Here is a 230,686-nt window from a genome sequence, read left to right as displayed (position 1 = left end):
GAAGGTCGTCTTCCATTTGGCGATCCGCGTCACCGGCACGGAAACCTTGAGGCCGGCCAGATATTCCCTGAGGCCGGAGACCAGCACCTCGCGGCACAGGATGATGATCGCGGCCCAGAGCGACCATCCGGCAATTGTCCGCTCGACATCGGCGGCGAGCAAGAGCAGGCAGGTGGAGACCAGAAGCTTGTCGGCGATCGGGTCCAGCATGCGCCCGATATTGGACTGCTGGTTCCAGGCCCGCGCCAGATAGCCGTCGAAGAAATCGGTGATCGAGGCAATGGCGAAGATTGTCAGCGCGGCCCAGCGGGCCGGATCCGAACTGGAGAGCTTGCCCTCCAGAAAGAAGCACAGGACGATCAGGGGCACTGCGAGAATGCGGCCATAGGTCAGGAGGTTTGGGATGTTATACGCTTTTGATGCCATGGCCTCATTCCGTGTACTCGGCCTGCCCGTGCCGGCAGTCCGCTCTATGTAGGCGCAAATTGCTTCCATTGCATGGTCAAGGTCAATGCCGGCACGGATTAATCATGTGCCATATCGCCCCTGGCCGGCGAGGGTCACCTATTTGCCGCCTCCGTCATGGAAGTGATCGTAGATCTGCCGGGCCATCGCTTCCGAAATGCCCTCGACGCCGCTGAGATCGGTCAGCCCTGCGCGCGAGACGGCCTTGGCCGAGCCGAAATGCTGCAGCAGCGCCCGTTTGCGAGACGGGCCGATGCCGGCGATCTCGTCGAGCGGGTTCTTGACCATTTCCTTCTTGCGCCGGGCGCGGTGCGAGCCGATGGCGAAACGGTGCGCCTCGTCGCGCAGGCGCTGGATGAAATAGAGCACCGGGTCGCGCGGCGGCAGCGAGAAATCGGGCTTTCCCTCCATGAAGAAGCGCTCACGCCCGGCCTCGCGGTCCGCGCCCTTGGCGACGCCGATCGCGGTCACCGCATCCTTGATGCCGAGGTCTTCCAGAATGGCGCGCACCGCCGACATCTGCCCCTGGCCGCCGTCGATGAGGATGACATCCGGCCAGGCGGGGAAGGGGGCGTCGTCGTCAACCTCGACCGGCTGGCTTCGGTCGGGAATGCCGTGTTCCTTGACGAGGCGGGAGAAGCGGCGCGTCATCACCTCGCGCATCATGCCGAAATCGTCGCCCGGGGTGATCTCCGTCGATTTGATGTTGAACTTGCGGTACTGCGCTTTCACGAAGCCTTCCGGTCCGGCGACGACCATGCCGCCGACCGCATTGGTGCCCATGATATGGGAGTTATCGTAGACCTCGATGCGCCGTGGAGCCAAAGAGAGCCCGAAGGTTTCGGCAAAGCCCTGCAGCAGGCGGGACTGGGTGGCCGTCTCGGAAAGCTTGCGGCCGTGGGCCTCGCGCGCGTTGGCGAGAACATGATCGACCGCCTCGCGCTTTTCGCCCCGCTTGGGCACGGCGATGTTCACCTTGCGGCCGGCGCGCTCGGAAAGCGCCAGTTCGAGCAGCGCCCGTTCCTCGATCTCCTCCGACAGGAAGATGTCGCGCGGGATCGGCTTGTCGTCGTAGAACTGCGCCAGGAAGGCGTTGAGGATTTCGGCGGCGGGAAGCGACGGGTCGGTCTTGGGGAAATAGGCGCGGTTGCCCCAGTTCTGGCCGGTCCGGTAAAAGAACACCTGAATGCAGCAGAGCCCGCCTTCGTTATGAATGGCGAAGACATCGGCCTCCTCAATCCCCGCCGGGTTGACGCCCTGGTGGCCGAGCACATGGGAAAGCGCCGACAGCCGGTCGCGATAGATCGCCGCGCGCTCGAAATCGAGCTCTTCGGAGGCCTGGTTCATGGCGTCCGCGAGTTCGGCATGGACCTGCTTGCTCTTGCCCGAGAGAAAGGCCTTCGCCTCGTTCACCAGCTCGCCATAGTCCTCGGTGGAGATCTCGCCAGTGCAGGGACCGGCGCAGCGCTTGATCTGGTAAAGCAGGCAGGGCCGGGTCCGGCTTTCATAGACGCTGTCGGTGCAGGAGCGGATCAGGAAGGCCCGCTGCATGGCGTTGATCGTGCGACCGACTGCGCCGGCGGACGCAAAGGGGCCGAAATAGTCGCCCTTGCGGGCGCGCGCGCCGCGATGCTTGAACAGCGCCGGGGCCTCGTGATCGCCGGTGATCAGGATATAGGGAAAGGACTTGTCGTCGCGCAGCAGAACGTTGAAGCGCGGCCTCAGCCGCTTGATCAGGTTTGCCTCCAGAAGCAGCGCCTCGGTCTCCGTCCGCGTGGTGACGAATTCCATATGCGCCGTCTGGGTGATCATCCGGGTGATGCGGTTCGAGTGTCCGCGCCCCTGGGCGTAATTGGTGACGCGCTTTTTCAGCGAGCGCGCCTTGCCGACATAGAGCACATCGCCCTTGGCGTTGAACATGCGGTAGACGCCGGGGCTGTTGGGCAGATGCTTGACGAACTCGCCGATCAGGGCCGCGCCCTTCAGCGCATGCTTTTCGCGCGCGGCGTCGTTCCAGACGATCTCGCTTGCCTCAAGCGAAGCGCCCGTCTCGGCCACGTCCGGCAGATCGCTGTCGTCTTCGTCATAGATTATGCCGCCATCGGGCGGCGTCTTTCGCGTCATTCGTTGATCCCTGCTACGTCCGGCGTTTCCCAGGCCAGGTGCTGCCCGCCATCGAGCGCAATCATCTGACCCGTGATCGAGGGCGTTTCGAGGAGATAGCGAATCGTCCTTCCGAATTCGCCAAGCTCCGGTCCTTTCCCTAAGATAAGGGCCGCGACCTGGCTTTCAAAATCCTCATCGCTCTGCCGGCTGTTTTTCAGCGTCGGCCCCGGGCCGATGGCGTTCACGCGCACCCTGGGCGCAAGCGCCTGCGCCAGCATCTGCGTCGCCGCCCACAGGGCGCTTTTGGACAGCCCGTAGGTGAGGAAGTTCGGAACCGGCGCCCAGACCCGCTGGTCAATCATGTTGACGATCAGCCCGTTCTCTCCCTCGGGCAATTGCCGGGCGAAATGTTCCGCCAGTATGAGTGGCGCCTTCACATGGATGGCAAAATGCTGGTCGAACTGCGCCTCGTCGAAGTGAGCGGCGCTGTCGGCGCGAAACAGCGAGGCATTGTTGACGAGCAGGGAAACCGGCCCCATCGCGGCATTGACCGCATCGAACAGCCTGCCGGTCGCGTTCGAATCGAGAAGATCGGCGCCGAATGCTTCGGCCCGGACGCCAGCCCGGCTGAGCGAATGCGCCAGTTCGCGGGCCTCGGGAAGGGAGGTGTGGGCATGGATCGCCACATTGATGCCGCAATTGGCCAGGTCCTCGACGATCGCGCGGCCAAGTCTTTTCGCACCGCCCGTTACGAGCGCGGTTTCTGTCGGCGTCTTCTGCTGCATCGTGATGTCCCCTCGTTCCGGCGGCAAGCTTATATCGCCCGACAGGCAGAACTGCCAAATGGAAATTGGCGGTTCTGCTCCCTCCTGTCAGCGTTCTTGGTGAACACTCTATAGTTTAAATACATATAAATATCGATTAAATTGAATATTAACCTAAATATAAACACCGTACTCGGGCGTAAATATTTCGTTAACCAAGGAAAGTACAGGTATTTTTTGAGTATTGAAAAGGTGTGTTCCTCGTTCTAATTCATCTTTTAAGCGCATACGGCGCGGCGATCGCTCCTCGCGGGGCATCCGGCAGCCGGTATCGACTGAAGGAGAGACAAGATGCGGACCATGAACAAGACACTTGCTGCCGCAACCGCGGTACTTATGGGCGCCGGTGCGGCTCAGGCCGCCGATGCCATCGTTTCCCAGCCTTATGAACCGAGCCCGGCCACCTATGCGGCTCCGGCGCCGATCTCCAACTGGAGCGGCTTCTACCTCGGCGGCGCGGCCAACTGGGACTGGGGCACGTTCGATGAAGGCGACTTCAAGGCAGACGGCTGGGGCGGCACGCTGTTCGGCGGCTACAACATGCAGTCGGGCTCGATCGTCTACGGCGTGGAAGGCGATCTCGCCACGTCCAACCAGAGCCAGAATATCAATCCCGGCCTGAAGATGGAGCAGGGCTTCAACGGCTCGCTGCGCGGCCGCGTCGGCTATGCCATGGATCCTGTTCTGCTTTACGGCACGGCCGGTCTCGCCGGGTCCAAGCTGGTCGCCAAGCAGGCTGGCGACAAGGACACGCAGATGGGCTGGGGCTGGACCGTCGGCACCGGTGTGGAAGCCATGGTCACCGAGAATATCTCGGCGCGCGTGGAATACCGCTACACCGACTACGGCAAGCGGGACTTCAAGCTCAACGGCAACACCTATGAGCGTGGCTTCCAGGAAAACACCGTCAAGGTCGGTCTCGGCGTCCACTTCTGATCGCCGGAACCCCGCAGTGACTTTGAAAACCCGCCCCTGTGGCGGGTTTTCGCGTTCGGCCGGCACCAGATGGCTCAGGCGTGTGACTTCAACGTCCGGAATGCCGGAAATGCTTCCTCGAAAGCCGATGGCCAGCGGGCGAGCCGGACCCGGTGTTCTTCCCATTCCCCCGGAAACCTGAGCATCAGATAGCCGAGAAGCCCGCCAAGGGCGAAATGGCCCGCATTCAGCTTCTTCCTGAACGCCGGCGGGTTCTCGTCGAGATAGTCGAGGCCGCGGCGGATCCTGTCCCATTGCCGGTCGACCCAGGGCTGGTGCCAGGTTTCGGGCGTGCGATAGCGTTTCTCATAGACGACCAGCACCACGGCATCGCAGATGCCGTCGCAGAGCGCCTCCATGCGCTCGACCACGGCTCGCTTCTCCGGCTTGCGCGGATAAAGGCGCTTTTCCTCCGCCAGGCTGTCGAGATAGTGCATGATCGTGCGGCTGTCATAAAGCGTCAGTCCGTCATCGGTGAGAAGCGTCGGGATCTTGCCCAGCGGATTGGCGGCAAGCAGCGCCTCGGGCGGGGCGACCGTATCGACTGGCTCGAGATCGAGGTCGATCTCGAGATAGCGGGCGGCCATGACCACCTTGGCGGAAAACGGCGAGGCAGGCGAATAGAGCAGTTTCACAAGTCACTCCCTCAAGCGCACGTCGCAGTCGGGCGGAGTGCCTGACATTCGCGACGATGCGTGCTGAGCGATCGATAACCCGGAACCGCGTTTTCGTGAAGCGTTGTTCCGTTTCGCCTCAGCCGTCGAAGCCCTGTTCGCCGGCGATCCAGAACGAGCGTTCTCTGGCGAAACGGTCCTGGGCCAGCCGATCCTTCAGAAAGGGGAGCATGATGGCGAGCTCCTCTTTCAGCGTGTAGGGCGGGTTGACGATGATGAGGCCCGAACCGGTCAGCCCGTCGGTCTCCCGGTCGCTTCTGACAACGAGTTCCGCGCACAGGACCTTTGGAATGGAGAGCCCCTCGAGCGCCGCGTGCAAGGCCTTGACGTTGGCGCCCTTCTTGATCGGGTACCAGAGGCAGTAGATCCCGGCGGCAAAGCGGCGGTGGGCCTTGGCAAGGCCGTCGACAAGACGCTCGAACTCGCCCTCCTTCTCGAAGGGCGGATCGACCAGAACGAGCCCGCGCCGCTCCTTCGGCGGCAGATGGCCGGCGAGCGAGAGCCAGCCGTCGAGCTTCGTTGCCCGCACCTGGTGATCGCCGGCAAAGCGCGCCTGCAGCGTGGCGAAGTCCGCCTCGTGCAGCTCCATCAGCGACAGCCGGTCCTGCCTGCGCATCAGCATGCGGGCAAGTTTCGGCGAGCCGGGATAGGTCGCAATCTCCGGCGTGGCATTGAGCGCGCGCACGGCATCGAGATAAGGGGCAAGCAGCGCCTCCGCATCTTGCGGAATTTTCGCGGAAAGAAGCCGGCCGATGCCGGATTGCCACTCGCCGGTCTTCTGCGCTTCCTCGCTGGAGAGGTCGTATTGCCCGGTGCCGGCATGGGTGTCGAGAATGCGGAAGGCGGCGTCCTTCTTCTGCAGATAGGCGATCAGCCGCGCGAAGACCGCATGCTTGAGCACATCCGCGAAATTTCCGGCGTGGTAGATGTGGCGATAGTTCATTGCGGCTCCGCATTGTGTTTGCCGGAGAAGTTATTATGAGTCTCGATCATGTTTTACAACCGGCCGCCTCGACGCGGGCCGGGATATTTCAAGGGATTTTCGATGACGAACGATCAGGGCGACCGCATTTCCAACCTGGCCAAGACCACGCTTCACGACGGCTGGAGCCGGCTGGTCGACTATTCCTTCGATTATCGGTTCAGCGACGGCACGGTGACGGCCCGCTCCTGGGAAGTCTGCGAGCGACCGGCGGCGTCTTCGGTGCTGGTATTCGACCGCTCTGCCGGAAAATTCGTGCTCGTTCGCCAGTTTCGCGTGCCGGTCTACGCCATGGGCGAGGGGGACGGTTTCTTCGTGGAGGCGGCGGCCGGGCTGATCGACGAGGGCGAAACGCCGGAGGAGGCCGCCATCCGCGAGGCGCGCGAGGAAACGGGCTATCACGTCGAAGATCTGCTGCCGTTGCGCTCCATCATCTCCGCCCCCGGCCTGATGACCGAAAAGGTCCACTGCTATGCCGCAATCGTCGATGAGACGATGCGGGTCGGGACCGGCGGCGGGCTTGACGAGGAGCATGAGGATATCGAACTCGTTTTCCTCTCCTTCGACGAGGCCATGGCGATGGTCGAGAACGGTGCGCTTTCGGACGCCAAGACGGTGGTGATGCTGCAATGGGCGGCGCTGAACCGCCATGTTTTCGGTCTGTAATGTTTGGCAGACTACGGGGTCTCGAAATCAATGCGGTAGCGCGGCACCTGAAGCGTGTCGAAGCCGATGGCGACCAGTTTTCCGCGTTCCTGCAGGAGCGCATCGAGAAAGGCTGTGTCCTCGGCTTCGAGGACGACTGCATCCGGAGTGACGGGCGTTGCCGAGATCCGCGCCATGATGGCGTCGCGGCGACCCCAATTGCCCATGGTCTGCGTGGTTGCCTCGAGCCAAAGGCGCAGGCGGACCAGGAGGTCGACCGTATCGCGAACGACCGGCGCGCGGGGATAGTAGATTGCCAGCGGCGTGGCAGTGAAATCTTCGGTCGGCGCCTCGGCGTAGAAGCGGATGGAGATGAGATCGTCCGCTTTGCTCAACTTCGAGATCGCATTCTCGTCCAATGTCTCGGCCGCAAGAACGCCGAGAGGCCGGATCGTCTCCTCCGGGCTTCCCCAGAGGGCCGCCTGCCGCTCCGCCGACAGTTCTCCCGCATAGTCGAGCATGCCGGCGGCCTCGCTGGTGCCGTCCAGATCGGCATGGGCGGCGTTCGGATAGAGCGAGAAAGCGCCTTCATCGGGCAGATAAAAGAGCGCGAAGCGTGTCGTGATGAAGTGCTCGAGCAGGCCCTGCACCGCCTCTCTTTCCGCCGGTGTCGCATTCTTCCAGACATATTTGGTCAGGAAGCGAAAGCCGCGATCCTGATCGATGATCCAGCGATGCTGCCGGTCGGGGGCCTCCGGCATCGGCTTTGAGAGGCCGGCGATCACCGATGCGAAGATGCGGTCGGAATACCGCAGCGGCATGCCGGGGCGAATATTGTCGCCGTTGGCATCAACAAACATCTTGATGATCTTGCCGCTGTCGCCGATATCGCCGCCCTCCAGCATTTCGCCGGTTTTCCGGACGCGCGGTCCCCACAGGCCCGTCTCGGGATTCTGGTCGTCATAGAACCACCGGTAGTACGACTGCTTCCAGTCTTCCGGGAAGCCGTAGATTCCGAGCCGCTCATCCTGTTCGATCAGGTCCTGCAACTCGACCGCGCTGACGAAGGCCGGTTTGATCACGGTGCCGATCCAGCCGACGCGGGAGGCATCGTCCAGCATGGCCGTCAGCTCTTCCTCGGTGTCGATCCTGTCGAGAAAGGCGAGCGGGTATTCGAGCGCGAAGGGCTCGCCAGCCTCGGCGCTCAGCGCTTCGATCAGATTGATCATATTGGCCGTAACCCCGATATTGGTGACCACCGGATCGTCATCATTGGGGTAGAAGGCGCCGGTGTCCGGGTTCTGCAGGCCCTTGAAGAAGGCGAGTTCTTCCTGTGCATCGGAGAATTCGGGAATCCTGACCAGCCCTTCGCGCGTCGTCATCTGCGCGTGGATCTGGTTGAGGCGGGAAATGCCCTTCAGATATTGCCCGTGGTCGAGGTAATAGGAGACGCTCAGCAGTTCGAACTCGAAGGGCGAGAGGTAGTAACCTTCCTCCTTCAGCGCCGCATTGGCGGCAAAGATCTGTTTGACCCGGTTTGCCTCGAAGGCAACGAAGGCCGAGGCGGCCAGAACGGCCGCGACGCCGACCAGGCCCAGCGCAATGATCAGTTTCCTCCCTCTCGACATTCGTTCCTCCCGCACTTCATCTGCCATGATGCCGGGCTCGAATAGTGCCGGAACTCGAGGTTGTGTCCTTGATGTCCCGCAAACTTTGCGGGCATTCGCCACTCAATCCGAAAACTGCTCGGCGAGGATCCGTTCAGACCAGGAGCGGTTCGGGTCGGACAGCACCTTGGCGCGGGCTTCCGGGTCCTGCTCGATGCGCACATGGAGCACGTGCTTGACCTCGGTGTGGTCGGCGAAGGCGTTGACGAGGCGCTTTTCCGGCTCCAGCACCTCGATATCGACAACCGAGCGGTTCGGCAAAAGCGCCCCGCGCCAGCGGCGCGGGCGAAAGGCGCTGACCGGGGTGATGGCCAGAAGCGGGGCCTCGAGCGGAATGATCGGCCCGTGAACGGAGAGATTATAGGCCGTGGAGCCTGCGGGCGTTGCCACCAGAATGCCGTCGCAGGCGAGTTCCGGCAGCCGGATCCGGTCATCGACGCGAACCTTCAGCTTTGCCGCCTGGTGCGACTGGCGCAGCATGGAGACTTCATTGATCGCGAGCGCGATGGACGACGTCCCGTCGGCATTGCGGGTCGTCATCCTGAGCGGCCTCAATTCGTTCATGTCGGCGGCCTGAAGGCGTTCATGCAGGTTTTCGGTTGAATATTCGTTCATCAGGAAGCCGACGGATCCGCGGTTCATGCCGTAGACCGGGGTTTCGGAATTCATCGTTTCGTGCAGGGTCTGCAGCATGAAGCCGTCGCCGCCAAGCGCGACGATATAGTCGGCTTCCCCGGCCGGCACGTTGCCGTAACGCCCGACCAGCTCCGCCTTGGCTTTCTTGGCATCGTCCGCTTCCGAGGACAGGAAGCAAAGTGAGGGCGCTTTCTCGGGCATTGCATAATTCCGTTTGCGGGACGAGGTCTTTCGCCGCGCCAGATCACCCGAGAGGGCCGTCATTTGCAAGCCCAAAGCCGCGATGAACGTGTGATAGCTTGCGAAAATACAGGCCATAGTGTTGATTTTTTCGTTTTACAGCGAGGGCAAATCTGCTAGTGGGCATGCCCAATGCCCTTGTAGCTCAGTTGGTAGAGCATCTGATTTGTAATCAGAGGGTCGCGGGTTCGAATCCTGCCGGGGGCACCAAGTCGCTTTCAGGGTAATCGCTGCCGGGCGTTTCGAGAACGTCTTTTCCGCACGCTTACCCTGGCGCCGTTTTGCTCAAGCCCTGAAAAGCTTGTCAAAATGCCGAGGATATTGCATGAAGTCGCGCCCGGCGATGCCGGCCCGTTGTGCGCATGAAACCCAACGGCTTTTAGAGCCGAGATGAAATGAAGGTATGGATATGCAGGTAACCGAAACGCTCGCCGAAGGGCTGAAGCGCGAAATCAAGATCACAGTTCCTGCGGACGATCTGAAGGCGCGGATGAACGAGCGCCTGGCGGAAGCCAAGGACAAGGTTCGCATCAATGGCTTCCGTCCCGGCAAGGTGCCGATCGCGCATCTGAAGAAGATGTACGGCAAGTCGATCATGGCCGAGCTGATCAACGAGACCCTGCAGGAAAAGCCGCAGGCCGTGATCGCCGAGCGCGGCGAGCGCGCAGCCGGCCAGCCGAAGATCGACATGACCGAGGATGAAGGCGAGGCCAACCGCGTCCTGAACGGCGAGATCGACTTCGAATTCACCGTCGCTTACGAAATCCTGCCGAAATTCGAACTGCAGCCGACCGACGGCCTGAAGGTCGAGCGTCCGGTGGTTTCGATTTCCGACGAGGAGGTCGAGGAACAGGTCAAGGCGGTTGCCGAAAACGCCCGCGAATACGAGACCAAGGATGGCGCTGCCGAAGACGGCGACCGCGTCACCATCGATTACGTCGGCAAGATCGACGGCGAGGCCTTCGACGGCGGAACCGATACCGATTCGCAGCTCGTGCTCGGCTCCGACCGCTTCATTCCCGGCTTCGAGGACCAGCTTGTCGGCGTCAAGGCCGGCGATGAAAAGCAGGTCAAGGTCACCTTCCCGGAAGACTATCCGGCTGAACATCTGGCCGGCAAGGAAGCCGTCTTCGAGGTTACCGTCAAGGAAGTCGCTTCCGCCGGCGAACTGGAGATCAACGACGAACTGGCGGAAAAGCTGGGTCTGGAATCGGCCGAGCGCCTGCGCGGTCTCGTCCGCGAGCAGATCGAGGGCCAGTACAACCAGTTCACGCGCCAGAAGGTCAAGCGTCAGATCCTCGACCAGCTCGACGAACAGTATTCCTTCGAAGCCCCGGCCTCGCTGGTTGATGCCGAGTTCGAGAACATCTGGCGTCAGGTGAATGCTGATCTGGAACGCAGCGGCAAGACCTTCGAGGATGAGGAAACGACCGAGGAAGAAGCACGCGCGGAATACCGCAAGCTCGCCGAACGCCGCGTCCGCCTGGGCCTCGTTCTCTCCGAGATCGGCGAAAAGGCCGGCGTCGAGGTTGGCGAGGACGAGATGCAGCGCGCGCTCTACGACCAGATGCGCCAGTATCCCGGTCAGGAGCAGGAGATCCTCAAATTCTTCCGCGAAACCCCCGGCGCCGCCGCTTCGCTGCGCGCTCCGATCTTCGAGGAAAAGGTTGTCGATCACCTTCTGGAGCAGATCGACGTCAAGGACGTCACCGTTTCCAAGGAAGAGCTGATGGCTGACGACGAGGACGAGGTCGCCGAAGCCACCAAGAAGGCCGAGGAAAAGTCGGCTCCGAAGAAGAAGGCCGCGCCGAAGAAAAAGGCTGCCGCCAAGACCGAGGAGAAGGCTGAGGTCGCTGAGGAAGCGCCTGCCGCCGAGGAAAAGCCTGCTGCAAAGAAGGCTGCTCCGAAGAAGAAGGCCGCACCGAAGAAGAAGGCGCCGGCCAAGGCCGCCGACGATGCTGAAGGCAAGACCGAGGAATAATGTCCTCTTCTCGTTTGAATATCAAAGCCGCCCGGTTCATCGCCGGGCGGTTTTTTCGTTTCAGGGCGCCGGCGGATCTTCGATGCGCGCAAGCGCAAGCTCCGCGATTTCCAGCGGTATGTCCGCGCGCGGGTCGTCGTCCTGTATGAACCATGTGGCTGAAAGCCCGCCCCAAGCGGCGATCCAGCGCAACAGGCGCTCGGGTTCGAGCCTGGCCTGTCGCGCGATCCGGCGGAGACGATGCTCGAACGTCACGGGGTCGCGGGCAATCCGAAGGGCCGGGTCGGCGAGATCGGGATTGCAGAAGATGTTGGCGAGGTCGAAGGCGCGCTCGCCAGTCAGGCCCTTGGGATCGATGGCCAGAAAACCGCGGTCGCCGAAATCCAGCACGTTGTCGTGGTGGAGGTCGCCGTGGAGGGGACGGATGTCCGTCTGGCTTTGAAGCAGGTTGCGGGCATGGCCGGCACAGGCCGGCAGGATGCCGCCGAAATCTGACGCCCTGGCGAACAACGCCCGGAAGCGCGTTTCAAGCGGAATGAGATTGTCGGGCGGCGGGTGAGGGCGCTTGCGGTGAAGCGCGGCGGCAACGGCGCAGAGAATGTCCGTGGCCGCGTCATCCCTGCCGGCGGCGCTCATTTCGGTGAGAGAGCGGCGGCCGGCGGCCCGCTCCATCAGGAGCGCGCCGTCATCGGCCTCGATGACGAAAGCAGCGCCATCGCCTGCCCACCAGCCAAGAAGCGTTGCGCCCGTTTTCTCCTCCTCGTCCAGGAAGAGCTTCAGCATGGCAGGCTTGGTTCCCCGGAGTACGGGAAGCAGCGCGCCCGTTGCCGTTTGGATCGGCGCGCCATGCGGTTCAAGCTGCCAGCGGGCGATCCAGGGCGCAAACTTTGCGTCTGCCGAAGCGTTCCGTCCGGCAGGCGCATCGCTCATCGTCTATTCGCCCTGATCGGCGCTTTCCAGCATCGCCATCCGGTTCGAGGCATCGAGGCCGGCGATCTTGTAGGCCTCGGCCAGCGTCGGATAGTTGAAGGTGTTCTCGACGAAATATTCGACCGTGCCCTTCAGGTTCAGCACCGCCTGGCCAATGTGAATGAGCTCGGTCGCGCCTTCGCCGACGATGTGGACGCCGAGCAGACGGTGGGTCTTGAGCGAAAAGATCATCTTCAACAACCCGTTCTGCAGGCCCATGATGTGGCCGCGCGACGTCTCGCGGAAGAAGGCGACGCCGCATTCGTAAGGAATGCCGCGCTCCTGGATTTCCTCTTCCGTCATGCCGCAGGTCGACATTTCCGGCACGGCATAGATGCCGTAGGGGAAGAATTGCGGCGGCTCCTGGGCCTCCGCGCCGACGGCATGGCGGGCTGCGATGCGTCCCTGCTCCATCGATGTCGAGGCAAGGGCCGGGAAGCCGATCACGTCGCCGGCGGCATAGATGTGCGGCACGTCGGTCTGGAAGGTGATCGGGTCGACCTTCAGCCGGCCGCGATGGTCGGCCTTCAGGCCGACGGCTTCCAGGTTCAGCGTGTCGGTCGCGCCCTGGCGGCCGGCGGCGAACAGCACCGATTCGGCCATCAGAACGCGGCCGTTGGAGAGCGTCACGCGCGCCTTGCCGTTGGAGGCCTTTTCCACCTTGTCGGCGCCCGCGCCGAAGAGGAGCTTCACATTGCGGTCGCGCAGCTGGGCGGCGAAATTGTCACGGATTTCGCGGTCGATGAAATCGAGCATGCTGTCGCGCGGTTCGACGACGATCACCTGGGTGTCGAGCGCGGAGAAGATCGTCGCGTATTCGATGCCGATGACGCCGGCGCCGACGACGATCATCGAGCGCGGGATTTCCTTGATGTTGAGCAGTTCGTCGCTGTCCATCACCGCCTGCCCGTCGAAGGGCACCTCGGGCGGGCGGTAGGGGCGGGTGCCGACGGACACGAGAACGGCCTTGGCATGGACGCGCTGGATCTCGCCGGTGTCCTTCTCGATCTCGATCGTGTGCGGGTCGACGAAATGGGCGAAGCCGCGCACCTGGTCCACCCGGTTGCGCTCGAACTGCCATTCGAGAACGTCGATCTCGTAGTCGAGCGTCTTGATCAGACGGGCGCGCAGGTCATCGGCGGTGATCTTGTGTTTCACCCGGTAGGAGCGGCCGTAAAAGCCGCGCTCGCGCCAGCCGGTGAGGTTCAGGACCGTTTCGCGCAGCGTTTTCGAGGGGATGGTGCCCGTGTGGACGGAAACGCCGCCCACCTGCGAGCCCTTGTCGATGACCAGCGCGGTCTTGCCGAGCTTGGCGGCCTGAACCGCGGCGCGACGGCCAGCGGGACCGCTGCCAATCACGACCAGATCGTAAGAATCCATAAAACTACCCCGATTTGGTTATTGAAATTCCGGATGTGAAGACCCTGAGCGATCTCGACAGTCATAAAGCGTTTGCGCTCGCGTGAAAACAGTCCGTCGGCGCCCGGCTGAACGCAACAGCGAAATCCACCTCTAGACGCCAAATGTGATGGTTTCACTAAATACAGCCACAGGCTGTGCGCGATGTCCATCCCGGGTTCAGATGAGTTTCAGGCCCTTGAAGCTGACATAGCCGTCCTTGCCGATGATGATGTGGTCGTGCACCGTGATGCCAAGCGGCTTGGCGCTGGAGATGATCATATGGGTCATGTCGATGTCGGCGCGCGAGGGCGTCGGGTCGCCGGAGGGGTGATTGTGGACGAGGATGATCGCGGTCGCCGAGAGTTCGAGCGCCCGCTTGACCACCTCGCGCGGATAGACCGGCGTGTGGTCGACCGTGCCGATCCCCTGGATCTCGTCGGCGATCAGCTTGTTGCGCTTGTCGAGAAACAGGATGCGGAACTGTTCGCGCGTCTCGTGCGCCATGGCGGCATTGCAATAGTCTATGACCGATGACCATGAGCCAAGCACCGGGCGTTCCATGAGCGTGGCCTTGAGGCTGCGCTGGGCAAGCGCCGATATCAGCTTCAGGTCGAAGGCGACGCTCTCGCCGATGCCGGAGACCTCCTGTAAGAGGTCCGGCGGCGCGCCGAAGACGCCGCCGAGCGAGCCGAAGCGGTCGATCAGCGCCTTGGCGATCGGTTTGGTGTCGCGGCGCGGAATGAGGCGGAACAGCAGGAGTTCCAGGATTTCATAATCGGCGAGCGCGTTGGCGCCGTTTTCACGGAACCGCGTGCGCAGGCGGTCGCGGTGGCCGTGCACGTGGCGCGCGTCCTTTTCGCCCGCGGCATCCTGACGCTTGCCGCGCAGCGGCCGTTCCGGCGGCTGATCGGCGAAGAAGGAGCGTTCGTCGGCGCCTTCTTCCTGCATGCCGGCGGGCTCCTGCCTTTCGCTTCGATCTTTGCGTGGCGGTCTCGTCATGGGCGGTCCGTCAGCCGGCAAGGTCCGGCAGGCCCGGCCTGTCGCGTCCGCCGGGCGAGAGCGTGAAGACTTCGCAGCCGTCCTTGGTCACGCCGACGCAATGCTCGTACTGGGCCGAGAGCGATCGGTCGCGGGTGACCGCCGTCCAGCCGTCGTTCAGGACCTTCACATGCGGCTTTCCGAGGTTGAGCATCGGCTCGATGGTGAAGATCATCCCCTCCTTCATGACCGGGCCCTCATTGGCGTGGCCGTAGTGGAGAATGTTCGGCGTGTCGTGGAAGAGACGGCCGACGCCGTGGCCGCAGAAGTCGCGGACAACGGCGCAGCGCTCGCTTTCCGCATAGGTCTGGATCGCCTCACCGATGGCGCCGGTGCGCGCGCCCGGCTTGACCGCCGCGATGCCGCGCAGGAGCGACTCGTAAGTCACTTCCATAAGCCGTTCGGCCGCGCGCTTGATCTCGCCCACCGGATACATGCGGCTTGAATCGCCATGCCAGCCGTCGCGCACGAAGGTGACATCGACATTGACGATGTCGCCTTCCTTCAGCGGCTTGGCGTTCGGCATGCCGTGGCAGACGACATGGTTGATCGAGGTGCAGCTCGAATATTTGTAGCCGCGATAGCCGAGCGTTGCCGGTACGACGCCGTGGTCGAGGCCGAATTCGAGCACGTAACGGTCGATCGCCTCGGTCGTGACACCGGGTTCAATGAGATCGGTAAGCCCGTCAAGGCAGGCCGCCGTGACCTGGCAGATCTCGCGCATTCGCTCGAAGGCCTCCGCGTCATAAAGGCGGATCGAACCGTCATTCTTCAGCGGCGCGCTGGCCGCATCAACATAAGTCACCATGATTTCTTCACCGTCTGCGCGTCATCCGTGTGCCGCGCCTAACTGTCTTCAATCGGCACTGTAGCATCTGGCGTGATGCTGTCACAGGCCACCTTGCATTTTATCGCGTAAGCCTCGACGCCGGCGGCCCGCGCGGCGCTGAAGGCGCTGAGATAGGCCGGGTCGAGGTCGCCCGCGATCTTCAGGCGGTCACAGTCGTGGCGCTGGATGACGTAGACCATGGCCGCGCGATGTCCCGCGGCGACCATGTCGGCCAGTTCCGCGAGATGACGTGCGCCGCGCGCTGTGACCGAATCGGGGAATTCGGCAAGGCCCGGCGTGCGGATGAAATGGACATTCTTGACCTCGACATAAAGGTCCGGCCGCCGGTCATCGCGCAAAAGCAGGTCGATTCGGCTCTGCCGCCCATATTTCTGCTCGCGGCGGATGTCGGTGTATTCGGCGAAATCGGCGATCAGCCCGGCGCGGATCGCTTCCTCGGCGAGCCGGTTGGGTAGCCCGGTATTGACCCCGACCGTCGTTCCATCGGCCTCGATCAGTTCGAAGCGGTGCGGATATTTGCGCTTGCCGTCGTCATTGCGCGACAGCCAGATCACCGATCCGGGCGTCGTCAGCCCGCGCATGGAGCCGGTATTCGGGCAGGAGCCGGTGATCGCGGAGCCATCTTCCAGCACCGCGTCGAACAGAAACCGCTTGTAGCGGCGGACGAGACGGGCGGGCTGCAGGGGCGGGGCGAACTTCATGGCTTCCGTTTTAGGGCCTCTGGACGGGGGCGCAACCGTCCCGCTGCGATTTTGGGGCGGCGCGCCGAACCTTACCAACAATTAACTCGTATTCGTAACTACGAATATTAGTATAATAGCCAAGCGACAGGCCATGTCGGCGGTCGCCGAGACCACCAAACGGGAGGATGAAACGATGAAAGTTCCGACAACAATTCTGGCGGGCCTCGCGCTTGCCGCAGGCATGGGCAACGTCTCCGTGGCTATGGCCGCGCCGGCCCTGCCGGACGATGTCCAGGCGGCGCTGACGCGCGCGCTGGAGGACGAGTACCACGCGGAGGCCTTCTATACGGCCGTCATTGACGTCTACGGCCCGGTTCGTCCCTTCGTCAACATTGTCGCCGCGGAACAGCAGCATGCGAGCGCGGTCGCTGCGCTGATGGACGCCTATGGCATGGCGGTTCCGGAAAACGCCATGCTCGGCTCGGCGGAGATCGCGGCCGCCGTTCCCGGCAGTCTTGCCGAAGCCTGTCAGATCGGCGTCGATGCCGAACTCGAGAACCGCACGCTTTATGACGGGCAACTGATTCCCGTCTCCAGCGCCTATCCGGATATCGTCAATGTGATGCAGGCGCTGCGGGATGCCTCCGAGTACAAGCACCTTCCGGCATTTGCCCGCTGTGCCGGCCTCTAAACGCGCAATCGGCAAAGCGCTTGCGCATCGGGGCCAAAGCGGGCAGATTTCGGGCCGCATCAAAGGGTCCTGGTGCCATGCCGATGGCGCCGGACCGAAATCGGGGGTCTGAAACCGTGAAAAAGTTCCGCGTCGCTCTGTCCGTTCTGTTTGCAGCCTTTGCATCGCTCGGCCTGTCGTCCTGCTCCACCACCTGCGGGGACCCTGATGTCTGCACCGAGATCAGCCCGGCCTATCAGCAGTTGAGCGACGAGGATGTTTCCGCGATGACGGAGAAGTTGGACGGGCTCGCCGGGGTATCGTCCCGCCAATAGCACGTTTTGGACTTTTCATTCGGCGCGGGTCGAGCGCAGCGCGCCCTCTGTGGCAATGATGAAACAGAGTGTTAGCTTTTCTGCCCCAAAATTGACGCAAGTGCAGATGATTCTTGCGTTGGGGCGCGTTATGCTGCTCTCGTTTCGATGATCCTGCGAAAAGCGCGGATCATAGCTTTTGCAATTCCAAGAGGAAGAAAATGGAAGAGTTCCACAAGGTCAGGCGACTGCCGCCATACGTTTTCGAACAGGTCAACCGTTTGAAGGCGAGCGCGCGAGCGGCGGGTGCCGATATCATCGACCTTGGCATGGGCAATCCCGATCTTCCCACCCCGCAATCCATCGTCGACAAGCTGTGCGAGGTCGTGCGCGACCCGCGCACCCACCGCTACTCGTCCTCCAAGGGTATTCCGGGCCTGAGACGCGCACAGGCCGGCTATTACGCCCGCCGCTTCGGCGTCAAGCTCAATCCCGAGACCGAGGTGGTGGCGACGCTCGGCTCCAAGGAGGGCTTCGCCAACATGGCCCAGGCGATCACCGCGCCGGGCGATGTGATCCTCTGCCCCAACCCGACCTATCCGATCCATGCCTTCGGTTTCCTGATGGCGGGCGGCGTGATCCGCTCGCTGTCGGTCGAGCCGGACGACAGTTTCTTTCCGCCGCTGGAGCGGGCGATCAAGCACTCGATCCCGAAGCCGCTGGCGCTGGTGATCAACTATCCGTCCAACCCGACGGCGCATGTGGCGACGCTGGACTTCTACAAGGAGGTCATCGCCTTTGCCCGCAAGCACGAGATCATCGTGCTGTCGGACCTTGCCTATTCGGAGATCTATTTCGACGGCGCGCCGCCGCCCTCCGTCCTGCAGGTGCCGGGCGCCAAGGATGTCGCCGTCGAGTTCACCTCCATGTCGAAGACCTTCTCCATGCCGGGCTGGCGCATGGGCTTTGCCGTCGGCAACGAGCGGCTGATCTCGGCCCTGGCGCGGGTGAAGTCCTATCTCGACTACGGCGCCTTCACGCCGATCCAGGTGGCCGCCACCCATGCGCTCAACGGCGACGGCAAGGATATCGAGGAAGTGCGCTCGATCTATCATAAGCGTCGCGACGTGATGGTGGAGAGCTTCGGCAAGGCCGGCTGGGACGTGACGCCGCCCGCGGCGACCATGTTTGCCTGGGCCAAGATACCCGAACCTTTCCAGGCGCTCGGCTCGCTCGAATTTTCCAAGCTTCTGGTGGAAAAGGCCGACGTCGCCGTCGCGCCGGGCATCGGCTTCGGCGAGCATGGCGACCAGCATGTGCGCATCGCGCTTGTCGAAAACGAGCACCGCATCCGCCAGGCCGCGCGCAACCTGAAGCGCTTCTTCGCGTCCGCCGATGTCGCGCCGGACAATATCGTGGCGCTCAACGCCCATCGTTGAGGCCTGGAGCGCTGCCATCCGCTTCGCCAAAATTCCGCTGCCCGATGTTTCATTTCGCGGTGAAACGATCTAAATGAAGCGCGGGCGCCGGAAATGGCGCCCGACATTGAAATCCGGGCCACTAGGAATACCCCCATGGCAGATGCCTTGAAAATCGGCGTCGCCGGTCTCGGGACCGTCGGCGCTTCGCTTGTGCGTATCATTCACGACCGGCAGGAAAGCCTCGCGGTCTCCTGCGGACGCGCCATCGAGATCACAGCCGTATCGGCGCGCAACCGCGACAAGGATCGCGGCATCGACCTTTCCGGCACGACATGGTTCGATGATCCTGTCGAAATGGCGAAGAGCGGCGATATCGAGGTTCTGGTCGAACTGATCGGCGGAGCAGACGGCGCGGCGCGCGAGGCTGTCGAGGCCGCGCTTGCCCGCGGCGTTCACGTGGTCACGGCCAATAAGGCGCTTCTGGCCGAAAGCGGCGTGGCGCTGGCAGCCGCGGCTGAGGAAAAGGGGCTGCTGCTCAATTTCGAGGCGGCGGTTGCCGGCGGCATTCCTGTGATCAAGGCGATGCGCGAATCGCTGACCGGCAATACGATTTCGCGCGTCTACGGCATCATGAACGGCACCTGCAACTACATCCTGACCCGGATGGAGAAGGAGGGGCTTTCCTTCGAGGACTGCCTGCAGGAGGCGCAGCGTCTCGGCTATGCCGAGGCCGATCCGACCTTCGACATCGAAGGCAATGACACCGCCCACAAGCTCGCCATCATGACCGCGCTTGCCTTCGGCTGCGAGATTTCCTGCGACGACATCTATCTGGAGGGCATTTCCAATATCACCCAGGAGGATATCCGGGCAGCCTCCGAGCTCGGCTACCGAATCAAGCTACTGGGCGTGGCGCAGCGCACCGAAGGCGGCATCGAGCAGCGGGTTCATCCGACCATGGTGCCGCATGACACCGTGATTGCCCAGGTCGACGGCGTGACCAATGCGGTTGCGATCGAAAGCGACATTCTCGGCGACCTGCTGATGGTCGGTCCCGGCGCGGGCGGCGATGCGACGGCGTCCGCCGTGCTCGGCGACGTCGCCGATATCGCCAAGTCTCGTCCCGGCATCCAGACGGTTGCGGCCCTCGGCCGTCCGGCGAAATCGCTGGCGCCCTACAGGAAGGCGCGCATGCGCAGCCATGAGGGCGGCTATTTCATCCGTCTGCGCGTGGTCGACCGCATCGGCGTCATCGCCGCGATTGCCCGCCGCATGGCCGATAACCAGATCTCGCTCGAATCGATCGTCCAGCATTCCGCCAATGGCGGCGGCGAGGCCCCGACCAAGACGATCATCATGGTCACCCATGCGACGACCGAGCTGTCCGTCCGCAACGCCGTCTCGGCGATGGAGAGCGACGGCTACATCGTCGGCAAGCCGCAGGTTATCCGCATCGAGAAGCCGTAAGGCCCTTTTGCGGCAGGTCGTTCCTTCGCCTGCCGTTGCGTGCTCCATCAGACGGACGGGTTTGCGCCCGTCCGCCGGCAATTTTCACGATTTTTTCTCCTGCTCTTCCCTCTCCGGTTGAAACATGCAATCATGCGCGCCGCGTGGTCTCGTTCATGACGGGTTCACCCGGCGTGAACTACACGTCTGGCTGGTGTTTTGGAAGACCATCGCAAAAAACGGGCAGTCGGGAGATTGGAATTTGAGATTTGATAGCGCTATCAGGGCCTATGGAGAGCCGGGCAGGCGGGACGACGAAAAGAAGGCGAAGCGCTGGGCCCGGCTGCGCCGCAGGCGCAGCCCCGGGCTTGCCTTGATCGTGCTGGCGGGGGTCGCCTTCTGGGGCGGGCTGGTTGTCCTTCTTGTGGGGGTTCTTTGAAGGCAGCCGGTCCGCCCGGGGCGCGGAACGGCACGCGCTCGTGGCGTGCGCGCCCCGCTTGCAAGAGCATTCAAGTTAATTCATGACATTGCGGTCTGATTGGCGCTAAACAGGGGTGAGTGCTATCCCTGGAAGAGCGAGGCCAGATGACCGACAATCCCGCCAGCCGCAAAGCAAGACAGCGCGCCTTTCTCGGCGTCGAGCGGTCAGCGCGCGGCCTGCGCTGGGTTCCGCGGCTGGGGGCGGCCGGCGAGAACCGGGCCCTTGCCATGGCGCAGGGTCACGGCATGTCGGAACTGGTTGCACGCGTGCTGGCGGGCCGCGATGTTCCGGTTGCGGAGGCAGCCGAATTTCTTGATCCGACGCTGCGCCAGCTGATGCCGGACCCGTTCACGCTGACCGATTGCGAGCCGGCCGCCGCGCGGCTTGTCGAAGCGATCCAGCGGAGCGAGAAGGTCGCGATCTTCGGCGACTATGACGTTGACGGCGCCTGTTCATCGGCGCTCGTCTACAAGTTTCTCGGCGCCTTCGGCATCGAGGCCGAAATCTACATTCCCGACCGCATCTTCGAAGGCTATGGTCCCAATCCGCAGGCGATCGGCGCGCTGATCGATGGCGGAGCGCAACTCATCGTCACCGTCGACTGCGGCTCGACCAGCCATGAATCCCTTGCCGTTGCGCGCGAGCGCGGCATCGATGTCGTGGTCATCGACCATCACCAGATCGGCGTCGACCTTCCCGAATGCGCCGCGCTGGTCAACCCGAACCGCGAGGATGATCTCTCCGGCCAGGGGCACCTGTGCGCGGCAGGCGTCGTCTTTCTCGTGCTGGTCGCGGCATTGCGGGCCTTGCGCCAGGCGGGCGACATACGGGCGGGCCGCGTCGACCTGCTCGCATGGCTCGACATCGTCGCCCTTGCGACCGTGTGCGACGTTGTCCCGCTCAAGGGGCTGAACCGGGCATATGTGGTCAAGGGCTTGGTCGTGGCGCGGGCGCTGTCCAATCCCGGCCTTGCGGCGCTCTTCCGGCGGGCGGGACTTGCGGGCCCGGTCACGCCCTATCATTTCGGCTTCCTGATCGGCCCCAGGATCAATGCCGGCGGCCGCATCGGCGATGCCGCGCTCGGTAGCAGGCTGCTGACCGTCGCCGATCCGGAAGAGGCTGAAACGATCGCCGAACGGCTCGACCAGCTCAACCGCGAGCGCCAGGCGATCGAGGCGGCGATGCTGGAAGAGGCGGAGGCGGACGCTATCGCCGAATTCGGAACCGGCGAAGGCGTCGGCGTCATCGTGACCGCGCGGGAAGGCTGGCATCCGGGCATTGTCGGCCTGCTCGCCTCGCGGCTAAAGGACCGCTTCGCGCGTCCGGCCTTCGCCATCGCCTTTGATGGAAACGGCAAGGGCACCGGCTCCGGCCGCTCCATCGCGGGCTTCGATCTCGGCCGCATGGTGCGCGCGGCGGTGGAAGAGGGGCTTCTTGTCAAGGGCGGCGGGCACGCCATGGCCGCCGGCCTCACGGTGCGCCGCGAGCGTCTGTCGGCGCTCAGGGCGTTCTTCGAGGAACGCGCGCGTGATGCCGTGGAGGCGCTGACCGCAGATGCCGAACTGAAGATCGACGGCGCGCTCAATGCCTCCGGGGCCACGCTCGACCTGATCGACCGGCTGGAGGCCGCCGGACCATATGGCTCAGGCCATCCCCAGCCGATCTTCGCCGTGCCAGACCACAAGCTGCGCGATGCGCGCGTGATCGGCGCCGGCGGCCATGTGAAGGTGACGCTCGAAAGCGCCGAGGGCGCCCATCTTGACGGGATCGCCTTCCGCGCCGCCGACAAGCCGCTCGGCGAGGCGCTTCTTTCGGCGCGGGGACGCAGGCTCAGCATTGCCGGCGCGCTGTCGGGCGACTATTTCCAGGGGCGGCGGCGGGTTCAGATCCGCATCGTCGATTCCTCCCTGCCTGTCTGAGAACCGGAAAGCCCCGGAGCGGTTCCGCCGCTCAGGGGACGCGAAAGCGCACTCTTTCTTTGTCTTGACGCATATTCGCGGGCGTCAGATGTTTCCATCTGGCTGCGAAATCCTCTATCGGCGGCTGCGGATCAGCGTCACCATGAAACGCCAGTTGACCTCGACCGCGCCGGCCTCGACAGCGATCGCGCGGCGCGTCATCGGCACATCGTAGTGTTCCTTGGCCGTTCCCGGATACTGAACCCAGCGGCGCTCCATGCCGATCAGTTCGGCCATGGCGTGCAGTTCCTCGCTGGTGTCGGCCAGCATGTGGCACATCATCATGCCCTTGAAGGGCCATTTCATATCGTCGACATAGACGGCCATGGCGGCTTTCGGGTGGCGTTGGCATTGAACCGGCCGTGATAGCCGAAATCCGCCGCTTGTCAAACCAGGCGCTCGGATCAGACCTGCCCTTCTTCTTCGTCCCTTGCCGGATTGAAGCTCTGCCGGACGTGCAGATGGCGGTGGGGCTCGGCCTGGCCTTCATGGGCGTGCATCGCGCCCCCGGTCGCCACCGGCACCACGGAGAGCGCGCCGTGGGCGACGCCGCGCTCGAGGAACAGTTTCTGCGCGGCAGCGCCCACCTCGCCGAGCTTGCCGCGCGTCACCTCGATCTCGAGCGCGGTCGAATGGTCGAGCGGAACGGAAACCGCGGCCACATGGCGGTCATGGGCGTCGAGTCGGCGTTTTGCGAGCCGGGTCGCGAGACTGCGCGCGGTCTGGTCCACCGTATAGGAAACGACGCCGATGCAATCGGCGTCCTCCGGTCCGTTCTTGAGGTCCAGCATGGCGCGGCGGACGAGATCGCGAATGGCCTCGGAACGGTTCTGCGCGCCGCTTTCGTTCATATAGTGGTCCAGCGCGTCGGCGATATCGTCGGACAGGGTGATCGTGATGCGCTTCATGGGCCGCCTCCGTTTCCGCCTGGAGCGCCGTGCATCCATTCGGATGCACAAAGGACGCTCTAACCTATTGAATCTACGCATCATTCTTTCCGAAAATCGATTCCGGTTTTCGGACCGATGCGCTAGAGCGCTTCCGCTCTTCTCCGAATCGCGAAAGCTCTCTATCTCTTTGTTTTTGCGCGTTTGCGAACGGAAAACCGGTATCCGCTTTTCCTGGAAACGCTTTATTCAAGAGAATAGCAGCAACAGGCGCAAATCAAAAAGAAACGACGTCGATCGGCGGCGTGAGCACAGTCCGCGTTCGATGGACTTCAAAAGGCCGGAAACATGTCCTGCCCGAGGCCGCGCTTGCCGGCCGTTGCGCATGGCCGGGAAACGGCATGCCGGGGCCGTCGGCAACCCGGAAGGGGCCTGCAGGGCAGACCCCTTCATATGCGCCGACGCGATCAGGCCTTGTCGACGGCGAAGCCGCTCAGCATGCGCCAGTCGGCGGGAAGCTTTCGGCGTTCTCCGGTCACTTCAACCCGCGCCTTCAGCTTGATGTCGCCGCTGGAGACGCCGACCATCAGCGTGAAGAAACCGGGTTCGACGATGCGGTAGCCCTCGTAGCCGGTGAAGTTCAGCATGTCCGTCGGCACCTCGAAGGTCACGCGGGCGCTTGTCCCGTGCTTGAGCGCAAGCTTGCCGAAGGCCTTCAGCTCCTTGACCGGACGCACCAGCGTGGCGATTTCGTCGCGGACGTAGAGCTGCGGCACGGCGATGCCGTCGCGGTCTCCGACATTCTTGACCATGAACGACAGATGCACGGTGCCCGTTTCGATATCGACGGTTTCGCTCTCCAGCCTCAAATCGGAAAATTCGAAATCGGTGTAGGAGAGGCCGTGGCCGAAGGGGTAACGGCTGCCGAAATGGCGGGCGATCGGCGTGCCGGAACTCTTGAAGCTGTGATTGTAGAAATAGGGCGCGGCGCCGACATTGTGCGGGATCGACAGCGTCAGGCGTCCCGACGGTTCCACCGCGCCGGTCAGCACGCTTGCCAGCGCCGTGCCGCCTTCCTGCCCGGAGAAGAAGGTCATCACCTGCGCCGCGATCTTCTCTTCCGCGCCGCCGAGATTGTAGGGCCGGCCGGAGGAGAGGACGACGATGACCGGCTTGCCGGTCTCGATCACGGCATCGAGGAGCTTCTGCTGCACGCCCGGCAGGTCCAGCGTGTCGGCATCGGAGCCTTCGCCGACAGTGCCGGTCTGGAAGATGCCGGACAGGTCGCCGACGCAGACGATGGCGACATCGGCGTTCTTCGCCGCTTCCACCGCGCTCGGGATCATGTCCAGCCGGGAGGAGAGCGAGGAGGCCTGTTCCAGCGAGGTGCTGTCGTCAACATCGCCGGGGAAGACCGGGGCGCCCGCCTTGCGCTCGTCGAGAATGTTGCAGCCGCGGGCATAGATGACGTTTTCCGCGCCGAGCTTCGCCCTCAGACCGGCAAGCGGCGTGACGACGCTTTCGACCTCTTCCTGGGCTTCGTTGTGGATCAGATGAACCGGGAAGGCATAATCGCCGAGAAGGGCGAGCGGGTCGTCCGCCGTCGGGCCGATGACGGCGACCTTCTTGCCGGGGCTAAGCGGCAGGATGCCGTTATTGTCGAGAATGGTGACGGATTCCTCCGCCGTCTGCCGTGCGACGTCGACGGCCTCCCTGCGCTGGAGCACGATCTTGCCATCGTCCGCATACGGGTTTTCGAACAGGCCGAGACGGAATTTCTCGCGCAATATCCGGGCGGCGATCTCGTCGATCTTTGCTTGCGTGATCAGCCCGCGCGAAAGCGCCTCCTTCAGGTCCTTGGCGCAATCGTCGCCGGGAAGCTCGACATCCAGACCGGCGTTGAAGGAGAGGGCGGCCGCTTCCGCGCGGTTCTCGGCAATGCCGTGATGCTGGTAGAGCAGGCTGACGCCGACATAATCTGCGACGACAAGGCCGTCAAAGCCCCAGTCTTCGCGCAGCACCTTGGTCATCAAGTGGTGCGAGGCATGCACCGGCTCGCCGTCGATATCGTGGTAGGCGGGCATGACGGAGCCGGCATTGGCGAGCTTCACCGCCATTTCGAAGGGCAGCATGAACATGTCGTTGAGTTCGCGCCAGCCCATATGGACGGGGGCGTGGTTGCGGCCGCCCTCGCTGGCGGAATGGCCGGCGTAATGTTTCAGCGTCGCCAGAACGCCGCGATCCGCGCCCTGCAGGCCTTTGACATAGGCCGTGGCGATGACGCCGGTGAGGTAGGGGTCTTCGCCGATGCTTTCCTCCGTGCGGCCCCATCGGGCGTCGCGGGCGACATCGAGCACGGGGGCGAGCCCCTGGTGACAACCGATGGCGCGGGCTTCCCGGCCGATCTCCGCGCCCACCTTCTCGATCAGGTCCGGGTTGAACGTCGCTCCGAAGGAGAGCGAGGAGGGAAACAGCGTCGCGCCCTTGATCATCAGCCCGGACAGGCATTCCTCATGCGACATGACCGGGATGCCGAGCCGCGTTTCCTCGACCATGAACTTCTGCAGCGCGTTCAGCGCCCGCACGCCCTCCGCAGCATCGATGCTGCGGGTGCCGAGAGGCCGCGTGACCTGTCCGAGGCCGGAGGACAGCATGCTTTTGAGCGTCTCGGGATCGGAGGAACCGGTGAACTGGTCGGAGCGCGTCCGGTGGTTGCCGTCTTCTTCAAGGAAGAGCCAGACGGCATGCATCTGGCCGATTTTCTCCTCGATCGTCATGCGGCCGAGGAGATCCGCGACACGTGCCTCGATCGGCTGCGAGGGGTCTTTGTACAGGCAATTGCTTGCGACGGTGTTCATCATTCAAATCCCGTATTTCGTGTTCAGACGGCGTCGGTCGAGCCCAGTTCATGCGGGCCGGGCACGCTTGGCAGGTAGGCAAGCGCCTCGCCCTCGGCATCGAACAGATGGCAGGCCGCGGGCTTGACGAAGAAGGCCATCGGCTTTTCCGGAACCTTCAGCACATCCTCGGCGACCTTGGCGATCATCGGCTTTTCCGTGCTCTCGTTGAGATAGAGATGGCTGTATTCGCCGAAATTCTCGACGGCGCGCACCTTGCGGCGGATCACCTGCTCGCCGACGTCGTCCTCGGCCGGATGCATGTGCTCGGGGCGGACGCCGAGCGTCAGTTCGGCGTCTTTCGAAAGGCCTTCGGTCGACACAGGCACGCGCAAGGTCTCGCCGGTCTCGAGCTTCACCCTGGCGCCGTCTTCATCGGCGCCTTCGAGCCTCACCTTGAGGAAATTCATCGACGGCGAGCCGAGAAAGCCCGCCGCAAAGAGATTGGCCGGGCGGTGGTAGAGCTCGAGCGGCGCCCCGACCTGGGCGATGCTGCCTTTCCTGACTACGTCCGGACCGGCGCGCAACAGTACGATCCTGTCGGCAAGCGCCATGGCTTCCGTCTGGTCGTGGGTCACATAGATCATGCTGGCTTCGGGATAGTCGCGGTGCAGATTGGCGATCTCGGAACGCATGTGAACGCGCAGCGCCGCATCGAGGTTCGACAGCGGTTCGTCGAACAGGAAGACGGCGGGCTGGCGGACGATGGCGCGGCCGATGGCGACGCGCTGGCGCTGGCCGCCGGAGAGCTGCTTGGGGCGGCGGTCGAGCAGCGGCTCGATCTGCAGCATGCGGGCAGCCTCGTTGACGCGCCTTTCGATGTCGGCCTTCGGCGTCTTCGCCTGTTTCAGCCCGAAGGCCATGTTCTCATAAACGCTCATATGCGGGTAGAGCGCGTAGTTCTGGAACACCATCGCCACGCGGCGTTCTGCCGGCGGCACGTCGTTCATGATTTCGCCGCCGATTGCAAGATCGCCTTCGGTGATCTCCTCGATACCGGCGATCATGCGCAAAAGCGTGGACTTGCCGCAGCCTGACGGCCCGAGGAAGACGCAGAACTGGCCGTCTTCGATGTTGAGGTTGATGTCGTGCAGGACGGTGAGCTTGCCGAAGCGCTTTTCGACGTTTTCGAGAAGGATCTGTGTCATTGTTGGTACTCCGGTTCCATCAGCCCTTGAGCGAGCCGGCCATCATGCCGTTGACGATCTTTTCCTGACCGATGGCGTAGACGATGATCAAGGGCAGGGCGGAAAGGGTGACGACGGCCATGATGGCGGGGACATTCGATGCGTACTGGCCCTGGAAGTCCCAGACCGCCAGCGGCAGCGTGCGTTTGTCGGTCGAGGACGTCAGCACATAGGCGAAGACGAACTCGTTCCACAGCATGATCCCGTTATAGATCGCGACCGTGGAAATGCCGGGTCCGGCGAGCGGCAGGAAGATCTTCCAGTAGATCTTGAACGGGCCGCAGCCGTCGAGCATGGCGGCTTCCTCGAGCTCCTTCGGCACCTGGCGCATGAATTCCGTCAGGATGAACACGGAGATCGGCAGGCTGATGGCCACATAGGGGCCGATCAGGCCGGCCGGCGTGTCGTAGAGCCCCATGGAGCGGGTCATCAGGTAGACCGGCACGAGCGTGACGTGCAGCGGAACGATCATGCCGGCGACGATGAGGGCGAACAGGCTGTCGGAAAACTTGAATTTCAGCCGTGCCAGCGCATAGGCCGCCATCGAGGACAACAGGATGATGATGACGACCGAGGTCGAGATCACGAACAGGCTGTTCCTCAGATAGATCAGGAAGGAACCCTCGAGCACCTCGATATAGTTGGAAAGGTTGAAGCTCTCCGGCAGCGCCCAGACCGGGTTGACGAAGGTTTCCTGCTGCGTCTTCAGGCTCATGAAGGCGACGAAGATGAAGGGTAGGGTGGTGACGGCCAGCCAGAAGGTGCCGAGCACCGGAATGGCGACGCGTCCGACCTTGAATCCTTGTTTCTTTTTCATCGGATCAGACCTCCGTCTCGAACCGTTTGGACAGGCGGAAGGCGACTGCCGCGATCACGGTGATGATGATGAACATGGCGGCGGCGACCGTGGTGCCGTAACCGAGCTCGAAGGAGGCGAAGACCTGCTTGTACATATAGCTTGCCATCACCTGCGAGGCGTTTTCCGGCCCGCCCTCGGTCATGACGTAGATGAGGTCGAAATAGCGCATCGAGCCGATGGTCGCGAGCAGCACGGCGGTGCGGAAGGTACCCTGCAGGTGCGGCAGTTTCAGACGCCAGAAGATGGTGGTCTGCGACGCGCCGTCGAGCCTTGCGGCCTCGGTGATCTCGCGCGGGAAGGAGGCGAGGCCGGCCAGGAACAGAACCATGTAGAAGGGAATGTTCTGCCACAAGACGACGGCGATGACGGATCCCAGCGCATAGCGCGGATCGCCGAGCCAGTCATGCGCCCAGCCGTAAAGCCCCATGGCGTCGAGAATGGAATTGATCGGGCCGAAATTCGGGTCGTAGATGTTCTTGAACAGGACGCCGAGCGCGACCGAGGACATCAGGAGCGGAATGAAATAGAGGATCTTGAGGATCCGCGATCCCTTGCTGGCCTCGTCCAGAACGACCGCCAGAACCAGGGCGATCGGCAACTGGATGACAATCGAGAACAGCGCCAGCAGGATGTTGTTCCAGGCCGAATGCCAGAACACGCCGTCATGGAGAAGGCGGACCCAGTTGTCGAGGCCGACGAAAACGGCCGTGTCGCCAAGCCCGTTCCAGTTGACGAAGGACAGCCGGAAGCTGGAGACGAGGGGGTAGAGCAGGTAGACGGCCAGAAAGATGACCGCCGGCGTCATGAAGACGAAGGGCGCCGCGCGCTGGGCCAGCACCCATTTCTTCCGCTGCCTTTGCCGGTCGGCAGCCGTCCGCGTTATCGCCGTGGACATGTCTTATCCTTTCTCTCGCACGTTTCCCGGTCAATGCGGAAAATCGGCACAAGCAGCATGACGGCCGCCGCCGGCAGGGGCGGCGGCCGATGCGGGGCGCGTGCGGATCACGAACGCCTCGGGAGGTTTGGGAGATGGGCGCCGCGCAGGCCTTACTGCTGGGCCTCGGCCTGGGCCGCCTGTTCCATTTCGGCGGCTGCCTCTTCCGGCGTGATCGACAGGCCGAAGAGCTGCTGGACCGTGTCCTTGTGGACTTCGCCAAGGGCCGGCGGCAGTTCCTGATCGTACCAGAGCTGAACGCTGCCGGCCTCGCCGACGACTTCCAGAACCTTGTTCAGGAAGGGATCCTCGGTGGTGATGCCCTTCAGCGGCATCACGCGCTGGTCGGCAAGGCGGGCGGCAGCTGCATCGTCATTGGTGAGGTAGGTCAAGAGTTCGAAGGCCTTGTCCTTGTAGGGGCAGGCGGAGGAAATGCTGACATAGTTGTCGCCGAGCGTGCCGACCACGTTGGAGGGGTCGCCCTTGCCATCCGGCACGGACGGGAAGGTGAAGAAATCGACCTTTTCGGCGAATTCCGGGTTCTCGTTGCGGATGGTGGCCATTTCCCAGCTACCCATCAGCTCCATCGCGGCGCGATCGGCGTAAAGCAGGCGACGCGAACCGCCGACGTCATAATCGAGACCGTTGTAGCCGCGGGCAAACGCGTCGGCCTCGACGAGCTCCTGAAGCCGCTCGCCGGCCTCGATGAAGACCGGATCCTCGAAGGAGCCGCCTTCTTCACGCGCTGCCGCCTTGCGGAAGGCTTCCGGGCCGCCGATGCGGTCAGCCAGCAGAACGAAATACATCGAGCCGGGCCACTTGTTCTTGTTGGCAAGCGCGAAGGGGGCGATGTTGTTCTCGTTCAGGACGTTGATGACGTTCATCAGTTCGTCCCAGGTCTCCGGCGGCGTCAGGTCGAGCTCGTCGAAAATCTCGGTATTGTAGAAGATCACGGCGACGGCGGTGTTTTCAGCCGGCAGGCCGTAGATCTTGTCGTTGAAGGTCACCGGGCCGAAGCTTGCCGGCACGAAGCGGTCCTTGAATTCCGGGTTGGCGTCGAGATAGGGCGTCAGGTCGACGACCTGATCGGAATCAACATATTCCTTCAGCGGACCGCCGCCCCAGGAGGCGAAGATGCAGGGCGGCTCGTTGGCGCCGAAAGCGATCTTCAGCTTGGTCTTGTAGGCGTCGTTGGCAAAGTGCGAATCCTCGACGACATAGCCGGGGTTGGCCTCCTCGAAACGGTCCATCGCGTCACGGACGATGCCGGCCGTGGTCGTGTCCGAACGCAGGTCCCAGGACGTGATCGTCTTGGTTTCCTGGGCCTGGGCCGCAAGCGGAACCAGAGCGGCAACGGCGGCAGACCCCAGAAGACGGGTGAAGGTTCTGGACGGTTTGAATTGCATTGTGTCCTCCCATGCAAGACAAGTTGTAAATCTTACGATATGAGGTACGTTACCGGTAACGATACGATGTGTCAATCAGGTTTCGTTATCTGTAAACAAGCGATGGATTTCCGATGTGGAATCAGCCGTGCGAGCGAGCGGAGCGAAGGGCCGATGGCACGGCCCGTGCGTTCGTGTCGCTATTGTGACGGAACTGTGCTAATCGAAACCTTTGCCCGGCCGAGCGCTGGGGAAAGCTGCAAGGGGAATAAGGCGTTGATCGTTCAGGTATCTTCAGCCGATGCCGCGCGCGCGACGCCGTTGAGGGCGCGACGGGGGATCGCATTTTGGCGGTGAAGAAGCGGGCGGCCACGCTGGCCGAAATTGCAAAAGTCGCGGGCGTCTCGCGGATGACGGCGTCGCGCGCGCTCAACAACCAGCCGGGCGTTTCGGCCGAAACGCGCGAGGATATCCTGCGCATCGCCGACGAGATGGGCTATTCGGTCAATCCCTTTGCCCAGAAGCTCTCCAACGGCCGCTCGCGAATCATCGGGGTGATGGCCGAACTGCATGCGCCCTTTACCAGCGACATCGTGCTCGGCATCAGCGGCGCGGCGAAAAGCGCCGGCTACGAGGCGCTCGTCTATTCGCTGCCCGACCGCGACAGCACCGCGCCGAGCAGCGTGGCAAGCCTCTTGCAGCAGATTGCCGGCGGCATCATCGCCATCCTGCCTTACGAGGCGAGCTATCTGGAGCAGATCGCCAGCGAAGCGTTGCCGGTGGTGACGATCGATACGCTTTATGACGATCCGCCCTTTCCCTCGGTCGACGGCGACAGCTATCAGGGGGCGCGGCTTGCCGTGCGCCACCTCGCCGATCTCGGCCACCGGCGCATCGGCTTCATCTCCGGCGACAACCGCCTGCGTTCCGCGCGCGAGCGTCTCGCCGGCTATCGTGATGCCGTCGCCCAGTTCGGCCTCGACCGCGATCCGGATCTCGTCGTCGGTGGCGACTTCCTGCAGAAGAGCGGCTTCGATGCGGCAAAGCGGCTTTTGGCGTTGAAACACCGGCCGACGGCGATTTTCGCCGCCAACGACATCAGCGCGCTCGGCGCCAGCCAGGCGCTCAGGGAGAAGGGGTTGCGGATTCCCGAAGACATATCGCTGATCGGCTTTGACGACATTGCCATCGCCCAGCAGATGCATCCGCCGCTGACGACGATCCGCCAGCCGCTGCGCCAGATCGGCCGCTCGGCGATGAACACGCTTCTGGCCCGGATCGGCGGGCTCGATGCGCCGAGCAACCGGATCACGCTGCCGACCGAACTGATCGTCCGCCAGTCGACCGCCGCGGCTGGCCGGTAAGGCGCGGGCCGCTCCGGGGCTCGTCTTTGCTGCCTGAACGCGCGCCGTCCCGGACTGTGCAAATCGCCGCCGCCAGGCCGCCACACTATTGGTTTTTATTGAGAAAATCGCAGGAACAAATTGCCGGTTTTTTGGTTCTTGAGTGACAGATGTCGGCTTTTGCCGGCAATGGCGGAAAACGAGACGAGGAAAAAACATGTCCAAGCTTGCCACATATTGGAGCATCCCCGTGCATGTGCTGACGGCGAATGGCGATGCCGTCACGATCGAAGGTCCCGAGGAGGCCGCGGATTTCCTGCGGGATCATTGCCGCAAGAAGGAAGGCCGGCATTATCTGAGCGCTTCCGGCCTCTGCGCCGAAGCCGCCGCACACAACGGCAAGCTGGAGGTTTCCCGCGAGGCCTTTATCTCGGCCATGCTGGAGGCGGGTCTCATGCAGCAGGCGCCGCGCGGCGGTGCAGTGAGAGCGACGCGAACGACCGCGCCATCCGCCGGCAGTCTTGCCTGATTCTTCTGCTTTGAAACCTTCATCGAACGCCCGCCGTCCAATGTTCAGGAGGGCGGGCTTCATTTTGCCTGTCCGGTCGTGGCCCGGCGTGCCGGCAACGGTTCTGCCTACCGCAGGATCTGGAAGAAGATCGCGGACACCGCGGCAATGCCGGTTGCGGTGACGAAGACATTGCTGACGCGCCCCTTGTATTTGGCCATGGCCGGAACCTTGTGGATGGCGTACATGGGCAGCAGGAACAAGATCGCCGCAATCAGGGGCCCGATGAGCGTCTCGATAAGTCCGAGAATTGAGGGATTGACGATCGCAACGATCCAGACGCTCAGTATGAAGAACAGGACTATGAAAATATTGAGCTTCCTCGAATTTGTCTCGAATCCCATATTGCGGGCCTGCTGGTTTATGATGCCGCGCATCCCTTCCCGCGCGCCGAGATAGTGGCCGAAAAACGAGCTCACGATTGCCGCGAAAGACACGACCGGCCCCAGAAACGAAATGACCGGATTGTCGAACGCGTTCGCGAAGAAGGAGAGGATCGAAATATTCTGTCTTTTCGCCTCGATGAACTGTTCCGGCGTCAGGCACATGATGCATGAAAAGACAAAGAACATGACGAACACCAGAAGCATGGACGCCGTGACCCTGAGAATGGCATCGCTTTTCCTGACGGCGTTCGAACCATGATCGCGCCGCTGCAGCTGGGCAAAGCTGGATATTGCCGGGCTGTGATTGAAGGAAAAAACGAGCACCGGAAGCGTAAGCCAGATTGTAACAAGAAAATCCTTCGCTGACGGAACTTCAAACACAACGGCATAATTCCACCTCGGAATAAGATAGATGGAGAGGCCGAAGAGAATGACGATCAGCGGGTAGACAAGAAATTCCGTGACCTTCAGCATGACATTTTCGCCAGCCATCATCACGCTCATCATCAACAGGATGAGCGACAGGGACAAAAGCCAGCGGGGCGGGGGCTGAAGATGCATCTGGTTGACGATGAAACTGTCAACCGTGTTGGTGATGCCGACCCCATAGATCAGCACGATCGGATATATCGCGAAGAAATAGAGCACCGTTATCAGGTTGCCGGCAACCAGGCCGAAGTGCTCTTCGACCACATCCGTAATGTCGGACGTCGCGACGCGCGATGAAAGGACAAACCGGGCAAGGGCGCGGTGCGAAAGATAGACCATCGGTCCGATCAGCATCGTCACGGCGAGCAACGGCCAGAAACCCGATTGCCCGGCGGTGATCGGCAGGAACAGAATGCCTGCGCCCACCGCCGTTCCGAAAAGGCTGATGCACCAGAGCGTGTCCCTGTGTTCCCAGGAAACAGATCGCGAGGGTGGGATCGGCTGTTCTTCCTTGCACGGTTCGGCTTCGATGGTCATGGCCCGGGTCTCCTTTCGTCCGTCGCCTCTTCGACAGGTTGAATGAACCCGTGCGAACGGCCCTCTTCTGGTGGTTGACCCTGGTCGTTGCCGCTGGCTGTCGAAGATGATCCACGAGGTTCGCGACGGCCAAGAAAGGCGCCGTCACCGGAACAACAACAGCCGGCGGCATCGGGCTGGCTCACGTGAGATATTTCCGGCCAGCTCTTGTTTTTTCGATCCGCCGGAGCCGCTTCTTCTCCAGATATGCGGCAAATCGAAGGCAATCGCGCAAGCCGGTCGACCTGCTGAGCGCCCTGGCTTTCCGGTTCGTGCTTGTGGCGGATTGGATCGGGTCCGACATTTCAGGCTCCTGCGTGCAGACGTCGAAAATGCATTGATAATTGCGGCCCTCCGAGCCTGTCGAGACGTCGGGGCGGGCGTCGAGGGCAGGGATGAACCGGCCCTGGCCCCTCATTGCAGCAAGCCGTGGGCGCCCGCCCTCGACGCGTTCGAAGGGCGGGCTTTTTCATAAGCGTTCAGGTCACGAGGCTCTGGCCGCCATCGACCCAGATCGGGGTTCCGGTAACATGGCTCGCCTTGTCTGAGGCGAGAAACGAGACGACAGCGGCGATATCCTCGGAAGAGCCGGCTTTGTCGTTCGTCAGCGGAATGTGTGCCTCTGCGCCGATGCCGCTTTTCTCGGCGTTGCGAATTTCGGTGTTGTCACCGATCTCCGTATCGATTGCGCCCGGGCAGATGGCGTTGATGCGGATTTTCGCCTGGCCGAGTTCCGGCGCGAGTTGCTGAACCATCGCCAGTTGTGCGGCCTTGGTCGCCGAGTAGGCGGTGGCGCCGGGAGAGGTGAACTTGCGCGTGCCGTTGATCGAGGAAATGACGGTGATGGAGCCGCCGCCCGCCTTTTTGAGATAGGGAACCGTTGCCCGAATGGTCAGGAAGGTGCCCCGCAGGTTGACGGCGATCGTCCTGTCGAAATCGGCCGGGTCAAGCTCGTCGACGGGAGCCCAGACGCCGTTGATGCCGGCATTGGCGACCACCGCGTCGAGCCGGCCATGGGCGGAGACCAGCTCATCGAGCGTCGCGCCCAATTCTTCGGCGCTGGTCACGTCGGCCGAAAGCGAAAGCGCGGTGCCGCCTTCCGCCCTGATTGCGTCGACGGTTTCCTGGTTCTCCTCGGGCGTGTGTCCGAGAACGCCAACGGCCATGCCATCGGCTGCTAGGGCGAGCGCCGAAGCGCGGCCGATGCCGGACCCCGCGCCCGTCACGAGTGCCACCTTCTGTGTCATGTCTGTACCTCCGGATGATTGGACTGATGCCCGATCAACTGCCGGAGTGACGTTTCGGTTCCCGCCTGCGGGTCAGGATGCCGCGAGACGGAGTAGCCTTTCAGCCCGTGCCGCGATGGCTTCGCCGTCGAGCGCGCGGCGGCGATATTCGCGGTTGTCCTGTTCCTTGCCCATGAAGACGTGGGGATTTCGAAACCGCATCGGGCTCTCGCGGTAACCGGTCGCGCCGAAATGGAAGTCGACGGCGTCGGGTCTGACCGGTCCGTCGAACAGCAGGCGCGGGTCCGGATCGCCGCAGACCATGACGATGATGCGTCCGTCTGCGTGGCCGATCATGGCTTTGAGGACATCGATCCCGTCCTGCGCATTGGCGCGCTGGCCGGAGGACAGTACCCGGTCGACGCCGGCTGCGATCAGGTCGTCGATCGCTTCCTTCGGATCGCGGGTCATGTCGAAGGCGCGGTGGCAGGTGACGCCCATGGGACGGGCGGCGGCGACGGCCTTTTTCATGCGCGCGATATCGATGCGGCCATCCTCGGTGAGGAAGCCGGTGACCACGCCATCGGCGCCTTCTGTCCTCGCCGTGGCGATATCCTCCAGGATCGCCTCGAATTCAGCCTCTGTGTAGAGAAAATCGCCGCCGCGCGGGCGGATGATGACGTAGACCGGTATTGAACATCGCGCCGTGGCAAGGCGGATCTGGGCAATGCTCGGGGTGATCCCGCCCTCCGAAAGCGCCGCGCAAAGCTCCACCCGGTCAGCGCCTGCCTGCTCCGCCGCAAGCGCTTCCTCAAATCCTTCGACGCAGATCTCGATCATGGCCATCGTCCGGGCCCCTCAGCAACAGCCGCAACGCGTGAGGAAGGGTTCCTCGAAAGGACGCCGCCCGACCTCCATCGCCTTGCCGCCGAGATAGCAGGCGACGGGCTGGAGGATGCGTTTGCCCGGCCTTTCCTCGCCGCGCACATCGGAAAAGATGAAATCCGACTCGCAATCATCGAGCACGGAGATATCGGCGGGCGCGCCGACGCCGAGATGGCCGAGGTCGGGCCGGCGGATCGAAAGAGCAGGGCGGCTCGTCGACATGCCGATCACGTCGGGGAGCGACAGGCCGCAATTATAGAGCTTGCTCATGACGTGAAGCAGATCATAGCCCGGTCCCTCGACGGCGACGACATGGACATCGGAGGAAATAATGTCCGGCAGGAAGTTCTGCCGGATCGCCGGTTCCGCCGTTTCGTAGGAAAATGCGCCCATGCCGTGGGCGATGTCGAAGAGCACGCCGCGTTTGCGCGCGGCGGTGATTTCGGGAAGGATGTCGCCGTCTTCCGTCAGCGCCGAATTGGGCGAGGGGCGGTAGCAATGGGTGAGGATATCGCCGGGCCGGAGCATCGAGACGACTTCGGCATAGCTTGGCGGCGGACCGCCGATATGGGTCATCAGCGGCAGGCCGACCTTGTCGGCGGCTTCCAGCGCCAGTTCCAGCGCGCCGAGCGCCAGTTCGCCGGTGGCCGGTCCGCCGATGCGCACCTTGACGCCGATGATCCTGTCGCGGTTTGCCTCGATCTTGGCCACGCAGCGATCGACGGGCAGCATGTCCCGAAGCGTCGCCTCGCCGATGAAGAGCCCCTTGTCGAAGCCGAAAATGCCGGGAAAGGAAATGTTGAGAAAGGCCAGGATGCGATAGGGTGAATTGGCCATCACATAGTCGCGGAACCCGTCATAATTGCCCGCGCCCGCGCTGCCGGCATCCACCAGTGTGGTGATTGCCGAGCGGCGCGCGATCATATCCGGATCGACGCTGAGCGAAGTGGCCTTGTGATAGACATGGGTGTGGAGATCGATCAGGCCGGGGGCAACGATCCTGCCTTTGACATCGTGAACCGATTTTGCGCCGGCGACGGGTATATCCGCTGCGACGGCGGCGATCTTGCCGTCGCTGACGGCCACGTCGAAAAAGCCATCCAGGCCGTTTCGCTCATCGAGCACGCGCCCGCCCTTCAGGATAAGGTCATAGGCGGCAGGCGCTGCGGTTTCTGTCATTTCAAAGGACTCCATATCATGCCCGCCGATTGCTCGTGGCGGATCGTTCTTGTTCGTTCGTGGTGCTCGGAACCTATAGCGGCTTGTAGGCGACGGCCTCGATCTCGACGAGAATGTTGATCATCAGCTTCGCCTCGCTTGTGGTCCGCGCCGGGAACTTGCCGGGCGTGAAGAAGGCCGAATAGGCCTTGTTGAAGCGGCCAAAATCGCGGGCGTCATGCAGCCATGCGGTGGTCTTGCAGACGTCCGCCATTTCACAACCGGCAAGCCTCAGCGCCTTTTCGATGTTCTTCATCACCTGCGTCGTTTGCGCCTCGATGTCATGGGCAGCGATGGAGCCCTCATCCATGACCGGCACCTGGCCGGAGACGAACACGAAATCGCCGGCGCGGACGGCGGGGCTCAGGGGGGCGGCGCTCGGCGAGGTCTCGGGTGCGTGAAAATGTTCGATTGTGGACATCTTGTGTTTTCCTTTGTCTTTTGGATCTCAACCCTTCACCGCGCCGCCGGAAAGCCCGGTGATCATATGGCGCTGCAGCCACATGAAGACGATGGCGACGGGAATGGTGGCAACGAAGGTGGCCGCCATCACATGATGCCATTCGACCTGGTAACGGCCGGAGGAGAGCGCCGCGATCTTGAGCGGCAGGGTGTAATGTTCGGATGAGCGCAGGATGGCGAGCGCAAGCGCGTATTCGTTCCAGGCGCCGATGAAGGTGAAGATCGCCGTGACCGCAACGGCGGGGGCTGCCATGGGCACGAAGACCGTGCGGATGGCGTGGAAGGCGGACGCGCCCTCAAGCCAGGCGGCGTGTTCCAGTTCCGCCGGGATGGAGGCGAAATAGGAGCGCAGCATCCAAACCGCAAAGGCGATATGGAAGCAGCAATAGAGGATCGACAGGGCAATGAGTGAATCCAGCGCGCCGATGCCGACGACGAGGCGGAAAAGCCCGATCACCAGCACGACCGGAGAAAACATCTGGGTGATCAGCAGGAAGGTCTGGAAGGCCGTCTTGCCCTTGAAGTCTAGCCTCACCATGGCATAGGCGGCGGGAACCGAAACGACGATCGTCAGCACGGTCGTCACGATGCCGACCACCAGCGAGTTCATCAGGGCCGTGCCGAAATCGACCGTCTGCCACATGTCCACAAAGTTTTCCCAGGCAAAACGGCTGGGGATCCATTGCGTGTCGCCGGACACCACCTCGTCGGCCGGCGTCAGCGCGGTGGAAATCATCACCGCAAAGGGGAAGAGATTGATCAGCAGCAGCGGCGAAAGGACGATCCAGTAGATGAGCGAGCGTCGTCTGTCAGGCATTGGCCGGGTCCTTTGAAACAAGCCGCAGGTAAAGCGCCGCGAAAGCCAGAAGGAAGACGAACATCAGGAGCGATACGACGGAAGCCTCTCCGAGCTTTCCGTATTTGAACGCGATCTTGTAGAGATAGGTCACCAGAATGTCGGTGGAGTTCGCCGGCCCGCCCTCCGTCAGGATCCAGATGATCGGGAAGGAGTTGAAGACGTAGATCACGTTGAGCACGATCGCGATGTTCACGTAAGGCTGCATCATCGGCACGGTGATGGTCCTGAAGCAGTGCCAGTGGGACGCGCCTTCCATGCGCGCGGCTTCGTAGAGGTCGCCCGGAAGCGAGGAGAGACCGCCGAGGAAGATCGTCGTCGTGAACGGGATCGAGACGATGATGCCGATCAGGATCATGACGGTGAAGGCCGTCGAGCCGCTGGCAAGCCAGACGACAGGGCCGTCGATGATGCCGAGCTGTTCCAGCAGGTGGTTGAGGTAGCCGGTCTCGCCGTTGAGCGCCCAGCGCCAGACGACGGTCAGCAGCGACAGCGACACAGACCAGGGAAGCATGATGATGACGCGGGCAATGGCGCGACCGTGGAATTTCTCGTTCAGGATCAGCGCGATCCCGGCGGCGCAGATCAGCGTTCCGCCGACCACGAGAAGCGTCCACCAGACCGAGCGGACGGCGGCTTCCTGAAACAGCGTATCCGAGAAAACCGCTTCGAAATTGGCGAAGTCATTGAGGCCGGTCACCTTGCCGAAGCGGGTGACCTTGCGCAGCGATGTCTGGATCAGTTCCCAGACCGGATAGATGATGATGAAGGCGGAGAGGATGAGGCCGGGTAGGATGAACAGCACCGGCACCATCCTTTTCCGCCAGGCCGAAAAAGGCCCGGCTTCATATTCGGCGGTGGCCGCAATGCCAGCGCCGTTCACCCTGTCCGGATTGGGGGCGGAGCGTTGTGAAGAAACTGGCATTGCGGGCCGCCTTACTCGAGAATGTCGTTGACCCGGGATTCGATATCGGCAAGCGCCGCATCCGGCTCCATCTGGCCGAGATAGGTTGCCTGCAGATCGGTGATCGTGCTGTCGGCGATTTCCTCCCAGCCCGCGACGAGGGGCGCGAAATGGGCACCGGCGAGAAGATCGGTGAAGACCTTCAGGTCTTCATTGTCGGCAAACATCGGCATGGCTGCCTCTTGCCTGTTCACCGGCAGGAAGCCCTCGGCCTCGTCGAACTTGACGCGCTGGTCGGTTGTGAACAGGAAGTCGAGGAAGGCCCAGGCCTCGTCCTTCACGTCGGAGTTCTCGAACATCACGATCGAGTCGGTGACGCCATAGGTGGCCGATGTCGTGCCGGCCGGCACCTTGGCCAGTCCGTAGTTCAGGTCCGGCGCCTGTTCCTTGAGCTGGTTGGAGAGGAACGGGCCGGTGATCACCATGCCGAGCTTGCCCTGCTTGAACAGGTTTTCGATATCGGCGCGCTGGTAATCGGTGACGCCCGGCTGGGTCAGTCCCTCGTTGATGAGGGTCATGTAGATGTCCATGGCCTTGGCGCCGGCCTCGGTGTTGACGCCGGAAAGACCGTCTTCGGTCAGGATCGTGCCGCCATAGCTCCACATCGGATAGTAGAAATAGACGTCCGTTTCCGTGCTCTTGCCCTGGATGCCGTAGGCGAAGACGCCGTCCTTTTCGAGCGCCTTGATCGCTCTCGAGGCTTCGATCAGATCGTCCCAGGTGGCCGGCGGCTCGGAATAGCCGGCCTCTTCGAGCAGGTCCTTGTTGTAGAACATGGCGCGGGCGGAGGCGGCGATCGGCAGGCCGAATGTGGTGCCGTCAACGACCGAGGGCGTCAGAAAGGTTTCGAAGAACCGGCCCTTGAAGGCGTCGTCCATATAGTCGTCGAGCGGTTCGATCACCTCCTGCTCGGCATAGTCAAGGATCCAGCGCGTGCCGATGACGGCGAGGTCGGCGTTCACGCCGCCGGAAATATCGGTCACCAGTTTCTGCTGGAGGTTTGCCCAGGGCACCATTTCGAGCTCGATCGTGGTATCGGGATTTTCCGCCATGAACGCGTCGGCCGCCTGCTGGAAATACGGCATGGTCTTCGACGAATATTCCGGAATGGTGACCCGCACCGTATCGGCGGAAGCCGCGCCGGCGGAGATCATGGCAAGCGAGGATGCGGCAAGCGCAAGGCGCACTGCGCGCGGCAGTGCCTTTCTGGTCTGATGCATAATTGTTCTCCAGTTGGTCCCGGCTTTCTGCCGGTGTTCCCCTACGATCGGAAGCGTATTCCGAAGTTTCCAAACGCGTCAATGCAAAAAATACAAACAAGTGCAAATTCCCATATTGCGCAAACTGAAGTGCCGTGTAAGCTTTTCGAAAAACAATTGACCGACCAGACGGGACAATAATGAAGAGACTGAAGACGGGAACAGAAAGACCGGACTATCGCGCCATGTTTGCCTATACATGGGACCTTGCGGACTGGGCCGACGACGCGTTTGTCGAGGAAATGCATCGGCTTGGCATGAATACGCTGACGCTCGCGGCCGCCTATCACGCGGGCAAGTTCACGCGCCCCGAGGGCAAGGGGTCGAAGATATTCTTTCCGCAGGACGGGCATGTTCATTTCCGTGCGCGGCGCGAGAACTACGGTCAGATTGCCCCGGATACAGGCGATCTGGCGCAGCGACACGACATATTCGAGCGGTTTTCGGCGCGTGGCGACATCGCGCTCAATGCCTGGACGGTGCTCCTGCACAACAGTCATCTCGGCATGAAATTTCCCGATTGCACGGTCGAGAATGCCTTTGGCGATCGCTATCCGTATGCGCTGTGTCCGTCTCATCCGGATGTCCGGGAATATGCGATCAATCTGTGCCGCGAGATTGCCGAAAATCCGGGTGTTGGCGGACTGTCGCTGGAGACGCCCGGCTTTCTGCCGTTCCGCCACGGCTATCATCACGAATTTGCATTGCTCGGGTCGATGCCGGGCACAGAAAACTACCTGGGACTTTGTTTTTGCGCAAAATGTGCAAAAAACGCGCAAGGTGCCGATATTGATTTCGACGGACTTAGGGATCGTGTTCAAAGCCGTATCCGCCTTGCTCTGGAGGCGGATTACGAACCGGACCCGGATGCCAACCGGGCGCGTTTTGAGGGCGATCTCGTCACTGACCCGGACCTGTCAAACTTTCTGAAGATGCGCTGCGATGTCGTCACCGCGCTGGTGGGAGAGATTCGCGCCGCCGTGCGCGGTGACGCCGCCGTCTACATCATCCCCTCGGTCAACCAGCCGCTCGGTCTTTCCTATCTGGAAGGGTCTGACCTTGCCGGGCTCTCGAAGGCGGCCGACGGGCTGGAGGTCTGTTTCTATCGACCGCCCCGGCAAACAGCGCTGACCGAATATGATGAAATCCGTCTGCGCTGCGGGCCTGAGGCTTCGATCCGCGCCGTGTTGCGCCCCGCCGCCCCCGATTATCTTGAGGAGGGCGGGTTTGCCGCGACCGTTGCCGCGCTGGCTGACGCCGGCGTCGATGGCTTTGGTTTCTACAATTACGGACATGTGCGCCGGAGCGGTCTCGAATGGGCCGGGCGTGCCATGAATGCCTATAAGAACGGGGAACTGACATGAAGAGACTGGAAGGGCGCGTCGCGCTCGTCACCGGCGGCGTCGGCGGAATCGGCACGGCCGTCGTCAAAGACTTTCTGGCCGAGGGCGCCAAGGTCATCATCGCCGATATCAGGCAGGATGCGGTTGACGCGGCGGTCGCGGGATACAAGGCGGAGGGGTATCCGGTTGCCGGCGCCGCCGCCAGCATCACCGATATCGATGCGCTGCAGGCCGCCGTCGATGCCGGCGTGGCCGAACTCGGTCCGGTCGATATCGTGGTCGCCAATGCCAATACCGGCGGCGCCACGACCACGCTCGACAAGACTTCGCCCGAGCGTTTCCGCCAGGATGTCGCCGATAATCTCGCCGGCCAGTACAACACGGTGCGGGTCGTCATCGATGGCATGAAGGCGAGGAAGCATGGCGCGATCGTCATCGTCGGCTCGGTCAACGGTCTCGCAACCTTCGGCCAGCCGGCCTACAGCGCCGCCAAGGCGGGCCTCGTCTCGCTCACCCGCACCATGGCGACGGAATATGGCGAGCATAATATCCGCGCCAATATCGTGTGCCCCGGTACGGTGCAGACGCCCGCCTGGGACCATCGTATCGCGCGAAAGCCCGATGTGCTGGACGGGCTGAAGAAATGGTATCCGCTGCTCAGGGTCGCCCAGCCCGTCGACGTCGCCAAGGCGATCACCTTTCTGGCGTCGGATGACGCTGGCTTCATCTCCGGCGTCACGCTGCCCGTCGATGGCGGGCTGATGGCGGGCAATCTCGCCATGTCGCGCGAACTGACGCTGGAGGACCAGTAGGATGGCCGATCTCGTCCTCAACCAGATCAACAAGCAATATGGCGACAACCAGGTTCTGTTCGACATCGACTTGCGCATTCCCGATGGCGAGTTCGTCGTGCTTGTCGGGCCGTCGGGATGCGGAAAATCCACGCTTCTGCGCATGATTGCCGGGCTGGAGGATATCTCCTATGGCGACCTTCTGATCGGCGGGCACCGCTCCAATGGCGTGCCGCCGCAACGGCGCAACATCGCCATGGTGTTCCAGTCCTACGCCCTGTTCCCGCACATGACCGTGCGCGACAATATCGCCTATGGCCCGAAACTGCGCGGCGAGAAGGCGGACGAGATCGCCGCAAAGATCGAGCGGGCGGCAGAAATCCTCAATCTCCAGCCCTATCTGGAGCGCTATCCGCGCCAGCTTTCCGGCGGCCAGCGCCAGCGCGTCGCCATGGGCCGCGCGGTGGTGCGCGAACCCTCACTGTTTCTCTTCGACGAGCCGCTGTCCAACCTCGATGCCCAGTTGCGCGTGCAGATGCGCACCGAGATCAAGGCGCTGCACAAGAAGGTCGGCCGGACCTCGATCTATGTGACCCATGACCAGATCGAGGCGATGACGCTCGCCGACCGGATCGTGGTGATGAATGGCGGCCATATCGAGCAGATCGGCACGCCGCTAGAACTTTACGACCGGCCGGAAACCCTGTTCGTCGCCAGCTTCATCGGCTCGCCGTCGATGAACCTGCTGGAGGCCACCGTGGCCTCATCCGATGGCGGACCCATGGCCGTCCTTGACGATTCGGTTTCCCTGCCGTTGCCGGAAACCGTCAATGCCGAGGTTGGCGAGGCGATAAAGGTCGGCATCCGGCCGGAAAACGTCGAGCTTGCCGATTTTGGCGCTGGGCTGCCGCTGGTTGTCGACCTGATCGAGCAGACAGGGGCTGATACTTACGTCTACGGGAAGATCGCCGGTCAGGCGGTCGTTGCGCTTTTCCGCTGGCGTCTGGAGGCGGAATCCGGTTCAACGCTCTATGTCAAGCCGCAGGCGGGCAAGGAGCATTGTTTCGATTCGACCACCGGCAAGCGCATCTGACGGGCATGTGTTGTGGCCGCAAGGGCCGAAAAAAGGACGTGAAGCATTGAAAATCGAAGACCTCGATACGCCCGTTCCCCTCGTCGATCTTGCAATCGTCGATGCCAATCTGAAGCGGATGCAGGATTATTGCGACGACCACGGGATTGCGCTCAGGCCGCATATCAAGACCCATAAGAGCGTCAAGCTGGCCGAGCGCCAGCTTGCGCTCGGGGCCAAGGGCATCTCCTGCCAGAAGCTGGGCGAGGCCGAGGTGATGGTCGGTGCGGGGATTGAGGATATCCTGATCTCCTATCCGCTGATCGGCCCGATCAAGGCCAGGCGGCTTGCGGCGCTGGCCAGACGCGCGAAGATGAGCGTCGCCATCGACAGCCGGGCGGCGCTTGAGACGGTGGCTTCGGCGGCTCGGATGGCCGACGCGGATATCGGCGTCCTGGTGGAGTTCGACAGCGGGCTTGGCCGCACCGGCGTCGTCACCGTGGCGGAGGCGCTGGCGCTGGCGCAAAAGGTCGGTGAGACGCCGCATCTCTCCTTCGACGGGTTGATGACCTATCCCGCGAGCGAGGCTTCGGTCGCCTTCGTGAAACGGGCGCGCGACGCCTTTGCGGCAGCCGGCCTCGCGATCCCGAAAGTATCCGGCGGCGGCACGCCGAATGCCTTCAGAACCCATGAATTCGGCGTCATCGATGAGCTAAGGGTCGGCACCTACCTCTACAATGACCGGATGATGATGGGCGTTGGCCACGCCGAACTCAAGGATTGCGCATTTGACGTTCTTGTGACCGTCGTCAGCCGACCGACGCCCGATCGCGCCATTATCGATGCCGGCACCAAATCGCTGACCAGCGATCCTGCCGGCAAGGGCGGTTCCGGCCATGGGCTGATCCGCGAATACCCCGATGCCGTGATCGAGCGGCTGACGGAGGAGCACGGCATGGTCGACCTTTCGACCTCAGCGAAAAAGCCGGAAATCGGCGAACGGCTCAGGGTCATCCCGAACCATGTCTGTCCGGTTTCCAATCTCCACGACAGCATTTTCGTCCTGGAGAATGGCGGCGTTTCCGAGTGGCGCGTCGATGCCCGCGGCATGACGCGATAGGGGGCGTCATGTCGGCAGCCACGGACCTGCGCACGCTTTTTGCCCGGCGCAATTTCGCGCTTTACACGCTCGGAAATGCATCCGGGCTTCTGGCGCAGTGGATGTTCAAGACGACGATCGCGTGGCTCGCCTGGGAACTGACCCATAAATCGGTCTGGGTTGGCCTCGCCGTGACGGCGGAGATGATCCCGACCGTGCTCGTCGGGCTTTATGCCGGCGTCGTGGCCGACCGGGCGGATCTGCGGGCGATCCTCATGCGGGTCCAGTTCTCAACGGTCTGCATCTATTCCGCGCTGGCCTTTCTGGCCATGCAGGGCGCGCTGAGCATTCCGCTCCTGCTGTCGCTGATGGCGGTCAACGGCGTTGTCGTCGGCTTTGCCCAGCCTGCCGGCCAGGCGGCGATCACCGGGCTTGTCGACAATGCCGAACTTGGAACCGCGATCTCGCTCAATTCCATCCTGTTCAATCTCGCCCGCTTTGCCGGCCCGGCGCTTGCCGGCGGGCTGATCGCAGCCTTCGGAGGGGCTGTCGCGCTTGTGGCGACGGCGTGCTTCGCCGGGCTGTTTTTCCTGATGCTGATGGTCGTGCGCTTCAATGTCCTGCCGCGGCTTTCCGGGGATGGCTCGATCTGGCTGAAGATTGCCGAGGGAATGCGGCAGATCTTCGTGGAGCCAACGGTTGCCTTCGTCTTCATGCTTTATGCAACGGCCGCCTTCCTGATCCGGCCCATCAGCGAGCTTTTGCCGGAACTTGCCGACCGGGTGCTGGACGGCGGCGCCGAAACGCTGGCGCTCCTGTCCTCGGCCATGGGGCTGGGCGCCATTATCGCCGGGTTCGCCAACATGATCGGCGGCGCGCGCATGCAGGTGCCGCTTGCCGTCTGGGGGACGCTTCTGGCGGTTCTCGGGGCGCTGGTTCTGGCGCTGACGGAGAATGTCACGGTCGCGCTCATCGGCGCGGTCCTCTTCGGCGGCGCGCTGGCCGCCGGCGGGGTTGCCTCGCAGACCGTGCTGCAGCTTGGCAGCCCCGCCCATCTGCGCGGGCGGGTCATGTCGCTGCACGGCATCATCTTTCGGGTCGGTCCGGCGCTCGGCGCGGTCACGCTCGGCGGTCTCGGCGATACCCTCGACTTGCAGCAATCCCTGCTGATCGGTATTGCAGCGATGCTGATCGTCTGGGTGCTGCTGATGAAGCGGCGGGGCGCGGCGCATGGCTAGCGCATCAGCCCAAAAATCGGAATCGATTTTCGGAAAGAACGATGCGTAGATTCAATAGGTTAGAGCGTCCTTTGTGCGTCCGAATGGACGCACGGCGCTCTAGCGCTTTCGCCGTCGGCAAGGCGAAACGGGGAGGGTTTCGATGACGACCAGGGGCAAGAAGATCAGTCAGGCGGACATCGCGCTTCGGGCCGATGTCTCGATCAGCACGGTCTCGCGCGCGCTCGGCGGTGCGCAGCGCATCAGCCCGGTGGTGCGCGAAAGGGTGCGCCGCATTGCCGAGGAACTGGGCTACAGCGAGCGCGAAAGGGCTTTGCCCGCGCGCATGCCGGAGGCGGAGATCAAGACCGTGGTCTATCTGCCCATGCATCCGGTTACGGGCGGCCTGCATCCGATCTTCCAGGAAACCTATGACGGGATGGTGGCCGCCGCCGCCGAAAACGGGCTCCAGCTGTTTCCGAAGCTTCTTCCCGAGGAAGACCTGGATATTGATTTCGTCACCCGCCAGGCGGAAGAGCACGGGACCGCCACCGCCTTTATGTTCTATGTCGACCCGATCCCGGAAGTTGCTCGTTTCTTTCAGGAAAACGGCAGTCTCGTTCTGGTCAACAATGTCGATACCAGGATGCGCTTCGACAGCGTGATCGTCGACAATTACGCCGGCATGAAGCGCGCCACCGAGGCGATGCTCGAGGCCGGCCACCGGCGGCTTCTGTTCGTGGCGGGAAATCTGCGCTACAGCCCGCGCGAGCGCATGCGCGGCTTTTTCGACGCCGTGTCGGAGTGTCCGGACGCGAGCGGCGAGCAACTGGTCATCGGTCATGACCGCCACGAGACCGCGCTTGAATATTTCAAGCGCTATTTCGGCGAGCACGAAAGCTGGGACTGGACCGGCATGGTCTGCGGCAATGACCTGATGGCCATTGGCACGATGCAGGCCGCGCGCGAGAACAGCCTGACAGTGCCGGACGACTTCTCCGTCATCGGCTTCGACGACATCAGTTGGTCGGCGATGACGGCGCCGCGTCTCGACACGATCCGCTATGACCGCATCGGCATGGCCGAGGAGGCGATCCGGCTTCTGCGCCGCAGGATCGAGAAGCCCGATGCGCCGGTCATCAAGGCCGTTCAGGGCGTCACTTATATCGCGGGCGGGACGATCCGGCGGATGGGCGGCTGAACCGCGGGGCGGCGGCGCTCCGGCGTCGATGCTCCATTTTTCCCGTCCGGCGCCGGACATGACCTCGATCATTGCCGTTTTTTTGCTTCCATCAAGAATGGTGGCGATGAACGGCAAGAGGTCGGGCCGGACGGCCCGCGAAAGGCGCATGCCATGACGTCACGCGAACAGATCAGGCGACTGCTCGTCGCATTTCCCCTCGTCGGCCTGTCGGCCGGGCTTGCCGCGCGCTATGCCGGCGCCGCGGAACTGGCGGTCGCGGCCTTCTTCGTCGCGACCCTGCCGGTACTCGCCTTTCTGCTGGCGGATGCTGTCTCCTCTCTGAAGCGCGGCGAGTTCGGCATCGACCTCCTGGCGGCGCTGTCGATGACGGGCGCGCTCGCCTTCGGGGAGACGCTGGCCGCAGCCATCGTCGCGCTGATGTATGCTGGCGGCAGCTATCTTGAGGTTCTCGCCGACCGCCGGGCGCGCCGCGAGATGACGGCGCTGCTGGAACGCGCGCCGCGCACGGCGCTGCGCTATCGCGACGGACACACCGAGGAGGTTGCGGTCGAAACCGTCCTGCCGGGCGATCGCCTGCTGATCCGCCGGGGCGATGTCATACCGGCCGATGGCGAGCTTCTTTCGGGCATGGCCGTGCTCGACCAGTCGGCGCTGACCGGCGAGGCCGAGCCGGTGCGCCAGGCCTCCGGCGGAAGCCTGTTGAGCGGGGCGACCAATGTCGGCGATGCCTTCGACATGACGGCGCGGCGCGCGGCCGCCGAGAGCACCTATGCCGGAATTGTCCGCCTGGTGGAAAAGGCGCAGGCCGCGAAAGCGCCGATGGCGCGCCTTGCCGATCGCTACGCGCTGTTCTTCCTGGCCGCGACGCTTGCAGGCGTCGCCGCCACCTGGTGGGTTACCGGCGATCCGCTGCGCGTGGTCGCCGTGCTGGTGGTCGCGACCCCCTGTCCGCTGATCCTCGCCGTGCCGGTCGCGCTGATGTCCGGCGTCTCCTCCGCGGCTCGACGTGGCATATTGCTGAAGGGCGGCAGGGTCATCGAGGCGATCGCTTCAGTCCGTTCCGTGGTGCTGGACAAGACCGGCACGCTCACCGTCGGCCGGCCGGGACTGACGGAGATCCGGCCCACCGACGGCTATGAACAGGACGCGTTGCTTCAGCTTGCCGCCTCGCTGGATCTTGCCTGCAAACATCCGATGGCCAGCGCGCTCGTTGCTGCGGCGAAGCGGAAGGAGCTTTCGCTCAGCCAGCCCGAAAGGGTTGTCGAGACGCCGGGAGAAGGCGTCGAAGGCTATGTCGATGGCCGTTATGTAGTGGTCGGCGGACGGCGCTTTGCCGAGGCGCGCCGGCGCGGCCACGATGTTTCCTGCCGTTGGGAGAAGGCCGCGACGCCGGCCGGCACCTCGGTCGTCCATGTTCTGGTCGACGGAGCGCGCGCCGGCGAACTGCATTTTTCCGATCAGGTGAGGGCCGGCGCCCGCTCGGTGTTCGACACGTTGCGCGGCAATGGCGTGGAGAACATCGTGCTCGCGACGGGCGATGCCGAGGCGGCGGCGCGACACATGGCCTCCGGTCTCGGCTTCGACCGCGTGCTCTCGAACCTTTCCTCCGACCAGAAAGTGCTGAGCGTGCTCTCCGAGCGCAAGAACGGCGCGGTGATGATGGTCGGCGACGGCGTTAACGATGCGCCGGCGCTGGCGGCGGCCGACATCGGCGTCGCCATGGGCGCGCGCGGCTCTGCGGCCTCCGTCGAGGCGGCGGATGCGGTGCTGCTTCTGGATGACCTCGGCCTTCTGGTGCCGGTCTTCTCAATCGCCCGCCGCACCATGCGGATCGCCTACCAGAGCATGATCGCCGGCATAGTTCTTTCCATCGCGGCGATGGGCTTTGCCGCCGCCGGCTATCTCGATCCCGTCGCCGGCGCGCTGTTGCAGGAGGCAATCGATCTCGCCGTGGTGCTCAATGCCCTGCGGGCACTGTCATCGGGACGCGAAGCCGCCAACGGATGATGGCCTACCAGCCGACGGTGACGAAGGGCGCCCAGACGCCGGGTTGGCTCCAGGAGGAATGTTCCGGATCGTCGATCATCGCCAGGATTGACCGGCGGAGCGCCTTTGCGCCGCTGTCATTGTCCGGCATGTCGGCCAGCGCGTCGAACACGCCGGTCGTCAGCGCCGCCGACGGAACGGTGGAGGAGCGGGCCGAGAGATAGGCCTCCTGAACCCTGAGGGCCGCAAGCGTTTCAGGCGCAAACCGGCCCGGCTCGGCTTCATTGTAGGCTTCCGCCAGGCCGATGCCGGCCGAATAGGACGCGACCGCCTGCGCGATCAAGCCGAGCCTTGCCTTGGCCCACCCTTCTATCCAGTAGAATTCCGGATAGCGGCTCACAAGCTCGGGGCGATAGGCAAAGGCTGCCTGCGTCGTGTTGAGGGCCGCCGACGCATTTCCGGCATTCACATGGGCAAGCGCGAGATAATAGGCGAGGCTGGCGCGTTCGATCGGATTGCCGGGATTCCGGCCATAGACGGCGATCGCCTCCTCCATCACGGGGGCGGCGGCGTAGTCGCCGCTCTGAAACAGCGTCGAGAACTGCCGGAGAAGCGCCTGGAACGCGGTTTCGTTTTCCTGTTCCCGCGCCGGGACGACGCTGAGCAGAAGCGCAAGCAGAAGGATGCGAATGGCTGCAGGCGGCCTGATGAACCCGGGCGCTCCAGCGTCAATTCGCCTCCTGCCCTTCGGGCGCGATATAGGCGTCGAGCCGGCCTTCGATCTCGCTCGCCGCTGCCTGGTCGGTGACGAGCTCGGAAATCAGGGTTGAAATATCCGCGCGCGAGATATCGCTCTTGCTCCACAAATGGCTGATCAGGCCGATCATGGTTTTGTCGAAACAGCTGCCCTTCTGGTATTTCCAGGCCGTCTCGCCGGTTTCAGTGACGGTCTCGGTCATGCCGCAGCGCACATTCGGCGGCGGGTTGCGCCAGATCAGCGAGACGATGTCGGCGAGCGCGGAACTGTCATCGGCGAAATAGGTATGCGCCAGCATGTCCTCGCCGAGATCGGACATGTCGATCGTGTCGAACAACTCGTCCGTCGTCACGCTGTCGCCGCCCTGACCGGCGCGCGGCGCATTGCCGTGCAGCTTCCTCGAGGCGACCAGCGCCCAGTCGTTTTCCGAGGTGTAGAGGGTCAGGCGCTCGGCCAGCGGATGAATGGTCTTCATCATCTCCCTGAACAGGCCGGCATCGACATCGGGCGCGGCGAAGAACACCTGGCCGAAGACCGGATCGTCGCCTTCCTTGATCCCGTCCCGCAGCGCCATCAGTTCCAGCGCGTCGGTCAGCGCGCGGTTGCCCATGCTGTGGGCGACGATGTGGATCGTGTCGGCGCCGGAGCGGGCGCGCAGGTCTTCCAGAAACATGGAAAGCCGCCGGCCGCTGAGCCGGACGACCGCCGTATCGGCGACATAGCGCACCGTCTGGCCGGCGGACGGCCAGGAATAGAGCACCGGCACGCCGCGATAATCCATGTCATAGGCGAGCTGGGCGGCGCGCTTGGCGGCGGCATCGAACCGGGTGTTGAAGCCGTGGATGAAGACGACGATTTCCTTGCGCTCGCGCCCCGCAAGATCGCTGCTCATCTTCGAGAAATAGGCATCCGCCTCCATCGGGTCGACCTTCTGCACCATCACGTGTCTGGCGGGTGAGGGGCCGAATTCGAGCTTCCAGATGGAGGGTGTCTCGATGGCGCCCGGCACATGCGTATCGGGAATGGTGACGGTGACGACGCCATATTCGAGATCACCGCGTCCATAGCCGTAGAATTCGGCGGGGTCGGCATCGCCGGTGCGCGCGCGGTCCGTGGCGTAGAAGACGTCCACCGCGCTGAACCCCCCATCCTGACCGCTGCGCTTGCCCATGCGCGTGGACATGATCGCAAACTGGGCCTGGCCCGCAAATTCCTCAGCCGCCGCCATGTCGCCGCGCAGCCTGGCGACCTCCGCCTTGCGGTTCAGAAGGTCCGCCAGCACCTGACCCGCCTGACCGCCATTCCGGCGATAGGCGATCTCGGTATCGAGCACGCGCAAGGCTTCGCGATAGGCTTCCGTCTCGGTGTAGAGCGTGGCCGCAAGATCCAGATAGGGGAGCGGATTGCGGTCAAGCTGCCCGCTCATGCGGATTGCGAAATCGGCCAGTTCCTCGGCTGCCGCTGCCGCTGCCGCCGTCTCGCCGGCCTCGCGCAGGATCTCAAGCCTCAGCGCCGAAAGATCGAAATAGATTTCGGGGTCCGGATCGGGCGCAGCTTCGAGCGCTGCAATGGCCGCATCAACCAGGACAAGACGCTCCGCCGGAGCCTCGACAGCAGCCAGTTCCAGCTCGAAAGCGATCGGGTCGAAGCGTGCGGCTTCCTGGGCGAAGAGCGGCGGCGTGACAAACAGCGGAAGGAGGGAGAGGAGGGCAATTCGCGCAAGACGCATGTTTCAGGCCTGTGAAATTGACGATCGAATATCAGCTAGTCTATCGTCAGTCCTGACTAAGTAAACAGCCGATCTGCGCGGAAAGAGCCAAGCTTCGATCGTTCTTTTAATCGGTTGTATAATATTGTTGTTATTGCTCGGGAATTCTGCATGGGAAAACTGTTCCGTCTGTTCTTGCTGGCACTTGTCCTCGGAGCAAACGCCGCTCAGGCCGAACCCCGCGCGCTGTTCATCGGCGTTGCCGGTTATGATGATCCCGACATTCCCGATCTGCGCGGCCCCACCGCCGGCGATGATAGCGAATGGTTCGGTCTTTTCACCGCCGCGATCGCCTCGAGGCTCGAAAGCGGCCGGGCTCTGACCTATCGCCAGCTGTTCCAGTCGGTGCTTTCCGAACTGAACCGGGGCAGCGGCTTCGGCATGGGCGCGGTGCAGACCCCGCTCTGGGAAGGCGACATGATCGGTGAGCCGGTCTTCGGTCGGCAAGGCTATGCCGGCCCGGAGCGTTTTCTCGTCGATGGCGATACGGTCGATGCCCGTCGGCCGCACGGCCTGGAGGAGGGGACGGTGATGGCGCTCGTCGCCGAAATCGCCGGCCGGCAAGACGCCGTTCTCGGCTATGCCCAGGCGGAGGCCGTGGAGCCGCGCCGGGCCTATCTGCGCCCTGTGGCCGAGGACTGCGTTCCGCACCTCGATGCCCTCTGCGTCTTTTCCGGCAGCCTTCCCGAAACGACGCGTTTCGCCAAGATCGAGGCAAGCCCGGTGACGCTGACCGTCGCCTTCTCGCCGGTTTTCGACATCGAATCCGGGCTGCCGCTTGCGCCCGGAACGGGGATCGGCACGCGTGTCGCCGAAGCGCTCGAGGCCGCGTCGGATAGAACGGGAATCGGCGCCGGTTTTCCCGAAGAGGTCTTCGACGGGCAGATCGTGCTGAAGGACAACACGCTCTGGTTCGGTCCCGCCGCAACGATCGACGACACGCCGACCGGCCTTGCCTTCGATCTTGCCGGAGACGGAGAGCGCCTTGCGACGCTTCTTGCGCGCGTGCTTGAGGCGGAGCGTCTGGCGCAGACGCTGGAAGCGCTGGGCGAGGAGGCCAGCCCCTTCAATCCGTCGCCCGTTGCCGTGGAAGTGGAGCGCAATCCAAGTCCCATCGCGGTGCTCGGCGCCCCCGGTTCGGCCATCGATCCGCGCCGCGAATGTCAGACGGCGCTCAGAACAATGGGCGAGGCGGGTTTCAAGCCGCTTGAGGGCATGGAGGATCTGAAGCAGTGCGATCTGCCGCGCGCCTCCGCCTTTGCCCGCAACGAGGGCGCGACGTCGTGATGACAGCAATAACCGCGCGGCTTTCCGCATTTGCCTTCGCTATCCTTGCGCTGCCGCGCCTTTCTCTTGCTCAGGACGTCTCTGACGCGCCGGACAAGCTGTCGCCGATCGAGCGGCTGGGCGCCGTGCTCTCCTTCTTTGCCGACAATGCGACGGCGGCGGCAGCGCGGCTTGAAGTGCTGATGCTGGGACTTGATGATTTTCCGGCCGAGGTTTCCGGTTTCCTGCATGGGCTGAGCGAGGACGGCTTCAGCCTCGGGGCCGTGATCCTGCGGGTCATCCTTTGTCTCGGCATCGGCGCGGCCGCCGAGGCCGTGTTCAGGACGATCTTCCGCCGGCTGAGGGCCGGGTTTGATCCGAAGAGCCTCGCCCAGAGGATCATCCATGTCGCCGTCGATCTTGCCGGTCTCCTGATCTTCGCCATGGTCGGCGGCTGGCCGCTGTTGATGAGCGTTCAGGCCGATCCCGGCGCGCAGCTTTTCGTCGTCACCTATCTGACGGCTTTCTTCGCCATCCGCGGTTTCGCGCTGCTTGCCCGTATACCGCTGTCGCCCGGACGCGCCGATCTGAGGATCGTGGCGCTCTCGGATCCGGCCGCCGGCAAGCTCTACTGGCAGTCCGTCGGTATTTTCGCGCTGGCAATCTTCTTTCTCGCCACGACCTCGCTCCTGAGGCAGGCCGGCATGCCGGCCGACGAGACGCTGACGCTCTCGCTGTTCTCGCGCTCGGTAGTCACGCTGCTTCTGATCATCGCCTGCCTGACCAATCGTTTCTCCGTGGCGGCGATCCTGGCGACCGATCCGGCCGGGCGCAGCCGCGGGCCTGGCTGGAAATCGCTGAGCGCCGTCTGGCACCTCTTCGCGATCTTCTACATCTGCCTCTCCTGGTTCGGCACGTCGCTGCTTTTGCTGCTCAACCGACCGCAGGCAGGAACGCTTTCGGTTCTGAGCTTCATGATCATTCTGGCGCTCGTCATCGGCTGCCTGTTGATGGATGACTGGGCGGCGCGGGCGGATGCGCGCGATCGCGCCCGACGGCGGGCAGCGCTTGAAGCCGAACCGCAGATGGCGCTGCCGGACGACGTGCCGACCTTCGCGCAGTTCTTTGCCCGGCTCGGGCAGGCCGCCGCCGTGCTTGTGGCGCTGCTGGCGCTCATCCGCCTGTGGAGCGGCCCCTGGCAGGGGCTTTCCAACCCGCGCATCACGGCGATCATGCCCTCGCTGACCCAACTTCTCGTCACCTTGGCGCTCGCCTATGTCGGCTGGCATCTCGTGTTAATCGGCTCGCAGCGCATGCTGTTGAAGGCGGCCTATGCTGAAGGGACGGACGAGGCGGAAAAGGCATTGCGCCAAAGCCGCGTGGCCACGGTCCTGCCGCTGGTGCGCAACACCCTGCTGATCACGATCGCCTCGATCGCCGCGATCATTGCGATCTCGGCGCTCGGCATTGACGTGCTGCCGCTTCTGGCCGGCGCCGGCATCGTCGGCATCGCCATCGGCATGGGCAGCCAGACGCTGGTGAAGGATGTCATTTCCGGCATCTTCTTCCTCGTCGACGACGCCTTCCGCGTCGGCGATCTTGTCGATGTCGGGGTCGCCAGCGGTACGGTCGAGCGGGCCGGCATCCGTTCGGTCCAGATCCGCCATCCGCTCGGCGCGATCCATACCGTTCCCTTCGGCGAGATCCGCACCATCGCCAACAAGTCGCGCGACTGGGCGGCCATGTGGCTGGAGTTCCGGCTGCCGCTCGAAACCGATCTCGACGGGCTGGAGCCGCGCTTCAGGGCTCTCAATGATGCGTTCCTTGCCGATCCCGTTCATGGCCGGAACCTGGTCGCGCCGCTTGAAAATGCCGGCATCGTCATGATCGACGACAGCGCCATGGTGTTGCGCATCGTTTACAAGTGCCGGCCCGGAACCCAGTTTGCCCTGCGCGCGGTCGTCTATGACGCCGTGCGGCGCATGTTCCGCGAGGCGGGCATTTCGATCGCGCCGCGCGAGGTGCGGCTCCGGGCGGAACCCGATTTCTCCTATACGCGGCAGCGGGACGTCCCGTCGTCGCTGACCAAGGGAGACGGTGATGAGGGCGCCTGAAAACGCCGGCGCGGTTGTTTCCGAGGTTTCCAACCGTAGAGGCCGGTGGCAAAGTGGGGCCTGACATTTGTCAGATGAGACGGAAGGCGGGGATGGGATGAGAAGTCGGGGATCGCAGAGGAAGCCGGGGCAAGGCCTTGCCGCCGTCATCGTGGCCGTGCTGGCGCTTGCGCCCCTTCTTGCATCTGTCCCGGCAGCAGCCCTCGAGATCTACCGCAACGGCGTGCCCTATGACATCAATGCCGCGCTGCCGGACGGCGGGGCGTTCGACGCGGACGGCGTCGACCGTCGGTTCGACCTCGGGCCGGTCGAAGGCAATCTGCGCCTGATCCAGGACCAATATGATGATTGCGCGGCGCTCGTCGACGAGCGCATATCGAACTGGAAGAAATACGGTTTTGACGAGGCCGATCAACGTCTTGTGTCGGAGGGTGAATGCAGTGTCACAATACGCAATTCCGACACTGGCGAGACGGTGAGCTCCTTTTATATCCTGATTGACGATTGCGACTGTTTCTCCGCGCTGCACTTTCGCTACGCCGATGACACGCGCGATGCCTACGAGGCCGATGCACCGGACGTGATCGCCAGCATCCGCAGCAATAATGGTCTTGCGCCGCCTTCGGGCCATGCCGGGCTTGGCAACAACGCCTATGGCCGCGCGGTTCAGGCGCTTTCGGGGCTCTCCTGCGTTTCCGAAGACCTGTTTGCCACAATGAACGCCAATGAGCGCAATGCGTTCATGATGACCGCCTTTTCCGCCTGGTCGGCGATCAAGGTGGATGACATCGCCTATGACGCCGGGATCTCGGAGAACGATGGCTACAGTCTCGATCTTTCCGACGCCAATCTGCGGCGTGTCGCCGAAACCTTGCCGGGCGCGGTGAGGGCGATGGCCGACGATGTCGATCGCTACGGCAATCGCTTCTGTCCGTTGGTCGTTGGCATGACGACCCAGAACCTCGCTTACGGCTATGTCGGCCTCGGCGACCTGCGCGTCGCCCAGCGCGATTTCAATGCGCTATTCCACGACTATCTCCGCGTCGCCCAATCGCTGATGCAGCGCCATGGCTGCTATGATGGTGCGCTGGACGCGGCTTTCGGCCCGGCGAGCCGGGCGGCCTGGAACCGCATGCGCGAGGGGCTCGGCCTTGACCCGCGCGCCGGAGAATTCACCCCCACTGTTTCCGATGTCGCGGCGATCGCCGATATGCCGGTCACGGGCAGGGCTTGCGTGACGGCGGAAAACGTTCTCGCCACGAATGAAGAAGGCCTCCGGCTTCTCGACTTCCTCTATCTGCCGCACGCGCTTCCGCCGCTTGACCGGCCATGGGTTCGGGAAACGCTCGGCCCCGCCTTTGACCGGATCGCGGCGCGCGGCGAATGGAGCGCGCTTGAAGAGGAAACGGCGCTCACGCTTCTTTCCGAGAAGGTGGCCGTCGCGCCGGGCGGAGATCAGCGCGCCAGGGCCGTGGCCGAACTGATGGGAGAGGACGGCCCGGCATGGGGCGCTCCGGCCTATTTTGCCGCGATGGAGACGGCGGATGCCGGCGTCGCCTTCACGATCGAGGCGGCGCAGCGGCAGAGCCAGATGCGCGAGGAACAGGTCTTTTCCATGCCGCTCGGCATGTTCACCACGTCGGACTACGGGCTGGTGCTGACCGTCTCCGACCGCGAGGAGACGAGCCGCGTCGCCAATGTCGTTCTCGCGCATCCCGAAGCCTTTGAAGCCCTGACGGTCATCTCCGGGCCGGCCTTCGAGTATCTCATCGCCGAGCGGATGCTGCAGGGCGCGACCATCCACGGCAAATCCCCCGCCGGCGCGCGCCGCCTGCTGGAAGATGCTGCCTTGAAGGGTGCTCCCTATGCCAAGGCCCATCTGGCGCTGATGTTGGAATATGGCCAGGGCGGCGAAAAGGACGCTGCGCGCGCCCGCGCGCTCTACGAGGCGGCGGCTGAAGCCGGCGAAGGCTTTGCCATGGCGCAGCTGGCGCGGCAGGCAGATGGCGCCACGCCCGAGGCGATTGCGGCCGCACTTTCCTGGTATCAGGCGCTTGTCGATCTCGCTGGCCGGAAAGCCGAGGACTACGGACCGGATGCCGACTGGGCCTTCTCCCATTCCTGGATTGCCGACTTCCTTGCCAACCGGATGATGGATGGCAGCCCGGCGCTCCTGTCGCCTGCGGGAGCGATGATGATCGCGACCGCCGCCGACCGGTCCGCTGCCTTTGCCGCGCGGCTTGCCGAGACCAATCTCTGCGCGGAATGCGGCGCGGTGCTCGACCCGATGGAGGGCGCGAAGTGGCTGGCCAAGGCGGCCGAGAAGGGAGACGCCGAAGCGCTCTTCAAGCTGGCGCGGCTTCTCGATGCCTTTCCGGAGATCTCTGAATACAAGGCCGAGGATTTCCTTCGGGTGTTCAAGCAGCGTTATGAGGGCGCGCCTGAGGGCTTCGAGCGCGACAGCATCAGGCGGGAATCGGTTGCCGGCGCTGTTGCCTATGACATGCGCATGGCGCGCGCGGCAGACGATGGCGCAGCGCCCGTCGATGTGGCCGAGGCCACGCTGGCGCGCGTCTGCGACGATGACTGGCAGAGTTGCGAGACCGTCGCCAAGCAGTTTGCCGCCGGACGCTTTGGCGCCGATCTTGTTGCCGTGGGCTTTGACCGGCTGATGGCGCTCGATTCCATCGAGCTTGTCGACGTGCTCGCGGCCTATGGCGATTTTCGCGGTGCTGCCGAGCGGGCGGAGCGGGCGAAGGACTATGAGCTCGGCGCGTTGACCAGCCCTGCCGATGACCGCGAGGGAAGCAATATCCGCAACGCCACGATCCGCCGGCTGGTGGAAAACCGGGCGCCCGGCGACCTGCAATCGCTGCCGGACGGGCTGGTCGGCTTCCTCGGCCTGATGGCTTCCAACGGCGACAAGGCGGCGGCCGATTTTCTCCGCCTGATCCGCGCCGCCGATCCGGAAGCGGAGCCGCCGCTGCCGGACCTTCAGTCGGCTGCCGAGACCTTCGCGGCGGTGCGCGCGCGCGGCGGCACAAGTCTTGGCTTCGTCAATTCCGCCAGGCGCTACGGCGATGCGCTGCAGGCGGCCGGCGATAATGGCCAGGCGCTGGCCATGGAGCTGACGGCGCTTTCCGCCGAACTCCGGCTCGACCGGTTGCGCGAACTCTCCGAGGGGCCGCTGTCGGCCGAGCTCACCCGCGTCTGCCATCTCTCCAATGCCAGCGAGCGCGCCTTTGCCCTCGGCTCGGATTCGCTTGCCGTTCTGCTCGCCAAGCAGGCGATCAACCGGCTGCAGGGCGTGCGGGCGGACCTTGCGACCCTGCCGGAGAACCTGCGCGGCTGCTTCCGCGATCTGATCGCCGACAATTATCGCTGGCTTGCCGACCTCTTCATCCAGCAGGACCGACTGAGCGATGCCGAATTCGTCCTCGGCCTGCTGAAGGATTTCGAAGCCTTCCAGTTTACCGATCGCGATCTGGACTTTGCCGGCGATGCCTTCGCGACCTTGCCGCTGACGGAGGCGGAGACGGCGCTTCAGGCGGCCATTGCCGCGCTTCAGCCGCCAGCCATTGCCGATGTGCGCGAGCGCGACGCCCTGCTTTCGCGCCAGGAGGCGGGCACGCTCACGGCGGCGGAGCAGGAGCGGCTGAATGTTCTGAACGGTGAGCTCGCCGAGGCAGATGTTGCGTATCAGGCCGGGCTGGAGACGATCTTCGCGGCGCTTGCCGATCTCGAGGAGAGCGAGCCGGCGAGCGAGACGCCGCTTGCCGAGCAATCCGTCCAGGCGACCATCCTGTCCGGTCTGCAAACCAATGCGGTGGCGCTGCATTATCTGGTGATGCCGGATCGGCTCAACATCCTGCTGACATCGCGGGACGAACAACTGAGCTACACGATCGACAGCTGGAACGGCGAACCGTTCTCGGAGGCCACGCTCAATGCGGTGCTCGCCGATCTGCATCTCAAGTTCAACGATTTCTTCAGCGATCCGCGCGCCGAGAGCGAGATGCTCCATGACCTTCTGATCGGGCCGGTGGAGGACGATCTTGCCCGGATTGATCCCGATCTTCTGCTGCTCTCGCAGGACAGGCGGCTTCGCTATCTGCCCTATCAGGCGCTTTATGACGGCGCGGAATATCTGGTGGAGCGCTATGATATCGCCAGCCTCACCAGCAGCGAGAGCGAGATCACCGGCGTTGCCGTGGCCGAGACGCCCTTTGCCGGGCTGGGGCTGACCCGTGCGGTCGGCGATTTCTCCGAGCTGCCGGGCGTGGCGCTGGAATTCGGCGGGCTTTTGAGCGGCGACGAGCGCTACGGTTTCATGGATGGCGCTCTCGCGCTCGATGAGGCCTTCGACCGGTCAGCCCTTGCCGAGGCGCTGACGATCGGCGGGTCCTCGTCTGTCGGGGCAGGGACGGTGCATGTCGCCTCGCATTTCGTGCTCGGCAACAACGAGGACGATTCCTACCTTCTGCTGGGCACCGGCGAGCATCTGCCGGTGAGCGAGATCAAGGGAACGGCCGGCGATTTCGATTTCTCCAATGTCGACCTTCTGACCTGGTCGGCCTGCGAGACGGGCCGGGCCAATCCGGGCTCGGACGGACGCGAGATCGAGAGCCTTGCCAAGGTCACCGGCGAGCGCGGCGCCAAGGCGACGCTGGCGACCCTCTGGCCGGTGCTCGATATTTCGACGCCGCTGATCATGCAGCGCTTCTATGAATTGCGCGAATTCGGCGGTCTGTCCAAGGCCGAGGCGCTGGCGACCGCCCAGCGCGAATTCATCCAGCGCCGGATCGGCGATCGCGATGTGCTCGACAGGGAAAGCGTCGTCTTCCAGACCGCTGGCCGCCTCGGCCTTCCCGCCGATCCGGGTTCGCCGATCACCTATGATTTCGATCACCCGATCTTCTGGGCGCCTTTCATGCTGATGGGGAACTGGCGATGAAAATTAGAAAAGCCGCACAAGTCTCTGTTTTTATGACTGTTCTCTTGTCTGCGTCATTCGTTATTGCGCAACAGGATACGGCCGAGACGATCAGCGGCACCTGTTATGCGCTTTCCTTCGAGCGGGGCGAGAACGACATCCGCAACATGAGGCTGCGGCTCGATCCGTCTGACATTGCCGACAGTGCGCCCTATCTGATGACGCTCAGCCTCAGCTATTGGGACGTGCCGAACGAGCGGTTTGGCACGATTGCCGGTGTAGGGGGGTAATACCTTTGTCACACGGGGGTGGTGTGGGGTCTGAGCGATTAACTCGCTGAGTTTAAAAGGGAATATTCGCTAACGGCTTCCAGATTTGCGGTGCACAAAATGCAAAAGGCGGATCGAAAACGGCGAAAATCATCGCATTCTCGATCAGAATGCTATCAGAAAACGCCGGAAGCCGCTCACTTTGCGCATAAAGCCCTCAAACCGACCAGGGCCGCTGAATTGCAGGCTTTTCGCTGCTTTGCCGATCCGCCCCGCGCATCGCCGACACAAGAGCAGGCCGGATTTTGCGCCAAAGGTAGTTTCAATCGCAGGCGTCAAGGTCGGCAATCTGTGCCGACCATCAACGAAAACTGCCGACCATTAATAGAGCATTGTTTTAAATATATTTTTCGTTATTCCGAGCGCGATGTATCGAAATGGATGGTCGGCAGTCGAAGTATGCTCCGAACTGAAATACCAAACCTCAAAACGGCGCTCCCGGACAATAGGTCTGCTTCAAAAAATCGACTGCTTTTTCCAATCGGTCCGCGAAGATTATGTTGTCGACCTTGACCGTTCCGTTCTTCCCACAATTGCCGTCCTCTCGCACGATCGGGCATTCTCCAGAGAAGCCAATCCGTCCATCACCCCGGCTGGTAAAAACCAACGTGGCGAAATGGTTGAAGTCGTAACTGCGGCTTTCGTTCTGTCCGGCCTTATCGCGGCTAATGACGCTAAAAACGCATGGATCAGTCTGCTTCACAGAGATGCTGCTGTACTCTCCCATGCCGGCGGGAAAAGAATACTCGGCTGGGGCTGAACTCGTCTGGGATACAATGCCACTTTTATATGTCCCGAGCGAGGTGGAGCCGACATCTACATAGCTTCCATTCTCGATACCATAAAGGATAAACGCAACGGTCTCCTCGGCAGTAGGTTGATCAGCGCAAAACCCTACTGTTGGCAAGAGTAGGGCCGCCGAAACCACGATAGACAAGCACTTCATACTGCGCCTTTCCCAGCTGGATTTTACACAGGCGACATGGCGCACACGACGCGCCCCACCACGTTTACGTGCTCGACATCAACCGGGTCAATTTTGCGCGGAGGAAAAGCAGGTCCGTCTGCGTCAGACAGCAATGTTACGCCTCCGTCGAAATCGAGTTGGATGCGTTTAACGACCAAATCCCCTGCCAGCGACAACACATAGACTTTCCCCTCTCGCAGCTGCCGTTCATTTCGGTCTACGAAGATCACTGCTCCGTCAGTGATGGTAGGCGACATGGAGTCGCCATCGACCATCATGATCAGTGTCTGGAGTGGCGATAGGCCGAGTTCGTTCAGTATGCGCCGGCTTAAGCCAATCATTTCAGCGTTGCGTTCATCGATCACGGTGAGACCCGGACCAGCCGAAACCCTGAGATCCTGGAAACGAACGCTCACCATATCCTCAGTGTGAAGCGACTGGCTGGCCGTTGATTGCATATCGCCATCTGCGAGTTGCTCGACAGTCAAATTCAGAGCTTTTGCTATCTTAATGGCGTTAACACCTGATGGCGTCGAAGTTAACGCAACGTATTTGTTGAGGGTTCCGACCGGGATACCTGTCTTTTTTGCCATCTCACCGGACTTACCGCCTGCCTGGATGGCATCTCGAACCCTCTTTCGAAAAGCCAGCTCCTCTGGGTCTTCCTTTTTAGCCACGTGCACATCCAGTTATTCCAAATTAGGAATTGACGTAATTCCTAATTTGGAATAATTCTCACTGTGCACCCCATTGCAGCGGGGTGCTGTTGTTCCAAACCAACCTAAAGAAAGCGGGCGTTGCCGCGCCCGCTTTCAGGCAGGAGTTTCGCATGAGTAAACCGACCACCTGGACCTGGAAGAGAATCCTCTGGCAGATCCATGAGCGCGATATGACGCTCGAAAAGCTCGCCCTTCTGAACGGCCGCAATCCGAATTCATTCCGCAAGGTCTCACGCCAGAAGAACACGATCGATCAGCAGATCATCGCCGACTTCATCGGCGTCGATGCCAAGGTTCTCTGGCCGGACCGGTATACCTCAACGAAGCACCGGATTTACGATAGCCGAAAGTGGGGACCGTTAGAAAGTCAAAAATCGGATGCGGTTTCTGACAGCAGGAGGGCGGCATGACGGCTCTTCTGTCCCATGACCGGCCGGTTTCTGACACGGTCGGCGCGCCTCTGACGCTCGACGAGGCGATCGAGATCGCTCTGGCGTCACGCGTCGACATCGCGCCGGAACAGTTTTCCTCCAGCCCCAGGCAGCGCCGCGCGATTCACCGCATTCTCGACGCGGGTGCTGACAACGGTCCCGGCATCTTCAGTTTCGGCCACGGCGTTTCCTCTCCGGGCTTCGATATCGAGGCGGCATTCGATGATCTGTCGATCGACCAGAAGGTCATCGTCGCATTGGTCAACGAATTCGAGTTCGAGATCCTGCGGTCGATTGCGATGCGCTTTCGCCGGGAAAGGGCAGCGGCATGAATTCCGTTCCCATCATCGAAACCCTGCTCGACCTACTGCGCGAGGCCTGCGCGCTGATCGTTCTCGTTGCCTTCATTCTGGTGTTCTCGATCTGGTTCGAGCGCCTGGCCGAGATCGTTCTTCAGGTCAGGAGCGCGTCATGAGCCTTGTTGACTGGATCTGGATCGGACTGGCCGTCGTGCTTGTGCTGTTCGTTCTAGCGGCCGTGGTGGCGTGGTTCATCACCGATGACGGTGCGCGCTGATGTTGCGCGCCCTCCTTTCCCTTTTCAGTACGCCCGTCGCTCCGGGCATCGCGCTTTGGCAGGTGGTCGCCGTTCTCGGCGCCATCATCTGGATCGTCGACGCGGTGTGGCGGCGGGCGATCAACACCTGCGACAGAAGGAACTAAGGCAATGAACGATTTGAATGCATTGGAGAAAGTGATTGTAGACGCCGCCGATCTTATCCGCTCCACGGGCGTCCAGTCGCTTCGGGCAGATGGAGTCCTGTTTGCCGGCGTCAATGACAACCTCGGCGGCATCGTCAATGAGGCGCTGAAGACCTGGTTGCGGCAGCAAGTACCGGAAGGCTGCCACGACAGTCTCATCGACGCGGAGGCAGGAAAGATCGCTCTCTCCCTTTTGGGCGCGAAGGCGAACGGGCTGCCTGCGAAGGTCTCCGAGCTCATGTTCGATTGGATGACCTACACCCTGCAGCCGGTTCTTTGTGTCGAGGTTGCGAGAGCTATCGCTTCGGGCCGAGAGGTTTCCTCTGTCCATGCACGGCCTGCGCCGAATTCCTGACGAGGTTTGTTTTGCTTGCCGCCAATGATCTGACCAGGTGTTCGAGATCGGCGACGCGCGCTTCTAGCATGGCGATGCGCTGTTCGGTTTCTTCGCTCATTTCAATCGTCCCTCCGTATCTGTGTTGCGGGGTGATGACAGGTCTCCGGCGATGTTCCCCCACCGCCGGAGACCGCAACCATACCAGCAATAATGGCAACCCGACAGTTGCCGGAGAAGACAGATGACAATGCAAATCGGTGAATTCGAACTTCCTCTTGATCAGATCGCGATCCCCGATGATCGCGCCCGCGATTTTGATCCCGCCTGGGCTCAGGCGCTCGGTCAGCTGATATCTGCCCAAGGGCAGATCAACGCCATTACGGTGCGGAAATCGAACGACGGTTACAGCCTTGTCACCGGCCTGCGCCGACTGGAAGCGCACAGGTTGATCGGGCTGGAGACGATCCGGGTGCGTCTGTCGACGGCAGCCAATGACGATGAAGCCCGGCTCGAAGAGGTTATGGAAAACCTCGGCCGCAACGAGTTGAACGCGCTCGATCGCTGCCACCATCTCTATGAGCTGAAACAGGTCTATGAGCGGCTTCATCCGGAGACCAGGGCCGGCACGGCCGGCGCGCTCGCACGGCATGGCGCTGCAAACGAAATCTTTTCGTTTGCTGTCGATATCGCCGAAAAGATCGGTCTTTCGACGCGCGCCATCCAGATTGCCGTCAAGATCTGGAAAGACCTGACGCCGGTCAGCCGCGCCCGCCTCGCCGGAACCGCTATCGCGGAAAAGCAGACCGAACTGAAGCTGCTATCGGCGCAGGCCGGGCCGCTTCAGAAGAAGGTGCTCGACCTTGTTCTGTCCGAGGAACACAAGGCCAAAAGCATCCAGGAGGCGCTCGACTATCTGAACAACGGTGTTGCCGTCGCGCCGACGGAAAAGAAATTCCTGACCATCTCAAAGACGATATCCGAACTGCCGGACGAGACATTCGACCGGCTGATGCTGGCCAATGAGGAGCGCGTCATCGCCTCCCTGAGGCGCCGGGGGCGCATCTGACCATGGCCCGCCGCCGCGACCCGCTCACGAAAGACCTGTTTTCATGGGAGCCGCCGAAGGTGGCCGTTGGCTACAGCGCCGACGTGATCGGGCGCGGACGGCTGGACGGCAAGATCGCGCGTCTCGTCGGTCAGGCCTTTCGCGATGCCCGCGAGGACGGGATGTCCCGCGAGGACATCGCGGCTGAGATGAGCCGTTTTCTTGGCCGGGATATCAGCGCGACCACGCTCTACAAATGGACCTCGGAAAGCTCCGAGGGGCACCGCATACCGCTCGACGCGTTCATCGCGCTCGTCCACGCGACCGGCGCGAAAGACCTGCTCGGCTTTGTGCCCGGCGAGTTCGGTCTGGCGGTTATCGAATCCCAATATGCCGATCTGATCGAGGAACGGCTTCTGGAAGATCATATCGAGGAAATGCAGGCGCGCCGTCAGGTGCTTGCCGCAAAGAGGAAGGGGAGACGATGACAGACATTGAAAAGGTGAAACCGAAGACACTCAACCGTTCTCTTCAGGAGGTCGGGGAATCGGAAACGGCCACAGATAGTCTTCATCCATATCCGCCGCGCAGAGAACATCCTGAGCATAACCGATCATATCTCGATAGCCACAGCCAGGAACAAGGTGGAGTTCAACAGCCGACAGCAGGGCAGATGCCTCAAATGTCATCTGAGCAGCCGCAGCTATCGTCCAGAACCGTTGTTCGGTCGACAAGGCCGATAGCAGTTGATGTTGCCGCTTCGGAGTGGATGTCGCCACTTTCTCTATCAGCACGACGTTCTCGCGCACAAAGGCGTTTAGATCGAGCCGAGAACGAACTGAAAGTTTCGCCAGGAAGGGTTCATACTCCTCGGCGAGCAATTCCAGGCGCAGGTTTGTTCCCACGCTGTGTGCGTATTGCGAATAGGCGGAAAGCGACATTACAGGTTCTCCTGTGTTTGGTCCTGGGCGTTTCTCCGGAAACGATCCGGCCGTGCTCGCCTACGGTTATGTTTTTTTACCGGCTCCGCAAGGGAGGCCGGGCATGATCAAGGAATGGTTCACGGCCAGGGAACTGGCCGACATCGCCAAAGAGCGCGGCCTCAGGAGCTTCCCGAATTCGGAGCGAGGGGTCAGGGATAGGGCGACCGAATACGGCTGGAACGACCTGCCGGACAATCTATGCCGCATGAGGCGCGGAAGCGGCGGCGGCGGCGGTCGCGAATATCACCGCTCGCTTCTGCCGGACGCGATGGCCGCAGCGCTTCACGCCCGCGAAATGAAGGAAAAGCAGATTGCCGCGCAGGAAGGTCACCGCGAAGTCTCCCGCCGGAAAGCTGCCCTGATCCCGGTCACGTCGCTCAGGTTTCGCCAGCGCAACGCCATGGAGGCGCGCGGCGAAATCCTTCTGGCCATCGACCGTTATATCGCCATCAACGGCATGACAGCGCGCCGGGAGGCGATCCTGATGTTCGTGCGCGCCCAGGAAGAGCACTTCGAACGCGCCGCGGTGCTGGCAAAGGTCAATGCCGGCGAGCCTTTGAACGATCGGGAACGTTCGCTTATCGAACGGCCCTCGCTTCTCACGGATCCGAACGGTTTCGGCCTCCTGGAGGAGACGCTTGCCATTGCGAATGATCGCGGCGGCGAGAAGGTTCGTGTTTCCGCGCGTACCGTGCAGCGGTGGTTCTCCACGCGCGACAAGGGCGGGATCATGGCCCTTGCCCCGGCCCTGACGAAGGAAGACGAGCCGGTCTCGGAGGAATTCCGGGCGTTCCTCACCTTTTACGCCAAGCCCTCGAAACCGACCGCCACGGAAGCGCTTGCGGACTACCGGGAGGCCAATCCCGATACGTCCCTGACGATCGATCAGGTGCGCTACACGCTGAAACGCAAGCTCAACGATATCGAGCGCAATGTCGGCCGCGAGGGTCTCCTGACGCTGCGTTCCCGCATGGCCTATATAACCCGCTCGACGGAAAACCTGCTCCCGACGACGATCTACACGGCCGACGGCAAAACCTTCGACGCCGAGGTCGAGCATCCGGTCAGCCATCGCCCGTTCAAGCCCGAGATCACGTCCATTCTGGATGTCGCGACACGGCGTTGCGTCGGTTTCTCTATCGCCTTCAAGGAAAACGTCATTTCGGTGACCGAGGCGCTCCGGAAGGCCTGCTGCGATCACGGCATTCCGGCGATCTTCTATGTCGACCGAGGCCCCGGCTACAAGAACAAGACCTTCGATGCCGATGTCAACGGCCTGATGGGTCGGCTCTCCATCACGAAGATGCACGCCCTGCCGTATAATTCGCAGGCGAAGGGCATCATCGAGCGGTTCAACAAAACCGCTTGGAACCCGCTTGCCCGGAAGCTTCCGACATACCTCGGCGAGGAGATGGACAAGGAGGCGGCTCACTTCGTCCACAAGCAGACCCGCAAGGACATCAAGGAATTCGGCGCGTCCCGCGTCTTGCCAGAATGGGATGAATTCCGGGCCATGTGCGAGAAGGCCATCGCCGACTATAACGCCACGCCGCACACCGGGTTGCCGCGCTACCGGGACGAGGAAACCGGAAAATTTCGGCACTATTCGCCCGATGAGTTCTGGCAGCTGCATGTTCGCGACGGTTTCGAGCCGGTGCCTGTATCCGAAGACGAAATCGACGATCTGTTCCGCCCTTACGAGATCCGAGTGGCACGCCGCTCGCAGGTCTTCTGGAACAACAACGAATATTTCCACGAGGCGCTCGAAGCCTATCACGACGAGGAGGTCATGGTCGGCTACGATTTTGCCGACGCCTCGAAGGTTTGGGTGCGCGAGATCGATCGCGAGGAAGGCCAACCCGGCCGACTGATCTGCGTTGCTGTCTTCCACGGTAACCGCCGCGACTATCTGCCTTTGACCGCACAGAGAGCGGCAGAGGAAAGGCGGTACAAGGGTCGCCTCAACAGGGTCGACAAGAAGCGTCAGGAAATCGAGGAAGAGTTCGTTCCGGCCGGACTTCTCGATCAGACCGACGCCATCCCCATGGAGCCGATCGCCGCACCGGAGGCCGTCCATCTTGTTGTCGACAACAAGGAACCTACGCGCGTCTCCTCCCGCCGCAACATCATCCGCACGGACGAAGACCTTGCCGCCTGGGCCATCGAAAATCCGGAAAAACTATCAGCAAATCAGCTTCGCGTTCTGCGCTCGTGCCTTGAGCGGCCGGCGGCTCGCGAGGTGCTGAGAATGTCAGGCATCGACCTGGATGCGCTTCGAAACCTCATCCGTTCGGCCGCTGCCTGACACCCCCTAGAAGAGAGAAGGAAAATAGCATGAAAAACGTGTTTGTCGAGACAGCCAACGTCAAGGCCTATCATTCGGCGCTTTCGGCGCTCGAAGAACGCGGGGCCGAAGAGGCCTGCATTGTGGTCGTTGACGGTGCGCCCGGTCTCGGAAAAACGACCACGATGAAACAGCATATCGCGCAGACCGGGTCGATCTATCTGCGCGCCAAGAAGGAATGGCAGCCGAAATGGATGCTCAACGAGCTGCTTGATGAACTCGGCGTCGAGAAGCCGCGCGGGATTGAACAGAAATACGCCAAGGTGGTTTCCGAACTGGCCCTGCGCCAGCAGCTTGCCATCCAGAACCGCAAGATCTTCACGCTTGTCATCGACGAGTTCGACCATTGCTCGTCCCGCCCCGCCATTCTCGAAACATGCCGTGACATTTCCGACATGCTGGAGCTGCCGACCATCTTCGTGGGTATGGGCAAGGTCAACGACAATCTCAAGCGGTTTCCCCAGGTCGCATCGCGCGTCAGCCAGAAAGTGCGGTTCGACGTGATGGACAAGGAAGACGTCCGCAGGCTGATCGACAAGCGCTGCGAAATCCGCGTTGCCGACGACCTTGTCACCTTCGTCGCCAAAATGTCGAAGGGGTATAACCGCGAGGTTCTGGAGGCCATCGCCAGCATCGAACGCTTCGGCTTTCGTATCGATGTCGGCGAGGACGGCATCACAATGGCGGATATGGCCGGCGAAAAGCTGATGAACGACCGCGCCAGCGGCACGGCGATCATTGTGCCGGAGGTTCTGTGATGGCTGAACAGAACCATGGCCCCGGAGAACTGCTCACAAAGGTCCTGCACCATCTCGTCGGCGGCGTCTGCCTGACCATCGACGTGCTGGAGGCCGATCTCGGCCTGACGCGCCGCCAGATATCCAACGCCATGTCCACGCTTGTGCGTCACGGCCTTGTCGAACGGGCCGAGGCGGGTTGCTATCAACTGACGGCCGATGGGGAAGTCGCGCGGGCCGAAGGCCGGGTCTTTACCAGCGGTCCCAACGGTCCGCACACCGGACGGGCGCGCAAGCCCTGGCGCGATACATTCCGTCAGCGCGCCTGGTCGGCCATGCGCATGTCCGTCACGTTCACGATCGGCGATATTGTTGTCGCTGCGTCTGTCGACGATCGTGATTCAACCTCCAACGCCATGAAATACGCCCGGCAGCTGACGCTTGCCGGCTATCTGATGGAAATGCCCGTTCGTCAGAAGGGCACGCGGCTGACGTCGAACGGCTTCAAACGGTTCCGCCTGATCCGCGACACCGGCCCGGCCGCCCCGGTCTATCGGGAAAAGAAGAAGGCGCTTTACGACTACAATCTGCGGGAGGATGTGCCATGCGTCAGGAACAGCTGATGCCATTGCCGGATCCCGACTGGATCGAGACGTTGCGCGCCGAGGCCGAAAAGCCAGGCCGCACGAAGGCGGCGATTGCCAAGGAACTCGGCATTTCGCGCCCGGCCGTCTCGCTGATCTGCGCAGGAAAATACACGGCCCGGCTGAACAAGGTCGGCGTCAAGATCGCCGCCAAGGTCATGGCGCTCTACGGCCGGAAGGTCTGGTGCGCCCATCTTCGCACGTCGATCAGCAATGATCAGTGCCGGGAAAACCACAACGCGCCGATGACGATGTCTGACCCAGTTAGGCTGAAACAGTGGGCGGCGTGCCATGCCTGCCCGCTCAACCCGAAAAACATGGAAGAAGAAAGCCATGCTGTCGGACACGATGCGCGATCTCCGAAAGACATTCCGGGACGATCCGGAAATGACCATCATCCTGCACATTTGCGAAATGGAGGCACGTGAGATGGAAAGCCGCCTGCAGATGCTCACAGGCCGTCCGCATGTGCCGCTCGATGGCATGCTGATTTCCGATCCGCCGCAAAAGGAGGCGCGCAATGTCTCGTGACCTCTTCTCGATAAGCGATCAGCTTTGGGAGGTTGCGCGCCTCCTTCGGCAGGCTCGCGACCAAGGCCGCTATGTCGGGCCGGACGACATCGGCTCACTTGCGGATTTCAGCTCACGTATGGGCAACGAGGCCAAACGGCTTGAGAACGCGCTTTCCCGCGAGACCTGGAACGCGCGCGCCAGACGCGAGCAACTAGAAATGCTGAGGGCGCGCCTCCCGAAGAACGTTGTCGTGTTTCCCATCGAGAACCGGGCGGAGGGGCAGTCATGACCGTCAGTTGCCAGACCATAACGCTCGCGACCTGCGACGCCTATCTCGTGTCGCCTGCCATGATCTACACCCATCGCCGGACCCACGCCTTTGTCGAGCCGAGGCATGTGTCCTGGCAACTCGCTCGGGATATGACCACGCATTCGCTGCCGGAAATCGGCCGGCTGATGGGCGGATACCATCATACGACCATCCTGCACGGATGCCGCACGATCAGTGCGCAGATGCGGCAGGACCAAGAATTGCGGGAGCGCTACGACAACCTGCGCCGGTTGATCCTCAGCTATGCCGAGGAGAAAGCGATGGGCCTGTGGCCGGCACCCGGGGAATGGGTGCTGGAGACGGCCATGTTGCGCGCCAATGAGAGCGGCGAGCCGCAACCCATGGCCGGCAGCGTCGCCCAGGCAATGGTCGCCGGACTGATGCACTACCTCACCCGCACGCGTGCACTCGAGCGCGCAAATGTCGAACTGCGGTGGCAGCTGAACGAGATCGGCGAAACCGTCACCCTGCTCGACCCGGCCGACCGGGAAAAGCTCAACGCCGCCGCGCGCGTTGCAACAGCCTGGCAGCACTTTCAGGCGCGGCGTTTCACGCCCCTTGAAAGGGTCGCTCAGACCGCGCTTGAGAACGCTCTGAAAGACCTTTCACCCCTCTTTGCGAAGACAGGAGAACACGCATGAAACATGAAATCGAAACCGAGATCCCGACTGAGACGATCAACGGCATCCAGTATGTCACTCTGGCGAAGGGCGACATGAAGCCTCTCTCGGCGATCAAGCCCGAGGACATCGAGGAAGACGAGATGGTGCGCCGTCTGTCGGCGAAGGCTGCCAAGATGAACGCGACACTGGCGGCGTTCCGGGAGGAAATCTTCTCAGAGGCGCTGGCGATGCGCGAACTGCTTGCGGAAAAGTACGGCGTTACCAAGGGCGGCAAGAAGGGGAATATCACCTTTTCCACGGTCGATACATCGCTGCGCCTCTCGATCAAGGTCGGAGAAACGCTGACGTTCGGTCCGGCGCTGGAGGTTGCAAAAGAAGTCATTGACGGCTGCATCCGCCGCTGGTCGGTCGGTTCCAACGACAATATCCGCGCTCTGGTCGATCAGGCCTTCCAGGTCGACAAGGCCGGGAAGATCAACACCGATCGCATTCTCGGCCTGCGTCGGTTGAAGATCGAGGACGAAACCGGGGAATGGCAAAAAGCCATGGACATCATCTCCGACAGCGTCCGCGTCATGGCCTCGAAGGAGTATGCCAACTTCTATTGCACCGACAGGCAGTCCGGCAGCGAACGGCGTGTCGCGCTTGATCTGGCGAATGCGTGAGGGGCGAGCGATGAGCAGGGATTTTGCCCGCCTCGAAAGGCACGAATTCGGCCAGGTGTTGATGACGATGCGCCGCGATGAAGATGATCAAGGTCGTTCCGGCCCTGTAATCGCGGTGCAGGTTTCGGAACGCCACGGCATCGAACCGACCGTCTGTTTTGGTCCCTGGCCCGATACCGAGAGCGGCTGGCGCATCGCTGGGCAGATGCTCGAGAACGCGGATCTTCGTAAGATTGGAGGCCTGTTGGTCGATCAGATCGATCGGGGTTTCGGAGAGGCAGGCGCGTGATGAGCGAGAGCATCAAACGCCGTATCGCGGCGCTGCGGCAGATGACCACCGCGCGCGGCTGCACCGAACAGGAAGCGCTCGCGGCTGCGGAAAAGGCCGCGAGCCTGATGCGCGAATATGGCTTGTCGGACCTCGATATCGAGATCAGCCAGGATTCGGTAAAGGCGAAAACCCATGGCGCCTCGATCCGCGATCGTCTCTGGCGTGATCTGGCCTGGCTGACCAACACGGCAACGCTTGTTCGCGACGTCGATGGAGAGCACAGAACCTTTGTCGGCCGCGCGCCCGGCCCCGAGATCGCCACCTATCTGTTTGTCATTCTCGACCGGGCAATCGACCGCGCCGTCCGCGAATTCAAAAAGACGCCGAGCTATACCCGGCTGCGCAAACAGAAAACCAAACGTCAGGCCGTCTATGATTTCACGGCCGGTATGGTTGTGCGCCTCGGTATCCGACTGCGGGCGCTCTTTGCGGACCAGTTGTCAGAAGCCGCAATGAGCGACGCCCAACGCGCGCTGGCTGAGCGCTACCCCGATACGGTCGCTGTCCGCCAGCGTGCAGGTTCGGTCAAAAACGGCAATATCGCAACGCTCGGCTATCTCGCCGCCAATAACGTCAATCTTTCGCACGGCGTCAATGGTTCCGCAGGGCCGAAAGTCATTGCCGGTAAGACAGGTGCGGCATGAACACCACGGCCATCATCAACATCGCCAAACAGCAGCTCGGCCTGGACGAAGAGACCTACCGGGCGCTGCTTGTCCGGGTTACCGGCGAAAGCTCGCTGCGGGCTATGACCGAGCGCCAGCGCATCGATGTCGTCGAGGAGATGAAGCGCCGGGGCTTTCGCGTCCGCTCCGGCGGCAAGGCCCTGCCGGTCTCGACCAAGCCCTATGTCCGGATGATCCACGCGCTTTGGAAGAGCTGCCACCGTCGCGGCGTTATTTCTGACGGGTCGCGGAAGGCTCTCCGTTCGTTTGTCAGCGCCCGATCGCCAAAGGACGATCCCGATTTCCTCACCTATGAGGAGGCGAGCCCGATCATCGAAGCGCTCAAGGTCATGGAGGCGCGCGGACAAGAGGCGGGGAGCGCAAAGGGCGAGAACAGGGAGGGCAGGAGATGAGCGGGCTTCCGGATCGCCGAGAGACGTTGCCGCAGTCGATCGAGGAGATCGCCGATACGATCGGCGTTCGCCTGGCGCTGAAGCTCGTCCAGACCTTTGGCGGTCAGGAAGTCAAATTCCCGGTGAAGCCGCATGATCGTCACCCCGTTATCCTCGCTCTTGGCAAGGAGGACGGTTTGAGGATATGTGACTATATGGGCGGGCAACGGTTCTCCGTGCCGCACTGCCGGCCGCGCCGCAATGCGAAGGCCGATATCGAGCGCCTGGAAGCCCAGGGCCTGACGCGCGGACAGATCGCCAGACGGCTCGGATTGACCGAGCGATGGGTCCGCAAGATGGCGAACGATCCCCCACCAGACCATCCCGATTTGTTTTCTGAATGACCGGCCGGAACTGACTTCCGGCCGATTTTATTTGTGGCACTGACAAGAGTCACTCCAAACGCCGCCAAGCCGAATGGAGTGTCCGCCATGAAAGTCACCGACCATCGTATCGAACCGATCTGGTACCGCGAGACCAGCAATCTTTCGGCCGGCAAGGTCCTCGATCCGACCATCATTGTCATGCACTACACCACGGGCTGGAGCGGAACGGGAAGCCGCGACTGGCTGATGGGCGCTGCGGGCGGGACGTCCAATCGCGGTTCCAGCGCCCATGTCGTGGTCAATCGAGACGGGACGGCCTGGCAGATCGCGCCGTTCAACCGTGTCGCCTGGCATGCCGGGCCTTCGCGTTACGGGGCATTGAAGGGCCTTAATAATCACGCGGTCGGCATCGAATTCGTCAATCCCGGTCCATTGAGCCCGGACGGAAGTGGCCGTTATGCCGATGGTTACGGCAATCGCCGCACCGAAGGTGACCTCGACGAGTTCGGCGGTTATGTGAGTGCGCCGCACAGCCGGGTCGGCAGCCAGGTCTATGCGTGGCCGCTTTATACCGAGGCCCAGCTTGCAACCGGCCGTTCGATCGTTGAGGCGCTGACCGCCGGCTACGATATCCGCGCGATCGTCAGCCATGAGGAAGTCGATACGCGCGGCTGGAAAACCGATCCGGGTCCGGCTTTCCCGATGGAGAGCTTCCGCGCTCTGCTCGGCGAAGACCATGATGACGTCCCGCTCATGGAGGTAACCGCGACCCGTCTCAATATTCGCGGCGGTCCCGGCACCCAGTATGAAAAGCTCGATCCTCCGGGTTCGATCGCCTCCGCCGATGTCGTCGAAGTCCTTTCGAGCGAGGGCGTCTGGCGGTATGTCGAGGTCAAGAGTGGTGGCGGAGCCGGTACGCGGGGGTGGGTCCATGGTGCCTATCTCGGCTGAAACCACCAAAATGCAGAAACCCCGCTACAGCTCGTCAAAGATGCACCTGACGATCTCCCATGTTTGCGCGTGGGCGGTGATCTTCACGATTGTCGTGGCCGCGTGCCTTGGTTCGGAAGGCGCGCGCGCGCTGGCTTCGACCGTGGTTCCGATCATGGCCGGGCTGATTGCTGCGATGCTCGGTATTCATCGTTTCAGCGGATCGCTCGACATGCGGACGATCGCGAAGGCCTCTGCCGAAAAGCAGGGAGGCTCGTGATGCAAGCTCTTCTCGCTGCCGTATTCACAAAGAGAACAGTGCCGTGGATCCTCGTGGCGCTGCTTTTCGCTGTCGGCGGCATTTCCGCGCGCATAGCAGTCGGCAAGGTTTCCGACCTGATCGACGCGCGCGTTGCATCGGCGAAGAGCGAATGTGACGCGCTCTGGAAAGCCGAACTGGCCGAAAAGAGCCTGGAGGTTGCCCGCCTGGAATTGGCGCTCTCCGAACAGGTCAAACAGGTCGACCGGAAAATCAAGGCCGCCGAGAACGCGGCCAGGGATCAGCTCGAACAGATGGAGAAAGCCAATGCGGCCTTGCCTGGCGGCGATGCTTGCGGCCTTGGCGCTGACCGCGTCCGCCTGCTCCCCCGATAGTCCGGAACCCGTCATCCGCCTTGTCTCGACGCGGGTCGACGTCCCCGAAACCTCGCGCCAGTCGTGTCTCTCCCTGATGTCGGTTCTGCCGGAAGACGGCGGTCTGAGCGAGGAAGAGGTCACCAACAAGTGGGGCCAGGACCGCGTGGCGGTCAAAGTCTGCGACAGTCGCCGTGCCGGCGCTGTCGCAAGTGTCGATAATGCAAACGCGGCCGCAGAAGCCGCGACTGGAGAGAAGAGTGACTGACAACGTCTATCAGACAGTCCGCGAACGCGTCCAGGAGGCGCATGCGCGGCTCGACAAGCTGACCGAACGGGTCGGCAAGGTCGAAACCAATTCGGCCGTGCTGGAGCAGCGATTGCAGGGCATCCAGGAATCGCTGCAGAAGATCGACAACAATCTCAGCAAGATCTTCTGGCTTTTCGTCGCCGGCATCATTGCCGCGATCGTTACCTTCATCGTGCGCGGAGGTCTGGTCAATGGCCTCTGATCCCGACCTGAAGCGGAAAGTCCGCTCCGACTATATCAACCGGCGCATGGCCATTGCGACGATCGCGACGATCCGCGGCGTTTCCCAGGCAACGATTTCCCGCTGGAAGAAGGCGGCGAAGGAAGACGGCGACAACTGGGACATGATGCGGTCGGCCTCGATCGTCGCCGGCGAAGGCATCGAGACGGTTGTCTCAACGGTCGTCGAGGACTTCATGATCATGGCCGAGGCCGTGCTCGACGAGATCAAGCATGGCAAGGATATGAGCGTCGGCGACAAGGTCAAACACCTGGTCGCCCTTGCTGACGCGATGACGAAGATGACGTCTTCGGCCGGCAAGCTTGCGCCGTCCATATCCGAACTTGGCGTTGCCCAGGACGTGATGCGTCACCTGCTTGAGTTCGTCCGCGATGAGTTCCCGCAGCATGCGGAGGCGATCCTCGAAATCATCGAACCGTTCGGCATGCGTCTGGCAGGGCTCTACCAGTCATGAGAAAGCCGAAACTGAAAGCTGCGGTCTCGGCGAAAGAGCTCAGGGAATCGCTTGCCGCAATGGCGAGCGAGTTCTCGCGCTGGATCGAGCTTTCGATCGAGGCGTTTCCGGCCGATCCGGCCGCGCGCCGGGAGAGGCTTCTCAAGGTCAAGGATCCGGAAACCGGCTTCCGGTTCTTCATGGAGACCTATCTGCCGCATTACGTGCGCGGCGATCACAGCCTGTTCCACGAGGCGATCTTTGCGCGATGCCCGGAGATCATCGCCAGCGACAAGGGCGTGCGGGATCTGTTCATCGCGCCGCGCGGTTCATCGAAGTCCACCCATCTTTCGCTGGGCTTCGCGCTCTATTGCATCGTCCTGGGACATAAGCGCTACCTGCTCGAAGTCTGCGATGTCTATGCCCAGGCCGCGCTGCTGATCGAGGCAATCAAGGCGGAACTGACCACGAACCCGCGACTGTCCTATGATTTTCCCGACGCTTGCGGCGAAGGTCGGATCTGGCGCGAGGGCGAAATCGTCACCCGCAACAATATCCGCATCGAAGGCCTCGGCGCACTGCAGAAGATCCGTGGTCGCCGCCACGGCCCCTATCGCCCCGACCTGATGTTCTTTGACGATCTCGAAAACGACGAGGCGGTCCGCTCGCCCGAACAGCGTCAGAAACTGGAGAACTGGATCAACCGGGCCGCGCTCAAGGTCGGCCCGCCGGATGGCACCATGGATGTCATATGGGTCGGGACCGTGCTGCATTTCGATGCCGTCATTGTCCGCGCCTCGAAATCGCATGTCTGGCGCACCACGACGTTTCAGGCGATCGTCCAGTGGCCCGACCGGATGGACCTCTGGGAGCTTTGGGAAGAAGAGCTGCGCAACGAGGGTGACGAAGCGGCGCTGGCATTCTATCGCGACCGCAGAGAAGACATGGATGCCGGCGCGGTCGTCAACTGGCCTTCCGTTCAGCCTCTCTATTTCCTGATGAGCGAACGGGCCGGATCGCATGACGGTTTTGCCTCGGAATATCAGAACAAGCCGATCTCGGACGGCAACCCGTTCGGCGACCTGACGTTTTGGGTGCTTGAACGCCGCGACCTTCTGTTTTTCGGCGCTGTCGACCCGTCGCTAGGCAAGAAGGGCAAGGGTCGCGATCCTTCCGCTATTCTGATCGGCGGCATCGACCGGCTGACCGGGACGATGGACCTTGCCGTTGCCTCGATTCGCCGCCGTCTCCCCGACATGATCATCAACGATATCATCGCGCTCCAGCGCGATTATCGCTGCCTCCTCTGGTTCGTCGAGGCGATCCAGTTCCAGGAATTTCTCAGAACATCGCTGATGACGACCGCCGCAAAGCAGGGTGTGGCGATTTCGGCCATCCCGGTTACGCCTTCGGTCGACAAGATGCTGCGCATCGAGCGCCTGCAGCCGCCGCTTGCCGCAGGGATGATCCGTGTTCACTCGACGCAACAGACCCTGATCGACCAGCTCCAGCAATGGCCGAATGCCGACCATGACGACGGGCCGGATTGCCTGGATATGTTGTGGCAGAATGCCGTCCACTATTCGGGCGGGGCTTCGGCCGGTTTTGGCGGCGGGATCCTGACGGCCGGTTCGACTGGCGGCGGCGACGCATTGAGAGGGTACCGGCTATGAGCGACGACAAGCGCAAGAACCTTCCGTCGGACGCAAGGGCGCTGATCGCTAACGCCCGCAACGACATCACCATCCCGTTTTTTAACGCTACGCTGCAGCCGGCCGACGACACGCTGATCGAGCGCGGTGGCGGTCTCGGCCTCAAGATCTACGACCAGATCGAGCGCGATACCCATGCCTATGCCGTGCTTCAGAAGCGCAAGCGTCTTCTTCTGGCGCGCGAATGGGACGTGGATGCTGCATCGGAGAGTACGCTCGATGTCGAGGCGGCGGACTTTGTGCGCGAAACGCTTCAGAAACTGCCTTTCGATGATATCTGCGAAGGCCTGCTCGACGCGACCCTCAAAGGGTACGCCATCAGCGAAATCGTCTGGAAACGGGATGGCAACCGGATCATTCCGGAGCGTGTCGTCACCCACGACCAGCGCCGTTTCGTGTTTGGCGAGGACTGGCAACCGCGCCTTCTGACCTGGCAGAACATGGACAGGGGCATTCAACTTCCGGCCCGGAAGTTCATCGTCCATCGCTTTGGCGTGAAGGGCAACAACCCTTATGGCCTCGGCCTCGGCAATCGCCTGTTTTGGGCGGTTCTGTTCAAGCGCGAAGGCGTGGCTTTCTGGCTGCATTTTCTCGACAAGTTCGCCGGGCCGACCATTGTCGGAAAATCGCCCGTCGGAAGCCTGCCCGCAGAACAGCAGAAACTTCTGAACAAGCTCACCGAGATGCGGACGAGCGCGGCCACGGTCATTCCGCTCGATGCCGAGGTTTCGTTCCTGGAAGCGGCGCGATCGGGCAGCGTGTCCTACGGCGAGTGGATGGCCTATTGGGACAAGCAGATCACGATCTGCGTCAATGGAGAAACGCTGACCACCGATATCGGCGCCAACGGATCGCGTGCCGCATCAGAAACCCATGCAGATATCCTGTCCCTGCTGGTCGGATCGGACGGCGATATGCTCTCCGGAACGCTCAAGAACCAGTTCGCGCAGTGGCTAATAGACTATAATTTCCCCGGAGCCGGCGTTCCCGATATTTGGCGGGTCAAGCCGGAAGACGAAAAGAAGGCTGCCGACACGCGCAAGGCCAAGGCAGATGCGGCAAGCGCCACCGACAAGGCTCTGATTGCCGTTCTCGAGACGGCCGGCATGATCGATGACGACGATGCCGCGCGCGAGATCATTGTCGGTTCCGGCATTGTCGACCATCTTTCCGAGACGGCGATCGAGCGTCTGGTTGAGGCGCGTTTTGCCTTCATGGAGGGCGGCAAACGCGGCCGGGACCTGCGCAAGGTCGCCGAGGACAATCCTGTCTTCGCCGCGCTCTTCGGTGATGGCTCAAAAAAAAACTGAACAGTTCAGCGTGTTTCGCGGCCGATGACGATCCTGTCGAACGTCTGACCGATCGCCTTGAGGACGAGGCCGAGCCTCTGATTGCGCGCCGGATCGAAGCTGTCCGACGCGTTATCGACAACGCAACGAGCTTCCCGGACGCGCAGGCCGGGCTGCTGGGCCTTGCCGCCCGCTGGTCTCCGGCCGCACTTTCCCGCCCGATCGGCGAGGTTCTGGAGCTGTCGGCCTTTTATGGTCGCGAGGCGGTATATACCGACGCGGAAGCCGCCTTCGCGGATGATGCCTTTGAGGTGATCAACCAGCCGTTCCGCGAACAGATCGACTTCTTCCGCCAGAAGCGCGGCAAGCCGACAAAGGCCTGGACCGAGGCCATGCGCGGCGTTCACGATCGCGCCTTTGTTGTCGCCGGTGCAAACGACATGGCGATCGTCAGCGATTTTCAGTCGGCCATTGCCGATGCCATCGAAAACGGCGGGACGCTCGACGGTTTTCGCGATGCCTTCGACCGGATCGTCGAACGGCATGGCTGGAGCTACAAGGGCAAGCGCGGCTGGCGCACGCGGGTGATCTTCGAGACCAATATCCGCACCTCCTACATGGCCGGCCGGCTCAAACAGATGCGCGACCCCGATGTCGTCAAGCTTCGGCCGTTCTGGGAGTACCGTCACGGCGAGACGCGTGTCCCGAAAAGCCCGAGGCCGTCGCATCTTGCCTGGCACGGCCGTATCCTGCGTCATGACCATCCCTGGTGGGAGAAGCACTTTCCCCCGAACGGCTGGCTTTGTTCCTGCGGCGTCCGCACGCTCTCGCTCGATGACCTGAAGCGTCGCGGCCGGGACGGACCGGACGAGGATCCCGGCGAACTGCTCGAACCCTTTGTCGATCCGGTGACGGGTGAACTGTCGGAAAAGCCCCAGGGCGTCGGTTATGGCTGGGACTATATGCCGGGCGACCTGTGGGAGCGCGGCCTGACGCCGCAGGCGCTCCTTGATGAGGGCGAGACGCAGCTGGTCAATCCGCGCCAGGCGGTTTCGATCGACGAACCGGAACCGATCGATGATCTCGTCACTGCCGCGCGGCCGTTCAAGTCGAAGCCGATGAAGGGCGGGCAGGAACCGGAAGACTATGTGCGTGCCTTCCTCAAGCCCTTCGGCGCGGATATCGGCCGCGCCGTCCTGTTCGAGGACAAGGCCGGCGCGAAGATCCCGGTTTCCGATCAGTTGTTCCGCGATCGCTCCGGGGCATGGAAGGTGATGAAGCGCAAACGGGCGGTCATCGCGCCGCTGCTCGCCGAGGCGTTGATGGATCCGGACGAAATCTGGATGGGCGTGGCGCGCAAGAAGGACGCGACCGACAGGAAAGAAGAGGAACTCCTCGTCGATCGCCGTTACATACGCGTCGACCGCAAGACCGGCCTGATTGTCGTATTCGAGATCGGAGAGCGGTTCTGGGAGGCGATCACCGCCTATAGCGCAACGAAAAAGAGCGGCGCGCCGGACTTCCGGACAGTCGATCTGAGGCGCGGCGGAAAGCTGTTGTACAAACGGAAAAAAGGCCGGGGGTGATCCGGCCTGTTCGTCAGGGAGCTACCAGGACCATCACCGGTCATCGCGTGCCTGACACCATGAATATAAGACGGAGCGAGAGAGAAGTCCATGACCGGGATAAGCTACAGGCTCGATATTACGAACGCAGAGGTCCGCGCCCGCCTGGCAGAGCTGACCGGTCTCATGGACCGGCCGGAGGGCTTTTACCGCAATGTCGGCGAATATCTTCAAAATGCCACCCAGGATAATTTCGAGAGGGAGGCAGCACCTGACGGCAAGCCCTGGAAACGGTTGAAAGACCGCACCGTCAAGGAGCGCGAACGCAGAGGCCTGACGCCGATCCGGATCCTGAGGGCGCGCGGCCGACTGGCCGGATCGATCAACTATGCCGCCACGGCTGACGAGGTTCGTATCGGCTCGCCCATGCCCTATGCCGCCATTCACCAGCTCGGCGGCGACATCACCATCCCCGCACACACCCGCACGATCTACCAGCATTATGACGCGAGAACGGACACGCTCGATCAGCGCTTCAGGAAGAAATCGCGATCGAACTTCGCCAGGGACGTCACTGTCGGCAGCTACACGGTCCACATTCCGGCGCGTGAATATCTCGGCGTTGGCGCAGACGACCAGGTCGCCATCATTGCCATCGCGGAACGCTGGCTCGAGACAGAATAAAACGGTTGTCGTGGGAGGCCTCAGAATGGCCGCACATGGTCGCGCACGCCCCGATATACCCAAAATCCGGTCATGGCGCGTTAGACCCCCGTTAGAAATCGATTGTGACGGTATCTGGCGCTCGCGGGCGGATGCAATCTTGCAAACCTGACCGATCGGGGCCATTGTCAGCCCGGATCGACATGACGACCGGCCGGAACTTACTTCCGGCCGTTTCTTTTTTTCAGTCGCGCCAAGGTGGCCTCCAGATTGTCCGGAGGCATCATGTCGAAAAAGTCCAGCAAAGCCCGTATCGAGGTCTTCCGCAGCGGAACCTTCACGCCGATGAACGGCGAGCCGATCACCTATTCGGCGGCCGATCTGAGCGCGATCGCCGATTCCTATGACCGCGACACCGCGCCGGCCCCGATCGTCGTCGGTCATCCGACGATGGACGCTCCGGCCTATGGCTGGGTCGAGAGCTTTGACTATGACGCAACCGCCGACCGGCTGTTTGCCAATCTCTCCGACATCGACCCGGACTTTTCCGATGCGGTCAAGGCCGGCCGCTACAAGAAGGTCTCGCTGGCCTTCTTTCGTCCGGACGCTGCAGCCAATCCCCTCAAGGGTACATGGTACCCGCGTCATGTCGGCTTTCTCGGCGGCACGCCCCCGGCCGTATCCGGCCTGAAGAACGTCCAGTTCGGTGACAAGGACGACGCCGTCGTGTTTTCGGCCGAGTTCGGCGAACGCGGTTTCGAGGAAACGGCGAACATCCTGCGCAGCCTGCGCGATTTCATCATCGAGAAGTTCGGCCTGGAAGAGGCCGACAAGGCAATTCCGGGATGGCGGCTTGAATGGCTCGACGAGATCGAGATCGAAAAGCCCGGCCGCCCGGCGTTTTCCGCACCAACCCCCGAAAGGAAACCTGCCGTGACACATGAGAAGGATCCGGCCTTCGCGGATCGCGAGGCGAAGCTTGCAGCCCGCGAAGCTGCCGTCAGCACCAGCGAGAAGAAAATCGCCCATGACGGTCATGTCGCCTTTGCCGAGAAACTCGTCACCGACCGCAAGCTGCCGCCGGCGCAGAAGGACAAGCTCGTCGCCATCCTCGACGGTCTTCCCGATGACGCATCCGTCGCCTTTGCCGAGGGCGAGGAAAAGGTCTCTCCCCGCAAGGCGCTGACCGACCTGATGGAAGGTCTCCCGAAAGTCGTCGACTACGGCGAATTCGATCTTGGCGATGGTCCGGAGAACGGTTCCGGCCGCGCGGCATTCGCCTCCGATGGCAAGGCCGTCGATCCCGAACGCCTCGCCACGCACGAAAAGGCGATGGCCTATCAGAAACAGCATCCGGGCACGGCCTATCTCGACGCCGTTCGCGCCGTATCCTGAAGGAGAACACGATGCGTCAGTTCCACGCCCTTTTGTCCCTCACCATCACGGCAACCACCGCTCTTGAGGCCTCCGACCTTGTCGGCTTTGACGACGGCAAGATCACGGCCGACGACGCGCCGGTCAAGGGCGTTGCCCAGGTCCCGGCCTCCATCGGCCTCGATGTCGCCGCCACGGCCATCGGCATCGAGCGCGTCAAGGCCTCCGGTGCGATCTCGGCCGGCGATGGTCTGGTCTCGGCCGCTGCCGGTGGCGTCCAGGCTGCTGACGAGACCAGCGTCAACATCTTCTCCACCGCCCTGACCGACGCCGCCGATGGCGAGTGGGTCGAAATCCTCATCCGCTAACAGGAGCAGTCTCACATGGCCCCCATGAACCAGCGCGGCGCAGCCGTCATCGACCCGATCCTCACCACCCACGCCGTCGGCTATCGCAACGCCCTGATGATCTCGACGAGCCTGTTTCCGATCGTGACGGTGCCCAACCGCTCGATGCGCGTGATCAAGTTCGGCAAGGAATCGTTCCGCCTGCTCAACACCCGGCGCGCGCCAGGCGCAGACCGCAAGCGCGTCCAGTATGGTTATGCCGATGAACCGCTGGCGCTCTACCAGGATGCGCTCGACGGCATCGTGCCGCTCGAACACATGGAGGAGGCCGAGGCCGTTCCGGGCATCGATCTCGGCGTTGGCGCCACCAATATGGTGCTCGATATCATCCAGCTCGGCGATGAGGTTTCCGCCGCCAATCTGGCGCGCAATGCGGCCAACTATGACGTCAACCACAAGATCACGCTTGCCGGTACGGACCGCTGGACCGATCCGGACAGTGATCCGAAGGCCGATATCGACGCGGGCAAGGAGGCCATCCGGCGTTCGACCGGCCGCTATCCGAACAAGCTCGGCCTTGGCCCGACCTCGGCCAATGGCCTGAAGAACCATCCCAAGATCAAGGAACAGTTCAAATACGTTTCGAAGGACAGCATCACGGATGTGATGCTCGCCGCGTATTTCGACATTGAAGAGGTGGTCGTCGGCAAGGCCGTTTATCTGCCGGAAAACGCCGCCGAGGACGATCTGGCGCTCGATGTCTGGGGCAACGACGCCGTGCTGGCCTATGTGCCGTCTGCCGGCGACAGCTACCAAGTTCCGTCCTACGGCTACACCTATCGTCTGCGCGGCTATCCCATGGTCGCGCAGCCCTGGTTCGATAAATCCAACTCGTCCTGGATTTATCCGACGACGGCCGAACGCGCGCCGCTTCTCACCAGCGCCATGGCGGGCTTCCTCTTCACCAATGCGGGGGCCAGCGACTGATGGAAGACCAGGTTGTACTGATCGTTAAAACACCGGCGAAGATCGCCGGCAAACGCCACCGCGATGGCGACACGGTCACTGTGTCGCGACAGCTCGCCATCGAACTGCTCCGGGAAGGCATCGCAACCCCGCCGCCCGCAGTCTTTTCGCGGGACGCGCTCGATGATGCGGCGCAGATCCGCGATCTAAAACTGCAGGTCACCAGCCTGACCCGCCAGCTCGATGCCGCCAATGCGCGGATTGCCGAACTGGAGGCTGCGGCTGCCGACATCAATTCCGAGCGGGGGGAGACCCCCGAAAGCGAGGACGGTGCCACCGGTACGGTTGAACAGCCCGATCCGGAAACGTCCGAAGCCGGCGCGAAGAGCGATGCGTCGGCACCCCCCTCCGGCGAGGCGCAGCCGGACGGGACCGACAGCGGTGCGGGCGAAGCGCAGTCTTCGGGTTCCGCATCCGGCGAGGGCGGCGACAAGACCGCCAGCACCACCACGAACACCTCCCAGGGTGCAACCGGCGGCAAGGGCAAGACGGCGAAGACCCGCAAGACCTCCGCCCCGAAGGCCTGAGGCCTTCCTGCCGGCGGCGGCTTCTGTCGCCTCCGGACCTTTTCCCGAAACGTTAGAGGACGCCATGAGCAAGCAAGTTTCTGACGGTCTGCCGGTCAAGGGGTATCGCCCGCAGGAGGGCGACCGGATCGCCGCCGTCAATCTCAACAAAGAGCTGGAAGAGCGCGTCCTGCGCCAGTTCGATGCCATGGCTGAAGATCCGGCCATCGACAAGCGCTGGCTTGCCATCGGCCGCACCGCGATCGAACAGGGCTTCATGGCGGCAAACCGCGCCGTGTTCCAGCCTGGCCGCGTGGCTTTGCCGGAAGACGAGGGCTGATCCATCATGTACGGCGCTCTTGACGATCTGATCGAACGGGCCGGCGAGGTCGAAATCCTCCAGGTGGCCGACCGCGACGGAAACGGCGCGGCGGATCCGGACGTCATCGACGCCGCCTTTGCCCATGCCGGCAACATCATCGACGGCTATCTTGCCGGAAAATACAGCCTGCCGCTCGCAAGCGTTCCGGACCTCGTCAGGACCTGGGCGGTCTCGATCGCGCGCTACCGCCTCCATCACGAAGGTCCGCCCGACTATGTCGTTGCCGACTACAAGGATGCGATCGCGGCGCTGAAGGATGTCGCGCGCGGCGCGATCACGCTGACGATCGCCGATGGTTCCACGCCGGATGCCTCCTCCAATTCCGGCGACTATCTGAGCGCCGATGCGCCAACGTCGCATGCGAGCACGATCCTGAAAGGCTGGAACCATGCTTGACCTGATCGAGGCACGACTTCTGACAGCAGGCGCACCGATCGTCGCGGTCGAGCTTGCCGAAAATCTTGACGCCCTTGCGAGGGGGACGGCCGCCAAAAGCGGGACTGCCTTCCTCGTTCCCTGGAGCGAACGCGGCGGCGACAACATGATCGCCACCGGTGGCTTTCGTCAGCTGGTCGACGCGCAGTTTCTTGTCGCCGTCGTCATTCGCTACCACGCCGATGCCAAGGGGGCCGACCGGGTCGCCCTGTTCGAAAGCATGAAGGCCTCCATCGAGGGCGTTCTGGCGGGCTGGCAGTATGACGAACATGCCGAGCCGATGGCGCTTGTTGGCGGCGAAAGCTCGCCTTTGGGCAATAACGTCACCGTCTATGTCCAGACCTGGCAAACATCCCGTTATCTCGAAGGAGCAGACGCATGAAACGGCCAAACAAGGGCGGATGCTACATCCGCGATCCCAAGACCAAGGCGCTGAAACCTGTCTCGAAGGAGATGCCGAAGGCAGATGCGAGCGCCGAGAGCAGCTCCAGTACCCCTGAAACCAACAACGCGGCGTCCAAGAACGCCACCGGGAAAGGAAAGTAACCATGCCCGCTTCCGATGTACGCCGCTGGCCGAAGAAAGCGATCCTCGTCAAGATCGAGGACACCTATGGGACTGACGCCGCTCCGGCCGTTGCCGACGGCATTGTCGCTGCCAATGTCGAGTTCACGCCGATGGAAGGCCAGGAACTGCAGCGTGACCTGATCATGCCCTATCTTGGCAACCAGGGCGTTATTCTGACGGGCCTTTATGCCCGCCTTGTGTTTGACGTCGAGATCGCCGGATCCGGCGATGCGGGCACCGCCCCGAAATATGATGCGCTGCTCAGGGCCTGCGGCTTTGCCCAGACGATCACGGCCGACACCAGTGTCGAGTACGAGATCGTCGAGGATGCCGTTGAATCGGCGTCGATCTATTTCATGCTCGACGGCGTCCAGCATGCGATGCTCGGCGTCCAGGCCAATGTCGCACCGACATTCGATATCACCGCAGTACCTCGTTTCCGCTTCACCTGCGTCGGTCTGCTGGGCACGATCAGCGATCTGGCGAACATGCCGGCCGTTACGAAGGCCGGTTGGCTAAAGCCGGTCCCGGTCACCAAGGCCAATTCGGTCATGACCCTGCACGGCTGGACGGCGACGGGCGACAGTCTTTCGCTGGATCTCGGCAACCAGCTGACGCCGCGCTTTCCCTTTGGCGATGAGTACATTCTCATTTCCGACCGGTCGGCGAGCGGCACGGCCGTCGTCGAGGCGCGCTCGCTTGCCACGATCAACTGGTTCGAAATCGCGAAGGCCGGAACGCTCGGCGCGCTCTCCTTCGTCCATGGCACCACGGAAGGCAACATTGTCGAGATCACGGCTCCCGCCGTCGAGATCGGCCGCCCGACCTATGGTCAGACAAGCAATGTCACGACCTATTCACTGCCGCTCGCCTTCACGCCGGACGCCGGCCTCGACGACTTCAAGATCACGGTCCGCTGATCCCGGCCTCCGGCAAAACCCGAACCAAAAGGAAAAGCACAATGCAGTTCATCCTCACGAGAACCGACAGCTACTGGTGGCCGGTGATCGTCAGCGTTCCCGATCCCGAGCATCCCGGCCGCTACATGAAGCAGGAACTCGAAGTCCTGTTCGAGGCTGAAACGCAGGAAGAGGCGATCGACCGTCTCGAAGCGGCCGAAAGCCTGACGACGGCGCGCGAGCAGATCGAGCATGAGCGAAAGCATCTCACCGATGTCGTCAAGGGCTGGCGCGGCGTCGAGGATGATGACGGCAACGCCTATACCTTTACCCCGGACAACTTCCGCCGCGCGCTCAACAAGGCCTGGTTCCGTCAGGCTCTTTATCGCGCCTATCGGGAATCGATGTCTGGCGAGGAAGCGCGCCTGGGAAACTGAAGCGCGCGGCCCGTGCCTGGGCGCTGGCCCAAACCGGCCGCGCCGATCCGCAGCAACCGGTCTCCATGGACCGGCAGACTGCGGACGAATTTGCCGAAATGGGAATGGCTACCGAGGCCATGCCCGAAACCGCTGAAACCGAAACGATGGAAATCATGGCGAGCAACCGTGACAGTCTCAGGGCCTTTTTGTCGGTCGGCACGCAATGGCGCGTCATCTCCTCCATGGCTGGCATGATCTGGATCGGCCTCGATTACAACGCCGTTGACGTCGTGATGGACCGGCTTCCGCTGCCCGGCAGCGTGTTCGGCGATCTGCAGGTCATGGAAGCCGAGGCGCTTGCCGTTCTGAACGGGGGGAACTGATGGCCCAGCCGTTCAAGTTCTCCATGGTGTTTACGGCCGATAATTCCCAGGCGAAGTCGGCCACGCAGGAAGTCGACAAGGCCCTGCAGCAATCCGGCCGCGCGGCCGAGGCGTTCGGCGGTAAGGCTGCGCAAGGTTTTTCCGCCTTTGCCGGATCTGCCGGCTCGGCCCGAACCGCGATGCAGGAGCTTGTTGCAGCAACGACCGGCCTTGACCGCACCGGATCCGGCGTTTCGGCAGCCAATACCGCGCTTGCCGCCTATGGTGCCCAGCTCGACGCATTGCAGGCAAAGTTCGATCCACTCTTTGCCGCACAGCAGCGCTACCGGCAGGCTGTCGAGGATATCGACCGGGCGCAAGGGGCCGGCGTCGTAACCGCCAGCCAGGCCATTGACCTCAGATTGCGGGAACGCAACGCGTTCGACGCCGTGACAGCGGCAGCGGAGCGGACGGCCCTGGCAAAGAAAAAAGCGGCCGAGGATATTGTCGGCCGTGCCACGATCACGCCCGATCGCCGCGCTGATATTGCCGCCTATGGCGCTCAGCTCGACAGTCTGCGCGCGAAATACAATCCTCTGTTCGCCGTCACGCAGCGATACAAACAGGAGGTCGCGGAGATCCGTCAGGTGCATCGGGCCGGAGCGATATCGGCCGACGAGATGACGGCGGCGATCAGCCGTCAGCGGCAGGCGACGCTTGCCTCCATCGACGCTATCAAGGGCCGGAATGCCGCGATGATGCGCGGCGGCGGTTTCGGCATCGATCCGAGGTTTCGCCGTCAGAACCTCGGCTATCAGGCCTTCGACATCGGTCAGGGGCTGGCCTCGGGCATGCCGCTCGGCATGGTCGGCGTTCAGCAGCTGCCGCAGATCATTCAGCTCTATGCGGGTCAGGGCGGTCTGAAGTCCTTCCTCTCGGATTTCTCGGCGATCGGACGCGGCGCGCTTGGCGTCCTCAATCCCCTGACGCTCGGCATCGGCGCTCTGACGGCCGCCGTCGGCGTTGGTGCCGGAGCTTATAACAGCTATCTGACCTCAATGAAGTCGGTCGAGACCGCCGCCACCGGTCTCGGCCGGGCCATGGCCGGGACAACGGCCGAGATGGAGGCCTCGGCCGAGGCGGGAGCCGCCGCGGCCGGGATCTCGATCGGCGCGGCCCGCTCGATGCAGACGGCATTCCTTCGGACCGGCAAGATCGGATCGGAGAATTTCGAGGACCTGATCGGTATCAGCCGTGATTTCGCGGCGACGATCGGCATTGCCGCATCGGATTCGGGCGATGCGCTTGCCAAGATGTTTGCGGATCCGGCAAAGGCCGCCGACACCCTTTCCCAGCAGTATAATCTGATCGGTGCCGCAACTGCCCGGCAGGTGAGGAACCTTGCCGAGCAGAACCGCCTTGTCGAAGCCCAGGCGCTGTTGCTCGACAGCCTGCCCGGAAAGCTGGCCGATGCCGAGCAGTCGACCACGGCGCTCGGCCGGGCCTGGCGGGCTATCGCAACAGTGGCCGGCAATACTTGGAATGCGACCGGCGAAGGGATCGGCGCTTTCTTCGGTGACCTGAGCGGCAAGACGGATGAAGAGCTGCAAGCCATCCTTGACGCGCCTTTTGCCGGTCGCGGCAGGTCCGGCAGCAGCTGGGCGCAAAAGCAGGAAGCCGAGCTGGAGCTTGCCCGGCGTCAGAACCGTGCCGATGACAGCGAGGCGGCAGCTGCCCGCCAGCGCGTCACCGCCGCATCGACGATTGCCGATGCCTCTCCCGCGCTTTCCGGCACCAATCGCGAGACGGCGCTGCGCAACCAGATCGCGGCGCTGACGACCGGCATTGAAACCGCGAGAACGGACGGCGAAACGCCCGACGAAGAGATCAGGCGTCAGACCATGGCGCTCAATGCCAAGCAGCGCGCGCTTGCCGGTCTCGGCAACCAGCAGGAAAACCTCCTCGAACTTGACCGGCTCGATATCCGCATCGCCAATGAGAAGAACGCGGTGCTGCGGGCCGAACTGGAAGCCCGCCGCAAGCAACTTGAATTCGCGAGCCAGGAGGCGACGCAGTCGAAGGTCGATTTCGAGACGAAGCGCGCCTACAACAACGTTATCGAGGCGACGATCGCGGGTACCAAGGCGCAGATCGACCAGATCAATGCCGAAACCGAGATCCGGGTACGGCTCAACGCCCAGGTCGCCGCCGGCATCATCCCGGCCGCAGACGTCAATCGCCTGCTCCAGGAAGAGCTGCAGCTGCGGCCGCTGATTGCGGCTGCCGATGTCGCCGGCATCGAGAACAAGAAGGAGCTGACGGAAGCGCTCGAGGGCTTGCGGAAAGCCTATGAGGATGCAGCCGAAGAGCAGCGCCGCTCCGCCAATGAGCAGGCACTGCGCGCGGGCCAGCAGGAACTGGCCTTACTGCAGGCCCGGCTTGGCCTTGTCGGCGCGGAAACGGCCGAACGCCGTCGCGCCCTGGCCGTCCTGGAAGAAGAGAAGAAGCTGAAAGAACTCCGGGTTGATGAAAACGATCCCCAGTACGCCGAGCGGATCGAGCAGGCGAAGAAGATCGCCGATGCCGAAAGCGAGCTCGACCGGGCAGAGAGCAATCGCGATGCCATCCGGACGCGCCAGGAAAACATCGAAACCCTGAAAACCCAGATGGCGCTGATCGGCGCGACGTCGGCGGAACAGCGCCGGGCGCTTGCTGTTCTGGAAGAGAAAAACCGGTTGACGCGCGAAGGCATCGCGCTCGACAGCGAGGCCGGTCGCACGCGGCTGGCGCTGGCCGCTGCAGAGGCGGAGCTGACAAGCGCCGTGGAACGCCGGCAGGCGCAATATGAGGCGTTGCGTAGCCAGGGCGAGGATGCCGAACGGCTCAGAGCCGAGATCAATCTTGTCGGCGCGAGCGAGGCTGTGCGCCGCCGTGAGCTTGCCGTGCTCGAGGAAATGCAGGCGCTGCGCCGCGAGGGCCTGTCGATCGGCGACCGGGAGGCCCAGCAGCGCCTTCAGAATGTTCGCAACCTTGCAGACATGGAAACCGTGCTGGAACGCCAGCGCGATGCCTGGGGCGAGGTCCGCTCGGCACAGGAAGACGTCGTTCGGTCGGCTCTGGACTTCAAAAAGCTCGCTTCCGGTGATTTCTCCGGTGTGCTTGAAGACATGGCCAACCGGATCGGACAGACGATCCTCGACCTCGGCGCGATCAATCCGACCCTCAATGGCACGATCGGCACCAATTACGGCACGTTCGACGATCTCCGGAAGCCCGGTCAAAACATCCTGTCCACCATCCTTGGCGTCGGTCAGTCGGTTGCCGCGATGAACGTCCAGGCGGCGACCGTGATCGTCAATGGCGGCGTTGCGGCCGGACCGGGCGGAATTATGCCCAGCGCTGCCAATGACAATCCGGGCCTTGCCGGCCTGACGGCGGGCAGCGGACAACCGCTCAATTACGTTCGCGGCATCTATGACGGCGTCGATGCCCGGCTGAAGGACATCCTTGAGAAAACCGCAATGGCCAGCGGTTTCCGGGTCGACGCGATTTCCGGGCTTCGCTCCGGCGATACGGACAGCTTTCACAGTCTCGGAAAAGCGCTCGATATCCAGCTCACCGACATGCTGACCGGCAAGATCCTGCCGAACTATCAGGATGCCTCGGCTTTCGGCGAGTATGAGAGCTTTGCCCAACTCGCCCGCATGATCCAGATGCGCGATTATCCGGAACTTGCCGACCAGTTTCGCTGGGGCGGCTATTTCTCCGGCCCGAAAGGCAAATATGGCGCGCTCGACCTCATGCATTTCGATCTTGGCGGTGACCGGGTCGGCATGGGCGGCGGCTCATGGGCCGGCGGCCTGACGTCCCGACAAATGGCGTTCTGGCCCGGTATCCAGTCAAACGGTATGCAGGCGAGCCGCGCGCTCGAGGCGCTTGCGCAGAACACCGGCATCGCCAATCAGGGTCTCGGCCTCTTCGGCAACGGGCTCAATCAGTTCGGACAGGCGTTAGGAAACGTCCAGATCGGCGGCGGCGCGTCCGGCGGCGGCGGCGGCGGTCTGTTCGGCTGGCTCGGCAACCTGTTCGGCGGGATCTTCGGCGGCGGTTCGCAGATGCAGATCGCGCAAGCCAATGTCGTGGCGGGAACGGCCGGTCTTTACAAAGATGGTGGACCGATCGTCGGCCCTGGCGGACCGCGCGATGACATGGTGCCGATCTGGGCGTCCGATGGCGAATTCATGGTCAATGCAGAGGCTACGGCGAAGCATCGCCCGATCCTCGAAGCGATCAACAGCGGGCGTCCGTTCGGTCGCTTTGCCTCTGGCGGCATCGTCGAAACCGGCCCGGCCTACTGGCCGCAGGCGGCGAACCGCAACGCGGCGAGCCAGAATGACAATCGACCTTTCCAGATCACCGTCGAGAACCACCTTGGCGTCCCGGCCGAGGCCGAAGTGCGCGAAGAGACCGATGCGCAGGGTCGCCCGTCAGCGCGGCTCGTGCTCTCTGGTGGTGTCGCCGATGGCCTGCGCGCCCGTGACGGCGAAGCCCGGAAGGTCATGCGCGACCAGTACGGCGTCAGACCACTCGGGGTGGCGCGATGACTGTTCTCACCTGGCCTTCCGAACTCCCCAAGCCAGACCGCGACGGCTATCAGCGCCAGATCGACGATCCGCGTCTCGGCCGCAGCCGCGACGCCGGCCCTGCCGGATGGCGGCGGCGCTGGTCCTCGGTCACCAAAAGCGTGTCGCTGACGATCGACGTCGACCGCAGCCGCAAGGCCGTCTTTGACCGGTTCTACGAGGAGGATGCGGATTTCGGGTCGAACCTCATCTGGATGCCCGATCCGACCACGGACGGCTGGCCGCTGCTTGCGAGCGACGGCAGGCCGCTGCTCTTGCCCGACGGCACGCCGATCCTGATGGCGGCGCGTTGGCTCTGCCTGTTCGGCAAGGAGCCGCCGCGCGAGACCGTCCGGGGCATCCGCTTCCGCATTTCTTTCAGCGTGACGGTGATGCCATGAGCCGCCGTGTCAGTGTGAATGCCAGAACCGCCTTCGACGCCGAGACCGGCGGCGACGTCGAGGTCGCGCTGTTCGTCTTTGAGCACTCCTTTTTGTCGGAGCCGATCCGGCTTTCAACCGACCCGACCGAACGGCTTTCGGCCGATCCGATAATGTACGGCACGCGCTCAAGCTGGATGGGCGCGAACCCGGTGACCGACCCTTATCTGTTCGTGCTCGCGAGCGCCGAAGTTCCGGGCGACATGGAGGACGCGCCGGCCTCGGCAACGCTGGTGCTGGAAAACGTCGACAACGAGATCGCCGCCGTCCTGCGCTCCATCGTCGATTACGCGACCGTGCATATGGCCGTGGTGCTGGCCGGGTCTCCGGACCTGATAGAGGTCGAATATCGCGACCTCAAGCTTGTGTCGGCCGACGGCGATGCCGGCGAGGTGCGGATCGCGATCGGACGCCGTCCGATCGAGGACGAACGCGTACCGATGGACCGTTTCACCAAAGATCGTTTTCCGGGGATTTATCGATGAGCTGGTCCGACAGATATCTTGGCATTCCGTTCTGCGATCTGGGAAGGGATATTTCCGGCTGCGACTGCTGGGGCCTGGTCCACCTGGTCTATGCCCGCGAGTTGCGGATCGATCTGCCGAGCTATCGCCACGCCTATGCCTCCACGGACGAGCGCGCCGAGATCGAGGGCCTGATCGGCACGGCGGCGGCATCGAGCACCTGGCACCGCCAGAACGATCCACAGGCCATGGACGTGGTGCTGTTTCGGCGCGGTCAGGTGACGTCTCACATCGGCATTGTGGTTCGGCCGCACTGGATGCTGCATATGGCCGAGACCGGCGCGCGCGTCGAATGCTACGGCATGCCCTCCTGGCAACAAAGACTGCGCGGCATCTATCGCCATGAGAGGCTGATGGCATGACCGGTCTCGTTCAGCTCACGACAGCGCCCGTCATCGATCCAGGCTCCGCGCGCCTGGACATGACCGTGCCGGCCGGCGCGACGATCGACGAGATGATCACGCTCGGCCTGCCGGCGCTTGCCGCCGTCGACCGCAGACATTTGCGCATCACGCTCGTCTCGGCCGAAAGCATGATGCCGGTAGCGCGGGAATACTGGCGGCATGTGCGGCCGAAGCCCGGCGTGCGCGTCGTCATCCGCGTAGTGCCGGGCAAGAACGCCGTCCGCTCCATTCTGATGGTCGTCGTTTCGATTGCCGCTTTCGCGCTCGCTCCGGCCATCGCCGGCGCTTTCGGCTTTACGGCGGGGACGGCCGGCTTCGGCCTGGTCAAGGGTCTGATCACGGCCGGTCTGACGGCGATCGCGTCGCTCGCCATCAACGCGCTGATCCCGCCGCCCAAGACCAATGACGGCGAGAAGCGCGACACGTTTCAGGTATCGGGCTGGCGCAATCGCGTGCCGACGGACAGCGATCCCGTGCCCATGCTGTTCGGCACGCATCGCGTTGCGCCCGTCTTTGCCGCGACCACCTATACCGAGATCGTCGGTGACGAGCAGTTCGTCCGTGGGCTCTTTACCTTCGGCTATGGCCCGCTTTCGCTCTCGGACATCCGCATCGGCGAAACGTCGATCGACGAATATGACGAGGTCGAGATCGAGACCCGCGCTGGCTCTGCCGGCGATGAACCGGTCACGCTCTATCCGCGCCAGGTCATCGAGGAGGCGACCGGCATCGAGCTTGTCCGGCCGCTGCCGCGCGACGATGCCGGCGAGGTGATCGACGGCGAGCCGGCCGAGGAAAAGCCGGTGACGCGCGCGACCGCGCTCGACAGCGCCAGTTGCTCGGTGATCATAGCCATGCCGTCGGGCCTCTTCGATGTCGATGACGGCGGCAATGTGCGCCAGCGGACGGTTTCCGTGCGCATCCGCCAGCGCCCTGTCGGAAGCCCGGACTGGCAGGATGTCGCGACCCTCGATATCACCGCCGCCAAGCGCGAGACCTTCTTTCGCCAGCACAGCTGGGATTTCCCCAACCGGGGCAAATACGAGATCGAAGTCACCCGGATGACCGACGAGCAGACGTCCACGCGCGTTTCCGACCGGGTCACGCTTGCCGCCATTCAGTCGATCCGGCCGGAATATCCGATCAATTTCGGCAAGCCGCTTTGCCTGCTCGCCATGAGGATCAAGGCGACCTATCAGCTGAACGGCGCGCTCGACAGCGTCAATGCGCTTGCCGCGCGGATTGCCGAGGTCGGGGAACTGGCGAACGTCAGCAACCCGGCCGCAGCCTTTGTGAAGGCGCTGACCGGACCGTGCAATCCCTATCCGGTACCGGCCGCGTCGATCGACATGGCCGCTGTTACCGACTGGTACGACTGGTGCCAGTCCAAGGGCCTCAAATATGACCGCCTGCACGATGCCGCCGAAAACCTCGGCGAGATGCTGCTCGCGATCTGCGCTGCCGGCCGGGCGACGCCGCGCCATGACGGCGTGCGCTGGACCGTCGTCATCGATCGTCCGGACGATCTGGTGATCGACCATATCAGCCCGCGCAATGCCTCGGATTTCCAGTGGTCGCGGACCTATTTCGGGCCGCCGCATGCCTTCCGCGTCAAGTTCTTCGACGCCACCAATGACTACAAACCGGCCGAGCGGATCGTGCCCTGGCCGGGCCATGCCGGGCCGATCGATCTGACCGAGCAGATTGAAATGCCGGGCAAGACCGATCCGGCCGAGATCTGGCGCGAGGCGCGCCGGCGGCAATACGAGCTGATCTACCGGCCGGACAGCTACCGCGCCATGCAATCGGGCGCTGCCCGCGTGGCGACGCGCGGCGACCTCGTGGCGCTGTCCTCCGACGTTCTGACGCGCACGCAGGTTTCGGCCCGCGTCCGCGCCGTCCAGGGCGCGCTTGTTGCGCTCGACGAGATCGTCACCATGGAGGCCGGTAAGGCGTACGGAATCCGCTTCCGTCACTTTGCCGACGCGAACGACAAAGTCGGCGTTTCGCTCGTGCGGAAGGTAACGACGCAGGAAGGCCGGTGGCAGACGCTGATTCTTGAGGATGCCTCGACCATGCCCTTGGTCGGCGATCTCATCCATTTCGGCGAGCTGGAAACGGTCTCGCATCTCGTAAAGGTGAAGGGCATCGAACCGGGGCAGGACTTTGCCGCCACGATCCACATGATCGAGGCCGCGCCGGTCATTGACGATCTGACGGACGCCGAGGTGCCGCCCGCCTGGGACGGCAGAGTGGGCGGCGAGATCGCAAACTACGAGGTCGCGCCTGTCGCGCCCCGCATCGCCAGCGTCGTTTCCGGTCTCTCCGGCACAGAAAGCGAGAACGGACTGGCGATCCTGATCGCCCCCGGCGGCGGCTCGGCCGCGACGCTTTCGAGCTATCGGATCGAACACCGCCTTTCTGGCGGCGCATGGTCCAGCTTCACCGTGCCGGTCGCCAATGGCGGCGCGTCGATCGGCGGCTATGTCAAAGGCCAGACGGTCGACATCCGCGTCTATGCGATCGGCGGCGGCGGTACGGAAGGGCCTGCCAGCGGCACGGTCAGCGTCACGATCGGCGCAGACGACCCGGTCCTGCCTGGCGCGCTCAATGCCGCATCGATCACGGCTGCCGGCGGTCTCGGTTTTGCCCGCGTCTCGCTGGTGACCACGGCCGACGAGGCGACGGCCGCGCTGCAGCTCTATCGCGTGCCTTCAGGCGGCATGCTGGATCGCGATGTCCACCGCACGGGCGCGCAGGTTGCCGTCGTGCCGTCCAGTTCGGTCAATCTGGTCGACGGCGATACGACACGCGTGAGCCTCGTCAACAATGGCGCCTTTGCGGGCAGCGATGCCTGGACGCCGGAAGGCGGATGGACGATTGCAGGCGGCAAGGCCGCGCATGCGGCAGGCACGGCCGATCTGATCAGCCAGGCCATAACGCTGACAGCCGGCAAATACTACCGGATGGCCTTTGCCGTCTCGGGTCGGTCGGCCGGGTCGGTGACGCCGCAGCTGACCGGCGGCACGCCGGGGCCTGGCACGGCGAGATCCGCCAACGGCTATCACCTCGACCGCATCCAGGCCGGCAGCGGCAACGATGCAATGGCTCTTGCCGCATCGACCGCCTTCGACGGCTCGATCGACGATGTCGTGCTGTTTGAGGAGAGCGGCGCGTCGATACCGCAGGGCGACTACGACTACTACATCGAACCGCTCAACTCGGACGGCGCGGCCGGTCCGGTGAGCGGGCCATTTCCCGTAACCATCGTTTGAAGAGGCTTTAAAGATGGCTGAGAACGGCGTCAGAACCGACAATATTGGCAATCGCGTCTCACTCGCGAAGGAAGTGCTTGTCAACGACGAAAGCGGGACCGGGCTTCAGCCCTATGGCGAACTCGCCAACCAGCTTGCGGGCGTCGGAGCGGTTGCCGAAAAGATAAGCGGTGTCCAGCAGTCCATCACGCACGACAAGATCTTTGCCGAGAGCTGGTCCGAACTGGCAGGCAGGTCCGCCGCCGAGGATGGTCAGGGTGCAGAAGTGGTTGTCGAGGATGAAGGTACACATAACCAGGCAACGGCAACCGGCTATGATGGTCCTGTCGTCGACAACGCGGGACAATACAAGGCGGTGGCCGGCTGGGGCCGCTGGCTGCGCATCGGCGATCCGCCCTATTCAAAGTTCGAAAGCAGGGTGACGACGACTGAACTCAGACAGAGCGCTCAGGAACGCGTCAATGTGGACCTCCGCCAGCGACTGCTTCTGAACGATGCCGCTCGCGGCTGGGCTTTCCCGTTCTTCAACCAGGGCGGCGTTATCGGTGGCTGGAAGGACTGGGCGGGTACATTCATGGCGCGGACGTTCCGCGCTTCAATGACTGAGGACACCGACCTTCCCGATTCCTCGCTGGGCACTCCGCTTGCCAAGGATATGGCCGGCAAGGTCGCAATCGGCGTCCTGAAAAGCGGTCAGACGTTCATCCATGACATATTGATGCGGCTGCGATCCGAGGCCAGCGTCCTGCCTGACCGGAGCATCGGCACGCCGATCGTGCGCGACAAGCAGGGGCGCGTTGCGATGTCGGTCCGCAAAACCGGGGAGATTTTCATCCACCGGCTTGCCGGCGAGACTGTCGATGATCTGGCCAGTCGTATTCAGGGTGAAGTGATCGCAACCGGCCAACTGATCGCCGGTGTGCCTGGCTACAACCATCGCTCTTATGATGCCGATCATTACCTCATTACAGTTCCGACGTTCTTCGGGCCGGTCGACGTGCTCTGGAAAAAGTCCGGTGCAGGGATTGCGTTTGCGGCAACGAACGAGCCCATCGAACTGCTTTCGTGTTCCGGTCAGAGCAATACGATGGCGGGAGGCGGCTATCCTGATCTCTATGGCTTCGTGACGAAGGGGATTTCTGATCCACACCGCGCGTTCGAAGCTGCAGGTGATCGTGCTTTCGGCGACGGAGACGGATCGGCTCCACCATGGCAGGCTGGCGACATAGCAGCATTGGCGCCTGCCGGTCGTGACACGGAGCAAGGAGGTATCAATCAATGGACGCCTGACGCCATCCAGTTTTCGGTCATCGCTCAAGATCAGTACAAGTCCAGGGTACAGCGCATCTACATGCAGCTGACCTCGGCCGAAGGCGGCACGTCTCTCCTGGAATACATGCCGGGGACTGCAAAAGGCGACAACATCGCCGGGATGATCAATGAGGCGTCGTCCATGCTGCAGTCGCAATATGGCCGGCCTTCGATCATGCATACCCATTTTCTGATCGGCCATGAGATGGATGTCTACACCGGTTACGACAGCTATGGCGATCTTCTCTCGGCTTTCGCTGACTATGTTCTCGGCGTCGGCGAGGCCTTGCCGGGCAACGTTGCAGCGGGCTTGAGGCCAAAGCTGCTCGCTTACCAGCCCAATGATGCGATCACCGAACCGCTCGGCAATATCAAGAGCACCGCGCTGGACACGCTTTCACGTTCATTCACGGACCCTGACATTGTTTGTATCGGCCCCGTCTACCACGAGCGGACCACCGACTACGGCATCCACATGATGGGCAAGCTGATGACCGCAGACCTCTTTGCCCACGTGCACGACATCGTGCGCGAGGGCGGTGATTTCCGACCTCTGCACGCGAAGCGCGACGGCAGCGGGAACCTGGAGCCGGCAGTCAGGACAGGAACGACGATTGAGATCGTCATCGAAGGGCCTGACGGCATCCTCGAATTCGACCAGGATTGGCTGGATTTCAGTCTCCAGAACCACGGCCTGCAATATGTAGACGATACGAACTCTGCGTCGATCACGGCAGTCGAGCTCTACAGCTATCGTGCTTATCAAGACCGCAAGATCATCATCACGCTCGATAACGAGCCGACCGGCTCGAACCCCAGAATTGTGATCAGCGGCGTCGAAAACACCACTGACCCACATAGGCCCGGAGGCATGACCGACATCTATGTCTCGGGACCGCCGTCTTTCTGGCATCCGCATTTTCCCAGATATGTCTCTCCGGAGAAGAGATTTTACCTCTCCAGGGACATTGTTCCCGTAACGACAGGAGTTTAAAAATGGCTGGTATCCAACTCGACGGAGTTTTCTCCGACCCGTTCATGCCCTTCGAGCGCGCCTCCGACGGAGTGCTCGCAATTCCCACCATAAGGTGGTTTCAGGCGGCACCTTCCCTCGTCGACATTGAAGACGGGAAGATCGTCAGGTGGCATGACCGCGCTGGCAGCGGCGCTACCCTCGAACAGGCCGATCCGGCCCGCCGCGCATTATTCGTGGAAGATGCTCCGAATATGGGGGGAAATGCCGCCCACTTCACGCCGGCCTCCAGCGCCGAGAGCATCCAGTACACGATCAAGAACAGCGGCTTCAATGCCGGGGCCGCTTTCAGCGTTTCGGCGGTTGCCCTGTTTTCGCAGTCGAGCAGTCAGTCGACCAACAAGTTTCTGTTCGGCGTCAGCGGCAGCCCCAATTTCTACATGGGCAGAACGGCGGCCAATGTCCTTCGCATGCATTGCGGCGGCAGCGGTGTCGGCAATGCGGAAGTATCCATAGACGAGACCAAGTGGCATTCCTCGATCGGCAGTTTCAACGGAGCCGATCGCGTCAATCTTTCGGTTGATGGCTCGGCTGCCGTATCTTCGAATTCCGCGACCGTTCCGGCACCGACAGGCGATTATGTGTTTTCCGGGATCGCGTCAGGCGGCGGCGTTTCCTGGGAAGGCTACGTCTGCGATATCCGCGTGCTGACGATCGACCTGTTCCACGCTTCAAACGAAGCTCATCTCGCGGCTTTGCGCGCGTTCGACAGCTCCGTTTACGGGCTGGGCTGACAGATAGCAGGCAGGTGGCCAGGGCCTCACGGCTCTGGCGCGGCGGGGTCAAAGTTTGGCGTTCGACGATCCACCTCGAAGCAGAAATCGGCTGACACACATCTGACGATCAAGAAGGCAATCGCTCAAAATTGCCCAACATGAACCGTCTGAAATATTGTGAACGGCGATGTTGCAGCCGGTTGATTTGTTCTTGGAGAGAACGGATTTGAGAGAGAGCAGGATGTCTCGGGTCAACAGAAAAACTAGGAGGAAAAGGGTATCTGTCGTTGATCTCAAAGTGCTCGATGAAAATCTCGTTCATTCGTCCACTCAGTCGCATACGATCAACGGTAAGTGCGATATACTCTTCTGTTGCTCTCTCGTTGTCTAGCTGAATGAACTTGGAGGGAACGCAAGGGTCAATTTTACCAAGTTTTTGCTGGCGGTCGGCTATGAAGGCCGCTGAAGAGTAGTCGGCACCCTCAAACGCAGGAGCAGTCACGTCAAGGATTTCACCGGTTGGAAGCTCGATAACCGCGTGATGAAGCGCCTCGCCAAAGTGGCCGGTTAAACTCGTCAACATCCACCCGAGCAGAGGCCTACCATTGCACTTCTCAGCGAGCGCTCGAGCATTGGTGTAGCATTGTCCGCTCGGACCATCGCCAAAGCGTGGTACCTCAATGATATCGCTTCCAGGAAAAAACTCGTCTCGGATTTGAATAGATAGTGGGTCCTGTGCAGAGAGTACTTGTTGCTGCGGCATGTTCCGAATCCTCCCATGGGTCCTGTTTACGACAGTCCACTCATTTTGATTTTCGGTCTAGCGGCTGCACTACAAAAAGAGATCGACTATGGCGCGGGCGTCTTCGGCCGGGAGGATTTCGAGGCGACGGCGGAGGCCTTAGCCGGCCTTCAAGGCACCTTCATCTTGTCCTTGAACGCCGTTCAAGGCGTCTATGAGACCTTCTCACGCTTCGCCATCGAGGAGGTCGATTGCACCTATTCGATCTCGGAGGGGAATGGAAAGGGCGTGAAGGAGGTGATTATCAGCTGATGGCTTGATAAGGTAATCGCGCATATCGAGACCAACCTGGAGCGTTCTTATGGATGCAAAGCTGCACAAGCCGACTATTGAGTTATTGAGCAAGTCGGGAGTCTATTTTGTCGTTGATTTGCGCTGGGTCGGTGGCTCCCGTTCGATAACGATAGAAGCGCGTGATCTTGAGAAATACGTCTCTGATCCCGTTGGATTTACGGCCCAACATTTTGGTGCCTCTGTGGAAGATTATCTTCGCTGGATCGAAACGGAAGGAACCCCTCAATGCGGTGCGCTTACCAAGAAGGGTAAGCGCTGCACTCTGTCAGTAGCCGGAGGAGGGCAGCGAGACTTCAAACGATGGAAAGAACTTGATGGTGGGTACTGCCAAGTGCATGGAGGAGAAACTTCTGCCGAGGCCAATGAAAAAAGACGTAGCCACTAATCGCCAAAGCGTTAGCTTGCGCAAAGATTTCCGTGTCAAAGGTGTTTCATTTTTGCGCCAAAGGTGACGGCGCGCCACAGCCGGCTGTTCCGGCGGCGATAGGGTCCACTGCAGCATCGATTGCGACGGCGGCAATGCCTATCTGACGCTCGCCGATGGCGGCGTTCTCAACCTGGACAGCGAGCGCCTGCGTCTCGAGGACAATGAACTGATCGACAGCGCGCTTGCCAATGTCATGGATGCCGATGGCGGCGAATTGCGCGGCAATTTCGTGCTGACGCCAGTTGACGACGAGGCCTGCATTGCCGAGCCGGAGGCGATCTTCGCCGCGCTTGAGATCGGCGACATGCTGCCGAGGGTGACGGCGCTGGAAGCCTCGCTCAACCGGTTGGGGCTGTTCCTTGCCTATCCGGACCCGGTCTTTGACGCAAAGACGCGGGAAGCGGTGGTCGCCTTCCAGACGCAATACGGCTTTGCCCCGACCGGCGTCGTTGATCAGGCGACCGATCAGGCGCTCAACACGATCGTGCGCTCGACCATCGGCGGCTGCTGAACCTTACATCTTCTCCTTGATGCCCTTGGAAACGAGCCACCAGTTGACCGGATAGGCCGTCGCGAAACCGGCCCACATGGCGATCTGCATCATGAACCAGAATTCGACCGTGGGCACTTCCAGTTTGACCCCGAGGAGATGGCGGAACAGGTAGAACTGGGCAAAGGCCATGAAGCCATACATGCCCACCTGCCAGGAGGTCAGCGACAGGAAGTCGGCCTTGACCGCCTGAACGAGGCCCTGGGCGGGTGTCAGGCCGCGCATCGGCTTGATGGTGAAATACTGGAAGATGACGCCGAAGGAAAAGGCGAAGATGAAGTCGAGGATCCACACGGCGAACATCTTCTCGGCAAAGATCGTCTGCCAGCCGAACCAGACGGCGATGGCCGGGACCAGGAAGGCAAGCCATTCCGCCACAAGGTCGCCGAGCGCGCAGCCCGAGCCGCAATGGGCAGCGCCCTTGCCGACCATGACGGAAAACGGCGTCTCGGTCATGTTCGGCGGCGTCTCGTCGTGTTCCATGGCGTGGTGATGGGCTGCGCGGGTGGCGAGCCGGCCATAGCGGAAATAGGCCCACAGCGCCGCAACCGAGCCGAACAGCGCGACAAGGGGCCAGACCAGATTCATGATCCACATATGCTGCGGATTTGCGAAAACGTCGACGGCGATGATGATCGCGGATCCTAGGCCGGCGAGGAGGGAAATGATGGCGAGCAGATGAAGCCATTCGGGCATGTTTCATCTCCTTTGGCATTGGGCGCGGTGAAAATCCGCGCGCTTTGAATGAACATCCTTATGTCTAAAAACCTCCGGGCCGGTCTTGTTCCGAGACGTCTTGTAGGTCCATTCGTCCGACTTCGCTCAAATGGGGAGAACATTTGCCGCTTCCAGCCGTTTCTTCTGCACGGACACCTGAAAGGAGAAACACCATGGCTGGTTCGAAGATGAAGCCGCATGAAACGCCGCGCGAGGAGGATTATCGCGACTATGAGGACCGCAATCTCGATGACGGATGGCCGTATTCGGACGAGGAAAACAGGCCGGGCGCGCGTAATGCGCCCTATGGCGCCAATCCCGCCAATCTGGACCGGCGCGAAACGCCGGGCGCCCAGGTCTCCGAGGATACCGCCGTCCACACCGCCCAGCGTCTGGCGCCTGAGCCGGACGATACGACCGTTGACGATGACGGCCTGTCGGATGCCATCACCCGGCTGATCGATGAAGACGAGCGCTTCAACGCTGATCTTGTCACCGTGACGGTGCGCGACGGGGTGGCGATGGTGAGCGGCGAAGTGGAGACCGAGCCCGAACGACTGCGGCTCGAAACCCTGGTGCTTTCGGTCAAGGGCGTGCGCGATGTGGAGAACGAGGTCGTCCTGATCGGCGTCGACAGCCATGTCCCGCCGGACTTTGACGAATAGCCGAACATCGTTCCTCGGTTTCGAAAAAGAAAAGCCGCCTCCGCGGGGCGGCTTTTTTGACGCCGGCGCGACCGGCAGGAGGAAAGGCCGGAAATGGAGCCGGCCTTTCTGCGTTCCGGTCACTTCGGGCAGGCGGCCACGTAGCGTTCGCCATTGGCGTCGCGGTAATAGCAGCGGCCCGGTTCATTGGCGCGGCCGATCAGTGCGCCGGCGGCAGCGCCCACGGCGCCGCCAAGTGCCGCGCCGCCGACATCGCCCGATACGGCGGTGCCGACGGCCGCGCCGGACAGTCCGCCGACTGTTGCCCCCTTCTCGGTGGCCGAGCATGCGGTCAATGCGCCGAGTGCGACAACGAAGAACAGTCGTTTCATGATTTTTCACTCCAGTTGCGAGATTGGTCGTGACTGGCAGGCCGCGGGCCGAAGAACCGGAGAAGCGCTCCCGATCGCTCGCCGGCGGCAGAGACCCGGCTCGGCATAGCGGCTGCTCATGGGCCAACCAGCCGGGGCTGCGATTGTTCCATACTTTTCTCCGCTGAATTGCGGACTGCGTGAAATGGCGGTCTGGACGCCGATAACGCGTCGCGCCGACAAAGGCTGATCGGGCACGATTGATTCTGATCTGCTAGTCTGGCAGAGTTGAATTCTCGGCATTGTCGCCTCTCGATTCTCCCTGATCCGCTGGCGTTCCGGCCCGGCTGAGAAACAGAACTCGGCGCCGGTAAGCGGTGCGATCGGGAGGGGCATGTGTGCTGAAAACGTTTGGGAGGTCGCGGCGCATGGCAATGCGGCCGCGGCGGGAGCACTGGAGCGCCGTGAGTCCGTTCGGACGCACAAAGGGCGCTCCAGCCTATTGAATCTGCGCATCGCGCTTTCCGAAAATCGGCTGCGGTTTTCGGGCCGATGCGCCAGGGCCGGCGGCTGCTTGCCGGCCGGACAGAAGGGCAGGATCATGAAATACGCCATTGTCGGAACCGGGTCGCGGCACAAGATGTTTCGCGGCGCCGTTGCCGAAACCTATGCCGATCGCAACGCGCTTGTCGGTCTGTGCGACATCAATGAAAAACGGCTTGCGCTCTCGGCAAACGCCGTGCCGGCCGAAGGCAATGGCGTCGCCACTTATCGGGCGGAGGATTTTCCGCAGATGCTGAGCGAGCAGAAGCCGGATACGGTGATCGTCACCGTGCCGGATTATCTGCACCACGACTATGTCGTCGAGGCGATGCGGGCGGGCAGCGACGTCATGACCGAAAAGCCGATGACGATCGACCTTGAGAAGCTGAAGGCGATCCTCGACGCGCAGAAGGAAACCGGTCGCAAGGTGACGGTCACCTTCAACTACCGCTACACGCCGGCCCGCACGCAGTTGAAGGATATCCTGATGTCCGGCGCGATCGGCGACGTCACCGCCGTCAGCTTCCGCTGGTATCTCGACCGCGTCCACGGCGCCGATTATTTCCGCCGATGGCATCGCTACAAGGATCAGTCCGGCGGCCTGCTGGTGCACAAGTCGACGCATCATTTCGACCTCGTCAACTGGTGGCTCGGCTCCTCGCCGGTTTCGGTCGCCGCCCATGGAACGCGCTCCTTCTACCGGGCGGAAACGGCCGAAGCGCTCGGGCTCAATCCGCGCGGTCCGCGCTGTCACAGCTGTCCAAGCGCCGGAAGCTGCGACTTCCGGCTGGACCTTGAAGCCGACCAGGCGCTGAAGGCGCTCTATCTCGATGCCGAGGACGAGGACGGCTATCTGCGCGACCGCTGCGTCTTCGACGACGATATCACCATCGAGGACACGATGCAGGTGCAGGCGGTCTATGGCACGGGCGCAAGCCTCAACTACACGCTCTGCGCTTATTCGCCCTGGGAAGGGCTGGAAGTGAAGTTCTATGGCACCAAGGGCGAGCTATCGCACCGCCATGTCGAGGTTCACGGCGTTTTCGGCGGCAAGCGGGAGAAGGCGGCAGGCTCGGAAACGATGACGACCACGCTGCATCTGGCGGGCGAACAGCCCCGGGAACTCGACGTCTGGGAAGGCGAGGGCGATCACGGCGGCGCCGATCCGGTGATGCTCGGCTATCTTTTCGACCCCGATGCCGGCGACGACCCCTACGGCCGCTCCTCGTCCCATATCGACGGCGCCTGGTCGATCCTGACGGGCATCGCCGCCAATCGCTCCATCGAGACGGGTCAGACCGTCCATATCGGCAAGTTCCTCACCGAACATGGGATCGACCTGCCGCAGAAAGAATGGTGACCGTGTGAAAGGCATTCGGCTGGCCGAACAACAGGCGGTCAGCCGGATGCGTCCTCAAGCGAGAGATCCAGTCTTTGCAGGAGATCGTCAAGCGGTTCCGGCTCGTGGATAAAAAAGCCCTGGGCGAAATCGACGCCGTAATCCCTCAGCCGGGTGCAGGTCGGCGCGTCGCCGACATGTTCTGCAATCGTCTCGAGCCCCAGCACGCGGGCGACCTCGACGAAGCACTTGATCGTCGCCTCGTTCAGCGGGTCGCTCAAGAGCTCACGGATGAACTGGCCGTCGATCTTCAGATAGTCGAGCGCGAAATGCTTGAGATAACCGAAGGACGACGAGCCGGCGCCGAAATCGTCAAGAGCTATCGCTATCCCGCGCCGGCGCAAATCCTCGAGGAAGGCGGCGGCTTCCTCCATATTGGTGACGACCGCGGTCTCGGTGATCTCGATGCACAGGCTGTGGCAGATGGGACCTCCGGCCGCGTCGAGGAGGTCGAGCGCCTCCTTGTGAAAGGCAAGGTCGCCGAGCGACTGGCCGGAGAGGTTGACGCACAGCCGCGCCCGACCGCCGGCAAGGCCCGACGCGTCGATTTGCTCCAGCGCCTTGTCGAGCACCCACCGATCGATCCGGGTGACGAGGCTGAAACGCTCGGCTGCCGGCAGGAACGCGCCGGGAGCAACAATTTCGCCGTCGTCATCAACCATGCGCAGCAAGAGTTCGATATGGCGGATGGAGGGCCGGTCCTGGTTCATCGGCGCAATCGCCTGGGCATAGAAAACGAAGGCCTCCTCCTGCAATGCCCGTTCGATGCGGGCGGCCCAGCGCGTCTCTCCGGAGCGCAGCCTGAGCGTCTCGTCGCTCTCCTCCCAAACGTGAACCCTGTTGCGGCCGCTTTCCTTGGCGACATAGCAGGACGTGTCAGCCGCCTGCAGCACCGCCGAGACGCTGGTTGATCGCCGGTCGAGCGGAACGAGGCCGATACTGGCGCCCACCCTGAACTGCCTGTCGTCATGCACGAACCGGAACGCGCCCATCCGGTCGCAGATCGTCTGGGCGATCCGCCGTCCATCCTCCGCGGTGCAATGTTCGAGCAGCACGGCAAACTCGTCGCCCCCAAGCCGCGCAAACGTGTCGCGCTTGCGCAGGCATTCCTGCATCAACTGGGTGACCCGTTTCAGAAGCGTGTCGCCGACCGTGTGGCCGCAGGTATCGTTGACGATCTTGAACTGGTCGAGGTCGATATAGAGAAGAACACTGGATGTGTCTGCTTCCTGCGCCGTCTCGAATACCCGCTGCAGCCGGCGATCGAACTCCGAACGGTTGAGCAGGCCGGTCAGCGGATCGTGGCTGGCGCGATAGGTCATCTCGCGCGAGAGCCGCCTTTGTTCGCTGACATCGTGGAACACAAGCACCGCGCCGAGGATCTCGCCCTCGGAGCTGCGGATCGGCGCTGCCGAATCCTCGATGCTGTATTCAAGGCCGCGCCGGGCGACGAGAAGCGTATTCTCCGCCAGACCCACGACCTGTCCACGGTCCAGGCAGGCGGCAATCGGATCCGGCGCGGCCTCGCGCGTTTCCTCGTTGAGAATCGAGAAAATGCGATCGGACGGCTCTCCCGCCGCCTCTTCGACGCTCCAGCCGGTCATCCGCTCGGCCACGGGGTTGAGCCATCTTATTCTTCCCGCCGCATCGGTGGTGATCACCGCGTCGCCGATGGAATTGAGCGTCACCCGCATCAACTCGTGCTGCTCGGCGAGATCGAGCGTCATCTGCCGTCTGGCGGTGACATCCCACGCGGCGCCGATGACGCGGCTCGGCTTTCCCGTCTTGTCGCGCACCAGATTGGCGGCGATGTGAAGGTGGCGGTGCGCGCCGTCGGGCAGGATGATGCGGTATTCCTCGTCGAGATGTTCCCCGGTCTCGACGGTCCGGAAAACGGCTCTTTCCACACGCTCCCGGTCTTCGGGATGCACGGCGCGCCTCCAGACGTCGCCGATATCGTTCCCGTCCGAAATGTCGACGCCATAGAGCCGGTACATCAGGGCGTCCCAATGGGCGATCCGACGGTCGATCTCCATTTCCCATATGCCAATCCCGCCGCTGTTCGTTGCGATCGTCATCCGCTCGCTCATCAACAGCCGCTCTTCCTCGGCGCGCTTGCGGGCGGTGATGTCGGTGTGGGTTCCGATCATCCGTCTCGGCGCGCCGTCCTCGCCGCGCTCGACCACGCGGCCGCGGTCCATGATCCAGATCCAGCGCCCGTCCTTGTGGCGCATGCGGAATTCTTCCTCGAAATAGGGCGCATCGCCGCGGATGTGGGCGACATCGGCCGTTCGCGCGCGCTCGACGTCGTCGGGATGGATGAATTTCAGCCATTCCGCGCCGCTGTCGGATATTTCGTCCGGTCGATAGCCGATCAGGGCGCACCAGATATTCGAATAGTGCGTCTTGCCGGTCACGAGATTGGCGTCCCAGACGCCGATCCGGCCGTTCTCGGTGGCAATCGCCATCCGTTCGTTGAGCTTCTCCAGCTCGACCCGTTGCTCGACCTGTTCGGAAATATCCTGAAACGCGCCGATCAGGCGCACGGGCGTCCGGTTGCTGTCGAATTCCGCCGAGCCGGCGGTACGCACCCAGATCTGCTTTCCGTCTGCCCGGATCAACGGCAATTCGATATCCCACGGCGCGCCCGTCTCGATGCTGGTTTCGACGGCGGCTTCGATGACGGCGCGCGCCTCGGGGGCATAATAGGCGATCGCTTCTTCCATGCTCGGACTGTATCCGGTCTCGACGCCATGGATCCGGCAGGTTTCCTCGGACCAGTAGATCTTCTGCTGCGCGAGATCGACTTCCCAGCCGCCGACGCCGGCGAGGTTGCCGGTACGCTCGAGGAATTCGCGGCTCTGGCGCAGTTCCCCTTCCTCATGTTTCTGGCGCGTTATGTCGCTCAGCGTGCCGAACATCCATTCCGGCATGCCGCCCTCCGTCCACGTGAGGACGCGGCCGCGCGCGACGGCCCAGACCCAATCGCCGGATTTGTGGCGAAGGCGCGCCTCGCAGTCGTAGACCTCGGCCTTCCCGCGCAAATGCCGGGAGAGCTCCAGTTCATGCGTAGCGCGGTCGTCCGGATGGAGGCGGCCTGCCCAGGTCGCCATGTCGATCGGTTCGAGCTCGTCCCGTTCGTAGCCGATGATCTCGGCCCAGAGGTGATTGAGACGGAGCTCGCCCGTCTGGACGTTCCACTCCCACGTGCCGGAACGCGTTGCCTCGATGATCTGCTGCAGACGCCTGCGCTCCTCGATCAGCGCATTCTCGGCCCTCCGGCGCTGGGTCACATCCTCGATCGTGGAAATGATGCGCAGCGGATTGCCCGCGCTGTCGCGTTCAAGAATGGCGGAGAGCAGGACGTCGAGAACCTGGCCCGCGCGCGTGACCATCTGATAACGCACATTCTCGCAATGCCCGTCGAACAGGAAGGCGGGCAGGACCTCGGTGCGCGAGATCCGCGCCGATTCCGGCGTCAGAAATTCGGCGAGCTTGCGGCCGATCACTTCCTCCCGGTTATACTTCATCACGTCGAGCCAGCGGTCGCTCACGCTCAGGATCGTCCCCGTGGGGTCGGTCGAGTGCAGCATGGCAGGCGTGGCGCGATAAAGCCGTTCGATCCGTCTCTCGGCGGCTTCCAGCTCACGCTGGGTTTTAACGACCTCGCTGATGTCGCGGATGATTTCGGTGGCCCCGGTCAAGGCGCCGTCTTCGGAGATCACGGGCCCGAGCGATACGGAGACGGGGACCCGGCGGCCGGTACGGTGAAGCCGCTCGGTTCTCAGATTCCGAGTGGCGGCGCCGTCAGCGAGCCGGGCCGCCAGATCTGTCTGCGCTTCAAGATGTTCCGGCGCGACGATCAGCGAAAGCGGTCTACCGATCGCCGCATCGGCGCTGTAGCCGAACAGGCGCTCGGCCGCCGCGTTCCATTGGCGGATCGTGCCGGCGGTGTCCATCGTCAGGATCGCGTCGGGACTGTTTTCAAGGATGGAGCGCGCCTCGGCCTCCACGCCCAGCAGTTCGCGCTCGTGGAGGGCGAGCAGCCGGGCCTCCAGCGCCTTTGCCGCCGCCCGGGCAAGATGGCCCAGAATCTCCTTCTGATGCGCGCTGAGCGTCTTCGGCTTCTGGTCGACCACGCAGAGCGTGCCGACCCTCTCGCCATCGGAAAGCTGAAGCGGAACGCCGGCGTAAAAGCGGATCCTGAGGCCGTCGGTCACCAGCGGGTTTTGCGAAAACCGCCGGTCCCGGGTGGCGTCCTCCACCTCCATCAGCTGTTCGCCCTGAAGGGCGTGGGTACAGAAGGAGATGCTGCGATCCGTCTCGCTCACGTCCTCAAGGCCGTAATTCGCCTTGAACCATTGCGTGTCCTCGTTGAGGAGGGTGATGAGCGAGATCGGCGTGCCGCAGACCAGGGCCGCGGCCTCTGTCAGCGCATCCAGTTCGGCGGCCGGAGCCGTGTCGAGCCGTCTCAGCCTTTCATAGGCCGACAGCCGGTCGATATCCGTCTCTGTCGCTCGATCGGCCATCTGTTGCGTGACCTCCGTAGTCTGGCGGCGGTTCATGCCGGCGCTCGTCGTCTCCCGTGACCCGAACCACGATACTAGGATGTTCTTGTCCCTTAAACGACCCGTTGCGCATTTCGGATCCGCATGTGAGACAAGCCAGGTGCAAATATACTTCGAAGACGAGAATATAAAACTATAATAATCAATAGCTTGTGCGTTGATGTTGGCGCGCCGGTCAGACAGGAAAAAATCGCCTGTCCGGGCTCGTTTCCTAGATTTCGACGGGTTCCTGAACGAGGTCGACGCCGAAGCGCGCCTTTACCCTTTCGCGGACGAACGCGGCGAACCGGGCAACATCCCGGCGCGTCGCGCCGCCGTGATTGACCAGAACCAGCGCGTGACCGTCATAGGTTCCGACCGGGCCGAGGCGCTCTCCTTTCAGCCCGCATTGCTCGATCAGCCAGCCGGCGGACAGCTTCACGCGGCCGTCGGGCTGGGGGTAGCGCGGGGCGTCCGCAAGGCGTTCGGCTTCCTCGGTGCTGACCACCGGATTGTGAAAGAACGAGCCGGCGTTGCCAAGACTGCGCCAGTCGGGAAGTTTCGATTGCCGCAAAGCGAGCACGCTTGCCATGACTTCCGCCGGCGCAGCGTCGTCGGGGAAGCCTTCCAGCCCCGCATAGGCTTTGGTCGGCGACCAGTCGCGGGGCAGGGCCAGCGTGACCGAAAGGATGACATGCCGGCCCGGCTCGATCTTGAACCGGCTCTGGCGATAGCCGAAGCCGCAGTCTGCGGCCTTGAAGGTCTCGATTGCGCGCGTTTTCGTGTCGAAGGCGGACAGTTCGAAAAAGACATCGGAGAGCTGGACGCCATAGGCGCCGATATTCTGCACCGGCGCGGCGCCGACCGTGCCGGGAATGCCGGCGAGGTTTTCGAGCCCCGGCATGCCGCGCCCGACGGTCCAGGTGACGAAGTCGTGCCAGTTCTCGCCGGCGCCCGCCGTAACCAGATTGTGCGTCGCGGTCTGGCCCGAGAGCCTGCGTCCCGCAATCCGCATCAGTCCGACCAGCGCCTCGACGGTTTCGCTCAGCACCACATTGCTGCCGCCGCCGAGGACCGTAAAATTCATGCCGCGGCGGTCAGCCTCGTCAAGCAGGGCGGCAAGCGCTTCCGCCTGCGTGATGCGGGCGGCAAGCCTGGCGGCGGACTTGAGCCCCAGCGTGTTTTCGCGCGTCAGGTCGAAATCGGCAATGAGGTTCATCGGGCAGTCGGTCCGCTTTGGTTCTGGAAAGTCATGCCCGTCAAATAGTCCGGGCACTGGCCGCGCGCAAGCAGGAGCCGCCTGCCGTGGCCGGGCAGGACCGACGGGCGCGGTTGAAAACGCGGCTAACGCATCGGCCCGAAAATCGGAATCGATTTTCGGAAAGCACGATGCGTAGATAAAATAGGTTAGAGAGCGTCCTTTGTGCGTCCGAATGGACGCACGGCGCTCTAACGGCGATCTTCCACTGCTTGCGAAAGCCTGTCGCGCACGCCGATGACGGCACCGCTTCCCGGCGCGAGAGGCTTGTATTCCAGTCCGATGCGTCCCCTGTAGCCGGCTTCGATCATCTGTGCGAGCCGGTCGGCGAGGTCGATCCCGCCCGATCCCGGCTCGTTGCGTCCGGGATGGTCGGCCACGTGGATATGCACGACCTTGTCGAGATTGCCGGCGAGAACCGTCTCGATCGGCTCGTCCATGACGGCGGCGTGATAGAGATCGTAGAGAAGGCCGATCTCGTCGCGATTGACCGCCTCGATGATCTCGAAACCCTCGGACGTGGAATGAAGGAAATAGCCGGGGTGGTCGACAGTCGTGTTCAGCGGTTCGATCCCGAGCCTGACGCCGCTGCCGATCAGCACGTCGGCGGCTTTCGAGAAGGTCTCGATCAGCGCGGCCTTCTGCTCTCTTCTTGGGATCTGCGGAAGATCATTGCCGGTCTGGGCGATCAGCACCGGCGCCTCCAGCCGGTTGGCGACCTCGACCGAACGCTTCAGCCCGTCAAGCCATTCGGCCCTGTTGACCGGATCGGTGATCGCGATCAGCGGTTCGGCGACGAGGCCGGCAACCGCCATGTCGCAGGCCTTTGCCGCGCGGGCGATGGCTTCGACATCCTTGTTCGACCAGAGCCAGAACTCGAAGGCCGTAAAGCCGGCGGCGGCCGCACGTTCGATGCGCGACGTAAAGCTGTCGCCGGGCTCGGCGAACAGCCATTCGAGGCAGGGCGAGAACTCGAGCTGCGGCATAGGGTGTCCTCACGTCGCCGGGTGCCAGCCGCGTTCCGACAGCGGCCGGTCCGGGGCCTCGATGGTGATGAAGCTTGCAAGTTCGGGTCCGAAGGTCGGCAGCGCCATCGGGCAGGTGACGCCCGGCAGGACGCGGACGTCGAAGAGCTCTTTGATGCCGCCTTCGATCCTCAGCCATTCGACGATGTCGCCGTTTTCCGTGTTGACGATCTGCAGTCCGCACCAGGCTTCGGCACGGCGTTTTTCCAGTTCGTCCTGAAGGTTGAGGCCGGAGAAGACGCCTTCGCGGCGGGCAAGCGACAGCCCGACGACGGCATGCCCGTCATGGAAGGAGAGGCCGCGCAGGAAGCCGGGGCAGAAGGCGACGCGTTCGCGGGTCCGGCTCTGAAGGTCAAGGCGGGTCAGGTAGCCATTGCCGGAATCGAGGAACCAGAGCGCGTTCTTGTAAAGGCGCGGCGAATGCGGCATCGAGACGCCTTCGGTGACGATCTCGTCGGTCTCGACATCGACGACGACGCCGCCATCGCGGCGCTCGTTGCGCCAGCCGTCGACGATATCGGTGGTGGAGACCGAGGTGACGAAACGCGGCACGCCGTTTTCCATGGCGAGGCCGTTCAGGTGGCAGCGATCCTCCGGCGCCAGTCGGGAGATGAAGGGCGGCCGCCAGACCGGCTTGAAGGAGTGCACGACGCTGTCGGTCGCAAGGCAGGAATATTTGGTGTTGACGAAGAGCAGGCGTCCGGCGGCATCGATGCCGAGTTCATGGACGTCGACATCGGAGACGGTCTGTCCGCGGCGCGGGACGTAGAGCCTGTCGAAGGCATCATTGGCGCGTTCGTTCGGGCCGAGCACGTTCTCGAACCGCCAGATCTGGGCGAGACCCGCCAGCAGCAGGCGCTGGCTGTCGCCGATCAGCCCCATGGCGCGGACGAAATTGCGCTGGTGCAGAGACAGCGAACCGTTGGGCAGCACGCCGACCAGGAACAATTGCCCGGTCTGGTAGGAGGTAAAGGCGAGAGAACAGTTGTGGAGCGACAGCCACTGGCCAAAGCCGCGCGAACAGGTGACCTGCGAGCGGATTTCCTCCGGCGGAGCAGGTGCTGCGCCCGGCGCGTCGGAGGGGGGCGGGGCGCTGTCGGAAGCGGCCGGGGCGGGCCCCTGTGCGCTTTTAAGGTTGGGTTCGCTGGGTGTGTCGGTCATGAAGGTCTTCCGGCGCCTGCTTTTCTTGTTTTATGCGCGCCGGCCTTCCGGCCTGCAACGCGGTGCAGGCCACTAGACATGAGGACCGCCGCCGGAGCAAGACGGGTTTGCCCGCAAACGCCGGTCCCCGGCCCATGCCGTCCCGATCCTGCGCCTTGGGCGGGCAAAAACCCGGAAAAAGTCTGTTCCATGGTGTCTTTCAGCAGTCTGCCTGCGCGTGACTGATCTGGGCGCCTGCGGCCAGGGCGAAGGGCAAATGGTCGGCAATCCGTGATTCCATTTCGGTGCAGCTTTTTTTTGTAAGTAGAAGTGCACATAAACCGGGGCGAGTCGTCCGGTTTTCAGAGCACGGGTGGGGCGGTGGCGGAGGCGCACTTGATTCGGGTGCAGATCGGTTTATTCTGAGGAAAAAGGGCTCAGAATGCCGACTGGGTGGTTGTAGCGGGCTTTTTGCGCGTCGCGCCTCGCCTCGAGCCCATGCTTGTAGCGGAGCGGAATTCGCGTTCAGGCTGTTTGTAAGTATTGGGGTACGCTTGACGCGACCCGGAAAATCCGGTTTTCGCTGCCGATTTGGCTTAAGTTGACCGATATCAATGTCGGGTCGCCTTGATTATGTTTATATTATTGGTTCGGAATTGTAATTCGTCAGTTGTACTTGAAAAATAAGTAAAAATGTCAATTTATTGTGGACTTTATACGCCTTTGGTACCATATAGAGGTCGTCAAAACGAAGAGCGTTGACCGTTGGCGTCAACATTCGACGCGATCTTTCGCAGGCTTTGCCCAAGACCAGCGCCAGGCGCCAAAGTCAGCCATCGTGAGCGACGGTGAAGTCGCTAGAATTGGTGGAATGAAATGTCCCGCAACTGCCTGCCCAAGAATGGCCGTTTTGGTCGGAAAGATTCCGACCGATATTTTGCCGGATAGTTCGTTCCCCGAACCCAGCGCCTTTTGCCGGACATCCTCCTCGGCGCGGGCGCTGGAACCCCAGCAATGTTCCTCTTATTATGGTGAGGGCTGAAACCATGGATATGTATGCCAAACACACGAACGTTCACGCCGACCCGTGGAGCGGGTTCAGCGACGGAGCATGGCGCACCGCAATCGACGTTCGCAACTTCATTCAGGAGAACTACACGCCTTATGAAGGCGATGCGTCCTTCCTCGCACCGGCCACCGAGCGCACCAAGCAGCTCTGGGACGAACTGAGCGACCTCTTGAAGCAGGAACGCGACAAGGGCGGCGTTCTCGACATTTCGGCAGACAAGCCCTCGTCGATCACCGCGCATGATGCCGGCTACATCAACAAGGAGCTCGAAATCATCGTCGGCCTGCAGACGGATGCGCCGCTGAAGCGCGCGATCATGCCGAATGGCGGCCTGCGTATGGTTGAGGGCAGCCTGAATACCTATGGCTACAAGGCGGACGAAACCGTCCACGAAGTGTGGACCAAATATCGCAAGAGCCATAACCAGGGCGTGTTCGACGTTTACAGCCCGGACATCCTTGCAGCCCGCAAATCGGGCGTGATCACCGGTCTGCCGGATGCCTATGGCCGCGGTCGCATCATCGGCGACTATCGCCGCGTTGCCCTTTACGGCACGGATTTCCTGCGCGCTCAAAAGCAGAAGGAATTCCACGAACTCGACGACGCCGTCTTCAACGACAACAACATGCGTCTGCGCGAGGAACTCTCGGAACAGTTCCGCGCTCTCGACGAGCTGCGTGAAATGGCGGCCAAATATGGCGTCGACATTTCGAAGCCCGCCCGCAATGCCCGCGAAGCCGTCCAGGCCGTCTATTTCGGCTATCTGGCCGCCGTGAAGGAACAGAACGGCGCCGCCATGTCGATCGGTCGCATCTCGACCTTCCTCGACATCTATATCGAGCGCGATATCGAAGCCGGTTACATCTCGGAAGACGATGCCCAGGAAATGATCGACGATATGATCATGAAGCTGCGCATTGTTCGCTTCCTGCGCACGCCGGAATATGACGAGCTGTTCTCGGGCGACCCCGTATGGGTCACCGAAGCCATCGGTGGCATGGGCGAAGACGGCCGGACGCTGGTTTCGAAGAACAGCTTCCGTTTCCTCAACACGCTGTTCAACCTGGGTCCCGCGCCGGAGCCGAACCTCACGGTTCTGTGGAGCCCGAGCCTGCCGGAAGGCTTCAAGCACTTCTGCGCCAAGGTTTCGGCCGACACCTGCGCCATCCAGTACGAGAACGACGAGCTGATGCGTCCGAAATGGGGCGATGACTATGGCATTGCCTGCTGCGTCTCGTCGATGCGGATCGGCAAACAGATGCAGTTCTTCGGCGCGCGCGCCAACCTCGCCAAGGCTCTGCTTTATGCGATCAATGGCGGCGTTGACGAAATGAAGCTGAAAGGCAAGAAGGTTGCCGAAGGGCTTGAGCCGATCACCGGCGACGTTCTGGAATATGACGAGGTCGTCGAAAAGTTCGACAAGGCCATGGACTGGCTTGCCAAGACCTACGTCAAGGCCCTGAACGCGATCCACTACATGCACGACAAATATGCGTATGAACGCATCGAAATGGCCCTGCATGACCGTGATATCCTGCGCACCATGGCTTGCGGCATCGCCGGTCTGTCGATTGCGGCCGATGCGCTGTCGGCGATCAAATATGCCAAGGTCGAGGTCATTCGCGACGAAACCGGACTTGCCGTCGACTACAAGATCACCGGCGATTTCCCGGCCTTCGGAAACAATGACGACCGTGTCGACGAAATCGCGGTCTGGCTGACCGAGACCTTCATGAACAAGATCAAGGCGCAGCCCTACTTCTACCGCGACTCGATGCCGACGCAGTCGATCCTGACGATCACCTCGAATGTCGTTTACGGCAAGAAGACCGGCAACACGCCGGACGGACGCCGTGCCGGCGAACCCTTCGCACCGGGCGCCAACCCGATGAACGGTCGTGACAAGAAGGGCTTTGTGGCCGCAGGCGCCTCGCTTGCCAAGCTGCCCTATGACGCCGCCCTCGACGGGATCAGCTGGACCGCCTCGGCAACGCCGGGCAGCCTCGGCCATACCGACGAGGATCGCATCAGGAACCTGTCGAATTGCCTCGACGGTTACACGGCGGCCGGCGGTTTCCACGTCAACGTCAATCTCCTCAACAAGGAGACCCTGGTTGACGCCATGGACCATCCGGAGAAGTATCCGCAGCTGACGATCCGTGTTTCGGGTTATGCGGTGAACTTCATCAAGCTGACGAAGGAACAGCAGCTTGACGTCATCAACCGGACTTTCCACACCTCGATGTAAACGAGAAGAAGAATGCACAAGCGCGTTTCCGCACCAACGAAGCCCACCGGTGTCCATATCGACATCGACCACGGATTTCTCCACTCGGTCGAAACCGGCGGGGCGGTCGACGGTCCGGGAATGCGCTTCGTGTTCTTCATGGCCGGTTGCCAGTTCCGGTGCCTTTATTGCCACAACCCGGATACCTGGAAGCTCCACAACGGCCGCAGGGTCGATGTGGACGACATGCTCAGGGAGGTCCGCCCCTATGCGGGCTTCCTGAAATTCGCCGGCGGCGTCACCTTTTCCGGCGGCGAACCCATGATGCAGGCCGGTTTCATCGGCAATGTCATGGGACATATCAAGAAGGAAATGGGCCTGCATATCGCGCTTGATACGCAGGGCTATCTCCACACCGGCGTCGAAGACGAGTGGTTCGACAATGTCGACCTCGTCATGCTCGATATCAAGCATATCGACCCGGAGAAGTACCATGCGATCACCGCGCAGCATCTGCAGCCGACGCTCGATTTCGCCGAACGGCTGAAGCGGATACACAAGAAGATGTGGATGCGCTATGTGCTGGTGCCGGGGCTGACGGATGATGCCGGCGACGTCAACAGGATGGCGGACTACGTCGCTTCGCTCGGCGATATCGTCGAACGCGTCGAGGTTCTGCCGTTCCACCAGATGGGCATTGCCAAATGGGATGCCATGGGCAAGGAATACACGCTGCGCGACACGCCGACGCCGACGACGGATGAGACCGAGGCCGCGCGTGATATCTTCCGCGCGCGCGGGCTGTACACCGCCTGAACGGGTGCCATGAGCCGCTTCTGATCTTCAGAACCCGGCAAACGGCCTTCGGGTTGGCGCTCTAACCTATTTTATCTACGCATCGTGCTTTCCGAAAAACGATTCCGATTTTCGGGCCGATGCGCTAGAGCGGTTCCGCCTTTCATGGAAACGCGCTACCGCTCTATCTATTTGTTTTGACGCATTTTCGCGGACGTCAGATGTTTCCATCTGACTGCGAAGTGCTCTAGGCCCGCCGCTCCGGCGGGCTCGGTTTGTCGGCTTTGGCCTGCCCTCAGGCCGGCCTGACGAGGATGTGCTTCTTCTTGCCCAGCGAAAGCTTGATGACGCCGTCTTCGGTGACGGCGCCGGCGTCAACGGCCATGCGCTCGTCGGAAACGCCCTTGTCGTTGAGCTTCACCGCGCCGCCCTTGATGTGGCGGCGGGCCTCGCCGTTGGAGCCGGCAAGGCCGGCCTGCACCAGAAGCGTGAGGATGCCGATCCCGGCGTCGATATCCGCCTTGCCGACTTCGACGGTCGGGAGGTTTTCGGCAAGCGCGCCTTCCTCGAAGGTCTTGCGCGCCGTCTCCGCCGCCTCGTCAGCGGCGGCCCGGCCGTGCAGCATGGCGGTCACCTCGGTGGCGAGGATCTTCTTGACCTCGTTGATTTCCGATCCGCCGAGCGCTGAAAGCCGGGCAACCTCGTCCATCGGCAGCGTCGTGTAGAGTTTGAGGAAGCGGCCGACATCGGCGTCTTCCGTGTTGCGCCAGAACTGCCAGAAATCATAGGCCGAAAGCATGTCCGGGTTCAGCCAGACGGCGCCGTTTGCCGATTTGCCCATCTTGGCGCCGGACGATGTCGTCAAGAGCGGCGCCGTCAGGGCGTAAAGCTGCGGCGTTTCCATGCGGTGGCCGAGATCGATGCCGTTGACGATGTTGCCCCACTGGTCGGAGCCGCCCATCTGCAGCCGGCAGCCGGTCTGCCGGTAGAGCTCGACGAAGTCATAGGCCTGCAGGATCATGTAGTTGAATTCAAGGAAGGACAGCGACTGCTCGCGATCAAGCCGCGTCTTCACGCTCTCGAAGGAGAGCATGCGGTTGACCGAGAAATGGCGGCCGACATCGCGCAGGAATTCGAGGTAGTTGATGCCGCGCAGCCAGTCGGCATTGTTGATCATCAGCGCCGGGCTGTCGGCGCGGTCGTAATCAATGTAATTGGCGAAGACCCGCTGGATGGAGGCGATATTGTCCTCGATCATGTCGATCGTCATCAGCTTGCGGGCCTCGTCCTTGAAGGACGGGTCGCCGACCATGCCGGTGCCGCCGCCCATCAGCGAGATCGGCCGGTGGTCGGTCTTCTGGAACCAGTGCAGCATCATGATCTGGATCAGCGAACCGGCATGGAGCGAGGGCGCGGTCGGATCGAAGCCGATATAGGCCGTCACCTGCTCCTTGGCCAGAAGGTCATCAAGGCCGGTCTCATCGGAAATCTGGTGGATGAAACCGCGCTCGGAGAGCGTGTGCAGGAATTCGGATTTGAACTTCGACATGGATCTATCTTCGATTGCTGAATTGCGGTCGCGCGCGCTTTAGCACGGTTTTTTGCCCGTGTGCACCTGTTTTGAAACGGGACCCGAAGGCTGGGACGACAAAAGGCCTGTTGCTGGCTTCCGAAGCTGCGCGTCCGCCCTGGGCCGGGATACGAACGGTAAGGTTAGCCGGCTGGCGTTCCCTGGTGAAAACGCAACCGCCAGTTTCCCTCGATTTCCTGCCAGAGCGAACTGCGGTTTACGTGGCGAACGGCGCGGCCATCGGGTAGCCGATGAAAGGAGCGATAGGTCAGCAACGCCGCATCTTCCGAAATCACGAAAAGCTTATAGCCATCACTTTCCACCGCGTATTCGCGTTCGCCCTCGGCCTGAAGCATGGCGAGTATTGCTGGCTTGTCCCAGCACTTGCCTGAACTGCCGAACTCCATAAAGTCATCCGCAAGCAGCGTTGCGACCTTCGCTGCGTCGCGTCTGATTTCAGGCTGGTGGAGCAGGGCTTCCAATGCTTTGAGGTGTTCGATATCTGTCAAATTGCACCCGTTTTATAAGCAAGCGGCAGCAAGATCACTTTAACGATCGGGTAAATCGCGTAGACGATCGAAAAGTAGCCAACCAGAACGAAGCCGATAACGTTCAATGTTATAGTGGCGATTGCGAGCTCGATGTGTTTTCGCATCAAAACGTAGTTAAGCCCCTGCAACAAGACCATCAGCAGCACGCCGACATAGATAGAATTCTCGACCGTCACGACACCCGAGAGGCGAATGAGGTAGGGAAGGAGCGCGTTAATGACGAGCCAGCCTGCGATTGGCTTGTATTTCTGAAATTGGTTCATTGCCCCGCCGCATACTGTTTCCTCGAACACTTTGTAGCTTGGGGCTTTCAAAAATTAAAATGACAATTCCCGACAGTTGAGATTCTGCCGGGAATTCAATTCAAAGTAACTTACCGGATCCGCTTCGGCGCCGGTTCCGGCACCAGTTCGCCCTCCAGCCTGCGGTCGAGATAGTCCTCGCATTCGGAGAGAAGGTCCTCGTTCTTGCCGGAGAAGAAGTGGTTGGCGCCGGCAACGGTCTTCTGGGTGATCAGGATGCCCTTCTGGGTCTTCAGCTTTTCCACCAGGCCGTTGACGTCGCGCGGCGGGGCCACCTTGTCGGCATCGCCGTGGATGATCAGGCCGGAGGAGGGGCAGGGGGCGAGGAAGGAGAAGTCGTAGATGTTCGGCTGCGGCGCGATTGACATGAAGCCCTCGATTTCAGGCCGGCGCATCAGAAGCTGCATGCCGATCCACGAGCCGAAGGAATAGCCGGCGACCCAGCAGGTCTTCGAATCGGGATGCAGGCTCTGCACCCAGTCAAGCGCTGCGGCCGCGTCCGAAAGCTCGCCCGAGCCGTGGTCGAATTCGCCCTGGCTGCGGCCGATGCCGCGGAAATTGAAGCGCAGTGTGGTGAAGCCACGCTTCTGGAACATGTAGAAGAGCTCGTAGACGATCGGGTTGTTCATCGTCCCTCCGAACCGCGGATGCGGGTGCAGGACGATGGCGATCGGGGCGTTCTTCTCCTTGGACGGCTGGTAGCGGCCTTCAAGGCGACCGGCCGGACCGTTGAAAATCACTTCAGGCATTGGCTCTCCGGAAAAATCGGTTCAAACTTTCAAGACTGCTTGCGCAAGTCGCGTTGACTTGACTAATTGGCTCAGCTTTCCTACAAGCAGTTTAGAATGGTTCGAAAATAGAAGTCATCTCGTGCTGGGCTCAAATAGGGCAAGCCGCGTAAGGATTTCAAGGAAAATGCGTCGCAGGCCGTCATCGCCTGCCGAATTAGGGACGATATGGGCACCGACAGGATCTATCTCGACTGGAATGCGACCGCGAAGCTTCTGCCGGAAGCGCGCGCCGCGCTGCTCGAGGGGCTGGATCTTGCCGGCAATCCGTCGTCGGTGCATCAGGAGGGCCGCGCCGCACGCGCGGCGGTGGAAAAGGCCCGCCGTCAGGTGGCCGGACTGGTCGGCGCAGATCCCGCCCATGTCGTCTTTACCTCCGGCGCGACCGAAGCCGCGAGTACCGTTCTGACCCCTGATTTCCGCATGGGGCGCAGCCCGGTTCGGCTTGGCGGTCTTTATGTTTCGGCGATCGAACATCCGGCTGTCCATGAGGGCGGCCGGTTCCCGGCGGACATGCGCCGCGAGATTCCCGTTGGCGCGGATGGCGTCGTCAGGCTGGATGCGCTGGAAGACCTCCTTCGTAAGCGTGACGCCGATGCAGGCCTGCCGATGGTCGCGATCATGCTGGCGAACAGCGAGACCGGCATTCTGCAGCCGGTCGCGGAGGCGGCGAAGATCGTGCATGCCCATGGCGGCCTTCTGGTGGTCGATGCGGTGCAGGCCGTTGGCCGCATACCCGTCTCGCTTGAGGCGCTGGAAGCGGATTTCCTGATCCTCTCCGCCCACAAGATCGGCGGACCGAAAGGCATCGGCGCGCTTGTCTCGCGCGGCGAAACGCTGATGCCCACGCCGCTCATTCGCGGTGGCGGGCACGAAAAGGGCCACCGTTCGGGCACGGAGAATATTCCCGGTATCGCCGGGTTTGGCGCAGCGGCCGCCTTTGCCGCCAGCGGTCTGTCCGAGCGTAATGCGAGGATCGCCGCGCTTCGCGACCGGCTGGAGGCCGGCATGCGGGCTGCCGCGCCGGACGTCATCATCCATGGCGAGAGTGGCGACCGCGTGCCCAACACCACCGCCTTCACCCTGCCGGGGCTGAAGGCGGAAACCGGGCAGATTGCCTTCGATCTGGAAGGCATCGCGCTTTCGGCGGGCTCCGCCTGCTCGTCCGGCAAGGTGGGCGAAAGCCACGTGCTGAAGGCGATGGGGCGCGATCCGCGTCTCGGGGCGTTGCGTATCTCGCTTGGCTGGAGCACCACCGACGCGGACATCGACCGGGCGATTGCGGCATTCGCGAAAATTGCCGGGCGCCGGAAACAGGCCGGCGCCGCCGCCTGAAGATTTGACAAAACGCAGGCGAAACGGGGTGCAAATCCCGTTCGCTTTGACTACATAAGGCGGTATAGCCGCTTTGGTACACGTTAAACCGCCGGGCCTTGAACCCGGTCATGAGTGGAGTGAACATATGGTTGCCGTCAAGGAAACCGTCGATCAGGTCGCAGAGATCGACGTCGATCAGTATAAATACGGTTTCGAAACGATGATCGAGGTGGACAAGGCGCCCAAGGGCCTGTCCGAAGACATCATCCGTTTCATTTCCCACAAGAAGAACGAGCCGGACTGGATGCTGGAATGGCGTCTTCAGGCCTATCGCCGCTGGCTCACAATGGAAGAGCCGAGCTGGGCGCGGGTGAACTACCCGAAGATCGATTTCAACGATCTCTATTACTACGCCGCGCCGAAGTCTGTCACCGGGCCGAAGACGCTGGACGAGGTCGACCCGGAACTGCTGGCGACCTATGAGAAGCTCGGCATTCCGCTGCAGGAGCAGGAAATCCTGGCCGGCGTTCAGGAAAAACAGCACCAGCCGAAAAGCCGTGTTGCCGTCGACGCCGTGTTCGACTCGGTCTCGGTCGTTACCACCTTCAAGAAGGAACTCGCCAAGGCCGGCGTGATCTTCATGTCGATCTCCGAGGCGATGCGCGAATATCCGGACCTGGTGAAGAAATATCTGGGCTCGGTCGTGCCCCAGGGCGACAATTTCTACGCGGCGCTGAACTCGGCCGTCTTTACCGATGGCTCATTCGTCTTCGTGCCGAAGGGCGTTCGCTGCCCGATGGAGCTTTCGACCTATTTCCGCATCAACGAGAAGAACACCGGCCAGTTCGAGCGCACGCTGATCATCGCCGAGGAGGGCGCCTACGTCTCCTATCTGGAAGGCTGCACCGCGCCGCAGCGCGATGAGAACCAGCTTCATGCCGCCGTCGTCGAGCTGATCGCGCTCGATGATGCCGAGATCAAGTATTCCACCGTCCAGAACTGGTTCCCGGGCGACAAGGAAGGCAAGGGCGGCATCTACAACTTCGTCACCAAGCGCGGCGATTGCCGGGGTGACAATTCCAAGATCTCCTGGACGCAGGTCGAGACCGGTTCGGCGATCACCTGGAAATACCCCTCCTGCCTGCTGCGCGGCGACAATTCGCGCGGCGAGTTCTACTCGATCGCCGTCTCCAACGGGCATCAGCAGATCGATTCGGGCACCAAGATGATCCATCTCGGCAAGAACACGTCGAGCCGCATCATCTCCAAGGGCATTTCGGCGGGCTTTTCCAACAATACCTATCGCGGCCAGGTTTCGGCCCATCGCAAGGCGGAGAATGCGCGTAACTTCACGCAGTGCGACAGCCTGCTGATCGGCGACAAATGCGGCGCGCATACCGTGCCCTATATCGAGGCCGGCAATTCCTCCGCCCGCTTCGAGCACGAGGCGACGACGTCGAAAATCTCCGAGGACCAGCTGTTCTATTGCATGCAGCGCGGCATTCCCGAGGAAGAGGCGATCGCTCTGATCGTCAACGGCTTCGTCCGCGAGGTCATCCAGGAACTGCCGATGGAATTCGCGGTCGAGGCGCAGAAGCTGATCGGGATTTCGCTTGAGGGTTCGGTCGGCTGATTTCGCCGCCCGCTTTTGCAAACGTATTCAAGCGCTTGGAGCGCTGCCTTATTCCTTTGAAGGAAACAGAACATGCTTGAAATCAAGAACCTGCACGCACGCATCGCCGAGGACGGCACGGAGATCATCAAGGGTCTGAACCTGACCATTGCCGATGGCGAGGTTGCCGCGATCATGGGCCCGAACGGGTCTGGCAAGTCGACGCTCTCCTACATTCTCGCCGGGCGCGAAGACTACGAGGTGACCGAGGGCGAGGTGCTCTATAATGGCGAGAACATTCTGGAGCTCGATGCTGCCGAGCGCGCCGCCAAGGGCCTGTTTCTCGCCTTTCAGTATCCGGTCGAAATTCCGGGCGTCGCCACCATGCAGTTCCTGAAGGTGGCGATCAACGAGCAGCGCAAGGCGCGCGGCGAGGCCGAGCTTTCCACGCCCGACTTCATGCGCAAGGTCAAGGAAGGCGCCGCCGAGCTGAAGATCGATTACGAGATGCTGAAGCGTCCGCTGAATGTCGGCTTTTCCGGCGGCGAGAAGAAGCGCGCCGAAATCCTGCAGATGGCGCTGCTGGAGCCAAAACTCTGCGTCATGGACGAGACCGATTCGGGCCTCGACATCGACGCCCTGAAGATCGTTGCCGACGGCGTCAACGCGCTCAGAGCGCCAGACCGTTCGGTCATGGTCATTACCCATTACCAGCGCCTGCTCGATTATATCGTGCCGGACACGGTGCACGTCCTCTACAAGGGCCGGATCATCAAGTCCGGAGGGAAGGAACTCGCACACGAACTCGAAGCCAATGGCTACGCCGATATCATCGGCGAAGCGGCCTGAGGCCGGGAGACGACGCGATGAACATGCAAGAAAAGATCAAGCTGACGGCGGCGGAAGAGGCGCTGGTTGCCTCCTTCGGCCGGCTCGCCGGCTCGCTGCCGGGCAATGCCGATGTGACCACGGAGCGCGACCGGCTCGCCGGCGAGATCCGTTCCGGCGGATTGCCGACGCGCCGTGTCGAGGCATGGCATTATACCGACCTGCGCAATCTCCTGCGCACCGTGCCCGAGGAGGCGGGCGAAGCCGTGAACACGCTGCCGCCGCTTCTTGCCGAAAGCACCATGCTTTCGCTGGTGCAGGGCCGCGCGGGCCGTCTGCCGCAGGTGGAGGGGCTTTCCGGCACCACCACGGCCGAGGCGCTGGCCAACGGCGACAATTCGGTCCGCCTCGAGCTTTCCTATGCCGAGGACGCGATCGGCCGGATCAACGGCGCTATGATGAGCGACGGCTTTAGCGTCGACATCGCCGAAGGGACCGAACTGGATACGCCGCTGGAGCTCCAGGCCGTGCATGGCGGCGGACAGGTGCATTCCCGCAACCGCGTCGCATTCGGCGCGGCAACGAAGGGCACTGTCGTTGAGCGCCATGTCGCGCCGGAAGGCGATGCGGCGCTGGTGAGCATGCTCACCTCGCTCAGCCTCGGCAGGGATGCCGAGATCACCTATGTGATCATGCAGCAGCAGGGCGCGGGCGACACGCATCTCGGCAAGCTTAAGATCGAACTCGGCGAAAACGCCAGGCTGAAGCTGCTGGTCGTCAATGCGGGCGGCAAGCTGGTGCGCCACGAAATCGATTGCGACGTGAAGGGCGAGGGCGCCGACCTGATGCTGCGCGGCGTCAACCTGCTCGGCGGCGAGAGCCATACCGACATCACCTTCGATCTCGGCCACAATGTGCCGAATACGACCTCGACGGAAACCGTCCGCAATGTCGTCTTCGACAAGGCGCGCGGTGTGTTCCAGGGGCTGATCCGGGTGGCGCCCGATGCGCAGAAGGTTGACGCGAAGATGAGCTGCAACACGCTGCTGATGAGCGATTTCGGTTCGTTCTCGGCGAAACCCGAACTAGAGATTTTCGCCGACGACGTTCAGTGCGGCCATGGCGCGACGGTGACGGATATCGACCCGAACCATCTCTATTACATGATGGCGCGCGGTATTCCGCGAAAGGTCGCCGAGGGCCTGTTGATCAACGCCTTCGTTGCCGAGGTTGTCGAGGAGCTGGAAAACGAGCAGCTTTCCGAAGCCGTCGAGGCGATCATCACCGACTGGCTCGACCGGCACGAATAGGGGCTGTTTCCCCTTGCCGTTTCCGTCCCGCCAGCCGGGGCGGCTTTCCCGGTGTCTCACTGGCAGGCGCCACAGACGGAGTTTTGGGCAATGGATGCTCGGGTGAAAAATTACGATGTCGAAAAGATAAGGCAGGATTTCCCGATCCTCTCCCGCGAGGTTTACGGAAAGCCGCTGGTCTATCTCGACAATGGCGCATCGGCGCAGAAGCCGCAGGTCGTCATTGACACGATCTCCAACGCCTATGCGCATGAATACGCCAATGTGCACCGGGGCCTGCATTTTCTCTCCAATGCGGCAACCGATGCCTATGAGGCGGCGCGGGAGAAGGTGCGCTCTTTCCTCAATGCCGGCTCGGTCAACGAGATCGTCTTCACCCGCAACACCACCGAGGCGATCAACACGGTCGCCTATGGTTGGGCGATGGAGCATCTCGGCGAGGGCGACGAGATCGTCATCTCGATCATGGAGCATCACTCCAACATCGTGCCCTGGCACTTCCTGCGCGAGCGCAAGGGCGTCAAGCTGGTCTGGGCGCCGGTGGATGAGGATGGCGAATTCCTCATCGACGAATTCGAAAAATGCCTGACGGATCGCACCAGGCTGGTCGCCATCACCCAGATGTCGAACGCGCTCGGCACGGTCGTCGACGTCAAGGAAGTCACCCGGCTTGCGCATGAGCGCGGCATCCCGGTGCTGGTCGACGGCTCGCAGGGCGCGGTTCATCTTCCGGTCGATGTGCGCGATATCGGCTGCGACTGGTATGTGATGACCGGCCACAAGCTCTACGGCCCGTCGGGCATCGGCGTGCTCTACGGCACGTTCGATCGGCTGTCGGACATGCGCCCGTTCCAGGGCGGCGGCGAGATGATCTCCGATGTGTTCGAGGACCGCGTCACCTATGCCGAGCCGCCGCACCGCTTCGAGGCCGGCACGCCGCCGATCGTGCAGGCTATTGGACTGGGCGCTGCCCTTGACTATATGCAGGGTGTCGGCCGCGCGGCGATTGCCGCGCACGAGGCGGATTTGACGGCCTATGCGCGCGAACAGCTCGCGCATGTGAACGCGCTGAGGGTGATCGGCAATGCCAAGCAGAAGGGCAGCATCTTTTCCTTTGCCATCGAAGGCGTGCATGCCCACGATATCTCGACGATCATCGACCGGCGCGGTGTGGCGGTGCGCGCCGGCACCCATTGCGCCCAGCCGCTTCTGACACGGTTTGGCGTGACATCGACCTGCCGGGCCTCGTTCGGCCTTTACAATACCCGCGCGGAAGTGGACGCCCTTGTCGAGGCGCTGGACTACGCGCGCACGTTCTTTGCCTGACCCAAGGAGAATGGCATGAGTGTTGAAGACAATGCAGAAACGGCATCGGCGGAGACCGGCTCCTCCATTCCTCCCGAGGAACTGGCACGGCTTTCGGACGACATCGTTTCCGCGCTGAAGACGGTCTATGACCCGGAAATCCCGGCCGATATTTTCGAACTCGGCCTGATCTACAAGATCGATGTGGATGACGACCGCATGGTGAAGATCGACATGACGCTGACGGCGCCCGGCTGCCCGGTTGCCGGCGAAATGCCGGCCTGGGTGGAAAATGCGGTGAGCACCGTCGAGGGCGTTTCCGGCGTCGAGGTGGAAATGACTTTCGACCCGCCGTGGACGCCGGACCGTATGTCCGAGGAAGCAAAGATCGCTGTCGGCTGGTATTGACGCCGGCCGATTGTCCTGATGCAATCAATCCGAACGCCGGGCCTTGAACCCGGATGTTGATGGAGAATGAAATGGGCTTTCAAGTCATCACGCTGACCGAAGCGGCAGCAACCCGCGTCAACGAGATCGTCGCCAATTCCGGGCCGGAGGCGCGCGGTATCCGCGTCTCGATCAAGAAGGGCGGCTGCGCGGGTATGGAATATGCCGTGGATCTGGTCACCGCCGAGAATATCGCCGATAAGGACGACCATGTGGAGCTCAACGGCGCCACCGTCTGGGTCGACCCCGCAGCCTCGCTCTATCTGCTGGGCACCGAGATGGATTTCGAGGTGACGAAACTGCGTACCGGTTTCGTGTTCAAGAACCCGAACGAGACATCGGCCTGCGGCTGCGGCGAATCCGTCGAGCTCAAGGCCGCAGACCTCGCCGAGCTGGCGAAGGCGCGCGAAGCGGCGCACTGAGCCGGTTGCGCTGCGTCTGCTGTAAATTTTAAGGAAATTTCGTTGAGGGCCGCAAATTATGCGGTCCTTTTTGTTGTTTGCATGAGATTTTGTTGCAGGCACACCTCCGTCGTGGCAACGCTTACGCCATTGAAGAGACGAGGTCGCCATGGATCGGACGGATCGCAGCATCATCAATCTGCTTGGCGCAGACGCGCGGCGCTCGCTCGCTGATATCGGCGCGGCTGTTGGTCTTTCGCCGTCAGCCGTCAACGAGCGCGTACGCAAACTTCAGGCGACCGGCGTGATCCGGCGCTTCACCGTCGAGGTCAGTCACCGGGCGCTGGATGAAAGCGTGCTGGTGTTTGCGCAGGTTCTGCTTGCGCCGGAAGCCGATGAGGACGCCTTCCGCAGGGCCATGGCGCGTCATCCCGATGTGCTGGAATGCCACCATGTCTCGGGCCGCTGGTCTTATCTTCTGAAACTACGTTTTGCCGTTCTCGGCGACGTCGAGCCGTTCCTCGGCGAATTGAAACGGGATGGTCATATGGCCGCGAGCGAGACGTCGATTGCGCTCTCCACCGTCCGCGAGCGCTCTTTCCGGGATGATGGAGGCCTTTGATGATTTTTGCGTTGTTTTTCAAGTCGATCCTTGTCGGCCTGGCCATTGCCGCACCCGTCGGGCCGATCGGGGCGCTCTGCATCAACCGCTCGCTCACCCGCGGTTTCTGGGCTGGCGTCGCCGGCGGCCTGGGGACGGCCCTTGCCGATGCATCCTATGGTGCAGCGGCAGCGCTGGGCTTTGCTGCATTCTCTGCCGCGCTCGCGACCATCTCGACGCCGCTGGCGCTGTTCGGCGGCGCCTTCCTGATCTTTCTCGGTTGGCGCGAAATGCGCAAGACCGGCGCGGATCCTGCGCCTGACAAGGCGGGCAGAGGCGATCTGGCGCGCACCATTGCCACGACCTATGCGCTGACCATCGCCAACCCGGCGACGATCCTCTCCTTCGTCGCCATCTTCGCCGGTTTCGGCCTTGCCGATGCCGGCGGCGGCATTGCGCCGGCGATCGTGGTCGCAGGCGTATTCGCAGGATCGCTTCTCTGGTGGATATTTCTGAGCGGCCTCGTCGCCGTCATCCGTCATCGGCTGCCGAGGGAATTCGCCCGCTGGGTGGCGCGTATTTCCGGCGGCATCCTGATCGGTTTCGGACTGGTGGCGATTTCGACGGCGTTCCCGCACTGAGGTTTTGTCTCTGGAAACCGAAAGACCCGGCCATCGGGCCGGGTCCATGGTCATTTTCAGTCAATCGAAGCCTATTTCGGCGAAATCATCAGTTCCGGCCGGACGATCTCGTCATATTCCTCGCCTGTGACGAGACCCGTTGCCAGGGCTTCCTCGCGCAGCGTCGTGTTGTTCCTGTGCGCGGTCTTGGCGATCTTGGCGGCATTGTCGTAGCCGATCTTCGGGGCAAGGGCCGTCACCAGCATCAGCGAACGCTCGACGCCGGCCTTGATGTTTTCCTCGCGCGCCTTGATGCCGACGACGCAATGGTCCGTGAAGGAGCGGGCGGCATCGCCCAGAAGCTGGACCGACTGCAGGAAATTGTAGGCCATCATCGGATTGTAGACGTTGAGCTCGAACTGGCCCTGGCTGCCGGCAAAGGTGATGGCCGCCTGGTTGCCGGCGATATGGGCGCAGACCTGGGTCATGGCCTCGTTCTGGGTCGGGTTGACCTTGCCGGGCATGATCGAGGAGCCGGGCTCGTTTTCCGGCAGCGCCAGTTCGCCGAGACCCGAACGCGGGCCGGAGGCCAGATAACGAATGTCGTTGGCGATTTTGAAGCAGGCCATCGCGGCGGCGTTGATCGCGCCATGGGCGAAGACCATCGCATCATGAGCGGCCAGCACCTCGAACTTGTTCGGCGCGGTGATGAAGGGGAGGCCGGTGATCTCGGCGACTTCCTCCGCCACTTTCTCGGCAAAGCCGACCGGCGCGTTGAGGCCCGTGCCGACGGCCGTGCCGCCCTGCGCCAGCTGATAGAGTCCCGGCAGCGTCAGTTCGATGCGGGCGATGGCGGAAGCGACCTGGGCGGTGTAGCCGGAAAATTCCTGGCCGAGCGTCAGCGGCGTCGCGTCCTGCGTGTGCGTGCGGCCGATCTTGATGATGTCCTTGAATTCCTGTTCCTTGGCGGCGAGCGCCTCCTGCAGGTGCTTCAGGTTCGGCAGGAGGTGGTGAACGATCTGCTCGGCGCAGGCGATGTGCATGGCCGTCGGATAGGTGTCGTTGGACGACTGGCTCATATTGCAGTGGTCATTGGGATGAACGGGCTTTTTCGAGCCCATCTCGCCGCCGAGCATTTCGATCGCGCGGTTGGAGATCACCTCATTGGCGTTCATGTTTGACTGCGTGCCCGAACCCGTCTGCCAGACGACCAGCGGAAAATGGTCGTCGAGCTTGCCGTCGATGACTTCCTGTGCGGCTTTGACGATCGCGTTGCCGATCTCCGGCGAAAGCCGGCCGAGGGCCATGTTTGCCCTGGCGGCGGCCTGCTTGACGATGCCGAGCGCGCGGACGACGGAAAGCGGCTGCTTTTCCCAGCCGATCTTGAAGTTGCCCAACGAACGTTGGGCCTGCGCGCCCCAGTAGCGGTCTGCCGCCACTTCGATCGGGCCGAATGTATCGGTTTCGGTGCGGGTATCAGTCATGTTTTCTCCACCTCAGTGCAACGGCCCGCGGAAGGGCACACTTGAAAGACGTCATGCCGGAAAAGCGTGGCTATGCAATCGCGCGCTCAAGGCCGATCTGTCAACAAGGCGCTTCAGTTTATTCGATTTAGGTCGGCTCCATACCGTCGGAATGCCTCGCGCCTGAACTTAAGGCACTGTTAATGCTGCGCTGATAGTGTTCACATCAGGCGACCCCGATCCGGAACTTTCAAAGGGGTTGTGTTGTTTTTCGTCAACACAGCCGCGCCGGCCTTTTCCGATAGCACAATTGTTATTGGAGGGATCTGCCCATTGCAGGTAAGGTGGTCTCAATTCTTGGTTTTGTCTAACGGGGTGAAAAATTGCGCAACAAGCTTCTAGTTCGCGTCTCATCGGTGGCCGTCGCGGCCGCGGTTTCGGCAGCCTTCGTGCCGTCATCCGCCAGCGCCCTGACACTGATGGATATTCTGCGCGGCCGAAACAAGGAGGCTGACCGGGCGCCGGTCGTCGAACAACAGCAGCAGCAGCAGGTGCAGCGCACCTATTCCGCCCCGAAGGTCGCGCCCCCGAAATATTACACCTACAAGGCTGATTCGACGCGCTTCATCGCGATCAGCGAGATTCGCGATCCGGTCGTGACCGGATCCATCTCCGCCGAAGAGACCGTGATGCCGGAAGGGGACGAGACGTCGACGGAAGTCGCCGCGCTCGAGACGGAGACGATGAGCGATGCCGGCCCGGCCGAGACCATGGTCGCGATCGACGGTAATGATCCCCGCCGCTACCTCACCGATGCCCGGGTCAAGGCCGTCGACGATGTCGCGACGGCGATCGAGGGCTATTACGCGAATGGCGGCGAGCTGATCTGGGTTTCCGACGATGCGATCACGCCGAAGGCCGAAGCCGCGCTCGACGTCCTTGCCGAGGCCGACGCCTGGGGGCTTGACGCTTCCGACTATGCGGTCAACCGCCCGGATCTCGCGCTGGCCGATGACGAGGCCGCGCGCGAGGCCGAACTGATGCGCTTCGAACTGGCGCTTTCGGCCAAGGTGCTGACCTATATGCAGGATGCCAGGCGCGGCCGCGTCGACCCCAACCGGATTTCGGAGTTCCACGACCTTCCGCGCAATCCCGTTGACCTGGAAGAGGCGATCAATGCGCTCGGAAAGGCCGAGAACGTCGCCGGGCTGATGGAGAGCTACAACCCGCAGAGCGACCGGTTCAACGAGCTCAAGACGGCGCTGAAGGAGCTGCGCGCCGACCATGAATATGTCGAACCGATCGTGTTCCGCAGCGGCGTCTTCATCCATCCCGGCGAAAATGACGAGGATGTGCCGAAGCTGGTGAAGGCGATCAAGCGCAAGAGCTCCAAAGCCTTCGTCCAGGACCATTCCGATGTGTTCGACGCCTATGACGGCGGAACCGAATACACGCCGGAACTGGTCGAACTGGTGCGCGCCTTCCAGGATGCGCAGGGCCTCTACGTCGACGGCGTCGTCGGTCCGAAGACGATCGCGGCCTTCGATGTCGAGACCAATGACGACAGGGCGCACAAGGTGGTTGCCGCCATGGAGCGGCTGCGGTGGCTGCCGGAGGATTTCGGCCCGCGCTATGTGTTCATCAACCAGCCGGCCTACCGCGTCTATTATCACGACGACAACGGCGAGAACTTTGACATGCGCGTCGTTGTCGGCAATACGCGCAACCAGACCTATTTCTTCCGTGACGAGATCGAGACCGTCGAGTTCAATCCCTATTGGGGCATTCCCCGGTCGATCGTCGTCAATGAGTACCTGCCGAAACTGAGGGCCAATCCCTCTTATTTCGACCAGATCGGCTATGAGGTGAGCTATAACGGCCGTCGCGTGTCGTCCTCATCGGTCAACTGGGCGGCCGCCCCGATGGTCGACGTGCGCCAGCCACCGGGAGAGCGCAACGCTCTCGGGCAACTGAAGATCCTGTTCCCCAATGACCATGCGATCTACATGCACGACACGCCGCAGAAGAGCTATTTCGAACGCGACGTCCGCGCCCTCAGCCACGGCTGCGTGCGGCTCGCCGAGCCCAACAAGATGGCCGCCGCCGTGCTGGGCGTTCCCGAATCGGACATCGAGGCCAATATTGCGACGGGCCAGAACATGCCGGTCGACGTGCCGGAGAAATTCCCGGTCTATGTCAGCTATTTCACCGCCTGGCCGGATGCGACCGGCGACATTCAGTATTATGACGACGTTTACGAGCGTGACATGTATCTGAACCGCGCCCTCGAGGCGGAAAGCCGGGCGCGCAAGGCCAGCAGTTGATCGGCTCAGAAAACCACACGTCTGAAAGGAAAGGCGCGCCCGGATGCTCCCGGCGCGCCTTTTTCGTTGCCGCTTCAGCGGCCGAGAACCTCTTCGAGGAGCGCTGCCGTCAGTTCGTCGAAATGGCTGATCAACCGGTTCGCGCCGAGGCTTTCGACCGGCCGGTCGGCATAGCCGAAGGTAACGGCCACCGAGGCGACGTCGGCGCCCCTGGCGGCATCGATATCGTTCGAGCTGTCGCCGATCATCACCGCGTTTTGCGGGTCCATGCCGGCGCGCGCGATGGTGCCGAGGACATGGCGCGGATCGGGCTTGCGGTATTCGAAACTGTCGCCGCCGGTGATGACATCGAAATAATCGGCAAGGTCCAGGCTGCTCAGAAGCGGCATGGTCAGCGGCATGCGCTTGTTGGTGCAGACGGCAAGCGTGAAGCCCCCGTCCTTCAGCCGATCGAGCGCCGCGCGTGTGCCGGGATAGGGGCGGCTCTTGCCGGGCATGCCGTCGCGGTAGTGGGTGGTGAAGCGGTCGAAACAGGCCTCAAACGTCTCTTCGTCAAGCGTGGTCCCGCGCAACGCGAAGGCCCGCTCGATCATGACCTTCACGCCCTTGCCGACAAGCTGGTGCAATTGCGATATATCGAAGGGCGGCAGGCCTTGCGGCGCGATGGCATGGTTGAGACTCTCGATCAGGTCGGGCGCGGTGTCGACGAGCGTTCCGTCCAGATCGAAGATGACGAGCGGAGATGACATTCGGTTTCCTTCCGGGGTGATGCGCTTCGGCCGGCGTCCGGGAGGGGAAGGCCGGTCCTCAGCCAATCGGCACGAAGTTTGCGCGCGATTGTGGTTTGCAATATTCGTGTCCTTGCTGCGATGCTATTCAATAGAGCCGAAGCCGAGGCTTCCTGCAAAAGGACTTTTGTTTAGCGCCTGTGGCGTGTAAACACCTTAGCGTATATCAGAAGGAGCATGTGACGCATGGACGCGCGTCAATTGAAGATCAAGGCCGCCGAAACGGCGCTTGAATACGTCGAGGACGGAATGCGTCTCGGCATCGGAACCGGCAGTACCGCGCGTGAATTCATCGCGTTGCTCGGCGAGAAAGTGGCGAACGGCTTCAACGTCATCGGCGTGCCGACGTCGGAGGCAACGGCCCGCCAGTGCCTCGAACTCGGGATCGAGCTGAAGTCGCTCGACGAATCGCCCGAACTTGACCTGACCATCGACGGCGCCGACGAGATCGATCCCTCGCTGAACCTGATCAAGGGCGGCGGCGGCGCGCTTCTGCGCGAAAAGATCGTGGCTTCGGCCTCCAAGGCGATGATCGTGATCGCCGACGAGACCAAGGTGGTCGACCAACTCGGCGCCTTTCCGCTGCCGATCGAGGTCATGCCCTTCGGACTTGCCGCCACGCGCATTGCCATCGAGAAGGCCGCCTCGCGCCTTGATCTTTCCGGATCGCTCGATCTGCGCCGCTCGGGCGACGGCCCGTTCATGACGGACGGCGGGCATTATATCCTCGATGCATCATTTGGCCGCATTCCCGATGCAGAGGCTCTTTCCGTGGCGCTCAATATCATCCCGGGCGTTGTGGAGCACGGGCTGTTTATCGATATAGCGACGCTGGCCGTCGTGGCATCCGGCGGTGGCGTGCGCACACTCAAAGCAACCGAGTAGACAGGAGTCCTTTATGAGATTTCACACCAAGATCGGCCGTTCCGTGGCCATCGCCGCCACGGTAATGGGACTTGGCGCCTTTTCCGTTGCTGCCGCGCAGGACGTGTCGCCCGAGCATCTGGCGGCAGCCAAGGCCGCCCTCAATGCGCTGGGCATCAATTCGCAGTTCGACGAGATCCTGCCGAATCAGGCCGATCTCGTGCAGTCGCAGATGACGCAGGTCTATCCGAACTATCATTCGCTGATCGATGAAGTCGTCACCGACACGGCGATCGCGCTCGCGCCGCGCCGCGCCGACCTCGAGAACGAAGGCGCGCAGATCTATGCCAATATCTTCACCGAGGAAGAGTTGCAGAAGCTGGCGGATTTCTACAACTCCGATCTCGGCCAGAAGTTCATCCAGTACGGCCCGATCGCCGCGCGCGAACTGAGCCAGGCCGGCGACATCTGGGCCCGCGGCATTGCCCGCGACCTGAACCAGCAGGCCCAGGAGGAGCTGAACGCGCGTATTGCTGAACAGACGGGTTCGACTCCGGCCGCCGAGTAATCGGCGCGCTGTGGTTTTTCTTCAAGGGCGCGCCGTTCGGCGCGCCCTTTGCCGTTTTCATCGCAAGTCCGCTCTCGCTTCGCCTTCGGTCTTTTTTTTCCGGTGCGAATTGCCATATTCAGGCCCGACCTTTTCCAAAACCTCGACGTCCAGAAGGAGCCTCCCGATGTCCGATTACGATTTTGACCTTTTTGTTATCGGCGGAGGATCTGGGGGCGTGCGCGCCGCGCGGCTTGCAGCGGGGCTTGGCAAGCGGGTGGCGATCGCCGAGGAGTACCGCTTCGGCGGCACCTGCGTCATTCGCGGCTGCGTGCCGAAGAAGCTCTTCGTCTATGCATCACAGTTCCCGGAACATTTCGAGGATGCCGCGGGCTATGGCTGGCATGTGGGTGAGCGCCGTTTCTCCTGGCCGGACCTGATCGCCGCCAAGGACAAGGAGATCGCGCGTCTCGAAGGGCTCTACCGCAAGGGCCTGGAAAATGCCGGCGCCGAAATCCTGGAAAGCCGCGCCGAGATCATCGGGCCACATCGCCTGCGCCTCAACGCCTCCGGCCAGGAGGTGACGGCGGAGAAAATCCTGATCGCCGTCGGCGGCGCGCCCAATCCGCACCCGGAGATGCCGGGCTCGGAACTCTGCATTTCCTCCAACGAGGCCTTCCACCTGGAGGAGCTTCCGAAATCGATCGCGATCACCGGCGGCGGTTATATCGCTGTCGAATTCGCCAATATCTTCAACGGCCTCGGCGTCGAGACGACCTTGATCTATCGCGGCCCGGAAATCCTGCGCGGTTTCGACATGGACATGCGCACGAGCTTGCGCGAGGCAATGGAGAAGAAGGGTATTCGGGTCGTCTGCCGCGACACCATTCTTGATGTGTCCCAGGCCGCCGACGGGCGTCTCAAGGCGGAGACAAAGCAGGGGCACGTGTTCAACGTCGACAAGGTGATGATGGCGCTTGGCCGGCTGCCCAACACAAAGAGCCTCGGGCTTGAGTCCATCGGCGTCGAGACAGACGCGAAGGGCGCGATCGTCGTCGATGATTATTCGCGCACCAATGTCGACTATGTCTACGCGCTCGGCGACGTGACCGACCGGGTGCAGCTGACGCCGGTCGCCATCCATGAGGCGATGTGCTTCATCGAGACCGAATACAAGAACAACCCGACGAAACCGGACCATGACCTGATCGCCACGGCAGTGTTCTCGCAGCCCGAGATCGGCACGGTCGGTCTTCCGGAAGATGTTGCTGCCGAGCGCTATGAAGAGCTGGAAGTCTATCTGGCGAAATTCCGGCCGATGAAGGCGACGCTGTCCGGCCGTGACGAGAAGACGGTGATGAAGCTGATCGTCAACGCCGCCGATCGCAAGGTTGTCGGCGCCCATATTCTCGGCCATGAGGCCGGCGAGATGGCGCAGCTGATCGGCGTGGCGCTGAAGGGCGGCTGCACCAAGGATGATTTCGACCGCACCATGGCGGTTCATCCGACGGCGACCGAAGAGCTCGTGACCATGTACAACCCGTCCTATCGGGTGAAGAACGGCGAGCGGGTCTGATATCGGGCGGCCCGGTGCTTCAGTGAGCACCGGATCGCCTATCGCCGGCGCATGATGCGGCTGATGAGGGCGGCAGCCCACAGGTGGCCGCGCCAGTCTTCGCCCTCCAGCGGGTCGGCGAGCGAGGGACGCGGCTTGAATTCCGCGCGTCGAGTAATTGAAAGCCAGTCGATCATGTCGTTACTCCCGTCGGTTCGGCACCCGTTTCTGCGGTGCTTCCAAGACCTAGGCGGTTCCGGACGACGGCTGTAGAAGCGTGGATGAAGTGTCTGTTTCAGCCGTGAACGATTCATCCGTATCGCCGGTGGTGTAGACTGGGCCGGCATTCAGGACTTTCGGGAACAGGCAGCGATGGCGGATCCGAACTGGGATGATCTTCAGCTTTTTCATGTGGTCGCGGAGCTCGGCGGCCTCAGCGCCGCGGCCCAGCGCACGGGCTTGTCCGCGCCCACCATCGGCCGGCGCATGCTGGCGCTGGAGCGCACGCTCGGCCGCTCGCTGTTTCTGCGCTCCCAGCGCGGCTATCGGCTGGCCCATGACGGCGAAGTGCTGTTCGAGCGCGTCAGCGGCATGCAGGCGGTGGCTGACGCGATTGCCGACTGGCATGGCGAGGCCTTTGCCATGCCCTGGGTGTCGATCGCCGTCGACAGCTGGCTTGCGGGTTTCGCGGCCGATCATGTGCTTCGGATAAAGGGGCCGGAGGATGGCTTTCGCATATGCCTTGCCGCGGCCGCGCCGTCGCTGGCGCTCGCCTTTCGCGAGGCCGATGTCGCAGTGCTTGCGGCAAGGCCCGACAGCGGCAATCTGGCGGTCCGCCGCGCGGGCACCATGGCCTATGCGGTCTATCGCCGTCATAACCTTGCCGGTGACGATGCTCCCTGGGTTTCCATGGGCACCGGCTCTGCCGTCTCGGCCTCGGACCGGTGGGTCTTCGAAAACAGGGAATCGGCGATCACCACCTGGACGGAGGATCGCGACCTTCTCGTCCGGCTCGTCGCTGCCGGCGCGGGGCAGGGGGTTCTGCCCGTTTATCTCGGCGATACGAACCCCGTGCTTGAACGCGTCGGCGGCATCATCGACGAACTCACCCATCCGCTTTTCATCGTCGCCAATGACGACGACCGACACCGCCCGGAAGTGCGCACCGTGATCGAGCGCCTGGCCGCCTTCATCCGGGAAAACGACGCGCTGCTCGCCGGCCGAACGGGTGGTTGACGCGCGGGTATACAAAAAAGCGAGAAACGTCTATAAGCGCGCCAAAATCGGGAGTGAGGCATGTCCGGCTGATCTCAGTCGGACGGCAAGGACAGGTGAACGACATGGATAGTGCAACGAACTGGACACCGGGTAGCTGGCGCAGGAAGCCCATTCTGCAGGTGCCGGATTATCCTGATGCGGAGAAGCTCGCCGAGGCTGAAGCAGCGCTCGCGACCTATCCCCCGCTGGTGTTTGCCGGCGAGGCGCGGCGGCTGAAGCGCGCGCTCGGCGAAGTCGCCGAGGGTCGCGGTTTTCTGCTGCAGGGCGGCGACTGCGCCGAAAGCTTTGCCGAGCATGGCGCCGACACGATCCGCGACTTCTTCCGCGCCTTCCTGCAGATGGCCGTCGTGCTGACTTTCGGCGCGCAGCAGCCCGTCGTCAAGGTCGGCCGCATTGCCGGCCAGTTCGCCAAGCCGCGTTCCTCGCCGAACGAGACGATCAATGGCGTGACGCTGCCGAGCTATCGCGGCGACATCATCAACGGCATTGATTTCACCGAGGAGGCGCGCGTTCCCGATCCGCAGCGCCAGCTGATGGCCTATCGCCAGTCGGCGGCGACGCTGAACCTCCTGCGCGCCTTTTCCATGGGCGGCTACGCCAATCTGGAAAACGTGCATCAGTGGATGCTCGGCTTCGTCAAGGACAGCCCCCAGGGCGAACGCTACCAGAAGCTCGCCGACCGGCTTTCAGAGACAATGTCCTTCATGCGCGCCATCGGCATCACGGCGGCGGAAAACCACGCTCTGAGCGAGACCGATTTCTTCACCAGCCATGAGGCGCTTCTGCTTGGCTATGAGGAAGCGCTGACGCGCGTCGATTCGACCTCCGGCGACTGGTATGCGACCTCCGGCCACATGATCTGGGTCGGCGACCGGACCCGCCAGGCCGATCACGCCCATATCGAATATGTGCGCGGCATCAAGAACCCGCTCGGCCTCAAATGCGGTCCGTCGCTCGCCGAGGATGACCTGCTGCGGCTGATCGATACGCTGAACCCGGAAAACGAAGCCGGACGTTTGACGCTGATCTGCCGTTTCGGTCACGACAAGGTTGCCGATCACCTGCCGCGCCTCATCCGCGCCGTCGAGCGCGAGGGCAAGAAGGTGGTGTGGTCCTGCGATCCGATGCACGGCAACACGATCACGCTCAATTCCTACAAGACGCGGCCCTTTGAGCGGATTCTGTCGGAAGTCGAGAGCTTCTTCCAGATCCACCGCGCCGAAGGCTCCTATCCCGGCGGCATCCACGTCGAAATGACAGGCAAGAACGTGACGGAGTGCACCGGCGGCGCCTGGGCGCTGACGGGCGAGGATCTGCACGACCGCTACCACACCCATTGTGACCCGCGTCTCAATGCCGACCAGGCGCTGGAACTCGCCTTCCTGCTCGCCGAGCGCATGAAGACGGCTTACGAGGAAAAGAAGCTCGCGATCAATGGGTGAGGGCTGTCAGCTGTTAGGGCGCATAGCCGCATAGCCCCCCCCCCAACAATCCCCCCCCCTTGAGGGGGAGATGTCGCGGAAGCGACAGAGAGGGGTAAAGGGCGTAAGCCCTAAAAACCGCAAGCTTCGAATTTGCCGAGAGGGTCACCCCTCTCTGCCCCCTGTCGGGGCCTCTCTCCCTCAAGGGGAGAGATTGTCAGAGGCCATCTTCCGGGTCTTATTCAGGCCGCCGCCTTTTTCCGATTTGATTTTTCCCCCAAAACATGGTGTCCATCCCTGCAGACCTGAAAGGTGGAATTGCCATGGACAGCCTCAAAATCGCTCTCGCCCAGCTCAACCCGACGGTCGGCGATATCGCCGGCAATCTTGAGAAGCTGCGCGCCGCGCGCAGGAAGGCCGCACAGGCCGGCGCTGATCTGGTGTTGTCCACCGAGCTCTTCATTTCCGGCTATCAGCCCGAAGACCTGGTGATGAAGCCGGCCTTTCTCGCCGCCTGTCAGAAGGCGGTCGAGGCGCTTGCCGCCGATACCGCCGACGGCGGACCGGGCGTGATCGTCGGCTATCCGCGCAAGGGCGAGGCCGGAAGGCACAATTCGGTTGCCGTGCTGGACGGCGGCGAGATCATCGCCATCCGCGACAAGGTCGACCTGCCGAACTATGGTGAGTTCGACGAAAAGCGCGTCTTCGTGCCGGGCGAAATGCCGGGGCCGGTGAATTTCCGCGGCGTCAGGATCGGCATACCGATCTGCGAGGATATCTGGGGCGATCTCGGCGTGTGCGAGACGCTTGCCGAAAGCGGCGCGGAACTGCTTCTGTCGCCCAATGGCTCGCCCTATTATCGCGGCAAGGTCGACGTGCGCCACCAGGTGGTGCTGAAACAGGTGATCGAGACCGGCCTGCCGCTCGTCTATCTCAATACGCTCGGCGGTCAGGACGAACTGGTCTTCGACGGCGGCAGTTTCGGCTTCAACGCCGACAGGACGCTCGCCTTCCAGATGCCGCAATTCGTCGAGGATATCACGATCTCCGAATGGGAACGCGGCGCGGATGGCTGGCGCATCGTCGGCGGCAAGGTGGCCGCACTGCCGATCGGCGAGGCCTCCGACTACCGTGCCTGCGTGCTCGGCTTTGCCGACTACGTGAACAAGAACGGCTTCAAGAGCGTGGTGCTCGGCCTTTCCGGGGGCATCGACTCGGCAATCTGTGCCGCGATTGCCGTTGATGCGCTCGGCGCTGAGCGCGTGCACTGCGTGATGCTGCCCTATCGCTACACCTCCGAGGAATCGCTTTCCGATGCCGCGGCCTGCGCCAAGGCGCTCGGCTGCCGCTATGATGTCGTCGCGATCGAGGAGCCGGTCACCGGCTTCCTCTCCGCGCTGGAGACCATGTTCGAGGGCACCGAGGAAGGGATCACCGAGGAAAACCTGCAGAGCCGCACGCGCGGCACGATCCTGATGGCGATTTCGAACAAGTTCGGCGCCATGGTGGTGACGACGGGCAACAAGTCGGAAATGTCGGTCGGCTACGCCACGCTCTACGGCGATATGAACGGCGGCTTCAACCCGATCAAGGACCTCTACAAGATGCAGGTCTACGCCGTTGCCGCATGGCGCAACACCGAGCGGCCGGAAGGCATGCACGGGCCGGAGACGAACGCCATTCCACAGAACATCATCGACAAGACGCCGTCGGCGGAGCTTCGGCCGAACCAGACGGACCAGGATTCGCTGCCGCCCTATCCGGTGCTCGATGACATTCTTGAATGCCTGGTGGAGCGCGAGATGTCCGTGGAGGCCATTGTCGCCCGGGGCCATGACGCGGAAACGGTGCACCGGATCGAACATCTGCTCTACATCGCGGAATACAAGCGGCGCCAGTCCGCGCCCGGCGTGAAGATCACGCGCAAGAATTTCGGGCGCGACCGGCGTTACCCGATCACCAACCGCTTCCGCGATCGATAGGAAGTCCAGTTCGGGGAGGGGCTAATGCGCAGTTCAGTTGAGATTTATGATTTCGCCACGGGCGAACAGCGCGTGGTGTTCCAGTCGGACGACCTGATCGAGGCGCCCAACTGGTCGCCGGACGGGCGCTATCTGATGGTCAACAGCGACGGGTTGATGTACCGCCTGCCTCTGGTAGGCGCGCCGCGTCTCGAGACAATCGACACCGGCTTTGCCGAACAGTGCAACAATGACCACGGCATTTCGCCGGACGGAAAGACGATTGCCGTCTCCGACAAGTGCGAATTCGGCAAATCGGCGATCTACACGCTGCCGGCGTCGGGCGGCGCACCGAAGCTGGTGACGCGCAACCTGCCGTCCTACTGGCACGGCTGGTCGCCGGACGGCGCCCGCTTTGCCTATTGCGGGATCCGCGATGACGTCTTCGATATCTATACGATCGCAGCCGATGGCGGCGAGGAGACGCGCCTGACCCACGGTGAAGGCCGCAATGACGGGCCGGACTACAGTTTCGACGGTGAATGGATCTATTTCAACTCGTCGCGCACCGGCCTGATGCAGATCTGGCGCATTCATCCCGATGGCACCGGGCTTGAGCAGGTGACATTCGACAATGCCGGCAACTGGTTCGCCCATCCCTCGCCGAAGAACGACCGCGTGATCCTGATTTCCTATGAGCCGGATGTTTTTGATCATCCGCGCGACAAGGATGTCCGGGTGCGCGTGATGGACCCCGATGGCGGCAATCTGACGACGCTTTTCGCGCTCTTCGGCGGCCAGGGCACGATGAACTCGCCCAACTGGGCGCCCGACGGCGCGGCCTTCGCCTATGTCCGCTATTTCCCCGTCTGAGCATGTCGGCCGCGCCGGCCTGTCATCAAGCTGAAATACGACTCGTGTTTTAAGGGTGCCATCCATGGATGCACAGAGGCCGCCGGGGGCTATGGCGGGTTGAGGCGATGGAACCCAGACAGTTCAGAACGCTTTTCATTTCCGACCTTCATTTGGGGTCGAAGGCCGCCAAGGCGGATTTCCTGCTTGATTTCATGCGCCACCACGACGCCGAGACGATCGTGCTCGTCGGCGACATCATCGACGGCTGGCGGCTGAAGCGCAGCTGGTACTGGCCGCAGCCCTTCAACGACGTAGTGCAGAAAATGCTGCGCAAGGCGCGCAAGGGCACGCGCATCGTCTATATTCCGGGCAATCACGACGAGTTCCTGCGGGATTTTCCCGGCACGCATTTCGGCGGCGTCGAAGTTGCCGAGCGGATGATCTTCGAAGCCGCCGACGGCAAGAAATACCTCGTCATCCACGGTGATGAGTTCGATGTCGTCGTTCGCCATGCGCGCATCGTCGCCTATCTCGGCGACTGGGCCTATGATGCCGCGATCGCCATCAACCAGGTGCTGGCGGCCGTGCGCCGCAAGCTCGGCATGCCCTACTGGTCATTTTCCGCCTGGGCCAAGCTGCAGGTCAAGCATGCCGTCAATTTCATCGGAGAGTTCCAGCGCGTGGTCGTGGAAGAGGCGCGCAGGAACGAGGTCGACGGCGTCATCTGCGGCCATATCCACCATGCGGTGATGGAAGACATGGACGGCATCCGCTACATCAACACCGGCGACTGGGTGGAAAGCTGCACCGCGGTGGCCGAGCATTTCGACGGCACGTTCGAACTGATCAACTGGCATAAGATCGAGGGCGTGGCCGAAGACGAGCCGCAGGAGGCGGACGATGCCGATATCGCGCCGCTGATCATGGCGGCCAAGGCCAAGGGCCGCGCGGCCTGACCGGAGCCTCCCTATCGCGCCTTCGCGGCTGTACGTCTTCAGGCCGGGGCGTTTGCAAAAAAAAACCGCGCATGCCGCAAGCCTTCGACAGTCGGGCAATCCCGGGCTTTCAATCCGCGGAATTGACCGCATCGATGCAGATCTGTTGCATCGGCCGATAGATGGGTCAACGGACAATACAGACTCCACTTTCGCGGTGGACGCTCTATATCATTCAAAAGACTTGCAATCTCTTTCCCGGCATGAAAAGCCTAACAAAGGTCATGATCGCGCTCGATCGTCACGATCTCGGGTCTTCCGGCTTGCGATGGTTCGGCCGATGTCCCGCTGCCATGGCGGACGAGGCATTTTGCGCCGGGGCCGATGCGGCGTCGCACCGGCGCGGAACACTGGATACTTGCATTTGCAGAACGCGGACGAAACGAAAGCCTCCCTGACGGTTGCGCCCGGCGACGGCGAAACGACCACAACCCTTTTTCTGCAGGGGTTCTGGACGGTTCGCAATGCGCGCCCGCTGAGCGGCGAGATCGATCAGCTGGCCGGACGGCTGAAAGGGCGGGGCGGCACGGCGGTGGTCGACCTTTCCGGGCTGGAGCGGCTCGACACGGCCGGCGCCTGGCTGGTGCGCGAGGTGCAGGCCGAATGCAGGGCTGCCGGTTTCGAGACCGAAGTCGCCGGAATGGATGCGCGCGTTTCCGATCTCATGGAGGCCATTCCGGAAACCTTGCCGGAGCCGGAAAAGTCGGAAACGCCGCGCAAGAGCCTGCCGGAGATCATTCTCGATCCGGTCGGCAGGTCGGCGGTGGCGGGCGGACGCGATGTCTTCCGCGGGATCGGTTTCTTCGGCGCGCTCTTTCTCGGCCTGAAGGCGCTTCTGTCCAGGGGCGGCGGCGTCAACATGGCGGCCATCACGGCGCAGCTCGACCATATGGGCGTGCGCGCCGTACCGATCATTGCGCTGATGTCGTTCCTCGTCGGCGCCATCATTGCCCAGCAAGGCGCCTTCCAGCTCAGCTATTTCGGCGCCGAGCTCTTCGTGGTCGATCTCGTCGGCATTCTGCAATTGCGCGAAATCGGCGTGCTCTTGACCGCGATCATGATCGCCGGACGCTCCGGCAGCGCGATCACCGCCGAGATCGGCGCCATGCGCATGCGCGAGGAGATTGACGCGCTGAGGGTGATGGGCTTCGATCCGGTCTCCGTTCTGGTGTTTCCGCGCATGGTGGCGCTCCTGATCGCGCTGCCGCTTCTGACGATTCTCGCCAACTTCGCCGCGCTTGCCGGCGCGGTGGTGGTGCTCGATGTCTATTCCGGGATCACGCTCGAGACCTTCATGCAGCGCTTCCACGAGGCCGTCGATATGGCGGACGTGATCTCGGGGATGCTGAAGGCCCCTGTCATGGCGCTGATCATCGCCATCATCGCGGCGCTTGAGGGCATGAAGGTCGGCGGCAGCGCCGAATCCCTGGGTCAGAAGGTGACGGCGTCGGTGGTGAAGTCGATCTTCGTGGTGATCCTCGCCGACGGCATCTTCGCCATTTTCTACGCGGCGATCGATTATTGAGGAGCAGGCGGTGAACGGTGAGGTCGACAGCAGAACGGAAGAAGACCGCGAGACCATTCTGAGCGTGCGCGGGCTCACCGTCGGTTTCGGCGGTCCGACCGTGCTCGAAAATCTCGATCTCGACGTCTATCGCGGCGAAATTCTCGGCTTCGTCGGCGGGTCGGGCACGGGCAAGTCGGTACTGATGCGCACGGTGCTGAGGCTGAATGCGCGCCAGGCGGGCACGATCTCGATTTTCGGCAGGGATTTCGACAATCTGAGCTTTGAGGACAGGCTCGCGGTCGATATGCGCGTCGGCGTCCTGTTCCAGCAGGGGGCGCTGTTTTCCGGCCTTACCGTTCTTGAAAACGTGCAGGTGCCGATGCGGGAATATCTCGATCTGCCCAAGGCGATGATGGATGATCTCGCACGGCTGAAGATCGAGATGGTGGGCTTGAGGCCCGAGGCGGCGGAGCGTTATCCCTCGGAGCTTTCCGGTGGCATGATCAAGCGCGCGGCGCTTGCCCGGGCGCTGGCGCTCGACCCGGATCTGGTGTTTCTCGACGAGCCGACGTCGGGGCTTGATCCGATCGGCGCGGCTGAGTTCGATGAACTGATCGGCCGGCTGCGTGACACGCTCGGCCTTACGGTCTATATGGTGACTCACGACCTCGACAGCCTGCACGCCGTATGTGACAGGATTGCGGTGCTTGGAAGGAAGAAGGTGCTGGTCGAGGGAACGCTCGACAAGATGCTCGCCTTCGATGACCCGTGGGTCCAGAGTTATTTCAGGGGCAAGAGGTCCCGCGCTATTTTCGAAAACGCCGCAGATGGCCAAGAACAGCGTTGACGGGCAGGCATGGAAACCAAAGCTAACTATACCATTGTCGGTTTTTTCGTACTGCTGGTGCTGGCCTCGGCCGCCGGCTTCGTGTTCTGGCTGCAGGAATACGGCCGGCAGGGACCGATCGCCGAACTGATCGTGCGCATTCCGGGCTCGGCCAACGGCCTCAGCGTCGGCTCCGCCGTGCGTTTCAACGGCATCCAGGTCGGCTCGATCAAGGCTCTGGAAATTGACCCGGAGGACCCGCGCTTCACCATCGCCCGCACCGAGGTGAAGGCGGATACGCCGGTTCATGACAGCACCACCGCCAAGCTTGAGCTTCAGGGCCTGACGGGAACCGGCTATATCGAACTTGCCGCCAACGGCCAGGACGGACCGAACATCCTGCAGGAAGCGCTGAAGAACGACCAGCCCGCCGAACTGACGGCCGACAAGTCCAGTCTTTCCAACCTGCTGACGACGGCCGACCGGATCATGAAACGGATCGATTCGACGGCGAGCGATGTTCAGACGCTGGTCGAGGACATATCCCCGACGCTGACCAAGACGGTCAGCAATGTCGAGACCTTCACCGGCGCGCTCGCCGACAATTCCGACGAGATCGGCGATTTCCTCGAGACCGTCGGCAAACTGTCGCGCACCGTCGACAGTCTCTCCGGCCGGCTCGAGACGACGGTCGATTCGCTCGACAAGGTGATCAAGGCCGTCAATCCGGACGAGGTCGCAAGCATCATCAACAATGCCAACACGATCACCGCCAATGTCGCCGTCGCTTCCAAGGACCTCGACAATGTGATCGCCAAGTTCGCCGAAGCGGTTGAAAGCTACAGCACCTTCGGCGATCAGGCCTTTGACGTCTTCAAGAAAGTCGATGCCATTGTTTCGGCGATCGACGCCAACAAGGTCGGCACCTCCGTCGACGATCTCGCGGTGGTCATGGCCGACGCCAAGCAGGCCGTGGCCTCGATCCGCGACGTGGCCGACAGCGTGAATTCGAAGACCCAGAACATCGACACGGCGATCGACAATATCAGCGAGCTTTCCGTCAAGCTCAACGAGGCCTCCTCGCGCGTCAATGACGTGCTGGTGAAGGTCGATAACCTGCTGGGATCCGACAATGTCGAATCGCTGTCCGATCAGGCCCGCCAGACCCTGGCTGCGGTGCAGCAGGCCGCCGAAACGCTGAATGCCCGCATCGGGCCGATCACCGCGAACCTCGAGAATTTCTCGGGCTCCGGACTGCGCGATGTCCGCGCGTTGGTGTCCGATACGCGCCGGACGGTCGACAACCTCAACCGGACGATCAATTCCATCAGCAACGATCCGCAACAGTTCATTTTCGGTACGGATACCATGAAGACCTATGACGGTCGCAATCGCTATTGAGGTTCAAGGCCTGGTTGCGCGAATCTGAAAGAGGCCCGCCGAAAGCGCGCCCGGGCGGGAGAAAGTCGCTATCAGGATCTTTGCAATCCGGTTCTTATGCCTTACTTCATTGAAATGAATGGATTAGCAGGTCCCAGGAAGGACGGAAGCATGTTTTTTGCCGCGAGAGAAAAAGCCGGAGCGCTGGTAGGGCCGCTCTTTGCGCTCGGTCTCCTTGCGGCAGGCCTCAGCGGCTGCGCGCTTCGCCCGCCGAGCGATACGTTCGACCTGACGGCACGGGCGGCGAGCCCGGTGACGGCCGAGCGCGCGCGCACGGCGCGGCTCCAGCTGCTGGTGCCGACGCCGTCGGCCATCCAGGTGCTCGACAATCGCGGCATCGTGGTCAGGCTCTCCGGTTCCGAGCTTCGTTATCTGGCGAATGCCCAGTGGAGCGATCTTCTGCCGGCCGTGGTTCAGGCGCGGCTCGTTGCGGGGCTGGAGAACACCGGCCTCTTCGGCGGCGTCGGCATGCCGGGGCAGGGGCTTGCGATCGACTATCAGGTGGTGGTGGAGATCCGCGAATTCGCGATCGACGCGGCGGGGCCGGGGACGGCGGACGTAGTGCTCTCGGTCAAGCTCCTCGATGACCGCACCGGCGTCGTCAGGGCCCAGCGCCTGTTTGAAAGCAGCGTCGGCGTCAACCCGTCCGCTTCCAGCGGCGTGCTCGTTGCCGCCCTCGACAAGGCGTTTGCCGATGTCCAGGCGGACATTGTCAGCTGGATCGCCGCAACGCTCTGAACTCCGCCGCGCGTTCCCGTCTGTCAGATGCGGCGGAAGACCGGGCTTTTGATCCTGTCCTCGTCGGCCCCCGTCAGGAATTTTTCGGTAAAGATTCCTTCTTCGAACAGAAAACCGCGCATCAGCGTGCGGATGGTCGCCTCGATCATCGGCGGCGGCCCGCAGAGATAGGCGGTCATGTCGGCGAAACCGTCGGGAAAGGCGCGCTGCAGCGCCTCATGGATGAAGCCGGTCTCGCCCTGCCACCCGTCGCCGGGGTCGGGTTCGGACAACGCCGGAACGTAGCGGAAATTGCCGTGCTCGGCGGCGAGCGTCTCGAACAGGTCGCGGTAGTAGAGATCCTTCAGGCCGCGCGCGCCGTGGAACAGGTAGACGGGCTCGTCCCAGCCGCTTTCCAGAAGATCGAGCACCATGGATTTCGGGCTGGAAAGCCCGCTGCCTCCGCCGACGAAGATCTGCGTGCCGCCGCGCGAGCGTCGGGTGAAGAATTGACCGTAAGGACCTGTAAACGAAAGATGATCGCCCTCTTTGAGGGTCTCGTGCAGAAGCGGCGTTGCCTTGCCGCCCGGCACCTTGCGCACGTTGAGTTCGATCGTCGCGCCGTCTTGGGGGCTTGAGGCGATGGAGAAGGCGCGCGGGCCCTCGACGCCCGGCACGGTCAGATTGACGTACTGGCCCGGCTGGAAGCGAATCGGCTCGCCGTCGATGGCCAGCCAGATGCCCTTGATGTCGGGGGTGAGGTCAACGATCCTCGTGACCGTTGCCGAGAAGTCGCGGATCGGAATGTGCTCGGCATCCTCATCCTCGTCGATTTCAGCCTCTATCACCACGTCTTCCGTCAGCCGCGCGCAGCAGGCGAGCGTCTTGCCGTCCTCGCGCTCGAAATCCATGAGCGCGAAGGAGGAGGCGTCGGCATGGTCGACCTCACCCTCCAGCACGTCGACCTTGCAGGTTCCGCAAAGCCCGTGGCCGCAGGCATGCGGCAGCCAGATGCCCTGCCTGAGACAGGCATCGAGAATGGTCTGGTCCTCGCGGACCTCGATGGTTTCGCCGATCGGCTCGACGGTCAGCCTGAAGGCCATGGGGCGCCTCCCTCAAATTCTTCTGGAGAACACCCGGTTTCACCGGAAGTGCTCTCCATGCGCGATTGCCTTTGAATGACCGTCCTAGACGGTCGCAACGCCGCCGACGCCGGAAAGGCCCGGCGTCCAGAAACGGATCAGCGACTTGTGGCCGATCCCGTTTTCGGCAAGCGACTTCTCCGGATCGGGATGGGCCTCCTTGCCATCGATCGTCCAGCGCACCGCGCTCCAGTCGATCTTCTCGAAATCGGGATGCATGCCGTAATAGGTCGGCAGGATCTGGCTGAGGATCGCGCCGAAAGGCATGGCCGGCGGCAGGGGAAAGGCGATTGCGGCGCAGAACATCAGATGTTCTTCCCAGTGGATGTAAACAAGCTGGTTGCCGTGGAAATTCTCCAGCCGGTCGCGGATTTCGACCTTTTCGGCATAATCGGGGTCAAGAGCGACAACGCCCATGGTTTCCTCCTTGAAAACGAATGAGACCTTGCCCGGCGCCTCATGCGCCGGGCGGATGCGGCGGGCAGGCCTACTCGGCCGCCACCCGGGCGCGTTCGTTCTGCCATTCCTCCCAGAGCTTCTGGTCGGGCGAGACGGACTGGTCCATGTTGTCGGCGCCGACATTCATGTTGTACCACTTCAAGACGTCGCCGAGATCGGCTCCGCCGCAATGGCCCTGGAAGATCTGGTGTACGGGCAGCCAGGCCTGGGCGTATTTCTCCGGCTCGTGGTCGAATATGTCCTTGCAGCCATCGGAGCAGAAGTGGTAGCGCTCGCCCTTGTAGGTGCTTTCGCGGAACGAGATCGTGTTCGGATCGCCGGGCTCGGTGTAGCCCATGGGTATCTGGCAGCAATTGCAGAGCTGCGGCAGGGCATTGTTGTAGAAGCGCTTGCCGTCCGCCTCCATCTTGCGCCACTGTTCGTAGCGCGGCCGGTAATACTTGTCGAACGTGTCCGGATACTTCTCCGAAAGCCAGCCCATCTCCTGAGCATCCGGCAACCAGGTGTGGAAGGCGGCGGCCTGGGTGTAGTTGTAGAAGATCGACCAGTTCTGGTGCGACAGGTGATCGGCTTCCGCGGTCGCCTGCTCGTGATATTTCGGCGGACGCAGGCCGTAGCGGGCGAGATCCTCGAACAGCGCGCCGCCGGCCTGGACGAAATAGATCTCCCAGGCTTCCTTCCACGACATGATGCGCTTGGGCAGCATGTAGTCCATCATCATCGCGACGAGGCTCAGCACCTTGTAGCCGCGCCAGAACCACTTATCGACCCAGCGCTGCACGATCGGCAGGTTGTCGGGGTGCTGTTCCAGCAGGAACTTGATCACCTCGATGCCGAGCGTCATGTGCCGGCTTTCATCCGACTGGGCGGAAAAGCCGAAGGTCACGGTCGCCATGTCGCCATTATAGGCCGCGCCGGACATGAAGGGAACGAAGAGCAGGTTGGTCAGCACATATTCGAACGCGAAGCCGATCGCGATCATGAACTCGAACGGGCCGGCGGTGCGGGCGTCGTCGAAGAAGGACTTCGGCACGGACAGGTACCAGACCCGGTCATGCATATGCGGGAATTCGTGCAGGCCGTCGAAGAACTTGTTGTAGTGCGAGATCGTGTGGATCTGCGTCTGGGCGTGGCGCAGCTCGTCGAGCGACTGCATCTGCGCGGCAATACGCGGGCCGACGCCCGGAAGCTGGCGGCCGGCATGGGCGAAGCCGCGATGGGCCTGATATTCGAGCGGCGAGACGCCGGTCAGGAACAGCTTCACGGCGTTCAGATAGCGCGCCTCAGAAAGGCCGAGCTGGCCGTTGTTCTGGGCGAAGCTGTCGAGAACGGCGTAGAGCTTGCGCTCCTTTTCCGACTGGAATTTCCAGTAGGCGTCCATGGTGAGGCGGAAGGGATCCTGCCACTTGTCCCAGTCGCGGATCTTGATGCCCTCGAAGGTCGCCTCGGGGAAGACCTTGTCCATCGGCTGATAGGTGGTCTGCCAGTCAAGGCCGCGGGTGAGAAGCGCGTAGCGCTGCTTGAGGCCGAGTTTCTTTGCCATTGTCTTCTTTCCCCTCTCAACGGTTCCAGGAGAGGGCGAAATAGTCATCGTCCTCGTCCAGATTGCCGGCCATGGAAATCATGGTCATGTGAATTTCCTGCGGATCCCATTCGCGCCCGAGCTTCTCGGAAACGGTGGAGGCGCGGATGACGAGGTCGCCGGCGCGGTCCAGCTTCAGCGCGCCGGGCATGGAGAGCGTTTCCACGCCCGGATTGTCCTGCCGGATCGCGTCCGCGATCATCCGGCCGTCATTGGTGTCCTGGAGCGTGATCGATACGAGCTGTGCCATGTCGGTTCTCCTTCAGGCGGCAAGGCCGAGGCGACCGGCGCGGCCGTCGAGCTCGGAAACGAGGTCGGCAAGCGCCGGCTTTCCGGCGTCGCCCAGAACATGCGCGGCAAGCGGCGCCAGCGCCTCGGCCGTGCGGTCGCGCCAGAAGCGATACCATTCTCCAAGCAGATGCGTATTGGCGTCGCTCTCCTCGGCGGCCCGGCGGATCACCGCATCGGCCCAGCGGCTCTGGTCGGCAAACCATTCGACCATGAACTCGGTCACCATGGAGACGGCGGTTGCCCCATGCTTCTGGCCTTCCTCGTCAAACGCCGTATAGACCAGCGGGTAGAGAAGTCCGTCGATGGCGATGTTCTGCGCCACGAACAGCTCGAACCAGTCCCTGACCACCAGCGTGTCCTCGACCAGGCGGCGCATGCCCTGCCAGTAGGGGGCGTCCAGCCATTTCTCCTTGGCCGCGTCGAGCGCCTCGCCCGTGCCGCCGGCCATGTCCATGCCGATCTGGCCGATCAGTTGGGCGATGCCGAGCTGGTCGCCGGCCGCAAACATCGACGGCGCCGTCACCGCCGTGCCGTAGCCGCGGTCGCAGATCTGCGTGGCGTTCATATTGGCGCCCCAGGCGACATGTCGAAGCGGCAGGAGGTAGTCCTCCACCTTCTGCCGCCATTCCGGCTCGATCTTGTCCAGCAGGCGGCGCTTCTCGACGAAGTCGATATTGTGCTGGGCCGCCTCGCGCATGCCGGCGCGGGAGATGTTGTAGGTGGCGTAGTAGAACTGGCGCGGATCGCGCAGCGCATACCAGTCGGCCATGGCGATGGCGGTGCGGCGCGGATCGTAAAGCTCCATCTCCGGCTCCCAGAAAGGCCGGTAGTGGAAATGCGCCGTGGCCTGAACGTCCAGCATGCCCTCTTCATAGCGGCTTGCCGGACGGTCCTCGCCGAAGCGGCGGGCGATATGGCTGAATGTCTGGCGGCGCGGCGTCAGCTTCAGCGTCTTCAGATCGATGGACAAGGGTTCTCCTCCCCGTTTGCCTGATTTACTGGGTGCAATTCTCTTCAGCCGCGGCCGGCGGGCGCGGCTCGATAGAGCCCGGCGGTGCGGGCCCTGATGGCTTCGAGCGATACGACCTCGCCGTTTTCATCCGGCAGGATCTCGGCCTCGCAACGCTCGCAGAACTCGGCAAATGCCGCATCCGGCATCACCAGTTCCACGCTCAGCGTCTCGTCGTTCAGGATGAATTCGAATTCGATGAAGCGGTCGAGCTGACGGCCAAGCACGCGGACAAAGGCCTTGCCGAGACGGGGGCCCGATCCGCTGATCAGGGGCCGGTCGTCTTCCGGCACGATGAAGGTGTCGAGCGCGGAAAGCGAACCGCAGCCGCCCTTTTTCCCGCAGGCGCCGCATCCCGTGCAGCCGCCACCGGCGACCGCGAATGAAAGATCCGTCTCTGTCATGTTTCCTCCCAAGCGACGGCGCCGCTTTCAACGGCTGGCTGTGCTCCTCACGCGACAGCCCGCATCGCAGGAAAAATAAGAGCGCATTGCGCCCAGACAGTCAACAAAAATATCGTTATTATTTTTTTATATCGTTTTATATATATTTATATCGCTATTATTTTTGAATGTCGCTAGCGAGCTGGGCCGAAAATCCAGATCAGTTTTCGGAGAGCGTTATGCGTCGATCCAATAGGTCACGGCGTCCTTTGTGCGACCGGATGGACTCACGGCGCCCCGGGATGGAGGCCGGCGCCGGAGGGCGCCGTTTCCCGACAAAATGCGATTGCGCGGAAAAGCGTGTTGCGCCCGGCGCGGCGTATCTCTCCAGCCCTGCCGCCAAGCATCGGGGCGGCTGGAGAAACTTTCATTTATGGAAAATTCTTATAATTCAGCGCACTATGAGGCGCAGCCGAAAAATCGGATCAGCCAGTACATCGGCCCTGGTGGCATCCGTCTCCACGAGTCTCCAAGGCCGAAAGGTTCATCCGCCGGAGCCGGTCTTGCGCTGGAGAGCGTAGTATTCGCGTTTCTGGCGGTACATTTCCGCATCGGCGCGGCGGACCGCGGATTCGATCGTTTCGCCCGTCTCGCAAATGGCGATCCCGGCGGAAATGCTGATCGGGGCATCGGCATAGAACTGGTTGTTGACCTTCAGCACCTTGTGGATTTCCTCGAGCGCCACCTCGGCCGCCTCATAATCCGCTCCGGGCATCAGCACGGCGAACTCGTCGCCGCCGATGCGGGCGGCGCAATTGGGCTGGCAGACCGATTCGTTGAGAACCTCGCCAAGCCTGCGCAGCAGGCTGTCGCCGGCGTCGTGGCCCAGCGCGTCATTGGCGTCCTTCAACCCGTTGAGATCGATGATCAGCACGCCGATGGGACGGAAGTTCTTGCGCTCAAGCCGGTTGATCTCCTCGGTGTAGAAGGAGCGGTTGTAGAGCTTGGTCAGAACATCGTGGCGCCCCAGATATTCGAGATAGGCCTCGGCCTTCTTGCGCGCGGTAATGTCGGTGAGCGAGACGAGAACGAGAGACCAGTCCTCCTCGTGACCGGGAAAAACGGAAAACTGCAGCAGGACATAGCGCTCGGAACCATCCAGGGCATAATTCATCACCTCATGGGTGTGCAGCAGGCGGCCCTCCCACAGGTCGATCAGCTGCTCGCGGAAATGGTCCTCGACATCGTCGCGAAACACCGCATGCTGGTTTTGCAGCAGGACCTGCCGGTTTGGCGCGCGGAACATGTCGAGCGTCGCCTGGTTGACGTCGATGACCCGGATTTCGCTCAGGCACTGGCGCACGAATTCGGGGTGCACGTCCATGAACACCCTGAGATCGACGATATGGCGGGCGCGCAGATCATCGAGCATGACCCGGATGCGGGAGAAATCCTCGACCCAGAGCGAAACCGGCGAATGTTCGAACAGGCCCTTGGCATAGAGCGACTGACGGCGTTCCCGGCGGTGAGCGTCCTCGCGCTCGGTGACGTCCTCCGTTGCCAGGAGAACGTAGTCGAGCGTTTTCTCGTGGCCCGGCATCACCTGGCCGCGCAGCTGCACGTCCAGACGCTTGCCGGAAAGCGTGTAGTTGACCGTGTAGCTGGTGAAGTTGGACTTGCCCTCGAACAGCTGGGTCAGTTCGTCGATATGGGTCTCCAGCATGTCGTCGCGGAAGACCGCGGTGATATTGTCGACGAGATGGGCCGTGTCGCGCGCTTCGAACAGCTCGAGCGTCTTGCGGTTCACCTTCACCACACGGATGGCCCTGGCGCATGCGGCAACGCGGGATATGTCGGCGCGGAGAAAAGAGGCGATATCCGTGACGCCTTCGGCGCGCCATGCGTCGAAAAGGGCTTTCACCGCGCTGAAATCCTCGACCCACATGGCGATCGGGGCCAGCTCGAACATCTCGTTTTCGAGAGAACTGTTGTTCAAGGTTCTGCTCATTCTTTTCAATAAAGCCTTTCTCAGGCGACCTGGCGACATTGCGTGCGGGCAGGGCTGTGCCCGCACGCAATGTCAAAGCGGCGATCCTATAGCGATTTCGCCGTTCTGCAAAGCAGGCGAGGGCGCGCCGCCGCCGCTCGTCACCGCCCGAGCCGTCCCGGCGCCAACGTCACGAAAGCCATTCCCGTATTGATTACCGAAGCGTATGATCGGACACAATAGAAGGGACTTCATATTTGAACAGCAGACGCACCCTCCGGATATGCCTGGCCGCGGCCTTTTCCCTTGTCTTTGCCTGCGCGCAGGCGCGCGACGCGGCCATTGTCGTGACCGAATCAGGGCTCTACGGCATCGACGGCCGGACGCGTTTCGATGCCGAGGCGGTCCGCCGGGCCTTGCCCGGCATGGAGGTCCGCGCCGAGCGGCGGGAAGGCGAAGGCGGCCTCTATTCCGTTCTCATCGCCGCCCGGGAGGGCGTCGATATCATCACCCTTTACGGCGCAGAGACGGTGGTGCGGGCCGACATCGTCTCCGCCGACGCCGCAACCGGCGGGGGCGCGCGGATCGGCGATCCTTTTTCGGCGGTCTTTTCCGGGAGTGATGCGCGCTACTGCGAACCGGGCATGGAGGTGTTCTCGGGCACGGCGGTCTGTCTTGCGCCGGGCAGCGACCAGATCGCGCTGATTTTTGGCGGACGGGGCGAGGGGCCCGACGGCATGTTGCCGGAGCAGACCGCGCTGAACGGATGGCGGCTTGAGATGATCATCTGGAACGCCAAATTCTGAAGCCGCAGCGCCGCCAAGGCTTGATTTTTATTGCCCGGCAGAGAAAATGACGTAAGAAGGGCATCAGAATTCGACGCGCCGCGCGGCGCATGAAACCAATCGGAGCAGTTAGGATGTCGGCGAAGATTTACCGTCCCGCCAGAACGGCAATGCAGCAGGGCCAGGCCAAGACCCACCAGTGGGTGCTGGAATTCGACCAGCAGACGCCGCGCACGATCGACCCCCTGTTCGGCTATACCTCGTCTTCCGATATGCTGCAGCAGGTCAAGCTGCGGTTCGACAGCCAGCAGGAGGCCGAGGCCTATGCGCGCCGCCACGGGATCGCCTATCGCGTGATCCAGCCGAAGGAGACCAAGGAAAAGGTCGTTTCCTACTCCGACAACTTCAAGCCGGACCGCGTGCAGCCCTGGACGCACTGACGCAGGCGTCTTTGCAAGCCGCACTTACCCGCCCGGACGTCAAGCCTGCCCGCGGCCTTTCGCGCGGCAACTCCGGTCAACTGGAGCGCGTCCAGGAAAAGTGGAGACCGGTTTTCCTCCCGGACGCGCGGAAAAAGGCTAGGGCGTGGTCGCGATTCGAGGAAGCCGGACATGCTCCAGCCCCAAGGCCTCTCGCGTTGCCGGCAAATCTTCCCGGAGACGACCCGCAGAAAGCTTGTCATTTACGACGGGATCAGGCATTCATGCCGCCCGCGAGCACCAAACGGCCCCTTAGCTCAGCTGGATAGAGCACCGGCCTTCTAAGCCGACGGTCGCAGGTTCGAATCCTGCAGGGGTCGCCAATCTTTTCAAGGGTTTAGGATTTTTCTTGTTTGGGTATCTAGCCAGTTTACAGGTTGGTTTACTATTATTGTTTTGTTTCTGTTCTTTTTAACCCTGTACCTCGATCTTTCCTTGAAATGGCTCACGCTGATCGGCTCTCGCGATACTTTCACCCGATTCACTGTTGCGTTTCATTTTCTAGCGACTAAGCGAGAGTAAATTAGATTGGCTGCGTGGCGCACTTCTGGATTGCTATCAAGCAACAGCCTTTCACCACGGACGGCGGCCAGCAACGCCACATAAATTGGGGAGTAGCGTTCTGAAAAACGATTGGCTTTGAACCACGCAATCAGTTCCTCCCCCAAGTTTTTGGCGATTACGATCCGAATAAGGCGCTCGATATCCTCGCTAAAGTCAAAGCCTCCTCTATCCAGGCTGTTGATTTCCACTGAGAAGTGACCCGGCGTTTCCGTCGAGATTTGACCCTCCTTTATGTATGTTTCGGGTTGATGGTTTCGGTCAAGTTCCTGCTTTTCTCCTTTGTGTTTTTGCGCTCCTGCGCTGAGCTGTTTTTGAATCGGAAGCTGTCGTTTCCGGTTTCGAGGATGTGGCAATGGTGCGTGAGCCGGTCGAGAAGCGCCGTTGTCATCTTGGCGTCGCCGAAGACGCTGGCCCATTCGCTGAAGCTGAGATTGGTGGTGATGATGACGCTGGTGCGTTCGTAGAGCTTGCTGAGCAGGTGGAAGAGCAATGCACCGCCAGACGCGCTGAATGGCAGGTATCCCAGTTCATCGAGGATGACGAGATCGGAATGGACGAGCCGGTTGGCGATCTGCCCGGATTTGCCCTGGGCCTTCTCCTGTTCGAGCGCATTGACCAGTTCAACGGTTGAGAAGAACCGAACCCGCTTGTGGTAATGCTCGATGGCCTGCACGCCGATTGCGGTGGCGATGTGGTTCTTGCCAGTGCCGGGTCCGCCGACGAGGACGATGTTGTTGGCCTCATCGAGGAAGTCGCAGCGGTGAAGCTGACGGACCAATGCCTCATTGATCTCGCTGCTTGAGAAGTCAAAACCATTCAGGTCGCGATAGGCTGGGAAGCGGGCAGTCTTGAGCTGATAGGCAACGGATCGGACCTCCCGTTCCGCCGTCTCAGCTTTGAGAAGCTGCGACAGGATGGGAATGGCGGTCTCGAATGCCGGCGATCCCTGTTCGGTCAGTTCACCCACAGCTTGGGCCATGCCGTGCATCTTCAATTGCCTGAGCATGATGACGATTGCACCGCTTGCTGGATTATGACGCATGGCGGACCTCCGTCTTTCTCAGAGCATCATAACGTTCGACATTGGCCTTTGGCTCGTTGGTGAGCGTCAGGGCCTGTGGCGCATCGATAGTGGGTGGCGTGAATGATTTGCCGTCGACGAGGCGGTGAAGCAGATTGAGAATGTGGGTCTTGGTGGGAACGCCGGACGTCAGCGCCATGTCGACGGCCGAGAGCACCACCTGTTCGTCGTGCTGCAAAACGAGAGCGAGAATGTCGACCATCTCACGATCACCACCCGGCTTCCTGAGCAAATGTTGCTGCAGTGTCCTGAGGGCTTCGGGAAGCTCGGTGAAGGGAGCGCCATTGCGTAGAGCGCCGGGCTTTCGCTGCACGACAGCCAGATAATGCCGCCAGTCGTAGACGGTTTGCCCGGGTCCCTCGTGTGACCGGCTGAAGATGCGTGTGTGCTCGCAGATGATCTGGCCTTCCGCAGCGACGACGACACGATCCGGATAAACCCGAAGGCTGACTGGCCGGTTGGCGAAGGATGCCGGGACTATCCTGATTTTTGTGCTCTGGCGTGGTAACTGCTCTTTGAGGAGACCCACGTATGAGCATCGACAAAGAACTCTTGGACCGCCTGATGCAAGGGCGCTCGCCCGGTGATCTTTTCGGCAAGGACGGTATCCTGTCCGAACTGACAAAAGCGCTGGCCGAACGCGCCCTGAGCACCGAGATGGACGTCCATCTTGATGAGGAACGGGCTGAGGCTGTGCCCGAAGGCCATAACCAGTCGGCAAACCGTCGCAATGGCTCCAGCAGCAAGACGGTGACCACCGACAGCGGCAAGGTGGTCCTCGACATTCCTCGTGACCGCAACGGCACCTTCGATCCGGTGCTGATCGCCAAATACCAGCGCCGCTTTCCCGATTTCGACCGCAAGATCATCTCGATGTATGCCCGGGGCATGACAACGCGCGAGATCCAGGGGCATATCGAGGAAATCTACGGCGTCGAGGCCTCGCCCGGCCTGATTTCCGCGATCACCGACAGCGTGATGGATGAGGTCACGGCATGGCAGAACCGCCCTCTGGAGCCCTGCTATCCGATCGTCTTCATGGACGCGATCCGGGTCAATATCCGCAGCGACGGCGTGGTCTCCAACAAGGCGGTGTTCGTGGCGCTGGCCATTCTGCCGGACGGCACGCGCGACGTGCTGGGCCTGTGGTTCCAGGCCAATGAAGGCGCCAAATTCTGGGCCAGCGTGCTGGGCGACTTGCGCAATCGCGGTGTCTAGGACATCCTGATCGCCGTCGTTGACGGCCTCAAGGGCTTTCCGCAGGCTATCGAGGCCGCCTTTCCGAGAACACAGGTTCAGACCTGCATCGTCCATCTCCTGCGCCATTCCATGAACTTCGCCAGCTACAAGGACCGCAAGGCCGTCGCCAAGGCGCTCAAGACGGTTTACACCGCCGTCAATGTCGAGGCGGCGGAACAAGCGCTGGCGACGTTCGAGGACAGCGATCTGGCCAGGCGCTATCCGGCGATCGTGCCGAGTTGGCGGCGGGCCTGGAACGAGGTCATCCCGTTTCTCGACTATCCGCCAGAGGTGCGCAGGCTGATCTACACGACGAATCCCATTGAGGCTCTGAATTCGAAAATCCGCCGCGCCGTCAGAACCCGCGGCCATTTCCCGAGCGATGAGGCAGCGGCCAAGTTGATCTATCTGGCCCTCAATGCTACCTCAACCGAGTGGAAGCGTTCAGTGCGAGAATGGCACGCCGTCAAAAGCCAGCTCGCAATCATGTTTGAAGAACGTTTTCCTATGTCCTGAAACAGCGCCAGGGCACAAAATTCTAGACAGTCTCTTTTTCGATCAGACGTCCCTGACCGGCGAACACCTTCACCGAAAGCTCGCGGCTATATTCGCCGGCCATGGCGCTCTTCACGCCTTTGATGATGGCCGCGATCGGGCTGCCATCGTTTTCGAACTGCTCGGCACAATATTGAACCCGCACACCGGCGCGCTTGCAGATATATTCGTAGTAAGCGCTCTCGTCCGTGTCCTGAAAACGGCCCCAGCGGCTCACGTCATAGACGAGGATTATCTCGAATGTAGCGCGGCCCTCCGTGACGTCCTCAATCAGGCACTTGAAGGCATCGCGACCATCGACGCTGAGCCCGCTTTTTCCTTCGTCAGCGTAGGTTCGGACGATCTCGATTCCGCGTGCTTCGGCATACTGTCTGATCGCATAGGCTTGGTTTTCCGTCGAATACTTCTGATGGTCAGTTGACATGCGGACGTACTCGGCAGCCCGAACAGGCCGTTCCGGCTTTGGTCGATCATCGTCGTAAGGCTCTCGTTTGGTCAAAATTCGCCCTTCTCTGTTTCGGATTGCGGTGATTAGGGCGATCAATCGCCGCAGCGACGAACGGGCTTCTGCCGTCACTCCGCAGTGTTGCCAGTCTAATTGTAGAGGAAGCGGAAGATGTTGCAGAAAAAGGGCAGGAGATTACCAATCTGGAAAGGCGTCCTCGGTGGGCGTGAGGTTTACGCTCAGACTGTTGCGGAACTGCTCCGCAAGGAGCATGGCGATAGTCATCGGGCCGTCAAGCAACTCATGCGTCAGACCGACGCAAGCGAAAGGACCGTAAAGCACTGGCTTTCAGGGCAACACGGCCCGGATACCGTATATTTCCTGCGTCTCGTGGTCTCATCACCTGTCATTCGGGCCTTTGTTATTGGCCTGATCGAAGGACCGGCGTCGAGGCGGATACCCGATCCGGTAGATCGATATTCTCTGGCGACAGCAAAGGATGCCTATGCTGTTGGCGAAGCCGCTCTCGATCCGTCAAACCGCAGAAATCCGCAAAATGACCCTGAAAATGACCCTGATTGTGACCCAATAAATGTCCCTGAAACGATAGAATTGAATGAGCGGCAGCACTGGTTCTTAGCGCGCATCGGGGAGGGGGGGCGATGCGGTGCTACTGAAATCATGGCGACGTGGAAGGTGAGTTTGAAGACGGCACGCAGGGACATTCGAGGCCTTCAGCAGGCTAACCTGCTGGTGTATGTGGGTTCTCGTCGAAAGGGGCGTTATCGTCCAACTCAAAGGTAGTTGGCCTAGGGGCGAAATTCTGACGGCCTATGCCGGCATGGCGATGAATGGCTTCTGCAACCACGTTTTCACTTTGGTGGCCAAATCGTCAGCTTCGCGCCGCCATTTTGGTCACTAGAGATGCACGCGCTGCGGCCCGAAAGCTGCCATTAATTCGCGATTATGCGGATGGCTGTCCGGCGCCACGGTTGCGTTGTTATCGCGGTCGACTGCGACTCACATCATCGGACAATCTAAGGTAAGCTACGCCCGCGCATGCTTGCGCGCGAGACGCCGTCGTGATCGGTAATGAACGGCAGATATGGGGGTAGTATGAAATTGGTACGTGATGCTCGAACGCTCAAGAGCAAGGCGATCGAGTCACTCCGGACCGCAATGACCGCGTTCAACAGCTACGACGACGCCGGGCGTGTCACAACGGTTCTTATGCACAGTCAGCACGCCTGCGAAATGCTCCTGAAAGCTGTTCTTGTTCAAGGTAAGACGAAGGTGTTTGACAAGGGCAGCGGCAAATCAATCGGCTTCGAGAAGTGCCTCGGCCTTTGTCAGGGGCACCATGGCCTCACGGCTGACGAGGCTGGCATAATGCGCGCGATCGATGCCCAACGGGACGCTGCGCAGCACTGGTTCGTCTTTGTTTCGGAGGACTTGCTCTACATGCAAACGAGGGCGCTGATTACCGCGTTCGACGCCTATCTAAAACGTAAGTTGGACACGGTTCTGCAGGATCACATACCGCCCCGCGTTTTGCCCATTTCAACAATACCGCCGGGCGACTTCGAATTCTTAGTCGATAAGGAATTCAACTATGTGAATGATTTGCTTCAACCTGGCCGTCGTGCGCGCGACGAGGCGCGTGCCCGAATCCGCGCTATGCTTGCGATGGAGGCGATAGTAACGGACGAAGTCGAGATCTCTGAACGAGACATCAACCGGATCGAGAAAGCGATCCGTGGCGGCGCCGAATTCGCCGCCGTGTTCCCGCGCCTAGCAACCGTTGGCACTACAACGGAGGGTGAAGGGGTAAACCTAGTGGTGCATTTTACGAAGAAGTTGGGTGCGCCGGTTCATTACGTTGGCGGCGACGATCCGGCAGCGGCAGCCGCCGTCCGAGAGGTCGATCTGCGTAGAAAGTTTCACCTCCAGCGAAACGAACTCGCAACAAAGGTCGGCTTAACCCAACCGAAAGCAAAGGTACTTCGCGCCCATCTCGGTATTGATGACGATCCGAGTTGCTGTCACGTTTTTGAGTTTGGATCGCAGAAAATTCCATGCTTTTCGGACAACGCTACGCGCCGGATGCAGGAGGCGCTTCCGAATGTCGATATGGCAGATCTTTGGGCCAACCGGAAAGGCTGAAAGACCTTAACTGCAATTTACCATTTGGAACCAGAGAGGTCCGATGCCTTGCCTAGAGGATCAATCCGCCCACGGGTCGCGATCCTCATCGTCCGGCCAGTAGCCATCACTGTCATCGCCATAGGGCAGGGTCGGCTTCTCCCAGTTGTCCTCGCCCAGAGAACGTCCGCTTAGCCCACTTTATTGCTACAAGTTGCCTGACGGTTTACGGCCCCGTTTCTGTCCGTCCGCAACGCGCCTCCGTTTCGGACATAGAAATCGTCTCCTCGTGTGCCCGAAAGCGGACATGTCTCCATGGCGACTTCAGTCGCCAGTGCGCCAGAAGCAACCCTTGCGGATGCGCGCGAAAAGTTGGAGGATTGGCGTAAGCACTATAATGAGGATCGTCCTCATTCGGCGATCGGATACAACGTCCCGATCGCGTTGCATAATCCCGGTGGCGCTGCCAGCCCGCCATCGTGATCAGAGCCGGAAAAATCTAACATCCGGCGGTCCAATAAATGGGCGCACTGCACATGATTGAGCAAACTCTACCTCAGAACGAGGGACTATGCGGTGGTACGCCAAGCTCAATAACCCGCCGCTTCGAGGTCGAAGCTGCGGAAACGCAGAGAGGATGCTCGATCAATTGCGCTTTCAGTCGACCTGATACAGTCGCAAAGGCAAGGTCGGTGTCCCGCTGTGTTGCAGGATGTGCTGGCGGAACTTCTCCGTCACAGCACCCCCAATGCAATGACCGACAGCAGGATGTAGCGGCCGGCCTTGGCGATCGTCACAAGAAGCAGGAAGCTCCAGAGCGGCTCGCGCAGCACGCCGGCTGCCATGGTCAGGGCATCGCCAACGACCGGGGCCCAACTGAGAAGGAGGCTCCAGCGGCCCCATCGATGATACCAGCATGTCGCCCGGTCGAGGGCCTTCTCGCTGACTGGGAACCATCGCCGTTGCCGGTACCGCTCGATCCAGCGTCCGAGCGCCCAGTTGACGGCGGAGCCGAGCACGTTGCCGATCGTGGCGACGACAATCAGCAGGACAGGTGGTTGCTTGCCGAGAACCAGCAATCCGACCAGGGCGGCTTCCGACTGGGCAGGCAGGATTGTTGCTGCGACGAACGCAATTGCGAAAAGCCCGGCGAGTGAGAACAACGCATCCACATTTCTGGTCAACGCGGGTGTGGCCATGCACCGGGCGTACCTAAGGCATTCATCTTAATGGCAAGCGCCGCCCGGAGCACCGCGCCGGCGTCTTTAGCACGATCAAAGTGTGGCTGGCCATTCGCAAGAGATGCCCGCCGCCTTGGCGGGGAAGCGGGCAGTCTGATCCATGGCGCACATCAACGATGAAAGCATCGTGTGAGCGCCCCATCTGCCGGGACGCCCGTCCGACTCATGCCTGAACCGCTTCAGATCGATCCGTCGTAGTCCAGGTAGGCCATCATGCCGCTCGCCATATGATAGAGGTGATGGCAGTGGAAGGGCCAGCGGCCGGAATTGTCGGCGGTAAAGGCGATGTCGACGGTCGCCATCGGCGGCACATAGACGGTATCGCGCACCGCGCCCTCCAGCACCCTGCCATTGATACCGACGACCCGGAAGTGATGGCCGTGCAGATGCATCGGGTGGCCCATCATCGACATGTTGGTCATGGAAAGCCGGATGCGGTCGCCGCGGCGCGCGCGCATCCGGTCCGCGCCGCCGATCCGCCAGTCATAGCCGGACATGCTGCCGGAAAGGACGAGATCATAGGCGCGGGATTCCGGGCCGGTCTCGACGGGGAAAGGGCTGCGGAGCCGGCTTTCCAGCGAGAAATCCAGCACTGGCCCGTCTTCCGCTCCGAGACCTGGAACCCGGGTGACGGCCGCGCCGCGTGTCGCCAGGACGATGCCGGTCCGTTCGCGCGCGCCTTCGCGTAGTGCCAGAACCGGAAAGGCGCCGCCTTCGGCCGGTACGTCGAGCATGATGTCGAGGCGCTGGCCCATCGATATCCCGAAGCGCATGCCGGAGACGGGTTCGACCGGTTGGCCGTCGACCGCCGCCAGACGGCCGGGGAGTATGCCGGTGTCGATGGTGAAATTGGTTGCGGTGGCGCCATTGATGATCCGCAGGCGCACCAGGCCGCCCTTGTCGACGGCAAACACCTCCGGATCGTCCAGCGTCCGGTCATTGGCGAGGTAGGCATCGTAGTCGATGTCGTTCAGGTCCATCTGCATTCCGGGCATCGCCATGCCGGGTATGCCGGACATGTTCTGCCCCTGCATCATCATGGCGTGGCCGCCCATCATTCCGCCATGGCCTACGCCCGCTTTCAGATCGACCAAAAGTTCCTCGGGCGAGCGGAACGAGAAGTCGTGAAGCAGCACGACAACGTCTTGAACATCGGCCTTTCTGTCCTCTTGCGAAAGGACAATCAGCGGCGCGGCCAGCAGGTTCTGTTCCTGAAGCGTATGGGCATGCATCCAGTGCGTGCCGCCGGCGGCGAGCGGGAAAGTGTAGCGGCGCTCCTGCCCCGGTTCGATCATCGGCGCCGGATTGTCGGGCACGCCGTCCATCTCCCATGGCGGCGTCAGGCCATGCCAGTGAACGAGGGTCGCTTCTGTGCTGTTGTTTGCAAGGCTGACATCGAAGGGGCTCTCCGCCTCAAGGGTGAGGCCGGGCTTGCCGTCGGGCCCGACAAGGCCGAAGACGCTGGCGGACCGGCCGTTCACCTCGATCGTGCGGTTGGTGATCTGAAGGTTGATGGGCCTCCGTTGCGCCCGCGCGGGGCTGGCCCAGGTGATAGGCAGGCCGGAGCCCAAGGCCGCCGCGCCAAGCGCGAGGCTCTGCATGAATTGTCTGCGATACATGATCGTTCTCCCGATGGCCGGTCGTCGGACCGGCATTGTCACATGAAGGATGGCCGGCATGGCCGGCAGTTCATGCGCGCAAGCGGGGAGGCTCGAAATCGGGTGGGACGGGTTGGCCTTTCAGGCGCGCGGAGAGATCGAGGAAGACGAGGTCCCTGATAACGCGCGTGAGAAGGCCCGAAGGCTGCCCCGACGTGATGCCGGCCTGCAGGCCGCAGACTGCGGGGCAGCACTCCTTTGCGCCGTCGTCAGTCCGGTGGTCCATGTCATGCAGGGCACTGGCGGGCTGCGCGTGGTGCATTGCGACTTCCGGCGTCGTCGCGCAATGCCTGGCGGCGCTGCTGGCCACGGAGGGCGGAAGCACGCCGAGAAGCATGGCCGTGACAATGCACAGCACCTTCACCGCCGCTCTCATTTTCCGCAGAAGCGTCATATGCAATCCATTCTCCGCCACCGGAAACCTTCTGCGCCCCGGCGACCTGAAGACAATGCGGGTCGATCATGGCCGATCTTGGGCTGTGTTCCGGCGTGCTGCGGGTCCCGACGCATAAACAACATCCTACAGCTTCGTCGCCCGCAGCCTCAGCGCATTGCCGATGACCGAGACCGAGGACAGGCTCATCGCCGCGGCCGCGACGATCGGCGACAGCAACAGGCCGAAGAAGGGGTAGAGTATCCCGGCGGCAAGCGGCACGCCCGCGGTGTTGTAGACGAACGCGAAGAACAGGTTCTGGCGGATATTGGCCATCGTCGCCACCGCAAGGTGACGGGCGCGTACGATGCCGGTCAGGTCGCCCTTGACCAGGGTGATGCCGGCGCTCTCGACTGCGACATCCGCGCCGGCGCCCATGGCGATCCCGACATCCGCGGCCGCGAGGGCTGGCGCATCGTTGACGCCGTCGCCCGCCATGGCGACCGCGCTGCCATCGCGGCGCAGGCGCTCGATCAAGTCGTGCTTGTCCTGCGGACTTACCCCGGCATGGACCTCGTCGATCCCGAGCGTCCGCGCCACAGCTTTCGCGGTCGCCTCGGCATCCCCGGTCGCCATCACGATGCGCAGGCCCGCCTCGTGCAGCGCGCGGATCGCATCCGGCGTGGTGTCCTTGATGCGATCGGCAACCGCGACGATGCCGGCAGCCTGGCCATCGACGGCGACGTACATGGCGGTCTTGCCCTTGCCCTGAAGCGCTGCGACGCGTTCCCGCAGGGCGCCGACATCGATGCCTTCCGCTTCCATCAGCGCGGCGTTTCCAAGCGCCGCCTTGCGTCCGTCAACCGTTCCCGTCACGCCCTTGCCGGTAACGGCATCGAAATCGCTGCTTACGCGTTCCGGCGCGTCCGCCTCCCGTGCGCCGGCGACAATCGCTTCGGCGAGAGGATGCTCCGAGCCGCGCTCCAGCGCTGCCGCAAGCGAGAGCAATTCCATTCGGTCGAAGCCGTCCCGCGGTTCGGCATCGGTAAGCGCCGGTTTGCCCTCCGTCAGCGTGCCGGTCTTGTCCACCACCAGCACGTCGACCTTGGAGAAGCGCTCCAGCGCCTCTGCGTCGCGGATCAGCACGCCCGCATTCGCACCCCGCCCGGTGGCGACCATGATCGACATCGGCGTGGCAAGTCCCAGCGCGCAGGGGCAGGCGATGATCAGCACCGAAACCGCCGCGACGAAGGCATAGGAGAGGGCGGGCGAGGGGCCGAACGCCAGCCAGGCCAGAAAGGCGATCACCGCGACCGCGACCACGGCCGGCACGAAATAGGCTGCCACCCGGTCCGCCATCGCCTGGATCGGCGCGCGCGATCGCTGTGCCTTGGAGACCATGTCGACGATCCGGGAGAGCGTCGTCTCCGCGCCGACGCTTTCGGCGCGCATCAGGAAGCTGCCATTCTTGTTGAGCGTGCCGCCGGTCACCGGCTCGCCCTCGCTCTTTTCAACCGGCACAGGCTCGCCGGTAATCATGCTCTCGTCGACCGACGAGCGGCCTTCGGTGACGACGCCGTCGACCGGCACGCTCTCGCCGGGCCGCACGCGCAGCACGTCGCCCGCCTGCAGCGTTTCGACGGGCACATCCTCCTCACCGCCATCGGCGACCTTGCGCGCGGTCTTCGGCGCGAGATCCAGCAGCGCCCGGATCGCGTCGCCCGTGCGTTCGCGTGCTGCAAGCTCCATCACCTGGCCGATCAGCACCAGCACGAGAATGACGGCGGCGGCTTCGTAATAGACCGGGGCCATGCCCATGGCGTCGCGCATTGCCGCCGGAAAAAGGCCGGGCGCGACGAGCGAGACGACGGAGAACAGATAGGCCGCCCCGGTTCCAAGTGCGATCAGCGTCCACATATTGGGGCTTTTGTTGACGATCGAGGCCCAGCCGCGCTGGAAGAACGGCCAGCAGATCACCATGACTGGCGTCGCCAGCGCGAATTGCAGCCAGCCGAACAGCGTGTGGCCGAACCAGTCCGCAAAGGGCAGACCCAGATGGCTGCCCATCTCCAGAATGAAGACGGCAAGCGCCAGCGGCGCGGCGATCATCAGTCTGCGCTTGAAATCGACATATTCAGGATTGGGTCCGGCATCGGCGGAAGGCGTCATGGGTTCAAGCGCCATGCCGCATTTCGGGCAATTGCCGGGGTGATCACGCACGATCTCGGGATGCATCGGGCAGGTATAGAGCGTGCCCTCAGGCTGCGCTTCGGCCTCTGCGTGCTCGGCGGTGTAGTGCTCCGGATCGGCTTCGAACTTCGCCTGGCAACCGTTGGAGCAGAAGTAATAGTTTTCGCCGCCGTGTTTGACCACATGGCTGGTGCTGGCGCGGTCGACCGACATGCCGCAGACCGGGTCGCGCGTCACGGTCTCACCCGTAGTATTTCCGCTATGGCCGGACACGCCCCCGTGGCTCATGTGCGAGTGCTGCATTCGAGGCCTCCTGATAAGTGCGTTTTCCAACATATGGAGATTCCAGCAACTGGAAGGTCAAGGCCGGATATGTCAACTTTTATGAGACGGAGCCAAATCGCAAAATTCTTCCGGCGACTACAGGGAAGCAAGATTCCGAGGCAAGGGCTGAAGCCGCGAAGCCCTTTGTTGGAGCTATCGGAGCGTCTTGATCAAAACAGAATTTTTGCCCGACAAACGTAACGCGTCAAGGCTGAGCGGCTCAACGCTTTTTGGAATCGAACCTTGCAACACCTGAAGCAGCCCATCAGAATGACCATATACCTGGAGCTCAGCGGACGCGCGAAAGGCTTCTTTTCGCCTCCAAGCTGGTCGTTCGCGATTGTGGCCCCAGGTGCCGCAAGTAGCCATTCGCTGCGCTCTGCTAAAAGGTCCAGATAGGGCGGGGAAGCGGAAGTTCGCTGCGGAAGGAATGAACGACCGCAATGGGCCGTGCATGACGCGGGCACAAGCCCGGTCACCGCAATCATTGCCGCGGCCGCCGCAGGTAGGCTTCGAGCTCGCTGTGTCCCTTACGGAACGCCACCCTATTTCCCAATTTCGATTTTCAATGATAATTGGAGTGTTCTCTGGGAGATCGGTGAGGAGCGAGAAGCAAGCTGTTCGTGTCGTAGCCTGAAAGTGCTTTGCACTGGTGAGCCGGAACTTGTCTCGCTTTGCCACTGCATTGCCTGCCAAAAGCGTACTGGCGCCCCTTATGGAATTGCAGCCTTTTTTCCAAAAGGAAGCATCAAGGTCAGTGGGAGTTACAAGAGTTATCGGCGTTCTTCAGACGCTGGTTTTGAATTGGTTTTCCACTTTTGTGAGAACTGTGGCTCAACTGTTTTCTGGGAGCCGTCACGAAAACCGGACATGGTCGCAATTGGCGTTGGTTCGTTCGGTGAACCAGGTTTTCCGAAACCCAGCAAAGAAGTCCACCCTGAGTCCCGTCACGAGTGGGTCGAGCCACTTGATCTGACACCGCGCTAATGGCCGATTTTTCCGCTCGATGGCCTCTGGAGGTCACCCGTCTTCGCAGATGCAATAAACGGCGGCTACGGCGGCCTACGCCGTAGCGTCATATTATCAGGTAAATGTCAGCAAGCGTAGCAGCACGCAATGTAGGATGATGTCCGCTTTGCCGTCTGGCCATCCGGAAACCTGCCTGACGGTTTACGGCCCCGCTCCGGTCATTGCGTTGGCGGTCTCAATGGCTTTCTACTAACCACGCCTCATACAGGAACTTGCAGCGAATGTCGGTATCGGTGGTTGCGGGCCCCCGCAACCAGCGTTACTTGCGATGACCCCGCCCGACCGGCGGGGTTTTCGTTTGGGCCGAAAGCGTAAAGATTCCACTGAGATCGCCGCGAACATCGATCCCCACCTTGCCATCCACGGGCGTCTTGATGATATCGGCGGCCTCCGTGCTCTTCCCTTTGTCTTCATCTTGCAGCGCATCGTAAAGGCTCTGGGCGCGCGAGCGGTAGAGCTGTGCCATCGAGGGGGGCAGCAGAGGCGGCGGGCGGGTCATCTGCCGTCGCCAGGAACGCGGTGAGTGCTGCCTTCCGGGCTTCCAGGCACTTCATGTCGTCAACGATGGCTTCGATCTGTCTGCCGGACTTGATGGCCGCCAGTGGCCCGATTGCGCTCTACACTCCCGATCATTACATGCTGCCTCTTTTACATGGACGATCGAAACCCCGCCGAGATCCGAAACTGGAGACGCCTTCCTCGAAAACGGCCGGTTTCAGGTCTCTCAACTCAACGGCGTCCTAGCTGGCATCGCCCTGACCCGGGAGGATCAAAAGCTTGCCGTGCGCGTGTCCGGAGTGGCATAGCTCAAGTGCTTCACGCCATTGATCCAGGCTAAACGTCCGCGCGACGGGAATGACGAAGCGCCCCTCCGCGGCAAGCTGCGCATAGGAACTCAGGACGTCGTAGCGAGGGACCAGATCTTCCTCGCGGCCGGTGGTCTTGATCCCGAGACCTTCGTCGTCGAAGTCGGTGATGCTTATGACATGCTTGGGCTCGCCATCGACGATCTTGATAAAGTCATGGAGCTGGCCGGGGGCGAGCGCCGTTTGCAGCACCCGGTCCACCTTGCCGCCCGCGATCTCGCGCATCCGCTCGACCAGTCCCTCGCCATAGGGCGTGACCTCGGTGCCGAACCCGCGCAGTTCATTTTCGAAGGTCTTGCCGGCGGCCGCAATGACGCGCGCGCCGCGCGCGAGCGCGATCTGAACCGCCGCGAAGCCGACCATCGTTCCGCCGCCGTTGATCAGCACTGTCTGGCCCGTGGAAACACCGAGAAGGTCGAGGCTTCGTGTCGCTGTCTCCACGGCCATCGGCAAGGTAGCCGCGGCGAGCATATCCAGACCCGCCGGAACGGGTTCCCAGATCGACAGGACAGCGGATTCCGCCACGCCGGCGTTCGGAAAGCCGAGATAGTCGGGAACGCCGAACACGTTGTCACCGACCTTGACGTTCGTTACGCCTTCGCCGATGGCCTCCACCGTTCCCGACACGTCGAGCCCGATCCCGCCCGGCAGCGGACCCGGCATCCATCCGAGGCAGAGCACCCAATCCATCGGATTGAGGGCGCAGGCATGGACCTTGATGCGAATCTGGTTCGCCCCCGGCGCCGGGACCGGAGCGTCGACAAGATGCAGCACCTCCGACCATTCGCCGTGACTGTCAAAATGCAGCGCGCGCATATTCGTTTCTTGGGTATCTGGCATCGTCTTCTCCAGGTTGGGCCGATCAAACGTGCGGCCGAAACGGGTTGTGCAGCCCGGTTATCGTGGTATAGTCAGTCACTGACAATAATCGTATCGTCAGTGACTGACAAGAGGTGAGATGCCACGCGATCGCGAAAAGGTGCGCCGCCGACTGCAAATGGCGGCGTTGGAATTGTACGGCTCGGTCGGATACGAACAGACGACAGCCGCCCAGATCGCAGAGCGGGCGGGCGTCACCGAACGTACGTTCTTCCGCCACTTCCCCGACAAGCGCGAAGTGCTGTTCGATGGTCAGGACGCATTGAGCGCGGTCCTGATCACGGCCGTAAAGGAAAGCCCTGCAACGCTCAGAACATGGGCAACGCTTCGGCAGGCATTTGAGGCGACGGACAGCATCATGACCGATAGCGCTGATCTTGCGGCGGCACGGCGAGCAGTGATCGCCGCCAGTCCCGCACTGCGAGAGCGCGAACTCACCAAAGCCATGGTTTTGAGCCTTGCACTGGCCGGCGCCTTGACCGAACGGGGGCTTTCAAACGCCTCGGCCCTTCTCGCAGCGCAGGTCGGCATGGCCGCGTTCGGCAAAGCTTTCGAGGCTTGGCTCGAAGACGGCGGCGGTGATTTCCGACAACAGGTCCAGCTTGCTTTCGATGAGGTTCGCGTTTTGACAGCGTAGCGCAGCTGTTCGGCCGGGGTCGAGCTAGGCCCATCCGAACCGCATCACGCTTTTGAGCGACCTGGCGACGCGATTGGCAGACTGAGCCGCGCCCCCGCCGTATCAGCCTGTTCACCTATTCCGTCGGGCCGGTCATGCCTTAATTTGATCTTTCCAGACTTGCCGCCGTGTCCCGTATTGTCGTTGCCTCGGCTCCCACCCAAAGTCCCGGAACGCTTTCGCGCTTGAGACAGGACGAGACTTGCCGAGTTCGAACAGGCGGGATCGGGTGACCGGGTCGAATAAGGCAGACAGCCGCACGAGCCAGTCGGGCACTCGCCACGCCAAAGGGAGACCAACTTATTGTAGGGGCGTTGCACCTACCAGCGGCGGCTCACTGTCTCGTGTCCGGCCGCTTCGCCATGATCGACGATGTGCTGGGTTTCCAGCTCGTGCCGTGGTCGCCGGGACTGGAGGAGAAGCTCGGCCAGCCCGTTTCGGGCGCAGGCTGGCGCTGCTGGCCGGCTCTTTGATCTTCACCCTCGCAGGTTTCGGATGCGCCCTCGCGCAGATTCTCGTTGCGCGCCTGTTTCAAGGCATCGGTGCGGGGACCGAAGGCATTCCGCCTTTCGTCATCGTCCACGACCTTTTCGAGGGCCATGTCGCGCGGATAGCCTTGCCGCTATATCGCACGCAGCGCTACGCCGCCGATCGAAATAGCAGTTGAAGATCTGCACATTCCTGCGCGACGAGGCTCATTTGCTTGGCGATCTCGCCAACGTTACCTGCCTCCACGGGTCGAGCGTTCGGCAGCAAGTTGCGATGGGTGCGCCCTCCCGCAACCGCTCTGCAGCGTGATATATTACCATGTGCTTCAAAATGAAGATTCAGGTCAATGCCGAATTTGGGCGGCCGCCTTGCAACTATTGCAGCCGTTCAGATGCTTGCCCGAGCGATCTGTCATTCGTTGCGGCGCTGTGAAAGGCACAGGGTGTAGATGAAACCGGCGGATGCTGCGCGATGCGCGAAAGGGCCGTCCCAAACAGGCATAGGCTTAGGGCGCAGACGCGTAACGCTTCAACCGATCGGGCTTATCTCAAAGAGATAAACCAGTGAGCCACCGGGGGCGTTCAGTCGTTTCCGCTCGCGAGTTGCAAGCCCGGCCAATTGGCATATTTGTCGCCGGTCTCACGGATATGGGTATAACGTTTAAGGCTCACCCAGGACCTGTGTCCGCTGACCGCTGCGACATGCGGGATGTTCCAGCCCATCTCGAACAGGCGCGAGATGCCGTCATGGCGCAGATCGTGGAAGTGCAGGTCTTCAATTCCAAGCAGCTTGCAAGCCCGCGTGAAGTTCGCTGTGATTGCATCCGGGGAGTAGGGGAATATCTCCGATTTACGCTGGGGCATGCTGTCGATGATACGGATGGCTTCGTCGGGCAGGTCGACCCATGTATCATTGCCAAACTTCTCACCCGGGTGCTTCATGTCACGGACCAGGATGCGTTTGTGTTGTTTCTGGAAATCTGCCCAGGTGAGGCGGGTGATCTCTGCCTGTCGGCGGGTCGAGAAAAGAGCGAAAACGATCACCTTGTGCATTGGCATGGCCTGAGGTGTTCTTCGGCGCCGATCGATGAAATGCGTCAATAATCGGTCGAGTTCGGCGAGGGTGGGTCTGCGTTGCCGCTGAGCTGAGCGGGATATGATCCCCATGCGGCGCGCCACCGTGATGGCGTCTCTCATTTCCCTGTCGTCAAGTCGGAAATCCCACATCGGCCGCGCGATGGCGAATATGGAGGCGAGGTGGCTTGCGTAATTACCGACGGTTTGTGGTTGCCCGGGAAGAGACTGGAGGAATTCGATGATATTCTTCGACCTGATGGCGGAGCAGGACATGTCGGCGATCGGATAGGTCGAGATGGTCTTCAGGACTTGTGCCTTCGTGCGTCCGATTTCTTTGACCGCTTCTTCGGTATAGCGCTCGATGGCCTTGGACAGCGGCGGATCATATGCGTTTAACTCCTCCAGCGCGCCAGGTCTGGCCAGCTCTTTCTCGCGTTTCTTTATCCAGGCGGTTGCGGCAGGGCGTCTGTCAAAAGTCTTCGTTTCATGATAGACGGAGCCCTCGCGCATCACGCGTACACGTGCCCTGTAGCTTTGACTTCCATCCCTGCGTTTGCGTGTGGTAATTGAGCCCATATTGGTCTCCATATTTGGTCCACGTGATTGTATTTGGTCCACGGGACCAAATCCAGTGTCAAAATTAGCGGATTTGGAGCATAATGAGCTGGAATAAGACGGATTATCAGGTTCTTCTAAGTGGCTGAAAAAACTGAAAAACAGGAGTTTCCAACGGCTTCCCGCTTTGCCGTTGCACCTATGATCGATTGGACGGATCGGCATTGTCGGTATTTTCATCGGCAGATGATGGCCGGGGGGCAGGTCTATAGCGAGATGATTGTCGCGGATGCGATCCTGCGCGGCGACCGGGAGCGGCTGTTGGGGTTTGATGCCATCGAGCATCCCGTGGTGCTGCAACTCGGCGGCTCCGATCCGCTAAAGCTTGCCGAGGCAGCGAAGATCGGCGCCGGGTACGGCTATGACGAGATCGGGCTGAATGTCGGTTGCCCCTCCGACCGCGTGCAATCCGGTACGTTCGGCGCCTGCCTGATGCAGACGCCCGGGATCGTCGAGAAGGCCGTGGCGGCAATGAAGGCGGCGGTCGATGTGCCGGTTTCGGTCAAGTGCCGTATCGGCGTTGACGAGCAGGAGCCGGAAACGGTGCTGCCCGATTTTGTCGCCCGCATGGCCGGGGCAGGGGCGGACGCGGTGTGGATCCACGCCCGAAAGGCCTGGCTGAAAGGGCTGAGCCCCAAGGAGAACCGGACGATCCCGCCGCTCGATTATCCGCTGGTCTATCGCATGAAGGCGGAAAATCCGGACCTTTTCATCGGCATCAATGGCGGCATCGCCACGCTTGAGGAAGCGGAAGCGCATCTCGGCCATGTCGACGGCGTGATGCTGGGGCGTGCCGCCTACCAGACGCCGCGTCTTCTGGCCGAGGTCGACCGCCGCCTCTTCGGCATGCCTGGGAAGCCGTTCGATCCGGACGCGCTCTGCCGCGCGATGATGGCTTATGCGACGCGGCAGATTGGGGAGGGCGTTCGCCTGTCGCAGATCACCCGCCACATGATCGGATTGTTCAGTGGCTATTCCGGCGCGCGGCGCTACCGCCAGATCCTTTCGAGCGACGCTGTGAGGCCCGGCGCGGGCCCCGAAGTGATCGCGGAGGCTTTTGCGGCAGTGGCTTTCGATGCCGAGACGGCGTGACGCTTCGGCATCGTTCGGCCATCAGACAGACGAATAGCTCAGAATCGCGGTGCCGGGAAACGCGGTCCCGGGGGCGCTTCCGCTTCTCTGCGAAGCGCGAGAGCGCCAAATCTGTTGTCTTGCGCAATTCAGCACGGAGAACCGGTATCCATTTTTCCTGGAAACGCTTCGAGACTGCCGACCAAGCTTGTGACGCGCCGGCCGGGTCAAGTCCGAAGATGACCGGGAAAGGGGCTTGTCAGCAAACCGAGAACCGCGTTTCCGGGAAACGCGGTTCTTCTTGCGCAATAGGCCTCAGCCCTGGAGCGTGTTGCGGATGGCGGCAATTGCGGCTTCCGCCTTGTCGCCGTCCGGGCCGCCCGCCTGGGCCATGTCCGGCCTGCCGCCGCCGCCCTTGCCGCCAAGCGCTTCCGAGGCCGCGCGCACGAGGTCGACCGCGGAGACGCTGTCGGTGAGGTCCGCCGTGACGGAAACCACGACGCTGGCCTTGTTGTCTTCCGCCACGCTGATGAAGACGACCACGGTGCGGCTCCTGTCCTTCTTGGCGCTGTCGGCAAGGCCCTTCAGCTCCTTGGCGGCAACGCCCGAAAGCACCTTGGCGGCAAGCGAAATGTCGCCGATCCTTTCCGCTTCGTCGGACGGGCCGGAGCCGCCGAGCGCGATCTGCTTGCGCGCTTCGGCAAGCTCGCGTTCCAGCCGGCGCCGCTCCTCGGCCAGGGCCGAGACGCGGTTTGCCACCTCGTCCGGCTGCACCTTGAGGGCGGCGGCGAGCGCCTTCACCTTATCATCCTGCCGGGTGAGGTAGCGGCGCGCATCCACGCCGGTCAGCGCCTCGATGCGGCGCACGCCGGCGCCCACCGCACTCTCGCCGACGATGCGGATCAGTCCGATCTCGCCGGTGGCGCGCACATGGGTTCCGCCGCACAGTTCGAGTGAGTAGGTCTTGCCGGCCTTCTCGCCGGCGGTGGCCGTGCCCATGGAAACGACGCGCACCTCGTCGCCGTACTTCTCGCCGAACAGCGCCATGGCACCTTCGGCGATGGCGTCGTCAACGCCCATCAGCCGGGTGGAAACCGGCGCATTCTGCAGCACGATCTCATTGGCCATGTCCTCGACCACGGCGAGCTCCTCGCTCGTCATCGGCTTGGGGTGCGAAATGTCGAAGCGCAGCCGTTCGGGCGCGACCAGCGAGCCCTTCTGGGCCACATGCGAGCCGAGCTTCTGACGCAAGGCCTCATGGATCAGATGGGTCGCGGAGTGGTTGGCGCGCAGCCGCGCGCGCCGTGCATGATCGACTTCAAGACTGACCGGTTCGCCCAGCGCCACGGCGCCCTCCAGGACTTCGCAAAAATGAATGAAGAGGCCGTTGCCCTTCTTCTGCGTATCGGTCACCCGGAGCCTGGCCGCGTCGGTCGCGATCGTGCCGGTGTCGCCCATCTGGCCGCCCGACTCGCCGTAAAACGGCGTCTGGTTGACGACGACGGCAACCGTATCGCCGGCCTCGGCCTTCTCCACGGCGGCGCCGTCCCTGACGAGAGCCAGCACCACGCCCTCGGCCTTCTCGGTTTCGTAGCCCAGAAACTCGGTCGCCTCGTGCTTCTCGCCCAGCTCGAACCAGATGGTCTCCGTCGCCGTGTCGCCGGAGCCGGCCCAGTGGGCGCGGGCCTCGGCGCGCTGGCGGTGCATGGCGTCCTGGAAGCCGGTCAGATCGACATGGATGTCGCGCGCCCTGAGCGCGTCCTGGGTCAGGTCAAGCGGGAAGCCATAGGTGTCGTAGAGCTTGAAGGCGGTCTCGCCGTCGAGGCTGTCGCCCTTGGAGAGGTCACGGGTCGCCTCTTCCAGAAGCGTCAGGCCGCGGTCCAGCGTCTTGCGGAAGCGGGTTTCCTCCAGCTTCAGCGTCTCGGAGATCAGCGCCTCGGCGCGCTGGAGTTCCGGATAGGCGCGGCCCATCTCGCTGACAAGCGTCGGCAGCAGGCGGTAGATGATCGGCTCGCGGGCGCCGAGAAGCTCGGCGTGGCGCATGGCGCGGCGCATGATGCGGCGCAGCACGTAGCCGCGGCCCTCGTTGGAGGGCAGGACGCCGTCGGCGATCAGGAAGGCGGAGGCGCGCAGATGGTCGGCGATCACGCGGTGGCTGGCCTGCCGCTCGCCCTCGGCCTTCACCCCGGTCAGTTCGACCGAAGCGCCGATCAGTCTCTGAAACAGGTCGATATCGTAATTGTCATGCTTGCCCTGCAGCACGGCGGCGACGCGCTCGAGGCCCATGCCGGTGTCGATCGAGGGGCGCGGCAGGTTCTCGCGGCGTTCCGGCGTGATCTGCTCGTACTGCATGAAGACGAGATTCCAGATCTCGATGAAGCGGTCGCCGTCCTCTTCCGCGGAGCCGGGCGGCCCGCCCCAGATATGCTCGCCGTGGTCGTAGAAGATTTCCGAGCAGGGGCCGCAGGGCCCGGTATCGCCCATCGACCAGAAATTGTCGGAGGTCGGAATGCGGATGATCCGGTCCTCGGGGAGACCGGCAATCTTGCGCCAGAGCTCGAACGCCTCGTCATCCTCGTGGTAGACGGTTGCCAGCAGCTTGTCCTTCGGCAGGCCGAATTCCTTTGTGATCAACTCCCAGGCAAGCGAGATCGCCTGTTCCTTGAAATAGTCGCCGAAGGAGAAGTTGCCCATCATCTCGAAGAAAGTGTGGTGGCGCGCGGTGTAGCCGACATTGTCGAGATCGTTGTGCTTGCCGCCGGCGCGCACACATTTCTGCGCCGTCGTCGCGGTCGAATAGGGACGGTGCTCAAGCCCGGTGAAGACGTTCTTGAACGGCACCATGCCGGCATTGGTGAACATCAGGGTCGGGTCGTTATGCGGCACAAGCGGGCTGGAAGCGACGACCTCGTGTCCGTTCCGCTTGAAGAAGTCGAGAAATGTCGACCGGATTTCATTCACGCCACTCATGAGTGCCACGCCCCTTCATATATCGGTGTTGTCTGCCGAGACTTTCCCGGGCTTTTAGCGGCAGGTGTCGCCACTGTCCAGACAGGACAAAACAGCGGCTCCGCAAAGCCGCTGTCAGTACATCTCACAGGCACCCGGATCGCGCGCCGGACGGAAGCCTCAATCAATCGTCGTCCGTTCCGGTCGCCTGGTTTTCCTCGTCGGTATCCAAAAGGCCCTCGGACAGAAGCCCGGCATTCTGCCGGAGCGCCATTTCGATCTCCTCGGCGATCGCGGCGTTCTCCCTGAGAAAGGTCTTGGCGTTCTCGCGGCCCTGGCCAAGACGCTGGCTGTTATAGGAGAACCACGAACCGGATTTTTCGACGATGCCGGCCTTCACGCCGAGATCGACCAGTTCGCCCATCTTGGAGACGCCTTCGCCATACATGATGTCGAACTCGACCTGCTTGAAGGGCGGGGCCATCTTGTTCTTGACCACCTTGACGCGGGTCTGGTTGCCGACCACCTCGTCGCGATCCTTGACAGAGCCGATGCGGCGGATGTCGAGACGGACGGAGGCATAGAACTTCAGCGCGTTTCCGCCCGTCGTCGTCTCCGGCGAACCGAACATGACGCCGATCTTCATGCGAATCTGGTTGATGAAGATGACCATGCAATTCGAGCGCGAGATCGAAGCCGTCAGCTTGCGCAGCGCCTGGCTCATCAGCCGGGCCTGGGAGCCGGGGAGGCTGTCGCCCATCTCGCCCTCGATTTCGGCGCGTGGCGTGAGTGCGGCGACCGAATCGACGACGATCACGTCCAGCGCGCCGGAGCGCACCAGCGTGTCGGCGATCTCGAGCGCCTGCTCGCCGGTGTCGGGCTGGGAGATCAAAAGGTCATGCAGGTCGACGCCAAGTTTGCGGGCATAAATCGGGTCGAGGGCGTGCTCGGCGTCGATGAAGCCGCAGGTGCCGCCGCCCTTCTGCGCCTCGGCGATGGTCTGCAGCGCCAGCGTTGTCTTGCCGGAGCTTTCCGGTCCGTAGATTTCGACGATGCGGCCGCGCGGCAGGCCGCCGATGCCAAGGGCGATGTCGAGGCCCAGCGAGCCGGTCGAGACGGTTTCGATCTCGACGACGCTGTCATTGGCGCCGAGCTTCATGATCGAGCCCTTGCCGAACGAGCGTTCGATCTGGGAAAGTGCTGCTTCCAGCGCTTTGCTCTTGTTCACGGATTTTTCCTCAACGAGTTTGAGTGAATTCTGTGCCATCGACTTTATCCCTTGTTTCGCCCGCCGCCTAGGTGAGGCCCTGATTTACCTATTCGTACCCTATTTGTTCTCTTTTTTCAATCCCCCTAGAATCATTGAAATATAAAGGTTTTTCGTCCCGTGTTCGGTTTATGTTTCGGGCGCAAGAGAGGTGTGGATCAATGGTTTTCGTCCGCCCTGTCCGCGCCTGCCGCAATCAGGGCGGCGGCGGCATCGAGGTCGGCGCTGTAGGTGACGTGGTCTTCGTCGATGTGATGGGCGACAAGGATGGCTTTCACCGGCGGCGCGACGCCCGTGAGGAAGACACGGACATTGCGCGCGCGCGCCCGACGGACCGTGCTTTCGAGCACGTTCGCGGCCGAGGAATCCATGTAGGAGACGTCCGAAAGGTCGAGCACGAAATTCTTCGCCCGGTCGGCAATCCGGTCCAGAACCGAGCCGACGGTGGAGGCTGCCCCGAAAAAGAAGGCGCCGGAAATGCGGTAGACGATCGTGTCGGGGTCGGTGTTGACGATCGGGTGCTCGCTTTTGGCATTGTAGTCGTCATAGGGACTGACGGCGACATTGCGGCCCATGCGGTCGATGAAGAGCACGGCGCCCAGCGCAAAACCGGCGACAATGCCCTCGGTCAGGTCGCGGAAGACGACGAGCAGCAACGTCACGGTGAGGATCACCGCATCGCCGCGCGAACTCCTGAAGAGGGCCCGGATTGCCGGTTTTTCGACCATGCTCCAGGCGACGACCGCCAGGACGCCCGAAAGGGCTGCAAGCGGAATGAAGCGGGCAAGGGGCGCCGCGACCAGCATGAAGACCAGCAGGAAGAGGGCGTGCAGCATGCCCGAAAACGGGCTGGTGGCGCCGGCGCGCACATTGGTCGCCGTGCGGGCGATCGTGCCGGTGACCGAGATGCCGCCGAACAGGCCGGAGGCGATGTTGGCGATGCCCTGGCCGATCAGCTCCATGTTCGAGCGGTGGCGTCGCCCGGTCATGCCGTCGGCGACGACAGCGGACAGCAGCGATTCGATGGACCCCAAAAGCGCGAAGGCGAAGGCGTCCGGCAGGACCGAGATGACCTTTTCGAGCGAGAGCGTCGGGACCGCAGGCGCCTGCAGGCCGCGCGGCAGCCCGCCGAACTGGCTGCCGATGGTTTCCACCGGAAGGTTCAGAAGGGTTGCGGCCAGCGTCGCGACGGCAACGGCGATCAGCATGCCGGGCCAGCCGGGCCTGACCTTTCGGAGCGCGATGATCAGGGCGATGGTGCCGATGGCGATCGCAAGGGCTGCGACATTGGTCGTGCCGACGAACCGCGCCAGATAGGCAATCTTGTCGGCGAAGGGGCCCGGCTCCTTTTCTGGCAGGTCAAGGCCGAGAATGGCCGAAAGCTGGCTGGCGAAGATGATGATGGCGATGCCCGCGGTAAAGCCGACCGTCACGGGGTAGGGGATGAAGCGGATATAGGCGCCGAGCCTCAGATAGCCGGCCGCGATCATGATCAGGCCGGAGAGGATCACCGCCAGCATCAGCCCGTCGACGCCGTGGCGTTCCACGGACGCCGCCACCAGTACGATGAAAGCGCCGGCAGGTCCGCCGATCTGGTGCCGGCTGCCGCCGAAGAGCGAGACGAAGAAGCCGCCGATGATCGCCGCGTAAAGTCCGCGATCGGGGGAGACGCCGCAGGCAATCGCGATGGCCATGGAGAGCGGCAGGGCGACGATGGCAACGGTGAGGCCGGCAATGGTGTCGGCCTTCAGCCGGGAAAGGCCATAGCCCTCCTTCAGGACGCTGACGGTTTTGGGAACGAGACGGGTGGGCATGGCCTGGCAACCTTGCGCGGGGAGGGGATGATCGATGTATGTTTAGCAAACCTGTTGCCGCTGGCAAGGCCAGCGTAACGATTTCCGGTACGCCGAACAATTCCGCAAGATTTGTCAAACCGGCGTGTGCTTCAACCATGCCGCCAAGTGGAAACGGAAAGAAGAGATGAACAACGCGCCGGATTTTCAAACCTATCAGCAAAGGCTCATGCGGGTCATCGCCTATATTCACGAACACCTCGACGAGGAGCTCGATTTCGCCAGGCTCGCCGAAATCGCCTGTCTGTCGCCGTGGCACTGGCACCGCATCTATCGCGGCATCCAGGGCGAGACGATCGCCGCGACCGTGAGGCGTTTGCGCCTGCACCGGGCAGCCGGCGAACTCGTCAATTCGGATGCGCCGGTCGAGGCGATCGCGAAACGGGCCGGATCATCCGGCGTACCGGCGTTCACCCGTCTTTTCAAGACCACCTACGGCAACACCCCGGCCGCCTACAGGAAGGCCGGCCGGCACACGATGTTTGATCAACCGGTCCCTGAAAGGAACCATGACATGTATGACGTCACCTTGCGCGATATGGAAGAGCGGCGGCTTGCGGGCCTGCCGCACCGCGGCTCCTATATGGAAATCGACAGGGCCTTCGGTCCGGCGGCGGGCATGATGGCCGCTGCCGGGGCCCTCGGTCCGCAAACGGAGATGATCGGAATCTACTATGACGACCCCGGCCTGACGGAGGAGAAGGACCTCAATGCCTTCGCGGGCCTCACGCTCGCCGACGGCGCCGATGTGCCGCAAGGGCTGGAGGCCCGCGTGGTTTCGAGCGGTCGCTATGCGGTGCTCACCCACAAGGGCCCCTATGCCGAGCTGCACAAGGCCTATCACTGGTTCTATGGCAGCTGGCTTCCCGCCGCCGGTCACGAGCCCGCCGACGCTCCGCCCTGCGAAATCTATCGCAACGATCCGCGCGATACGCCGCCCGCAGAACTGATCACGGAGATCTGCGTGCCGATGAAGGGCTGAGCGCGCCTATTTGTCTGCGCCGAGCTTGAGCGCGGTCACCGCCTCGCCGCTGCCGGCGATATAATCGCCGGCATCCTTTTGCCGCTGCAGCAGCAGAATGAACAGGAAATCCGTCAGCATCAGCTGCGCGTCGCGGGCGGTGATGGCGGACGAGCGCACCCGTTCCTCGTCGGCAATCGTGTAGAGCGTGACGCCAGCGCCGCGCGCGACCGGGTTCTGCTGCGGCCCGGTGATCGAGACGACGGTCGCGCCGCGTCTTGCGGCAAGCTCGGCGATCCGCACGGTCTCGATGCTTGTACCCGAATGGGAAAGGGCAAAGAGAACGTCGCCGGTCTTCGAGGCGGAGACATTGGCCATCTGCACATGGCTGTCGGCATCGTGAAGCGCATAACGGCCAAGCTTTTGCAGTTTGAGGCAGAAATCGCGCGCCACCAGCGAGGAGGCGCCGACGCCGGCCACGTGAATGCGGCCCGCCGTGTCGACCAGGTCCATGACGCGGGCGATGTCGCGCTCGTCATTGGCGGCGATGGTCTGCTGCATGGCGTGCATCTTGCTCGAAAGCAGCTTCTGCGCCACCGCCGCCGGGCTGTCGCCGAGTTCTATCGTGCTGTGCAGCGCGCCGGGCGGCCGCCAGGCGTGCGCTCTCGCCTTGCTGACGGCGAGTTTCATCTCCTGATAGCCGGAAAAGCCGAATTTCTGGGCGAATTTCACCACGCTCGACTGGCTGCGGCCGGTCCGTTCGGCAAGGCGCGCGGAGGAAAGCCGGAGAACCTCGTCGGGATTGTCGAGGATGAAACGGCCGATCTGCCGGTCCGCCGGAGCCAGATTGTCAAGCTGGGCTTCTATCACATTGAGAACGGACACGGTTTTCCTCGGTCGGCCGGTGTAAATGCCGGAATAATAAATTCCTTTTCGCGGAATACAACGGAATGATTGCGAAAGCGTAACGGTTTCACGGCCTCACGCAGGCGGGCGCGAGCCCGGACTCTTCAGCACAAACGAGCCAGAGCCGATTGGAATAAAATATTCTGTAATGAATTTGACAAATGGAATTTGTGATTATAGCCTTTCCCGAGCGCTGCGATGAAAGACAATAAAAATAACGCATCGCGCGGCAGACAAGGGGAATGCATTCATGAATTTGCTGGCCGGCGAGCTGGAAAAGCTGGTGTCCGAGGGGCGCAATCCGCGCACGCTTGATCTCGACCTGCTGTCGACGCGTGAAATCATCGGAAAGATCAATGCCGAGGATGGCGAGGCCGCGATTGCCGTCGGCCGCGAGGCCGACGCCATTGCGAGCGCTGTCGATCGCATCGTCGAGGCCTTCGATGCCGGCGGCCGGCTTGTCTATATCGGCGCGGGCACGAGCGGCCGGCTCGGCGTTCTCGATGCCTCCGAATGCCCGCCCACCTTCTCCGTTCCCCCCGGCATGGTCGTCGGCCTGATCGCCGGCGGCGAGAGGGCGCTGACCACCGCCGTCGAAGGGGCAGAGGATGATCCGGCGCTGGGCGCTGCCGACCTGAAGGCCATCGGCCTGACGGCGCGGGATGTCGTCGTCGGCATCGCGGTCAGCGGGCGCACGCCCTACGTCATCGGGGCCCTGACCTATGCGAAGGAAACCGGAGCGGCGACTGTCGCGCTTTCCTGCAATCCGTCTTCCGCCATCGCCGAAATCGCCGACATCTCGATTGCGCCGGTCGTCGGCCCGGAAGTGCTGGCCGGTTCCACAAGGCTGAAATCCGGCACGGCGCAGAAACTCGTCCTCAACATGCTGAGCACCGCCAGCATGGTCCGCATCGGCAAGGTCTACGAGAACCTGATGGTCGATGTGACGGTCTCCAACGCCAAGCTTTACGCGCGCGCCGTTCGCATCGTCATGGAGGCGGCGGACGTTCCGGCCGAAACCGCTGAAAAATTGCTCGAAAAGACGAAAAACGACGTCAAGCTCGCCATCCTCCTGGCGCTGACGGATATGGAACTGCAGGAGGGCCGCGATCTCCTGGACGAGACCGGCGGCTTCCTGCGCAAGGCGATCAACCAGAAGACGGCGACAAGCCGCGATAGCTGAAGTCTCTCCGGTGCCGGCAGGAGGCCGCATCGGCAACGCTCAATAATCTCGAGGGAAATGATCATGGGAAGACCCCGTTTCAAGAATCTGGTTTCCGCCGTCGCCGTTGCCGCAGCGCTCGGCGTCGCGGGCGCGGCGGTTCCGGCCGCCGCGGCAACGCTGAACATGGCCTGGTCGCAGGATGCGACCGGTCTCGACCCGCACAAGCAGACGGCTTTTTCGTCGCTGCGCCTGCTGGAACTCGTCTACGAGCCGTTGGTGCGCACCGATAGCGAACTCAACATCGCGCCGGCGATCGCCACGTCCTGGGAATTCTCGGAAGACGGCCGAACGCTGACCTTCAAGCTTGACCCGGATGCGAAATTCTCCAATGGCGACAAGGTGATGCCGGCGGATGTGAAAGCATCTTTCGAACGGATCCTGAATGAGGAAACCGGTGCCTCGGCCCGCGCCAACTTCCTCTCCATCGAAAGCATCGACACGCCGGATGACGGGACCGTGGTCTTCAATCTGTCGCAGCCGGATGTGCCGCTTCTGACGGCGATGTCCTCGATCAATGCCGCGATCGTGCCGGCAAGCGCCATCGAAGCGGGCACGATCGGCACGGAAACGCTCGGCTCCGGCCCCTTCGTTCTGACAAGCTGGGAGCCGAACTCCCGAGAGGTGCTCGCCGCCAACGCGAACTGGGCGGGCGGCGAGGTTGGCGTCGACGGCATCAACATCTCGGTCCTGCCCGATGAGACCGCGATCCTCGCGGCGCTGCGCACCAATCAGGTGGATTTCGCGCTGATCAATGATCCGCTGGTCGCCACGCTCGTGCCGAACAATCCGGGACTGACGCTGACGCGCGAACCGGTGCTGAACTATCATGTGCTGCAGCTGAACGCCGATCGCGGGGCGATGACCGAAAAAAAGGTCCGCCAGGCAATCTCCTGCGCCATCGACCGTCAGGACGTGCTGGACGCCGCGCTCCTGGGCGAGGGCAAGGTAACCGGGCCGCTGACCATGCCTGCCTATGCGACCGATCCGTCCGAGCTCTTCTGCTATACGCCCGATCTCGAAAAGGCAAAGGCGCTGATGGCCGAGGCCGGCTATGAGGACGGCTTTTCCGCCAAGGTGATGGCGGCGACCGGCGAGCCGCCGACGGCAGCCGCCGAAGCGCAGGTGATCCAGTCGCAGCTTGGCGAGATCGGCATCGACCTCGAAATCGAGATGATGGAACTCAACGTCTATATCGACCGCTGGCTGAAGGGCGATTTCGACATGGCCGTGGCGCTGAACGGCGGGCGCACCGACCCCTATACCATGTATAACCGCTACTGGACAAAGGACGGCAACCTCGCCCATGTCGCCCATTACGGCGACGACACGCTCGACAGCCTGATGCAGGACGGCCGCGTCGAGACCGACCCGGCGAAGCGCAAGGAGATCTTTGCCGAGTTCTCCAGGCACATCACCGAGGTCTCGCCCTGGATCTGGCTTTACACCGGCTACAGCTACACCGCGGCAAACGACAAGGTAAGCGGTTTCGAGGCCAACCCGACGGGCTCGCTCTTCGGCCTTTCCGCCGTTACTGTCAGCGAATAACCGGGCAGAAAAGAAGCAAGAGGCGCATACCCCATGAACTATCTGACCCGGCGACTGGTGACCTTCCCTGTGGTCATGCTCGGGGTATCCGTCCTCGTCTTCGTCTCGATCAGGCTGGTTCCCGGCGATGCCATCACGGCGATGCTGGGAACCGAGGCCGGCCTTCTGACACCGGCGCAGCGGGCGTCACTGGAAACCTATTTCGGAATGGACCAGAGCTGGTTCGGCCAGTACTGGCACTGGCTCGGCGGCGTGCTGCACGGCAATCTCGGCATCTCGGTCACCTATGGCAGGCCGGTGATGGAGGTTATCCTGCGCGTCTTTCCGCTGACGCTGGAACTGGCGCTTCTGTCCATGGTCGTCGCGCTCGCCGTCGGCCTTCCCGCCGGCATTTACGCCGCCACCCATGCGGAAAAGCCGTCCGATCTCATCGTCCGGATCGTCGCCATGGTCGGCCAGTCGACGCCGAGTTTCGTCGTCGCGTTGCTGGCGATCTATGCGCTATCCGTCTGGTTCGGCGTTCTGCCCGCCATGGGCACGTTCACGCCGCTCTGGCAAGACCCGCTGAAGAACCTCGCGCAGATGATCCTGCCGGCGCTGACGCTCGGCTTTGCCTTCGCCGCCGCCGTCACCCGCATTTCCCGCTCGGCGATGCTCGATATTCTCTCCGATGATTACATCCGCACGGCGCGCGCCAAGGGCGTGCCGGCGCGTTCCGTCATCTGGCACCACGCGCTGCCGAATGCGCTGATCCCGGTGGTGACCGTCTCGGGCGTCGAGTTCGGTTATCTTCTGGGCGGCGCCGTCATCGTCGAACAGGTGTTTGCGCTGCCGGGCCTCGGGCGCACCGTGCTGGAAGCGATCCTGCAGCGTGATTACGCGCTGGTGCAGGGCAGCGTCCTCTTCATCGCCTTCAATTTCATGATCGTCAATCTGCTGGTGGATCTCGCCTATGCGGCGCTCGATCCGCGCATCCGGCTGGGAGGCAAGTAATGCAGCTCCTGCGCTCCATCTTCGCCCATCCGAGCGGTCGCATCGGCGGCACCATCGTCACGCTGTACATCATCATCGCGGTGCTCGGCCTTGTCGGGCTCACGCCGCACGATCCGCTGATGCAATTCCGCATCGACCGGCTGCACGCCCCGAACGCGACCTACTGGATGGGCACCGACCTTCTCGGCCGTGATGTCGCGAGCCGCCTGATGATCGGCATCGCCCAGTCGTTCATCGTCTCCTTCGCCTCCGTGGCGCTGGCGACCGTCGCCGGCATCGTGCTGGGTCTGGCCGCCGCCTGGTTCGGCAGCTATTGGGACGGCACGATCATGCGGCTGATGGATGTACTTCTGGCCTTTCCGGCCATCCTGCTGGCGCTCCTGATCATCACCATTGTCGGCCCCGGAACATGGACGAGCGTGATGGCGATCGCCTTCGTCTACACGCCGATCTTCACCCGCGTGGTGCGTGGGCCCGCGCTGTCGCTGAAGACCCGCGAATTCGTCGATGCCGCGCGCACCTTCGGTTCGTCGCGCCGCTATATTCTCTCGCGCCACATGCTGCTCAATCTGGTCGCGCCGCTCACCGTGCAGGTGACGCTGGCGCTCGCCTGGGCGCTTCTGACTGAGGCCGGGCTTTCCTTCCTCGGTCTCGGCACCCAACCGCCGAAAGCCTCCCTCGGGCTGATGCTGAGCGAGGCGCGCAACCTGATGGAAATGGCGCCCTGGCTGCTGGTTTTTCCCGCCTTCGCCATCATGATCGGCATTTTGGGCTTCAACCTTCTGGGCGACGCGCTGCGCGATATTCTTGACCCGCGTTCAAGGAGGGCCGAGGCATGAGCCGTCTTCTTTCCGTCTCCGACCTGCATGTGGGCTTCGGCAAGGACCCGGTCAGAAACGAGGTCGTCCACGGCATCGATTTCACGCTGGATGCGGGCGAGACGCTGGCGATCGTCGGCGAGAGCGGCTCGGGCAAGTCCGTCACCGCGCTTTGCCTCAACCGGCTTGTCGATTTCGGCGGAGGCAGGATCACCAAGGGACGGATCGATTTCGCGCTCGGTTCCGGCGAAGTCGCGGACCTTGCCGCTGTGCCCGAGAAGGATCTGGCAAGGATCCGGGGCCGCGAGATCGGCATGATCTTCCAGGAGCCGATGACCTCGCTCAATCCGGTGCACACGATCGGCGAGCAGATTGCTGAAAGCTTCCGCCTGCATCACGGGCTGACCGGCAGACAGGCGATGAACGCAGCCGTCGATGCCCTGAAACGCGTGCGCATTCCCGATGCCGAGCGGCGGCTGAAATACCATCCGCACCAGCTCTCCGGCGGCATGTTGCAGCGGGTGATGATCGCCACCGCGCTCTCCTGCAATCCGCGCCTTCTGATCGCCGACGAGCCGACGACCGCGCTTGATGTGACCGTGCAGGCGCAGATCCTGGCGCTGCTCTCCGAACTGAAGCGCGAAAGCGACATGGGCCTGATCTTCATCACTCACGACATCGGCCTCGTCGCCGGCATTGCCGACAAGGTGATGGTGATGCAACAGGGCGAGGCGGTGGAGCAGGGGCCGACCGATGACGTGCTCGACAATCCGCAGCATCCCTATACGCAACATCTCCTTAAGGCCGTGCCGCACTTCGACGACGGCCGCGCCGTTCGGACGGATTTCTCGCGTGCGCAGGCTGGAGAGGCCAGACCCGCGCTGATCGTCGAGGACCTGACCGTGCGGTTTCCCGTCACCTCCGGCTTCTTCCGTCGCCAGAGCGGTGCCGTGCATGCGGTTGACGGCATCGATTTCGACCTGATGCCCGGTGAAACGCTCGGCATCGTCGGCGAAAGCGGCTCGGGAAAATCGACCACGGCGCGTGCCATCATGGGGCTGACGCAGCCGACGCGCGGCGCGTTTCATCTGGGCGAGGGGGCAAGCATTGCCGCCCATGGCGATCCGATCCAGATGGTGTTCCAGAACCCCTACGCCTCGCTTAATCCGCGCCTGCGCGTCGACAGCATCCTCGCCGAACCGGTGATTGCCACCGGCGGGCGTCTGAACGCCGAGACCCGCGCCCGCATGGCCGAACTCCTGGAACGCGTCGGCCTGCCCGAAAACGCGCTCACCCGCTATCCGCATGAATTTTCCGGCGGCCAGCGCCAGCGCCTCTGCATTGCCCGCGCGCTGATGCTGAAACCTTCCGTCGTGGTGCTGGATGAGGCGGTCTCCGCCCTCGACGTCTCGGTGCAGGCGATGGTGCTGGACCTTCTGACCGCGCTGCAGCGCGACATGAACCTCTCCTACCTGTTCGTCACCCACGACATGGCCGTGGTCGAGCGCATCGCCCATCGCATCGCCGTGGTCTATGCCGGGCAGATCGTCGAGATCGGCGACGCCGCTTCGGTGCTGTCTTCGCCGAAGCACTCTTACACCAGGCGGCTGATTGCCGCCGTGCCGAGCATCGACCGGCGACGGCAGGAGTATCGGCTTGATACAACCGAAGTGCCCTCGCTGGTGCGCCCGGCGGGCTATGAGCCGCCGAAGGCCGACTGGCTGCGGTTTGGCGACGACCACATGGCGCGGAGGGAAGAGGCGTGATGACCTCAAATTTTTCGGATCGCTTCGACAGGGCCTTCGCCGCGTTGAAGGCGTCGGTTGACGAAGGCCGCATTCCCGGCGGCGTTCTCGGGCTTGTGGATGGCGAGGGCAGGCGGCTGACGCAAGCCTGCGGCGCGGCGGCGCTGGAGCCGGAAACGCGGCCGATGACGACCGAAACATGGTTCGATCTGGCCTCGCTGACAAAGGTGATTTTCACCACGGAGCGTATTCTGGCGCTGGCCGGGGAGGGGGCGATCGACCTCGATGAACCGCTGACCGCGTGCATCCCCGACTTCCGGCAATATGCTCCCGATTGCTGGGAGCGGCAGGTCACCTTCCGCCAGTGCCTCGGCCACCAGACGCCCTTTCCTGCGGTCGAGCCGATCTATACCTATGGCGACGATCCGGACCGGCTGCGCGCCTTCGTGCTGCAGCGCGAATGGAAACGGGTCGAAACACCCGTCTATTCCGACATCAATTTCATTCTCCTCGGCATCGCGCTGGAGCGGATTTCCGGCAAGACCGTCCGCGATCTCGATCCGGGGCCGGGCTTTGCCTTTTCCGCCGATCCGGAGAAGACGGCGGCCACCGAGTGCTGCAGCTGGCGCGGACGGGTGATCTGCGGCGCGGTGCATGACGAGAATTGCCACGCGCTTCAGGGCTCCGGCCATGCCGGCCTGTTCGGCACGGTTGATGCCGTGCTTGACCACGCGACCGGTCTTTTGCAGCGCGATGTCGCCGGTGATCCAGCGGTGAAACTGATGCGCGAGCCGTTGTCCGAAAGACGGACCCATGGCTGGGAGCGGCCTTACGAGAACTGGCATGGCGGCGCGCTGTGCTCCGAAGGGACGGTCGGCCATACCGGCTTCACCGGCACGTCGCTGTGCGTGGATTTCGCGCGCGGCCATGCCTGGACGCTGCTGACCAACCGTGTCCACCCGAGCCGCCATACCGAAAGCGGCATCATGACGCTGAGGCGGCGGGTCAGCGACCTTATCAACGGAGCGGAATGATGGTGCAGGATTTCAAACCCGTCTGGGCCGTCGGTCTGATGACCGGAACCGTGCTCGACGGCAATATCGATGTCGCGCTTTTGAAAACCGACGGCGTCACCGTGGAGACGTTCGGCGCCTATACGCTGGCTCCCTATCCGCAGGCGACGCGCGATCTGCTGGAGGAAACGCTGGCGGCGGCCCGCGCCTGGAATTTCGAAGGGTCGGAGCCGACGATCTTCGCCGAGGCCGAAAAGGTGCTGACGCGGGCGCAATCCGACGCGGTGAAAGCGTTGGTCGAGGCCGAGGGACTGTCGATGGCCGATATCGGCATTGTCGGCTTTCACGGCCAGTCCGTGCTGCATCGCGCGCCGACGAAGGATCGCCTGGGCGATACCCGCCAGCTGGGCGACGGGGCGCTGATGAGCCGCATCCTCGGCTGCAAGGTGGCCTATGATTTCCGCACGGCGGATGTGCGCGCCGGCGGGCAGGGCGCGCCGCTTTCGGCCGGCTATCACCAGGCGTTGCTGAAAAGCCTCGATACCTCCGGCAAAACGGCGGTGCTCAATCTCGGCGGCGTTGCCAATGTCACATGGTGGGACGGCGGCGATCGACTGATCGCCTTCGATACCGGCCCGGCGAATGCGCCGCTCAACGACTTCATGAAGGAAAACGGCCTTGGCGAGATGGACCGTGACGGCGCGCTTGCGCTTTCCGGCACGGTGGACGAGGCGCGGCTTTCAAAGTTGCTCGGGCATCCCTATCTCGCCGCGCCCTATCCGAAATCGCTCGACCGTTTCGATTTCTCCTCTGCCATGGCCGAAGGGCTGGATCCTGCAACGGGTGCTGCGACGCTGACGGCCTTTACCGCCGCCGCCGTCGGCAAGGCGCTCGATCTTCTGCCCGCGCGCCCCGACCGTCTCGTCGTTTGCGGCGGCGGCAGGCGCAACCCGGCGATCATGGCGATGCTTCAGACCCGCGCAGGCGTCGAGGCGGTGCCGGCGGAATCCGTCGGCTGGCGCGGCGACGCGATCGAAGCCGAATGCTTCGCCTTTCTTGCCGTGAGGGCCATGCGCGGCCTTCCCTTCAGCTTTCCGACGACGACCGGCGTGCCCGAGCCGATGAGCGGAGGGCGGGTCGCGGGTTGACCGAAATCCGAAAAGAGGACTGAAATCGGAAATTTGATTTGAAGAGTTCAGGCTTTTCTGCCCTGTTCGCTACAGTTTTTTCTGCAGGAATACCCGATCGCGGCCGGCGACAAAATTCTGCATTCGGCCGAATTCGACATAGCCGGAGCGCTGATAGGCCTTGAGCGCGACCGGATTGAAGGTGTCGATGAAGGCGTCGTGACAACCGCGTGCGCGCGCTGCGTTCTCGGCGGCTGAAAGCATTTTTCCGGCCACGCCTTGCCCTCGCGCGTCCTCGCCCACCCACAGCCGCTGCACGTAGAGCCAGCCCCAGGCGGTGAATGCGTTGATACCGGCGATCACAACGCCGTCGCCGTCACGCACGAAAACGGACAGCGGCTTGCGCTCCGCCGGCCCGACGTCGTCATCGTTGAAGCGCGAGAGGTTCTCGTCGACCCGGGCGATATCGTCCGCATCGGGATCGGCTGTGACTGTGATCTGCATGGCGTGCCTTCATGATTCGCATGGTCTTCGGAATGAAGAATACGCCAATTCATTCAGGTGCATAGACAGCCTGTCAGGTGAAATGCTTTAAGTTTTCGGCAAATCAAGAATAAGTGGCTCCCCGGGTCGGATTCGAACCGACGACCTATCGATTAACAGTCGAGTGCTCTACCGCTGAGCTACCAGGGAATATGCGCGCCGCTCGGGCGCTGCGGTGTGAGCGGGTTAATACAAATGCACGGGCGGTTTGCCAAGCCCTTTTTGCAAAAAAATAACATTGTCTTCCGCTTTCGCGCGCAAGGCCGTAATGAGGCCCTTTTCGCTTCGGCCAGCCGGCCCGCTCCCGCGGCCGGAGCGGCGATCGGGAGGGGCCCGCAGGGCCTCAGCCGCGCCGCTGCACCCCGTCGCCCGTTTCGGGGCCGTCGCCGCGCTCGGAACTGTGCATGGCGCGCATTTCGCTCTCGATCCGCCGTCTGGCGCTGCGGGAGCGGATCTGCGTGGCCGAATAGGCGCGGGGCGACAGCAGCAGGTCACCTTCCTTACGGAGGATGTCGAAGCTGCGTTCGGCGGCCACCGGCTGGTCCTCGGAGGTATAGGTCGCAACGACGGTCAGCTTGACGTCGGCGATGTTTTCGAAATCATCGAAACCCTTCGGCGACATCTTGCCGATCAGCGTCCTGAACGAGCCGAGATCGAGATGCTCGCCGGAATCGAGCGGGCCCTGGAACCAGCGCTTGCGCGGATCAGGCGTGCCGTCCTCATCGAAATTGAGGTTGCTCAGGGAATAGCGGAGATTCCTGTCGCCGTCCTCATCCTTTAGGGTGAAATCGAGCAGCACGGCGTCGATATAGATCGGCTTGGCGCTCATATTGGCGACCAGGCAGTGTCCTTCCAGCGTCGGGCCGGCGCCGCGATTGATCAGGATCTTCGCGCGCCGGCCCTCGCGAAAGCCGCTGAAGATCAGCTGCAGATAGATTGCCCAGATGACGAGCGTGCAGAAGCTCGCAATAGCGCTCAGCGCGCCCGAATTCGCGTTGATCCAGCCCCAGACCATGACATCTCCCGAAGGACCCGCCGGGCCCCTGCGGCAGGTCAATGCTTACGTTTCATCGACGGGATAGGCCTTTTCCGCGGGGGCGCTCTTTGACCTCTCCTCGTCACTTTCGTTCTCAACGATGTCGACGGTCTTCTGTTCCGGCAATTGATCGCGGGACAGATAGACAGTGGAGGAGGGGAAGGCAAAGCTCGCGCCGTTGTCCTCGACGGCCTCGCGGATCGCGATCAGGAGCTGTTCCTGAACCTCGAGGAAGGCGTTCATGTCGGTCGCCGCGATATTGGCGTAGATGTCGAAGAGAATGGCGAAGTCGCCATATTCCACCAGGCGCACGCGCAGCGGGCTTTCCAGAACGCTCTCATGCGCTTCCAGGGCTGCGTGAATGCTGTCGCGCACCTTGTGCAGGGCTTCGCTGTCGGTCTCGTATCTGACACCGACCTTGTGGCGGAACAGGAAGACGTCGCGCTGGCTGTAATTGGTGATCTTGTGTTTCACCAGCTCGGCATTGGCGACGATGATCAGCGTGCGGTCGAGCGCGCGGATGCGGGTCGAGCGGATGCCGATTTCCTCGACCGTTCCGGCGGTGTCGGAAAACTGGAAGAAGTCGCCGACGCGCACGATCCTGTCAGCATAAAGAATGAGGCCGCTGATGAAGTTTTCGAGCGTCGGCTGCGCGGCAAGGGCGATGGCCAGGCCGCCGACGCCGAGACCGGCGACGACGCCGTAGATCGGGATGCCGATCCGGGTGGCGCCGTAGCCGAGCACGACGATCGCCACCAGGAAGGAGGCGACCCTGAAGCCGGTGCGCACCAGGCTGGCATCAAGGCTGGCGTTGTTGACGGTCGGATTGCGGATCGTCCACATATAGAGCGTCTGCAGCACCTGGTAGGTGAGCCAGGCCGATGTCGTCCAGATGATGGCGCTGACGATTGTTGTCACGATCTGCAGAAGGTCGCCGGTGATGTTGATCTGCTCCTCGCAGAGATAGTGAAACAGGTTCGCGGCGAGGATCACGAGAAGCGGCGGCGTGAGGCGGCGCGACTGGCGGGCGGCGGGATCGAGCGGAACCGGGCGGCGGTTATTCCAGCGGCTGTAGAGGGCAATCGCCAGCATCAGCACGACCACGGTGAGCGCGAGCGCGAGCCACTGCCAGTAGGCCTGGCCGCCAAACGTGTTCTGAAGCCAGCCCGGACCGTCCAGTATGAACTGATACCATTGCGGCGCGACGAGGTTTCCGGGGGTATAGATGTAGTACTGGTAGAGGTCCTCGCCCCTGTCGGCGATGATCGGCAGCGACTGAAGCGCCTCGTAATCATCCGGAATCTCGTCCACTGTCGCCGCGGTGAACAGATACTGGCCGGAATAGGGCCCGTCCTGCACGCGCTCGATGGTGAGGCTTGTGCCGGGGATGATCCATTTGTCCGGAAGGGGGCCGCCGAGGGCGTCCGCCCGGGCGTTGGAGCCTGCCGGCAGACCGGGAATATCCTCGAGCGGCGGCAGGTAGATTCGATCGAAGATCTCCTGAAGCTGAAGCACCGTCTCGATGCTGAAACGCTCGCGTGAGGCGGCGGGAACGTCGGAAAGGTCGAAGGTCTGCGCGGCCTTGCCGAGCAGGGACTGGACGAGAACCAGTTGATCCTTCTCTTCCTCCGTCATGAAGAAGTTGTCATTGGCGAAGAATTCGTCGCGCACGCCGAGCCAGAGCTTGTTGGCCGCCTGCATGATGACCAGAAAGCTTTCGAGCGTGGCGCGCGGGCTGCGCGTGTCGGGCGGCGAGATCGGGTTGGTCACAAGCCGCTGGTAACGCGAATGCAAGCCCTCATTGTCTGAGGCGTCGCTGATGATCTCCTGAACCAGTTCCGCAGCCGTCGCGTCCTGTTGCCCCTGGGGCGTCGCTGGCGCTTCCCGGGCATAGGCCCTGGTTGCGTAATCGGCATGGAAGAGGGCGAGGAAGGCAAAGAGCAGGGCAAGGGCGAGCAAGGCGCATCGGCTGAACGAAGCGTTCGAGCGTCGGCGCCCGGTTCGGAAAAAATTGTCTGAATGCATCGCTTTCTCCGCTGCCTGCTCTGCGCGATTGATCTCTGCCGGATCCTCATTCCGCCGATCCGCCGCCAACCCTACCTGATTTTTTACGTGATTCGTGTCCAGCCAATGTGAATTTGTTGATTTTCCGGCAGCCGGTCTTCTTACGACAGGCCGAGGACCGCCGCTGTCAGCGCGAGATAGCGCCCGACCTTGGCAATGGTGACGAGGGCGAGGAAGACGGGAAAGGGCTCGCGCAGGGCGCCGGCGACAACGGTCAGCGGATCGCCGATGATCGGGACCCAGCTCAGGAGAAGCGACCATTTGCCGTAGCGGCCGTACCAGGCTTCCGCCCTTTCAAGCGCCCGCGGGCCGACCGGAAACCAGCGCCGGTCGCGAAACCGCGCGATGCCGCGTCCCAGCAGCCAGTTGACGACAGAGCCGAGCACATTGCCGAGCGAGGCGGCGAGCACCAGCGCGAAAACCGGATAGGCTCCCGTCAGCAGCAGTCCGGAAAGCGCCGCCTCCGATTGCATCGGCAGGATGGTCGCGGCGACCAGCGCGCTGGCAAACAGGCCGCCATAGGCAACCAGGGCGCTCATCCGGGGGCGCCGCCGGCGCACTGGTCGCGCCGGTTTCGTCTGTCTTCAGCCGTCGGCATGCCTGTGGTTTCCTGCATCGGGTCACGGACGTAGTATTGCCGGAGATCGCAAGTCGCAAGCCTGAAGGGCCGGCAAGGCGCGGCGTCTGGACAATGCGGGCAGCGCCGCGTCGCGAGCGCCGAACGCACATGAAGAGCGAGGCGGCTGCCAGGAGCGATACAGGCGCAATTTAGCCGCCATTTTTCGGAGATTCCCCTTGCGCCGAATTGCAAATCATTCTAAACGCCCGCCAACGCTTGCTTTTCAGCAGCGCGGGGCCTCGTGGCGGAGTGGTTACGCAGAGGACTGCAAATCCTTGCACGCCGGTTCGATTCCGGCCGAGGCCTCCACTCTCCCTTTTCATACGCGCTAAGCGCATGTATTTACTTCATTTTTCTGGCAGGTGTGGCAGTCGGGAATGCATCGGTGGCTGGTGGTGTGGCAGTTTGTTCGCTTTCCACCCCTGCGGCGGGCAGCAGCTTTGATCCGATTCCGTCCCAGTTTATGCGGCTGACGGCCTGGCGGGCGAGGCGGTCGCGCGCCGTGCGCGGCAAGACTGATTTCATCACTCGCTTCACGGCGATCTGACGGTCATTCCCTATGACGATGCCCGACGAAAAACAGTGCAACTTTTAGGGGAATTCATCAATTTACGGCAGCTATAAGGCGGCAAAACGCCAGAAAAGGTCCGGCCACGGACATTTTGCGCCTGTCTAAGAGACGGGAAATCATCAAGAGTGATTCCCGGGCTTTCTCAAAAGATTCCGCAAACCAGAAAATGCGCCCGGGGGGACGAAACATGACCAAAGCTGTCGGCGGCAAGCGCTCCGGGAACGGCAAGGCCGGCAAGCCGGTGCGGACGGGCATGCGGAAACGCTGGATCGCCTCCTCGCTGCTGTTTCAGTCCACGGCGCTTGCCGGCGCGCTTTCCGGCGTTCCGGTGCCGTTTTATTCGCGCGGCTACAGCCGGGTCTATGCGCAGGCAGTCTGCGATCCGAGTTCGACCGGCAACTACGTCAACAATTCGGGCGCGATCGGCACAACCACGTTCGCCTGCACCATCTCCTCCTCCGGGACCGTGACCGCGCCGCAATATGCCTATGGCGGGGCGATGACCTGGTACCAGTCGAGCAATGTCTACTACAGCCAGTACGACATGCCGCCGGTCCACCCGCAGCAGGGCCTGAACATCACGATCACCAACACCGCGACGATCGACGTTTCGGCGGAAGCGGATGTCGCTTCGATGATTTCCTTCAGTGCGCCGGGCGGAACGCATTTCTACACCCGGAGGCATTCCGATGCGATCGGCGTTGTCTCCGCAGGCAGCAACGCCTTCCGCGGCGAGGTCAAGGACGCCGACAAATATTCCGGCGGGGCGGGCGGCTCCGTTGCCGTCTACAACAAGGCGATCATTCAGAACGCGGCCCGCCACGGCATCTATGTCGTCAGCGGCGGCGGCACGGCCTATGCGACCTATGGCGGCAATGCCGGCGCGGTCACGGTGGGCACCACAGCCGATATCTCGGCGAACGGTTTCGGCATCGTCGCCATCAGTCGCGGAGGCGCGACCTGGGCGCTGACCGGCGGTTCGGGCAATACCGCCACCGTGACGGTGTCGGGCGACGTCAATACGATCGCCTCGAGCAATGCGGGCGGCGGCATCCTCGCAGCCTCCTACGGCGGCAACAGCCCGAACAATATTTCCTGGAACCGCATGGAAGGCGGGACCGGCGGGAATGCGGACGCCGCGACGGTGACGCTCGGTTCGAGCGACAGTGCCTTTACCGGTACGGTTTCGACGGTTGCCGCCGGCAAGATTGGTGATGACTGGACCTTTGACAAGCGTGAGACTGGCGCTGCGCTGACGGCCATAAGCTATGGCGGGCAGGGCCCGGTCAACACGAATGGCTCGGGCGGCGGTTATGACGGCGGCAATGGCGGCAAGGCCTCCGTGACGGTCTACGGTGCATCCGGCACCACGATCAAGACGTCCGGAGACGATTCGGGCGGCATCGTTGCGGCCAGCTATGGCGGCTCCAGCCTGAACTATTATGATGCCTCGAAGAAAGGCGGTGCGGCGGGCGCCGTCTATGCCCAGGTCACGGGCGGCGGCTCGATTGCCACGACGGGTGCCCATTCCAGCGGCATTCAGGCCACCTCGCTCGGCGGGCTGGGCCAGGTTGCCTCGACGGCGACGACGACGCAGAACGGCAAGGGCGGCACCGGCGGCAGCGTTTACGTCAAGAGCGACTTCGCGATCACCACCAAGGGTGATCATTCCCACGGCATCGCGGCAATCTCGTCCGGGGCGGGCGGCGGCGTTTATGTCTGGGACGGCAATGGCGGGTTCCAGTGGGGCGACGCCAATATCGCGTCGAACACAAGCGGAGAAGTCACCGTCAAGAATTATGGGGCAATCGACGTCTACGGCGTCGATTCCCACGGCATCGTGGCGATGTCGATCGGCGGCGGCGGCGGGCTTTTGACGTCGAGCGGCGAGATCGCCACGCAGTCCTACAGCTATTATTCGGCGGTGACCAACTCCGCTTCGCAACAGGTCGGCGGCGCGTCAAGCGGCGCCTATGCGGCAGGCGTCACGGTGACCAACAAGGCGGCGGTCACCACCCATGGCGGATATGCGGCGGGCAAGACCGGCACGCAGAGCACAGGCGATGTTCTGCTGGGCGGCGGCATCGCCATTCTGGCCCAGTCGATTGGCGGCGGCGGCGGCGACAACACCGGTTCGGGCGCGATCGGCGGCATTGGCGGAAGCGGCAAGTCCGGCGGCAACGGCTCCGACGGCGGCACGGCTTCGGTCCAGAACTACGGCGTGCTGACAACCTACGGCGCGGATGCGCACGGCATCGTCGCCCAGTCGATCGGCGGCGGCGGCGGCACGGGCCGCAACAAGAGCGGGCTTTTTGTTGCCGTCGGCGGCGATGGCGGCAATGGCGGGGATGGCAATGAGGTTACGATCACCTCCAACGGCAATATCACCACGAACGGAAGTTACGCGGCCGGCATTATCGCGCAGTCGATCGGCGGCGGCGGCGGCGCCGGGGGCAAGGCCACGGCCTGGGGTATCGGCTTTTCGGATGCCGTCGGCGGCAGCGGCGGTAGCGGAGGCAATGGCGATACGGCAAGTGTCACCACGTCGTCCGGAACCACGGTTTCAACGGCAGGCGTCAATGCTCTCGGGATAGTGATCCAGTCCATCGGCGGCGGCGGTGGCTCGGGCGGCGCGGCCAAGTCGGTTTCCGCCGGCAAGACCTTCGACATCGCGATTGCGACCGGCGGCACCGGTGGTGACGGCGGCAATGGCGGAGAAGCGGAGTTGACCCATTCCGGCGCGGTTTCGACCTCCGGCTATGATGCGACCGCGCTTCTCGTGCAGTCGATCGGCGGTGGCGGCGGCAGCGGCGGCGCGTCGAGTGCAAGTGCGCTCGCCTTCGGCCTGCCCTTCGATGAGAAGGGTGACAGTTTCGCGCTTTCCATGTCCGTCTCCCATGGCGGAGACGGCGGCGTCGCCGGCGACGGCGGAGAAGCCAAGGCGATCCTGGAGAAGGGCAGCGCGGTTACAACCGCCGAGAAGGGTTCGCTTGGCCTCCACGTGCAATCGATCGGCGGCGGCGGCGGCCAGGGCGGCGATTCGACGGCTGCGGCCGGAACCGCGACGCTGCAGAGCGCTTTCGCCAAGCTGACGGACGGCGAGGCCGAGCTTCAGAAGAAACTCGAGGGCGAATCCGTCACCGCTTCGCTGACCTTCTCTCTCGGCGGCGATGGCGGCGCGGCGGGAGCGGGCGGCAAGGCCTACGCGCATAATTACGGGACCATCAAGACCAGCGGCGATTTTGCCGACGGCATGCTGGTGCAATCGATCGGCGGCGGCGGCGGCCAGGGCGGAACCGGCGAGACCGACGGCATCGATTACTTCGGCAGCTCCACCTTCAATCTTTCGCTCTCCATTGGCGGCAATGCCGGCAGCGGCAGCGACGGCGGCTCGGCCTATGGCGGCGTTGCCGATACCGGCGCGGTGAGGACCTATGGCGCGAATTCAACCGGCCTCTTCGTTCACTCAATCGGCGGCGGCGGCGGCAAGGGCGGCGGCGGAACCGGCGATGTCGACGCTGACAACAAGCTTGAGGTCGGCATCGGCGCCACCGGCGGCGCGGGCGGCGATGGCGGCAGCGTCTATGCCTGGAACAACGGCACGGTCCTGACCAAGGGCGATTCTTCTCCCGGCCTGGTTGCTCAGTCGATCGGCGGCGGCGGCGGGCAGGGGGGCTCCGGCACCAGTTCCATCGGCCACGCCTTCGAATTCGAGAAGGAAACCAAGGTCAAGTTCTCCGAATGGGTCAAGGCGCACCCCTCCTTCGATGTCGGCGTCACGCTATCGGCCAATACCGGGGCTTCCGGCGGCGATGGCGGTTACGGGGGCAATGTCTATGTCGGCGTCGAGAAAAAGGGCTCGTCGCAGTCGAAGGGCACGACCACGACATACGGCTCCTTCTCCCACGGCGTTCTGGCGCAGTCGATCGGCGGCGGCGGCGGTGCGGTTTCGACGTCGTCCAGCGCCAACAGCGTCACGGTTTCCGGACCGGAAGCCGACCTTGATATCTCGACGATTTCCTTCGGGGCGACGAACGGCGCGGCAGGCGACGGCGGAAATGTCACGGTCTATGCGGCGAATATCTACACCCAGGGCTTTGCCGCCAATGGCGTGATTGCCCAGTCGCTCGGCGGCGGCGGCGGACATGCGATCCAGACCGGCTATGCCATGGACAAGGTCTCGATCAAGTTCGGGGCGCAGGGCCAGTCCGACGGCACGCGCAACGGCGGCAATGTGCTGGTCGAGACGATCGGCGGCACAAAGATCACCACCTCAGGCGACAATGCCAACGGCATTCTCGGCCAGTCGATCGGCGGCGGCGGCGGTTTCGCCGGCGTCGCGCTCGGCACCTACAATGCGGTGAATGATGAAAGCATCTCCGGCGTCATCAGCTCCATCTTCGGCGGCGGCAGTGACAACGGTCACGCCGACGGGCAGAATGTCATCGTCAACCATTACGGTTCGATCAATACATCAGGCAAACGCTCCGTCGGCATTGCCGGCCAGTCGATCAGCGGCGGCGGCGGTTTTCTTACGGCGGCCGCCAACAATTTCGACCAGTCCGGTTTCGTGCAGAAGCAGGCGCCATCCAGTGCCCACACCGTCAATATCAGCGTCAAGGAAAACGCCTCGATCGTCACCTCCGGCGATGGCGCCTTCGGCATTCTTGCGCAAACTGTTTCCGGCGGCGGCGGCGTTTCGGCCGATCTCGCCCAGAAGCTGAACGCTTTCTACCGCTCCTACGGCGGCACTTTCACCAACAGCCAGTATTACTATTCCAACGATTCCGGCATTGCCGATCAGACCGGCTACGTCGCGGTGACGGTCGACGGCAGCGTCAGCACCAGCGGGAAATATGCCCATGGCGTTGTCGCACAGGCGGTCGGCGGCTCCGGCGGCATCTTCCTGCAGAACGGCAAGACCTACGCCGGCACGCTCGCCAATTTCAACAATCAGCAGGACTCGAAGGTTGCCGGCAATGCGCAGAATGGCAATCTCGAAGTCACGATCAACGGCAGCGTCAAGGTTTCCGATCCGACCGCCTGGGGGCTCTGGTCGCAGGCAACCGGTCCGGCGATGACGTTGACGGTCGGTAGCGGCGGCGTTCTCTCCGGCTCGACGGCGGCGGCCAGCAATGGTGAATATGGCGGCGGCGCGATCTATTCCTCCGGCGCCGACCGAACCGTGCTGATGCAATACAATCACGGCACGGTGACCGGGAATATTGTCCACCACAAGTTCGCAGGTGCCTCCTCGGCCGCCGATGGCGTGATGCAGACGGCGGCGCGCGCCGGTTCCAGCCTGTTCGTCAATCAGGGCACGGGCACGTTCGTGACCGGCCACATTGCCGATGCGGGCGGCATCCTCAACGCCGGCGACATCAATCCGGGCGGGGCGTGGAACACGATCCGGACGCGCGTGACCGGGGACCTTCTCGGCGTCGGCACGAAAGATGCGGGCAGCGCCTATGACGTTGCCGATCTCGGCCTGTCGACCGCCTTCTCGCCCTTCAGCTATTTCGAGCGCAACAGACGGATCGACTGGCGCACCGAAAATTCGAGCAAGGGCGGACTTCTGACCGGGCTCGACGTCGACATGGAGAACGGCACGGCCGACACGCTTCTGATCGAAGGTGATTTTGCCGGCACCTGGGGCGTCGACATCAACGCCAACGCTCTGCTGCCAAACACGCGCACCGAGTTCCTGAAGGCTGAGGGAATGGATACGGCCGAACTCTCGGCGCTCTCCTCCCTGGTCTTCGACTTCACCGACGTGACGAAATCGGCCGAGGGCTGGCATGGGTTCTCCGTGGCTGACGCGCATTTTGCCGACAACGGCGTATCGCTCGGCAGAAATGCAGGCGGCGTCTCGCGGGCGCTGCAGCAGGCCTGGGACAGGATCGCGGACGGCAGCGCGACGGAAGTGAAATTCGCCGAGGACGAAATTTCGCTCGGCGCGGCCTTCGGCGCGTTCCATCAGGCCGATCCCGACACATTCGACGACATGTTGCTGGAGCTTGCCTCGCAGACGGCGGCCGCCCCTCTGGCGAACTCGCCCTCGGCAGCGATCGCGGCTGCCAACAGCGTGCTTTCCTGCCCGGCCTTTGCGACAACCGGCGTGATGATGGACGAGGGCTCGTGCGTGTGGAGCCGCGCGCTTGGCGGCGAGACCACGCAGGGCCAGCACGGCGATTCCTCAGGCTATACCCAATCGGTCGGCGGATTGCAGTTCGGCGGGCAGGCGGCGCTGGCCGATGGCTGGTTCCTCGGCTCGGGCCTGACCTACGAGAACAGCTGGTTCCGCAATGACAGCGGCTCTGAAAAGATGGAACAGCAATCCTTCACCGGCGCGGTGGCGCTGAAGAAGGAGGCCGGTCCCTGGCTCTTCGGTTTTGTCGGCGGCGCAGGCTACAACTGGGGCGATTCGAAGCGCTACATCAATCTCGACACACTTTCGGCCACCGCGCGCGGCGAACCGGATTCGGCAATGGTCTTCGCCCGCGCCCGCGCTTCCTATGAATTTGCCTTCGGCGATGATTACTACATGCGTCCGAAGGTCGATTTCGACGTCATCAACATGCACCAGTTCAGCTATACCGAGACCGGAGCGGGGGCGATGAACCTGATGGTCGACGGGAATTCGGATACCGCCTTCGGGGTTACCCCGGGTGTCGAGTTCGGCGCGCGGATTCCGTTCCGCGAGGATTGGCCGGCGCGGCTCTACGGCGATCTCGGGGTTTCGTTCCTGACGGCCGATAGCTGGGAGACGACATCGCGCTTTGCCGGTCTCTCGTCGATGGACAGTTTCTCCACCTTCACCCCGATCGCCGACACGGTTGGCCATGTCACGCTCGGGCTGGACCTTGCCAAGCGGCAGGGCATGGAGCTGAAATTCCAGTATGACGGCGCCTTTGCCGATGACTACCAGTCGCATACCGGCTCGATCAGGTTCGGCTACCGGTTCTGACCGGCTTCCGCCCCGGCGGAGCTTGCGATAATTTCAGGCAACGCTAACCTCGGGTTGCACGGGGGAAACGCGGCGGAGGCAGGGCATGGCGGAAAATCGGGCGTTCATCTTTCTGGCTCTGGCCTTCGCCATGCTGTGGCTGCCGCTCGGCCAGCATGAATTTCTGCTCGCCGGCTGGATGAAGCTCGGCACCTTCATGGCGCCGTTGCTGGTATTCCTGGCCTTTGCCTTTTCCGACAGGCCCTTGCGGCTCTCCGACAACGATATCGGCCTCTATGCGCTGATCCTTTGGATCGCCTATATCATTCACCAGTTCGAGGAGCACTGGGTCGATCTCTTCGGCCAGGTCTACGCCTTCAAGCCCTATGTCAACATGGTGCTGCTTGACCTGATGCGGGCCCCGGCCGGCACGCCGCCGCCGCTCACCGATGCCGGGGTTTTCGTCATCAACACCTCGCTGGTCTGGCTTGTGGCGGCGCTGGCGATCCTGAGATCCCGCCACCACCTGTTCCCGGCGCTGTGCATGGTGTCGATCGTTCTGGTGAACGCCGTCAGCCATGTCGGTATGGCGATCATCCGGGGCGGCTACAATCCGGGCCTGTTGACGGCAATCGTCCTGTTCTTCCCGCTTTCGCTCGCCATCTATCACCGTTTCCTGAAGGCGGGTATCGCCAGCCGACGGGAGGTCGTTGCCAGCGTCGGCTGGGGCGTCATCGCCCATATCATCATGTTTGCCGGCCTGCTGGCGGCAGGCTATTTCCATGTCATTCCGGAAATGGGCTATTTTGCCCTTCTCGTGATCTGGTCGGTCGTGCCCTGTCTTGTTCTGCGCAACAGTCCGCCCGGCGCGGTGGCAAAACCGGGGGAGGGCTGAAATCTTGGCGCTGATGGAGAACGAACTGGCGAAGGTGAGGGTTGACCGGCCCGTCTCGGAGCGCGCCTGTCTTGCCGTCGTCCTCTCGATCCTCATCCTTCTTTTCCTTGGGCTTGCCGCGCTGGCAACGGCAGCGCCCGCTTCATGGACCGGCGCCTGGGATTCCCGCTGGTTCGATGGCGGCGCGCGGGTCTACATGCAGCAGGACGGCACGCATGTCACCGGGCGATACCCGGCCTATAATGGCCGGCTCGAAGGCGAGGCCGAGGGCAGGCGGCTTGTCGGGACATGGGCCACGCCGAAGGGCAGCGGCTCGTTCGAGTTCATCCTCTCGGAGGACGGCAGCAGTTTTGTCGGGCGGCTCGGCAACAAGCAGTGGTGGACGGGCGCGCGGATCAGCACTGATCATGACCAGGCCCTTCGCGCCTTTCAGTCCTCGCCCTCCGAGACGCTGCGCACTTTCCTGATTGCCGCGGAGGCGGTGGAAAGCGGGCGGCTGGAATACCAGGACGATCTCCTTTCGATGCTGATCTTTCCGGAGGGCGGGCGCGAGAACCACGCCCGCGAACTGGCGCCGCTCGTGCTTCTGCTCGACCAGTTCACCGTCGATCCGGACATTTTCGAGACGAAGGCGCCCGAGGCCGATGAGGCCGAGCTCGTGCTGACGCGCTTTGACGGCAGGACGCTGCCATTGCAGTTCCGCCGTGTCGGCGAGGACTGGTTCATGGTCGCGCCGCAGGCCGATTTCGTCAAAGAGCTGTTTTCCGAGATCGCGGCGACCGCGCAAAGCGGCGGCTACAAGGGCGGCGGCCGTTTCGAAGGCTCGACGCCGCGCGCCGCCATGGAGAGCTTCGTTGACGCCATGCGCGCCGGCCCCGCCATGCAGGACACCGCGATTGCTGCGCTCGATCTTTCCGAGATGCCGACGGTGGTGCGCGACCGCCAGTCGGTGCTTGTCGCCGAATATCTGAACGAGGTGATCGCCAGGATCGGCGAGGTCGTGTTCCAGGAAATTCCCAATGATCCCGGTTCGCTGGAGCCCTTTGTCTATTTTACCCACCCGGCCGGCGATATCGTGCTGGCCCCGACCGAGACGGATGACGGAGTGGAATGGAAGTTCACGCCCGAAACCGTGCGGTCCGTGCGCGGGCTTTACGCGGCGACGGAAAACCTGCCGCCATCCGTGCGGGTTCTGCCCTATGATGCCCATTCGAAAGCGCCGTATTTCAGGATCCGCGCGATTGTCGCCGGGGCGGCGCCCGCGGCGCTGCAGCCGGTCGGCCCGCTGGAGGCCTGGCAATGGGCCGGCCTTGTCGCCATCTTCATCGTCGCCGTTGTCGCCGCCCTTGTTGTCGGACTTCTCCTTTCGGTTGCCGCGCGGCTTGGCCATCCGACGGAGAAGGCGGCGAGCAGCCGCGCCTTTGCGATCTGGGGATTTCGCCTTCTCGCCTTCGGCGTCATCAACTATCTCGGCTTCGCCATTCTTGGCCTGCCCTCCGAATTCGGCAGTGCGATCAAGTCGATGGCGGTCCTGATGATGATCGCGGGCGCGATCCCGATCGAATTCTGGCTGGTCGACCGGCTTCATCACGCCATCGATCGCGCCGGACTGATCAATCAGCGCGGGGCGATCCTGGCGTCGCTTCTGGTGGGCGTTGCCAAGGTTCTGGTGGTCTGCGCCAATATCCTTTTGTTTGCCGACGCGCTCTCCATTCCCTATGGCGCGGCGATTGCCGGCCTCGGCATCTCCGGCATCGCCATCGCCTTTGCGGCGCGTTCGACGCTGGAAAACGTGATCTCGGCCTTTATCCTGTTCGTCGACCGACCCGTCGACGTCAATGACCTCGGCCGTTTCGACGGTCGGATCGGAACGATCGAGCATATAGGGCTCAGGGCGACCGTCATTCGAACGCTGGATCGCACGCTGCTGACCATTCCGAATTCCGATTTCATCTCCGACAGCATCGAGAATTTCACCCGTCGCGACAGTGTGCTGATGCGCCGGCGCTTTGCCCTGAGGCCGGAGACCGGCCGGGACCAGCTGCGCTATCTCTTGACCGAAATCCGGCGCATGCTGATCGCACATCCCAAGGTCCTGCCGGATCCGGCGCGCGTGCGCCTTCTCGGGATCAGCGAGAACCGAATCGAATACGAAATCTTCGCCTATATCCGCACCGTCGACTATTCTGACTTTCTCGCCATTCAGGAAGACGTGATCCTGCGGATGATGGATATCGTCGAAAAGTCCGGGAGCGAATTCGCATCTCCGGCCCGCACCCTCTATCTCGCGCGTGATCGCGGCATCGACGCCGACAAGGGAGAGGCTGCCGAACAGGCTGTGGCAGGCTGGCGCGACGAGGGAAAGCTTCCGTTCCCGAACCTCGCGGCGAGCGAGGTTTCCGCTCTCCGGGACACGCTCGACTTTCCGCCCGAAGGCGCCCCGCCCGAGGATGAGCAGTACAGCCCCTCCGGCCCCGCGGAAAAGGGACGGGAAAGGCGTTTCGGGCTGTTCCGCTTTCGCAGGCAGTGAAAAAGGGGCGGGCGCGAGGTCCGCGTCCTCGCCAACGGGATCCTGTCAATGCCGAAAGCGCCTTTCTTCTGTAGTCTTCCAAGAAGTGATTGCGCTGTCATGACTTCTGCAAGGTCTGAAGCAGCTCTGCCCGGATATTTTTCTTCAGAAATATATTCCTGAAATCATATGCCTTTTGCGAATACCTGACTTTCCAGGAACCTTTTTCCGTTGGCGGCCGTTCAACTGTCACGCGGCCGAGAGGAGTCGCAGCAAAGGCCTATGATACTTGGGAATGGAGCCGTCGTTTCAGGGTGCGCCTGAATATCGCGCGGTCCGCAAGGAGGAAAACATGTTTGCATTCAGTCATAAATCGAAACTGCTGGCCAGCGTCGTGTTTGCGGGCGCAATTGTTCTTTCGGGCGCAGGAACGGCAAGCGCGCTCGACGTCAGCATCGGCGGCGAGAACGGCATCAATGCCAGCGTCGACGTCGGTCAGAACGCGGACGGCGGCGTTGGCGCTGATGTCGGCGCCAGCGTCGGCGGCGACAATGGCGTCAACGCCGATGCCGGCGCCGATGTCGGGGGCGGTCAGGCCGTCGATGCGGGTGTCGATGCCAGCGTCGGCGGCGACAGTGGCGTCAATGCGAGCGCGGATGCCGATGTCGGCGGCGGCTCCGGGATCGGCGCGGACGTGGATGCCAGCGTCGGCGGCTCTTCCGGCGTCAACGCCTCGGCCGACGCCAATGTCGGCGGCGGATCGGGCATCGGCGCGGATGTCGATGTCGGCATCGGCGGTTCGGATGACGGCGGCGCACCCGGCGGCCCGATAGGCGGCGGCGGCGGCGACAATGGCGGCGGCTCCGGCGACGGCAGCGGAGGCAATGGCGGCGGTACAGGCGGCGGCGGCACGGCCGGCGGCGGCGAAATGCCGTCCGGCCGCGACGACCAGCGCCTGGTGACGGCCTTCGATCAGCTCTCCGGCGAAGAGCAGCAAGTGGTGCGCCGCCAGTGCGGCAGCGTGATGCGCACGCCTGACAACTACGATCAGGGTCTCCAGCGTCTGTGCAATCTGGTGCATGAATTCCGCTGACAATCGAATATTGAATTGCGAACCATCGGGAAGGGCGCGGGCGACGCGCCCTTTTTCATGTCAGCATTTCACAGTCAGGTGGAAACATCGGCCATCCGCGAAAATGCGTCGAAACAAGCGTCTGGATCGGTTCTGCGGCTCCGTCCAAGGCGGAAACGGTCTTGCCGGCAAACGCCGCAAATTGGCGATGCGGCGCACTCACGTCTTGCCACGGGGCGGCGGCGCATTTAAGAAAAATGCTCAGGCGGCGTGACGGTTTCCCGTGGCTCCCGATGGCTGGCGAAAATGCACTGTGAGGTTGATGGCGATGATGAATTTCGAAACGGCGCGTGAAAAGATGGTGGAGTGCCAGATCCGCACCACCGATGTCACGGCGCATCCGGTGATCTCCGCGTTTCTCTCGGTCCCGCGCGAGGCATTCCTTCCTGCCGGGCTGAAGCCGCTTGCCTATATCGACGAGGATATCCAGGTGAAGCCGGCCACCGCCGAAAGTCCCGCCCGCTACATGATGGAGCCGTCGCCGCTTGCAAAGCTGATTCAACTGGTCGAAGTGTCCAAAAAGGATGTGGTTCTCGTCGTCGGCACGGGTGAGGGGTACGCCGCCGCGGTGCTCTCCCTTCTCGCCCAGTCGGTCGTCGGCATCGACAGTGACGAGGAACTGGTTCAGTCGGCGAGCGACAATTTTCTGGAGCTCGGCTATGACAATGCCGCCGCTGTCGTCGGCGACCTGACGGCGGGCTACCCTTCGGAAGCGCCCTATGACGTGATCTTCGTCAACGGCGCGGTTGAATACATTCCGGACGCGCTGCTCGAACAGCTGCGCGACGGCGGGCGACTGGTCTGCGTCGAAGGCGCAGGCAATGCCGCGCGCGCCAAGATCTATCGTCGCGATGGCGACGTCTTTTCCGAGTTCCTGTCCTTCAATGCCGCGGTGAAGCCGCTGCCGGGCTTCACGCGCGAAAAGGCGTTTGAGTTCTGAGCGAGCGTCATCAAGACAGTTCATTTCCAAAAAACTGTGTACAGCCCTGAAAACATGATGTTTTCAGGGCGGGGCCTGTTGGAACGGGTTTATCCTCGGGTATGATTCGGGTCGACGGAAAACTCGCATAAGCGCGCAGAAAGGTTTGTCATGGCGCAGCCGAAGTTGCAGCAAGAGCCGACGATGGAAGAGATTCTGGCGTCCATTCGGCGGATCATCGATAGCGGCGAGGATGCCGGGCGTTCGCCGGGCTACCGATCCCCGCAGACGCGCGAGAGCGCTGAGAACCGCAGCGACGAGGCGCGTCAGCAGCCTTCAGGCCATCGCGAAGATGACTGGTATCAGCGCGAAGACGAGCGCGCGAGCGAGCCGGTGATCGTTTCGCGCCATCACGCCGGCGACGGGCCGGCCGCAGCCTCCGAGGAGCCGGCTCAGCCCGAGCCGGTGCGGCAGGAGCCGCCGATGGCCGAACAGCAGGTCTATCGCGTGGAGGAACAGACGCAGCCCGCGCCGGAAGAGCCGACCTATCGGCAGGAAACTTCCCATGAAGGAGCTTCCGACGACCGGCAGTCCTTCCAGGCGGTCTATCCGGGCACGATGGGCGAGGTCGCCCGCCAGGTGCGCGAGGCGTCCGGCCAGTTCGAGCCGGGCGACGAGCAGGACGCATCGGAAGCCGCGGGCGACGACGCACCGCTGCTGTCCGCTGAATCGGAGATGCGGATTTCCGAGGCGTTGCGCGAACTCTCCTTCGCGCTCGAACGCGAGGGCGCGCGCAGCATCGAGGAAATCGTCGCCGAAGAGCTCCGTCCGCTCCTGAGCAACTGGCTCGAAACCCATATGCCCTCGATCGTCGAGAATGTGGTCGCGCGCGAACTCGAGCGCATGCGCCGGCGCTGATTGCACCGCGCCGCTCGCCTGTTTTTTAGGGCCTTCGGGCCCCCGGGCCGTCCCTTTTCGGGGCGGCTTTGTTGTTGACAGGCTTCGCGCCAAACGCTTAACAACATCTGGCTCTCGACCGGCTTTCTGCTGGCAAAACCGGGGGTCGTCAAAAACCGGAAAAGATGGTCGGCCGCGCGCGCCGGCCCTCCTTTCAAAACAGGAATTGGCACGGAAATGCTTGACAAGACCTATGACGCGAACAGCGTCGAACCGAAGATCGCGGATCGCTGGCAGGAGGCCGACGCCTTCCGCGCGGGCGCCAACGCCAGGCCGGGTGCGGAGTCTTTCAGCATTGTGATTCCGCCGCCGAACGTGACCGGCTCGCTGCATATGGGTCACGCGCTCAACAACACGCTGCAGGACATTCTGGTGCGCTTCGAGCGCATGCGCGGCAAGGATACGCTCTGGCAGCCCGGCATGGACCATGCGGGCATCGCCACGCAGATGGTCGTAGAACGCCAGTTGATGGAAAGACAGCTTCCCGGCCGGCGCGAAATGGGCCGCGAGGCTTTCATCGACAAGGTCTGGGAGTGGAAGGATGAATCCGGCGGGCAGATCCTCAACCAGCTGAAGCGCCTCGGCGCCTCCTGCGACTGGTCGCGCGAGCGCTTCACCATGGATGAGGGGCTTTCGCAAGCCGTTCTCGAAGTCTTCGTCACGCTCTACAAGCAGGGCCTGATCTACCGCGGCAAGCGTCTCGTCAACTGGGATCCGCAGTTCGAGACCGCGATCTCCGATCTCGAGGTCGAGAACCGCGAGACCGACGGCCATATGTGGCATTTCAAATATCCGCTGGCCGATGGCGAGACCTACACCTATGTCGAGAAGGACGAGGACGGGAACGTCATCCTCCAGGAGGAACGCGACTACATCTCGATTGCCACCACGCGCCCGGAAACCATGCTCGGCGACGGCGCGGTCGCGGTTCATCCGTCAGACGAGCGATATGCGCCAATTGTCGGAAAATTCTGTGAAATCCCGGTCGGTCCGAAGGAACATCGCCGTCTGATCCCGATCATCACCGATGAATATCCGGATCCGGATTTCGGCTCCGGCGCGGTCAAGATCACCGGCGCGCATGACTTCAACGACTACCAGGTCGCCCGCCGCAACCACATTCCGCTCTATCGCTTGATGGACGAGAAGGCGGCGATGCGCGCGGATGGCGAGCCCTACGCGACCTGTGCCGGCCAGGCCATGCAGATCGCGAAATCCGGCGAACTGCCGGGCGAGGCCGACGTCGACGACATCAATCTCGTGCCCGATGAATATCGCGGCCTCGACCGCTACGCGGCGCGCAAGCGCATCGTCGATGCCATCAATGCCGAGGGTCTTGCCGTGACCGTGAAGGACGAGGAGGGTAATGATATCCCCTTCGTCGAGAGCAAGAAGATCATGCAGCCCCATGGCGACCGTTCCGGCGTCGTCATCGAGCCGATGCTCACCGACCAATGGTTCGCCGATGCCAAGACGCTGGCCGAGCCGGCGATCGCTTCCGTTCGCGAGGGCCGCACGAAGTTCGTGCCGAAGAACTGGGAAAAGACCTATTTCGAGTGGATGGAAAACATCGAGCCGTGGTGCATTTCGCGCCAGCTGTGGTGGGGACACCAGATCCCGGCCTGGTACGGCCCGGATGGTTCCGTCTTCGTCGAGAAGACCGAGGAAGAAGCGCTCGAGGCGGCCATCCAGCACTATATTTCCCACGAAGGTCCGTGGAAGGCCTGGGTCGAGGAGCAGCTTGAGAATTACGAACCCGGCAACATCCTGACCCGGGACGAAGACGTTCTCGACACCTGGTTCTCCTCCGGTCTCTGGCCCTTCTCCACGCTCGGCTGGCCGGAAAAGACGGAGGAACTGGCGCGCTACTATCCGACCAGCGTTCTCGTCACCGGTTTCGACATCATCTTCTTCTGGGTCGCGCGCATGATGATGGATGCGCTGCATTTCATGAAGGATGAACACGGCAATCCGATCGAGCCTTTCCATACCGTCTATGTCCACGCCCTGGTGCGCGACAAGAACGGGCAGAAGATGTCGAAGTCGAAGGGCAATGTCATCAACCCGCTCGACCTGATTGACGAGTATGGCGCGGATGCGCTGCGCTTCACGCTGGCGATCATGGCGGCTCAGGGCCGCGACGTGAAACTCGATACGAGCCGCATCGCCGGCTACCGCAATTTCGGCACCAAGCTGTGGAACGCCACGCGCTTTGCCGAGATGAACGGCATGAAGTTGGACGCTTCCTTCCGCCCGGAAAAGGCGACGCAGACGATCAATCGCTGGATCCTGACCGAGCTTTCGAAGACGGCCGAGGAGGTCACGCGGGCGATCGAATCCTATCGCTTCAACGAGGCGGCGGGCGCCCTTTATCATTTCGTCTGGCATGAACTCTGCGACTGGTATCTGGAACTGCTGAAGCCCGTCTTCATGGGCGACGACGAGGCCGCCAAGGCCGAGGCGCAGGCCTGCGTCGCCTATGTTCTGGCCGAGACCTACAAGCTTCTGCATCCGTTCATGCCGTTCATGACCGAGGAGCTCTGGGCCCATATCGGCGGCGAGGGCCTGCTTTGCCACGCCGACTGGCATGTGCCGCTCCATCGCGATGACACGGCTGCCGATGAGATCAACTGGCTGGTCGATCTCGTTTCCGGCATCCGTTCCGCCCGCGCCGAAATGAACGTTCCGCCATCGGCCAAGGCGCCGCTGATCTTCGTCGGGGCCAACTCGACGACGCGCGAGCGCAGCGCCCGGCATTTCCCGGCGATCGAGCGCCTTGCGCGCGTCGATTCGCTCGACTTCGAAAAGACGACGCCGAAGGGCGCGGCCCAGGTGATCATCGGCGAGGCCACGGCGTGCATTCCGCTCGGCAACCTGATCGATGTCGCCGCCGAAACCGCGCGTCTGGAAAAGGCGATCGGCAAGGTGGACAAGGATATCGAGCGTTCGGGCAAGAAACTCGACAACGAGAAGTTCATCGCCAATGCCGATCCGGAAGTCGTCGAGACCGAACGCGAACGTTTTGCCGAACTGAAGACGCAACGCGAACAGCTTGCCGTGGCCCTGACGCGGGTGAGCGAAGCCGGGTGATCAGGCTTCGGCCGATGAAATGACGAGAAGGGGCGGAGCGTTGCGCGCTCCGCCCCTTCCTTTTACTTCTCTCTACCAGCGCTGGTGGACGTGGGGCGCGATGCGGCTGCGATAGATCTCCTCCATCGCCGCCATCACATCGGCGCCGATCACCGGAAGGTCGGAGGCCCGCGCATTGCCCCTGGCCTGTTCGGCATTGCGCGCGCCCGGAATGGCGACGGTGACCGCCTCGTTCATCAGGATCCAGCGCAGCGCGAAGGCCGCCATGCTTTCCCCGCCGGGAACATGCTTGCGCACTTCCTCCACCGCATCGAGCGCTATCTCGAAGGGCACGCCGGCAAAGGTCTCGCCGACATCGAAGGCCTCGCCGGAACGGTTGAAGTTGCGGTGGTCTTCCTTGTCGAACTCAGTGTCCCGCGTGATCTTTCCCGACAGAAGCCCGGAGGCGAGCGGCACGCGCACGATGACGGCAATGTTCTTCCGTTTCGCTTCCGGCAGGAACAGCGAGGCCGGGCGCTGGCGGAAGATGTTGTAGATGATCTGCACGCTGGCGACGCCCGGAAACTCGATCGCCTTCAGCGCTTCCTCAACCTTTTCGACGCTGACGCCGTAATTGGCGATCTTGCCCTTGGCCTTGATGGCGTCCAGCGCCTCGAACACCTCCGGCCGGTAGAAGGCCTCGGTCGGCGGGCAGTGGAGCTGCACCAGGTCGAGCCGTTCCGTCTTCAGGTTCTTCAGGCTGCGATCGATGAAGCCTTCGAGGTTCTCGCGATTGTAGCCGTCGGCCGTATGCGGATTGAGGCGGCGTCCGGCCTTGGTGGCGACGAAGGGCTTTTCGCCGCCGCGATTTGCAAGAACGTCGGCAATGATCTTTTCCGAGCGGCCGTCGCCATAGACATCGGCCGTGTCGATGAAATTGATGCCGGCATCGAGCGCGGCGTTCAGCGCCGCACGGCCGTCTTCCTCGCTGACGGAACCCCACGAGCCGCCGATCTGCCAGGCGCCGAAGCCGATATTGGAGACGGGGCGTCCGGTGCGTCCGAAATTGTGATAATGCATGCGTTCCTCCGGTGAATGTCTGATTCCCGCCCTCAAAGAGGCGGACGGGACAAGGCGCCGGTCCGGCGCTTGTTTGGGCTTGCGGTGTGAACCTAAGGTCTTTTACGCCGCAAGGGCCGAAGAAAAAACAGGGAAAGGTGATTTGTGACGTCCTTCCGCTTCATTCATGCCGCCGATCTGCATCTGGGCAGCCCGCTTTCCGGGCTGATGCTGAAGGACCGGCAGATGGCGGAACGCTTCGCCGCCGCCGGCCGCGATGCCTTTTCCGCGCTGGTTGACTATGCGCTCGCCGCGCAGGTGGATTTCCTGGTGATCGCCGGCGACGTCTATGACGGCGCCTGGAAGGACAATCATATCGGCCTGTTCTTCAACCGCGAGGTCGCGCGATTGTCGCGCGCCGGCATTCCCGTCTATTACCTGCGCGGCAATCATGACGCCGAGAGTATCGTTGCCCGCACCATCGCCATGCCGGAAGGCGTCCATGAATTCTCCGCCCGAAGACCGCAGACGTTTGTCATAGAACATCTGAAAGTGGCGCTGCACGGTCAGGGCTTTGCCGAGCGCGTGGCGGCCGACAATCTGGCGCTCTCCTATCCGCCGGCCGTGCCCGGCCATTTCAACATCGGCGTGCTGCACACCTCGCTGTCCGGCCGCCCGCCGCATGCCGTCTATGCGCCGTGTTCGGTCGTCGATCTCGCCTCGCGCGGCTATGACTACTGGGCGCTCGGCCATGTCCATGCGTTCGAAGAGGTTTCGGCCGATCCGCTGACGCTCTATCCGGGCAATCTGCAAGGCCGCAATATCCGTGAGACCGGGGCGAAGGGCGCGGTGCTGGTGAGCGTTGAGGGCGGCCGTCCGCGCTATGAGCGGGTGATGCTGGATTGCGCCCGGTTCGAGACGGTGGAGGTGACGCTTGCCGAAAACCTGCCCGAAAGCGCCATTCCCGGCGCAATCGAGGCGGCGCTCTCGCCCTTTGCCGAGGCGGCGGATGAGCGGCCTCACGCGCTCAGGGTCACGCTTTCCGGCCGTCATGCGTCAGCCGAGCGGATCAAGGCGGAACGGTCACAGTGGCGCGATGACGTTCAGGCTGCATGCCACCGCATTCACGCCGACCTCTGGCTCGAAAAGCTTGTGATCGCGCTTGAGGCAGCTGGCACGGAAAGGCCCGCTGCGGCAGGTGACCTCGCGGTCGATATCGATGCGCTGGTCGGATCGATCGCAGCGGGCGAAGACGCCGGCATCAGCGAACTCGTCGGCGAGATCTCCCGAAAGCTGCCGGGCGGCGTGGCGGCGGACGAGGAGCCGCTTGGCGCCAGCGCGGCCGAGCTTCTGGCGGAAGCGCGCGACATCCTGCGCGCGCGGCTTGCGGGCGAGGGCTGAACGATGCGGTTTCTCTCCCTCGATCTCCTGCGCTACGGACATTTTTCCGGCCGTTCCATCACCTTCAGGCCCGATGCCGCGCTGCATATCGTCTACGGGCCGAACGAGGCGGGAAAATCCTCCGCACTCGCGGCCTTTTCCGATCTTCTCTTCGGTTTTCCCGATCGCGATGTCGGCTATGATTTTCTGCATCCGGCGCGTGATCTGAGGATCGGCGCGGAAATACGCGCGCGCTCCGGCGAGACGCTTGCCTTCCGCCGCCGCAAGGGCCGCAAGGACACGCTGCTGGCTGCCGGCGGCGACAGCGAGACCGCGCTCAATGACGATGCGCTCTCCGCCTATCTCGGCAGTCTCGACCGCACCGTCTTTGAGCGGGCCTTTGGGCTTGACAGCGAACGGCTGCGGGCAGGGGCTGACGAAATGCTCGCCGATGGCGGCGAAATCGGGCAGATCCTGTTTTCCGCAGCCTCCGGACTGACGGGGCTCAGGGCAATCGCGCAGAGGCTTGAAGCGGATGCCGACGGCATCTACGGCCCGCGCCGGTCGCAGAACCGCAGTTTCTACCAGGCGCTCGACCGGCATGACGCGGCGCGCAAGGCCGAGCGGGCGCTGGAATTGAACGCCAGCGACTGGAAGGCGTTGTTGCGCGAGGAAAGCGAAATCGAGGAGGAGCTTGCGGCGCTTGGCGAACGTCAGCACGCGCGCCGTACCCGCATGGAAACGCTCGACCGTCTGCAGCGGCTGCGCGGTCTCGTTGCCGAGATCGACGGCCATGAGCGCGCCTTGCAGGCCTTTGCCGATCTGGAATCGGTCGTGGACGAGACCGGCGCGGAACTCGAGAGGCTCCATGCGCGCCAAGACCAGCGCAAGAGCGAGATCGAAGGCAAGGCCGGGCGGCTCGCTGCGCTGCGGCGCGATCTTGAAGCGCTGAAGATCGACGACCGGCTGCTCGCCCGTCGCGAGGAAATCCGCCGTCTCCACGGCGAAAGCGGGCTTTATGCCGAGGCTGTCAGCGGCCTGCCGGAGCGCGAAGCCGGACTGGAAGAAACGCTTTCCGCGCTTTCCATCCTGGCCGCGGAGCTTGGCATTTCCGACATCGAACGTCTGGAACAGAACCGGCCGGACAATATCGTGCTTGCCGAACTGGACGCGGTGATCGAAGAGGCAAGGCGGCTGGAACGCGAGGCATCCGCGCTTGAAAAGGGTCTTGCCGATAGCCGCGCCTCACTCGAAAACCTCGAGGGCGAAGGCGGCGGCGGTCAATTGACCGATCCGGCGCCGCTGCGCCGCCGCTTCGATGCCCTGCGGCCCGACATTGCAAAATTCGACGATGCCGAGGCGCTGGATGCCGATATTGCCGGTCGTCGCCGCGCCCTGGCGGAAAATGCGGCACTGCTGCGCCCGGCCGTATCCGATATCTTCGGCCTTTCCCGCGCGACGCTGCCGGATCAGGCGGCGGTGCGGGCGGCGGGCGAGACGATTTCGGCGATCCGCAGCTCTCTGGAGACACTGGAGCGCAGGAAGGCCGAAGGCGATCAGGAGCGCCTGCAAATCGAGGAGCTGGTCGCCGGGGAGGCAGGCGACGCGCCCGTGCCGACGCGCGAGGACATTGCGGCCGGCCGGCTTGAGCGCGACAGGCTTTTCGATGCGTTTGCCGCAGGAAACGGCGATCATGCGCGCTACGTCGCGGCGGTAAAGGCCGCCGATGGGCTTGCCGACAGCGCCCTCGACAATGCCGACACGGTGGCCCGACATGGTGAATACCGCAAACGTCTCGCGGCGCTGGCGCGGGATCGTGAAGCCGCAGAGCGTGAAGCTGAGCGGCTGACCGCAGAGCTTGCAGCGGAGCGCGAAGCCCACCGGGCGCTTTTCCGCGCCGCAGGCGTCGAGGCCGGCGCGCCGGATGACATGCTCGAATGGCTGCGTCAGATTGCCGTGCTGCTTGATCAGCGCGCGCAATTGTTGAGCCTCATCGATCGGCAGTCCGGACTGGACAAGCTGAAGGACGAGTTGCGCGCAAGCCTTCTACCGCTTGCGGACGAGACGGATGCCGAGATGCCGGTTCCGGCGCTGGCGCGCCTTGCCGAAGCCCGGATCGAGCGTCTTGCCGAGCGCTGGGAGGATGCGCGCCGGCAGCAGGCGGAGATTGCCGCCGCCCGTCAGGCCATCGCGCGGCGGGAGCAGGAGCTTGAGGCATTGAAGGCCGTGCGCCGCGATTTTGCCGGGCGTTATGAAGCCTGCCTTGCCGATGTCGGACTGAAGCCGGGAACCGGGCTTGCGGCGGCCGAAACCGCGCTTGGGCTCTGGGGCAGGGTGCCGCAGCTTCTGGAAAGAAAGAACAGGCTCGAGCGCGAGATTGCGGCAGGCCGGGCGCGTGTCGCGCGTTTCCGTTCGGCTGTCGATGCACTCGCCGAGGCGCTGGCGCCGGACCTTGCCGGGCGCGACGCCGAAGAGAGTGTCCGCATCCTTGGCGAACGCATCGACCGCGACACGTCGGGTGCCGCCCGCCGCAAGGCGCTCGAAGAGGCTGCCGCGACCTTGAACGCGGAGATTGAGGCGCTCGAGGATGACCTTGCTTCCTGCAGGGGAAAAATCGCGAAAATCGCCGAGGCCCTGCCGCCGGGTGTCGTCATGGAAGGACTTCCCGCGCGCCTTGAGGAGCGGGCCGCCCTGAAGAACGCGCTTGCCGAGGCGAAGCGGCGCTTCGATGACGGCAGCGAAGGCGCGGACGCGGAGGAAACGCGCAAGTTGGCCGAGGGGCTGGATGTGATCGCCTGCCGGCAGGAGCGTGAAGCGCTTGCCGCCGAAGAGGCCGAGGACGAGGGCGTGCGCGAGGAACTGTTGCAGCGACGTGCCGAATGCCGCCACAAGAAGCAGGAGCTCGGGCGCGGCGAAAGCGCCGAACAGGCGGCCTTCGACCGGGGCTCCGCCGAGGAGGAAGCGCGAGAGCTTGCCCGCGAATGGGTGGTGCTGAAGCTTGCGGGCAATCTGCTCGATCAGGCGATGGAGCGCTATCGCCAGGGCCGCGCCGATCCCATCCTTGAAAAGGCCGGGCGGCATTTTTCCGCGCTCACGATGGGCGGCTTCGACAGGCTGCTGCAGAATTATGGCGCCAATGACGCGCTGCTGCTCTCCGCCCGTCGGACTGATGGCAGCGAGGTGCCGGTGGCTGGTTTGAGCGACGGCACGCGCGATCAGCTCTGGCTGGCGCTGCGCCTCGCTTTCCTTGAGGATTACGCCAGTCGAAACGAACCGGCGCCGCTGATCGTCGACGATATCTTCCAGACCTTCGACGATGTCCGCAGTGCCGCCGGCCTGAAGGCGCTCACGGGCCTTGGCGGCGATATCCAGACGATCCTGTTCACCCATGAAAAAAGCCTTGTCGACATAGCTCGGAGCGAGCTTGGCGACAGGGCCGATATCGTGATGCTGGAGCGCTGATCACGCTTCGCCGGAGCGATTGTCCTTCGTCTTGCGACGGCTGAGCTTCGTGCGCACCTCTATTCTGTGCAGCACGAGCAGGACGATGACGCCGAGGACAGAGGAAAAGATTCCCAGTGTCCAGAGTCCGAGCCCGATGGTGAGACCGATTGCGCCGGACAACCAGAGCCCGGCCCCGGTTGTCAGCCCCTTGACCGTGCCCTTCTGGAAAAACACGATGCCGGCTGCGAGAAAGGCAACGCCCTCGGTGATCGACTGGATCACGCGGGTCGGGTCGATCCTGAGCACATCGGAAACCTCCGGCATCAGGTCCGGCACTTCCGTGGAGACGATGACGAAGAGGGCGGCGGCGAGGCTGACGAGAATGTGGGTGCGCAGCCCCGCGGCATGGTTCTGCATTTCCCGTTCGAGGCCGATCAGCCCGCCGAACAGGGCCGCGCCCACCAGGCGGACGAAGAAGACCAGATTTTCACTACCGCCTGTGGTGGTGATATCGTCTATCAGGGCTTCCATCGTTCTCCTTGTTTGATGTCAGAGGTGCTCCCTGATCTTTTCGGCATTGGCCGAAAGGACCGCGCTTTCTTCCATAACGCCCGAGTGGCGCTTCAGGTCCACGCCCTCATGGCGCGGAATGACGTGGAAGTGGAGGTGGAAGACGGTCTGGCCGGCGGCCGGCTCGTTGAACTGGGCGATGAAGACGCCGTCAGCCTTGAACGCGGCTTTCACCGCCTGTGCCATTTTCTGCACCACGGCCATGGCCTTGCCGACAACCACGGGATCGGCATCGAGCAGGTTGCGCGAGGGCTTGCACGGGATGACCAGAACATGGCCCGGCGCCTGCGGCATCACATCCATGATGGCGATGACGTCGTCATCCTCGTAAAGCTTCGTGGCCGGGATCTCGCCGCGCAGAATCTTGGCGAAGATGTTGTCGTCTTCATATTCGGCGATATGCGTTTCGTCTGCCATGGTGTTCACTCCGTTGTTGCCGGCGCTTCATTCGCCCTTCTTGTAGGGCGCGTGCGCGCTCAGGATATCATTGAAATGCGCGACGTCCTCCCGTTCGTGAACGAGAAACGCGGCGACCGCGTCCCGTAACCCCTCGTGGGTGATGTAGTGGGCGGAGTGGGTGGTGACGGGCACATAGCCGCGCGCCAGCTTGTGCTCGCCCTGGGCGCCGGCCTCGACGCGGGCAAGATTGTTGGCGATGGCGAAATCGATGGCCTGGTGATAGCAGACCTCGAAATGCAGGTAGCGATGATCCTCGATACAGCCCCAATGGCGACCGTAGAGGGCATCAGAGCCGATGAAGTTGATCGCGCCGGCGATGTAGCGTCCGTCGCGCTTGGCCATGACCAGAAGAATGTCACGCGGCATGCGTTCGCCGATCAGCGAATAGAATGCGCGCGTCAGGTAGGGGCGGCCCCATTTGCGGCTGCCGGTATCCATGTAGAATTCGAAGAACTGGTCCCAGATGTCCTCGGTCAGGTCATCGCCGGTGAGCCAGTCGACGGTGATGCCGGCCTCAAGCGCCGCGCGGCGCTCCTTCTTCAGCGCCTTGCGCTTGCGCGAGGCCAGCGTGTCGAGAAAGTCGTCATAGCGGGCATAACCCTTGTTGAGGAAATGGAACTGCTGGTCGGTGCGGTGAAGATAGCCCGCCGCCTCGAAAACCGGCGTTTCCTCCTCCGGCACGAAGGTGACGTGGGCTGAGGAAACATTGAGCCGCTCGCTGACCGTCACCAATGCGTCCGCCAGAACCTTCTGCACCGTCGCCCTGTCATAGCCCTCGCGCACGAGAAGACGCGGGGCGGTTGCCGGGGTGAAGGGCAGGGAGGCCTGCAGCTTCGGGTAATAGCGCCCGCCGGCGCGCTCGAAGGCATCGGCCCAGCCGTGGTCGAACACATATTCGCCCTGGCTGTGGTTCTTCAGATAGCACGGCAGCGCGCCGATCAGTTTTCCGTCTTCCGTCTCCAGCAGAAGGTGGTGACCGAGCCAGCCTGTCTCGGGCGAGGCCGATCCCGATTCCTCCAGTGATGAGAGGAAGGCGTGGGACAGGAAGGGGGTGTAGCCGACGCCGTCAAGGTTCGGGCGCGTGCCGACAAGCGTGTCCCACTCCGCTTTTGCAATGGCGGAAAAGCTTTTTTCGATGCGGATTTGCAGGTTTTCGCTCAACAGAACTCTCAAGGCTCGAACCGTTACGCGGGGTCGAAACCCTCGAACGTCATCTGGTCGGCATATTGGAATGTGATCTGGCGGGCGCGCTCGTTGCGGACGGTCCAGGTGATCACCGGCACGCCGCTGTCGCGCAGGCCCGCGACGAAGTCGTTGGGCAGATCATCATAAGAATAGGAGACAAAATCAAGGCCGATCGACATCGTCTTGCGATGCGCATTGAAGGAACCTTCATCATGGCCGTCGGCCGTCAGGCCGAGCGGGCAGGCCGCGCCGGCGCGTTTGAGGGCGGCAAGCAGCGCAGGCTCGAAACTCATCAGCGCCAGAGGACCGTCATAGTGCGCGGTTTCGGCAATGACGGCCCGGGCAAAGACGTCGGGATCGGTCGGGCCGGACTTCAGTTCGATGATCAGCGGCACGCGCCCGGCCGTGGCCTCAAGCAGTGCCTCAAGGCGCGGAATTCCGGCCTCGCCCGTGCCGACGCGGATCCCGTTGATCGCTTCGGCGTCAAGCGCCTCGATCGTGTCGGGGCGACCGCAGAGCCGGCTCAGGTCATCGTCGTGAAACACGATCACCTTGCCGTCGGCGGAAAGGCGGACATCGCATTCGATGGCGAAGTCATTGGCGATGGCGCGCTCAAAGGCCGGCATCGTGTTCTCGAAGACCGCGCCGTTCATGTCGTGATAGCCGCGATGGGCGATCGGCCGGGCCGTCAGCCAGTCATGCAGCGGCATCAGTCGATCTCCACGATGGCGTCGATCTCGACGGCGGCGTTCAAGGGAAGGGCGGCCATGCCGACGGCGGCGCGGGCATGCTTGCCGGCCTCGCCGAAGACGTCCGCGATCAGGTCCGAGGCGCCGTTGATGACGAGATGCTGGTCGGTGAAATCCGGCGCGGAGGCGACGAAGCCCGAAAGCTTGAGGACACGTTTGACCCGGTCGAGGTCACCGTCAAGCGCGGCATTGATCTGCGCGATGATGTTGATGGCGCAGGCGCGCGCGGCCTTCCGACCCTCCTCAAGCGAGACATCCGCGCCAAGACGTCCGGTGGCGATCATCTTGCCGTTTTCCGTCGGCAACTGTCCGGAGATGAAGAGCAGGTTCTCCGACCGGGTGAAGGGAAGATAGTTGGCGGCGGGGGCGGAGGCTTGCGGCAGGGTGATGGAAAGGGCCTTCAGGCGGTCTGAAACGACGTTTGGCATATCTGGCTCCGGGCTTCTCGGGAAAGGGATTCAACAACATTGGCAGAACCGGGACTTTTCTATACGATTGGTCTCCAAAACCAAGGGGAATGTTCATGCGGACAGTCATGGCGACGGGGATTTTCTGGACCATACTCGCGGCCGGCGCGCAGTCGGCGGGACCGGCGGTCAGCGCCGTGTCGCTGCTGCCGCACCGCGCGGTTTATGATCTTTCGCTTGAATGGGCTTCGGCGCAGTCCGGGGTCGAGGGGCTTGACGGCCGCTTCGTCTATTCCTTCACCGGCAGCGATTGCGCCGGCTATGTGACCGAGATGCGCATGGTCACCGATATTGCCCGGGAATACGGCGCTGTCGTCACCGACCAGGTGTCGTCGTCCTTTGAAGAGAAAGGCGCCTTCGCCTTCTCCAGCACGCTGTTTTCCGACAACGCCCTGCAATCGGAGACCGTCGGCGAGGCCCAGCGCACCGAAAAGCGCGCGATCTCCGTCACCTTCGGCGGCGACGAGGCGAGGGCGGTCGAACTTCAGGATGCCGAGTTTCCGACCGAATACATGGCCAATGTGATTCTTGCCGCCCAGAACGGACGGCGCGCCTATGAAGCGGTTTCCTTCGACGGCTCCGGCGAGGAGACGATGCGCGCCATCACCCTGATCGGCGGCCGCGAGGAGACGGAAGGCGGCAGGGCCGGCTGGCCGATCACCACGGCCTATTTTCCCATGGGCATGGTCTCGGGCGACGAAACGCCCGACTACACCGTCTCCATGCTGCTCTCGGCGGAGGGCGTGAGCCGCGACATCGTCATGGATTTCGGCGACTTCAAGATGGCGGGAGAGCTCACGCGTCTCGAACCGCTTGAACCGGCAGGCTGCGAGGCTCCGCCGGAAGCACTCTCGTCCAAGCCTTGAGGCCCTTCATCGGTGTGGGCGGGCATGCGTCCGGCCTTTCGCGGCGCCGCGCCTCTTGCAATTTGCCGCGAAACGGGGTATCGCGCCCTCATTCCACACGCAGGCCATGGGATGTTCCGGGAGAAATCCGGTGCGTTCCGCCGGTGTCAGGCGTCATTGACGTCTGGTCTCAGGTCTGCGGAGGTTCAACCGGAAAAGGAGAAAAGGCATGGCATTGCCCGACTTTACCATGCGCCAGCTGCTGGAAGCAGGCGTACATTTTGGTCACCAGACCCATCGCTGGAACCCGAAGATGAAGCCCTACATCTTTGGCGACCGCAATAACATCCACATTATCGACCTTGCCCAGACGGTTCCGATGCTGTCGCGCGCGCTGCAGATCGTTTCCGACACCGTTGCCCGCAACGGCCGCGTGCTGATGGTCGGCACCAAGCGTCAGGCGTCCGAGATCATCGCCGACAGCGCCCAGCGTTCGGCGCAGTATTACGTGAACGCCCGCTGGCTCGGCGGCATGCTGACCAACTGGCGCACGATCTCGAACTCGATCCAGCGTCTGCGCAAGCTTGACGAAATCCTCGCCAACGAGGCACAGGGCTTCACCAAGAAGGAACGCCTGAATCTCGACCGCGAGCGTGAAAAGCTCGACCGCGCCCTTGGCGGCATCCGCGACATGGGCGGCGTTCCGGACCTGATCTTCATCATCGACACCAACAAGGAAAAGATCGCCATCGAAGAGGCGAAGCGCCTTGGCATTCCGGTCGTCGCCATCGTCGATTCCAACTGCGATCCGGATGAAGTCGATTACCCGATCCCCGGCAATGACGACGCTTCGCGCGCCATCGCCCTTTACTGCGACCTGATCTCGCGCGCTGCCATCGACGGCATCGCCCGCCAGCAGGGCGCCCAGGGCATCGACCTTGGCGCCGCTTCCGAAGCGCCCGCAGAAACCGCGCTGGAAGACGAGGCGCCGGCCGAGGATGCTTCCGCCGAGAAGCCGGCCGAATAAGGCATCTGGCCTTGGGCCGCGGCATGCTCGCGGCCCGTTTGAAATTCCGATCCGGTTTCGGGCCGGCCGCGCAATGCGCAGTCGAGGCCAACCGGACGCAGGCAGGCGCATCGGGATTGCCGATGCGTTTGCCTTTGGACTTTTGAGCCGTCGGACATCGGCCGTCGGCAGCAAGGGTTTCATCACCCTGTCACAGTATGGGTACACTTCGTTGCCCAACAGGCCGCGCTTTGATGCGACAAGCGCCGCCGAGCGAATGGACAAGAGGCAAGTTATGAGCACGATTACGGCTGCAATGGTGAAGGAACTGCGCGAGAAGAGCGGCGCAGGCATGATGGACTGTAAGAAGGCGCTCGCCGAGAATGACGGCGACATGGAAGCGGCGATCGACTGGCTGCGCGCCAAGGGCATCTCCAAGGCCGACAAGAAGTCCGGCCGCACGGCCGCCGAAGGCCTGATCGGCATCGCCGAGAAGGGTACGGAAGCTGTCGTCGTCGAAGTCAACTCCGAGACCGATTTCGTTGCCCGCAACGAGGCGTTCCAGGCGATGGTTTCCGGCATCGCCGAAGTCGCGCTGTCGACCGATGGCTCGGTCGACGCGATCAGCGCCGCAACCTATCCGGCCACCGGCAAGAGCGTTGCCGACAGCATCAAGGACGCCATCGGCACGATCGGCGAGAACATGACGCTGCGCCGTGCCGCCAAGCTTTCGGTCGGCTCCGGCGTTGTCGCTTCCTATGTCCACAATTCCGTCGCTGACGGTCTCGGCAAGCTCGGCGTTCTGGTCGCGCTCGAATCGGAAGGCGACAAGGCGGTTCTGGCTGCGATCGGCCGGCAGGTCGCCATGCATGTTGCCGCGACCAACCCGCTCGCCGTGCGCGCCGACGAGGTCGACAAGGATATTGCCGACCGCGAACGCGCGGTGTTCCTGGAGCAGGCGAAGGAGTCCGGCAAGCCGGCCAACATTGCCGAAAAGATGGTTGAAGGCCGCATGCGCAAGTTCTTCGAGGAAGTCGCGCTTCTCTCGCAGTCCTTCGTCATCAATCCCGACCTGACGGTTGAAGAGGCGGTCAAGGAAGCCGAGAAGGAAGCGGGCGCGCCGATCAAGGTGGCTGCCATTGCACGTCTGGCGCTCGGCGAGGGCGTCGAGAAGGAAGAGAGCGACTTCGCTGCCGAAGTCGCCGCGACGGCCAAGGGCTGATTGCCCGAAAGGCTTGGAATTTGAAGGGGCGCCGCGTGACAACGCGGCGCCCTTCGTGTATCCGGATGGCATTGCTTTTTAGGAGTTTGTGACTTTGACGAATCCGATTTTCAAGCGCGTTCTGCTGAAGGTTTCCGGCGAGGCCCTGATGGGCAATCAGGGTTTCGGCATCGACGTTGCCGTTGCCGACCGGATTGCATCCGATATCGCCGAGGTTCGCGCCATGGGCGTCGAGGTCGGCATCGTGGTCGGCGGCGGCAATATTTTCCGCGGCGTCGCCGTGGCCTCCAAGGGCGGCGAACGGGTGACCGGCGACCACATGGGCATGCTCGGCACGGTGATCAACGCGCTCGCGCTCGCAACCTCTCTGCGCAAGATGGATGTCGATACGGTCGTCCTGTCGGCGATCGCCATGCCGGAGATCTGCCAGTCGTTCTCGCAGCGGGCGACGCGTTCCCATATGGATGCGGGCAAGGTGGTGATCTTTGCAGGCGGTACGGGCAACCCCTTCTTCACCACGGATTCAGCCGCCGCGCTGCGCGCAGCCGAGATCGGCGCGGAGGCGATCTTCAAGGGCACGCAGGTCGACGGCATCTATTCCGCCGACCCGAAGAAGGATCCGGACGCGACCCGGTTCGAGGCGCTGACCCACCGCCAGGTGCTGGAGCGCGGCCTTCAGGTGATGGATGTCGCCGCCGTTGCGGTGGCGCGGGAGAACAATATTCCGATTATCGTGTTTTCAATCCACGAGCGCGGCGGTTTCGGCCAGATCATGGCCGGCGGCGGCCGCAAGACGATTGTAACCGACGAGTGATGACGGCGCCTGAGGCCCTAAAGGGAAGGCCGGGCGCAAGACGGGAGAATGACGATGAGCGATGCAACCGATCTGAAAGACCTCGAGCGCCGCATGGAGGGTGCAGTGAACGCCTTTGTCGGCGACATTACCTCGCTGCGCACCGGACGGGCGTCGGCGAATATCCTCGATCCGGTTCTGGTCGAGGCCTATGGATCGAAGATGCCGATCAACCAGGTTGCCAACATCACCGTGCCCGAGTCGCGGATGCTGGCGGTCAATGTCTGGGACAAGGGCATGGTGAGCGCCGTCGACCGGGCGATCCGCGAGAGCCATCTCGGCCTCAATCCGATCATGGACGGCCAGAACCTGCGCATTCCGCTGCCGGAGCTGAACGAGGAGCGCCGCCGTTCTTTGGTCAAAGTTGCTCATGAATATGCCGAAAAGGCCAAGGTTGCGATCCGTCATGTGCGCCGCGACGGCATGGATGCCCTGAAAAAGGCCGAGAAAGACGGGGATATCAGCCAGGACGACAGCCGTTCTCTGTCCGATGACGTGCAGAAGCTGACCGACGGCGCAATTTCTCGCATTGACCACTTGCTTGCGGAGAAAGAAAAAGAAATCATGCAGGTCTGATTTTTAACCTGCATTTTTTCAAGAATTTGAGCCACGATATGACCCCTTACGCAGATCCTGCAAAACCTGATCATGTTGCGATTATCATGGATGGCAACGGCCGATGGGCCAGCGGGCGGGGGTTGAAGCGTATTTTCGGGCACCGCAAGGGCGTCGAGGCGGTGCGTCGCGCCGTCGACGCGGCGCGGGACGCAAGGATCAAGCATCTCACGCTTTTTGCCTTCTCCTCGGAAAACTGGAAACGGCCCGAGGATGAAGTCAGCGATATCATGGAACTGATCGCGATCTTCATTCATCGCGAGCTGCAGACCTATCACCGCCAGAACATGCGCTTCCAGATGATCGGCGAGCGCGCGGGGCTTGGCCCCAAGGTGCTCGGCGCGCTGGCGACGGCCGAGGAACTGACCCGAAACAACACCGGGCTTCATGTCGTCGTCGCCGTCAATTACGGCTCGCGCGCCGAGATCGCCCGGGCTGCTGCCGCTCTCGCGCGGGAGGCCGTGGCGGGGCGGATATCGCCGGACGAGATCGATGAAGCCATGATCACCGGCCGGCTCGATACGGCCGGCATTCCCGACCCGGACCTGATCATCCGCACCAGCGGCGAGCAGCGGCTGTCGAACTTCCTGATGTGGCAGTCGGCCTATTCCGAGCTCGTGTTCCTGCCCTGCCTGTGGCCGGAGTTCTCGCAGGAGAGCTTTGACGAGGCGCTTGCCGAATATGCCCGGCGCTCGCGCCGGTTCGGCGGCGTCGTTCAGCCGGCCGCAGCGCTGACGGGGTCCTGATGGAGCGCGAACTCAAGCTGCGCGTGATGTCGGGCGCGGTTCTTGCCGTCGTCGTTCTTCTGGCGACCTGGTTCGGCGGCGCCGCCTTTCTGCTTCTTTCCGTCGCGATCGGGCTTCTTGCCTTTCATGAATGGCTGGCGATGAGCCGGGCTCGGCCCGCCGGCCGCGGCGAAGGAACGATGACGGTCCTGCTCGCCGGCTGGGCGGTGATGATCGCAACCGCCATCCTGACCTTTCTCGAACTCTTCCTGCCGGCGCTGTCGCTTGCGGTCGTCTCCGCGGCCTGCGCCCATGCCTATGGCCGCAAAAGACCGGCGCCGTTCTGGTTTTCAGGCGCGATCGTCTATGCCGGCCTTGCAATGGTTTCGCTCGCGGCGATCAGAAACGGCGGTGCGGCCGGGCTTTACACGATCCTCTTCGTGTTCGCCGTTGTCTGGGCGACCGACATCATGGCTTATTTCGTCGGCCGGGCGCTTGGCGGCCCCAAACTTGCGCCGTCGATCTCTCCCGGCAAGACATGGTCGGGCGCCATCGGCGGAGCGTTCTTCGGCGTCGCGGCCGCCCTTGGGCTGTGCCTGGCCTATGGCGGCACGCCATCCCTGCTTCTGGCCCTGCTGGCCCTCGTTCTCTCCGCCGTCGGCCAGGCCGGCGACCTGTTTGAATCGGCCCTCAAGCGCCGGTGCGGAGCCAAGGATTCCAGCCATCTCATTCCCGGTCACGGCGGAGTGCTGGACCGCGTCGACGGACTTGTAGCCGCCGCGAGCGCGATGTTCATCATGGCCTGTTTTGCGATGGTCTTCGGCGCGGGCGACAGTGTCGGCGCCGTGCTTTATCGGTGGAGCGGCCTCGCGGCCTTGCCGCCTCTAAACGGAGCCTGATTTGGGTATCGGATTTACAAACGCGCCCGGAATGATCGTTGCCTTTCTGGTCGCGATCTCCTTTCTCGTCTTTTTCCACGAACTCGGCCACTATCTGGTGGCGCGCTGGTGCGGCATCCGCATTCTGGCCTTTTCGCTCGGCTTTGGCCCGGAGATCGTCGGGCGTACGGACAGGCATGGAACGCGCTGGAAAGTCTGCGCCATACCGCTTGGCGGCTATGTGCGCTTTTACGGCGACGAGGATGCCGCAAGCCGCCCGGATTTCGCCGGGGTTGAGGCCTTGCCGCCGGAGGAGCGGGCGAGGACGTTCAACGGCGCGGCGCTGTGGAAGCGGACGCTGACCGTCGCCGCCGGCCCGATCGCGAATTTCCTTCTGGCGATCGCCATTTTCGCCGTCATTTTCTCCGTCTACGGGCGCGGCGTCTCCGACCCCGTGGTCGGCGAGGTGGTGCCGGACGGCCCGGCTGCGGCGGCGGGCGTGAAGCCCGGCGATATCATGGTGGCGCTGGACGGCCAGAAGGTCGGGACCTTCGATGCGGTGGTGCGCTATGTGAGCGTCCGACCGGGCGTGCCGATCGACCTGACCGTCGAGCGCGACGGGGCGCCGATCGAAATGACGGTGGTGCCGGAGCGAATCGAGGAAGAGGACCAGTTCGGCAATGCGATGGAGCTCGGCCGGATCGGCGTGGTCGGAACGCGCGATTCGGGCAATTTCAGGGTGGAGCGCTACCAGCCGCTGGAGGCGATCGGGCAGGGCGCGCTGCAGAGCTGGCACATCGTCGTCAGCACCTATGACTATATCACCAACGTCTTTGCCGGACGGATGAAGGCTGACCAGATCGGCGGCCCGGTGCGCGTGGCGACGATGGCGGGGCAGATGGCCTCGCTCGGCATCGTCGCTTTCGCCAATTTCGCGGCGATTCTGTCCGTCTCGGTCGGCCTCTTCAATCTGCTTCCCGTGCCGATGCTGGACGGCGGTCATCTGCTGTTCTATGCGATCGAGGCGGTTCGCGGCCGGCCTCTGTCGGCCCGCGTCCAGGAATTCGCCTTTCGGGTCGGGCTGTTTCTGGTTCTGGCGCTGATGGTTTTCGCCACATGGAACGACACGCTGGGCCGGATGGGCTGAGGTTTACATTTTAACCCTTTGACACTGTTTGATTAACAGGAGGGGCCCATGATCTTGTCGAAGGTCGCCGGTTGTGAGATTGTGGCCTTGCCTTTGGCGCGGGAGATGATAGGAAACGCATAGGAGACAGGTTGTCGATTGGTGTAGCCTTCCGTTTACCATAAGTCGAAAAGATCGTGGCGATTTGGCCACGCTTGGGGCGGAAGTTGCATAAGTCGCACGGCTTTCTATTGCGTGGGGGTGTGAAGTCTTTAGAACAAAAGACCACGAAGCCTGTAAAACGCTGATATTGAGCGATCATAAAGGGTAGATAGTAGCATGGCCGGTTCAAGATTTTTGAACACAGTTTCAGGTGCGGCGCTTTCATTGGCAGTCGCCGTGTCCGGGGGGGTCGTCGCCGCCGTTGCTGTGCCCACGAGCGCATACGCCGCTGTTGTCAGTAACATCGTGGTCAACGGAACGGGGCAGGCCGGTTCTGATGCGATCAGGTCGAAGCTGACCATCCAGCCGGGGCGCAGCTTCACCGATGCCGATATCAACCAGTCCATCCGTAATCTCTACAGCACCGGCTATTTCTCCGATGTCAAGATTTCGGTTTCCGGTTCGACGCTTGTGGTCAATGTCACCGAGAACCAGCTGATCAACCAGGTGGTCTTCAACGGCAACCGCAAGGTCAACGACAAGAAGCTCGAAGGCGTTGTCCAGCTGCATTCGCTCGGCCCCTACAATCAGGCGCAGGCCCAGGTCGACATCCAGCGCATCAAGGACGCCTATGCGCAGATCGGACGCGCCGACGTCGAGGTCTCCATCGAGACGGCGACCGTGCAGGACAATCGAATCAACGTGGCCTTCGTCATCGACGAAGGCGGCCGCACCAAGACGCGGAAGATCAACTTCGAAGGCAACAACACCTTCGGCGACGCGCGCCTTGCCTCGGTGATCTCGACCAAGCGCTCGACGCCGCTGTCCTTCCTGACCCGCAAGGATATCTACAATCCGGACAAGGTGCGTCACGACGAAACCCTGCTGCGCGAGTTCTACAACAATCACGGCTTCCCGGATTTCCGTCTGATCTCGACCGATGTCGATTATGACGAGGAAGACAATTCCTATTCGATCACCTTCACCATGTCCGAGGGCGATCGCTATCGCTTCGGCGACATTGGCGTGGCCTCGACCGTGGAAGGCGTCGATATCGACACGCTGAAGGGCGACATCAAGACCAGGTCCGGCAAGATCTACGATGCCGACGACATTCAGAAGACCTCGGAATCGATCGCGGCATCGGTTTCCTCGCAGGGCTATCCCTTCGCGCAGGTCAATCCGCGCGGCGATCGCAACTTCAGCAACGACACCTTCTCGGTGAACTATGAGATCGACCAGGGCGTGCGCGCCTATATCGAGCGCATCGAGATCGTCGGCAACACCCGCACCCGCGATTATGTGATCCGCCGCGAGTTCGACCTCGCCGAGGGCGATGCCTATAATCGCGAAATGATCGCCCGCGCCAAGCGTCGCCTCGAGGCGCTGGGCTATTTCAGCAATGTCGATATCTCGACGCAGCCCGGCAGCGCGCCGGACCGCGTCGTCATCGTCGTTGATGTGACCGACGAGCCGACCGGCGCGTTCTCGATCGGCGCCGGCTACGATGCTGAAGGCGATTCGCTGGTTGTCGAGCTTTCGGTGTCGGAGCGCAACTTCCTCGGCCGCGGCCAGTTCATCCGCGCGTCGGCCGGTCTCGGCGACAACGATTCGCAGATTTACAACTTCTCCTTCACCGAGCCTTTCTTCCTCGGTTATCGCGTGGCGGCAGGTTTCGATCTCTATCGCGCCTATTCGGCTTCGCAGGACTACTATACCTATGCGGAGAC

At 62.5% G+C, this 230,686-nt stretch carries 208 protein-coding genes, 4 tRNA genes and 5 pseudogenes (2 of these 217 cut by a window edge); 137 read left to right on the top strand and 80 right to left on the bottom strand.

Annotation, left to right across the window (positions count from 1 at the left end; translation table 11 throughout):
- From pgsA to JET14_RS12380, 3 genes are all read right to left on the bottom strand, one after another.
- A protein-coding gene (gene pgsA, locus JET14_RS12390) for a CDP-diacylglycerol--glycerol-3-phosphate 3-phosphatidyltransferase (protein ID WP_200333903.1) crosses the window boundary here: on the bottom strand, positions 1-426 show its 5' portion. It extends 171 nt beyond the left edge of the window; the window shows 426 of its 597 coding nt (coding positions 1-426); the start codon lies at positions 424-426; the stop codon falls past the left edge of the window.
- 138 nt (positions 427-564) lie between these two features.
- A complete protein-coding gene (gene uvrC / locus JET14_RS12385; RefSeq protein ID WP_200333901.1) occupies positions 565-2,589 on the bottom strand; it encodes an excinuclease ABC subunit UvrC in 2,025 nt (674 codons plus the stop codon).
- Positions 2,586-3,356 carry an SDR family oxidoreductase gene (locus JET14_RS12380; RefSeq protein WP_200333899.1) on the bottom strand — a complete coding sequence of 257 codons (771 nt, stop codon included), beginning with the start codon at positions 3,354-3,356 and terminating at the stop codon, positions 2,586-2,588. The genes uvrC and JET14_RS12380 overlap by 4 nt, the downstream gene beginning before the upstream one ends.
- 339 nt (positions 3,357-3,695) lie before the next feature.
- Between JET14_RS12380 and JET14_RS12375 the strand changes: the two genes are divergently transcribed.
- The gene (locus JET14_RS12375) at positions 3,696-4,331 is read left to right on the top strand and encodes an outer membrane protein (protein WP_348648068.1); all 636 of its coding nucleotides are present in this window, start codon (positions 3,696-3,698) and stop codon (positions 4,329-4,331) included.
- Between the two features lie 74 nt (positions 4,332-4,405).
- Here the strand turns inward: JET14_RS12375 and JET14_RS12370 are convergent, their stop codons facing one another.
- Both JET14_RS12370 and JET14_RS12365 read right to left on the bottom strand, forming a co-directional pair.
- A complete protein-coding gene (locus JET14_RS12370) occupies positions 4,406-5,005 on the bottom strand; it encodes a glutathione S-transferase (RefSeq protein WP_200333895.1) in 600 nt (199 codons plus the stop codon).
- A gap of 118 nt (positions 5,006-5,123) precedes the next feature.
- Entirely contained in the window at positions 5,124-5,987 is an 864-nt protein-coding gene (locus JET14_RS12365) for a 23S rRNA (adenine(2030)-N(6))-methyltransferase RlmJ (RefSeq protein ID WP_200333894.1), read from the bottom strand.
- Positions 5,988-6,089: 102 nt separating this feature from the next.
- Here JET14_RS12365 and JET14_RS12360 point away from each other — a divergent pair, with 102 nt between their 5' ends.
- A complete protein-coding gene (locus JET14_RS12360) occupies positions 6,090-6,692 on the top strand; it encodes an NUDIX domain-containing protein (RefSeq protein ID WP_200333892.1) in 603 nt (200 codons plus the stop codon).
- Between the two features lie 11 nt (positions 6,693-6,703).
- On the opposite strand, the gene JET14_RS12355 is transcribed toward JET14_RS12360, so the two are convergent.
- Positions 6,704-8,299 (bottom strand): hypothetical protein, encoded by a 1,596-nt coding sequence (locus tag JET14_RS12355; protein WP_200333890.1) that lies wholly within the window; start codon positions 8,297-8,299, stop codon positions 6,704-6,706.
- Between the two features lie 102 nt (positions 8,300-8,401).
- Complete coding sequence (locus JET14_RS12350) at positions 8,402-9,175, bottom strand: NAD kinase (RefSeq protein WP_200333888.1); 774 nt, start codon at positions 9,173-9,175, stop codon at positions 8,402-8,404.
- Positions 9,176-9,348: 173 nt separating this feature from the next.
- Here JET14_RS12350 and JET14_RS12345 point away from each other — a divergent pair.
- Both JET14_RS12345 and tig read left to right on the top strand, forming a co-directional pair.
- Positions 9,349-9,424: transfer RNA gene (locus tag JET14_RS12345), tRNA-Thr, on the top strand.
- Between the two features lie 199 nt (positions 9,425-9,623).
- Entirely contained in the window at positions 9,624-11,195 is a 1,572-nt protein-coding gene (gene tig / locus JET14_RS12340; protein ID WP_200338080.1) for a trigger factor, read from the top strand.
- A 60-nt stretch (positions 11,196-11,255) separates the two neighbouring features.
- On the opposite strand, the gene JET14_RS12335 is transcribed toward tig, so the two are convergent.
- The 5 genes from JET14_RS12335 to sfsA all read right to left on the bottom strand — a co-directional run bounded on the left by JET14_RS12335 (position 11,256) and on the right by sfsA (position 16,154).
- Positions 11,256-12,125, bottom strand: coding sequence for an aminoglycoside phosphotransferase family protein (locus JET14_RS12335; protein ID WP_200333886.1), 870 nt, complete (start codon positions 12,123-12,125; stop codon positions 11,256-11,258).
- Between the two features lie 3 nt (positions 12,126-12,128).
- Positions 12,129-13,544: a Si-specific NAD(P)(+) transhydrogenase gene (sthA, locus tag JET14_RS12330; protein ID WP_200333884.1), complete on the bottom strand. Its 1,416-nt coding sequence runs from the start codon at positions 13,542-13,544 to the stop codon at positions 12,129-12,131.
- Between the two features lie 198 nt (positions 13,545-13,742).
- Positions 13,743-14,513: a RadC family protein gene (gene radC, locus JET14_RS12325; protein ID WP_246750304.1), complete on the bottom strand. Its 771-nt coding sequence runs from the start codon at positions 14,511-14,513 to the stop codon at positions 13,743-13,745.
- Between the two features lie 61 nt (positions 14,514-14,574).
- Positions 14,575-15,411, bottom strand: coding sequence for a type I methionyl aminopeptidase (gene map / locus JET14_RS12320; protein ID WP_200333880.1), 837 nt, complete (start codon positions 15,409-15,411; stop codon positions 14,575-14,577).
- A 38-nt stretch (positions 15,412-15,449) separates the two neighbouring features.
- Positions 15,450-16,154 carry a DNA/RNA nuclease SfsA gene (sfsA, locus tag JET14_RS12315; protein WP_200333878.1) on the bottom strand — a complete coding sequence of 235 codons (705 nt, stop codon included), beginning with the start codon at positions 16,152-16,154 and terminating at the stop codon, positions 15,450-15,452.
- Between the two features lie 175 nt (positions 16,155-16,329).
- Here sfsA and JET14_RS12310 point away from each other — a divergent pair, with 175 nt between their 5' ends.
- From JET14_RS12310 to recJ, 6 genes are all read left to right on the top strand, one after another.
- Positions 16,330-16,827, top strand: a complete 498-nt coding sequence (locus JET14_RS12310) for a ferritin-like domain-containing protein (protein WP_200333877.1) — start codon at positions 16,330-16,332, stop codon at positions 16,825-16,827.
- Positions 16,828-16,943: 116 nt separating this feature from the next.
- A complete protein-coding gene (locus JET14_RS12305; protein WP_200333876.1) occupies positions 16,944-17,141 on the top strand; it encodes a hypothetical protein in 198 nt (65 codons plus the stop codon).
- Positions 17,142-17,341: 200 nt separating this feature from the next.
- The gene (locus tag JET14_RS12300; RefSeq protein WP_200333874.1) at positions 17,342-18,559 is read left to right on the top strand and encodes an LL-diaminopimelate aminotransferase; all 1,218 of its coding nucleotides are present in this window, start codon (positions 17,342-17,344) and stop codon (positions 18,557-18,559) included.
- Between the two features lie 135 nt (positions 18,560-18,694).
- Positions 18,695-20,008 (top strand): homoserine dehydrogenase, encoded by a 1,314-nt coding sequence (locus JET14_RS12295; protein WP_200333872.1) that lies wholly within the window; start codon positions 18,695-18,697, stop codon positions 20,006-20,008.
- Positions 20,009-20,249: 241 nt separating this feature from the next.
- Positions 20,250-20,426 (top strand): hypothetical protein, encoded by a 177-nt coding sequence (locus JET14_RS12290; protein ID WP_200333870.1) that lies wholly within the window; start codon positions 20,250-20,252, stop codon positions 20,424-20,426.
- A gap of 146 nt (positions 20,427-20,572) precedes the next feature.
- Entirely contained in the window at positions 20,573-22,387 is a 1,815-nt protein-coding gene (gene recJ / locus JET14_RS12285) for a single-stranded-DNA-specific exonuclease RecJ (protein ID WP_200333869.1), read from the top strand.
- Between the two features lie 114 nt (positions 22,388-22,501).
- On the opposite strand, the gene JET14_RS12280 is transcribed toward recJ, so the two are convergent.
- From JET14_RS12280 to JET14_RS12250, 7 genes are all read right to left on the bottom strand, one after another.
- Positions 22,502-22,753, bottom strand: coding sequence for a DUF4031 domain-containing protein (locus JET14_RS12280; RefSeq protein WP_200333868.1), 252 nt, complete (start codon positions 22,751-22,753; stop codon positions 22,502-22,504).
- Positions 22,754-22,830: 77 nt separating this feature from the next.
- Positions 22,831-23,334 carry a nickel-responsive transcriptional regulator NikR gene (gene nikR / locus JET14_RS12275; RefSeq protein ID WP_200333867.1) on the bottom strand — a complete coding sequence of 168 codons (504 nt, stop codon included), beginning with the start codon at positions 23,332-23,334 and terminating at the stop codon, positions 22,831-22,833.
- Positions 23,335-23,780: 446 nt separating this feature from the next.
- Entirely contained in the window at positions 23,781-26,171 is a 2,391-nt protein-coding gene (locus JET14_RS12270; RefSeq protein WP_200333866.1) for a glycoside hydrolase family 3 N-terminal domain-containing protein, read from the bottom strand.
- A gap of 23 nt (positions 26,172-26,194) precedes the next feature.
- Positions 26,195-27,358 (bottom strand): ABC transporter ATP-binding protein, encoded by a 1,164-nt coding sequence (locus JET14_RS12265; protein WP_200333865.1) that lies wholly within the window; start codon positions 27,356-27,358, stop codon positions 26,195-26,197.
- Positions 27,359-27,377: 19 nt separating this feature from the next.
- Positions 27,378-28,214 carry a carbohydrate ABC transporter permease gene (locus JET14_RS12260; protein ID WP_024707535.1) on the bottom strand — a complete coding sequence of 279 codons (837 nt, stop codon included), beginning with the start codon at positions 28,212-28,214 and terminating at the stop codon, positions 27,378-27,380.
- A gap of 4 nt (positions 28,215-28,218) precedes the next feature.
- A complete protein-coding gene (locus JET14_RS12255; protein ID WP_200333863.1) occupies positions 28,219-29,151 on the bottom strand; it encodes a carbohydrate ABC transporter permease in 933 nt (310 codons plus the stop codon).
- Positions 29,152-29,303: 152 nt separating this feature from the next.
- A complete protein-coding gene (locus JET14_RS12250; RefSeq protein WP_200333861.1) occupies positions 29,304-30,596 on the bottom strand; it encodes an extracellular solute-binding protein in 1,293 nt (430 codons plus the stop codon).
- Positions 30,597-30,928: 332 nt separating this feature from the next.
- On the opposite strand from JET14_RS12250, the gene JET14_RS12245 reads away from it, so the two are divergent.
- Entirely contained in the window at positions 30,929-31,939 is a 1,011-nt protein-coding gene (locus JET14_RS12245) for a LacI family DNA-binding transcriptional regulator (protein ID WP_246750630.1), read from the top strand.
- A gap of 196 nt (positions 31,940-32,135) precedes the next feature.
- Entirely contained in the window at positions 32,136-32,447 is a 312-nt protein-coding gene (locus tag JET14_RS12240) for a DUF982 domain-containing protein (RefSeq protein WP_200333850.1), read from the top strand.
- A gap of 107 nt (positions 32,448-32,554) precedes the next feature.
- On the opposite strand, the gene JET14_RS12235 is transcribed toward JET14_RS12240, so the two are convergent.
- The 8 genes from JET14_RS12235 to JET14_RS12200 all read right to left on the bottom strand — a co-directional run bounded on the left by JET14_RS12235 (position 32,555) and on the right by JET14_RS12200 (position 40,708).
- Positions 32,555-33,838 (bottom strand): aromatic amino acid transport family protein, encoded by a 1,284-nt coding sequence (locus tag JET14_RS12235; protein WP_200333848.1) that lies wholly within the window; start codon positions 33,836-33,838, stop codon positions 32,555-32,557.
- A gap of 518 nt (positions 33,839-34,356) precedes the next feature.
- On the bottom strand, positions 34,357-35,124 hold the full coding sequence (locus tag JET14_RS12230) for an SDR family oxidoreductase (protein WP_200333847.1): 768 nt from the start codon (positions 35,122-35,124) through the stop codon (positions 34,357-34,359).
- Between the two features lie 72 nt (positions 35,125-35,196).
- Positions 35,197-35,949 carry a copper homeostasis protein CutC gene (locus JET14_RS12225; protein WP_200333846.1) on the bottom strand — a complete coding sequence of 251 codons (753 nt, stop codon included), beginning with the start codon at positions 35,947-35,949 and terminating at the stop codon, positions 35,197-35,199.
- A gap of 12 nt (positions 35,950-35,961) precedes the next feature.
- Entirely contained in the window at positions 35,962-37,167 is a 1,206-nt protein-coding gene (locus JET14_RS12220) for an amidohydrolase/deacetylase family metallohydrolase (protein ID WP_200333845.1), read from the bottom strand.
- A 73-nt stretch (positions 37,168-37,240) separates the two neighbouring features.
- Positions 37,241-37,627 (bottom strand): RidA family protein, encoded by a 387-nt coding sequence (locus tag JET14_RS12215; RefSeq protein ID WP_200333844.1) that lies wholly within the window; start codon positions 37,625-37,627, stop codon positions 37,241-37,243.
- 27 nt (positions 37,628-37,654) lie between these two features.
- The gene (locus tag JET14_RS12210; RefSeq protein WP_200333843.1) at positions 37,655-38,485 is read right to left on the bottom strand and encodes a carbohydrate ABC transporter permease; all 831 of its coding nucleotides are present in this window, start codon (positions 38,483-38,485) and stop codon (positions 37,655-37,657) included.
- Positions 38,478-39,338: a carbohydrate ABC transporter permease gene (locus JET14_RS12205; protein WP_246750629.1), complete on the bottom strand. Its 861-nt coding sequence runs from the start codon at positions 39,336-39,338 to the stop codon at positions 38,478-38,480. Before JET14_RS12205 ends, JET14_RS12210 begins: the two co-directional genes overlap by 8 nt.
- A 122-nt stretch (positions 39,339-39,460) precedes the next feature.
- Positions 39,461-40,708, bottom strand: a complete 1,248-nt coding sequence (locus JET14_RS12200) for an ABC transporter substrate-binding protein (protein ID WP_200333839.1) — start codon at positions 40,706-40,708, stop codon at positions 39,461-39,463.
- A 179-nt stretch (positions 40,709-40,887) separates the two neighbouring features.
- On the opposite strand from JET14_RS12200, the gene JET14_RS12195 reads away from it, so the two are divergent.
- The 7 genes from JET14_RS12195 (at position 40,888) to JET14_RS12165 (ending at position 49,480) form a co-directional block, all read left to right on the top strand.
- Complete coding sequence (locus JET14_RS12195) at positions 40,888-42,111, top strand: hypothetical protein (RefSeq protein ID WP_200333837.1); 1,224 nt, start codon at positions 40,888-40,890, stop codon at positions 42,109-42,111.
- Positions 42,108-42,902 carry an SDR family oxidoreductase gene (locus JET14_RS12190; protein ID WP_200333835.1) on the top strand — a complete coding sequence of 265 codons (795 nt, stop codon included), beginning with the start codon at positions 42,108-42,110 and terminating at the stop codon, positions 42,900-42,902. The genes JET14_RS12195 and JET14_RS12190 overlap by 4 nt, the downstream gene beginning before the upstream one ends.
- A gap of 1 nt (position 42,903) precedes the next feature.
- A complete protein-coding gene (locus tag JET14_RS12185; RefSeq protein ID WP_200333833.1) occupies positions 42,904-43,974 on the top strand; it encodes an ABC transporter ATP-binding protein in 1,071 nt (356 codons plus the stop codon).
- Positions 43,975-44,020: 46 nt separating this feature from the next.
- Positions 44,021-45,073 carry an alanine racemase gene (locus tag JET14_RS12180; RefSeq protein WP_246750303.1) on the top strand — a complete coding sequence of 351 codons (1,053 nt, stop codon included), beginning with the start codon at positions 44,021-44,023 and terminating at the stop codon, positions 45,071-45,073.
- An 8-nt stretch (positions 45,074-45,081) separates the two neighbouring features.
- Positions 45,082-46,290, top strand: coding sequence for an MFS transporter (locus JET14_RS12175; RefSeq protein WP_200333831.1), 1,209 nt, complete (start codon positions 45,082-45,084; stop codon positions 46,288-46,290).
- A gap of 142 nt (positions 46,291-46,432) precedes the next feature.
- Positions 46,433-47,470, top strand: a complete 1,038-nt coding sequence (locus tag JET14_RS12170) for a LacI family DNA-binding transcriptional regulator (RefSeq protein WP_200333830.1) — start codon at positions 46,433-46,435, stop codon at positions 47,468-47,470.
- 153 nt (positions 47,471-47,623) lie between these two features.
- The gene (locus JET14_RS12165; RefSeq protein WP_200333829.1) at positions 47,624-49,480 is read left to right on the top strand and encodes a heavy metal translocating P-type ATPase; all 1,857 of its coding nucleotides are present in this window, start codon (positions 47,624-47,626) and stop codon (positions 49,478-49,480) included.
- A gap of 4 nt (positions 49,481-49,484) precedes the next feature.
- Here the strand turns inward: JET14_RS12165 and JET14_RS12160 are convergent, their stop codons facing one another.
- Both JET14_RS12160 and JET14_RS12155 read right to left on the bottom strand, forming a co-directional pair.
- Entirely contained in the window at positions 49,485-50,015 is a 531-nt protein-coding gene (locus JET14_RS12160) for a hypothetical protein (RefSeq protein WP_200333828.1), read from the bottom strand.
- A gap of 172 nt (positions 50,016-50,187) precedes the next feature.
- A complete protein-coding gene (locus JET14_RS12155; protein WP_200333826.1) occupies positions 50,188-51,945 on the bottom strand; it encodes an alpha/beta hydrolase in 1,758 nt (585 codons plus the stop codon).
- 150 nt (positions 51,946-52,095) lie between these two features.
- Here JET14_RS12155 and JET14_RS12150 point away from each other — a divergent pair, with 150 nt between their 5' ends.
- The 4 genes from JET14_RS12150 to JET14_RS12135 all read left to right on the top strand — a co-directional run bounded on the left by JET14_RS12150 (position 52,096) and on the right by JET14_RS12135 (position 60,587).
- On the top strand, positions 52,096-53,271 hold the full coding sequence (locus JET14_RS12150; RefSeq protein ID WP_200333824.1) for a hypothetical protein: 1,176 nt from the start codon (positions 52,096-52,098) through the stop codon (positions 53,269-53,271).
- Positions 53,271-55,364 carry a mechanosensitive ion channel family protein gene (locus JET14_RS12145; RefSeq protein ID WP_200333822.1) on the top strand — a complete coding sequence of 698 codons (2,094 nt, stop codon included), beginning with the start codon at positions 53,271-53,273 and terminating at the stop codon, positions 55,362-55,364. Before JET14_RS12150 ends, JET14_RS12145 begins: the two co-directional genes overlap by 1 nt.
- A 97-nt stretch (positions 55,365-55,461) precedes the next feature.
- Complete coding sequence (locus tag JET14_RS12140; protein WP_200333820.1) at positions 55,462-60,318, top strand: CHAT domain-containing protein; 4,857 nt, start codon at positions 55,462-55,464, stop codon at positions 60,316-60,318.
- Positions 60,315-60,587 carry a hypothetical protein gene (locus JET14_RS12135; protein ID WP_200333818.1) on the top strand — a complete coding sequence of 91 codons (273 nt, stop codon included), beginning with the start codon at positions 60,315-60,317 and terminating at the stop codon, positions 60,585-60,587. Before JET14_RS12140 ends, JET14_RS12135 begins: the two co-directional genes overlap by 4 nt.
- 463 nt (positions 60,588-61,050) lie before the next feature.
- Here JET14_RS12135 and JET14_RS12130 read toward each other — a convergent pair whose 3' ends face one another.
- Positions 61,051-61,572: a hypothetical protein gene (locus tag JET14_RS12130; protein WP_200333816.1), complete on the bottom strand. Its 522-nt coding sequence runs from the start codon at positions 61,570-61,572 to the stop codon at positions 61,051-61,053.
- A 23-nt stretch (positions 61,573-61,595) separates the two neighbouring features.
- On the bottom strand, positions 61,596-62,270 hold the full coding sequence (locus JET14_RS12125; RefSeq protein WP_200333814.1) for a LexA family transcriptional regulator: 675 nt from the start codon (positions 62,268-62,270) through the stop codon (positions 61,596-61,598).
- Between the two features lie 89 nt (positions 62,271-62,359).
- Here JET14_RS12125 and JET14_RS12120 point away from each other — a divergent pair, with 89 nt between their 5' ends.
- From JET14_RS12120 to JET14_RS12090, 7 genes are all read left to right on the top strand, one after another.
- A complete protein-coding gene (locus JET14_RS12120) occupies positions 62,360-62,722 on the top strand; it encodes a helix-turn-helix domain-containing protein (protein ID WP_200333812.1) in 363 nt (120 codons plus the stop codon).
- Positions 62,719-63,075 (top strand): hypothetical protein, encoded by a 357-nt coding sequence (locus JET14_RS12115; protein WP_200333810.1) that lies wholly within the window; start codon positions 62,719-62,721, stop codon positions 63,073-63,075. Before JET14_RS12120 ends, JET14_RS12115 begins: the two co-directional genes overlap by 4 nt.
- A complete protein-coding gene (locus tag JET14_RS12110) occupies positions 63,072-63,218 on the top strand; it encodes a hypothetical protein (RefSeq protein ID WP_200333809.1) in 147 nt (48 codons plus the stop codon). Before JET14_RS12115 ends, JET14_RS12110 begins: the two co-directional genes overlap by 4 nt.
- A 100-nt stretch (positions 63,219-63,318) precedes the next feature.
- Positions 63,319-63,465, top strand: coding sequence for a hypothetical protein (locus tag JET14_RS12105; protein ID WP_200333808.1), 147 nt, complete (start codon positions 63,319-63,321; stop codon positions 63,463-63,465).
- 4 nt (positions 63,466-63,469) lie between these two features.
- Positions 63,470-63,859 carry a hypothetical protein gene (locus JET14_RS12100; protein ID WP_200333807.1) on the top strand — a complete coding sequence of 130 codons (390 nt, stop codon included), beginning with the start codon at positions 63,470-63,472 and terminating at the stop codon, positions 63,857-63,859.
- A 223-nt stretch (positions 63,860-64,082) separates the two neighbouring features.
- Positions 64,083-64,907: a ParB/RepB/Spo0J family partition protein gene (locus tag JET14_RS12095; protein ID WP_200333806.1), complete on the top strand. Its 825-nt coding sequence runs from the start codon at positions 64,083-64,085 to the stop codon at positions 64,905-64,907.
- Between the two features lie 2 nt (positions 64,908-64,909).
- Positions 64,910-65,374, top strand: a complete 465-nt coding sequence (locus tag JET14_RS12090) for a hypothetical protein (protein ID WP_246750302.1) — start codon at positions 64,910-64,912, stop codon at positions 65,372-65,374.
- A gap of 30 nt (positions 65,375-65,404) precedes the next feature.
- Here JET14_RS12090 and JET14_RS12085 read toward each other — a convergent pair whose 3' ends face one another.
- On the bottom strand, positions 65,405-65,827 hold the full coding sequence (locus JET14_RS12085) for a hypothetical protein (protein WP_200333805.1): 423 nt from the start codon (positions 65,825-65,827) through the stop codon (positions 65,405-65,407).
- A 103-nt stretch (positions 65,828-65,930) separates the two neighbouring features.
- Here JET14_RS12085 and JET14_RS12080 point away from each other — a divergent pair, with 103 nt between their 5' ends.
- The 39 genes from JET14_RS12080 (at position 65,931) to JET14_RS11885 (ending at position 99,936) form a co-directional block, all read left to right on the top strand.
- Positions 65,931-68,174, top strand: coding sequence for a Mu transposase C-terminal domain-containing protein (locus JET14_RS12080; protein WP_200333804.1), 2,244 nt, complete (start codon positions 65,931-65,933; stop codon positions 68,172-68,174).
- 29 nt (positions 68,175-68,203) lie between these two features.
- Positions 68,204-68,971 carry an AAA family ATPase gene (locus JET14_RS12075; protein WP_200333803.1) on the top strand — a complete coding sequence of 256 codons (768 nt, stop codon included), beginning with the start codon at positions 68,204-68,206 and terminating at the stop codon, positions 68,969-68,971.
- Positions 68,971-69,573, top strand: a complete 603-nt coding sequence (locus JET14_RS12070; RefSeq protein WP_200333801.1) for a hypothetical protein — start codon at positions 68,971-68,973, stop codon at positions 69,571-69,573. Before JET14_RS12075 ends, JET14_RS12070 begins: the two co-directional genes overlap by 1 nt.
- Positions 69,555-70,022 carry a helix-turn-helix domain-containing protein gene (locus JET14_RS12065; protein WP_200338195.1) on the top strand — a complete coding sequence of 156 codons (468 nt, stop codon included), beginning with the start codon at positions 69,555-69,557 and terminating at the stop codon, positions 70,020-70,022. The genes JET14_RS12070 and JET14_RS12065 overlap by 19 nt, the downstream gene beginning before the upstream one ends.
- A gap of 92 nt (positions 70,023-70,114) precedes the next feature.
- Positions 70,115-70,396, top strand: a complete 282-nt coding sequence (locus tag JET14_RS12055) for a hypothetical protein (protein WP_200333797.1) — start codon at positions 70,115-70,117, stop codon at positions 70,394-70,396.
- Positions 70,393-71,079: a helix-turn-helix domain-containing protein gene (locus tag JET14_RS12050; protein ID WP_200333795.1), complete on the top strand. Its 687-nt coding sequence runs from the start codon at positions 70,393-70,395 to the stop codon at positions 71,077-71,079. The genes JET14_RS12055 and JET14_RS12050 overlap by 4 nt, the downstream gene beginning before the upstream one ends.
- Positions 71,076-71,726, top strand: a complete 651-nt coding sequence (locus JET14_RS12045; RefSeq protein ID WP_200333793.1) for a DUF3164 family protein — start codon at positions 71,076-71,078, stop codon at positions 71,724-71,726. Before JET14_RS12050 ends, JET14_RS12045 begins: the two co-directional genes overlap by 4 nt.
- Positions 71,727-71,736: 10 nt before the next feature.
- Entirely contained in the window at positions 71,737-72,015 is a 279-nt protein-coding gene (locus JET14_RS12040) for a hypothetical protein (RefSeq protein ID WP_200333791.1), read from the top strand.
- Positions 72,015-72,701 carry a DUF7168 domain-containing protein gene (locus tag JET14_RS12035; protein WP_200333788.1) on the top strand — a complete coding sequence of 229 codons (687 nt, stop codon included), beginning with the start codon at positions 72,015-72,017 and terminating at the stop codon, positions 72,699-72,701. Before JET14_RS12040 ends, JET14_RS12035 begins: the two co-directional genes overlap by 1 nt.
- Complete coding sequence (locus tag JET14_RS12030) at positions 72,698-73,135, top strand: gp16 family protein (protein WP_200333787.1); 438 nt, start codon at positions 72,698-72,700, stop codon at positions 73,133-73,135. Before JET14_RS12035 ends, JET14_RS12030 begins: the two co-directional genes overlap by 4 nt.
- A complete protein-coding gene (locus tag JET14_RS12025) occupies positions 73,132-73,518 on the top strand; it encodes a hypothetical protein (protein ID WP_200333786.1) in 387 nt (128 codons plus the stop codon). The genes JET14_RS12030 and JET14_RS12025 overlap by 4 nt, the downstream gene beginning before the upstream one ends.
- Before the next feature lie 87 nt (positions 73,519-73,605).
- On the top strand, positions 73,606-74,451 hold the full coding sequence (locus JET14_RS12020; RefSeq protein ID WP_200333785.1) for an N-acetylmuramoyl-L-alanine amidase: 846 nt from the start codon (positions 73,606-73,608) through the stop codon (positions 74,449-74,451).
- A 10-nt stretch (positions 74,452-74,461) separates the two neighbouring features.
- On the top strand, positions 74,462-74,710 hold the full coding sequence (locus JET14_RS12015; protein ID WP_200333783.1) for an NAD(P)+ transhydrogenase beta chain: 249 nt from the start codon (positions 74,462-74,464) through the stop codon (positions 74,708-74,710).
- Positions 74,710-75,084, top strand: a complete 375-nt coding sequence (locus JET14_RS12010; RefSeq protein WP_200333782.1) for a hypothetical protein — start codon at positions 74,710-74,712, stop codon at positions 75,082-75,084. The genes JET14_RS12015 and JET14_RS12010 overlap by 1 nt, the downstream gene beginning before the upstream one ends.
- Positions 75,050-75,331, top strand: coding sequence for a hypothetical protein (locus JET14_RS12005; RefSeq protein ID WP_200333781.1), 282 nt, complete (start codon positions 75,050-75,052; stop codon positions 75,329-75,331). The genes JET14_RS12010 and JET14_RS12005 overlap by 35 nt, the downstream gene beginning before the upstream one ends.
- Positions 75,324-75,575 (top strand): hemolysin XhlA family protein, encoded by a 252-nt coding sequence (locus JET14_RS12000; protein WP_200333780.1) that lies wholly within the window; start codon positions 75,324-75,326, stop codon positions 75,573-75,575. The genes JET14_RS12005 and JET14_RS12000 overlap by 8 nt, the downstream gene beginning before the upstream one ends.
- A complete protein-coding gene (locus tag JET14_RS11995; RefSeq protein ID WP_200333779.1) occupies positions 75,565-76,068 on the top strand; it encodes a DUF1804 family protein in 504 nt (167 codons plus the stop codon). Before JET14_RS12000 ends, JET14_RS11995 begins: the two co-directional genes overlap by 11 nt.
- Positions 76,065-77,720, top strand: a complete 1,656-nt coding sequence (gene terL / locus JET14_RS11990) for a phage terminase large subunit (RefSeq protein ID WP_200333778.1) — start codon at positions 76,065-76,067, stop codon at positions 77,718-77,720. The genes JET14_RS11995 and terL overlap by 4 nt, the downstream gene beginning before the upstream one ends.
- Complete coding sequence (locus JET14_RS11985) at positions 77,717-79,069, top strand: phage portal protein family protein (RefSeq protein ID WP_200333776.1); 1,353 nt, start codon at positions 77,717-77,719, stop codon at positions 79,067-79,069. Before terL ends, JET14_RS11985 begins: the two co-directional genes overlap by 4 nt.
- 290 nt (positions 79,070-79,359) lie before the next feature.
- Complete coding sequence (locus JET14_RS11980) at positions 79,360-80,634, top strand: PBECR2 nuclease fold domain-containing protein (protein WP_246750301.1); 1,275 nt, start codon at positions 79,360-79,362, stop codon at positions 80,632-80,634.
- A gap of 90 nt (positions 80,635-80,724) precedes the next feature.
- Positions 80,725-81,297, top strand: a complete 573-nt coding sequence (locus JET14_RS11975) for a phage virion morphogenesis protein (protein WP_200333774.1) — start codon at positions 80,725-80,727, stop codon at positions 81,295-81,297.
- 264 nt (positions 81,298-81,561) lie between these two features.
- Positions 81,562-82,671 carry a hypothetical protein gene (locus JET14_RS11970; protein ID WP_200333772.1) on the top strand — a complete coding sequence of 370 codons (1,110 nt, stop codon included), beginning with the start codon at positions 81,562-81,564 and terminating at the stop codon, positions 82,669-82,671.
- An 11-nt stretch (positions 82,672-82,682) separates the two neighbouring features.
- Positions 82,683-83,018 (top strand): capsid cement protein, encoded by a 336-nt coding sequence (locus tag JET14_RS11965; RefSeq protein ID WP_200333770.1) that lies wholly within the window; start codon positions 82,683-82,685, stop codon positions 83,016-83,018.
- Positions 83,019-83,033: 15 nt separating this feature from the next.
- Positions 83,034-83,984 carry a major capsid protein gene (locus tag JET14_RS11960; protein ID WP_200333769.1) on the top strand — a complete coding sequence of 317 codons (951 nt, stop codon included), beginning with the start codon at positions 83,034-83,036 and terminating at the stop codon, positions 83,982-83,984.
- On the top strand, positions 83,984-84,550 hold the full coding sequence (locus JET14_RS11955; RefSeq protein ID WP_200333768.1) for a hypothetical protein: 567 nt from the start codon (positions 83,984-83,986) through the stop codon (positions 84,548-84,550). The genes JET14_RS11960 and JET14_RS11955 overlap by 1 nt, the downstream gene beginning before the upstream one ends.
- 64 nt (positions 84,551-84,614) lie before the next feature.
- Positions 84,615-84,869 (top strand): DUF7681 family protein, encoded by a 255-nt coding sequence (locus JET14_RS11950; RefSeq protein ID WP_200333767.1) that lies wholly within the window; start codon positions 84,615-84,617, stop codon positions 84,867-84,869.
- 6 nt (positions 84,870-84,875) lie between these two features.
- Positions 84,876-85,307 (top strand): gp436 family protein, encoded by a 432-nt coding sequence (locus tag JET14_RS11945; protein ID WP_246750300.1) that lies wholly within the window; start codon positions 84,876-84,878, stop codon positions 85,305-85,307.
- Entirely contained in the window at positions 85,300-85,728 is a 429-nt protein-coding gene (locus JET14_RS11940; protein WP_200333766.1) for a phage tail terminator protein, read from the top strand. Before JET14_RS11945 ends, JET14_RS11940 begins: the two co-directional genes overlap by 8 nt.
- The gene (locus JET14_RS11935) at positions 85,725-85,892 is read left to right on the top strand and encodes a hypothetical protein (RefSeq protein ID WP_200333765.1); all 168 of its coding nucleotides are present in this window, start codon (positions 85,725-85,727) and stop codon (positions 85,890-85,892) included. Before JET14_RS11940 ends, JET14_RS11935 begins: the two co-directional genes overlap by 4 nt.
- A 2-nt stretch (positions 85,893-85,894) precedes the next feature.
- The gene (locus JET14_RS11930) at positions 85,895-86,833 is read left to right on the top strand and encodes a phage tail tube protein (RefSeq protein ID WP_200333763.1); all 939 of its coding nucleotides are present in this window, start codon (positions 85,895-85,897) and stop codon (positions 86,831-86,833) included.
- A gap of 41 nt (positions 86,834-86,874) precedes the next feature.
- The gene (locus JET14_RS11925; RefSeq protein ID WP_200333762.1) at positions 86,875-87,249 is read left to right on the top strand and encodes a hypothetical protein; all 375 of its coding nucleotides are present in this window, start codon (positions 86,875-86,877) and stop codon (positions 87,247-87,249) included.
- Positions 87,250-87,353: 104 nt separating this feature from the next.
- Positions 87,354-87,614 (top strand): DUF1799 domain-containing protein, encoded by a 261-nt coding sequence (locus JET14_RS11920; protein ID WP_200333760.1) that lies wholly within the window; start codon positions 87,354-87,356, stop codon positions 87,612-87,614.
- Positions 87,614-92,197: a phage tail length tape measure family protein gene (locus JET14_RS11915; RefSeq protein WP_200333758.1), complete on the top strand. Its 4,584-nt coding sequence runs from the start codon at positions 87,614-87,616 to the stop codon at positions 92,195-92,197. Before JET14_RS11920 ends, JET14_RS11915 begins: the two co-directional genes overlap by 1 nt.
- Complete coding sequence (locus JET14_RS11910) at positions 92,194-92,616, top strand: hypothetical protein (RefSeq protein ID WP_200333756.1); 423 nt, start codon at positions 92,194-92,196, stop codon at positions 92,614-92,616. The genes JET14_RS11915 and JET14_RS11910 overlap by 4 nt, the downstream gene beginning before the upstream one ends.
- Positions 92,613-93,140, top strand: a complete 528-nt coding sequence (locus JET14_RS11905) for a hypothetical protein (protein ID WP_200333754.1) — start codon at positions 92,613-92,615, stop codon at positions 93,138-93,140. Before JET14_RS11910 ends, JET14_RS11905 begins: the two co-directional genes overlap by 4 nt.
- Entirely contained in the window at positions 93,137-93,541 is a 405-nt protein-coding gene (locus JET14_RS11900; RefSeq protein WP_200333752.1) for a C40 family peptidase, read from the top strand. Before JET14_RS11905 ends, JET14_RS11900 begins: the two co-directional genes overlap by 4 nt.
- A complete protein-coding gene (gpJ, locus tag JET14_RS11895) occupies positions 93,538-96,858 on the top strand; it encodes a TipJ family phage tail tip protein (RefSeq protein WP_200333751.1) in 3,321 nt (1,106 codons plus the stop codon). Before JET14_RS11900 ends, gpJ begins: the two co-directional genes overlap by 4 nt.
- 13 nt (positions 96,859-96,871) lie before the next feature.
- Entirely contained in the window at positions 96,872-99,163 is a 2,292-nt protein-coding gene (locus JET14_RS11890) for a hypothetical protein (RefSeq protein WP_200333750.1), read from the top strand.
- A 2-nt stretch (positions 99,164-99,165) separates the two neighbouring features.
- Complete coding sequence (locus JET14_RS11885; RefSeq protein ID WP_200333749.1) at positions 99,166-99,936, top strand: LamG-like jellyroll fold domain-containing protein; 771 nt, start codon at positions 99,166-99,168, stop codon at positions 99,934-99,936.
- A gap of 109 nt (positions 99,937-100,045) precedes the next feature.
- Here the strand turns inward: JET14_RS11885 and JET14_RS11880 are convergent, their stop codons facing one another.
- On the bottom strand, positions 100,046-100,681 hold the full coding sequence (locus JET14_RS11880; protein ID WP_200333748.1) for a hypothetical protein: 636 nt from the start codon (positions 100,679-100,681) through the stop codon (positions 100,046-100,048).
- Between the two features lie 15 nt (positions 100,682-100,696).
- On the opposite strand from JET14_RS11880, the gene JET14_RS11875 reads away from it, so the two are divergent.
- The 3 genes from JET14_RS11875 to JET14_RS11865 all read left to right on the top strand — a co-directional run bounded on the left by JET14_RS11875 (position 100,697) and on the right by JET14_RS11865 (position 101,952).
- Positions 100,697-100,972 (top strand): hypothetical protein, encoded by a 276-nt coding sequence (locus JET14_RS11875; RefSeq protein ID WP_246750299.1) that lies wholly within the window; start codon positions 100,697-100,699, stop codon positions 100,970-100,972.
- Positions 100,973-101,021: 49 nt separating this feature from the next.
- Complete coding sequence (locus tag JET14_RS11870; protein ID WP_200333747.1) at positions 101,022-101,399, top strand: hypothetical protein; 378 nt, start codon at positions 101,022-101,024, stop codon at positions 101,397-101,399.
- Positions 101,400-101,634: 235 nt separating this feature from the next.
- The gene (locus tag JET14_RS11865; protein WP_200333746.1) at positions 101,635-101,952 is read left to right on the top strand and encodes a peptidoglycan-binding domain-containing protein; all 318 of its coding nucleotides are present in this window, start codon (positions 101,635-101,637) and stop codon (positions 101,950-101,952) included.
- A gap of 3 nt (positions 101,953-101,955) precedes the next feature.
- On the opposite strand, the gene JET14_RS11860 is transcribed toward JET14_RS11865, so the two are convergent.
- Complete coding sequence (locus JET14_RS11860) at positions 101,956-102,687, bottom strand: DUF4396 domain-containing protein (RefSeq protein WP_200333744.1); 732 nt, start codon at positions 102,685-102,687, stop codon at positions 101,956-101,958.
- A gap of 194 nt (positions 102,688-102,881) precedes the next feature.
- Between JET14_RS11860 and JET14_RS11855 the strand changes: the two genes are divergently transcribed.
- Entirely contained in the window at positions 102,882-103,373 is a 492-nt protein-coding gene (locus tag JET14_RS11855; protein ID WP_200333743.1) for a BON domain-containing protein, read from the top strand.
- Positions 103,374-103,492: 119 nt separating this feature from the next.
- On the opposite strand, the gene JET14_RS11850 is transcribed toward JET14_RS11855, so the two are convergent.
- Positions 103,493-103,744, bottom strand: coding sequence for a glycine zipper domain-containing protein (locus JET14_RS11850; protein WP_024707644.1), 252 nt, complete (start codon positions 103,742-103,744; stop codon positions 103,493-103,495).
- A gap of 580 nt (positions 103,745-104,324) precedes the next feature.
- Here JET14_RS11850 and JET14_RS11845 point away from each other — a divergent pair.
- Positions 104,325-105,626, top strand: coding sequence for a Gfo/Idh/MocA family protein (locus tag JET14_RS11845; protein WP_200333742.1), 1,302 nt, complete (start codon positions 104,325-104,327; stop codon positions 105,624-105,626).
- Between the two features lie 38 nt (positions 105,627-105,664).
- On the opposite strand, the gene JET14_RS11840 is transcribed toward JET14_RS11845, so the two are convergent.
- The 4 genes from JET14_RS11840 to JET14_RS11825 form a co-directional block, all read right to left on the bottom strand.
- On the bottom strand, positions 105,665-110,230 hold the full coding sequence (locus JET14_RS11840) for a PAS domain S-box protein (RefSeq protein WP_200333741.1): 4,566 nt from the start codon (positions 110,228-110,230) through the stop codon (positions 105,665-105,667).
- Between the two features lie 214 nt (positions 110,231-110,444).
- Entirely contained in the window at positions 110,445-111,431 is a 987-nt protein-coding gene (gene murB, locus JET14_RS11835) for a UDP-N-acetylmuramate dehydrogenase (protein WP_200333740.1), read from the bottom strand.
- Positions 111,432-111,661: 230 nt separating this feature from the next.
- Positions 111,662-112,456: a TIM barrel protein gene (locus tag JET14_RS11830; RefSeq protein WP_200333739.1), complete on the bottom strand. Its 795-nt coding sequence runs from the start codon at positions 112,454-112,456 to the stop codon at positions 111,662-111,664.
- A gap of 9 nt (positions 112,457-112,465) precedes the next feature.
- A complete protein-coding gene (locus JET14_RS11825; protein ID WP_246750298.1) occupies positions 112,466-113,656 on the bottom strand; it encodes a TIGR03032 family protein in 1,191 nt (396 codons plus the stop codon).
- A 1,025-nt stretch (positions 113,657-114,681) separates the two neighbouring features.
- Here JET14_RS11825 and pflB point away from each other — a divergent pair.
- A complete protein-coding gene (gene pflB, locus JET14_RS11820; protein WP_200333738.1) occupies positions 114,682-116,952 on the top strand; it encodes a formate C-acetyltransferase in 2,271 nt (756 codons plus the stop codon).
- 12 nt (positions 116,953-116,964) lie between these two features.
- Positions 116,965-117,747 carry a pyruvate formate-lyase-activating protein gene (gene pflA, locus JET14_RS11815; protein ID WP_200333736.1) on the top strand — a complete coding sequence of 261 codons (783 nt, stop codon included), beginning with the start codon at positions 116,965-116,967 and terminating at the stop codon, positions 117,745-117,747.
- Positions 117,748-118,021: 274 nt separating this feature from the next.
- On the opposite strand, the gene tyrS is transcribed toward pflA, so the two are convergent.
- The 4 genes from tyrS to JET14_RS11795 all read right to left on the bottom strand — a co-directional run bounded on the left by tyrS (position 118,022) and on the right by JET14_RS11795 (position 120,898).
- On the bottom strand, positions 118,022-119,275 hold the full coding sequence (gene tyrS / locus JET14_RS11810) for a tyrosine--tRNA ligase (protein WP_200333734.1): 1,254 nt from the start codon (positions 119,273-119,275) through the stop codon (positions 118,022-118,024).
- Between the two features lie 164 nt (positions 119,276-119,439).
- Positions 119,440-119,805, bottom strand: coding sequence for a DUF4440 domain-containing protein (locus tag JET14_RS11805; protein ID WP_200333732.1), 366 nt, complete (start codon positions 119,803-119,805; stop codon positions 119,440-119,442).
- Positions 119,802-120,110, bottom strand: coding sequence for a hypothetical protein (locus tag JET14_RS11800; RefSeq protein ID WP_200333731.1), 309 nt, complete (start codon positions 120,108-120,110; stop codon positions 119,802-119,804). The genes JET14_RS11805 and JET14_RS11800 overlap by 4 nt, the downstream gene beginning before the upstream one ends.
- A gap of 110 nt (positions 120,111-120,220) precedes the next feature.
- On the bottom strand, positions 120,221-120,898 hold the full coding sequence (locus tag JET14_RS11795; protein ID WP_200333730.1) for an alpha/beta hydrolase: 678 nt from the start codon (positions 120,896-120,898) through the stop codon (positions 120,221-120,223).
- A gap of 207 nt (positions 120,899-121,105) precedes the next feature.
- Here JET14_RS11795 and JET14_RS11790 point away from each other — a divergent pair, with 207 nt between their 5' ends.
- From JET14_RS11790 to JET14_RS11750, 9 genes are all read left to right on the top strand, one after another.
- Positions 121,106-122,272: a cysteine desulfurase family protein gene (locus tag JET14_RS11790; protein WP_200333729.1), complete on the top strand. Its 1,167-nt coding sequence runs from the start codon at positions 121,106-121,108 to the stop codon at positions 122,270-122,272.
- A 127-nt stretch (positions 122,273-122,399) separates the two neighbouring features.
- Positions 122,400-123,887 (top strand): Fe-S cluster assembly protein SufB, encoded by a 1,488-nt coding sequence (gene sufB, locus JET14_RS11785; RefSeq protein WP_200333728.1) that lies wholly within the window; start codon positions 122,400-122,402, stop codon positions 123,885-123,887.
- A 72-nt stretch (positions 123,888-123,959) separates the two neighbouring features.
- Complete coding sequence (gene sufC / locus JET14_RS11780) at positions 123,960-124,715, top strand: Fe-S cluster assembly ATPase SufC (RefSeq protein WP_200333727.1); 756 nt, start codon at positions 123,960-123,962, stop codon at positions 124,713-124,715.
- Positions 124,716-124,732: 17 nt separating this feature from the next.
- Positions 124,733-126,004 carry a Fe-S cluster assembly protein SufD gene (sufD, locus tag JET14_RS11775; protein ID WP_200333726.1) on the top strand — a complete coding sequence of 424 codons (1,272 nt, stop codon included), beginning with the start codon at positions 124,733-124,735 and terminating at the stop codon, positions 126,002-126,004.
- A 90-nt stretch (positions 126,005-126,094) separates the two neighbouring features.
- Entirely contained in the window at positions 126,095-127,330 is a 1,236-nt protein-coding gene (locus JET14_RS11770; RefSeq protein ID WP_200333725.1) for a cysteine desulfurase, read from the top strand.
- A 15-nt stretch (positions 127,331-127,345) separates the two neighbouring features.
- The gene (locus JET14_RS11765; protein WP_200333724.1) at positions 127,346-127,717 is read left to right on the top strand and encodes an SUF system Fe-S cluster assembly protein; all 372 of its coding nucleotides are present in this window, start codon (positions 127,346-127,348) and stop codon (positions 127,715-127,717) included.
- A 71-nt stretch (positions 127,718-127,788) separates the two neighbouring features.
- Positions 127,789-128,178, top strand: coding sequence for a Fe-S cluster assembly scaffold SufA (gene sufA / locus JET14_RS11760; RefSeq protein ID WP_200333723.1), 390 nt, complete (start codon positions 127,789-127,791; stop codon positions 128,176-128,178).
- Positions 128,179-128,326: 148 nt separating this feature from the next.
- Complete coding sequence (locus JET14_RS11755) at positions 128,327-128,779, top strand: Lrp/AsnC family transcriptional regulator (RefSeq protein ID WP_138749299.1); 453 nt, start codon at positions 128,327-128,329, stop codon at positions 128,777-128,779.
- A complete protein-coding gene (locus tag JET14_RS11750) occupies positions 128,779-129,399 on the top strand; it encodes a LysE family translocator (RefSeq protein WP_200333722.1) in 621 nt (206 codons plus the stop codon). Before JET14_RS11755 ends, JET14_RS11750 begins: the two co-directional genes overlap by 1 nt.
- 71 nt (positions 129,400-129,470) lie before the next feature.
- On the opposite strand, the gene fumC is transcribed toward JET14_RS11750, so the two are convergent.
- Complete coding sequence (fumC, locus tag JET14_RS11745; protein WP_200333720.1) at positions 129,471-130,862, bottom strand: class II fumarate hydratase; 1,392 nt, start codon at positions 130,860-130,862, stop codon at positions 129,471-129,473.
- 362 nt (positions 130,863-131,224) lie between these two features.
- On the opposite strand from fumC, the gene JET14_RS11740 reads away from it, so the two are divergent.
- A complete protein-coding gene (locus JET14_RS11740) occupies positions 131,225-133,165 on the top strand; it encodes a L,D-transpeptidase family protein (RefSeq protein WP_200333718.1) in 1,941 nt (646 codons plus the stop codon).
- Between the two features lie 74 nt (positions 133,166-133,239).
- Here JET14_RS11740 and gph read toward each other — a convergent pair whose 3' ends face one another.
- Complete coding sequence (gph, locus tag JET14_RS11735) at positions 133,240-133,914, bottom strand: phosphoglycolate phosphatase (protein WP_200333715.1); 675 nt, start codon at positions 133,912-133,914, stop codon at positions 133,240-133,242.
- A gap of 225 nt (positions 133,915-134,139) precedes the next feature.
- On the opposite strand from gph, the gene rpiA reads away from it, so the two are divergent.
- The 3 genes from rpiA to gor all read left to right on the top strand — a co-directional run bounded on the left by rpiA (position 134,140) and on the right by gor (position 136,940).
- Entirely contained in the window at positions 134,140-134,838 is a 699-nt protein-coding gene (gene rpiA, locus JET14_RS11730) for a ribose-5-phosphate isomerase RpiA (RefSeq protein WP_200333713.1), read from the top strand.
- Between the two features lie 13 nt (positions 134,839-134,851).
- Positions 134,852-135,385, top strand: a complete 534-nt coding sequence (locus tag JET14_RS11725) for a DUF2059 domain-containing protein (protein WP_200333711.1) — start codon at positions 134,852-134,854, stop codon at positions 135,383-135,385.
- Positions 135,386-135,551: 166 nt separating this feature from the next.
- Positions 135,552-136,940: a glutathione-disulfide reductase gene (gor, locus tag JET14_RS11720; protein WP_200333710.1), complete on the top strand. Its 1,389-nt coding sequence runs from the start codon at positions 135,552-135,554 to the stop codon at positions 136,938-136,940.
- A 38-nt stretch (positions 136,941-136,978) separates the two neighbouring features.
- Here the strand turns inward: gor and JET14_RS11715 are convergent, their stop codons facing one another.
- Entirely contained in the window at positions 136,979-137,116 is a 138-nt protein-coding gene (locus JET14_RS11715; RefSeq protein WP_200333709.1) for a hypothetical protein, read from the bottom strand.
- A gap of 175 nt (positions 137,117-137,291) precedes the next feature.
- Between JET14_RS11715 and JET14_RS11710 the strand changes: the two genes are divergently transcribed.
- The 9 genes from JET14_RS11710 to JET14_RS11670 all read left to right on the top strand — a co-directional run bounded on the left by JET14_RS11710 (position 137,292) and on the right by JET14_RS11670 (position 147,940).
- Positions 137,292-138,155, top strand: coding sequence for a LysR family transcriptional regulator (locus JET14_RS11710; RefSeq protein WP_200333708.1), 864 nt, complete (start codon positions 137,292-137,294; stop codon positions 138,153-138,155).
- A 104-nt stretch (positions 138,156-138,259) separates the two neighbouring features.
- The gene (locus tag JET14_RS11705) at positions 138,260-139,639 is read left to right on the top strand and encodes a class II 3-deoxy-7-phosphoheptulonate synthase (RefSeq protein WP_200333707.1); all 1,380 of its coding nucleotides are present in this window, start codon (positions 138,260-138,262) and stop codon (positions 139,637-139,639) included.
- 302 nt (positions 139,640-139,941) lie between these two features.
- Positions 139,942-141,600, top strand: a complete 1,659-nt coding sequence (locus JET14_RS11700) for an NAD+ synthase (protein ID WP_200333706.1) — start codon at positions 139,942-139,944, stop codon at positions 141,598-141,600.
- Positions 141,601-141,624: 24 nt separating this feature from the next.
- Positions 141,625-142,452, top strand: a complete 828-nt coding sequence (locus tag JET14_RS11695) for a TolB family protein (protein ID WP_200333704.1) — start codon at positions 141,625-141,627, stop codon at positions 142,450-142,452.
- 107 nt (positions 142,453-142,559) lie between these two features.
- A complete protein-coding gene (locus tag JET14_RS11690; protein ID WP_200333702.1) occupies positions 142,560-143,390 on the top strand; it encodes a UDP-2,3-diacylglucosamine diphosphatase in 831 nt (276 codons plus the stop codon).
- Positions 143,391-143,793: 403 nt separating this feature from the next.
- Complete coding sequence (locus JET14_RS11685) at positions 143,794-144,954, top strand: ABC transporter permease (protein WP_432443034.1); 1,161 nt, start codon at positions 143,794-143,796, stop codon at positions 144,952-144,954.
- 10 nt (positions 144,955-144,964) lie between these two features.
- On the top strand, positions 144,965-145,783 hold the full coding sequence (locus JET14_RS11680; protein ID WP_200333699.1) for an ABC transporter ATP-binding protein: 819 nt from the start codon (positions 144,965-144,967) through the stop codon (positions 145,781-145,783).
- 9 nt (positions 145,784-145,792) lie between these two features.
- Positions 145,793-147,163 (top strand): MlaD family protein, encoded by a 1,371-nt coding sequence (locus JET14_RS11675; RefSeq protein WP_200333698.1) that lies wholly within the window; start codon positions 145,793-145,795, stop codon positions 147,161-147,163.
- A gap of 150 nt (positions 147,164-147,313) precedes the next feature.
- Complete coding sequence (locus JET14_RS11670) at positions 147,314-147,940, top strand: ABC-type transport auxiliary lipoprotein family protein (RefSeq protein ID WP_200333697.1); 627 nt, start codon at positions 147,314-147,316, stop codon at positions 147,938-147,940.
- 23 nt (positions 147,941-147,963) lie between these two features.
- Here the strand turns inward: JET14_RS11670 and JET14_RS11665 are convergent, their stop codons facing one another.
- The 7 genes from JET14_RS11665 to JET14_RS11635 all read right to left on the bottom strand — a co-directional run bounded on the left by JET14_RS11665 (position 147,964) and on the right by JET14_RS11635 (position 154,793).
- A complete protein-coding gene (locus JET14_RS11665; protein ID WP_200333696.1) occupies positions 147,964-149,022 on the bottom strand; it encodes an NADH:ubiquinone reductase (Na(+)-transporting) subunit F in 1,059 nt (352 codons plus the stop codon).
- Between the two features lie 84 nt (positions 149,023-149,106).
- Complete coding sequence (locus JET14_RS11660) at positions 149,107-149,478, bottom strand: phenol hydroxylase subunit P4 (protein WP_200333695.1); 372 nt, start codon at positions 149,476-149,478, stop codon at positions 149,107-149,109.
- Between the two features lie 70 nt (positions 149,479-149,548).
- On the bottom strand, positions 149,549-151,063 hold the full coding sequence (locus JET14_RS11655) for an aromatic/alkene/methane monooxygenase hydroxylase/oxygenase subunit alpha (protein WP_200333693.1): 1,515 nt from the start codon (positions 151,061-151,063) through the stop codon (positions 149,549-149,551).
- A gap of 16 nt (positions 151,064-151,079) precedes the next feature.
- A complete protein-coding gene (locus JET14_RS11650) occupies positions 151,080-151,352 on the bottom strand; it encodes an MmoB/DmpM family protein (RefSeq protein ID WP_024707682.1) in 273 nt (90 codons plus the stop codon).
- Between the two features lie 12 nt (positions 151,353-151,364).
- Positions 151,365-152,363: an aromatic/alkene monooxygenase hydroxylase subunit beta gene (locus JET14_RS11645; protein WP_200333691.1), complete on the bottom strand. Its 999-nt coding sequence runs from the start codon at positions 152,361-152,363 to the stop codon at positions 151,365-151,367.
- A gap of 44 nt (positions 152,364-152,407) precedes the next feature.
- Positions 152,408-152,806 carry a phenol hydroxylase subunit gene (locus JET14_RS11640; RefSeq protein ID WP_200333689.1) on the bottom strand — a complete coding sequence of 133 codons (399 nt, stop codon included), beginning with the start codon at positions 152,804-152,806 and terminating at the stop codon, positions 152,408-152,410.
- Between the two features lie 523 nt (positions 152,807-153,329).
- The gene (locus JET14_RS11635) at positions 153,330-154,793 is read right to left on the bottom strand and encodes a sensor domain-containing diguanylate cyclase (RefSeq protein WP_246750297.1); all 1,464 of its coding nucleotides are present in this window, start codon (positions 154,791-154,793) and stop codon (positions 153,330-153,332) included.
- A gap of 236 nt (positions 154,794-155,029) precedes the next feature.
- Between JET14_RS11635 and JET14_RS11630 the strand changes: the two genes are divergently transcribed.
- From JET14_RS11630 to JET14_RS11620, 3 genes are all read left to right on the top strand, one after another.
- On the top strand, positions 155,030-155,578 hold the full coding sequence (locus tag JET14_RS11630; RefSeq protein WP_200333687.1) for a DUF1131 family protein: 549 nt from the start codon (positions 155,030-155,032) through the stop codon (positions 155,576-155,578).
- Positions 155,579-155,691: 113 nt separating this feature from the next.
- Complete coding sequence (locus tag JET14_RS11625; RefSeq protein WP_024707687.1) at positions 155,692-155,997, top strand: ETC complex I subunit; 306 nt, start codon at positions 155,692-155,694, stop codon at positions 155,995-155,997.
- 285 nt (positions 155,998-156,282) lie between these two features.
- Positions 156,283-156,359 (top strand) — tRNA-Arg (locus tag JET14_RS11620).
- A 171-nt stretch (positions 156,360-156,530) separates the two neighbouring features.
- Here JET14_RS11620 and JET14_RS11615 read toward each other — a convergent pair.
- From JET14_RS11615 to JET14_RS11605, 3 genes and pseudogenes are all read right to left on the bottom strand, one after another.
- Positions 156,531-156,788 carry a hypothetical protein gene (locus JET14_RS11615; RefSeq protein ID WP_200333685.1) on the bottom strand — a complete coding sequence of 86 codons (258 nt, stop codon included), beginning with the start codon at positions 156,786-156,788 and terminating at the stop codon, positions 156,531-156,533.
- Between the two features lie 41 nt (positions 156,789-156,829).
- A complete protein-coding gene (gene istB, locus JET14_RS11610) occupies positions 156,830-157,642 on the bottom strand; it encodes an IS21-like element helper ATPase IstB (RefSeq protein ID WP_200333683.1) in 813 nt (270 codons plus the stop codon).
- Positions 157,632-158,159, bottom strand: a pseudogene (locus JET14_RS11605) (Mu transposase domain-containing protein); the annotation flags it as partial. The gene istB and the pseudogene JET14_RS11605, both read right to left, overlap by 11 nt.
- 53 nt (positions 158,160-158,212) lie before the next feature.
- Here JET14_RS11605 and JET14_RS11600 point away from each other — a divergent pair.
- Positions 158,213-159,436, top strand: a pseudogene (locus tag JET14_RS11600) (IS256 family transposase).
- Positions 159,437-159,473: 37 nt separating this feature from the next.
- Here JET14_RS11600 and JET14_RS11595 read toward each other — a convergent pair.
- Positions 159,474-159,974 (bottom strand): annotated as a pseudogene (locus JET14_RS11595) (recombinase family protein); the annotation flags it as partial.
- A gap of 117 nt (positions 159,975-160,091) precedes the next feature.
- On the opposite strand from JET14_RS11595, the gene JET14_RS11590 reads away from it, so the two are divergent.
- From JET14_RS11590 to JET14_RS11580, 3 genes and pseudogenes are all read left to right on the top strand, one after another.
- On the top strand, positions 160,092-160,724 hold the full coding sequence (locus tag JET14_RS11590; RefSeq protein WP_200333681.1) for a DeoR family transcriptional regulator: 633 nt from the start codon (positions 160,092-160,094) through the stop codon (positions 160,722-160,724).
- Positions 160,725-161,036: 312 nt separating this feature from the next.
- Positions 161,037-162,083: a hypothetical protein gene (locus JET14_RS11585; protein ID WP_200333680.1), complete on the top strand. Its 1,047-nt coding sequence runs from the start codon at positions 161,037-161,039 to the stop codon at positions 162,081-162,083.
- A 327-nt stretch (positions 162,084-162,410) separates the two neighbouring features.
- Positions 162,411-162,545: pseudogene (locus JET14_RS11580) on the top strand (integrase core domain-containing protein); the annotation flags it as partial.
- A gap of 251 nt (positions 162,546-162,796) precedes the next feature.
- On the opposite strand, the gene JET14_RS11575 reads toward JET14_RS11580, so the two are convergent.
- From JET14_RS11575 to JET14_RS11560, 4 genes are all read right to left on the bottom strand, one after another.
- On the bottom strand, positions 162,797-163,261 hold the full coding sequence (locus tag JET14_RS11575; protein WP_051424013.1) for a YqaA family protein: 465 nt from the start codon (positions 163,259-163,261) through the stop codon (positions 162,797-162,799).
- A 221-nt stretch (positions 163,262-163,482) separates the two neighbouring features.
- A complete protein-coding gene (locus JET14_RS11570; RefSeq protein WP_200333679.1) occupies positions 163,483-164,922 on the bottom strand; it encodes a multicopper oxidase family protein in 1,440 nt (479 codons plus the stop codon).
- Between the two features lie 70 nt (positions 164,923-164,992).
- The gene (locus tag JET14_RS11565; protein WP_200333678.1) at positions 164,993-165,361 is read right to left on the bottom strand and encodes a hypothetical protein; all 369 of its coding nucleotides are present in this window, start codon (positions 165,359-165,361) and stop codon (positions 164,993-164,995) included.
- Between the two features lie 120 nt (positions 165,362-165,481).
- A complete protein-coding gene (locus tag JET14_RS11560; protein WP_200333677.1) occupies positions 165,482-167,827 on the bottom strand; it encodes a heavy metal translocating P-type ATPase in 2,346 nt (781 codons plus the stop codon).
- 471 nt (positions 167,828-168,298) lie between these two features.
- Between JET14_RS11560 and JET14_RS22960 the strand changes: the two genes are divergently transcribed.
- Positions 168,299-168,835, top strand: a complete 537-nt coding sequence (locus JET14_RS22960) for a GFA family protein (RefSeq protein ID WP_348648067.1) — start codon at positions 168,299-168,301, stop codon at positions 168,833-168,835.
- A gap of 301 nt (positions 168,836-169,136) precedes the next feature.
- Here JET14_RS22960 and JET14_RS11550 read toward each other — a convergent pair whose 3' ends face one another.
- Together JET14_RS11550 and JET14_RS11545 are read right to left on the bottom strand one after the other, a co-directional pair.
- Positions 169,137-169,376, bottom strand: a complete 240-nt coding sequence (locus tag JET14_RS11550; protein ID WP_200333676.1) for a hypothetical protein — start codon at positions 169,374-169,376, stop codon at positions 169,137-169,139.
- 241 nt (positions 169,377-169,617) lie between these two features.
- A complete protein-coding gene (locus JET14_RS11545) occupies positions 169,618-170,583 on the bottom strand; it encodes an NADP-dependent oxidoreductase (RefSeq protein WP_200333675.1) in 966 nt (321 codons plus the stop codon).
- Positions 170,584-170,701: 118 nt separating this feature from the next.
- On the opposite strand from JET14_RS11545, the gene JET14_RS11540 reads away from it, so the two are divergent.
- The 3 genes and pseudogenes from JET14_RS11540 (at position 170,702) to JET14_RS11530 (ending at position 171,965) form a co-directional block, all read left to right on the top strand.
- A complete protein-coding gene (locus tag JET14_RS11540; RefSeq protein ID WP_200333673.1) occupies positions 170,702-171,259 on the top strand; it encodes a TetR/AcrR family transcriptional regulator in 558 nt (185 codons plus the stop codon).
- Between the two features lie 380 nt (positions 171,260-171,639).
- A pseudogene (locus JET14_RS11535) lies at positions 171,640-171,771 on the top strand (DUF3363 domain-containing protein); the annotation flags it as partial.
- On the top strand, positions 171,768-171,965 hold the full coding sequence (locus JET14_RS11530) for a hypothetical protein (RefSeq protein WP_200333671.1): 198 nt from the start codon (positions 171,768-171,770) through the stop codon (positions 171,963-171,965). The pseudogene JET14_RS11535 and the gene JET14_RS11530, both read left to right, overlap by 4 nt.
- A 403-nt stretch (positions 171,966-172,368) precedes the next feature.
- On the opposite strand, the gene JET14_RS11525 is transcribed toward JET14_RS11530, so the two are convergent.
- Complete coding sequence (locus JET14_RS11525; protein WP_200333668.1) at positions 172,369-173,439, bottom strand: site-specific integrase; 1,071 nt, start codon at positions 173,437-173,439, stop codon at positions 172,369-172,371.
- 180 nt (positions 173,440-173,619) lie between these two features.
- Between JET14_RS11525 and dusA the strand changes: the two genes are divergently transcribed.
- Positions 173,620-174,570: a tRNA dihydrouridine(20/20a) synthase DusA gene (gene dusA, locus JET14_RS11520; RefSeq protein ID WP_246750296.1), complete on the top strand. Its 951-nt coding sequence runs from the start codon at positions 173,620-173,622 to the stop codon at positions 174,568-174,570.
- A gap of 294 nt (positions 174,571-174,864) precedes the next feature.
- Here the strand turns inward: dusA and alaS are convergent, their stop codons facing one another.
- The 3 genes from alaS to JET14_RS11505 all read right to left on the bottom strand — a co-directional run bounded on the left by alaS (position 174,865) and on the right by JET14_RS11505 (position 180,579).
- On the bottom strand, positions 174,865-177,519 hold the full coding sequence (alaS, locus tag JET14_RS11515) for an alanine--tRNA ligase (protein ID WP_200333664.1): 2,655 nt from the start codon (positions 177,517-177,519) through the stop codon (positions 174,865-174,867).
- Positions 177,520-177,682: 163 nt separating this feature from the next.
- The gene (gene recA, locus JET14_RS11510; protein ID WP_200333662.1) at positions 177,683-178,765 is read right to left on the bottom strand and encodes a recombinase RecA; all 1,083 of its coding nucleotides are present in this window, start codon (positions 178,763-178,765) and stop codon (positions 177,683-177,685) included.
- Positions 178,766-178,923: 158 nt separating this feature from the next.
- Entirely contained in the window at positions 178,924-180,579 is a 1,656-nt protein-coding gene (locus tag JET14_RS11505; RefSeq protein WP_200333660.1) for a SulP family inorganic anion transporter, read from the bottom strand.
- Positions 180,580-180,745: 166 nt separating this feature from the next.
- Between JET14_RS11505 and JET14_RS11500 the strand changes: the two genes are divergently transcribed.
- The gene (locus tag JET14_RS11500) at positions 180,746-181,600 is read left to right on the top strand and encodes an AraC family transcriptional regulator (RefSeq protein ID WP_200333658.1); all 855 of its coding nucleotides are present in this window, start codon (positions 180,746-180,748) and stop codon (positions 181,598-181,600) included.
- Positions 181,601-181,606: 6 nt separating this feature from the next.
- On the opposite strand, the gene JET14_RS11495 is transcribed toward JET14_RS11500, so the two are convergent.
- Positions 181,607-182,464 (bottom strand): MurR/RpiR family transcriptional regulator, encoded by an 858-nt coding sequence (locus tag JET14_RS11495; RefSeq protein ID WP_200333655.1) that lies wholly within the window; start codon positions 182,462-182,464, stop codon positions 181,607-181,609.
- 271 nt (positions 182,465-182,735) lie between these two features.
- Here JET14_RS11495 and murQ point away from each other — a divergent pair, with 271 nt between their 5' ends.
- The 7 genes from murQ (at position 182,736) to JET14_RS11460 (ending at position 190,972) form a co-directional block, all read left to right on the top strand.
- Positions 182,736-183,668 (top strand): N-acetylmuramic acid 6-phosphate etherase, encoded by a 933-nt coding sequence (gene murQ / locus JET14_RS11490; RefSeq protein ID WP_200333653.1) that lies wholly within the window; start codon positions 182,736-182,738, stop codon positions 183,666-183,668.
- A 63-nt stretch (positions 183,669-183,731) separates the two neighbouring features.
- Positions 183,732-185,255 carry an ABC transporter substrate-binding protein gene (locus JET14_RS11485; RefSeq protein WP_200333651.1) on the top strand — a complete coding sequence of 508 codons (1,524 nt, stop codon included), beginning with the start codon at positions 183,732-183,734 and terminating at the stop codon, positions 185,253-185,255.
- 33 nt (positions 185,256-185,288) lie between these two features.
- On the top strand, positions 185,289-186,248 hold the full coding sequence (locus JET14_RS11480; protein ID WP_200333649.1) for an ABC transporter permease: 960 nt from the start codon (positions 185,289-185,291) through the stop codon (positions 186,246-186,248).
- Positions 186,248-187,087 carry an ABC transporter permease gene (locus JET14_RS11475; RefSeq protein ID WP_200333647.1) on the top strand — a complete coding sequence of 280 codons (840 nt, stop codon included), beginning with the start codon at positions 186,248-186,250 and terminating at the stop codon, positions 187,085-187,087. The genes JET14_RS11480 and JET14_RS11475 overlap by 1 nt, the downstream gene beginning before the upstream one ends.
- The gene (locus JET14_RS11470) at positions 187,084-188,832 is read left to right on the top strand and encodes an ABC transporter ATP-binding protein (RefSeq protein WP_200333645.1); all 1,749 of its coding nucleotides are present in this window, start codon (positions 187,084-187,086) and stop codon (positions 188,830-188,832) included. Before JET14_RS11475 ends, JET14_RS11470 begins: the two co-directional genes overlap by 4 nt.
- Complete coding sequence (locus JET14_RS11465; protein WP_200333643.1) at positions 188,832-189,845, top strand: serine hydrolase domain-containing protein; 1,014 nt, start codon at positions 188,832-188,834, stop codon at positions 189,843-189,845. Before JET14_RS11470 ends, JET14_RS11465 begins: the two co-directional genes overlap by 1 nt.
- Positions 189,845-190,972 (top strand): anhydro-N-acetylmuramic acid kinase, encoded by a 1,128-nt coding sequence (locus JET14_RS11460; RefSeq protein WP_200333641.1) that lies wholly within the window; start codon positions 189,845-189,847, stop codon positions 190,970-190,972. The genes JET14_RS11465 and JET14_RS11460 overlap by 1 nt, the downstream gene beginning before the upstream one ends.
- Positions 190,973-191,041: 69 nt before the next feature.
- On the opposite strand, the gene JET14_RS11455 is transcribed toward JET14_RS11460, so the two are convergent.
- The 5 genes from JET14_RS11455 to JET14_RS11435 form a co-directional block, all read right to left on the bottom strand.
- Positions 191,042-191,455 (bottom strand): GNAT family N-acetyltransferase, encoded by a 414-nt coding sequence (locus tag JET14_RS11455; RefSeq protein ID WP_200333639.1) that lies wholly within the window; start codon positions 191,453-191,455, stop codon positions 191,042-191,044.
- Positions 191,456-191,569: 114 nt separating this feature from the next.
- A tRNA-Asn gene (locus tag JET14_RS11450) sits at positions 191,570-191,644 on the bottom strand.
- Between the two features lie 193 nt (positions 191,645-191,837).
- Positions 191,838-192,509, bottom strand: a complete 672-nt coding sequence (locus JET14_RS11445; RefSeq protein ID WP_200333637.1) for a hypothetical protein — start codon at positions 192,507-192,509, stop codon at positions 191,838-191,840.
- 45 nt (positions 192,510-192,554) lie between these two features.
- A complete protein-coding gene (locus JET14_RS11440; protein ID WP_246750295.1) occupies positions 192,555-194,489 on the bottom strand; it encodes a mechanosensitive ion channel domain-containing protein in 1,935 nt (644 codons plus the stop codon).
- A 206-nt stretch (positions 194,490-194,695) separates the two neighbouring features.
- Entirely contained in the window at positions 194,696-195,133 is a 438-nt protein-coding gene (locus tag JET14_RS11435) for a YqaA family protein (protein ID WP_200333632.1), read from the bottom strand.
- Positions 195,134-195,448: 315 nt separating this feature from the next.
- Here JET14_RS11435 and JET14_RS11430 point away from each other — a divergent pair.
- Positions 195,449-195,522 (top strand) — tRNA-Cys (locus JET14_RS11430).
- A 33-nt stretch (positions 195,523-195,555) separates the two neighbouring features.
- On the opposite strand, the gene JET14_RS22655 is transcribed toward JET14_RS11430, so the two are convergent.
- A complete protein-coding gene (locus JET14_RS22655; protein ID WP_210342043.1) occupies positions 195,556-195,738 on the bottom strand; it encodes a hypothetical protein in 183 nt (60 codons plus the stop codon).
- A gap of 233 nt (positions 195,739-195,971) precedes the next feature.
- Here JET14_RS22655 and JET14_RS11425 point away from each other — a divergent pair, with 233 nt between their 5' ends.
- The 7 genes from JET14_RS11425 (at position 195,972) to JET14_RS11395 (ending at position 212,232) form a co-directional block, all read left to right on the top strand.
- Positions 195,972-202,751 (top strand): autotransporter outer membrane beta-barrel domain-containing protein, encoded by a 6,780-nt coding sequence (locus JET14_RS11425; protein WP_246750294.1) that lies wholly within the window; start codon positions 195,972-195,974, stop codon positions 202,749-202,751.
- An 85-nt stretch (positions 202,752-202,836) separates the two neighbouring features.
- The gene (locus JET14_RS11420) at positions 202,837-203,625 is read left to right on the top strand and encodes an HXXEE domain-containing protein (protein WP_200333630.1); all 789 of its coding nucleotides are present in this window, start codon (positions 202,837-202,839) and stop codon (positions 203,623-203,625) included.
- Positions 203,626-203,638: 13 nt separating this feature from the next.
- The gene (locus JET14_RS11415; RefSeq protein ID WP_246750626.1) at positions 203,639-206,155 is read left to right on the top strand and encodes a mechanosensitive ion channel family protein; all 2,517 of its coding nucleotides are present in this window, start codon (positions 203,639-203,641) and stop codon (positions 206,153-206,155) included.
- Positions 206,156-206,486: 331 nt separating this feature from the next.
- A complete protein-coding gene (locus tag JET14_RS11410) occupies positions 206,487-207,227 on the top strand; it encodes a hypothetical protein (protein ID WP_200333626.1) in 741 nt (246 codons plus the stop codon).
- Positions 207,228-207,537: 310 nt separating this feature from the next.
- Positions 207,538-208,206 carry a protein-L-isoaspartate O-methyltransferase family protein gene (locus tag JET14_RS11405; protein ID WP_024707974.1) on the top strand — a complete coding sequence of 223 codons (669 nt, stop codon included), beginning with the start codon at positions 207,538-207,540 and terminating at the stop codon, positions 208,204-208,206.
- Positions 208,207-208,356: 150 nt separating this feature from the next.
- Complete coding sequence (locus tag JET14_RS11400) at positions 208,357-209,103, top strand: DUF2497 domain-containing protein (RefSeq protein WP_200333624.1); 747 nt, start codon at positions 208,357-208,359, stop codon at positions 209,101-209,103.
- 216 nt (positions 209,104-209,319) lie between these two features.
- A complete protein-coding gene (locus tag JET14_RS11395) occupies positions 209,320-212,232 on the top strand; it encodes a valine--tRNA ligase (RefSeq protein ID WP_200333622.1) in 2,913 nt (970 codons plus the stop codon).
- A 72-nt stretch (positions 212,233-212,304) separates the two neighbouring features.
- Here the strand turns inward: JET14_RS11395 and JET14_RS11390 are convergent, their stop codons facing one another.
- Complete coding sequence (locus JET14_RS11390) at positions 212,305-213,291, bottom strand: aldo/keto reductase (RefSeq protein ID WP_200333620.1); 987 nt, start codon at positions 213,289-213,291, stop codon at positions 212,305-212,307.
- A gap of 144 nt (positions 213,292-213,435) precedes the next feature.
- Here JET14_RS11390 and JET14_RS11385 point away from each other — a divergent pair, with 144 nt between their 5' ends.
- The gene (locus JET14_RS11385; RefSeq protein WP_200333618.1) at positions 213,436-214,671 is read left to right on the top strand and encodes a metallophosphoesterase family protein; all 1,236 of its coding nucleotides are present in this window, start codon (positions 213,436-213,438) and stop codon (positions 214,669-214,671) included.
- Positions 214,672-214,674: 3 nt separating this feature from the next.
- On the top strand, positions 214,675-218,112 hold the full coding sequence (locus JET14_RS11380) for an ATP-binding protein (RefSeq protein WP_200333617.1): 3,438 nt from the start codon (positions 214,675-214,677) through the stop codon (positions 218,110-218,112).
- On the opposite strand, the gene JET14_RS11375 is transcribed toward JET14_RS11380, so the two are convergent.
- From JET14_RS11375 to JET14_RS11355, 5 genes are read right to left on the bottom strand one after another with little or no spacing between them, the layout of a single operon-like run.
- Positions 218,113-218,625: an MgtC/SapB family protein gene (locus JET14_RS11375; protein ID WP_200333616.1), complete on the bottom strand. Its 513-nt coding sequence runs from the start codon at positions 218,623-218,625 to the stop codon at positions 218,113-218,115.
- Positions 218,626-218,643: 18 nt separating this feature from the next.
- The gene (locus JET14_RS11370; protein ID WP_200333615.1) at positions 218,644-219,081 is read right to left on the bottom strand and encodes an HIT family protein; all 438 of its coding nucleotides are present in this window, start codon (positions 219,079-219,081) and stop codon (positions 218,644-218,646) included.
- A gap of 27 nt (positions 219,082-219,108) precedes the next feature.
- On the bottom strand, positions 219,109-220,284 hold the full coding sequence (locus JET14_RS11365) for a GNAT family N-acetyltransferase (protein ID WP_200333614.1): 1,176 nt from the start codon (positions 220,282-220,284) through the stop codon (positions 219,109-219,111).
- 23 nt (positions 220,285-220,307) lie between these two features.
- Positions 220,308-221,018, bottom strand: coding sequence for a glycerophosphodiester phosphodiesterase family protein (locus tag JET14_RS11360; RefSeq protein WP_200333613.1), 711 nt, complete (start codon positions 221,016-221,018; stop codon positions 220,308-220,310).
- Positions 221,018-221,485: a RidA family protein gene (locus JET14_RS11355; RefSeq protein ID WP_200333612.1), complete on the bottom strand. Its 468-nt coding sequence runs from the start codon at positions 221,483-221,485 to the stop codon at positions 221,018-221,020. The genes JET14_RS11360 and JET14_RS11355 overlap by 1 nt, the downstream gene beginning before the upstream one ends.
- 95 nt (positions 221,486-221,580) lie before the next feature.
- Here JET14_RS11355 and JET14_RS11350 point away from each other — a divergent pair, with 95 nt between their 5' ends.
- From JET14_RS11350 to bamA, 9 genes are all read left to right on the top strand, one after another.
- The gene (locus JET14_RS11350) at positions 221,581-222,390 is read left to right on the top strand and encodes an EipB family protein (protein ID WP_200333610.1); all 810 of its coding nucleotides are present in this window, start codon (positions 221,581-221,583) and stop codon (positions 222,388-222,390) included.
- Between the two features lie 208 nt (positions 222,391-222,598).
- Positions 222,599-223,396, top strand: a complete 798-nt coding sequence (gene rpsB, locus JET14_RS11345) for a 30S ribosomal protein S2 (protein ID WP_036236970.1) — start codon at positions 222,599-222,601, stop codon at positions 223,394-223,396.
- A 274-nt stretch (positions 223,397-223,670) separates the two neighbouring features.
- A complete protein-coding gene (gene tsf / locus JET14_RS11340) occupies positions 223,671-224,597 on the top strand; it encodes a translation elongation factor Ts (protein WP_200333609.1) in 927 nt (308 codons plus the stop codon).
- A gap of 148 nt (positions 224,598-224,745) precedes the next feature.
- Entirely contained in the window at positions 224,746-225,411 is a 666-nt protein-coding gene (gene pyrH, locus JET14_RS11335; protein ID WP_246750625.1) for a UMP kinase, read from the top strand.
- Positions 225,412-225,465: 54 nt separating this feature from the next.
- Positions 225,466-226,026, top strand: coding sequence for a ribosome recycling factor (gene frr, locus JET14_RS11330; protein WP_200333607.1), 561 nt, complete (start codon positions 225,466-225,468; stop codon positions 226,024-226,026).
- Positions 226,027-226,064: 38 nt separating this feature from the next.
- Positions 226,065-226,811, top strand: coding sequence for an isoprenyl transferase (locus tag JET14_RS11325; protein ID WP_200333606.1), 747 nt, complete (start codon positions 226,065-226,067; stop codon positions 226,809-226,811).
- Entirely contained in the window at positions 226,811-227,689 is an 879-nt protein-coding gene (locus JET14_RS11320; RefSeq protein WP_200333605.1) for a phosphatidate cytidylyltransferase, read from the top strand. The genes JET14_RS11325 and JET14_RS11320 overlap by 1 nt, the downstream gene beginning before the upstream one ends.
- 31 nt (positions 227,690-227,720) lie before the next feature.
- Entirely contained in the window at positions 227,721-228,815 is a 1,095-nt protein-coding gene (gene rseP, locus JET14_RS11315) for an RIP metalloprotease RseP (protein WP_200338073.1), read from the top strand.
- A gap of 318 nt (positions 228,816-229,133) precedes the next feature.
- Positions 229,134-230,686: the 5' portion of an outer membrane protein assembly factor BamA gene (bamA, locus tag JET14_RS11310; RefSeq protein ID WP_200333604.1), read on the top strand. The gene runs 787 nt beyond the window's last position; 1,553 of the gene's 2,340 nt are visible here — the first part of the coding sequence; it begins with the start codon at positions 229,134-229,136; the stop codon falls past the right edge of the window.

Source organism: Martelella lutilitoris, assembly GCF_016598595.1.
In the GTDB taxonomy this organism is placed as follows: Bacteria; Pseudomonadota; Alphaproteobacteria; order Rhizobiales; family Rhizobiaceae; genus Martelella; species Martelella lutilitoris_A.
Note: the sequence above shows the minus strand (reverse complement) of the source record. Positions and strands in the feature narration are given on the sequence as shown.

Coding starts and splice junctions, on each gene's coding strand:
- uvrC (WP_200333901.1), bottom strand. CDS start 2,589: ATGACGCGAAAGACGCCGCCCGATGGCGGCATAATCTATGACGAAGAC.
- JET14_RS12380 (WP_200333899.1), bottom strand. CDS start 3,356: ATGCAGCAGAAGACGCCGACAGAAACCGCGCTCGTAACGGGCGGTGCG.
- JET14_RS12375 (WP_348648068.1), top strand. CDS start 3,696: ATGAACAAGACACTTGCTGCCGCAACCGCGGTACTTATGGGCGCCGGT.
- JET14_RS12365 (WP_200333894.1), bottom strand. CDS start 5,987: ATGAACTATCGCCACATCTACCACGCCGGAAATTTCGCGGATGTGCTC.
- JET14_RS12360 (WP_200333892.1), top strand. CDS start 6,090: ATGACGAACGATCAGGGCGACCGCATTTCCAACCTGGCCAAGACCACG.
- JET14_RS12355 (WP_200333890.1), bottom strand. CDS start 8,299: ATGTCGAGAGGGAGGAAACTGATCATTGCGCTGGGCCTGGTCGGCGTC.
- JET14_RS12350 (WP_200333888.1), bottom strand. CDS start 9,175: ATGCCCGAGAAAGCGCCCTCACTTTGCTTCCTGTCCTCGGAAGCGGAC.
- tig (WP_200338080.1), top strand. CDS start 9,624: ATGCAGGTAACCGAAACGCTCGCCGAAGGGCTGAAGCGCGAAATCAAG.
- JET14_RS12335 (WP_200333886.1), bottom strand. CDS start 12,125: ATGAGCGATGCGCCTGCCGGACGGAACGCTTCGGCAGACGCAAAGTTT.
- sthA (WP_200333884.1), bottom strand. CDS start 13,544: ATGGATTCTTACGATCTGGTCGTGATTGGCAGCGGTCCCGCTGGCCGT.
- radC (WP_246750304.1), bottom strand. CDS start 14,513: ATGCAGGAAGAAGGCGCCGACGAACGCTCCTTCTTCGCCGATCAGCCG.
- map (WP_200333880.1), bottom strand. CDS start 15,411: ATGGTGACTTATGTTGATGCGGCCAGCGCGCCGCTGAAGAATGACGGT.
- sfsA (WP_200333878.1), bottom strand. CDS start 16,154: ATGAAGTTCGCCCCGCCCCTGCAGCCCGCCCGTCTCGTCCGCCGCTAC.
- JET14_RS12310 (WP_200333877.1), top strand. CDS start 16,330: ATGAAAGTTCCGACAACAATTCTGGCGGGCCTCGCGCTTGCCGCAGGC.
- JET14_RS12300 (WP_200333874.1), top strand. CDS start 17,342: ATGGAAGAGTTCCACAAGGTCAGGCGACTGCCGCCATACGTTTTCGAA.
- JET14_RS12295 (WP_200333872.1), top strand. CDS start 18,695: ATGGCAGATGCCTTGAAAATCGGCGTCGCCGGTCTCGGGACCGTCGGC.
- recJ (WP_200333869.1), top strand. CDS start 20,573: ATGACCGACAATCCCGCCAGCCGCAAAGCAAGACAGCGCGCCTTTCTC.
- JET14_RS12280 (WP_200333868.1), bottom strand. CDS start 22,753: ATGGCCGTCTATGTCGACGATATGAAATGGCCCTTCAAGGGCATGATG.
- nikR (WP_200333867.1), bottom strand. CDS start 23,334: ATGAAGCGCATCACGATCACCCTGTCCGACGATATCGCCGACGCGCTG.
- JET14_RS12270 (WP_200333866.1), bottom strand. CDS start 26,171: ATGAACACCGTCGCAAGCAATTGCCTGTACAAAGACCCCTCGCAGCCG.
- JET14_RS12265 (WP_200333865.1), bottom strand. CDS start 27,358: ATGACACAGATCCTTCTCGAAAACGTCGAAAAGCGCTTCGGCAAGCTC.
- JET14_RS12260 (WP_024707535.1), bottom strand. CDS start 28,214: ATGAAAAAGAAACAAGGATTCAAGGTCGGACGCGTCGCCATTCCGGTG.
- JET14_RS12255 (WP_200333863.1), bottom strand. CDS start 29,151: ATGTCCACGGCGATAACGCGGACGGCTGCCGACCGGCAAAGGCAGCGG.
- JET14_RS12250 (WP_200333861.1), bottom strand. CDS start 30,596: ATGCAATTCAAACCGTCCAGAACCTTCACCCGTCTTCTGGGGTCTGCC.
- JET14_RS12240 (WP_200333850.1), top strand. CDS start 32,136: ATGTCCAAGCTTGCCACATATTGGAGCATCCCCGTGCATGTGCTGACG.
- JET14_RS12235 (WP_200333848.1), bottom strand. CDS start 33,838: ATGACCATCGAAGCCGAACCGTGCAAGGAAGAACAGCCGATCCCACCC.
- JET14_RS12230 (WP_200333847.1), bottom strand. CDS start 35,124: ATGACACAGAAGGTGGCACTCGTGACGGGCGCGGGGTCCGGCATCGGC.
- JET14_RS12225 (WP_200333846.1), bottom strand. CDS start 35,949: ATGGCCATGATCGAGATCTGCGTCGAAGGATTTGAGGAAGCGCTTGCG.
- JET14_RS12220 (WP_200333845.1), bottom strand. CDS start 37,167: ATGACAGAAACCGCAGCGCCTGCCGCCTATGACCTTATCCTGAAGGGC.
- JET14_RS12215 (WP_200333844.1), bottom strand. CDS start 37,627: ATGTCCACAATCGAACATTTTCACGCACCCGAGACCTCGCCGAGCGCC.
- JET14_RS12210 (WP_200333843.1), bottom strand. CDS start 38,485: ATGCCTGACAGACGACGCTCGCTCATCTACTGGATCGTCCTTTCGCCG.
- JET14_RS12205 (WP_246750629.1), bottom strand. CDS start 39,338: ATGGTGCCGGTGCTGTTCATCCTACCCGGCCTCATCCTCTCCGCCTTC.
- JET14_RS12200 (WP_200333839.1), bottom strand. CDS start 40,708: ATGCATCAGACCAGAAAGGCACTGCCGCGCGCAGTGCGCCTTGCGCTT.
- JET14_RS12195 (WP_200333837.1), top strand. CDS start 40,888: ATGAAGAGACTGAAGACGGGAACAGAAAGACCGGACTATCGCGCCATG.
- JET14_RS12190 (WP_200333835.1), top strand. CDS start 42,108: ATGAAGAGACTGGAAGGGCGCGTCGCGCTCGTCACCGGCGGCGTCGGC.
- JET14_RS12185 (WP_200333833.1), top strand. CDS start 42,904: ATGGCCGATCTCGTCCTCAACCAGATCAACAAGCAATATGGCGACAAC.
- JET14_RS12175 (WP_200333831.1), top strand. CDS start 45,082: ATGTCGGCAGCCACGGACCTGCGCACGCTTTTTGCCCGGCGCAATTTC.
- JET14_RS12170 (WP_200333830.1), top strand. CDS start 46,433: ATGACGACCAGGGGCAAGAAGATCAGTCAGGCGGACATCGCGCTTCGG.
- JET14_RS12165 (WP_200333829.1), top strand. CDS start 47,624: ATGACGTCACGCGAACAGATCAGGCGACTGCTCGTCGCATTTCCCCTC.
- JET14_RS12160 (WP_200333828.1), bottom strand. CDS start 50,015: ATGGAGGAGGCGATCGCCGTCTATGGCCGGAATCCCGGCAATCCGATC.
- JET14_RS12155 (WP_200333826.1), bottom strand. CDS start 51,945: ATGCGTCTTGCGCGAATTGCCCTCCTCTCCCTCCTTCCGCTGTTTGTC.
- JET14_RS12150 (WP_200333824.1), top strand. CDS start 52,096: ATGGGAAAACTGTTCCGTCTGTTCTTGCTGGCACTTGTCCTCGGAGCA.
- JET14_RS12145 (WP_200333822.1), top strand. CDS start 53,271: ATGACAGCAATAACCGCGCGGCTTTCCGCATTTGCCTTCGCTATCCTT.
- JET14_RS12140 (WP_200333820.1), top strand. CDS start 55,462: ATGAGAAGTCGGGGATCGCAGAGGAAGCCGGGGCAAGGCCTTGCCGCC.
- JET14_RS12135 (WP_200333818.1), top strand. CDS start 60,315: ATGAAAATTAGAAAAGCCGCACAAGTCTCTGTTTTTATGACTGTTCTC.
- JET14_RS12130 (WP_200333816.1), bottom strand. CDS start 61,572: ATGAAGTGCTTGTCTATCGTGGTTTCGGCGGCCCTACTCTTGCCAACA.
- JET14_RS12115 (WP_200333810.1), top strand. CDS start 62,719: ATGACGGCTCTTCTGTCCCATGACCGGCCGGTTTCTGACACGGTCGGC.
- JET14_RS12110 (WP_200333809.1), top strand. CDS start 63,072: ATGAATTCCGTTCCCATCATCGAAACCCTGCTCGACCTACTGCGCGAG.
- JET14_RS12105 (WP_200333808.1), top strand. CDS start 63,319: ATGTTGCGCGCCCTCCTTTCCCTTTTCAGTACGCCCGTCGCTCCGGGC.
- JET14_RS12100 (WP_200333807.1), top strand. CDS start 63,470: ATGAACGATTTGAATGCATTGGAGAAAGTGATTGTAGACGCCGCCGAT.
- JET14_RS12095 (WP_200333806.1), top strand. CDS start 64,083: ATGACAATGCAAATCGGTGAATTCGAACTTCCTCTTGATCAGATCGCG.
- JET14_RS12090 (WP_246750302.1), top strand. CDS start 64,910: ATGGCCCGCCGCCGCGACCCGCTCACGAAAGACCTGTTTTCATGGGAG.
- JET14_RS12085 (WP_200333805.1), bottom strand. CDS start 65,827: ATGTCGCTTTCCGCCTATTCGCAATACGCACACAGCGTGGGAACAAAC.
- JET14_RS12080 (WP_200333804.1), top strand. CDS start 65,931: ATGATCAAGGAATGGTTCACGGCCAGGGAACTGGCCGACATCGCCAAA.
- JET14_RS12075 (WP_200333803.1), top strand. CDS start 68,204: ATGAAAAACGTGTTTGTCGAGACAGCCAACGTCAAGGCCTATCATTCG.
- JET14_RS12070 (WP_200333801.1), top strand. CDS start 68,971: ATGGCTGAACAGAACCATGGCCCCGGAGAACTGCTCACAAAGGTCCTG.
- JET14_RS12065 (WP_200338195.1), top strand. CDS start 69,555: ATGCGTCAGGAACAGCTGATGCCATTGCCGGATCCCGACTGGATCGAG.
- JET14_RS12055 (WP_200333797.1), top strand. CDS start 70,115: ATGTCTCGTGACCTCTTCTCGATAAGCGATCAGCTTTGGGAGGTTGCG.
- JET14_RS12050 (WP_200333795.1), top strand. CDS start 70,393: ATGACCGTCAGTTGCCAGACCATAACGCTCGCGACCTGCGACGCCTAT.
- JET14_RS12045 (WP_200333793.1), top strand. CDS start 71,076: ATGAAACATGAAATCGAAACCGAGATCCCGACTGAGACGATCAACGGC.
- JET14_RS12040 (WP_200333791.1), top strand. CDS start 71,737: ATGAGCAGGGATTTTGCCCGCCTCGAAAGGCACGAATTCGGCCAGGTG.
- JET14_RS12035 (WP_200333788.1), top strand. CDS start 72,015: ATGAGCGAGAGCATCAAACGCCGTATCGCGGCGCTGCGGCAGATGACC.
- JET14_RS12030 (WP_200333787.1), top strand. CDS start 72,698: ATGAACACCACGGCCATCATCAACATCGCCAAACAGCAGCTCGGCCTG.
- JET14_RS12025 (WP_200333786.1), top strand. CDS start 73,132: ATGAGCGGGCTTCCGGATCGCCGAGAGACGTTGCCGCAGTCGATCGAG.
- JET14_RS12020 (WP_200333785.1), top strand. CDS start 73,606: ATGAAAGTCACCGACCATCGTATCGAACCGATCTGGTACCGCGAGACC.
- JET14_RS12015 (WP_200333783.1), top strand. CDS start 74,462: ATGCAGAAACCCCGCTACAGCTCGTCAAAGATGCACCTGACGATCTCC.
- JET14_RS12010 (WP_200333782.1), top strand. CDS start 74,710: ATGCAAGCTCTTCTCGCTGCCGTATTCACAAAGAGAACAGTGCCGTGG.
- JET14_RS11995 (WP_200333779.1), top strand. CDS start 75,565: ATGGCCTCTGATCCCGACCTGAAGCGGAAAGTCCGCTCCGACTATATC.
- terL (WP_200333778.1), top strand. CDS start 76,065: ATGAGAAAGCCGAAACTGAAAGCTGCGGTCTCGGCGAAAGAGCTCAGG.
- JET14_RS11985 (WP_200333776.1), top strand. CDS start 77,717: ATGAGCGACGACAAGCGCAAGAACCTTCCGTCGGACGCAAGGGCGCTG.
- JET14_RS11975 (WP_200333774.1), top strand. CDS start 80,725: ATGACCGGGATAAGCTACAGGCTCGATATTACGAACGCAGAGGTCCGC.
- JET14_RS11970 (WP_200333772.1), top strand. CDS start 81,562: ATGTCGAAAAAGTCCAGCAAAGCCCGTATCGAGGTCTTCCGCAGCGGA.
- JET14_RS11965 (WP_200333770.1), top strand. CDS start 82,683: ATGCGTCAGTTCCACGCCCTTTTGTCCCTCACCATCACGGCAACCACC.
- JET14_RS11960 (WP_200333769.1), top strand. CDS start 83,034: ATGGCCCCCATGAACCAGCGCGGCGCAGCCGTCATCGACCCGATCCTC.
- JET14_RS11955 (WP_200333768.1), top strand. CDS start 83,984: ATGGAAGACCAGGTTGTACTGATCGTTAAAACACCGGCGAAGATCGCC.
- JET14_RS11950 (WP_200333767.1), top strand. CDS start 84,615: ATGAGCAAGCAAGTTTCTGACGGTCTGCCGGTCAAGGGGTATCGCCCG.
- JET14_RS11945 (WP_246750300.1), top strand. CDS start 84,876: ATGTACGGCGCTCTTGACGATCTGATCGAACGGGCCGGCGAGGTCGAA.
- JET14_RS11940 (WP_200333766.1), top strand. CDS start 85,300: ATGCTTGACCTGATCGAGGCACGACTTCTGACAGCAGGCGCACCGATC.
- JET14_RS11935 (WP_200333765.1), top strand. CDS start 85,725: ATGAAACGGCCAAACAAGGGCGGATGCTACATCCGCGATCCCAAGACC.
- JET14_RS11930 (WP_200333763.1), top strand. CDS start 85,895: ATGCCCGCTTCCGATGTACGCCGCTGGCCGAAGAAAGCGATCCTCGTC.
- JET14_RS11925 (WP_200333762.1), top strand. CDS start 86,875: ATGCAGTTCATCCTCACGAGAACCGACAGCTACTGGTGGCCGGTGATC.
- JET14_RS11920 (WP_200333760.1), top strand. CDS start 87,354: ATGGCTACCGAGGCCATGCCCGAAACCGCTGAAACCGAAACGATGGAA.
- JET14_RS11915 (WP_200333758.1), top strand. CDS start 87,614: ATGGCCCAGCCGTTCAAGTTCTCCATGGTGTTTACGGCCGATAATTCC.
- JET14_RS11910 (WP_200333756.1), top strand. CDS start 92,194: ATGACTGTTCTCACCTGGCCTTCCGAACTCCCCAAGCCAGACCGCGAC.
- JET14_RS11905 (WP_200333754.1), top strand. CDS start 92,613: ATGAGCCGCCGTGTCAGTGTGAATGCCAGAACCGCCTTCGACGCCGAG.
- JET14_RS11900 (WP_200333752.1), top strand. CDS start 93,137: ATGAGCTGGTCCGACAGATATCTTGGCATTCCGTTCTGCGATCTGGGA.
- gpJ (WP_200333751.1), top strand. CDS start 93,538: ATGACCGGTCTCGTTCAGCTCACGACAGCGCCCGTCATCGATCCAGGC.
- JET14_RS11890 (WP_200333750.1), top strand. CDS start 96,872: ATGGCTGAGAACGGCGTCAGAACCGACAATATTGGCAATCGCGTCTCA.
- JET14_RS11885 (WP_200333749.1), top strand. CDS start 99,166: ATGGCTGGTATCCAACTCGACGGAGTTTTCTCCGACCCGTTCATGCCC.
- JET14_RS11880 (WP_200333748.1), bottom strand. CDS start 100,681: ATGCCGCAGCAACAAGTACTCTCTGCACAGGACCCACTATCTATTCAA.
- JET14_RS11875 (WP_246750299.1), top strand. CDS start 100,697: ATGGGTCCTGTTTACGACAGTCCACTCATTTTGATTTTCGGTCTAGCG.
- JET14_RS11870 (WP_200333747.1), top strand. CDS start 101,022: ATGGATGCAAAGCTGCACAAGCCGACTATTGAGTTATTGAGCAAGTCG.
- JET14_RS11865 (WP_200333746.1), top strand. CDS start 101,635: ATGGATGCCGATGGCGGCGAATTGCGCGGCAATTTCGTGCTGACGCCA.
- JET14_RS11860 (WP_200333744.1), bottom strand. CDS start 102,687: ATGCCCGAATGGCTTCATCTGCTCGCCATCATTTCCCTCCTCGCCGGC.
- JET14_RS11855 (WP_200333743.1), top strand. CDS start 102,882: ATGGCTGGTTCGAAGATGAAGCCGCATGAAACGCCGCGCGAGGAGGAT.
- JET14_RS11850 (WP_024707644.1), bottom strand. CDS start 103,744: ATGAAACGACTGTTCTTCGTTGTCGCACTCGGCGCATTGACCGCATGC.
- JET14_RS11845 (WP_200333742.1), top strand. CDS start 104,325: ATGAAATACGCCATTGTCGGAACCGGGTCGCGGCACAAGATGTTTCGC.
- JET14_RS11840 (WP_200333741.1), bottom strand. CDS start 110,230: ATGAACCGCCGCCAGACTACGGAGGTCACGCAACAGATGGCCGATCGA.
- murB (WP_200333740.1), bottom strand. CDS start 111,431: ATGAACCTCATTGCCGATTTCGACCTGACGCGCGAAAACACGCTGGGG.
- JET14_RS11830 (WP_200333739.1), bottom strand. CDS start 112,456: ATGCCGCAGCTCGAGTTCTCGCCCTGCCTCGAATGGCTGTTCGCCGAG.
- JET14_RS11825 (WP_246750298.1), bottom strand. CDS start 113,656: ATGACCGACACACCCAGCGAACCCAACCTTAAAAGCGCACAGGGGCCC.
- pflB (WP_200333738.1), top strand. CDS start 114,682: ATGGATATGTATGCCAAACACACGAACGTTCACGCCGACCCGTGGAGC.
- pflA (WP_200333736.1), top strand. CDS start 116,965: ATGCACAAGCGCGTTTCCGCACCAACGAAGCCCACCGGTGTCCATATC.
- tyrS (WP_200333734.1), bottom strand. CDS start 119,275: ATGTCGAAGTTCAAATCCGAATTCCTGCACACGCTCTCCGAGCGCGGT.
- JET14_RS11800 (WP_200333731.1), bottom strand. CDS start 120,110: ATGAACCAATTTCAGAAATACAAGCCAATCGCAGGCTGGCTCGTCATT.
- JET14_RS11795 (WP_200333730.1), bottom strand. CDS start 120,898: ATGCCTGAAGTGATTTTCAACGGTCCGGCCGGTCGCCTTGAAGGCCGC.
- JET14_RS11790 (WP_200333729.1), top strand. CDS start 121,106: ATGGGCACCGACAGGATCTATCTCGACTGGAATGCGACCGCGAAGCTT.
- sufB (WP_200333728.1), top strand. CDS start 122,400: ATGGTTGCCGTCAAGGAAACCGTCGATCAGGTCGCAGAGATCGACGTC.
- sufC (WP_200333727.1), top strand. CDS start 123,960: ATGCTTGAAATCAAGAACCTGCACGCACGCATCGCCGAGGACGGCACG.
- sufD (WP_200333726.1), top strand. CDS start 124,733: ATGAACATGCAAGAAAAGATCAAGCTGACGGCGGCGGAAGAGGCGCTG.
- JET14_RS11770 (WP_200333725.1), top strand. CDS start 126,095: ATGGATGCTCGGGTGAAAAATTACGATGTCGAAAAGATAAGGCAGGAT.
- JET14_RS11765 (WP_200333724.1), top strand. CDS start 127,346: ATGAGTGTTGAAGACAATGCAGAAACGGCATCGGCGGAGACCGGCTCC.
- sufA (WP_200333723.1), top strand. CDS start 127,789: ATGGGCTTTCAAGTCATCACGCTGACCGAAGCGGCAGCAACCCGCGTC.
- JET14_RS11755 (WP_138749299.1), top strand. CDS start 128,327: ATGGATCGGACGGATCGCAGCATCATCAATCTGCTTGGCGCAGACGCG.
- JET14_RS11750 (WP_200333722.1), top strand. CDS start 128,779: ATGATTTTTGCGTTGTTTTTCAAGTCGATCCTTGTCGGCCTGGCCATT.
- fumC (WP_200333720.1), bottom strand. CDS start 130,862: ATGACTGATACCCGCACCGAAACCGATACATTCGGCCCGATCGAAGTG.
- gph (WP_200333715.1), bottom strand. CDS start 133,914: ATGTCATCTCCGCTCGTCATCTTCGATCTGGACGGAACGCTCGTCGAC.
- rpiA (WP_200333713.1), top strand. CDS start 134,140: ATGGACGCGCGTCAATTGAAGATCAAGGCCGCCGAAACGGCGCTTGAA.
- JET14_RS11725 (WP_200333711.1), top strand. CDS start 134,852: ATGAGATTTCACACCAAGATCGGCCGTTCCGTGGCCATCGCCGCCACG.
- gor (WP_200333710.1), top strand. CDS start 135,552: ATGTCCGATTACGATTTTGACCTTTTTGTTATCGGCGGAGGATCTGGG.
- JET14_RS11715 (WP_200333709.1), bottom strand. CDS start 137,116: ATGATCGACTGGCTTTCAATTACTCGACGCGCGGAATTCAAGCCGCGT.
- JET14_RS11710 (WP_200333708.1), top strand. CDS start 137,292: ATGGCGGATCCGAACTGGGATGATCTTCAGCTTTTTCATGTGGTCGCG.
- JET14_RS11705 (WP_200333707.1), top strand. CDS start 138,260: ATGGATAGTGCAACGAACTGGACACCGGGTAGCTGGCGCAGGAAGCCC.
- JET14_RS11700 (WP_200333706.1), top strand. CDS start 139,942: ATGGACAGCCTCAAAATCGCTCTCGCCCAGCTCAACCCGACGGTCGGC.
- JET14_RS11695 (WP_200333704.1), top strand. CDS start 141,625: ATGCGCAGTTCAGTTGAGATTTATGATTTCGCCACGGGCGAACAGCGC.
- JET14_RS11690 (WP_200333702.1), top strand. CDS start 142,560: ATGGAACCCAGACAGTTCAGAACGCTTTTCATTTCCGACCTTCATTTG.
- JET14_RS11675 (WP_200333698.1), top strand. CDS start 145,793: ATGGAAACCAAAGCTAACTATACCATTGTCGGTTTTTTCGTACTGCTG.
- JET14_RS11670 (WP_200333697.1), top strand. CDS start 147,314: ATGTTTTTTGCCGCGAGAGAAAAAGCCGGAGCGCTGGTAGGGCCGCTC.
- JET14_RS11665 (WP_200333696.1), bottom strand. CDS start 149,022: ATGGCCTTCAGGCTGACCGTCGAGCCGATCGGCGAAACCATCGAGGTC.
- JET14_RS11660 (WP_200333695.1), bottom strand. CDS start 149,478: ATGGGCGTTGTCGCTCTTGACCCCGATTATGCCGAAAAGGTCGAAATC.
- JET14_RS11655 (WP_200333693.1), bottom strand. CDS start 151,063: ATGGCAAAGAAACTCGGCCTCAAGCAGCGCTACGCGCTTCTCACCCGC.
- JET14_RS11650 (WP_024707682.1), bottom strand. CDS start 151,352: ATGGCACAGCTCGTATCGATCACGCTCCAGGACACCAATGACGGCCGG.
- JET14_RS11640 (WP_200333689.1), bottom strand. CDS start 152,806: ATGACAGAGACGGATCTTTCATTCGCGGTCGCCGGTGGCGGCTGCACG.
- JET14_RS11635 (WP_246750297.1), bottom strand. CDS start 154,793: ATGAGCAGAACCTTGAACAACAGTTCTCTCGAAAACGAGATGTTCGAG.
- JET14_RS11625 (WP_024707687.1), top strand. CDS start 155,692: ATGTCGGCGAAGATTTACCGTCCCGCCAGAACGGCAATGCAGCAGGGC.
- istB (WP_200333683.1), bottom strand. CDS start 157,642: ATGCGTCATAATCCAGCAAGCGGTGCAATCGTCATCATGCTCAGGCAA.
- JET14_RS11590 (WP_200333681.1), top strand. CDS start 160,092: ATGTTGCAGAAAAAGGGCAGGAGATTACCAATCTGGAAAGGCGTCCTC.
- JET14_RS11585 (WP_200333680.1), top strand. CDS start 161,037: ATGAAATTGGTACGTGATGCTCGAACGCTCAAGAGCAAGGCGATCGAG.
- JET14_RS11575 (WP_051424013.1), bottom strand. CDS start 163,261: ATGGCCACACCCGCGTTGACCAGAAATGTGGATGCGTTGTTCTCACTC.
- JET14_RS11570 (WP_200333679.1), bottom strand. CDS start 164,922: ATGTATCGCAGACAATTCATGCAGAGCCTCGCGCTTGGCGCGGCGGCC.
- JET14_RS11560 (WP_200333677.1), bottom strand. CDS start 167,827: ATGCAGCACTCGCACATGAGCCACGGGGGCGTGTCCGGCCATAGCGGA.
- JET14_RS11550 (WP_200333676.1), bottom strand. CDS start 169,376: ATGACCCGCCCGCCGCCTCTGCTGCCCCCCTCGATGGCACAGCTCTAC.
- JET14_RS11545 (WP_200333675.1), bottom strand. CDS start 170,583: ATGCCAGATACCCAAGAAACGAATATGCGCGCGCTGCATTTTGACAGT.
- JET14_RS11540 (WP_200333673.1), top strand. CDS start 170,702: ATGCCACGCGATCGCGAAAAGGTGCGCCGCCGACTGCAAATGGCGGCG.
- JET14_RS11525 (WP_200333668.1), bottom strand. CDS start 173,439: ATGGGCTCAATTACCACACGCAAACGCAGGGATGGAAGTCAAAGCTAC.
- dusA (WP_246750296.1), top strand. CDS start 173,620: ATGATCGATTGGACGGATCGGCATTGTCGGTATTTTCATCGGCAGATG.
- alaS (WP_200333664.1), bottom strand. CDS start 177,519: ATGAGTGGCGTGAATGAAATCCGGTCGACATTTCTCGACTTCTTCAAG.
- recA (WP_200333662.1), bottom strand. CDS start 178,765: ATGGCACAGAATTCACTCAAACTCGTTGAGGAAAAATCCGTGAACAAG.
- JET14_RS11505 (WP_200333660.1), bottom strand. CDS start 180,579: ATGCCCACCCGTCTCGTTCCCAAAACCGTCAGCGTCCTGAAGGAGGGC.
- JET14_RS11500 (WP_200333658.1), top strand. CDS start 180,746: ATGAACAACGCGCCGGATTTTCAAACCTATCAGCAAAGGCTCATGCGG.
- murQ (WP_200333653.1), top strand. CDS start 182,736: ATGAATTTGCTGGCCGGCGAGCTGGAAAAGCTGGTGTCCGAGGGGCGC.
- JET14_RS11485 (WP_200333651.1), top strand. CDS start 183,732: ATGGGAAGACCCCGTTTCAAGAATCTGGTTTCCGCCGTCGCCGTTGCC.
- JET14_RS11480 (WP_200333649.1), top strand. CDS start 185,289: ATGAACTATCTGACCCGGCGACTGGTGACCTTCCCTGTGGTCATGCTC.
- JET14_RS11475 (WP_200333647.1), top strand. CDS start 186,248: ATGCAGCTCCTGCGCTCCATCTTCGCCCATCCGAGCGGTCGCATCGGC.
- JET14_RS11470 (WP_200333645.1), top strand. CDS start 187,084: ATGAGCCGTCTTCTTTCCGTCTCCGACCTGCATGTGGGCTTCGGCAAG.
- JET14_RS11465 (WP_200333643.1), top strand. CDS start 188,832: ATGACCTCAAATTTTTCGGATCGCTTCGACAGGGCCTTCGCCGCGTTG.
- JET14_RS11460 (WP_200333641.1), top strand. CDS start 189,845: ATGGTGCAGGATTTCAAACCCGTCTGGGCCGTCGGTCTGATGACCGGA.
- JET14_RS11455 (WP_200333639.1), bottom strand. CDS start 191,455: ATGCAGATCACAGTCACAGCCGATCCCGATGCGGACGATATCGCCCGG.
- JET14_RS11445 (WP_200333637.1), bottom strand. CDS start 192,509: ATGGTCTGGGGCTGGATCAACGCGAATTCGGGCGCGCTGAGCGCTATT.
- JET14_RS11435 (WP_200333632.1), bottom strand. CDS start 195,133: ATGAGCGCCCTGGTTGCCTATGGCGGCCTGTTTGCCAGCGCGCTGGTC.
- JET14_RS22655 (WP_210342043.1), bottom strand. CDS start 195,738: ATGAAATCAGTCTTGCCGCGCACGGCGCGCGACCGCCTCGCCCGCCAG.
- JET14_RS11425 (WP_246750294.1), top strand. CDS start 195,972: ATGACCAAAGCTGTCGGCGGCAAGCGCTCCGGGAACGGCAAGGCCGGC.
- JET14_RS11420 (WP_200333630.1), top strand. CDS start 202,837: ATGGCGGAAAATCGGGCGTTCATCTTTCTGGCTCTGGCCTTCGCCATG.
- JET14_RS11415 (WP_246750626.1), top strand. CDS start 203,639: ATGGAGAACGAACTGGCGAAGGTGAGGGTTGACCGGCCCGTCTCGGAG.
- JET14_RS11410 (WP_200333626.1), top strand. CDS start 206,487: ATGTTTGCATTCAGTCATAAATCGAAACTGCTGGCCAGCGTCGTGTTT.
- JET14_RS11405 (WP_024707974.1), top strand. CDS start 207,538: ATGAATTTCGAAACGGCGCGTGAAAAGATGGTGGAGTGCCAGATCCGC.
- JET14_RS11400 (WP_200333624.1), top strand. CDS start 208,357: ATGGCGCAGCCGAAGTTGCAGCAAGAGCCGACGATGGAAGAGATTCTG.
- JET14_RS11395 (WP_200333622.1), top strand. CDS start 209,320: ATGCTTGACAAGACCTATGACGCGAACAGCGTCGAACCGAAGATCGCG.
- JET14_RS11390 (WP_200333620.1), bottom strand. CDS start 213,291: ATGCATTATCACAATTTCGGACGCACCGGACGCCCCGTCTCCAATATC.
- JET14_RS11380 (WP_200333617.1), top strand. CDS start 214,675: ATGCGGTTTCTCTCCCTCGATCTCCTGCGCTACGGACATTTTTCCGGC.
- JET14_RS11375 (WP_200333616.1), bottom strand. CDS start 218,625: ATGGAAGCCCTGATAGACGATATCACCACCACAGGCGGTAGTGAAAAT.
- JET14_RS11370 (WP_200333615.1), bottom strand. CDS start 219,081: ATGGCAGACGAAACGCATATCGCCGAATATGAAGACGACAACATCTTC.
- JET14_RS11360 (WP_200333613.1), bottom strand. CDS start 221,018: ATGCCGCTGCATGACTGGCTGACGGCCCGGCCGATCGCCCATCGCGGC.
- JET14_RS11355 (WP_200333612.1), bottom strand. CDS start 221,485: ATGCCAAACGTCGTTTCAGACCGCCTGAAGGCCCTTTCCATCACCCTG.
- JET14_RS11350 (WP_200333610.1), top strand. CDS start 221,581: ATGCGGACAGTCATGGCGACGGGGATTTTCTGGACCATACTCGCGGCC.
- rpsB (WP_036236970.1), top strand. CDS start 222,599: ATGGCATTGCCCGACTTTACCATGCGCCAGCTGCTGGAAGCAGGCGTA.
- tsf (WP_200333609.1), top strand. CDS start 223,671: ATGAGCACGATTACGGCTGCAATGGTGAAGGAACTGCGCGAGAAGAGC.
- pyrH (WP_246750625.1), top strand. CDS start 224,746: ATGGGCAATCAGGGTTTCGGCATCGACGTTGCCGTTGCCGACCGGATT.
- frr (WP_200333607.1), top strand. CDS start 225,466: ATGAGCGATGCAACCGATCTGAAAGACCTCGAGCGCCGCATGGAGGGT.
- JET14_RS11325 (WP_200333606.1), top strand. CDS start 226,065: ATGACCCCTTACGCAGATCCTGCAAAACCTGATCATGTTGCGATTATC.
- JET14_RS11320 (WP_200333605.1), top strand. CDS start 226,811: ATGGAGCGCGAACTCAAGCTGCGCGTGATGTCGGGCGCGGTTCTTGCC.
- rseP (WP_200338073.1), top strand. CDS start 227,721: ATGATCGTTGCCTTTCTGGTCGCGATCTCCTTTCTCGTCTTTTTCCAC.